The 226,255-nt window shown below is 62.9% G+C and carries 207 protein-coding genes, 4 tRNA genes, 2 rRNA genes and 5 pseudogenes (1 of these 218 cut by a window edge); 132 read left to right on the top strand and 86 right to left on the bottom strand.

Annotated elements, in window-relative coordinates; genetic code table 11:
* Nucleotides 1-66: 66 nt before the first annotated feature.
* Nucleotides 67-1,035: a beta-ribofuranosylaminobenzene 5'-phosphate synthase family protein gene (locus tag ACETII_RS11360; protein WP_472788106.1), complete on the top strand. Its 969-nt coding sequence runs from the start codon at nt 67-69 to the stop codon at nt 1,033-1,035.
* On the opposite strand, the gene ACETII_RS11355 is transcribed toward ACETII_RS11360, so the two are convergent.
* Genes ACETII_RS11355 through ACETII_RS11335 form a run of 5 tightly spaced genes read right to left on the bottom strand, consistent with a single transcriptional unit; the run spans nt 1,032 to nt 9,235 of the window.
* Nucleotides 1,032-3,320, bottom strand: a complete 2,289-nt coding sequence (locus ACETII_RS11355) for a hypothetical protein (RefSeq protein WP_472788105.1) — start codon at nt 3,318-3,320, stop codon at nt 1,032-1,034. The genes ACETII_RS11360 and ACETII_RS11355 overlap by 4 nt on opposite strands.
* A 48-nt stretch (nt 3,321-3,368) precedes the next feature.
* Complete coding sequence (pdeM, locus tag ACETII_RS11350; RefSeq protein WP_472788104.1) at nt 3,369-4,019, bottom strand: ligase-associated DNA damage response endonuclease PdeM; 651 nt, start codon at nt 4,017-4,019, stop codon at nt 3,369-3,371.
* A gap of 11 nt (nt 4,020-4,030) precedes the next feature.
* On the bottom strand, nt 4,031-6,496 hold the full coding sequence (locus tag ACETII_RS11345) for a ligase-associated DNA damage response DEXH box helicase (RefSeq protein ID WP_472788103.1): 2,466 nt from the start codon (nt 6,494-6,496) through the stop codon (nt 4,031-4,033).
* Complete coding sequence (locus ACETII_RS11340; RefSeq protein WP_472788102.1) at nt 6,489-8,219, bottom strand: ATP-dependent DNA ligase; 1,731 nt, start codon at nt 8,217-8,219, stop codon at nt 6,489-6,491. The genes ACETII_RS11345 and ACETII_RS11340 overlap by 8 nt, the downstream gene beginning before the upstream one ends.
* Entirely contained in the window at nt 8,216-9,235 is a 1,020-nt protein-coding gene (locus ACETII_RS11335; protein ID WP_472788101.1) for a ligase-associated DNA damage response exonuclease, read from the bottom strand. Before ACETII_RS11335 ends, ACETII_RS11340 begins: the two co-directional genes overlap by 4 nt.
* A gap of 185 nt (nt 9,236-9,420) precedes the next feature.
* On the opposite strand from ACETII_RS11335, the gene ACETII_RS11330 reads away from it, so the two are divergent.
* The 11 genes from ACETII_RS11330 to ACETII_RS11280 all read left to right on the top strand — a co-directional run bounded on the left by ACETII_RS11330 (nt 9,421) and on the right by ACETII_RS11280 (nt 20,581).
* Entirely contained in the window at nt 9,421-9,897 is a 477-nt protein-coding gene (locus ACETII_RS11330) for a tetratricopeptide repeat protein (RefSeq protein ID WP_363345959.1), read from the top strand.
* Between the two features lie 121 nt (nt 9,898-10,018).
* A complete protein-coding gene (locus ACETII_RS11325) occupies nt 10,019-10,732 on the top strand; it encodes an ABC transporter ATP-binding protein (RefSeq protein ID WP_472788100.1) in 714 nt (237 codons plus the stop codon).
* A complete protein-coding gene (locus tag ACETII_RS11320) occupies nt 10,729-13,194 on the top strand; it encodes an ABC transporter permease (RefSeq protein ID WP_472788099.1) in 2,466 nt (821 codons plus the stop codon). Before ACETII_RS11325 ends, ACETII_RS11320 begins: the two co-directional genes overlap by 4 nt.
* Complete coding sequence (locus ACETII_RS11315) at nt 13,184-14,224, top strand: lipocalin-like domain-containing protein (protein ID WP_472788098.1); 1,041 nt, start codon at nt 13,184-13,186, stop codon at nt 14,222-14,224. The genes ACETII_RS11320 and ACETII_RS11315 overlap by 11 nt, the downstream gene beginning before the upstream one ends.
* Before the next feature lie 123 nt (nt 14,225-14,347).
* The gene (locus ACETII_RS11310) at nt 14,348-14,626 is read left to right on the top strand and encodes an acyl carrier protein (RefSeq protein ID WP_363345951.1); all 279 of its coding nucleotides are present in this window, start codon (nt 14,348-14,350) and stop codon (nt 14,624-14,626) included.
* Complete coding sequence (locus tag ACETII_RS11305) at nt 14,623-15,819, top strand: beta-ketoacyl-[acyl-carrier-protein] synthase family protein (RefSeq protein ID WP_472788097.1); 1,197 nt, start codon at nt 14,623-14,625, stop codon at nt 15,817-15,819. Before ACETII_RS11310 ends, ACETII_RS11305 begins: the two co-directional genes overlap by 4 nt.
* Before the next feature lie 453 nt (nt 15,820-16,272).
* Nucleotides 16,273-16,383 carry a bacteriocin gene (locus ACETII_RS11300; protein ID WP_472788096.1) on the top strand — a complete coding sequence of 37 codons (111 nt, stop codon included), beginning with the start codon at nt 16,273-16,275 and terminating at the stop codon, nt 16,381-16,383.
* Between the two features lie 463 nt (nt 16,384-16,846).
* Nucleotides 16,847-16,954: a bacteriocin gene (locus tag ACETII_RS11295; RefSeq protein WP_363345945.1), complete on the top strand. Its 108-nt coding sequence runs from the start codon at nt 16,847-16,849 to the stop codon at nt 16,952-16,954.
* Nucleotides 16,955-17,166: 212 nt separating this feature from the next.
* Nucleotides 17,167-17,961, top strand: coding sequence for a hypothetical protein (locus ACETII_RS11290; protein ID WP_472788095.1), 795 nt, complete (start codon nt 17,167-17,169; stop codon nt 17,959-17,961).
* On the top strand, nt 17,958-19,193 hold the full coding sequence (locus tag ACETII_RS11285) for an HlyD family secretion protein (protein ID WP_472788094.1): 1,236 nt from the start codon (nt 17,958-17,960) through the stop codon (nt 19,191-19,193). The genes ACETII_RS11290 and ACETII_RS11285 overlap by 4 nt, the downstream gene beginning before the upstream one ends.
* Nucleotides 19,190-20,581 carry a cysteine peptidase family C39 domain-containing protein gene (locus ACETII_RS11280; protein WP_472788093.1) on the top strand — a complete coding sequence of 464 codons (1,392 nt, stop codon included), beginning with the start codon at nt 19,190-19,192 and terminating at the stop codon, nt 20,579-20,581. Before ACETII_RS11285 ends, ACETII_RS11280 begins: the two co-directional genes overlap by 4 nt.
* A gap of 19 nt (nt 20,582-20,600) precedes the next feature.
* Here the strand turns inward: ACETII_RS11280 and ACETII_RS11275 are convergent.
* A pseudogene (locus tag ACETII_RS11275) lies at nt 20,601-21,850 on the bottom strand (IS3 family transposase).
* A gap of 175 nt (nt 21,851-22,025) precedes the next feature.
* On the opposite strand from ACETII_RS11275, the gene ACETII_RS11270 reads away from it, so the two are divergent.
* Nucleotides 22,026-22,673: an ATP-binding cassette domain-containing protein gene (locus tag ACETII_RS11270; RefSeq protein ID WP_472788092.1), complete on the top strand. Its 648-nt coding sequence runs from the start codon at nt 22,026-22,028 to the stop codon at nt 22,671-22,673.
* A gap of 59 nt (nt 22,674-22,732) precedes the next feature.
* On the opposite strand, the gene ACETII_RS11265 is transcribed toward ACETII_RS11270, so the two are convergent.
* The 4 genes from ACETII_RS11265 to ACETII_RS11250 form a co-directional block, all read right to left on the bottom strand.
* A complete protein-coding gene (locus ACETII_RS11265; protein WP_363345937.1) occupies nt 22,733-23,086 on the bottom strand; it encodes a hypothetical protein in 354 nt (117 codons plus the stop codon).
* A 38-nt stretch (nt 23,087-23,124) separates the two neighbouring features.
* Nucleotides 23,125-23,394: a hypothetical protein gene (locus ACETII_RS11260; RefSeq protein WP_363345936.1), complete on the bottom strand. Its 270-nt coding sequence runs from the start codon at nt 23,392-23,394 to the stop codon at nt 23,125-23,127.
* A 104-nt stretch (nt 23,395-23,498) separates the two neighbouring features.
* On the bottom strand, nt 23,499-24,170 hold the full coding sequence (locus ACETII_RS11255; protein ID WP_472788091.1) for a hypothetical protein: 672 nt from the start codon (nt 24,168-24,170) through the stop codon (nt 23,499-23,501).
* A gap of 49 nt (nt 24,171-24,219) precedes the next feature.
* Nucleotides 24,220-27,264: an nSTAND1 domain-containing NTPase gene (locus ACETII_RS11250; RefSeq protein WP_472788090.1), complete on the bottom strand. Its 3,045-nt coding sequence runs from the start codon at nt 27,262-27,264 to the stop codon at nt 24,220-24,222.
* 271 nt (nt 27,265-27,535) lie between these two features.
* On the opposite strand from ACETII_RS11250, the gene ACETII_RS11245 reads away from it, so the two are divergent.
* The 3 genes from ACETII_RS11245 (at nt 27,536) to ACETII_RS11235 (ending at nt 30,667) form a co-directional block, all read left to right on the top strand.
* A complete protein-coding gene (locus ACETII_RS11245) occupies nt 27,536-28,543 on the top strand; it encodes a glycosyltransferase family 2 protein (protein ID WP_472788089.1) in 1,008 nt (335 codons plus the stop codon).
* Nucleotides 28,544-28,788: 245 nt separating this feature from the next.
* Nucleotides 28,789-29,868, top strand: coding sequence for a patatin-like phospholipase family protein (locus ACETII_RS11240; protein ID WP_472788088.1), 1,080 nt, complete (start codon nt 28,789-28,791; stop codon nt 29,866-29,868).
* 427 nt (nt 29,869-30,295) lie between these two features.
* Entirely contained in the window at nt 30,296-30,667 is a 372-nt protein-coding gene (locus ACETII_RS11235) for a VOC family protein (protein ID WP_472788087.1), read from the top strand.
* 57 nt (nt 30,668-30,724) lie between these two features.
* Here ACETII_RS11235 and ACETII_RS11230 read toward each other — a convergent pair whose 3' ends face one another.
* A complete protein-coding gene (locus ACETII_RS11230) occupies nt 30,725-32,311 on the bottom strand; it encodes a B12-binding domain-containing radical SAM protein (protein WP_472788086.1) in 1,587 nt (528 codons plus the stop codon).
* 216 nt (nt 32,312-32,527) lie between these two features.
* On the opposite strand from ACETII_RS11230, the gene ACETII_RS11225 reads away from it, so the two are divergent.
* Complete coding sequence (locus ACETII_RS11225) at nt 32,528-33,079, top strand: L,D-transpeptidase (protein ID WP_472788085.1); 552 nt, start codon at nt 32,528-32,530, stop codon at nt 33,077-33,079.
* Between the two features lie 290 nt (nt 33,080-33,369).
* On the opposite strand, the gene ACETII_RS11220 is transcribed toward ACETII_RS11225, so the two are convergent.
* The 6 genes from ACETII_RS11220 to ACETII_RS11195 form a co-directional block, all read right to left on the bottom strand.
* A complete protein-coding gene (locus ACETII_RS11220; protein WP_472788084.1) occupies nt 33,370-33,654 on the bottom strand; it encodes a hypothetical protein in 285 nt (94 codons plus the stop codon).
* A gap of 296 nt (nt 33,655-33,950) precedes the next feature.
* A complete protein-coding gene (locus ACETII_RS11215; RefSeq protein ID WP_472788083.1) occupies nt 33,951-34,742 on the bottom strand; it encodes a TonB-dependent receptor domain-containing protein in 792 nt (263 codons plus the stop codon).
* Nucleotides 34,694-36,118, bottom strand: a complete 1,425-nt coding sequence (locus tag ACETII_RS11210; RefSeq protein ID WP_472788082.1) for a TonB-dependent receptor — start codon at nt 36,116-36,118, stop codon at nt 34,694-34,696. Before ACETII_RS11210 ends, ACETII_RS11215 begins: the two co-directional genes overlap by 49 nt.
* Nucleotides 36,115-36,435, bottom strand: a complete 321-nt coding sequence (locus tag ACETII_RS11205) for a hypothetical protein (protein ID WP_363345918.1) — start codon at nt 36,433-36,435, stop codon at nt 36,115-36,117. Before ACETII_RS11205 ends, ACETII_RS11210 begins: the two co-directional genes overlap by 4 nt.
* A gap of 59 nt (nt 36,436-36,494) precedes the next feature.
* Nucleotides 36,495-37,715, bottom strand: a complete 1,221-nt coding sequence (locus tag ACETII_RS11200) for a PepSY-associated TM helix domain-containing protein (protein ID WP_472788081.1) — start codon at nt 37,713-37,715, stop codon at nt 36,495-36,497.
* 2 nt (nt 37,716-37,717) lie between these two features.
* Nucleotides 37,718-40,081, bottom strand: a complete 2,364-nt coding sequence (locus tag ACETII_RS11195) for a TonB-dependent siderophore receptor (RefSeq protein WP_472788080.1) — start codon at nt 40,079-40,081, stop codon at nt 37,718-37,720.
* Between the two features lie 746 nt (nt 40,082-40,827).
* Here ACETII_RS11195 and ACETII_RS11190 point away from each other — a divergent pair.
* From ACETII_RS11190 to ACETII_RS11175, 4 genes are all read left to right on the top strand, one after another.
* Nucleotides 40,828-41,520: a response regulator transcription factor gene (locus ACETII_RS11190; RefSeq protein ID WP_472788079.1), complete on the top strand. Its 693-nt coding sequence runs from the start codon at nt 40,828-40,830 to the stop codon at nt 41,518-41,520.
* 92 nt (nt 41,521-41,612) lie between these two features.
* Entirely contained in the window at nt 41,613-42,905 is a 1,293-nt protein-coding gene (locus tag ACETII_RS11185) for a sensor histidine kinase (RefSeq protein ID WP_472788078.1), read from the top strand.
* A gap of 198 nt (nt 42,906-43,103) precedes the next feature.
* A complete protein-coding gene (locus ACETII_RS11180) occupies nt 43,104-44,960 on the top strand; it encodes a PAS domain-containing protein (protein WP_472788077.1) in 1,857 nt (618 codons plus the stop codon).
* A gap of 11 nt (nt 44,961-44,971) precedes the next feature.
* Entirely contained in the window at nt 44,972-45,352 is a 381-nt protein-coding gene (locus ACETII_RS11175; RefSeq protein ID WP_472788076.1) for a response regulator, read from the top strand.
* 425 nt (nt 45,353-45,777) lie between these two features.
* On the opposite strand, the gene ACETII_RS11170 is transcribed toward ACETII_RS11175, so the two are convergent.
* The 6 genes from ACETII_RS11170 to ACETII_RS11145 form a co-directional block, all read right to left on the bottom strand.
* Nucleotides 45,778-46,473: a spermidine synthase gene (locus ACETII_RS11170; RefSeq protein WP_472788075.1), complete on the bottom strand. Its 696-nt coding sequence runs from the start codon at nt 46,471-46,473 to the stop codon at nt 45,778-45,780.
* Nucleotides 46,470-47,135, bottom strand: coding sequence for a DUF938 domain-containing protein (locus tag ACETII_RS11165; RefSeq protein WP_472788074.1), 666 nt, complete (start codon nt 47,133-47,135; stop codon nt 46,470-46,472). Before ACETII_RS11165 ends, ACETII_RS11170 begins: the two co-directional genes overlap by 4 nt.
* 60 nt (nt 47,136-47,195) lie before the next feature.
* Complete coding sequence (locus ACETII_RS11160) at nt 47,196-48,260, bottom strand: extracellular catalytic domain type 2 short-chain-length polyhydroxyalkanoate depolymerase (protein ID WP_472788073.1); 1,065 nt, start codon at nt 48,258-48,260, stop codon at nt 47,196-47,198.
* Nucleotides 48,261-48,278: 18 nt separating this feature from the next.
* A complete protein-coding gene (locus ACETII_RS11155; RefSeq protein ID WP_472788072.1) occupies nt 48,279-49,568 on the bottom strand; it encodes a NupC/NupG family nucleoside CNT transporter in 1,290 nt (429 codons plus the stop codon).
* Between the two features lie 160 nt (nt 49,569-49,728).
* Complete coding sequence (locus tag ACETII_RS11150; protein ID WP_472788071.1) at nt 49,729-50,835, bottom strand: glycerol dehydrogenase; 1,107 nt, start codon at nt 50,833-50,835, stop codon at nt 49,729-49,731.
* A gap of 275 nt (nt 50,836-51,110) precedes the next feature.
* Nucleotides 51,111-54,737: an HAD-IC family P-type ATPase gene (locus tag ACETII_RS11145; RefSeq protein ID WP_472788070.1), complete on the bottom strand. Its 3,627-nt coding sequence runs from the start codon at nt 54,735-54,737 to the stop codon at nt 51,111-51,113.
* A gap of 398 nt (nt 54,738-55,135) precedes the next feature.
* On the opposite strand from ACETII_RS11145, the gene ACETII_RS11140 reads away from it, so the two are divergent.
* On the top strand, nt 55,136-56,713 hold the full coding sequence (locus tag ACETII_RS11140) for a flavin monoamine oxidase family protein (protein WP_472788069.1): 1,578 nt from the start codon (nt 55,136-55,138) through the stop codon (nt 56,711-56,713).
* 11 nt (nt 56,714-56,724) lie between these two features.
* Here the strand turns inward: ACETII_RS11140 and ACETII_RS11135 are convergent, their stop codons facing one another.
* The 4 genes from ACETII_RS11135 to ACETII_RS11120 form a co-directional block, all read right to left on the bottom strand.
* Nucleotides 56,725-56,979, bottom strand: coding sequence for a hypothetical protein (locus ACETII_RS11135; protein WP_472788068.1), 255 nt, complete (start codon nt 56,977-56,979; stop codon nt 56,725-56,727).
* Between the two features lie 103 nt (nt 56,980-57,082).
* Complete coding sequence (locus ACETII_RS11130; RefSeq protein WP_363345892.1) at nt 57,083-57,604, bottom strand: chromate transporter; 522 nt, start codon at nt 57,602-57,604, stop codon at nt 57,083-57,085.
* On the bottom strand, nt 57,601-58,164 hold the full coding sequence (locus ACETII_RS11125) for a chromate transporter (RefSeq protein ID WP_472788067.1): 564 nt from the start codon (nt 58,162-58,164) through the stop codon (nt 57,601-57,603). The genes ACETII_RS11130 and ACETII_RS11125 overlap by 4 nt, the downstream gene beginning before the upstream one ends.
* Nucleotides 58,157-59,074: a hypothetical protein gene (locus ACETII_RS11120; RefSeq protein ID WP_472788066.1), complete on the bottom strand. Its 918-nt coding sequence runs from the start codon at nt 59,072-59,074 to the stop codon at nt 58,157-58,159. The genes ACETII_RS11125 and ACETII_RS11120 overlap by 8 nt, the downstream gene beginning before the upstream one ends.
* A gap of 363 nt (nt 59,075-59,437) precedes the next feature.
* Here ACETII_RS11120 and ggt point away from each other — a divergent pair, with 363 nt between their 5' ends.
* Nucleotides 59,438-61,129, top strand: a complete 1,692-nt coding sequence (ggt, locus tag ACETII_RS11115) for a gamma-glutamyltransferase (RefSeq protein WP_472788153.1) — start codon at nt 59,438-59,440, stop codon at nt 61,127-61,129.
* A 134-nt stretch (nt 61,130-61,263) separates the two neighbouring features.
* On the opposite strand, the gene ACETII_RS11110 is transcribed toward ggt, so the two are convergent.
* Together ACETII_RS11110 and ACETII_RS11105 are read right to left on the bottom strand one after the other, a co-directional pair.
* Nucleotides 61,264-62,376, bottom strand: coding sequence for a zinc-binding metallopeptidase family protein (locus tag ACETII_RS11110; protein WP_472788065.1), 1,113 nt, complete (start codon nt 62,374-62,376; stop codon nt 61,264-61,266).
* Nucleotides 62,377-62,411: 35 nt separating this feature from the next.
* The gene (locus tag ACETII_RS11105) at nt 62,412-64,487 is read right to left on the bottom strand and encodes a catalase (RefSeq protein ID WP_472788064.1); all 2,076 of its coding nucleotides are present in this window, start codon (nt 64,485-64,487) and stop codon (nt 62,412-62,414) included.
* A gap of 558 nt (nt 64,488-65,045) precedes the next feature.
* Between ACETII_RS11105 and ACETII_RS11100 the strand changes: the two genes are divergently transcribed.
* The 4 genes from ACETII_RS11100 (at nt 65,046) to ACETII_RS11085 (ending at nt 69,302) form a co-directional block, all read left to right on the top strand.
* Nucleotides 65,046-66,302 carry an ATPase domain-containing protein gene (locus tag ACETII_RS11100; protein WP_472788063.1) on the top strand — a complete coding sequence of 419 codons (1,257 nt, stop codon included), beginning with the start codon at nt 65,046-65,048 and terminating at the stop codon, nt 66,300-66,302.
* Nucleotides 66,299-66,529: a hypothetical protein gene (locus tag ACETII_RS11095; protein ID WP_472788062.1), complete on the top strand. Its 231-nt coding sequence runs from the start codon at nt 66,299-66,301 to the stop codon at nt 66,527-66,529. The genes ACETII_RS11100 and ACETII_RS11095 overlap by 4 nt, the downstream gene beginning before the upstream one ends.
* A gap of 186 nt (nt 66,530-66,715) precedes the next feature.
* The gene (locus ACETII_RS11090) at nt 66,716-68,161 is read left to right on the top strand and encodes a hybrid sensor histidine kinase/response regulator (RefSeq protein WP_472788061.1); all 1,446 of its coding nucleotides are present in this window, start codon (nt 66,716-66,718) and stop codon (nt 68,159-68,161) included.
* A 661-nt stretch (nt 68,162-68,822) separates the two neighbouring features.
* A complete protein-coding gene (locus tag ACETII_RS11085; protein WP_363345876.1) occupies nt 68,823-69,302 on the top strand; it encodes a VOC family protein in 480 nt (159 codons plus the stop codon).
* Between the two features lie 77 nt (nt 69,303-69,379).
* Here the strand turns inward: ACETII_RS11085 and sorB are convergent, their stop codons facing one another.
* From sorB to ACETII_RS11065, 4 genes are all read right to left on the bottom strand, one after another.
* Nucleotides 69,380-69,679, bottom strand: a complete 300-nt coding sequence (gene sorB / locus ACETII_RS11080) for a SorB family sulfite dehydrogenase c-type cytochrome subunit (protein ID WP_363345874.1) — start codon at nt 69,677-69,679, stop codon at nt 69,380-69,382.
* 12 nt (nt 69,680-69,691) lie between these two features.
* Entirely contained in the window at nt 69,692-70,909 is a 1,218-nt protein-coding gene (gene sorA / locus ACETII_RS11075; protein WP_472788152.1) for a SorA family sulfite dehydrogenase catalytic subunit, read from the bottom strand.
* Between the two features lie 93 nt (nt 70,910-71,002).
* Nucleotides 71,003-72,040: an MBL fold metallo-hydrolase gene (locus ACETII_RS11070; protein WP_472788060.1), complete on the bottom strand. Its 1,038-nt coding sequence runs from the start codon at nt 72,038-72,040 to the stop codon at nt 71,003-71,005.
* A 184-nt stretch (nt 72,041-72,224) separates the two neighbouring features.
* A complete protein-coding gene (locus ACETII_RS11065; protein WP_472788059.1) occupies nt 72,225-74,447 on the bottom strand; it encodes a PQQ-dependent dehydrogenase, methanol/ethanol family in 2,223 nt (740 codons plus the stop codon).
* Between the two features lie 302 nt (nt 74,448-74,749).
* On the opposite strand from ACETII_RS11065, the gene ACETII_RS11060 reads away from it, so the two are divergent.
* The 4 genes from ACETII_RS11060 to ACETII_RS11045 are packed head-to-tail and all read left to right on the top strand — an operon-like array spanning nt 74,750 to nt 78,491.
* Entirely contained in the window at nt 74,750-74,995 is a 246-nt protein-coding gene (locus tag ACETII_RS11060; RefSeq protein ID WP_363345868.1) for a hypothetical protein, read from the top strand.
* Nucleotides 74,995-76,173, top strand: coding sequence for a cell surface protein (locus tag ACETII_RS11055; protein ID WP_472788058.1), 1,179 nt, complete (start codon nt 74,995-74,997; stop codon nt 76,171-76,173). Before ACETII_RS11060 ends, ACETII_RS11055 begins: the two co-directional genes overlap by 1 nt.
* The gene (locus ACETII_RS11050; RefSeq protein WP_472788057.1) at nt 76,166-77,095 is read left to right on the top strand and encodes a DUF6384 family protein; all 930 of its coding nucleotides are present in this window, start codon (nt 76,166-76,168) and stop codon (nt 77,093-77,095) included. The genes ACETII_RS11055 and ACETII_RS11050 overlap by 8 nt, the downstream gene beginning before the upstream one ends.
* 7 nt (nt 77,096-77,102) lie before the next feature.
* Nucleotides 77,103-78,491, top strand: a complete 1,389-nt coding sequence (locus ACETII_RS11045; RefSeq protein ID WP_472788056.1) for an AAA family ATPase — start codon at nt 77,103-77,105, stop codon at nt 78,489-78,491.
* A 21-nt stretch (nt 78,492-78,512) separates the two neighbouring features.
* On the opposite strand, the gene ACETII_RS11040 is transcribed toward ACETII_RS11045, so the two are convergent.
* The gene (locus ACETII_RS11040; RefSeq protein ID WP_363345860.1) at nt 78,513-80,069 is read right to left on the bottom strand and encodes a SulP family inorganic anion transporter; all 1,557 of its coding nucleotides are present in this window, start codon (nt 80,067-80,069) and stop codon (nt 78,513-78,515) included.
* A gap of 211 nt (nt 80,070-80,280) precedes the next feature.
* Here ACETII_RS11040 and ACETII_RS11035 point away from each other — a divergent pair, with 211 nt between their 5' ends.
* On the top strand, nt 80,281-80,847 hold the full coding sequence (locus tag ACETII_RS11035) for a DUF992 domain-containing protein (protein WP_472788055.1): 567 nt from the start codon (nt 80,281-80,283) through the stop codon (nt 80,845-80,847).
* 82 nt (nt 80,848-80,929) lie between these two features.
* Here the strand turns inward: ACETII_RS11035 and nagA are convergent, their stop codons facing one another.
* Together nagA and ACETII_RS11025 are read right to left on the bottom strand one after the other, a co-directional pair.
* Complete coding sequence (nagA, locus tag ACETII_RS11030; protein ID WP_472788054.1) at nt 80,930-82,105, bottom strand: N-acetylglucosamine-6-phosphate deacetylase; 1,176 nt, start codon at nt 82,103-82,105, stop codon at nt 80,930-80,932.
* Nucleotides 82,102-83,133 carry an SIS domain-containing protein gene (locus ACETII_RS11025; RefSeq protein ID WP_472788053.1) on the bottom strand — a complete coding sequence of 344 codons (1,032 nt, stop codon included), beginning with the start codon at nt 83,131-83,133 and terminating at the stop codon, nt 82,102-82,104. The genes nagA and ACETII_RS11025 overlap by 4 nt, the downstream gene beginning before the upstream one ends.
* A 156-nt stretch (nt 83,134-83,289) precedes the next feature.
* On the opposite strand from ACETII_RS11025, the gene ACETII_RS11020 reads away from it, so the two are divergent.
* The 3 genes from ACETII_RS11020 (at nt 83,290) to ACETII_RS11010 (ending at nt 85,525) form a co-directional block, all read left to right on the top strand.
* Nucleotides 83,290-84,246: an N-acetylmuramic acid 6-phosphate etherase gene (locus tag ACETII_RS11020; protein WP_472788052.1), complete on the top strand. Its 957-nt coding sequence runs from the start codon at nt 83,290-83,292 to the stop codon at nt 84,244-84,246.
* A 199-nt stretch (nt 84,247-84,445) separates the two neighbouring features.
* Nucleotides 84,446-85,069, top strand: coding sequence for a hypothetical protein (locus ACETII_RS11015; protein ID WP_472788051.1), 624 nt, complete (start codon nt 84,446-84,448; stop codon nt 85,067-85,069).
* Nucleotides 85,070-85,108: 39 nt separating this feature from the next.
* A complete protein-coding gene (locus tag ACETII_RS11010) occupies nt 85,109-85,525 on the top strand; it encodes a hypothetical protein (RefSeq protein WP_363345847.1) in 417 nt (138 codons plus the stop codon).
* Nucleotides 85,526-85,542: 17 nt separating this feature from the next.
* Here the strand turns inward: ACETII_RS11010 and ACETII_RS11005 are convergent, their stop codons facing one another.
* Nucleotides 85,543-85,674, bottom strand: coding sequence for a hypothetical protein (locus tag ACETII_RS11005; protein WP_472788050.1), 132 nt, complete (start codon nt 85,672-85,674; stop codon nt 85,543-85,545).
* Nucleotides 85,675-86,238: 564 nt separating this feature from the next.
* Nucleotides 86,239-87,228, bottom strand: a complete 990-nt coding sequence (locus ACETII_RS11000; RefSeq protein ID WP_472788049.1) for a magnesium transporter — start codon at nt 87,226-87,228, stop codon at nt 86,239-86,241.
* A 354-nt stretch (nt 87,229-87,582) separates the two neighbouring features.
* Between ACETII_RS11000 and ACETII_RS10995 the strand changes: the two genes are divergently transcribed.
* The 4 genes from ACETII_RS10995 to ACETII_RS10980 all read left to right on the top strand — a co-directional run bounded on the left by ACETII_RS10995 (nt 87,583) and on the right by ACETII_RS10980 (nt 88,767).
* Nucleotides 87,583-87,816 carry a hypothetical protein gene (locus ACETII_RS10995; protein ID WP_472788048.1) on the top strand — a complete coding sequence of 78 codons (234 nt, stop codon included), beginning with the start codon at nt 87,583-87,585 and terminating at the stop codon, nt 87,814-87,816.
* The gene (locus ACETII_RS10990; RefSeq protein ID WP_363345837.1) at nt 87,813-88,250 is read left to right on the top strand and encodes a hypothetical protein; all 438 of its coding nucleotides are present in this window, start codon (nt 87,813-87,815) and stop codon (nt 88,248-88,250) included. Before ACETII_RS10995 ends, ACETII_RS10990 begins: the two co-directional genes overlap by 4 nt.
* 129 nt (nt 88,251-88,379) lie before the next feature.
* On the top strand, nt 88,380-88,598 hold the full coding sequence (locus tag ACETII_RS10985) for a hypothetical protein (RefSeq protein ID WP_363345835.1): 219 nt from the start codon (nt 88,380-88,382) through the stop codon (nt 88,596-88,598).
* A gap of 4 nt (nt 88,599-88,602) precedes the next feature.
* On the top strand, nt 88,603-88,767 hold the full coding sequence (locus ACETII_RS10980) for a hypothetical protein (RefSeq protein ID WP_472788047.1): 165 nt from the start codon (nt 88,603-88,605) through the stop codon (nt 88,765-88,767).
* Between the two features lie 87 nt (nt 88,768-88,854).
* On the opposite strand, the gene ACETII_RS10975 is transcribed toward ACETII_RS10980, so the two are convergent.
* The 4 genes from ACETII_RS10975 to ACETII_RS10960 form a co-directional block, all read right to left on the bottom strand.
* Nucleotides 88,855-90,396 (bottom strand): CYTH and CHAD domain-containing protein, encoded by a 1,542-nt coding sequence (locus ACETII_RS10975; RefSeq protein WP_472788046.1) that lies wholly within the window; start codon nt 90,394-90,396, stop codon nt 88,855-88,857.
* A gap of 37 nt (nt 90,397-90,433) precedes the next feature.
* Nucleotides 90,434-90,631, bottom strand: a complete 198-nt coding sequence (locus ACETII_RS10970) for a hypothetical protein (protein ID WP_472788045.1) — start codon at nt 90,629-90,631, stop codon at nt 90,434-90,436.
* 145 nt (nt 90,632-90,776) lie between these two features.
* Entirely contained in the window at nt 90,777-91,952 is a 1,176-nt protein-coding gene (gene metK, locus ACETII_RS10965) for a methionine adenosyltransferase (protein WP_363345827.1), read from the bottom strand.
* Complete coding sequence (locus ACETII_RS10960) at nt 91,942-94,965, bottom strand: cation-translocating P-type ATPase (protein ID WP_472788044.1); 3,024 nt, start codon at nt 94,963-94,965, stop codon at nt 91,942-91,944. The genes metK and ACETII_RS10960 overlap by 11 nt, the downstream gene beginning before the upstream one ends.
* A 622-nt stretch (nt 94,966-95,587) precedes the next feature.
* Between ACETII_RS10960 and ACETII_RS10955 the strand changes: the two genes are divergently transcribed.
* The 11 genes and pseudogenes from ACETII_RS10955 (at nt 95,588) to ACETII_RS10905 (ending at nt 103,638) form a co-directional block, all read left to right on the top strand.
* Entirely contained in the window at nt 95,588-95,995 is a 408-nt protein-coding gene (locus tag ACETII_RS10955) for a hypothetical protein (protein WP_472788043.1), read from the top strand.
* Between the two features lie 904 nt (nt 95,996-96,899).
* Nucleotides 96,900-97,166, top strand: coding sequence for a hypothetical protein (locus ACETII_RS10950; protein WP_472788042.1), 267 nt, complete (start codon nt 96,900-96,902; stop codon nt 97,164-97,166).
* Between the two features lie 616 nt (nt 97,167-97,782).
* Nucleotides 97,783-98,478, top strand: a complete 696-nt coding sequence (locus ACETII_RS10945) for a hypothetical protein (RefSeq protein ID WP_472788041.1) — start codon at nt 97,783-97,785, stop codon at nt 98,476-98,478.
* A gap of 291 nt (nt 98,479-98,769) precedes the next feature.
* On the top strand, nt 98,770-99,138 hold the full coding sequence (locus ACETII_RS10940; RefSeq protein ID WP_472788040.1) for an ArsR/SmtB family transcription factor: 369 nt from the start codon (nt 98,770-98,772) through the stop codon (nt 99,136-99,138).
* On the top strand, nt 99,107-99,604 hold the full coding sequence (locus ACETII_RS10935) for an ArsI/CadI family heavy metal resistance metalloenzyme (RefSeq protein ID WP_472788039.1): 498 nt from the start codon (nt 99,107-99,109) through the stop codon (nt 99,602-99,604). Before ACETII_RS10940 ends, ACETII_RS10935 begins: the two co-directional genes overlap by 32 nt.
* Nucleotides 99,601-99,903 (top strand): annotated as a pseudogene (locus ACETII_RS10930) (arsenate reductase ArsC); the annotation flags it as partial. The gene ACETII_RS10935 and the pseudogene ACETII_RS10930, both read left to right, overlap by 4 nt.
* 65 nt (nt 99,904-99,968) lie before the next feature.
* Complete coding sequence (gene arsD / locus ACETII_RS10925; protein ID WP_472788038.1) at nt 99,969-100,325, top strand: arsenite efflux transporter metallochaperone ArsD; 357 nt, start codon at nt 99,969-99,971, stop codon at nt 100,323-100,325.
* A 9-nt stretch (nt 100,326-100,334) separates the two neighbouring features.
* Nucleotides 100,335-102,101 (top strand): arsenical pump-driving ATPase, encoded by a 1,767-nt coding sequence (gene arsA / locus ACETII_RS10920; protein WP_472788037.1) that lies wholly within the window; start codon nt 100,335-100,337, stop codon nt 102,099-102,101.
* A gap of 81 nt (nt 102,102-102,182) precedes the next feature.
* Nucleotides 102,183-102,437: pseudogene (locus ACETII_RS10915) on the top strand (arsenic resistance protein); the annotation flags it as partial.
* Between the two features lie 194 nt (nt 102,438-102,631).
* The gene (locus ACETII_RS10910) at nt 102,632-102,823 is read left to right on the top strand and encodes a hypothetical protein (RefSeq protein WP_472788036.1); all 192 of its coding nucleotides are present in this window, start codon (nt 102,632-102,634) and stop codon (nt 102,821-102,823) included.
* 5 nt (nt 102,824-102,828) lie between these two features.
* A complete protein-coding gene (locus ACETII_RS10905; protein WP_472788035.1) occupies nt 102,829-103,638 on the top strand; it encodes a class I SAM-dependent methyltransferase in 810 nt (269 codons plus the stop codon).
* 1,064 nt (nt 103,639-104,702) lie between these two features.
* Here the strand turns inward: ACETII_RS10905 and ACETII_RS10900 are convergent.
* Entirely contained in the window at nt 104,703-105,614 is a 912-nt protein-coding gene (locus tag ACETII_RS10900; protein ID WP_472788034.1) for a putative nucleotide-diphospho-sugar transferase, read from the bottom strand.
* A gap of 411 nt (nt 105,615-106,025) precedes the next feature.
* A pseudogene (locus tag ACETII_RS10895) lies at nt 106,026-107,275 on the bottom strand (IS3 family transposase).
* A 108-nt stretch (nt 107,276-107,383) separates the two neighbouring features.
* Here ACETII_RS10895 and ACETII_RS10890 point away from each other — a divergent pair.
* Both ACETII_RS10890 and ACETII_RS10885 read left to right on the top strand, forming a co-directional pair.
* Nucleotides 107,384-108,022, top strand: a complete 639-nt coding sequence (locus ACETII_RS10890) for a class I SAM-dependent methyltransferase (protein ID WP_472788033.1) — start codon at nt 107,384-107,386, stop codon at nt 108,020-108,022.
* 183 nt (nt 108,023-108,205) lie between these two features.
* Entirely contained in the window at nt 108,206-109,273 is a 1,068-nt protein-coding gene (locus tag ACETII_RS10885) for an ATP-grasp fold amidoligase family protein (protein WP_472788032.1), read from the top strand.
* 292 nt (nt 109,274-109,565) lie between these two features.
* Here ACETII_RS10885 and ACETII_RS10880 read toward each other — a convergent pair whose 3' ends face one another.
* The gene (locus tag ACETII_RS10880; protein WP_472788031.1) at nt 109,566-110,021 is read right to left on the bottom strand and encodes a Spy/CpxP family protein refolding chaperone; all 456 of its coding nucleotides are present in this window, start codon (nt 110,019-110,021) and stop codon (nt 109,566-109,568) included.
* 692 nt (nt 110,022-110,713) lie between these two features.
* Nucleotides 110,714-111,190, bottom strand: coding sequence for a hypothetical protein (locus ACETII_RS10875; RefSeq protein ID WP_472788030.1), 477 nt, complete (start codon nt 111,188-111,190; stop codon nt 110,714-110,716).
* Nucleotides 111,191-111,425: 235 nt separating this feature from the next.
* Here ACETII_RS10875 and ACETII_RS10870 point away from each other — a divergent pair.
* Both ACETII_RS10870 and csgH read left to right on the top strand, forming a co-directional pair.
* A pseudogene (locus ACETII_RS10870) lies at nt 111,426-111,605 on the top strand (con-10 family general stress protein); the annotation flags it as partial.
* A 302-nt stretch (nt 111,606-111,907) separates the two neighbouring features.
* The gene (gene csgH, locus ACETII_RS10865; protein ID WP_472788029.1) at nt 111,908-112,225 is read left to right on the top strand and encodes a curli-like amyloid fiber formation chaperone CsgH; all 318 of its coding nucleotides are present in this window, start codon (nt 111,908-111,910) and stop codon (nt 112,223-112,225) included.
* Nucleotides 112,226-113,022: 797 nt separating this feature from the next.
* Here the strand turns inward: csgH and ACETII_RS10860 are convergent.
* Nucleotides 113,023-113,099, bottom strand: a tRNA-His gene (locus ACETII_RS10860).
* 85 nt (nt 113,100-113,184) lie between these two features.
* On the bottom strand, nt 113,185-113,712 hold the full coding sequence (locus ACETII_RS10855; RefSeq protein WP_363345793.1) for a DUF721 domain-containing protein: 528 nt from the start codon (nt 113,710-113,712) through the stop codon (nt 113,185-113,187).
* 51 nt (nt 113,713-113,763) lie between these two features.
* Between ACETII_RS10855 and mutY the strand changes: the two genes are divergently transcribed.
* A complete protein-coding gene (gene mutY, locus ACETII_RS10850; RefSeq protein ID WP_472788028.1) occupies nt 113,764-114,825 on the top strand; it encodes an A/G-specific adenine glycosylase in 1,062 nt (353 codons plus the stop codon).
* 24 nt (nt 114,826-114,849) lie between these two features.
* The gene (locus tag ACETII_RS10845) at nt 114,850-115,110 is read left to right on the top strand and encodes an Imm74 family immunity protein (RefSeq protein WP_363345789.1); all 261 of its coding nucleotides are present in this window, start codon (nt 114,850-114,852) and stop codon (nt 115,108-115,110) included.
* Between the two features lie 10 nt (nt 115,111-115,120).
* Here the strand turns inward: ACETII_RS10845 and glpK are convergent, their stop codons facing one another.
* Entirely contained in the window at nt 115,121-116,605 is a 1,485-nt protein-coding gene (gene glpK / locus ACETII_RS10840) for a glycerol kinase GlpK (protein WP_472788027.1), read from the bottom strand.
* A 118-nt stretch (nt 116,606-116,723) separates the two neighbouring features.
* On the opposite strand from glpK, the gene ACETII_RS10835 reads away from it, so the two are divergent.
* From ACETII_RS10835 to bfr, 3 genes are all read left to right on the top strand, one after another.
* A complete protein-coding gene (locus ACETII_RS10835; protein WP_472788026.1) occupies nt 116,724-117,020 on the top strand; it encodes a GCG_CRPN prefix-to-repeats domain-containing protein in 297 nt (98 codons plus the stop codon).
* A gap of 264 nt (nt 117,021-117,284) precedes the next feature.
* The gene (locus tag ACETII_RS10830; RefSeq protein WP_472788025.1) at nt 117,285-117,521 is read left to right on the top strand and encodes a (2Fe-2S)-binding protein; all 237 of its coding nucleotides are present in this window, start codon (nt 117,285-117,287) and stop codon (nt 117,519-117,521) included.
* 25 nt (nt 117,522-117,546) lie between these two features.
* Nucleotides 117,547-118,023 (top strand): bacterioferritin, encoded by a 477-nt coding sequence (gene bfr / locus ACETII_RS10825; RefSeq protein ID WP_363345781.1) that lies wholly within the window; start codon nt 117,547-117,549, stop codon nt 118,021-118,023.
* 133 nt (nt 118,024-118,156) lie between these two features.
* Here the strand turns inward: bfr and ACETII_RS10820 are convergent, their stop codons facing one another.
* A complete protein-coding gene (locus ACETII_RS10820) occupies nt 118,157-118,774 on the bottom strand; it encodes a helix-turn-helix domain-containing protein (protein WP_472788024.1) in 618 nt (205 codons plus the stop codon).
* A gap of 197 nt (nt 118,775-118,971) precedes the next feature.
* Between ACETII_RS10820 and ACETII_RS10815 the strand changes: the two genes are divergently transcribed.
* The 3 genes from ACETII_RS10815 (at nt 118,972) to ACETII_RS10805 (ending at nt 121,815) form a co-directional block, all read left to right on the top strand.
* The gene (locus ACETII_RS10815; RefSeq protein ID WP_472788023.1) at nt 118,972-119,820 is read left to right on the top strand and encodes a UDP-2,3-diacylglucosamine diphosphatase; all 849 of its coding nucleotides are present in this window, start codon (nt 118,972-118,974) and stop codon (nt 119,818-119,820) included.
* Nucleotides 119,821-120,909: a glycosyltransferase family 4 protein gene (locus tag ACETII_RS10810; RefSeq protein ID WP_472788022.1), complete on the top strand. Its 1,089-nt coding sequence runs from the start codon at nt 119,821-119,823 to the stop codon at nt 120,907-120,909. It abuts the gene before it with no gap.
* A gap of 123 nt (nt 120,910-121,032) precedes the next feature.
* Nucleotides 121,033-121,815 (top strand): HesA/MoeB/ThiF family protein, encoded by a 783-nt coding sequence (locus ACETII_RS10805; RefSeq protein ID WP_472788021.1) that lies wholly within the window; start codon nt 121,033-121,035, stop codon nt 121,813-121,815.
* On the opposite strand, the gene ACETII_RS10800 is transcribed toward ACETII_RS10805, so the two are convergent.
* Entirely contained in the window at nt 121,799-122,152 is a 354-nt protein-coding gene (locus ACETII_RS10800; protein WP_363345771.1) for a RidA family protein, read from the bottom strand. The genes ACETII_RS10805 and ACETII_RS10800 overlap by 17 nt on opposite strands.
* Nucleotides 122,153-122,282: 130 nt before the next feature.
* Between ACETII_RS10800 and ACETII_RS10795 the strand changes: the two genes are divergently transcribed.
* The 4 genes from ACETII_RS10795 to ACETII_RS10780 all read left to right on the top strand — a co-directional run bounded on the left by ACETII_RS10795 (nt 122,283) and on the right by ACETII_RS10780 (nt 125,600).
* A tRNA-Phe gene (locus ACETII_RS10795) sits at nt 122,283-122,358 on the top strand.
* 405 nt (nt 122,359-122,763) lie between these two features.
* On the top strand, nt 122,764-124,326 hold the full coding sequence (locus ACETII_RS10790; protein ID WP_472788020.1) for an arylsulfatase: 1,563 nt from the start codon (nt 122,764-122,766) through the stop codon (nt 124,324-124,326).
* 110 nt (nt 124,327-124,436) lie between these two features.
* The gene (locus ACETII_RS10785) at nt 124,437-124,835 is read left to right on the top strand and encodes a hypothetical protein (RefSeq protein ID WP_472788019.1); all 399 of its coding nucleotides are present in this window, start codon (nt 124,437-124,439) and stop codon (nt 124,833-124,835) included.
* A 402-nt stretch (nt 124,836-125,237) separates the two neighbouring features.
* Nucleotides 125,238-125,600: a hypothetical protein gene (locus ACETII_RS10780; RefSeq protein ID WP_472788018.1), complete on the top strand. Its 363-nt coding sequence runs from the start codon at nt 125,238-125,240 to the stop codon at nt 125,598-125,600.
* Between the two features lie 299 nt (nt 125,601-125,899).
* Here ACETII_RS10780 and ACETII_RS10775 read toward each other — a convergent pair whose 3' ends face one another.
* The 3 genes from ACETII_RS10775 to ACETII_RS10765 all read right to left on the bottom strand — a co-directional run bounded on the left by ACETII_RS10775 (nt 125,900) and on the right by ACETII_RS10765 (nt 129,246).
* Nucleotides 125,900-126,997 carry a 2Fe-2S iron-sulfur cluster-binding protein gene (locus ACETII_RS10775; RefSeq protein WP_472788017.1) on the bottom strand — a complete coding sequence of 366 codons (1,098 nt, stop codon included), beginning with the start codon at nt 126,995-126,997 and terminating at the stop codon, nt 125,900-125,902.
* 56 nt (nt 126,998-127,053) lie between these two features.
* Nucleotides 127,054-128,718 (bottom strand): hydroxylamine reductase, encoded by a 1,665-nt coding sequence (hcp, locus tag ACETII_RS10770; RefSeq protein ID WP_363345761.1) that lies wholly within the window; start codon nt 128,716-128,718, stop codon nt 127,054-127,056.
* 105 nt (nt 128,719-128,823) lie between these two features.
* Complete coding sequence (locus ACETII_RS10765; protein WP_472788016.1) at nt 128,824-129,246, bottom strand: Rrf2 family transcriptional regulator; 423 nt, start codon at nt 129,244-129,246, stop codon at nt 128,824-128,826.
* 239 nt (nt 129,247-129,485) lie between these two features.
* On the opposite strand from ACETII_RS10765, the gene ACETII_RS10760 reads away from it, so the two are divergent.
* The gene (locus tag ACETII_RS10760) at nt 129,486-130,685 is read left to right on the top strand and encodes a PepSY-associated TM helix domain-containing protein (RefSeq protein ID WP_472788015.1); all 1,200 of its coding nucleotides are present in this window, start codon (nt 129,486-129,488) and stop codon (nt 130,683-130,685) included.
* Nucleotides 130,686-130,700: 15 nt separating this feature from the next.
* Here the strand turns inward: ACETII_RS10760 and ACETII_RS10755 are convergent, their stop codons facing one another.
* A complete protein-coding gene (locus ACETII_RS10755) occupies nt 130,701-131,276 on the bottom strand; it encodes a hypothetical protein (protein ID WP_363345755.1) in 576 nt (191 codons plus the stop codon).
* Nucleotides 131,277-131,295: 19 nt separating this feature from the next.
* Nucleotides 131,296-131,652: a copper resistance CopC family protein gene (locus ACETII_RS10750; protein WP_363345753.1), complete on the bottom strand. Its 357-nt coding sequence runs from the start codon at nt 131,650-131,652 to the stop codon at nt 131,296-131,298.
* A gap of 282 nt (nt 131,653-131,934) precedes the next feature.
* On the opposite strand from ACETII_RS10750, the gene ACETII_RS10745 reads away from it, so the two are divergent.
* Nucleotides 131,935-133,065, top strand: a complete 1,131-nt coding sequence (locus tag ACETII_RS10745) for a HupE/UreJ family protein (RefSeq protein WP_472788014.1) — start codon at nt 131,935-131,937, stop codon at nt 133,063-133,065.
* A gap of 230 nt (nt 133,066-133,295) precedes the next feature.
* The gene (locus tag ACETII_RS10740) at nt 133,296-133,565 is read left to right on the top strand and encodes a hypothetical protein (protein ID WP_363345749.1); all 270 of its coding nucleotides are present in this window, start codon (nt 133,296-133,298) and stop codon (nt 133,563-133,565) included.
* Between the two features lie 77 nt (nt 133,566-133,642).
* Here ACETII_RS10740 and ACETII_RS10735 read toward each other — a convergent pair whose 3' ends face one another.
* The 3 genes from ACETII_RS10735 to ACETII_RS10725 form a co-directional block, all read right to left on the bottom strand.
* The gene (locus ACETII_RS10735) at nt 133,643-134,035 is read right to left on the bottom strand and encodes a surface-adhesin E family protein (RefSeq protein WP_472788013.1); all 393 of its coding nucleotides are present in this window, start codon (nt 134,033-134,035) and stop codon (nt 133,643-133,645) included.
* A gap of 31 nt (nt 134,036-134,066) precedes the next feature.
* The gene (locus tag ACETII_RS10730; RefSeq protein WP_472788012.1) at nt 134,067-134,369 is read right to left on the bottom strand and encodes a DUF3011 domain-containing protein; all 303 of its coding nucleotides are present in this window, start codon (nt 134,367-134,369) and stop codon (nt 134,067-134,069) included.
* Nucleotides 134,370-134,533: 164 nt separating this feature from the next.
* Nucleotides 134,534-135,508, bottom strand: a complete 975-nt coding sequence (locus tag ACETII_RS10725) for an outer membrane protein (RefSeq protein ID WP_472788011.1) — start codon at nt 135,506-135,508, stop codon at nt 134,534-134,536.
* A 345-nt stretch (nt 135,509-135,853) separates the two neighbouring features.
* Here ACETII_RS10725 and ACETII_RS10720 point away from each other — a divergent pair, with 345 nt between their 5' ends.
* Nucleotides 135,854-137,191: a TolC family protein gene (locus ACETII_RS10720; protein WP_472788010.1), complete on the top strand. Its 1,338-nt coding sequence runs from the start codon at nt 135,854-135,856 to the stop codon at nt 137,189-137,191.
* A gap of 34 nt (nt 137,192-137,225) precedes the next feature.
* Here ACETII_RS10720 and ACETII_RS10715 read toward each other — a convergent pair whose 3' ends face one another.
* Nucleotides 137,226-139,196: a beta-galactosidase gene (locus tag ACETII_RS10715; protein WP_472788009.1), complete on the bottom strand. Its 1,971-nt coding sequence runs from the start codon at nt 139,194-139,196 to the stop codon at nt 137,226-137,228.
* Nucleotides 139,197-139,434: 238 nt separating this feature from the next.
* Here ACETII_RS10715 and ACETII_RS10710 point away from each other — a divergent pair, with 238 nt between their 5' ends.
* The 3 genes from ACETII_RS10710 to olsB all read left to right on the top strand — a co-directional run bounded on the left by ACETII_RS10710 (nt 139,435) and on the right by olsB (nt 143,253).
* Complete coding sequence (locus ACETII_RS10710; RefSeq protein ID WP_472788008.1) at nt 139,435-140,904, top strand: pyruvate kinase; 1,470 nt, start codon at nt 139,435-139,437, stop codon at nt 140,902-140,904.
* A 270-nt stretch (nt 140,905-141,174) separates the two neighbouring features.
* Entirely contained in the window at nt 141,175-142,254 is a 1,080-nt protein-coding gene (locus ACETII_RS10705; RefSeq protein WP_472788007.1) for a CorA family divalent cation transporter, read from the top strand.
* Between the two features lie 108 nt (nt 142,255-142,362).
* Nucleotides 142,363-143,253 carry a l-ornithine N(alpha)-acyltransferase gene (gene olsB, locus ACETII_RS10700; protein WP_472788006.1) on the top strand — a complete coding sequence of 297 codons (891 nt, stop codon included), beginning with the start codon at nt 142,363-142,365 and terminating at the stop codon, nt 143,251-143,253.
* A gap of 11 nt (nt 143,254-143,264) precedes the next feature.
* Here olsB and ACETII_RS10695 read toward each other — a convergent pair whose 3' ends face one another.
* The gene (locus tag ACETII_RS10695) at nt 143,265-144,086 is read right to left on the bottom strand and encodes a lysophospholipid acyltransferase family protein (protein ID WP_472788005.1); all 822 of its coding nucleotides are present in this window, start codon (nt 144,084-144,086) and stop codon (nt 143,265-143,267) included.
* A 147-nt stretch (nt 144,087-144,233) separates the two neighbouring features.
* Between ACETII_RS10695 and ACETII_RS10690 the strand changes: the two genes are divergently transcribed.
* From ACETII_RS10690 to hypE, 19 genes are all read left to right on the top strand, one after another.
* On the top strand, nt 144,234-144,749 hold the full coding sequence (locus ACETII_RS10690; protein ID WP_472788004.1) for a lysostaphin resistance A-like protein: 516 nt from the start codon (nt 144,234-144,236) through the stop codon (nt 144,747-144,749).
* A gap of 152 nt (nt 144,750-144,901) precedes the next feature.
* Nucleotides 144,902-145,153: a YdcH family protein gene (locus tag ACETII_RS10685; RefSeq protein ID WP_363345729.1), complete on the top strand. Its 252-nt coding sequence runs from the start codon at nt 144,902-144,904 to the stop codon at nt 145,151-145,153.
* A 488-nt stretch (nt 145,154-145,641) separates the two neighbouring features.
* Nucleotides 145,642-146,727, top strand: a complete 1,086-nt coding sequence (locus tag ACETII_RS10680) for a hydrogenase small subunit (RefSeq protein WP_363345727.1) — start codon at nt 145,642-145,644, stop codon at nt 146,725-146,727.
* 58 nt (nt 146,728-146,785) lie between these two features.
* Nucleotides 146,786-148,576: a nickel-dependent hydrogenase large subunit gene (locus ACETII_RS10675; RefSeq protein ID WP_472788003.1), complete on the top strand. Its 1,791-nt coding sequence runs from the start codon at nt 146,786-146,788 to the stop codon at nt 148,574-148,576.
* Nucleotides 148,577-148,587: 11 nt separating this feature from the next.
* A complete protein-coding gene (cybH, locus tag ACETII_RS10670; protein ID WP_472788002.1) occupies nt 148,588-149,316 on the top strand; it encodes a Ni/Fe-hydrogenase, b-type cytochrome subunit in 729 nt (242 codons plus the stop codon).
* 5 nt (nt 149,317-149,321) lie between these two features.
* Nucleotides 149,322-149,882 carry a HyaD/HybD family hydrogenase maturation endopeptidase gene (locus ACETII_RS10665; protein WP_472788001.1) on the top strand — a complete coding sequence of 187 codons (561 nt, stop codon included), beginning with the start codon at nt 149,322-149,324 and terminating at the stop codon, nt 149,880-149,882.
* 17 nt (nt 149,883-149,899) lie between these two features.
* Nucleotides 149,900-150,124, top strand: a complete 225-nt coding sequence (locus tag ACETII_RS10660) for a hypothetical protein (protein ID WP_472788000.1) — start codon at nt 149,900-149,902, stop codon at nt 150,122-150,124.
* A gap of 5 nt (nt 150,125-150,129) precedes the next feature.
* Nucleotides 150,130-150,432, top strand: coding sequence for a HypC/HybG/HupF family hydrogenase formation chaperone (gene hypC / locus ACETII_RS10655; RefSeq protein ID WP_472787999.1), 303 nt, complete (start codon nt 150,130-150,132; stop codon nt 150,430-150,432).
* Nucleotides 150,433-150,441: 9 nt separating this feature from the next.
* A complete protein-coding gene (locus tag ACETII_RS10650; RefSeq protein ID WP_472787998.1) occupies nt 150,442-150,873 on the top strand; it encodes a thioredoxin domain-containing protein in 432 nt (143 codons plus the stop codon).
* Nucleotides 150,870-151,721: a hydrogenase expression/formation protein gene (locus ACETII_RS10645; RefSeq protein WP_472787997.1), complete on the top strand. Its 852-nt coding sequence runs from the start codon at nt 150,870-150,872 to the stop codon at nt 151,719-151,721. Before ACETII_RS10650 ends, ACETII_RS10645 begins: the two co-directional genes overlap by 4 nt.
* Nucleotides 151,718-151,927, top strand: a complete 210-nt coding sequence (locus ACETII_RS10640) for a rubredoxin (protein WP_363345713.1) — start codon at nt 151,718-151,720, stop codon at nt 151,925-151,927. The genes ACETII_RS10645 and ACETII_RS10640 overlap by 4 nt, the downstream gene beginning before the upstream one ends.
* Nucleotides 151,917-152,411 (top strand): [NiFe]-hydrogenase assembly chaperone HybE, encoded by a 495-nt coding sequence (gene hybE, locus ACETII_RS10635; RefSeq protein WP_472787996.1) that lies wholly within the window; start codon nt 151,917-151,919, stop codon nt 152,409-152,411. The genes ACETII_RS10640 and hybE overlap by 11 nt, the downstream gene beginning before the upstream one ends.
* Nucleotides 152,408-153,514: a nickel-dependent hydrogenase large subunit gene (locus tag ACETII_RS10630; protein ID WP_472787995.1), complete on the top strand. Its 1,107-nt coding sequence runs from the start codon at nt 152,408-152,410 to the stop codon at nt 153,512-153,514. The genes hybE and ACETII_RS10630 overlap by 4 nt, the downstream gene beginning before the upstream one ends.
* A complete protein-coding gene (hypA, locus tag ACETII_RS10625) occupies nt 153,507-153,848 on the top strand; it encodes a hydrogenase maturation nickel metallochaperone HypA (protein ID WP_472787994.1) in 342 nt (113 codons plus the stop codon). The genes ACETII_RS10630 and hypA overlap by 8 nt, the downstream gene beginning before the upstream one ends.
* Entirely contained in the window at nt 153,848-154,822 is a 975-nt protein-coding gene (hypB, locus tag ACETII_RS10620; RefSeq protein ID WP_472787993.1) for a hydrogenase nickel incorporation protein HypB, read from the top strand. Before hypA ends, hypB begins: the two co-directional genes overlap by 1 nt.
* 3 nt (nt 154,823-154,825) lie before the next feature.
* On the top strand, nt 154,826-157,123 hold the full coding sequence (gene hypF / locus ACETII_RS10615) for a carbamoyltransferase HypF (protein WP_472787992.1): 2,298 nt from the start codon (nt 154,826-154,828) through the stop codon (nt 157,121-157,123).
* On the top strand, nt 157,114-157,338 hold the full coding sequence (locus ACETII_RS10610; protein ID WP_363345701.1) for a HypC/HybG/HupF family hydrogenase formation chaperone: 225 nt from the start codon (nt 157,114-157,116) through the stop codon (nt 157,336-157,338). Before hypF ends, ACETII_RS10610 begins: the two co-directional genes overlap by 10 nt.
* The gene (gene hypD / locus ACETII_RS10605) at nt 157,335-158,471 is read left to right on the top strand and encodes a hydrogenase formation protein HypD (RefSeq protein ID WP_472787991.1); all 1,137 of its coding nucleotides are present in this window, start codon (nt 157,335-157,337) and stop codon (nt 158,469-158,471) included. Before ACETII_RS10610 ends, hypD begins: the two co-directional genes overlap by 4 nt.
* Complete coding sequence (hypE, locus tag ACETII_RS10600) at nt 158,468-159,517, top strand: hydrogenase expression/formation protein HypE (protein ID WP_363345697.1); 1,050 nt, start codon at nt 158,468-158,470, stop codon at nt 159,515-159,517. The genes hypD and hypE overlap by 4 nt, the downstream gene beginning before the upstream one ends.
* A gap of 6 nt (nt 159,518-159,523) precedes the next feature.
* Here the strand turns inward: hypE and ACETII_RS10595 are convergent, their stop codons facing one another.
* Nucleotides 159,524-160,741: a patatin-like phospholipase family protein gene (locus ACETII_RS10595; protein WP_472787990.1), complete on the bottom strand. Its 1,218-nt coding sequence runs from the start codon at nt 160,739-160,741 to the stop codon at nt 159,524-159,526.
* 373 nt (nt 160,742-161,114) lie between these two features.
* Between ACETII_RS10595 and ACETII_RS10590 the strand changes: the two genes are divergently transcribed.
* The 8 genes from ACETII_RS10590 to ACETII_RS10555 all read left to right on the top strand — a co-directional run bounded on the left by ACETII_RS10590 (nt 161,115) and on the right by ACETII_RS10555 (nt 169,273).
* Nucleotides 161,115-161,774 (top strand): peroxiredoxin, encoded by a 660-nt coding sequence (locus tag ACETII_RS10590; RefSeq protein WP_363345693.1) that lies wholly within the window; start codon nt 161,115-161,117, stop codon nt 161,772-161,774.
* 348 nt (nt 161,775-162,122) lie between these two features.
* A complete protein-coding gene (locus tag ACETII_RS10585) occupies nt 162,123-162,365 on the top strand; it encodes a hypothetical protein (RefSeq protein ID WP_363345691.1) in 243 nt (80 codons plus the stop codon).
* A 66-nt stretch (nt 162,366-162,431) separates the two neighbouring features.
* Nucleotides 162,432-163,259, top strand: coding sequence for a cytochrome c oxidase subunit II (locus ACETII_RS10580; protein ID WP_472787989.1), 828 nt, complete (start codon nt 162,432-162,434; stop codon nt 163,257-163,259).
* A gap of 60 nt (nt 163,260-163,319) precedes the next feature.
* Nucleotides 163,320-165,080: a cytochrome c oxidase subunit I gene (locus tag ACETII_RS10575; RefSeq protein WP_472787988.1), complete on the top strand. Its 1,761-nt coding sequence runs from the start codon at nt 163,320-163,322 to the stop codon at nt 165,078-165,080.
* On the top strand, nt 165,077-165,775 hold the full coding sequence (locus ACETII_RS10570; protein WP_363345685.1) for a cytochrome c oxidase subunit 3: 699 nt from the start codon (nt 165,077-165,079) through the stop codon (nt 165,773-165,775). The genes ACETII_RS10575 and ACETII_RS10570 overlap by 4 nt, the downstream gene beginning before the upstream one ends.
* Before the next feature lie 15 nt (nt 165,776-165,790).
* Entirely contained in the window at nt 165,791-166,516 is a 726-nt protein-coding gene (locus ACETII_RS10565; RefSeq protein ID WP_472787987.1) for a heme-copper oxidase subunit III family protein, read from the top strand.
* A gap of 41 nt (nt 166,517-166,557) precedes the next feature.
* Nucleotides 166,558-166,929, top strand: a complete 372-nt coding sequence (locus tag ACETII_RS10560) for a cytochrome C oxidase subunit IV family protein (protein WP_472788151.1) — start codon at nt 166,558-166,560, stop codon at nt 166,927-166,929.
* Between the two features lie 667 nt (nt 166,930-167,596).
* Complete coding sequence (locus ACETII_RS10555; protein ID WP_472787986.1) at nt 167,597-169,273, top strand: Na+/H+ antiporter; 1,677 nt, start codon at nt 167,597-167,599, stop codon at nt 169,271-169,273.
* A 43-nt stretch (nt 169,274-169,316) separates the two neighbouring features.
* Here ACETII_RS10555 and ACETII_RS10550 read toward each other — a convergent pair whose 3' ends face one another.
* Nucleotides 169,317-169,631 (bottom strand): hypothetical protein, encoded by a 315-nt coding sequence (locus tag ACETII_RS10550; protein ID WP_472787985.1) that lies wholly within the window; start codon nt 169,629-169,631, stop codon nt 169,317-169,319.
* A 162-nt stretch (nt 169,632-169,793) separates the two neighbouring features.
* Nucleotides 169,794-170,366 carry a hypothetical protein gene (locus ACETII_RS10545; protein ID WP_472787984.1) on the bottom strand — a complete coding sequence of 191 codons (573 nt, stop codon included), beginning with the start codon at nt 170,364-170,366 and terminating at the stop codon, nt 169,794-169,796.
* Between the two features lie 320 nt (nt 170,367-170,686).
* On the opposite strand from ACETII_RS10545, the gene ACETII_RS10540 reads away from it, so the two are divergent.
* Nucleotides 170,687-171,046 carry a hypothetical protein gene (locus tag ACETII_RS10540; protein WP_472787983.1) on the top strand — a complete coding sequence of 120 codons (360 nt, stop codon included), beginning with the start codon at nt 170,687-170,689 and terminating at the stop codon, nt 171,044-171,046.
* A gap of 52 nt (nt 171,047-171,098) precedes the next feature.
* On the opposite strand, the gene ACETII_RS10535 is transcribed toward ACETII_RS10540, so the two are convergent.
* From ACETII_RS10535 to ACETII_RS10515, 5 genes are all read right to left on the bottom strand, one after another.
* Nucleotides 171,099-171,521, bottom strand: a complete 423-nt coding sequence (locus ACETII_RS10535) for a universal stress protein (protein ID WP_363345671.1) — start codon at nt 171,519-171,521, stop codon at nt 171,099-171,101.
* Nucleotides 171,522-171,662: 141 nt separating this feature from the next.
* A complete protein-coding gene (locus ACETII_RS10530) occupies nt 171,663-174,245 on the bottom strand; it encodes a PAS domain S-box protein (protein ID WP_472787982.1) in 2,583 nt (860 codons plus the stop codon).
* A 19-nt stretch (nt 174,246-174,264) separates the two neighbouring features.
* Nucleotides 174,265-177,570 (bottom strand): NAD-glutamate dehydrogenase domain-containing protein, encoded by a 3,306-nt coding sequence (locus ACETII_RS10525; protein ID WP_472787981.1) that lies wholly within the window; start codon nt 177,568-177,570, stop codon nt 174,265-174,267.
* A 36-nt stretch (nt 177,571-177,606) separates the two neighbouring features.
* Nucleotides 177,607-178,017 carry an ATP-binding protein gene (locus ACETII_RS10520; RefSeq protein WP_363345665.1) on the bottom strand — a complete coding sequence of 137 codons (411 nt, stop codon included), beginning with the start codon at nt 178,015-178,017 and terminating at the stop codon, nt 177,607-177,609.
* A 25-nt stretch (nt 178,018-178,042) separates the two neighbouring features.
* Nucleotides 178,043-178,387: an STAS domain-containing protein gene (locus tag ACETII_RS10515; RefSeq protein WP_363345663.1), complete on the bottom strand. Its 345-nt coding sequence runs from the start codon at nt 178,385-178,387 to the stop codon at nt 178,043-178,045.
* Nucleotides 178,388-178,590: 203 nt separating this feature from the next.
* On the opposite strand from ACETII_RS10515, the gene ACETII_RS10510 reads away from it, so the two are divergent.
* A complete protein-coding gene (locus tag ACETII_RS10510) occupies nt 178,591-179,595 on the top strand; it encodes a metallophosphoesterase (RefSeq protein ID WP_472787980.1) in 1,005 nt (334 codons plus the stop codon).
* On the opposite strand, the gene ACETII_RS10505 is transcribed toward ACETII_RS10510, so the two are convergent.
* The gene (locus ACETII_RS10505) at nt 179,589-180,077 is read right to left on the bottom strand and encodes a CDP-archaeol synthase (protein WP_363345659.1); all 489 of its coding nucleotides are present in this window, start codon (nt 180,075-180,077) and stop codon (nt 179,589-179,591) included. The genes ACETII_RS10510 and ACETII_RS10505 overlap by 7 nt on opposite strands.
* A 46-nt stretch (nt 180,078-180,123) precedes the next feature.
* Entirely contained in the window at nt 180,124-181,023 is a 900-nt protein-coding gene (locus ACETII_RS10500; RefSeq protein WP_472787979.1) for an aspartyl protease family protein, read from the bottom strand.
* Nucleotides 181,024-181,173: 150 nt separating this feature from the next.
* Between ACETII_RS10500 and ACETII_RS10495 the strand changes: the two genes are divergently transcribed.
* Complete coding sequence (locus tag ACETII_RS10495) at nt 181,174-181,647, top strand: GNAT family N-acetyltransferase (RefSeq protein ID WP_472787978.1); 474 nt, start codon at nt 181,174-181,176, stop codon at nt 181,645-181,647.
* A gap of 19 nt (nt 181,648-181,666) precedes the next feature.
* On the opposite strand, the gene ACETII_RS10490 is transcribed toward ACETII_RS10495, so the two are convergent.
* From ACETII_RS10490 to ACETII_RS10480, 3 genes are all read right to left on the bottom strand, one after another.
* The gene (locus ACETII_RS10490) at nt 181,667-181,894 is read right to left on the bottom strand and encodes a hypothetical protein (RefSeq protein WP_363345653.1); all 228 of its coding nucleotides are present in this window, start codon (nt 181,892-181,894) and stop codon (nt 181,667-181,669) included.
* Between the two features lie 97 nt (nt 181,895-181,991).
* On the bottom strand, nt 181,992-182,369 hold the full coding sequence (locus ACETII_RS10485) for an HU family DNA-binding protein (protein ID WP_472787977.1): 378 nt from the start codon (nt 182,367-182,369) through the stop codon (nt 181,992-181,994).
* 199 nt (nt 182,370-182,568) lie between these two features.
* Nucleotides 182,569-183,552 (bottom strand): helix-turn-helix domain-containing protein, encoded by a 984-nt coding sequence (locus ACETII_RS10480; RefSeq protein WP_472787976.1) that lies wholly within the window; start codon nt 183,550-183,552, stop codon nt 182,569-182,571.
* 146 nt (nt 183,553-183,698) lie between these two features.
* Between ACETII_RS10480 and ACETII_RS10475 the strand changes: the two genes are divergently transcribed.
* A complete protein-coding gene (locus ACETII_RS10475; protein WP_363345647.1) occupies nt 183,699-183,899 on the top strand; it encodes a hypothetical protein in 201 nt (66 codons plus the stop codon).
* A 15-nt stretch (nt 183,900-183,914) separates the two neighbouring features.
* On the opposite strand, the gene ACETII_RS10470 is transcribed toward ACETII_RS10475, so the two are convergent.
* Nucleotides 183,915-184,379 (bottom strand): NUDIX hydrolase, encoded by a 465-nt coding sequence (locus ACETII_RS10470; protein ID WP_472787975.1) that lies wholly within the window; start codon nt 184,377-184,379, stop codon nt 183,915-183,917.
* Between the two features lie 102 nt (nt 184,380-184,481).
* Here ACETII_RS10470 and ACETII_RS10465 point away from each other — a divergent pair, with 102 nt between their 5' ends.
* Nucleotides 184,482-185,054, top strand: a complete 573-nt coding sequence (locus tag ACETII_RS10465) for a L,D-transpeptidase (protein ID WP_363345643.1) — start codon at nt 184,482-184,484, stop codon at nt 185,052-185,054.
* Between the two features lie 11 nt (nt 185,055-185,065).
* On the opposite strand, the gene ACETII_RS10460 is transcribed toward ACETII_RS10465, so the two are convergent.
* Nucleotides 185,066-186,127: a S1C family serine protease gene (locus ACETII_RS10460; RefSeq protein WP_472787974.1), complete on the bottom strand. Its 1,062-nt coding sequence runs from the start codon at nt 186,125-186,127 to the stop codon at nt 185,066-185,068.
* A gap of 366 nt (nt 186,128-186,493) precedes the next feature.
* Between ACETII_RS10460 and ACETII_RS10455 the strand changes: the two genes are divergently transcribed.
* Together ACETII_RS10455 and bufA2 are read left to right on the top strand one after the other, a co-directional pair.
* Complete coding sequence (locus ACETII_RS10455; RefSeq protein WP_363345639.1) at nt 186,494-186,763, top strand: usg protein; 270 nt, start codon at nt 186,494-186,496, stop codon at nt 186,761-186,763.
* Between the two features lie 214 nt (nt 186,764-186,977).
* Nucleotides 186,978-187,238 (top strand): BufA2 family periplasmic bufferin-type metallophore, encoded by a 261-nt coding sequence (gene bufA2 / locus ACETII_RS10450; RefSeq protein WP_363345637.1) that lies wholly within the window; start codon nt 186,978-186,980, stop codon nt 187,236-187,238.
* A gap of 173 nt (nt 187,239-187,411) precedes the next feature.
* Here bufA2 and ACETII_RS10445 read toward each other — a convergent pair whose 3' ends face one another.
* The 3 genes from ACETII_RS10445 to ACETII_RS10435 form a co-directional block, all read right to left on the bottom strand.
* Nucleotides 187,412-187,654 carry a hypothetical protein gene (locus tag ACETII_RS10445; RefSeq protein WP_472787973.1) on the bottom strand — a complete coding sequence of 81 codons (243 nt, stop codon included), beginning with the start codon at nt 187,652-187,654 and terminating at the stop codon, nt 187,412-187,414.
* A 96-nt stretch (nt 187,655-187,750) separates the two neighbouring features.
* Nucleotides 187,751-187,972 carry a hypothetical protein gene (locus tag ACETII_RS10440; RefSeq protein WP_363345634.1) on the bottom strand — a complete coding sequence of 74 codons (222 nt, stop codon included), beginning with the start codon at nt 187,970-187,972 and terminating at the stop codon, nt 187,751-187,753.
* A 106-nt stretch (nt 187,973-188,078) separates the two neighbouring features.
* Nucleotides 188,079-188,495: an Lrp/AsnC family transcriptional regulator gene (locus ACETII_RS10435; protein WP_363345632.1), complete on the bottom strand. Its 417-nt coding sequence runs from the start codon at nt 188,493-188,495 to the stop codon at nt 188,079-188,081.
* A gap of 137 nt (nt 188,496-188,632) precedes the next feature.
* Between ACETII_RS10435 and ACETII_RS10430 the strand changes: the two genes are divergently transcribed.
* The 5 genes from ACETII_RS10430 (at nt 188,633) to ACETII_RS10410 (ending at nt 194,728) form a co-directional block, all read left to right on the top strand.
* Nucleotides 188,633-189,691: an ornithine cyclodeaminase gene (locus tag ACETII_RS10430; protein WP_472787972.1), complete on the top strand. Its 1,059-nt coding sequence runs from the start codon at nt 188,633-188,635 to the stop codon at nt 189,689-189,691.
* 22 nt (nt 189,692-189,713) lie between these two features.
* Nucleotides 189,714-190,586, top strand: coding sequence for a dimethylarginine dimethylaminohydrolase family protein (locus tag ACETII_RS10425; RefSeq protein ID WP_472787971.1), 873 nt, complete (start codon nt 189,714-189,716; stop codon nt 190,584-190,586).
* 203 nt (nt 190,587-190,789) lie between these two features.
* A complete protein-coding gene (locus ACETII_RS10420; protein WP_363345626.1) occupies nt 190,790-191,116 on the top strand; it encodes a hypothetical protein in 327 nt (108 codons plus the stop codon).
* Nucleotides 191,117-191,304: 188 nt separating this feature from the next.
* A complete protein-coding gene (locus tag ACETII_RS10415) occupies nt 191,305-193,260 on the top strand; it encodes a methyl-accepting chemotaxis protein (RefSeq protein ID WP_472787970.1) in 1,956 nt (651 codons plus the stop codon).
* Nucleotides 193,261-193,459: 199 nt separating this feature from the next.
* A complete protein-coding gene (locus ACETII_RS10410; RefSeq protein WP_472787969.1) occupies nt 193,460-194,728 on the top strand; it encodes a dicarboxylate/amino acid:cation symporter in 1,269 nt (422 codons plus the stop codon).
* 42 nt (nt 194,729-194,770) lie between these two features.
* Here ACETII_RS10410 and ACETII_RS10405 read toward each other — a convergent pair whose 3' ends face one another.
* The gene (locus tag ACETII_RS10405; RefSeq protein ID WP_472787968.1) at nt 194,771-197,014 is read right to left on the bottom strand and encodes a SulP family inorganic anion transporter; all 2,244 of its coding nucleotides are present in this window, start codon (nt 197,012-197,014) and stop codon (nt 194,771-194,773) included.
* 173 nt (nt 197,015-197,187) lie between these two features.
* Nucleotides 197,188-199,020 carry a M3 family oligoendopeptidase gene (locus ACETII_RS10400; RefSeq protein ID WP_472787967.1) on the bottom strand — a complete coding sequence of 611 codons (1,833 nt, stop codon included), beginning with the start codon at nt 199,018-199,020 and terminating at the stop codon, nt 197,188-197,190.
* 268 nt (nt 199,021-199,288) lie between these two features.
* Between ACETII_RS10400 and ACETII_RS10395 the strand changes: the two genes are divergently transcribed.
* Genes ACETII_RS10395 through ACETII_RS10385 form a run of 3 tightly spaced genes read left to right on the top strand, consistent with a single transcriptional unit; the run spans nt 199,289 to nt 201,588 of the window.
* Nucleotides 199,289-200,788 (top strand): sigma-54-dependent transcriptional regulator, encoded by a 1,500-nt coding sequence (locus tag ACETII_RS10395; RefSeq protein WP_472787966.1) that lies wholly within the window; start codon nt 199,289-199,291, stop codon nt 200,786-200,788.
* A 42-nt stretch (nt 200,789-200,830) separates the two neighbouring features.
* On the top strand, nt 200,831-201,307 hold the full coding sequence (locus ACETII_RS10390) for a glutathione peroxidase (protein ID WP_472787965.1): 477 nt from the start codon (nt 200,831-200,833) through the stop codon (nt 201,305-201,307).
* Nucleotides 201,304-201,588, top strand: coding sequence for a hypothetical protein (locus ACETII_RS10385; RefSeq protein WP_472787964.1), 285 nt, complete (start codon nt 201,304-201,306; stop codon nt 201,586-201,588). Before ACETII_RS10390 ends, ACETII_RS10385 begins: the two co-directional genes overlap by 4 nt.
* Here ACETII_RS10385 and ACETII_RS10380 read toward each other — a convergent pair whose 3' ends face one another.
* Nucleotides 201,589-203,700 (bottom strand): carbohydrate porin, encoded by a 2,112-nt coding sequence (locus ACETII_RS10380; RefSeq protein WP_472787963.1) that lies wholly within the window; start codon nt 203,698-203,700, stop codon nt 201,589-201,591. It lies immediately after the preceding gene.
* Between the two features lie 248 nt (nt 203,701-203,948).
* On the opposite strand from ACETII_RS10380, the gene ACETII_RS10375 reads away from it, so the two are divergent.
* The 3 genes from ACETII_RS10375 (at nt 203,949) to ACETII_RS10365 (ending at nt 207,370) form a co-directional block, all read left to right on the top strand.
* Nucleotides 203,949-205,394: a circularly permuted type 2 ATP-grasp protein gene (locus ACETII_RS10375; protein WP_363345608.1), complete on the top strand. Its 1,446-nt coding sequence runs from the start codon at nt 203,949-203,951 to the stop codon at nt 205,392-205,394.
* A gap of 140 nt (nt 205,395-205,534) precedes the next feature.
* Entirely contained in the window at nt 205,535-206,482 is a 948-nt protein-coding gene (locus tag ACETII_RS10370; protein WP_472788150.1) for an alpha-E domain-containing protein, read from the top strand.
* Nucleotides 206,483-206,539: 57 nt separating this feature from the next.
* Nucleotides 206,540-207,370, top strand: a complete 831-nt coding sequence (locus ACETII_RS10365) for a transglutaminase family protein (protein WP_472787962.1) — start codon at nt 206,540-206,542, stop codon at nt 207,368-207,370.
* A gap of 9 nt (nt 207,371-207,379) precedes the next feature.
* On the opposite strand, the gene ACETII_RS10360 is transcribed toward ACETII_RS10365, so the two are convergent.
* Nucleotides 207,380-207,739 (bottom strand): transposase, encoded by a 360-nt coding sequence (locus ACETII_RS10360; RefSeq protein WP_363345604.1) that lies wholly within the window; start codon nt 207,737-207,739, stop codon nt 207,380-207,382.
* A 309-nt stretch (nt 207,740-208,048) separates the two neighbouring features.
* Between ACETII_RS10360 and ACETII_RS10355 the strand changes: the two genes are divergently transcribed.
* The 14 genes from ACETII_RS10355 to rfbD all read left to right on the top strand — a co-directional run bounded on the left by ACETII_RS10355 (nt 208,049) and on the right by rfbD (nt 224,627).
* Nucleotides 208,049-208,123 (top strand) — tRNA-Thr (locus tag ACETII_RS10355).
* Between the two features lie 283 nt (nt 208,124-208,406).
* Nucleotides 208,407-209,147, top strand: coding sequence for a bestrophin-like domain (locus tag ACETII_RS10350; RefSeq protein ID WP_363345602.1), 741 nt, complete (start codon nt 208,407-208,409; stop codon nt 209,145-209,147).
* Nucleotides 209,148-209,873: 726 nt separating this feature from the next.
* Nucleotides 209,874-211,019 (top strand): alpha-amylase, encoded by a 1,146-nt coding sequence (locus ACETII_RS10345; RefSeq protein ID WP_472787961.1) that lies wholly within the window; start codon nt 209,874-209,876, stop codon nt 211,017-211,019.
* Nucleotides 211,020-211,072: 53 nt separating this feature from the next.
* Nucleotides 211,073-211,237: a hypothetical protein gene (locus tag ACETII_RS10340; RefSeq protein WP_472787960.1), complete on the top strand. Its 165-nt coding sequence runs from the start codon at nt 211,073-211,075 to the stop codon at nt 211,235-211,237.
* 83 nt (nt 211,238-211,320) lie between these two features.
* Nucleotides 211,321-211,893, top strand: coding sequence for an ANTAR domain-containing response regulator (locus ACETII_RS10335; protein ID WP_363345596.1), 573 nt, complete (start codon nt 211,321-211,323; stop codon nt 211,891-211,893).
* Nucleotides 211,890-213,044 carry a CmpA/NrtA family ABC transporter substrate-binding protein gene (locus tag ACETII_RS10330; RefSeq protein ID WP_472787959.1) on the top strand — a complete coding sequence of 385 codons (1,155 nt, stop codon included), beginning with the start codon at nt 211,890-211,892 and terminating at the stop codon, nt 213,042-213,044. Before ACETII_RS10335 ends, ACETII_RS10330 begins: the two co-directional genes overlap by 4 nt.
* Before the next feature lie 298 nt (nt 213,045-213,342).
* On the top strand, nt 213,343-214,641 hold the full coding sequence (locus ACETII_RS10325) for a CmpA/NrtA family ABC transporter substrate-binding protein (RefSeq protein ID WP_472787958.1): 1,299 nt from the start codon (nt 213,343-213,345) through the stop codon (nt 214,639-214,641).
* A gap of 20 nt (nt 214,642-214,661) precedes the next feature.
* The gene (ntrB, locus tag ACETII_RS10320; RefSeq protein WP_363345590.1) at nt 214,662-215,552 is read left to right on the top strand and encodes a nitrate ABC transporter permease; all 891 of its coding nucleotides are present in this window, start codon (nt 214,662-214,664) and stop codon (nt 215,550-215,552) included.
* 11 nt (nt 215,553-215,563) lie between these two features.
* On the top strand, nt 215,564-216,349 hold the full coding sequence (locus ACETII_RS10315; protein WP_472787957.1) for an ABC transporter ATP-binding protein: 786 nt from the start codon (nt 215,564-215,566) through the stop codon (nt 216,347-216,349).
* 12 nt (nt 216,350-216,361) lie between these two features.
* A complete protein-coding gene (locus ACETII_RS10310) occupies nt 216,362-217,573 on the top strand; it encodes an NAD(P)/FAD-dependent oxidoreductase (protein ID WP_472787956.1) in 1,212 nt (403 codons plus the stop codon).
* Nucleotide 217,574: 1 nt separating this feature from the next.
* A complete protein-coding gene (locus tag ACETII_RS10305; protein ID WP_472787955.1) occupies nt 217,575-219,332 on the top strand; it encodes a NirA family protein in 1,758 nt (585 codons plus the stop codon).
* Nucleotides 219,329-220,921 carry a sulfite reductase subunit alpha gene (locus tag ACETII_RS10300; RefSeq protein ID WP_472787954.1) on the top strand — a complete coding sequence of 531 codons (1,593 nt, stop codon included), beginning with the start codon at nt 219,329-219,331 and terminating at the stop codon, nt 220,919-220,921. The genes ACETII_RS10305 and ACETII_RS10300 overlap by 4 nt, the downstream gene beginning before the upstream one ends.
* Before the next feature lie 9 nt (nt 220,922-220,930).
* Complete coding sequence (locus ACETII_RS10295) at nt 220,931-223,633, top strand: nitrate reductase (protein WP_472788149.1); 2,703 nt, start codon at nt 220,931-220,933, stop codon at nt 223,631-223,633.
* 88 nt (nt 223,634-223,721) lie between these two features.
* Nucleotides 223,722-224,627, top strand: a complete 906-nt coding sequence (rfbD, locus tag ACETII_RS10290) for a dTDP-4-dehydrorhamnose reductase (RefSeq protein WP_472787953.1) — start codon at nt 223,722-223,724, stop codon at nt 224,625-224,627.
* 107 nt (nt 224,628-224,734) lie between these two features.
* Here rfbD and ACETII_RS10285 read toward each other — a convergent pair.
* The 3 genes from ACETII_RS10285 to ACETII_RS10275 form a co-directional block, all read right to left on the bottom strand.
* Nucleotides 224,735-224,811, bottom strand: a tRNA-Met gene (locus tag ACETII_RS10285).
* A 76-nt stretch (nt 224,812-224,887) separates the two neighbouring features.
* Nucleotides 224,888-225,003, bottom strand: a 5S ribosomal RNA gene (gene rrf / locus ACETII_RS10280).
* Between the two features lie 140 nt (nt 225,004-225,143).
* Nucleotides 225,144-226,255, bottom strand: a 23S ribosomal RNA gene (locus ACETII_RS10275); it runs 1,827 nt beyond the window's last position.

Below are 226,255 nucleotides of genomic sequence, written 5' to 3'. Positions count from 1 at the left end.
TTCGCCAAAGGCAGATATAGCCTAAACGAGCGTGAAGTCTTGCGCGATCGACGGACAGGGAGCCCCATGTCGGCACAAGTGAGCGTCACGGCGACGGCCCGGCTGCATCTGGGTTTTCTCGACATGAACGGCGGCGTCGGGCGCAAATTCGGCAGCCTCGGCCTGTCGCTCGACGCGCCTGCGACCCGACTCACTCTCTCCCCAGCGCCGCAGAACAGCGTTGCTGGGCCGGAACAGGCGCGGGCGGCGCAGCTTTTGGCCAAGGCCGAGGCGGCGCTTGCCCCGGGAGACTGTCACGAGCTGACGATCGAGGAAGCCATTCCGGCCCATTCGGGCTTCGGCTCCGGCACTCAGCTCGCGCTCGCCATCGCGGCTGCGATGCGGCGGCTTCACGACCTGCCGCATGACGCCGCCGCCGACGCCGCGCTCATGTCGCGAGGCGCCCGCTCGGGGCTCGGCGCCGGGCTCTTCGTCACCGGGGGCCTCGTTGTGGACGGCGGGCGCGGGCCACAGACGCAGACGCCCCCCGTCATCGCGCGCGCCGAATTTCCGGAGGACTGGCGCGTCTTGCTCGTCTGCGACCCGACGGCCGTCGGCCTCCATGGGCCGGATGAAAAGGAGGCTTTCGTCGCTTTGCCTCCGTCGAGCGCCGCCGAAAGCGGCGAACTGTGCCGGCTGGTGCTGATGCAGGCGCTCCCGGCGCTGGCCGAGCGGGACCTCGGCCCCTTCGGCGCCGCCGTGACGCGCATCCAGGAAATCGTCGGCGATTATTTCGCCCCGCGCCAGGGCGGGCGGCGCTTCGCGAGCGCGAAAGTCGAGGCGGCGATCGGCGGCTTGACCCGCGCGGGCGCAACGGGCGGCGGCCAGACCTCCTGGGGGCCGACAGGCTTCGCCTTTGTGGAGAGCGAAGCCGCGGCGCGGCGGCTGCTAACGCAGATTGAGCCAGAGGCGCGCGCGGCGGGGCTGGAAATATCGATCCGCAAGGGGCTCAACCGCGGCGCGAGGATCGACGCAGTTTATGCGCAAGTGGCTTAGCCGCCGATCTCCCGCATCAACCCCGCTAAAGGCCTGAACACAAACCGCACCTCATGGCGCCCCTCGGGGATCGGGACCGCGCGAAACATCGCATTCGCCCGCAAGATTTCGGCCTCCTCCCCGTCCCGTGTCGCGAACCACCAGGGATGCCAGACATCATACAGGACGAGCCAGCCGCCGCCCGACGGCGCTTGGGCTTCGACCAAGATCTCCGTATTGCCATAAGAAAGAATCCGCGCCCGCGCGGCGTCGGGCGGCAGGCCCTTGCGCGAATGGCAGATCGGCGGCTCTTCGAGCAGAACCGTTTCGCGGTAGTCGGCCTCGGGCCATTCGCCGCTTTTCTCCAAAGCCGCGAAATCGACGTGCAGGGCGCAGGTTGCCACCATCACGCGCGGGAAGGCGCTCTTGTTCTCGTAGATGCGCACCTTGCCGATGCGGGTCAGCTCGGCGAAGTCGCCGGGCCGGTAGCGCTTGTCGATTGCTTCGATCGGAACCCCGGTCGCGACGTACCGCAGACCGAGCATGTCGGAGAGCGGCGAGCGGTAGCTGGGATAAAGCTTGGTGAATTCGCGCTGCTCGGGCAGCGCCAGATGGTCGCCGGCGCCGGTCGCGTCCTCCAGCACCTTCAGGCGGATCGGATTATAGCCGAGATCGTGCTCGAGCCCATGGACGAGCGTCGCGTTCGGCCAGTGGAAGTCGATCGCGGCGAGTTCGACGCGATCGCGCCGGTCGGGCGCGGCGGTCTCGGCGAGCTTGCCCTCGAGAAACTGGATGACAGGGTCCTTCGAGTTGGCGCGAAGCGCCTCGAATTGCTCGGGCGGCAAGGCGGTTGATTCGTTCGGGCCGTTGTTGAAGGCGAGATCCCCCGTCACCAGGGCGGCGACGGCGAGGACGCGCGCGGCGCCGTTGAGCTTGCCCATGCGCGTGAGAATGATCAGCGCGCCCGCGGCGGCGGCGAACACCGCGCTTGTCGCGAGAGGGACCGCCGCTTGCGCGAGATGGTCCCTCGAGGCGGCGTAGAAGGCGGCGAGCCCGAAGAGGCAAGCGAAAATCAGCGTCAGCCAGCCGGCGCGCGGCTGCGCCTCGCCACGCTCGATGAGGGTGAAGGAATAGCCGGCGAGGATCGCGAGCGCGATGTCGAAGAGGAAGGTGGCGTCGGCCGGTCGGCGCCACAGGTCGACGCCGGGGATATGATAGAAAAGCGCGAAGGCGGGCGTGTAGCGCCCGAGCGCGTAAAGCGTGAAAAAGACGAGGGCGCCGAAGAAGAAGCGCGCTTCCCTTTGCGCGAGACAGCGGCGCCCCATCGCGCCGACGATCGCCGCGACGGCGAGCGCGCTCGCGTAAACGTCCGTCATGTTGCGCGCGAGATAGAGGTCGGGCTCGCCGACGGGCGGGCCCCAATAGTCGGCAAGCGGGCCGTCCGTGCCGAAGATATTGGCCGAAAGCAGCGTGAAAAAGGAGGCCGGCGGCAACGATCCCTTATGCGCGCCGTCGAGGCTGATCTCCGGACGGTTGGAATGAGCGGCGAGTTCGAGGGTGAAAGCAAGCGGCAGCGCGACGATCGCCCCGCCGACCACGCCGCCGGCGAGGAGCGGCGCGACGGCGCTCTTGAGGGGCCTCGCGTCGGTGGCGACGCGATACACAGCGTAAGCGGCGAGCAGCAGCGCGCCGAGAAAAGCGACCTGATCGCGCCCGAGGACCATGAACGCCGCGACCGCCCCGGCCGCGGCGCCATAGGCGGCCGAGCGCCGATCGAGCGCGCGCGCCAGCAGCCACAAAGCGACGGGGAGCCAGGAGAAGCTCATGACCTGCCCGGTGTGCTGAATGCGCCAGGCCGCCGAACCCCCGAAAGCGAAAGCCAGCGCCGCCAGAAGCCCTCCCGCCGCGCTCCAGCCTCGGTCGCGGACATAGGCCATGAGCGCGAGGCCGCCCATGATGAGCATGCCGAAGACGATGGCGTCCTCGAGCATGAAGGAGGGTTCGGGAACGAGCGCCGCGGCGATCAGGAAGAAGGGCGCGAAGATGAGCGACTGCGGGTCGGCGATCTGCGGCATGCCGGCGAAGACGTTCGGCGTCCAGAAGGGCGACTGGCCGGAATGCAGCGCATGGGCGAGAAAAGCGAACTGCGGCTGGAAATGCGCCTTGGCGTCCCAGGGGATCGTCACGCGGCCCGAAAGCCAGGGAAAGGCGAGCAAGAGTCCGCAGGCGACAAAGAGCGCGGCGGCGAGCGCATAGGGCTCCTCGCGTGTTTCGGTCGCTGGCTTTCGCGAAAGGGTCGTCGTCATGCGCGGCTTCTTAGCGCCTTCGCGCCGCCGCGCAAAATGTGGCGGCCCCTAGGTGGGAAGCGCGAAGACGCGCGTTCCGGTCGTCACCACGAGCTGGCCCCAGTCGCGCGGATCAACCGCATGGCCGCCGGTGAATTCGCCAAAGCAGGGCAGAACGATCTCACGTCCACGCAGGCAGAATACGGGCAGCCGCAGCCTGTCCCGGCCCGGCCCGGAGAGCCGCGCGACCGGGTGGATGTGGCCGGACAGGAGCGTCGGACCTTCGATCTGGCCGGACGGCGGCGCATCATGCCACCCTTCGACGCCGTTAAGGGCAAAAGGCTCGTCGACGCTCGTGAAGCCGCAATCCTCGGGGGGGTCGCCGGCGCGCGCGTCGTGATTGCCGCGCACGACGATGCAATCGAGATCGCCGCGCGCCGCGCGCCAGTCCCGCAATTGCGCGAAAAGGCCTGACGAGCGCGCCAGCCGCCCGTGCAGGAAATCGCCGAGCACGACGAGACGGCGCGCGGCGTGGGCGTCGATGAGCGCGCCGAGCCGGCGCAGGTTCTCCTGCGTGGTGCCGCGCGGCACGGGCTGGCCGAGCGCGCGAAAGCTTGCGGCCTTGCCGAGATGCAAATCGGCGATCCACAGCGTGCGCGTCTCCGCCTGCCATGCCGCGCGCTGCGGCAGCAGCGCGAGACCGCGATGGTTATAAGACAATGCGCCTGAGGTCATGCGTCGGCGGCGGAATTGAGCTGCGCGAGCAGGCGCTCGATGCGGGCGTTGAAGCTTTCCGTGCTCAGGCTCTCGCGGAAGCGCTCGGCGATGAGCGGAAAGGCGAGGGGCGAGCAGCGCCTCAAAGCGACGCAGTCCAGACGCCGCGCGTTCATTCTCGTCAACGCCTCATGCAGCCGCCGCACGTCGAGCTCGTCTTCCAAAAGCTCCCGCTCGGCCTGTTGCAGCAAGCCGTTCTCGGGATCGTATTTGCGAAAGACGTCGTAGAACAGGCTGGACGAGGCTTGCAACTGCCGTGCGCTTTTGCGTTCGCCCGGATAGCCCGTGATCACGAGCCCAGCGATTTGTGCGATATCGCGGAACCGGCGGCGGGCGAGTTCGGCGGCGTTGAGGCTCTGGACGACCTCGTCGCGCGTCGCGCCGAGACTGTGGGCGGCGATGAGGCGCGGCAGATCAGCCGCCCAGTCGCGCGCGCCGGCGCTCAGCAATTCGAAGCCGTAATCATTGACGGCGATGGAGAACGTGCCGGGCGCGATCTGCGCGGCGCGCCAGGCGATGAGGCTCGCGAGACCCAGATGCGCATTGCGCCCCGCGAAGGGATAGAGAAAGAGATGCCAGCCTTCGCGCGATTTCAGCGTCTCGGCGAGCAGCGTCTGCGGGGTCGGCAAGGCGGACCAGCGCTGCTGCAATTTGATGAGCGGCGCCGCCGCGCGCATTTCCGGAGAGGCGATGTCGCCTTCGGCGGCGCGCGCGAGGGTTTCGACCATTTCGTCGGCGAGCGTCGTCGACAGCGGCATGCGCCCGCCCATCCAGCGCGGCGTCGCGCCGCCGCCCGCCCCCTTCTTCACAAAAGCGGTAAGGTCGCGCACGCTCACGAGTTCGAGCAACCGGCCGGCGAACCAGAACTTGTCGCCGGGCTTCATGCGCGCAACGAAGCTTTCCTCGACGGTCCCGAGCTTCTGCCCGCGCGGCGCATATTGCACCATGACGCTCGCGTCGGAGACGATGGCCCCGATGTTAAGGCGATGGCGCAGCGCGAGCCGTTTGTCGCGCACCCGCCAAACGCCATTCGCGTCGGGGGTGACGCGGCGGTAATCGGGATAGGCCCGCAGCGTCGGGCCGCCCTGCCGCACGAAATCGAGGCACCAGCGCCAGCTCTCGTCCGAGAGAGTTTCGTAAGCGACGGTCTCGCGCACTTCCGACAGGAGATCGTCAGGCAGGAAGCCGCCGCCCAATCCAATCGTCACGAGATGCTGCGCCAGCACGTCGAGCGGCGCGACCGGCGAGACGCGGCTTTCGACGCGGCCCCTGCGGATCGCCGCCTGCGCCGCGGCGGATTCGACGAGTTCGAGACTGTGGCTCGGGACCATCGTCACGCGCGAGACGCGGCCCGGCGCATGGCCGCTGCGGCCGGCGCGTTGAAGCAGACGCGCCACGCCCTTCGGCGAGCCGATTTGCAGCACGCGCTCGACGGGAAGAAAATCGACGCCGAGATCGAGACTGGAGGTGCAGACGACCGCCTTGAGGTCGCCGATCTTCAGGGCTCGCTCCACCGCGTCGCGCTCCTCCTGCGCAAGCGAGCCGTGGTGAATAGCGACGCAATTTTCCCACTCGGGACGCAGCCGCAACAGATGTTGCCGCCACAGCTCCGCCTGCGAGCGCGTGTTGGTGAAGACGAGGGTGCTTTTGTGCGCCTCGATCTCGGCGACGACCTGCGGGGCCATTTTGACGCCGAGATGGCCGGCCCACGGAAAACGCTCCGGCGCGTCGGGGATGAGCGTGTCGATGATGAGCTTCTTCTTCAATCGCGCCTCGACGAGCGCCCCCGCGCCGCGCGGCCCGAGCAGCGTGCGTTTTGCCGCTTGAAGATCGCCAAGCGTCGCCGACATGCCCCAGGTCACGAGGCCGGGACGCCAGCGGCGCAGGCGCGCCAGCGCCAACTGAGTCTGCACGCCGCGCTTGTTGCCCAGGAGCTCGTGCCATTCGTCGACGACGACAAAGCGAAGATGTGAAAAATAGTCCTGCGCATTCTCGCGCGAGAGCAGAAGCGACAGGCTTTCGGGCGTCGTGACGAGGAGCGTCGGGGGCTTGCGGCTTTGCGCGGCGCGCTGACTGGACGAGGTGTCGCCGGTGCGCAGGCCCCGGGTCCAGGGCGGGCTCGTCGGATCAAGCGTCTCCAAAGCGTCGAGCGCCTCGCCGAGCGCGCGCATCGTGTCGGCGGCGAGCGCGCGCATCGGCGTGACCCAGAGCAATGTCAGGCCCTGGACCTCTTCCTGAAGCAGCGCCTGCCAGGCGCCGAGCGCGACGGCGAGGGTCTTGCCGGAGCCGGTCGTGGCGTGCAGCAGGCCGCTCTCACCCGCCGCCATGCGCGCCCAGACGTCTTTCTGAAAGTCGAAGGGCCGCCAGCCCCGCGCCTTGAACAATTGCGCAACCGCGCCCGCCGCGTCGATCCGCTCAAGCATCTTGCGCCGGCAAGAGTTCGCGCAGCGTCTGCAGCGTGTCGGCTTCTTCAACCGGCTTGTCGAGCCGCCAGCGCAGCATGCGCGGGAAACGCACGGCGACGCCGCTTCTGTGACGCTTGCTCTCGGCGATGCCTTCGAAGCCGAGTTCGAAGACGAGCGTGGGTTTCACGCTGCGCACCGGGCCGAAAGTTTCAACCGTCGTCTTGCGAATGATGGCGTCGACCGCGCGCATCTCTTCATCTGTCAGCCCCGAATAGGCCTTGGCGAAGGGAATGAGCATGCGCTCGCGCGCCTCCGGTGAATCGCTCCATACGGCGAACGTGTAATCGCTATAAACGCCGGAGCGCCGCCCGTGGCCGCGCTGGGCGTAGATCAGCACCGCGTCCACGCTCATCGGATCGAGCTTCCATTTCCACCACACATTGTCGCGATCGGAGCCCTTGCGACGCCCGACGCCATAAGCGCCGGCGCGCGCTTTCAAGATCATGCCCTCGACGCCGAGCGCGCGCGCGTCCTCGCGCCGCGCATAAAGCGACGGCCAGTCCGGCGCTGTCAGGAGAGGGCTCAATCGCAGCGGCAGAGCGACGCCGAAATCGCAGGCGCGCGACAAGGCGCCGGCGACGAAGGTCTCGAGTAGCCGTCGCCGTTCGATCTGCGGAGACGGTCGCAGATCCGCGTTATCCTGTTCGAGAAGATCGTAAGCGATGAAGGCGACCGGCAGTTCGCGCAAGATTTTCGCGGTGACGACCTTGCGCCCCAAACGCTGCTGCAAGAGCGCGAAGGGTCGCAGCCCTGCAAGATCCTGCGGCGAGGCGGCTCCCTCCGTGCGCATCACGACGAGTTCGCCGTCGAGCGCGACGCCGTCTGGAAGCCAGCGGGAAAGTTCGGCCAGCTCGGGATAGGAGTCCGTGACAAGCTCCTCGCCGCGCGACCACAGCGCGAAGCGCCCGCCGCGCTGGACGTATTGGGCGCGGACGCCATCAAATTTCCATTCGACGATCCAGTCGTCGACGGGCCCCAGGACCTCGGCCATCTCCTCGACCGGCCGCTGGAAAGGATGCGCGAGATAAAAGGGATAGGGCTGGCCTTCCTTTAACGCCGCGTCTTCGTCGGCGCTTGCGGGCGCGGTCAACGCCGCGAAATCCGTGGCGGTCGGCGCGCGCCCCGCCTGCGTATAGCCCATCATGCGTTGCGCCATGCGCGTCTGATCGACGCCGGCGGCGAGCGCCAGCGCCTGGGTCACCTGCAGCCGGGAAACCCCGACCCGCAGTTCGCCGGTAATGAGCTTGAAGAACACGAGCCGCTGCGGCTGCGGCAGCGCGCGGGTCCATTCACAGAGCTGCGCGTATTTCTCCTCTTCCGGCACTAGCCGCAGCGGCAGAAGGCGGACGCGCATCCACGCGTCGAGCGAGACCTCCTCGATCGCGCCGCCGAGCGGCAAGAGCAGCGCCAGGGTCTCGGCAAGATCGCCGACCGCGTGATAGCATTCGTCGAAAAGCCATTCGGGAAGCTCGGCCTCCTCCTGCGCGAGGCGGCGCAGCAACTTTGTCGGCGCGAGCTGGCGCGGCTTGCCGCCGGCGAGAAAATAAACCGCCCAGGCGGCGCTCGCATGTTCGGTCGGGTCATCCATGGCGGCGCGCAGATAGTCTCCGAGCGCCTGCTGCTTGCGCTTGATGGCGGTCGCGGCGTCAAGCGCGCGATAGAGCGCGGCGAAGGCCTTCACGACGCCTCCTGCGCATCCTGCGCCCCGCTCTCCGCTTCCTCCTCGCCATATTCGGTATGCATCGTGCGCGCGTCGAGGCCGGTTTCGCGCAGGTAGCGCGTCAGCGCGCCGGCGGCGCCATGGGTGACGTAAACACGCGTTGCGCCGGTCGCGTGGATCGCGTCGAGAAGGCCGGGCCAGTCGGCGTGATCGGACAGGGGAAACCCCTGGTCGAGGCCGCGCCGGCGCCGGTTCCCGCGGATCTGCATCCAGCCGCTCGCGAAGGCGTCCGAATAATCGCCGAAGCGACGCATCCAGGCGGTCCCAGCGGCGGAGGGCGGCGCAACAATAAGGGCGCGGGCGAAGGCGTCCTTGCCGCTCATCTGAGAAACGAGCGTCGTTGGCGGCAGCGCGACGCCTTGGGCGCGGTAGATGTCGGTGATCGGCTCGATGGCGCCGTGAGAGACGATCGGGCCGATGGCGGGATCGAGGTGGGCGAGGAGCCGCTGCGCCTTGCCGAGCCCATAGGCGAAAATGACGCTGGCGCGGCCAGCTTCCGCGTTTTCCCGCCACCAATCATTGATCTCGGTCATGATATCCGCCTGCGGACGCCAGCGATAGATTGGCAGGCCGAAGGTCGATTCCGTGATGAAAACGTCGCAACGCAGCGCCTCGAAGGGCGCGCTCACCCCGTCGGGCTCGGTCTTGTAGTCGCCGGAGGCGACCCAGACCTCCCCGCCATGGTCGACGCGCACTTGCGCCGAGCCCAGCACATGGCCGGCCGGATGAAGCGAGACGGCCACGCCATTGATATCGATCCGCTGACCATAATCGACCGCCTCGACGGAAATATCGCCCAGGCGCTTACGCAGGATCGGCGCGCAGTCACGCTGGCAGAGGTAGCGCTCCGAACCCCAGCGCGCATGATCCGAATGGCCATGGGTGATGACGGCGCGCGCGACCGGCCGCCAGGGGTCGATGTAGAAGTCGCCTCGCGGGCAGTAGAGGCCCTGCGGCGTCGCGGTGATCAGATCCATCCAGTCGCTGCGCTATGATGATCGACTGTCAAAATGGGTTTTGCGGAGAAGTCCGGCAAGGCGTCGTCAAGGCGTCGTCGAGGCTTCGCCGTTTGGGCGCGACAAAGTAAGCTTCGCGCCAGATTGCTGGCGCCATGTTTGCGTGCCGTCTCATCGGGAAACACCTTGGACGGATTGCAACCAACATGGATATTTTTCGCGAAGCCGAAGGCGTCGATTTTGGCGGCCTGCCCGGCCCGGTCGATACGCTCCTGCAACAGGGCGTCGTGGCGTATCGAAGCGACAGGCTGCGCGCCGATCGCCTCTTCCGACAGGCGCTCGACCTCGCGCCGGAGGCCCTTCCCGCCTATTTCTGCCTTTATAAAATCCACACTTACATGGGCAATCTCGAGACCGCCAAAGCCGCGGCCCTGGAAGGCCTGCGGGAAGCGGCGCGGCAGGCGGGCTGGCCCGGCGATCCCAAGCTCTGGCCGAAGGGCCAATCCCATGCGGACGGGCCGGCGCGTTTCGCGCTCTTCACCCTCAAGGCGTTGAGCTTCATCGAACTGAAGCGCGGCGATCGGTCGGCCGCCGACGCGCTCCTGAGAATTCTCGCGGACGTCGATCCGGCGGGGAGCGTCGGCTGGCCTGTGATCGCGGCGCTCGCCGAGGGCGCTCATTGACCGGGTTTTTGACGTAAATGTCCTAAAGCCGACGGGCGCCGCGCGAGGCTTTCGCCTATATCAGGATGCGGACCTGCCGGGCAGGTTCGCGTCCTGAACCGCCAGCCAGAAGGCCCGCCGCTTGAACGCCTGTACGGCAAACGCCGAATCCGCTGCGCGCAATCCGATATCTCCTTTGCTCAGCGTCGTCGGTCTGCGCAAATCCTATGCAACGCCGCAGGGGCCCCTGCCCGTGCTCGCGGGCGTCGACCTGTCGCTTGCCGCAGGCGGAACCCTGGCGTTGATGGGCGAGTCGGGGAGCGGCAAGAGCACCCTGCTCCACCTCATCGGGGCGCTGGACGACGCCGACGGCGGCGCGATTTTCATCGACGGCGTCGATATTTGCCGCCTGTCCGAGGCGGCGCGCGCGGGACTTCGGCGCGAGACGGTCGGCTTCGTCTTCCAGCAGTTCAACCTCATCGCCAGCCTCACGGTCGCGGAAAATCTCGCATTTCAAGCGCGGCTCGCCGGTCGCTTCGATCCGCTCTGGCAAGAGCGCCTGACCGATCGGCTCGGCCTCGCGGCGCTCGAGTCGCGCTATCCCGAGGAGTTGTCGGGCGGCCAGCAGCAGCGCGTCGCCGTCGGCCGGGCGCTCGCCGTGCGGCCGAAGCTTCTGCTCGCCGACGAGCCGACGGGCAATCTCGACGAGGCGGCGGGGGACGCGGTGCTGGCGTTGACGCTCGACCTCGTCGCCGAGACGGGCTGCGCTTTTCTCATGGTGACGCATAGCGCGCGGCTCGCGGCGCGGCTCGAGCGCCGCGTGGTTCTGGAAGCGGGGGCGCTCGCGTCGGCATGAGAGAGGCGCTCTATACCTTTCTTGCGCTCATGAGCCATTGGCGCCGCCACAAGGCCAATCTGGCGACGCTCGTGATCGGACTCGCCATCGCCACCGCGCTGTGGAGCGGCGTGCAGGCGCTCAACGCCCAGGCGCGCAAGAGCTATGACAGCGCGGCCCGCGTCTTCTCCGGCGGCGAGACGCAAAACCTCGTCGGGGCGCGCGGCGGCCCGTTCGCGCAGGAGGTTTTCGTCAAGCTCAGACGCGCGGGCGTGAAGGTCTCGCCGGCGCTCGAAGGCGCCCTGCGCATTGGCGACAAGAACGCCCGGCTCATTGGCGTCGAGCCGCTCACGCTTCCGCGCTCGACGCCGCTTGGGCCCCTGCGCGACAACGACGAGGCCGAGAAAATTCTCATTGGCGCGGGCCGCGCTTTCGCCAGCCCAGAGACGTTGAGCGCGCTGCAGTTGGCGGAAGGCGCGCAGGCGACGACGGAGCGCGGCTTCCGACTGCCGCCTGTCGCCGCTTTGGAGGCGGCGCCGCCGGGGACGCTTATCGTCGATATCGGCGTCGCGCAGAAAGCGCTCGACAAGCCCGAGCGGCTCTCGCGGCTGCTCGTCTCGCCCGAGACGCCGCTCGACGCGGCGCGGCTGCGCGACCTCGCGGGCGAGGATCTGCGACTCGTTGAACCCGACGAGGAAAGCGACCTGTCGCGTCTCACCGACAGCTTTCACCTCAATTTGACCGCCTTCGGCCTGCTCGCCTTTCTGGTCGGCTTCTTCATCGTCTCGGCCTCCTTCGGCCTCGCCTTCGAGCAGCGCCTGCCCATGGTGCGCACGTTGCGCGCGCTCGGCGTCTCAGCGCCGACGCTCGCCGTCGCGCTGTTCTGCGAGCTTCTCCTCTTCACGCTGGTTGCTGGCGGATTGGGCGTCGCCGGCGGCTATCTCATCGCCGCCGCGCTGCTGCCCGACGTCGCGGCCAGTCTCGAAGGGCTCTATGGCGCGGCGCTCTCCGGCGAACTCGCGCTCGGCGCGCGATTCTGGCTGTCGGGCCTCGCGATGGCGGGCGCCGGCGCGCTGTTCGCCGCCGGCGGCGGCCTCGCAAAAACATTGCGCCTGCCGGTGCTGTCGGTTGCGCGGCCGATTGCCTGGCGCGCGGCGCATTACCGCTATTTGTGGCGCCAAGCCGCGTTGGCGACGCTGGCGCTGACCGCCGCAGCAGTCTTCTATCGCGCGGCGGATGGGCTGCTCATGGGCTTTCTCGTCATCGCGGCCGTCCTGCTCGCGGCGGCGCTCTTCCTGCCGATCGCCCTCGCCGCGCTCCTCGCCCTTGGCGAGCGCTTTGCGCGGCGGCCGCTCGCGCGCTGGTTTTTCGCGGATGGCCGCCAGGAAATCGCCGGCCTGTCGCTCGCCCTCAAGGCGCTTTTGCTGGCGCTCGCCACGAATATCGGCGTCGGCGGCATGGTCGAAGGCTTCCGCCAGACCTTCACCGGCTGGCTCGACGCACGGCTGATCGCAGAGATTTACTACGAGGCGGCGACGCCGGCGGACGCCGCCGACATTGAGGCCTGGGCGCAGAAGCGGCCAGAGATCACAGCAATTCTTCCCGTCTGGCGGGCGAAGACGCGCCTGTCCAACTGGCCGGTCGAAATCATCGGCCTCGCGCCGCATGAAACCTATTCCGCGCATTTCACGCTGCTCGACGGCGGCGCAGGGGCCTGGCGCGCGCTTCACGAGGAAGACGCCATCCTGATCAGCGAGCAGCTCGCGCGCCGTCTCGGCGTCGGCGTTGGATCGACGATCGACGTCCCAACGCAAAGGGACGCGTGGCGCGCGCGGGTCGTCGGGGTTTTTCCCGACTACGGCAATCCGCGCGGACAAATGCGCCTCGATCACGCGCGACTCGCGCAGCATTTCAGCGACGCGTCGCGCGTGCATTATTCGCTGCGCGTGGCGCGGGACGACGTCGACCGCGTGATGGAGGAGATGCGCAGCCGCTTCGGCGCGCGGATCGCGCGGCTCATCGACAATTCCGAAGTGAAGAGAATCTCGACGGACATTTTCGAGCGCACCTTCACGGTGACGGCGGCGCTCGATACGTTAACGCTCATCGTCGCCGCCATCGCCTTGTTCTCGAGCCTGCTGACGCTGAGCAATCTGCGCATCGCCCATATTGCGCCGGTCTGGGCGATCGGCGTGACGCGTCGCCGCCTGGCCGGCCTGGAGCTTTTGCGCATTTTGCTCTTTTCCGGAGGCGCGGCGCTCGTCGCCATTCCGCTCGGGCTCTTCATGACATGGGCGCTCGTCGCCATCGTCAATGTCGCAGCCTTCGGCTGGCGCCTGCCGATGCACGTCTTTCCCGCGCAATGGGCGGAAGTTGTCGTCGTCGCATTGCTCACCGCGCTCTGCGCCGCGCTCGTCCCGGCGCTGCGGCTTGCGCGCAGCGCGCCCGTCGATCTCTTGAAGGTTTTCGCCAATGAAAGGTAAGAAGCTCGCCTTTCTCGGCCTGCTGCTGCCGGCGCTCGCGCAGGCGCAAGGCTATGGCGGTCTTTCTTCGCCCGCGCCGGGCTTCGACGCGCCGAAGCCCGGAACGCCCATCGTCTTTCCCAAAGACCACGGGCCGCATCCGACCTTTCGCACCGAGTGGTGGTATCTCACCGCCAATCTGCAAGGCGCCGATGGCGCGACATACGGCGTGCAATGGACGCTTTTTCGCCATGCGCTGGAGCCCGGCCCCGGCGCGGGCTGGGACGACCGCAACGTTTTCATGGGCCACGCCGCCGCGACGAGCGCGACGCGACATGAATTCGCCCAGACCATGGCGCGGGGCGGCGTCGGGCAGGCCGGCGTCGCGGCCGCGCCCTTCTCGGCCTTTATCGACGACTGGGCGTTCGAGGCGAAGGACGACGGCTTCACCCAGGCCCGCGTCACGGCGCGCGGCCCGCATTTCTCGTACAATCTCGATCTGACGCGCCACGGCCCATTCGTTCTGCAGGGCGACGTGGGCTTCAGCCTGAAAGCGAGCACGGGTCAGGCCTCGCATTACTACAGCGCGCCCTTCCTCTCCGTTGACGGCGCGCTTTCCTTCGACGGGCGTGAGATAAAGGTCACCGGCCGCGCCTGGATGGACCGCGAGTGGAGCAGCCAGTCGCTCGCGCCGGACCAGAAAGGCTGGGACTGGTTTTCGCTGCATCTGGCGAGCGGCGAGAAAGTCATGGTCTATCGCTTTCGCGGCGCCGACACGCATTGCTCAGGCAATTGGATCGCAGCGGACGGAACGACGCGCCTGTTGGCCGATGACGATATCTCGCTGACGCCGCGCGCCGAGACGGCGATGAACGGGAAAAACCTGCCGACGCGCTGGCGCCTGCAGGTAAAAAGCCACGGGCTCGATGTCGAGACCTCGCCGCTCAATCCGAAAAGCTGGATGGGAACGACCTTCTCTTATTGGGAAGGGCCGATCTCCATCGCCGGCTCACAAAGCGGCGAGGGCTATCTCGAGATGACAGGCTACTGATCCTCCATCCTCCGGCGTCAAAGCGCGCCCGGGTCGACGATAACTATAAAAGCCGAAATCGATTGAAAATCCCTGACTTGAGCTTAAGCATATGGTTGCGAAAAGCTCACAGGGCGAACGACGATGAACACACCCGATCTGCAAACCGTGATATCCGATCTCATCGAGATCATCCGCAAACATACGCAGAACGCCGGAGAGAGCTGGAACGGCGCGACGAAGGTTCAGGATGCCGGGCTCGACTCGTTCGACGTTGTCGAACTCGTGTTTCAGGTTGAGGATAAATATGGGATTGTCGTCAGCCTCAACGCGAACACCAGTCTGACGTCGGACACGACGATTCAGGAACTCGGCAGCCTGATCGTCGGTCAGATCGACAACGGCGCCGGCGCTCTCAAATGACGCGCGTCGTCGTCACGGGCATGGGCGTCGTTTCTCCCTGCGGCGCGACTCTCGACGACTATTGGCAAGCGCTGCTGACCGGGAAGGACATTTTCTCGGTCACAGACGCCGCCCCGGGGTTCGCGCTCCGCGTCGGCGCAATCGGGGAAAGCGTCGCCTTCGACAGGCTTTCGCCTTCCTCGCTCGCCGCCTGCGACCGCACGGCGCTTTTCGCATTGAGCGCGGCGGAGAAAGCGCTGGCGTCCGCCGGTCTTCTGACGGAAGGCTGCGCTGCGGAGCGCATCGCCGTCGTCACCGGCACAGCCGCCGGGGGGATGAATAGCATCGAGGCGCAGTATGAGCGCCTTTTCCGCCAGGGCGTGCCGCGCGCGCATCCCCTGACGATCGTGCGCTCGATGATCAGCTCGACGGCAAGTTGGGTGGCGCTCGCCTTCGGACTGAAGGGGCCGGCGTTCACCGTCTCCAGCGCCTGCGCCTCCTCGGCGCACGCCATCGGATTCGCGGCGCAGCTGATACGCGGCGGCCTCGCCGACGTCGCCGTCGCCGTCGGAACCGAAGCGCCTTTGTCTCAAGGAACGGTGCTCGCGTGGCACGCTTTGAAAGTCATGAGCTTCGTGAAGTGTCGGCCGTTCTCGCGCACACGCGACGGCTTGATGATTTCGGAAGGCGCCGCCGCGCTCGTTCTCGAATCCGAAGCGCATGCGCGCGCTCGAGGACTCAGGCCGGATGTCGCGGTCGCGGGCTTCGCCTGCAACTCAGACGCCGGAGACATTGTGGCGCCGACGCGTGACGGCATGGCGCGCGCGATGCGCGACGCTTTGGCCGACGCCCGGATCGAACCGGGCCGCGTCGATTACGTCAACGCGCACGGCACCGGCACCCGCTCGAACGACGCAACGGAGACGCAAGCGCTGAAACTGCTCTTCGGCGCGGAGCGGACGCCGCCCGTCTCCTCCACGAAAGGCGTCACCGGCCATCCGCTCGGCGCCGCCGGGGCTTTCGAAGCGGTCGCCACGATATTGGCGATGCAGCGAAGCGTTGCGCCCCCCACCGCCAATTTCGACGAGCCGGATCCCGCCTGCGGGATCGACGTGATCCCAGATCAGCCGCGCGCCATGGAGATCGACGTCGCCTTGTCGAACTCTTTCGCCTTCGGCGGTCTGAACGCCGCCTTGGCCTTCGAGAAGATCTAAAGCGCGCGCCTCCGCTGGAAGCGCCGGCCGGCGGGCGGGCGCCGGATTTCTGCGACCTCCATCGAGCAGCCGCCAACAGACGCGATTGCGCGCCCAACGCGGGCCTTGCGCCTGTGACGCGCTCGACTTTCACGCGTGAACGCAGCGCGACCGTCCCGAACACTCCCCTCACGACTGCCGATGCGGCGGCGCCAGGAAGGCGCGTTGAGGAAAAGCTGTACCAGGTCCGTAAAGAGAATTGCACGCTTATTTTGACACAAGAATAGAATTAACAAGAATCGTAAATGTATCGCACTGACATACTAGCTGTAAGACCTCGAAACAGCGAATTTTTTCAGGTATTTATGGATTTTTTTATTGCAAAGTCTAAGTAGTGTTGCAATACTGCTGAAGGGTTGGATTAAGCCTTCCCCGGCGGCGGATGCCGCTGCCAAGCTCAAAGGGAGTTATCAAATGAAGAAGCTCGACACCAAAGACCTCAAGCAGGTCATCGGCGGCTGCGGCGGCGGCAACGGTTGCTCGGATGGCTGCAATCAGCCGAAGCACAAAAAGAAGAGATGCTGATTTTTGACCAGGCGCACCCGCGCGCGCTCCTTTCCGCCCGAGTTGCACGGACTCGGGCGGGGTCTGATCGTTGACCCGGCTCAATGGGAGCCGGGCGTCGTCCGGCGCGGCTCCGCTGACCCGCCGGTGGCGACGCGCCGAACCCGGCGCGCGCGAAAGCGCCCTCCTGAAATCCCTTCATGACGCAGTTGCGGCGGCGCCAGAAACGCGCCGAACAAGTCTTGCGCTGCGCGTTAACCTTAACACTGAGTTTATTCTCATGTGTAATTGACACGAAGACTGGCGCCAACTGTATCAAAAAGGCACATATGCTTGTAACGCATTGAAACAATGCAATTTTCTAGAGCTTTTTACTAATTTTTTATTGCAGCGCTGAAGTAGTTCTGCCATACTATTGAAGGGTTGGATTAAGCCTTCCCCAGACGGCCCGTTACAGGCCGTCGAATTCGAAGGGAGTTGCCAGATGAAGAAGCTCGACACCAAGGAACTGCAGCAGATCGTTGGCGGTGGCGGCGGCGGCAATGGCGGCGGCTGCTGCGATCAGCCCAAGCACAAGAAGAAGAAGTGCTAATTCGGATTGAATGCTCTTGCGTTCCATCCCGCCCGCCCGAGCCGCTGGACTCGGGCGGGCTTTTTCTTGAGCTTGGCCGTTAACCAGACTCAAACGATGGCCGACTTAATTCTCTGAGGATGAGAGTCGACTCGCCCGTAATCGAATCGGTCGCACGCCTGCCATTGTGGGCGCGACGGCGCGCGTTGCGGCTGGCGTGGCGATACCAGCAATTGGCGAAGCGGCCCGTCGGATTCGGTTACAATCGCTATTTCCGCGACGTGCTGAGGCTGTCGCACGCCGAAGCGCAAAGACTCGACAGGGAGTCGATCTATCACGACGATCTGCTCAGTCTCGAATGGCTTGCGATGCTCTTGCGCAGCACGGAGCAGGTCTCGCAAGACGCGAGCTGCGTCGATATCGTCGACCCCAACCTTCTTGCGCAACTGTCTCAATCGCAAAAGTCGGTCGTGCTCGCTCCCGTGCATACGGGGTTTTTTGCATTGGCCTTTGCACGCCTCATGCGCGACTACTTCCCGGGCCGGCGCATGCTCATTCTGCGCGCGAGCGACGACAGCGAGATCGAAACGCGAGTCATCAAGCGCATCTGCGAGATCGGCGTGGACATTCGTTTTTTGAATATCGCGCACAAAAATAACTACATCGACGCCGCCCGTTACGGCCGAGAAGGCGCCGTCATCGTGTTTTTCATCGACCTGCCCGGCACCTTCGGGGGCGCGTATGACACTGAACTTTTCGGCGCGCCCGCGCAGCTTGCACTCGGGGTCGTCTCCTTCGCGCGGATGATCGAGGCGACGGTCGCGCCGCTCGCCATCCATTCCTCGCTCGACGGCGACACGCTGTCGCTGGGGCAACCGTTCGAATGCGTCGATGTCGGCGAACGGGAGAAGGCCCGTGTTTGCGCCATCCTGCGCCGCCACATCGAACGCTCCGTTCTCGCCGCTCCGGACCAATGGATCATGTGGAGCCGCTTTTCTGAATATGCCCCTCCCGGAGCCGCCGCGTGAGCATCGACGAATTCGCCACAGTCGGGGGCCGGTCGCCAACGGAGAGCGTCCGCGCGCCGGCGGTGAGCGCGGATCCGATCAACGATCGGCAGAGCTTTTCGCGCGTCTGGTTGGGACGCTTCTCGAAATTCGAAACCGTGCGGGGTTACGTCGCAACCAGCGGCGGCTTTTCACGCCTCGATGCGCCGCAGGCTGGCGTCATACGTGAGATCTTCGTCAAGCAAGGCGACACGGTGACAGTCGGCCAGCCGGTTTACGCGCTGCGGCTGCGCGAGGCGACGTCGGGCGGCGAGACGACCGTCGCGGCCGAGATGCGCAATCTCGAACAGACCCGGCTGCGCCATGTCGCCGAGGTCGCCAGGCTCGAGGCCTTTCTCACGCAGGCCGAGATAGAAAAACACGACCAGTTGCGCGAGGAAAAAGCCTTGCTGGAAGCGCTCGATCGACAGGAAGCCTCGATCCAGCGCGCGCTCGGCAACGCCCAGTCAGTCGTTCAACGATTGCGCCGCTACGTCGAGACCGGCTATGCGACGCGCGACAATCTCGAAAGCCATGAACGCGTCAGCTTCGATTACGAACGGCAGCTCTCTGAAATTCATCTGAAGCGCATCGAATATAAACGGCTGAAGATGGAGAAGGAGCGACAGCTCGCCAGCCTTATCGCCGACAAGCTCAGTCAGAAGACCGCCGCCGAGAACGCGATTTCGTCGATCGACAGCAAGCTTGCCTCGGTGAGAGCCGATAGCGCGCTCGTCGTCCAAGCGCAGTCGGACGGAACCGTTCTGGCGCTCATGAACAAAGTCGGCGACTCCGTGCAACCGGGACAATTCATCGCCGGGATCGGCGCCCCCGACTCCGATCTGATCGTCATCCTCGACGCTCCGGCGCGCGCCGTCGGTCTTGCCAGGATCGGCCAGCGGGTCGTGCTCAAATACGACGCTTTTCCTTTCAAGACCTTCGGAGTGTATCACGGCACGATCAAATATATTTCGTCGGCCGCGTTCAACATCCCGACGTCGCTACGCTCGGCTGAGGGCGCCGATCCGCGGCCCCTGCCCCTTCAATCCGAATATCGCATCGAAGTGCAGCCAGACGAACCTTCGGTCATCGCCTATGGCCAGAAACGTGCGTTGACCGTGGGCGCCACGCTGACCGCGGAAATCGTCGTCGAAAACCGGCGGCTGATCGACTGGGTCCTCGATCCGATCCGGGCGATGCGGGGGCGTGGATGAGCCTGCAAATTCTGCAGATGCGGAAACGCGTCAAGACGATTCTTCAAAATGAAGCGATGGAGTGTGGTCTCGCCTGCGTCGCGATGATCGCCAATTACCACAAGCACGATATCAGCGTCTCTTACTTGCGCTCTCTCGTGTCGGTTTCCATGCGCGGGCTGAGCCTTGCCGATATCGTCGAACTGGCGGGACGGCTCGATCTCGACGCGCAGGGCTTCGCCGTATCGAATGTCGGCGAGCTGAAGAATCTCAGATGCCCGGCGCTGCTTCATTGGAACGGCGACCACTTCGTCGTGCTCGAAGAGGTCTCGCGCGGCGGCGTCTTCAAAATCCATGATCCCGCCTTTGGTCTGAGGATTTACACCCGCGACGACGTCGAGCGTCACTTCAGCGGCGTGGCGCTCGAATTCGAGCCGAGAGTCGATTTCAGCAGCGTCAAGGCCAAGGACAATTCCGTCTTCTGGGAAGTCTTCCGCTCCTGTCGCGGCCTGGAACACGTCATCGCGATCATCACGGTCCTTTCCTTTGCCGCGAGTCTATTCTCTCTGGCGACTCCCATCCTGCTGGAGATCGCGCTCGACGTCGTCATTCCTCAATTCGATCTCGACCTGCTCACCATCGTGATGTTGGGCCTCGGGCTGTTCATGTCGTTCGAGGCGCTGAGCAGATGGCTGCGGGACGTCGTGACGGCGCGCGCCGCGACGATGTTTGAAATCCACTTCACGCGCAATATCATCGGGCACGCCTTCCGGCTGCCGCTCCGCTATTTCGAGGCGCGCCACACTGGCGACTTCGTTACGAGGCTGTCATCGATCGACCACATCAAGACCTTCATCGTCTCCGGATTTATCGACACGATCGCGGACGGCGTCATGTCTTTCATGGTCGTTCTGCTCATGTTTTATTATTCGCCATCCATGGCCTTCGTCTCCATCCTGACGCTGGCCGCGGCGATTGTCTTGCGCCTCGTCACCTATCCGAAAATCGCCATGCGCACCCTCGAAACGCTCGAGGCGCGCAGCGAGGAACAGGCGCTCCTGCTCGACGGGCTTCGGCGCATCGACTCGCTCAAGGCGCACAACACGGCGGAGTTCTTCGGGCTGAAATGGTTCGAGAATTTCGCGCGTTTTGCAAATAAGAGCTATGCCTCGAAAAAACTGTCGATCGACACAGATCTCCTGTTGCATCTGATTTTCATGATCGGGACCGTCGTCACTTTGTATATGGGCGTCAGCGACACGATGAAGAGCACGATTTCGCTCGGCGTCCTCTATGCCTTTTTCACCTTGCGCAATTCGTTCTTTTTCAACATGAACGCCATGATCCTCAGCCTTTTGAACCTGTCGATCATGCGGGTTCATTTCAATTGTACTGCGGCCCGGTTTTGAGACAACCGACTGCGCTTATTCAGGCGGCCAAGGGTAGCTCTGCGATGTTTGCCTTGGCAACCGAAAGCTGTTCGGCTCTCACCTGATCGGGCGTTTTGTAGCCGTGCCTGGCGACGAGCCAAGTTTTGTTGTAACGCGCGGCGAATTCGATGAGCGCCACCCTGAGGTCCTCGATCGTGCGGAAGGCCCTGACCCACAACAGGTTCTCCTTCAGCGTCCGGATGAAGCGCTCGGCGACGCCATTGCCCTCGGGCTCTCGCACGAAAGAGGGCGAGGCTTCAATTCCCAGGCATTTGACCTCGGACTGAAAATCTTCCGACATGTAATTGGACCCGTGATCGTGACGCAGTCTCAATCCGCAGGCGATTTCTGGAGCGATCGCGCCGAAGCAGCGTTTCACGCCCTGTCGAACAGGCTCCAGCGCCTCGAACCGATTGGCTGATTTTGCGGCGTGAACGCCGACGACCTCCGAGTTGGCGTGTTCGACGGCGACGAACACATAAGCCTTGCCTTCATCGGTCGTAACCGTTTGTGTCATGTCGGTTCCCCACATTTCGTTGACACGATCGGTGACGATCGTGCCGTCATGCGTCTTGGCCGACGCCGACACCACTCGATGCGGCGCAAGCAATCCATGTTCGCGCATCACGCGCCGCACCCGTCGGGGACTGGCGCGCACGCTGGAGACTCGTAGCCGCGCCCATATCTTCCGGTAGCCTTCGCCATGGAATTCAGAGGCCTCGATTTCGCGACGGATGTGATCCGCCAGTTCGGCATCCGAACATGCCCCAATGGGGCCGGGTCGACGTCGGGGAGTGTCTTCAGGCGTCTCCACGCGAGATCGATACACGGTTGCCCGCGACAGGCCCCACACCCGCGTCACGCGCGACAATCCATAGATGCGACCGAAAGACAGAGAACGAGCCCGGCTCATTTCCTCGGCCTCCGGCGGGCCAAAGGGCGTTTGTTTTCCAGGACGTCAATCTTGGCGTAGAGAAGCTCGTTATCCATGGTGATCTCGCCCACCTTGGCCTTCAGCCGGGCGATCTCATCGTCGCGGTCATCCCGCTCGCGCTCTTTCAGAGCCGAGGCGGCCCCCGCCAGAGCCCGATCCCGCCATTCGGTCAGCTTCTGGATGGTGACATTGGTCTCGCGAGCCACCAGTTCCAACGGCTCTCCGCGTAGGAGGCGGGCCACGACCGCCATCTTGCGCTGAACGGAAAAACGCCGGCCCCTGGCGCTAACCTTCTCTTCCTTGGTCACTTTCAAATCTCCGGTTGCGGTTCAAATTACCGCAGCCGGCTGTCTCACCTAACCGTGCCGCACCCCACGGGTTCATTTCAATCGGCTCGACGACATTCTCAGCGAAAAGACCGAAACTCATACGACCGGCGCGACCATCGCCCGCCCGATCCGACGCAAGGTCAGCCTGCGCGGCGTGTCGGTGGCGTTTGGGCAGAATACGAAACCGTTGCTTTCCAACGTCGATTTCGACATCGACATCGCAAGGGGCGAGTCGCTCGCCATTGTCGGCCCTTCAGGATGCGGCAAATCTTCGCTTCTCAAAATCGTCGCCAGCCTCCACCACGCCGAAAAAGGCCAGTTTCTGGTGGACGACCGGCCGCTGGAAGAATTCGGCCTCTATCCGTATCGGATGAACGTTGGAGCCGTTTTCGCGGATGACGGCGTCATCGCCGGAAGCGTTCTGGACAATCTGAGCATGTTTTCTCCCTCGATCGCCATGTCGACGATCGAGGAGGCGCTCGAAACCGTCGGGCTTCTCGACGACGTGCTCCGGTTGCCGCAGGGACTTGCGACGCGCGTGACGAATGAAAGCGCGATCCTCTCAACCGGACAACGGCGTCGTCTGCTGCTCGCACGCGCGCTCTGCCGTCGGCCGCGGCTGCTCCTTCTCGACGAGGTCACCGCGAATCTCGACGCGGCGTCCGAAGAACGGCTGGTGAAGTCGCTGATGGCCTTTCCGGCGGCCAAATTATTCGTCACGCACAGTGAAAAACTGCTGCCGATGGTGGACCGGGTCTACAGGATCGAAAACGGCGGGCTCAGCGCGCTCACCGCGAAAGCGGCGTAAGTCGGGGGCTTACTCGAATACGAAAGCGGCGACGTTTTGCGCCGCTTTCGCTCGTGCGCTTACCAGCCGTAATAGCCGTATCCGGGATAGGCGTAGTACCCCGGATAATTATAATAATAGTTGTTTTGCGCGGCCGCCGCGGCGGCGGCGGCGCCCGCGATGCCGAGAACGGCTCCGGCGGCGACGGCGGCGCCCGGGTTATAGCTGTAGCCCCTGCGGTAATAGCCGGGATAATAGCCGCGACGGTAATAGCCGCCGCCTCGATACCAGACCTGCTCCGTCGACCCCTGCAGTCCGACTGTCGCAGGGCTCGTTATCGACAGGGGGCCGGCGAAAGCGTCTGTCGTCAGCGCCGGGAAGGCGGTCGCAGCGGCAAGAACGGCGGTAAGCACACTCTTGGATGATATGGTCATGCGAATTCCTCCTCCGTGACAGCGCGGATTGGCGGCGCTTACGCCTTTTTGATCTTGTCGTTTTTTTCCGTCCGACGTCCGAATGGGACGACAGAGCTCTGCGCACGGTGGCGCGCGGTGAGGCGGCCTCGGCCCGTGCCGGTCAGCACGTAACGGCCCCGCGCGTCGTCCCAGCGCATCAGATCCGCCAGCAGGGCCCGCTGCCGAAGCACCATGGTCATCGGATCCTGCACATGGGCCGGCGCAATGTCGCCATAATCGTCGACCTTGGCCAAGGCCTCGATAAGAATTTGTTCCTGTCGATCCATGTGTCCTCTTGGTCGTTCCGGGCCTCGATCCGAGGCGCATTGGCGTGCGCGTCCCGAGTTCAGGAAGTCTTAGCAGATTTTCGCGCCGTCCGCTCGAACCGCGTTTACCTCTCCATATTCGACTTGCCTTCGGTGGCGTTCATCAGAGCGGTAGGGGGGCCAAAGCCTTTTTGCTGCGCTGCGGAAGGAGCGCCTGACGCGTTCGGGGCCGCGGGCGGCGGCGTGCGGGCGGCTGAGGAGACCGCGGGCGGCGGCGGGCGGGCGGCTGAGGAGACCGCCGGCGCCGCCGCTTTCGCCCGTTTCGCCGGCGGAGGCGAGACGGCGCGAGGCGCTGGCGACGCAATCACAGCGGCCTTCCGGGCGACGGGGGCGGCTCGGACCTCACGCGATGGCCGCGTCGCCCGAGGCGCCGCGCGCGGGGGGCCCGCTTTCACCAAGCTTCTCCCTGCTCGGGGGCCTGGCGAAGGCGGCTCCCAATGACGCGGGCGGCGCCAATCCGGCTCGTCGAATTCTGGAGCGACAACCAGACCGCGGCGCCTGTGATACATCATCTCCTCTGGATCGAGCTCCGGCGCGTCGAAATCGTCGTCATCCGGGCCGTCGATCGGATGCGAATGGGGAGCGATCGGGGCCGGCGGCACGGGATCGTCATAGGGAGAAGGCGGCGGGCCATAGATCTGCGCCAGAGCGTCGCCTGAGCAAGAAAGCACGAAGAAGGCGGCGCCGCCCATGGCGCGCCATAAGGCGTCGAGCCTCTTTGATCCGCCGGCTTTCACCTGGAACTCCTCTTCACAGGCGTCATATATGCGGCGCCTTCGGCTTTTTTTAGCGTCTTGCCGGCAAGGGCGGCTCGAGGGCCGCCATCGTCGCCTTGATCTGGGTCATCCACTTGCGCTTATCCTCGCTCAAATGCCCGGAATCCGCCAGAGGTTGCAGGATCGCGAGGGCTGCGGCGAGATGTTCGCGCGTCTTGGCCTTGTCCAAATCGGCGAGCCACCAATGCGGGACGACCGCATAGGCGGCGGTTTGCGCGTCGCCGGGGTTGGCGTGCGCAAGCGTCCGGTAAATTTCCAGCGCCCCCTCGAAAGCGGCGATCGCCTGGGGAACTTCGCGCCGTTTCGCGAGCGTCACGCCAAGCTTTTCATAGCTGACGGCAAGGCCGCGCCGCCAGGCTTCATTCTCGGGATTTGCGGCCGTCAGCGCCTCCCGGATCGCCCGGTCGTTTCCATAGGACTCGAGCGCGCCGTCGACGTCCCCTTGCGCGAGCTGAACGTCGCCCAGTTTTTCGTAGCTTACCGACATGTCCCAGCGTCTTTGCGGATTCTCGGGCGCAGCCGACAGGAGCTTTTTCGCGATCGCAAGATCGTCCGCATAGGATTTCCGGGCCCCCGCCAAATCTCCCGACGCAGCCTGGGCGTCGCCGAGCTTCTCGTAACTGACCGACAGATCGCGCCGCCATCCGTCATCCGCAGGACGAGACTCGGACAGCGCTTGCATTAAGGCGACCGAGCGACCCGCCGCGGCGCGCGCGCCTTCAATATCGCCCTTAGCGAGGCGCACCTCCGAAATATGGTTGAGCGCGACCGACTGACTGCGGCGAAGCTCGACGGCGTTTGCCGGGTAGGCCCCGAGCTTCTCTTGCAAGGAGTTGAGCTGGTTGAAAACATCCACGACGAGCGACGCCTGGCTTTCCGGCTGGCCGGCGAGTTTTCGCGCAAGACCGTCCATGCTTCGATTTATCGAGCCGACCGCAGCCGCAAGCGCCGCTTCCGATTCCTCGAGCCTGGCCGCCGCCTGCCGCTCACTTTTGGCCAGTGATTGCCAGAGCCAGGCGGCGACCGCGACGGAAGCGAGCGTCGTTGCGAGGCCAGCCCAAGCAAGGATTTTCAAGCGTCGAACGCTTTGCGCGTCGCGTTGGGCATAGGCGCTCGTCTTGGCGGCCCGCTCCTCTTCCGGGATCCGCAGCCGATCGGACTTCTGGAGAGATTTTTCCTTTTCCCGACAGGCGAGCAGATAGGCGCGGTCCGTGGCCTCGAGGCGCGACAGGAACTCCGGTTGCGCGTAGAGACTTTCCGCTCCCTGGAGCTCACTTCCGGCATGCTTCGCCCAGTCATGCGCGCGCCCATGCGCGTCCCAATCGCGCGCTGCGCGCTGCAGGGTCTCCAGCGTCGCGTCGAGGCGGCGTTCAGCGGCGATCCAGTCCCTCAGGAGCGTCCAGCGATCGAGCAACACATCATGTGCAAGTTCGTAGGTCGCTTCCCCCGAAACCGCATCGACGCCCCGCGTCGCCAGCCGCTCTTCGACGAGAAGCTCGATTATGGGAATCGAGTCGAGCGGGATTTCCCTGGCGCGCGCGCGGCGCCGCTTCGCGGTCGACGATCCCGGAACGCTGCACGCCAGCCAAGGAACGAGTCCCCTGCGCAACAAGGACAGGCGGGCGTCGCGGTCTCTCGGCAAGTCGGGATCGGCGCCAGCTATCGCAAGGACGCGACCTGCCGCAGCGTCGATTGCTCCCTGCAGCCGTCCGCATCTTTGATAATCCGCCGCCATGACGAGCTTTGCGTCCGAGCAAAGGCGGTAGAGCGCCTGTAAGGCGAAAGCGAGAAGCGGCAAGGCGGCGGCGCCGGTCTTGTCGAGGTCGGCGAGGAGAGTCTCCACCAAAGAGGGCTCGATCTCCCAGCGCCCAGGCGAAGGAAGCCGTTGCAACGGGCCCTCGATCGCCGCTCTATAGGCGTCTTTGGACATGTCCGGCAGCATAAAAAGACGGGGCCGGAAGCGGCTGAAAGGCCCGCTGCGCCAAAGCGCGCCGAACTCCCCGGGGCGAATCGTGAGGATCACGATTGCGGCAGGACGATCTTCGCTGGCGAGGCCAGCCAATAACGTCAGAAATTGCCCGGTCTCTTCATCGTCGCGAAGCAGCTGTTCCGCGTCGTCGACAGCGAGGACGAGCGTGGGGGGAGCCTCCTGCCTCGAGAAATCCGCAAGCAAGTCTCGACAAGATTCCGGCCCGCCAGCAATTGCGTCGCGGATGCGGGTCTCGGAAAGCTCGCGCCCGCTGTGACGGGCCGCCTCTGAGAGCGCTGCAGACAATCCCTTCGGCCCGAACAGCGGTCCTCCGTCGGGTCGGATGACCGGAAGAGGGAAGAAATGTTCGCCATCGCGAGCCAGCCGAGGCCAGAGGCCCGCACTTAGAAACGAGGTTTTCCCGACGCCCCCTTCGCCGATGAGCGCAAGAAACCGCCCCGGCCCCGCCTGCGCCAGGCTGCGAAGCCTATCGAGCGCTTCGAGCAGCTCGGCGTCCCGGCCGAAGAAAATGCCGGCGTCCGCCGCCTCCAAAGGCTCGAGCCCGCGATAAGGCGTGCGATCGGGTTCGTCCTGAGGCGGCCAGGCGAAAACGTGCGCCGTCAACCGGGCCTCGCCGAGCGCGGCCTTGAAAGCGTCGAGCCCCTTGGACGAAAGGACGACCTCAAAGGCGTCGCCGTGCTCCGTTTTGCCGCAAAGAACCGCGCGATCGTCGGCGTCGCTCGGAGCCAATGGGAAAATCTGCCCGCGCTTGGCGACCCATTTGGGCAGGTCATCGAGCGAGAGAGGCTCGACCAGAGCGCAGAATATCCGCTTGCCAAGACTGCTCGAGAGCCAATAGGCGAACCGACAGCGATCGTCCGCCAGCCAACTTCGCGTCACGAGGAACACAACGGCTTCGCAGCGGACGAGTCGTTCATCAGATCGGCGATCGCCGCCCTGATCATCAGGCGTCCAGGCGGTTTTTGTGTAGACGCCGGTCCATCCGCTTTCTTCGAGCCAGGCGCGGACCGCGTTTCCTTCCCGGCGGTTATCCTCTGAATACGACAGGCACACGGGCAGCATCATTGGTCCCCAGACGGGCGTCCGACCCAGTGTGACGGTACGACGCAAGAATGGCGAAGCGGGGGCAGATCGACGGAAAGACCGCCTCTACTTTGGCCCAATGCAAGGAGGAGTAAAGCCGCGCTCGCGTCTCTCGCGCGTGACGCGGGCGGCGGCGCCAACCTTGTGGAAAACCTCATATCCGGGCATGTTGAAGCCTAAAATGCGTCGCAGGCCTCACATTGCCTGCAAGCGCTGCAATTTCGAGCGACGAAGGCTACGGAGAATAGGTAGGATGGGCGATATTCTGGCGCGATTACTGCTTCCAATCTTGAGCAGCCTCAACCTTTATTCATCGTGGCTGTACAAAAGGTGTCTGGCTGCGAGGGTGAAGCATCGCAAGGAGTTGAAGGCGGCGTCGCCGTTCAAATATACCGACTCTCCGAATTTGTCCTTGGTGCTCTTGTCGTTCAACCACCGAGGGAACATCGTTCCGATTACGTCGCGTCTCAGACAGACTCAGGCGGAAGAAATCATCATCTGCGAGGATGGCTCAATCGATGGGTCCGAGAGAGAATGGCTGCGGCGGCTGACCCGTCCCAACGATTTTGTGATCAGATCAAATGATATCCACGAGATCCGGTCCTATAATCGCGCCATCGATTATGCGCGAGGGGATATCGTCTGCGTGCTGCAAGACGACGATCTTCCAGATCCAAGCGGTAAATGGGTCAGCGAGGCGCTTGCGCTCTTCGAGCGTTATCCCAAGCTCGCGATCCTGGGAAGCTGGATTGGAATCATGTGGGATCTCTCCGCGCCCGATCCGAGCGCCGCGACAAAGCTCTTCGGACATCAAGCGCTACCGCTCGCCGCGCATTGGAATGTCCGGCCCATTCCATTCGTTGAGCCAGATTTGAACATGCGCTTCATGTTTGTCCATAGCGTGGGGATCGGGCCGATTTTCTTCAGGCGAGACGTGTTTCGATCTCTCGGAGGCTTCGATCAGAGCTTCAGTAAGCCCGGCCAGCCGGGCGTCCATCTCGACCATGACATATGCTTCAAAGCATGGCTTGCAGGCCACCATGTGGGGTTACATGACGCCCCCGACTTTGAGATCGGCGTAGGCGGGCAAGGAACGCTGATGTTCGGCGCTCAAGCGAGAAGCGCGAACGACAAGCGCAATTTCGAAACAATAAAAGAAAGATATGCCGACAAAACGGAAGCGATCGAGCGCGTGATCGAGCGCTTGAACGGCGACTTGCGCAGTTGCGCGGACGTTCCGGTCGCTCGGGAGCTTTCTTAGCCCAAGCCACGCCTCAAAAAGCGTAGGTCGAGGCTCTGAAGGCGGCGCCTCGGCCTTGTCGAAACGACCGGATAAGGGCATGCTGGCGTCGCCAACCCGCGAATTCTTCACCGATGCTTTTTGCCAACTTCAAGTCGTTTCGACTCTCGATCGGATTGATCCTCTTTCTGCCCGTCCTGCTCGCGGCCTGCTCTTTGCTGGACAGACAGGCCGCCGTCCCACCCGGGGAGAGGCGGGCGGCGACTGTGCTCGGGATCCCGGACGCCCGCTTTTTCGGCGATGAGCTGGGGTCGATCGAGCGCGTGCAGGAACAGGCGCTCCTTCGCGAGGCCAGACATCTGGGCGTCAAGAGAGGGGGCGTGCTGCCGACCGCTCATCTGCTCGCTTTATCAGGCGGCGGAGATAATGGCGCATTTGGCGCAGGGCTGCTCGTGGGGTGGACAGCGCGTGGCGACCGGCCGGCCTTCAAATTGGTGACGGGCGTCAGCACGGGCGCTCTCATCGCCATCTATGCCTTTCTGGGACCGGAATATGATCCTCTGCTGACTGAAGTTTACACCCAAATGGACGCGTCGCGCGTTTTCGAAGAGAGGTTTTTGCCCGTCGCCGCCGTTGCGCAGGACGCGTTGTCAGATACGACCCCGCTCTATCAAACCATTTCACATTACTTCACCGAAGCGCTGATGGAGAAAGTCGCGGCCGAGTATCAGAAGGGCCGGTTGCTCGCGATCCAGACCACCGATCTCGACGCGGGGCGGCCCGTATTCTGGAATATCGGGGCCATAGCGGCGAGCGGGCGCCCGGAGGCCCTCGAGCTGATTAGACACATCCTCCTCGCATCGGCGGCGATCCCCGCCGCGTTCCCGCCCGTCCTCTTCGACGTCGAGGTCAACGGCAAGCGCTATCAGGAACTTCACGTGGATGGCGGCGCGGTCAGCCAGTCGTTCATCGCCCCTTCCGCGTATAATCCCGAGAAGGCGCGGGAAGCCGAGGGCTTTAGAAGAAAAGTCGAGACCTACGTCATCAGAAATGGGAAGCTGAGAGCGGATTGGAGCGACGTTGATCGCCAGACGCTGTCTGTAGCGCAGAAGGCCGTCTCTGTTCTCACGAGTTACAGCGGCGCCGGTGACTTGTATAAAATGTACATGATCGCCAAGCGGGGCGGCAGCTCCTTCAGACTCGCCTATATCGGCGAGGATTTCAACGCCCCGCATCCGGCGGACTTTGATCGCGGTTATATGACGGCTCTCTATCGCTACGCATTCGACAAGGCGAAGAACGGCTACCCATGGGAGAATGCTCCCCCCGGCTTCCAAACAAAATAATTATTGGCCCGCCAAGATCTCGTGATGGCGTTCGGGAAGGCCGTGGGCCAACGCTGAGTTATGGGCGCGGGAGCCGCACGCGCGCCCGCCCGCGTGGCGCTTTATAGGCGTCCCTTGAGCCGCAAGCGCTGCGCGAATTAATTGGCCGCCTTGCGGCGAAGTACGAACCGTACGGACGCCAGAAAAGTTTGCTCCGCGCAACGTCGGAGGGACCCATGCCTTTTAATCCACTCGCAGAGCACGGCTTGCCGCTGGAACTTCCGCTCCGCTCCTGGTCCGAGCTGAATGTCGAGCCGTATTCGGCTTTTTGGAGGATTTTGACCATCTCTACCGCTACGCCAATCTGATGGACCTCGTGGGCAATGGGCGTAAGTGTCGCTGCGCGCTTACCCGGCGGGTTGCGGGGTCTGACAGGAGGATCTAGCCAATGACCATTCGTCTCAACCACACGATCGTTTCTGCTCACAACAAGCAGGATGCGGCGCGCTGGTTTGCTGACGTCTTTGGTCTAGCCTTCGCAGAAGCGGATGCCGACCACTTTGCGCCAGTGCGGGTGAATGACACTTTGACGCTTTTGTTCGCCGACGCGGCGTCATTCGACGCTCAGCATTATGCTTTCCATGTCAGCGACGCTGAATTCGACGCTATTCTCGGACGAGTCAAGGATAAGGGGTTGGCCTTCGGCAGCGCGCCCTGGAGCCGAAGCGACCGAAAGCTGAATGACTGGGGCGGAGGCCGGGGAGTGTATTTCGAGACGCCAGACAGCCACCTCATGGAGCTCATGACGGTTCCACAGTGACGGACCAGCGCGAGCGGCCTTGCAATCCTCGTCGAGAAAAACGCTAGAACGACAGTCCTACGCATCCGACATGGCGGCGACGCGCTCCGCCTTTTGCGGCGCGGGGGCCGTCGCGAGGCTGGGCTCCCAATAATTGCCTTTCTCGAACATGTAGCGCGCTTGGGCGTATTGGAACATGATGCGGCCAACGATGGTCATCGTCTCGGGCTTACGTACGGCTGCGCCCCAGATTTTGTTCCACATCCGGCCCTCTGACTCGCCATAATTACGCACTTGCATGGCGACCTGCATTGACTGCCTTTCGATTTCGCGCAGCGCGTTCGAATCGGTCGGCTCGGGCGCCGGTCCATTGCGACGTCGCCCGAAGCTGTCGATCAGACGGAGCATGCGCGCGGTGAAGGCCGGCGGCGAATAAAGCGCATTACAGAGGTTCTGCATTCCCTCATGCAGCTCTTCCATGCTCATGGTTTTGCACTTGATATTGGAGCTCCATGGCACGGCCTGGGTCTCGATGCCGCCCGTGAGGAGTCGTCCCTCCCGCAAGATGCGATCGTATAGGGGCGTCGCCTCGGAAGCCATCAGACCGCCAAGGCTGAATATGGGAATGGGCGTCGCCATCGCGAATTCATATTGTTCGCGGAAGATGTCGGGCCCGTCATGGTCGAAACCGACGATCATTCCTCCCATGACCGAGATCCCGCGCTCGACGAGCTTTTGAACCTCCTCGATGAGGCTGATCTTGAGGTTCTGCCTTTTTCCCGTTTCACGAAGGCTTTCCAGGTTCGGCGTCTCAATGCCGATGAACACTTGCGTCAACCCTGCGGCCACACACAGATCGATCAATTCGTCGTCACGCGTCGCGTCGATGGAGATCTGGGTGACGAACTCCATCGGGTGGTCGCGACGCCACTTTGCGATTGCCGCAAGCAGCTCCTTGCAATGCGCCCGATAGGCGGTGAAATTATCATCGGCCAGAAAGGTCGTGCGATAGCCCAGGGCCCAGAGCGCCTCGAGCTCGCTGATGACATTGGCGATGGGTTTGTGCCGCTGCTTGCGCCCGAGATATTGGATAACGTCGCAGAATTCGCATTCGAACGGGCATCCGCGGGAAGTTTGCACGGCGCCAAGCATGGCGCGGTCGTTGCGATAGAGGTCCCAGCGGGGCGCGGGAGACAGCGCTAAAGACGGCTTGTCGCCAAAATAAGCGTCCTTAGGCTTTCCGGCCCGCAAATCTGAAAACAGGGCGCTGGCGATCTCCTCTGCTTCTCCGCACACCATGACGTCACAATGGCCGCGCAGCCGTTCCGGGGAGAGACTTGCATAAGGACCGCCGATAATGACGCGTTTGCCGCGCCTGCGGAATTCGTCAGCGATCGCCGTCATGCGCTGGCGCTGGCTGACCTTGCCCGTGATCGCGATCCAGTCGGCTGGATGATCGAAGTCGACGCGGGAGGCGCTCTCGTCGTAAATCTCGACCTTGAAATCCGAAGGGGCCATCGCCGCAACAGTCGAACAGGCGAGATCCGCCATCATCACGCCGCCCGGCCCGCCTCGAGCCGCGAGCGCCTCGGCGCCAAAGTAAGTGGGAAAATCGGCCATTGGATTAATAAGATAAACCGTAGTCATGACCGAACCCGCCGCCATTAATTACTCCAATATCTCACTTCGAAATTGGGGAGACAAGCTGAAGCGTTTCCTCGCTGGAGGCTATGAATCCCTTAAATCTTCTGCTCCTGCTCTTTCCTGTTGAGATGACTGCCGCGATCCCGCCGAGCTCGGATCGTGCGACGGCGCACGCCGCTGCGGACGGACGGCAGCTACGTTCTTTCCACTAAAACATCGACTTCCTTGGAGAGAACAATGAACATTCGCAAAGTCGTCGCCGGCGCCGCCGCCGCCGCCATCTTCACATTCACCGCTGCGGCGTCCACGACGCCCGCCTCTGCCGCCATCTCATCCGAGCACACCAGATCACATCGCACAGCGGTCTTCGAAAACGTGGCCCCGGGCACGATTGTCGTCAGCGTCTCCCAGCGCCGCCTCTTCCTGGTGCAGAATGACGGCAGCACGATCAGCTACCCGGTCGCAGTGCCGAAGCACGGCAAGGAGTGGTTCGGGGTCACTTCGATCCGCGAGAAGTTCACCAATCCCGACTGGACGCCGCCGACCGATGTCCGCGCCGACCACCCCGAGTTGCCCGATGTGATCCCCGGCGGGGCGCCGAACAATCCGATGGGGACCCGCGCGATGCTGCTCGATGGCGATCAGGTCGCGATCCACGGTACGACCAACAAGATGCGCGCTTCGATCGGCACGGCCGCGTCTTATGGCTGCATCCGCATGCGGAACGAGGACGTGACCGATTTGTTCGAGCGCGTGAGCGTGGGGACGACTGTCATCATGCAGCCCTGATTGAGCGTCGCCCCTCATGAGATGGCCACTGCCCTCTTCACGGAAGACCTCGGCGAGCAGCAGCTACGTTACGGCCAAGATGGACCATGGAGAAGGGGCGCTCGTCAGGGCATGTGCACAAGGCGCAATCGAGTTGAGCGGCGTCGCGCTACGCATCCAAGAAACGTCTCCCCCGCATGCATGTGTACGGCGAAAGAATATTGCGCCCCTGCCAATAGGCGCTTCGATCCTCTGCAAGCGCCGGGTGCGCGCCACGAGCCCCGTTAGAAGAGAACCGCATCACGAGCGCCTTACTGCTCAATGAAGGTCGGAACCGAAATCGACGACCGGATTCGGTTTGTCTCGGCTTCAAAGGCGTCGAGCGCGTCCTCCTCGAACATGGACCTCAGCTTGCCATGCCCCAGATGCATTTCGTCTGCGGCAAGATCGCGCTGGGTCTCGAAATCCTCGATCTCGGTCGGGCATAGTCGCTCGAATTCCTGCGGCGGCGTCGTCAGCGCGAGCAGCGTCAAGCGCCGCGCCGCAGACAAGGCGAGTTCTTTGGCGGTCTGGCTGTGTAGACGGCTGTAGCGCATTGCGATGTTCCTCTCCGTTTAGCTGGGGCAAAAACCCCCGGCGGGAAGCGGCGGGCGCTAAGCTGCAGGCCATATTGGCGGCTGCCGCCAGCTGGAGCGTCACGCCACAGTCGGTGGCAGACATGTTGAAAACAATTGAGATCATCGATGGTTTCTCGAGGCGAAGCGCGTCGGGAGGGAAATGTTGCGGATATAATACTCCTCAAGCGGAGGTCGCGCCGGCTCTTTGGCTTCAGCTTTGTTTTGCGCGCGTCTTCGCTTGCGAATGATTAGTCGTTGGAATGCACGCGCAAAAACTAGAACTTGCAAATAACGCTCCCCGACACGGACCTGGGCTCGCCGTGATAGAGCGCGCCATTGGAGGTCCAATTTTGCTGGTTGGTGAGATTTGCGGCGTTGACCTCGAATTTGAAATTGTCGCTGAGCTTATAGCCAAGCGACGCGCCGAGCATTTGCTGGGGCGGGAGGGTGAAGCCGGGGGTGTTCGGCAGGGTCGCTTCGGCGCGGCTGGCGTAATAATAGCTCGCGCCGAGTTCGAGGCCGTCGAGGAGGCCGAAATCCAGCGTATAGGCGAGCGAGACATTGTAGACGCGGCGCGGCGCGCCCAGAAGATCGCTGCCTTGCTGGGAGGGGACGTTGTCGTCTTTGGTGACGAGCGCATGCAGAAAGGTCGCGCCGGCGGTCAGACGCAGATTGGGCGTAAACTGCGCCGTTACATTCGCCTCGATCCCATGGCTGTGCTGCTGGCCGGTCACGACCGAATAGAAGCCCGAGGGATTGGCCGGATTGGGGATGGCGACATTGTCGCGAGTGATGTCGAACAGGCCGATCTCGACGATCGCGCGGCGGTCGAAGAGCTCGCGCCGCACGCCAAGCTCATATTGCGTATCCTGCTGCGGCGGCGGCGTCTCGCCGCCTTGAACCCGCACGCCGGTATTGGGAATGAGCGACTTGCCATAGGCGGCGAAGATCTGCGTCTCGGCGTCGGGCCGAAACAACAGGCCGGCGCGCGGCGAGAAATAGCCGTCGATTCCCTTGCTCAGGCTCGCCGTCGGCTCTCCCGTGAGCGCGCCCGAGGGATCGAACACGCGCTCGCGCTGTGAAAGACGATCGTAGCGTCGCCCAGAAGAATGCGCCAGTTTTCGTTGAGGTCGATGAGGTCCTGGCCGTAGACCGATCGGCTGATCGCGCGGGCGACGCCGTTCGACCAATAGGCGCCTGCATAATCGACGCCCGGCGGATAGACGGGGAAGAATATGTTGAGCGGCGCCGCTTCATAGCGGGAAATGTCATTGGAATAGCCGAAAAAATAATCCCAGTGCTCGGCGGCCATAAACACCGTGTGGGAAAGAAAGCCCGTCTCGAACCGGCCGTTGAGCCGCAGTTGCGCGTCGAAGCTGCGGTTGGCGGTGCGGCTGCGCGCCGGATTGCCGAAGACGACGGACTGAAAGCCGTCATAGCCCCAGCCGGTGCACCAGCCCCAGCGACTGGCGTAGAGAAAATAATCCACGACAGCGGAAACGCTCCAGTTCGGGCCGAGCGCATGCTCATAGGTGAAGGTTAGATCGTCGAAGAAGGGCGTTTCATGTTCATTGGCGGGAATGCCGGCGTAGAATTCGCGCGAAATTCCAAAGAAGATCGGATCGGCCGGCACGCCGTCCCGCCACACGAGCCGCGCGCCATTGTGCTCGGCGCGCAGCGTGGCGCGGTCGCCATTGTCAGCGGTGAAAGCGAGCATCGGCGCGACGTCGAAGCTGCGCGTGCGCACGAAGTCGACGAAGCTGCCCAGACTCTGCGCCGAGCCGGTCAGCCGGAACAATAGGTTCTTGTCGTCGGTGAGCGGGACGTTGATGTCGACGGTGAGACGCTTGAGGCCGAAGGAGCCGAGGCTCGTCGCCGCGCGGCTGAAAGTCTCCAGCGTCGGCGCCTTGCGAATATAATTGGCGGCCCCGCCATAGCCGCCGAGAGCCTTGCCGAACAGCATGGCGCTCGGCCCTTTGAAGAACTCGACGTGGTCGACGGTCGAGAGATCGACGTCCTGCGCGGTGAAGCCATGCGCAGCGCCCTCGAAGAGCGTAACGCCGGAAGGAAAGCCGCGCATGACGAAGCTTGGCGAATAGGCGGCGTTGGAAGCCGACTCGTTGACGAAGACGCCGCTCTGATCGCGTCCGAGGGTTTGCGCGCGCGGCGCGGCTTTTGGTTTGTCGTCGGCCGTCTCCCGGCGCTGCGTACGAGATCTGTCCTGGTCCCGGCCCTCGCCTGTCTCCTGCGGGTCGCGGTCGCGTCGGTCGCGCGACTCCGCACGCGGCCGCTGTTTGTGTGCGCGCCGCTCGTCGCGCGCGCGCGGACCTTGTGCGGCGGCAATCTCTTCGCTGGCGTCGCGGCGCTCGTCCCCGCCTTCGGCGGCGGACGCGGGGAGGCCGCCGCAGAGAAGCAGGACGAGAACGAGGCGCGCCGCCCTCATGCAGCGGTCGGCGCGCCGTCGCAGACGAGCCGCACGAGCGCGCGCGCCGCCGGATATTTGCGGTCGACGGCGATGTGCTTCAACGGCGCGACAAAGCTCTGCGCGCGCGTGTCGCCGCAAATCGAGAAGCGGCACATCGGCCCATGCGCGCCGCCGCCGTCGAAGACGTCGATCACCAACAGGCGCGGCGTACGCCGTCCAGCGGCGCCCTGGGCGCAAAGATAGGCGAGCAGCGCTTGCCGCGGATAGGCTCCGATCGGGCCGGCGCGGCGCAGGCGGTCGATAAGGCGGGAAAGGCCTTCGTGATCAAAAATCATGCTGATCTCCACGCGCAATTGCAGAGTTCAAATCAAGGGGTGCGTCGGCTTGAAAAAACTCAACAAGCGGCCTCCTCCCGTTCACGCGCCCGGCCAGGCGCCGGGCGCCGACCGCGCTCCCGCCGCGCCGAACGCTTCTTCCACCAGATGTAAACGCCGGTCACGGAGAGCATGATTATCAGCAAGCCGAAAAGGCTCACGAAAATTCTGTAGGTCAAACCAAAGACATTGGCTTTGTGCAATTCGTAAAGCCACGTCGTGATCGTATTGCCGGCGCGATGCCCTGTTGGCAGCGAGACGTCACGCAGCGCCCCCGATGAGGCGTCGAACCACACCGACGTCTGCCCGTATTTGTCGCCGATGTCCCGCGACGACCGCACGCGATATTCCCACACGCCTTTGTCGCGGAGAATATAGAGCGCGAGGTCGCGTTCGATCTCGAACCCATGCGCGCGAGCCTGCTCCGCCATAAGTTGACGCCCTCGAGATTGCGCCCGTTCCCAGGACAGCGGTTCGATATCGCGCGGCGGCGATACAGTTGGCGCGAAATAATAGGGTTGCTCGTAAGCGAAGACGAGCGACATGACGCGCGAATAAAACCCGTTGAGATTCATGTAGACGCTCGACCAGGCGAAAATCAGCAAGAACGCCCAGAGCCATAGGCCTCCGGCCCTGTGCAGGTCGAAGTTGACTCTGTAGAACGACCCCGCGACCTTGACCAGCCATGCAGGCTTCCAGCGTGCAAGAAAGCTCTTGCGGCTGCGTTCGCCGGCCGCTGGCAGCGTCAAATAGAAGGCCACGAAGCAATCGAGCGTCCAAACGAGCGCGGTGAGCCCGAGTAGCCAAGCCCCGATTTCACCGGCGGCAAGCGTCATATGAAGGCGATAGACAAAAGGCATGACGCCCGCCCGCGTCGTCGGGAAGGCGCCCCAAAACAGGCGTCCGAGTTCTGCGCCCGTCCGCCGGTCGAGATAAATGTAGTCGAAACCGAGCGGCGCTGCGCCGCTCTTCGACTCCATGCTCATCTCGACGAGAGAATCATAGCCGAAATAGACCGTATTGACCTGCCCGTTGGGCGCGAGCGCTTCGGCGCGCTGCGCGAGCGCGGCGGCGTCGAGGCCTGCCGTCCCCGGCAGGTCGGCGTAGAGTTCAGGCGCTAACAGATGGTTCAATTCTCCGTAGAATGCGAGGAGGCTCCCCGTCCCGCCAACGATGATGAGGAAGCCCGCCATCGCCAAGCCGGTCCATCGATGAAGCAAAACCAGGAGCGCGCGCGCCATGACTAAAACTCCATTCTTACCGTCCCCGTCGCGGTGAAGGGCTTGGCGGGAATGCTGGAGTACGGCGCGGAAAAGTTGTTGAAGAAGTTGTCCGGCCCAACGAAATACTGCGCATTATTGATATTCTTCAAATTCAACTGCGCGGTTAGTTTGTGGCCTTCGAACAAGGTCGCATAACTTGCAAAGGCGTCTAGCCGCGCCCACCCAGGCAGCAGGAACGTATTCTGGATGTCGCCCCACGCGCGCGTCGCGGCGGTGACGCCTCCGCCTACTCGGAAACCAAGGCCGTTGTCGCCAAAATCATACGTCAGGAAGACTTTGCCGGAGTGACGCGGGACATTGTCTCTGTGACGTCCGAGCAGACCGCCCTGTTGCCCGAAAATCAAAGGATCGAGAATGCCGAAGGGATTGAGCGGGTTGAAGGGATTGTCCGCAATAACCTTGGCGTCGATATAGGCGTAGTTCGCGGTAACCGCGAGCCGGTCGGTGATCGCGCCGAGGACGTCGAGTTCGACGCCGCGGCTGCGCTGCAGGCCAGCCAGGATGAAAGCCCCAGGACCACCCGCGAAATCGCGGGTCGGCACGCCCGACTTGGTGATCTGATAGAAAGCGAGGGTCGCATTAAGGCCGGGAAGAGGTTCGGCTTTCAGTCCAGCCTCCCACTGCAGGCCCCTTTGTGGTCCAAGCGGCGCGCCGGTGGCGGAGAAGCCATTTCCGACGCCGAAGGAGCGCGAGTAGTTCGCATAGACGCTCACCTGCGGAAGGACATCGAGGACGAAACCGGCGCGCGGGCTCCAGGCTGTGTCAACGGCGGTGTCCGCCGCAAGGCGCGCGTCGATCGCCGCCTGCTGAGTCGCTGTGTAATCGCCGCAACAGCTGCTAGAGAAGCCGGCCGTCTGATCGGCGACGTCATAGCGGGCCCCCAGCAAAATGTGCAGACGCTCAAAATAGGTGACCAGATCCTGAACGTAAAAGCCTTTCTGACGCGTCAGGGTCGAGGAATGATATTTGAAGCCTGAGCCTGCAATCGCGTCCCAATAGGCGTAGTCGGGCACGCCGCCGTAGACGGGGTTGACTATATTGATCGGGTAAAGCCCCGCGCCACCGCCGGCGTAATAGGAGAAGTTATTGTTGTAATAGTCGAGGCCCATCAGAAAATTATGTCTTCCGCCGAGCGCGAGGAATTTTCCTTCGAGGTCGATGTTGGTCGAAAATGTCTGGCCGCTGACCGTTTGGGTTTGGGTGAGACGTTGGAGAGTCTGCCAGTCGGGGTCGACACAGAATGGCGTCGAGCAGGACGCCGACAGGTTGACCCCTTGCAGACTACTATGGGCGTAAAGAAACCTGTTCGTGACCTTCCAGTCCTCGTTCAGGTTTTGTCGAAAGCGATAGCTAACGGTTACGTTATCGCTCGAATCAATGGGATCGGTCGGCTCCTGAAAGGAGCGGCTGAGCGGAACGGGAGCGGGAGCGGGGCCGATTGTGGGTATCCCGATGTCGGACTGCGCCCTTTGGCCGAAATATTGCGTGTCTAGTGTAAAATCTGTCCATTCCGTCGGCCGGTAGGCGATGACAGGCGCGACGAGAACGCGTTCGCCGCCCTGGAAGGTTCGGAACGAGCCGTTATTCTGATAAGCGCCCGACACGCGGTAAGCGAGGCCCTCCACCTGGTCGATCGGCGCGGACAGATCCCATTGCGTGCGATAATAGTTGAATGAACCGAACTGCTGCTCCAAAACGTAACGCGGGGCGCCAAGCGGCTCTTTGGTAATCAGATTGATGATGCCGCCAGGCTCGGAGCGTCCGTAAAGCACCGACGCGGGACCCTTGAGCACTTCGATACGCTCGATATTGGCGGTATCAAAGTTGAAGCCGTCGGCCTTCAGATTGTTGCGGAAGAAATTCAGAACCTGGAAGCCGCGAATGTTGAAATTATATCCGGCCGTGTCGGTGTTGTTGGACTGGACGCCCGAAACGTTCTCGAGCGCTTCCTGGACCAGCGTCGTGTTCTGGTCGACGATGACCTGCCGCGGAACGACGCCAACCGAGACGGGCAATTCTCTCAGCGGGACGTCCATCTTCGCGCCGGTGGTCACGTTGTGGACGACATATCCCTCAGTCGGCGTTCTGGGCACGCTCGCGAAGCGCGATGCGACGGATGATCCCGAACCGGCATTGGGACCGGGCGACGCGGCGCCCGTGGCGGCGCCGCCGCTGCCGCCGTTTTGGCCGGGAACGGGCTTCGGCTTCCCTCGCACGCCGCCGATCTCGATCGTCGGGAGGGTTTGCTGAGCCATCGCCAGGGAAGAAGGGGCAAGGGCAAGCGCGCCGGCGCAGACGCCGCGCGAAAGAAGCAAGCGTAACATTTGTTATCTCCTGCGGCGCGTCGGCGCCCGATCGTCGGATGTGAGCGAGGGGGATCGATCAGGAGACAACAGGCGGCGCTTGGGCCGACCAGACGCTCCCCCAGCCTGACGGCCGCTTGCAGGAGAGCGAGACGGAGACATTTATTGGCGCGAGATGGACAAAGAGGGCGCGGCTGCTGATGTCGCGTTCGGGGGAGAGCGGCGCTTTCGCGTAGGCCGCGGCGCCGCAAAGGATGCAGCAGACAGACGCCTTCCCGGAAGGCGCTCCCGATCCGTCGGCGCCGGACGAACTCTTGCACGGGATATCCAGCAACGAAGTTACGGCGTCGCCGTCTGCGAAACGGGACTGCGGTCCCCCGGAATGAGCGGCAATGACGCCTTGAGCGAAGAGAGCGATCGCGATCAGCAAAGCCAGCAGGAAGCGACGCGCGAACCGCTCCGTCTCCCGGCTGGTTCCTGATCTCGTCACGTCGCCTCGCATCTCGATCGCTTTGCCTTCTGGTCCACGCCGTCCGTCGAAACCGCTTCATTCGGTTGGAAGCAGAGCCGCGATTCAGGGATAACGAAGAAAGATCGCAGGAACCTCGCAAGCGGAGCCTCCGCGCGGGAAATTGCATCCTGTTGCAAGAATGCAACAGCTGCAGCGATGTCGTCACAGCCCGGTCTTGGCGATCGACAGGCTTTGCAGCGATAATGGCGGTTGCGTCGGCGTCCGCTGCCGCAAATCCAGCTTGGGAGCGGCGCCCATGCGTATCCTTCTGGTCGAGGATCACCCCGACCTATCGCGCCAAGTGGCCGAAAAAATCCATCGCGCCGGCTACAATGTCGATAGCGTCTACACGATCGAGGATGCGGATCGCGCACTCGAGCGCTGCGCCTATGCGCTCGCGCTGATTGATCGCAGATTGCCGGATGGCGACGGCATCGCGCTGGTCCCGCGGATGCGCAGAAAGAGACCCGACATAAGAATCTTGCTGCTGACTGCGCTCGACGCCGTCGACAACAGGATCGAAGGGCTCGAGGCAGGGGCCGATGATTATCTTACCAAGCCTTTCAATCTCGACGAGCTCGTTGCACGCATTCGCGCGAATCTGAGAAAGCATAGCAGCGGACCGACCCCGCCGGTTCAAGTCGGCGCTCTCAGATTCGATCTCGAAAACCGGGCCGTCCACATTAGCGGAACGCAGGCGCTTCTGTCGCGCGGGGAGCTTGTCCTGCTCGAGACCCTTGTCAGGCGGGCCAATTGCGTCGTCTCACGCGAGACCCTTCACGCCGAGCTTTACGGATATGGCGAGGAAGTGCAGGATCATGCGCTCACGTCGCTCGTCTCGCGTTTGCGAGCGCGTCTTGCCGCAATGAACGCCGGCGCTGAAATCTTTTCTGCGCGCTCGCTCGGCTACATTCTGCGTGAAACTAGGGAGCGCGAGGAGCGACGGTGAAGGCTCACTCATCGCTCGCCCGGCGCACCGTCGGCTATCTGGTCATCGCCCAGTTCACCGCATTTTTCCTCGCCTGGGCGGCGACGCTCGGCTTGGGTCTCGCCGGCGTCGAGAGGTTCACGCAGTCTTGGGACGAACTTGCCGCTTATAGAACGGCCAGCCTTGTCGTCGACTCGTTGAAACGGGGCGCGGACGGCCATATTGAAATCGAGCCATCGTCCGGGTTGCAGGCTGAAGTTGCGCGTATTCCAAAACTGAAATTTGCCGCCTTCGAATCGAAAAGCAAAACGCCGGTCGACGGCTCGTCGCCTGAGCTCGTCGCGAGACTCGAAAAGGTCATCGAGGTCAATTCCTCTCACACGCATTTCGTTTTGCCTAGCGACCCCGAAACGCCCGCGCTTGGCTTCATGGGACCGGCGCGCACGCCCTATGGGCGATTCCACATCGCGACGTATCACGCCACATTTCGACTCGAAGACCTCTTTCATTCAATGCGCGAAGATCTGCTGACTTATGCAGCCTATTTCGTCTTTGCCGTGCTGCTCTCTGGGGCGACGGCCTGGTTTGCTGTTCGACAGGGACTCGCGCCGCTGCGAGACGCGGCTGCAGAGGTGGCCAAAATTGAACTGGACAGCTTGTCGAAGCCGCTGCTGCCGACCGACGTCCCCGTCGAGGTAAGCCCCTTCGTGGATGCGGTCAACGAAGCGCTCCGGCGCCTCGATGCATGGGCCATTCGGCAGCGTCGCATTACCGCGAACGCCGCTCACGAACTGCGTACGCCGCTCGCTGTCATGCGGGCCCGGCTGGAAAACGCCAAAGCTAGCGCTCTTGCTTCCGAACTCCTTAGCGACGCCAGTCAGTTGCGCTCTATCGTCGAGCAGATGCTCGTGGCGTCGCGTCTGTTCGAGGGGCAAGTAAGCATGGATCAGGAAGTCAATTTATCGAATCTGACTGGCGGCGTCGTGGCTGGTCTTCTCCCCTTGGCGATGGATTGCAACAGGTTTCTCGATTTCGAAGCCAATCCCCCGCACGCGATCATTAAAGGAAACCAGCGAGCGATTGAATGCGTTCTTACGAATCTTCTCGATAATGCAATTCGCGCGGAGCCTAAGAATGGAACGATTTTTGTCGAAGTAAACGCCGAAGGCTTGATATCGATCGTCGATCATGGAGAGGGTGTTTCTCCAGGCCACACAGACATGATTTTCGAGCCCTTCTGGCGGAAGAGCGAAAAGCTCCCCGGAACAGGCCTTGGCCTGGCTATTGCCAAAGAGATTGTCGATACCCACGGGGGCAAAATCTGGGTCGAGGAGACCCCGGGCGGCGGCGCGACTTTCAAGCTGGTTTTTCCGAAAGTCTCCGATGTCGGGGACGCCGTGGCGTAGGGGCCCTTCCGATTGGCGTCGATGGCCTGGAAACACTTCCTTGGCTTCTTGTCGGGCGGGATGGAGAGGAGCCATCAGACAACGAGACCCACTCCACCTTGCGCGCAAGCTTTTCCTTTGGAATGAGCGGGCTGTCTTTGCCTTGGAGAAAAGGCGCCAGCCCGTCGCGTCGCTGCCCTATTCGGGCTTAAACTATACTTGGTCAAAGTTAATCTCTGCAAGACCGGAGGAACCTCTATCCGAGGCGCCTGTCGTGCCTTAGATGTCCTCTGGGAGGCGGAGGTCGTCATGGGGTCTGATCAAGCTCGTGCGTCGCCTGAGCCCGGCGATTTCGTAGCTATGGTTGAACACTTGCCTGTCCTTTGTTGGATGGCTGACGCTCAGGGCTATATTTTCTATTATAATAAGAAATGGTACGAATATACTGGAACCGCGCCTGCCCAAATGGAGGGCTGGGGCTGGCAATCCGTGCACGATCCTGTTGAACTTCCGATCGTCATGGAGAGATGGCGGAGGGCGCTCGTAACGGGGCAGGTCTTCGAGATGACGTTCCCCTTGCGGGGGGCCGACGGCGTGTTGCGGCCTTTCCTTACCCGCGCCGTTCCGCATCGCGCGCCGGACGGCTCAATTCTGCACTGGTTCGGCACAAACACCGATATAACGGAACTGGAGAACGCCGAGGCGAAAGCGCGGGAAAGCGCGCGCACCCTCCAAAGCGTGATCGATGAGGTCCCGGCTCTTGTCTACGTAAAAGACCTGGAAGGACGCCTCAAGCTCGCCAATGCAGCCGTCTTCCGTCTACTCGCCCAGGACGGGGGGAGGACGGGGCAGCAGGCGCAGTGGTTCAGCGAGGCGCAGGCCAAGAGCATTGCCGACAGCGACCGACGAGCGATTGACCTTGGCCAGACCCAGGAAGTCGAGGAGCAGGCGGGGTACGACGAACGGGGCCCGCGTGTTCTTCTCACGCGCAAGAGTCCGTTCCGTGATGAGACGGGCCGCGTCGTTGGCGTGATTGGGACGTCGATCGACATAACGGAACGAAAGCGGGCCGAACAGGCTGTAGCCGAGAGCGAGGCTCTGCTTCGCCAAGTTCTCGATCAACTCTTCGCCTTCGTCGGCCTGATGACGCTGGATGGCGTCCTCATTGCCGCAAACGAGGCTCCGCTCAAGGCTGCGGGGCTTTCGTCCAATGACGTCTTGGGAAAGCATTTCTGGGAGACTTACTGGTGGAGCTATTGCGAGAAGGTCCAGGCGCGAATCAAGGCTGCGACGATCGCCGCCGCTAAGGGAGAAACGAGCCGGTTCGATGTGGACGCTCGCATCGCAGGCGGAGCGCTTCTCACCATCGATTTTCAGCTGGCGCCGCTGAGAAACGCGGAAGGCGTGATCACTCACCTGGTGCCGTCCGCAGTCGTCATTGAGGAGCGCGTGCGTCTCGAAAAAGCGCGCCTCTTACTCATTCGCGAGCTCCACCACCGCGTCAAAAATCTTTTTGCAGTCGCAGTAAGCATGGTCAATATGGGCGCCCGATCCGCCAGCGATGTGCGAGCATTTGCCGATACGCTGATTGACCGTCTTATGGCGCTTGCTCGAGCCCATGAGCTCATCGCACCTTCCTGGGACAGGGAATGCGATGCGACGGATGCAAAGACGACGATTGACCGCGTGGTCAGCACAGTGCTTGAGCCGCATATAAAAGATCCCGCTCAGGCCAGGATCTCGGGGCCGCCCGTCCTTGTCGGACCGAGTTCCCTCACCAGCCTGTGCCTCATTCTGCATGAGCTCGCGACAAACGCTTCGAAGTATGGGGCGCTATCGGCGCCTCAAGGGCGCGTTACGATCCGCTGGGAACAGGCCGACGAAAAAATTCTGCGCTTGAGCTGGAGAGAGGAGGGCGGCCCGGCAATATCCAGAACAACCGAGAAGAAAGGCTTTGGAAGCCAACTGATGGAATTGAGCGCGAAAGGCCAACTCGGCGGCGAGTTGAGGACAGAGTGGCGCCCCGGCGGAGTGCAGGTGACGCTCACCGCCTTGCTCGACCGCCTTCCCCGTTAGGAATTTGCCGCATGCCCGCAGCCAATGCTCTCGCCGATCGGCTCGTCCTCGTTGTTGAGGACGAGGCTGTGATCGCCATGGATCTTTGCCTGACCATCGAGGAATGGAGCGGCAAGCCGGTCGGGCCCGCGTCTTCCGTGCGGGAAGCGCTCGATCTGTTGTCTGATACGCCCGAATGCAGGGCTGCGATTGTCGATGTCAATTTGCCGGACGGTGATATCGGACCCGTGCTCGACGTTCTCAAGGAACGGGGCGCTGCTGTCGTCGTCAGCACGGGCTTCGCTCTTCCGCCCGACGTTCAGGCCCGGCACCCGGACACGATGCTCTTAAGAAAGCCAACGCCTTCAAAGCGAGCGGTTGAAACTCTCATCGCGCTGATGGCCGGCCCCTAGAACGAGGGCCTCAATGCTCCTGAGCTGCAACTTGTCTGTTAGTGCGACGCCCGCATAAGAGGCACACCGGCGCTTTGGTCGTGGAGCGAAATTCGGGAATGAATCTCGCATTGTGACTTTCATGCCATTTCCCAGTGAACGGGAATCACCAAACTGAAGCAGCCGGCCGAAGGGGGCAAGCAGCACGCCTGCGACATTTTCCACTTCTAGCCCGGATCGCAATGCTATTGTCTCTCGCTCAAACTGGACCAGTACTTGCGGCAAGAGCGCCGTGACGGCAAGGATGAAAGCACATTCTTCGCAAGGACCGCAACATCAGCCGCCCGCCTGCCGCTTCGGAGCCGGGGAGCGCGATCACGAGAAGCTTTAATCCAAGAGAAGCCCGAAGGCGAAGCAAGGAAAGACCGCGGCTCTGACGAAGGCTGTCAGCCCTGCGGGCGCTTACGATCGATCCGCGTCGCTACCCAGACGACATGCCGGGCGCCGCCTCTCTTGGCGTTGGCCCGCACCTTGATTTCCTCGACGCCGAACCCGGCCCTGTGAAGCCGCTGAGTGAAGCTGCGGTCGGGGCCGGAGGACCAGACGGCCAGGACGCCGCCGGGGCGCAAAGCTACGCGGGCTGCGGCCAGTCCCGCCATCTGATAGAGACCGTCATTGGCTTCGCGCGACAGCCCCTCGGGGCCATTATCGACGTCGAGCAGGATTGCGTCATAGGACGCGCGCGCCGCGTGAATGAGCCGGCCCACATCCGTTTCATGAATCGTGACGCGTGGATCGGTCAGACTCGCGCCGTGCAGGTCAACCATTGGGCCGCGCGCCCACGCCACCACCGCTGGAACGAGCTCCGCGACGACGACGCGCGCCTCTGCATCGAGGACCGCAAGCATGGCGCGCAAAGTAAAACCCATTCCGAGCCCGCCGATGAGGATTCGCGGCTCCGGCCTGCAACCGAGTCTCTCATGTGTGAGCGTTGCCAGCGCTTGCTCGGATCCACTGAGGCGGCTGTTCATCAGCTCGTTATTGCCGAGCATGATCGAGAATTCTGCGCCCCGCCGCATGAGCCGCAGCGCGCCTTCGCCGCCCGGTATCGGCGCCGTGTCGAGCAGGACCCACGGAATCATGCGGGCCTCTTCAACTTGTCGTCCATGTCTTCGCCTTCATTCATCGATCGACCCGAGGACGACCGCCGACGGAATGTCAGACTGAGATTATTCGCCGGCATTTCTACGATCTCGGGCTTTTCGAAACCGCTCCGGCAACCAAGATCGGCCATTGCTTCAAGATCACGGACGCCCCAAGAGGAGTCCTGAGCCCGAAGCCCGGCGTCGAATGCGGCGTTGCTCGGGGCGGTATGGGCGCCGCCCCGCTTGTAGGGACCATAAAGATAGAGCGGCGCGCCGGGGGGCAGAATCTCCCCCGCATGATTGAAGAGGCCTTCCGTCGCCGCCCACGGCGAAATATGGACCATGTTGATACAGATGACGGCGTCGGCTCGATCGATTGGCCAGGGCGCCGTCGCCGCATCGAGAGCGAGCGGCGCCTGCACATTGCGAACGCCCGTCGACGCGATCCACGCCAGGATGCTCTTGCGAGCCTTTGCGCTGGGATCCGACGGTGCGAATGTCAGCTTTGCAAGCTCTGCGGCGAAGTGCACCGCATGTTCGCCGGAGCCGCTCGCCACCTCCAGCACGAGCCCTCGTTCCGGCAGAACCGCGCGCAGGACGTCCAGGATGGGTCCGCGGTTGCGCGCGGCCGCGGCAGAGAAAAGGCGATCATCGCTCATGAACTTACCCTTACTCCCAAAAACGAGCTCGACCGAACCGTCATCGCCTTATCCGACTCCTCAACGGTTGGCCTTCCCGGCCAAGCGCGCCACCATCCCCCAGATCGCCTGAATCTGCGTCCCGTTTTTCGTGTGGTATTCGCCTCCGTCATAACCCCACCAGTCCCAGCAGGCGTTTGGATTCCATCTGAAATTGAAAGTATAGAACGGCCATCCCCATCCCCAGCGGCTGATCGTCTGAGGGTAGAGCACGATGATGTGGTTCGTATCGGCCCAGCGGTTATAGCCGGCGTGTTTGTAAAAGCGGTCGCCGATTGCGTCTCCCTGCTGGCGGCAGCCATGGAAGGCGACGTGCACGCGGCAGGATTCTTCAGCGCAGGCCGTCGGGACATAGGCGTAACCCGCATCGCTCAGACTATGTCCGCGCGCGTCGCCGTCGGGCAGAAATTCTTTCTGGTCGAACTGAATGTAGCGGCCGCTTTCCTGCGCATTGCGCGGATTGAGCTTGCCGTAAATCTGCGCGAGGATGGCCCCGGCGGCGTCGAGGTTGCAATCATCGATGAAAGGCTCGCCAGTAACGTCGCAGGCGTCTCCATAATCCTCAGTGATCATGGCGTGGCCCGCGTCCAAGTCTTTTCGGTAGACGATTTGCTCGGCGGTCGGCAGGTAGAGCGCGTAATAGTCCCGCACGACGTCCATGACCGGCGTCAAGACAACCTTGTCGGCCCGGCCTGAAAACAGCCATACGCGAGAATTGTTGAGGTTGGCCACGTCGTCCACTGCGCGGGAACGCACGAGGCCGTCCGTCATTGCCTTGAGATGCGCCAGATCGGGGGCGGGATGGTCGGCGTCGGGCTTCATGCAATTTCGAGTCGCTCGGGTCGCGCTATTCTCGGCGCAGCCATAAGGGACGCCGGCGATCACGCCAGCTCCTTTCACCGTACTGGAATGCGCGACGTGGAACTGCACCGCCATGGCGGCGCCGGATGAAATGCCGGAGACTGAAGTCTCAGAGATACTCGCGCCATAGGCCGGCAGAGGATCTGCGGCAAAGGCTGGCCCTGAGCCCCCGCAAGCCAGAACCGGGGCGATGATCGCTGATCGAAAAATTTTGTCCCCAAACATTGGCCTTCTCCAAAAATGTTATGAACCCGAAGCCGCCGCAGATATGGAAGTAAGATCGTAAAGCGCGCCCGCGACGGTCGCGCTCGTACAGGTGGCCATCGTTCCAGACAGGATCGACCGCAGGCCGAGACGCGCGATTTCGGCGCGCCGTTCTGGCAACATGGCGTTGAGGCCGCCCACGAGAATGCCCATACTGCCGAAATTTGCGAAACCGCATAGCGCATAGGTGAGGAGCAAGCGGCTTTTCGGGGAAAGCGCGTCGACGCTCAACTCGCTCATTGCGCGATAGGCGACAAATTCATTCACGACCGTCTTCGTCGCCATCAACGACGCGGCGACGGGGGTTTCTTCCCAAGGCACGCCGATGAGCCATGCGACAGGCCGAAACGGCCAAGCGAAAATCCACTGGAGACTCACGACCTGACCGCCGAGCGGCGGCAATTGCGCGAGCGCAATGTTGACGAGCGTCACCAGAGCGATTGTCGTCAACAGGACGCTGACAATGCCGACGAGCGGGCCGACGCCCTCCGCGACCCCTCTGATGATCGCGTCAAAGGGCCCCGCGGGCGGATGATCGACCATCAACGAAGCATCGTCTGCATCTTCGTCCAGCCGCCACGGCGACATGATGGCGGCGATGGAGATCGCGGCTGGCGTAGCGATGACGGACGCGATGAGAATATGGCCCAGGGCGTCCGGAATGAAGGGCGCGAGAAAGCCCGCATAGATCACCATGACCGTGCCGGCGACGCCAGCCATGCCGCAACTCATCAAGGCAAAAAGCTCGCCCCGCTGCATGTGCGCAAGATAGGGGCGAATTAAGAGCGGCGCCTCGATCATGCCCACAAAAACATGGACGGCCGCGCCCAGCGCCAAAGGTCCGTTCAAGCCCATCGAACGCCGCAACAGCCAGGCGAGCGCGCCGGCGACGCGCTGCAGGACACCCCAGTAAAAAAACAGGGACGCCAGCGCAGAAATCGTGAGCACCATCGGCAGGGCCCGGAAGGCGAGGATAAAACCGGCGCTCGGCTTCTGCACGGCGAAGGGCGTTTCGCCGCCGCCGAGATAGCCGAACACAAAGCTCGACCCGGCGTCGGTCGCCGTCTGCAGCGCATGGGCGGACTCGCTCATGAACAGCAAAATTCTCTTTACAGGCGAAAAGCCGCTCAGGACAACCGCGAGGCCGATTGAGAGGGCCAGTCCTGCAAAAACGACCCGCCAGGGAATCTTGCATCGATTGTCGCTGAGAGCGTAGGCGATAAGCAGAAAGCAAGGTAAGGCGAGCAAGGGGCGAGCGGCGTCTGCCATATGCGCGAGTCTCTGAGCTGGATAGCCAGGGAGAATTTTGCGCCGCAGCTTAGGCCAGGGCGCCGCCGCGGTCCAGGCGGGCGAGGTCCCTTCGGCGCGCGTGAATCATTTCGACGCCCGCATGCGGCCCGCTTTCTGCGGTCATGCGTTTGGCGCGCCGTCAAACACGCGATTTGAACGCGACACCTACAGAATCCGCAGCGTAGAGCGCATCCATGACAGCCTCGGCGGTGACTTCGAAAGGCTCGTTATGCGCGCTCTCTCCGGGAGCGATGGCGCGTTCCGCAATGGCGCGCGCCTTTTCCTTCGTCAACCTGTCGAGACCAAGCTCGGCGAGCGTCACTGGCAAGCCGACAGACAGGCAGAAGCCCATGACCTCCTCCATGACCGAACTGTGCTTTCCTTCCAGAACAAGCTGAACGAGCGTTCCGAATGCGACTTTTTCGCCATGCAGGCGATCATGCGTTTCGCGAGCGGCGGTCAATCCATTGTGAACGGAATGGGCGACGGCCAGGCCGCCCGACTCGAAGCCGACGCCGGAGAGAAGTGTGTTTGCTTCTATGATGCGCTCGAGCGCGGGCGTGATCGCCCCAACACGCGCCGCAGCCACAGCCGATGTCCCGTCGTTCAGGAGCGTCTCGTAACAGAGTTCGGCGATTGCGCCCGCGGCCAATGTGCCCACGCCGCCGACCACATTCTTTCGATGGGCGCGCATTGACGCCTCCGCCTCAAAATATGTCGCGAGCGCGTCGCCCATGCCCGAGATCAGTTGCCGCACCGGCGCGCGCGCAATGACGGCGCTATCGACGAGGACCAGATCGGGGTTTCGCTTGTAATAGAGGCATCGCTCGAACACGCCGTCTTCCGTATAAACAACGGAAAGTGCGCTGCAGGGCGCGTCGCTCGACGCGGTCGTCGGGCAACAGGCGACCGGCAGATTGAGTTCCGAGGCGACCGCCCGCGCCGTATCCAAGGTCTTGCCGCCCCCAGCGCCGATGATCACCGAGGCCGACGCCCGCCGCGCGGCTTCCTTTCCGCGCAAGATCTCCGGAAAGCTACATTCGCCGGCAAAATCCTGAACGGTGAATTGCAGCCCTGCGGAAGGAAAGGTCTCCGCCCAGGCTGCTTCGGCAATGCGCCGAGCAGTGCGGCTTGCAATGATCAGCGCCATGCCCGAAAGGCCGAGTCGCTGAAGCTCCGCCGCCAAAGATCGAGTAGCGTTGCGACCTTGAACATATCTGGAAGGCGAACAGAAAACTTGCAGCATGACGTCGGCCCCGTATCCATTCCCCGGGCCACAAGGAAACACGACGGCAGCGTTCATGTCGAGGACATAGGCCGATGGAAAAGCAATAGCCGAACAGAGGTGTAAACTTTGAACGGTGATGTCCCGACCGCCTTCGCGCCGTTCTGCGGTCCGACCTGGGTCCCCGAGCATTTTGAAAGGCGCGTCAAAGTGTCTGAGACGCCAGCCCGCCCCCGTTGACGACCACCTGATCGCCCGCGTCGATCGCCCCGGCCTTGATCTCGACAAATACGCCGTCATCGAGGCCCGGCTGGATGACGACCGGAACCGCGACCCCGTTGCGCCACGCCCACACGCGCGCCCATCCGGCGGGCGGCGGCTCCAGCGACGCGCTGCCTGCGGGCGCGTATTGCAGGGCATGGCGCGGAACGCGCAGGACATCTTTTCTGCGGTCGAGCTCTATGTGCAGCAACGCCGTCGCGCCGGGTTGCGCACTGGAAGGGGAGGGTCGGGGTCTCAATGACGATCCTCGGGCCGTCCTTTCCTTGAAGGGTTGCGAGCACCTCGCCTTTGACGCGCTGAGACGGATCCCTAGTAAAACTCACCGTCGCCGGGGCGCCGAGCGGCGGCGGCGCGCCCGCGTCGGGGGCGACAGCTTCAATGCGCAAGGTTCTTTCCGCTGGCGTGACCTGAAAAAGCCGCTCGCCCACATGCGTTGCGCGGCGGGTCTCCAGGCGGCTCTCGCCAATGGTCCCGCCGATCGGCGCGACGACCGGCGCGCCCTTCTCCTGCGCCGCGCGCAACGCCGCTTCGCGCTGGACCGTCACGGTCTGCGCTTGCGCCAGACGGGCCTTTGCGCGGGCGATCGCGGCGCTGGCGCGCGCCCTCGCCGCACGGTCGACCGCGGTGGCGCTCTTGCGCTGCGCCGCCTGCGCGGCAGAGAGGGCCCTGCGGGCGCGGTCGATTTCGGCTTGGCGGTCAGGCGGAATGATCCTGGCGCAGACCCGCCCCGCTTCGACGCGCTCGCCGTTGTTGCAGGCGACAGCCTCGATCTTCCCGGCGACAGGCGCAGCCGCCTCGGCCGGCGGCGCGGAAACGACGACGCCCGCCACTTCGGCAACGCCGACGATCTCGCCGCGCTCGACTGTCGCAAGTTCATGAGGCGCGCCTTGCCGAATCGTTCGCCAATAAAGCGCTCCGCCCACGACCGCCGTCACGAAAATCGCGACGCTCGCCGCGACGGCCGCGTAGCCGCGAAGGCGGGCGGACGCGGCGGTCACAGCCGCGGGCCCTCGCCGCGACTTCGGCCGCTTGTGGCGCTCCGTCCACCATTTTTCCAGCTCCATCACGAGGAGGAGCGACGAGCCCGCGGCGAGCAACGCGCCCCATTCCGCGACCGTCGGCGGCCAGATTTGCAGCGTATCGGCGAGGCCGGGGACATGCGACGCCGCTAGATGAAGCGCCTGCGCGCCGAAGACGCTCGCAACCAACAGCGGACTGGAGAAAAGCCCCCTGTGGAAGAGCGAATGACGTTCCGAACGCGCATTCAGCGCCTGGAAGTTTTCAAAGATGACGAAAAGCAGAAGCAGCAGGTTCCGCGCGTGATCGGCGTCGGCGCCCTGAGCGATCAGCCAGTAAAACAGGCCGAAGCCGACTCCGGCCATGACGAGCGCCGAATAGGCGTTGCGCGTGATCATCACCCGGTCGAAGATCGGCTCCTCCGGCTTGCGCGGCGGATAGGTTAGCTCGTCGCCCTCCGGCTTTTCGGCGGCCAGCGCGACATGCTGAACGCCATTGGTGACGAGGTTGAGCCACAGCAATTGCACGGGCAACAGGGGCATGGGCATGCCGGCCGGGATCGCGAGCAGGAAGAGAAGCAGCTCGGCTGCGCCGGTCGAAACCAGAAGGAAGATGACCTTGCGGATATTGGCGTAGGCGACGCGGCCTTCGAAAACGCCGCGCACGATCGATGCGAAATTATCGTCGGCGATGATGATGTCTGCGCTTTCCTTTGCGACGTCCGTCCCCTGCTTGCCCATTGCGACGCCGACATGCGCATGTTTGAGCGCCGGCGCGTCATTCACCCCATCGCCCGTGACGGCGACGAAATGGCCGTTGCGCGTCAGCGACAGGACGATTGCGAGCTTCTGGATCGGCTCGACGCGGGCGTAGATCCGCGCGCGGCGGGTCAACGCGTCGAGCGCGCTTTCTCCCGCTTCCTCTGCGCGCTTCACCGCGTCGCCCGTCACGATCTGGTCCGGGGAAAAAGCCATGCCCGCCTCTTTGGCGATGGCCGCGGCCGTGCCGGGGGCGTCGCCGGTCACCATCGTCACAACGACGCCGGCGTCATGACACGCGCCGATGGCGCGCCGCACGTCCGGCCGCAGCGGATCATGCATGCCGACGAGGCCGAGAAATACGAGGTTTTCGAGATGGCGCGGGCCATAGCCATGGTCCGGCTCCGGCGCGATCTCGCCCTCGGCGAAGGCCAGAACGCGCAGCCCTCGGGCCGAAAGCGCGTCCTTCTGTCGAGAGAGGGCGTCGCGGTCGATTGGCGCCAGCGCGCCGCCGACATCCATCCGGCCGGCCATGGCGATCAACGTCTCCGGGGCGCCCTTCACGAAGACGCGCACGGCGTCCTTCTCTTCGTGGAGATGGAAGGACGCCGCATATTTGAGGTCTGGCTCGTAGGGGATGCGCTTCACCAGCGGATAGCGCGCTCTGAGCTCCTCATGCCCGACGCCGCTTCGGTGCGCGGCGACGAGCAGGGCGACGTCGACGGTGTCGCCTACGCCCCGAACCTCTTCCCTCTCGCGCCGGATCTCTGCTTCATTGGGGAGCGCTGCCGCACGCAGCAGCGCCGCGAGCAGGAGATCGGCCTGTTCATTGGGCGCTGCGCCGCGGAAGCAATAGGATTCGACGCCCTCGTCCGGCTGAAGGGAGAGAGCCGATCCGTCGGCCAAGACGATTTCGGTGACGGTGAGCTCATTGCGGGTGAGCGTGCCGGTCTTGTCGGTGGCGATGAGGGTGCAGGAGCCGAGCGACTCGACCGCCGCCATCTTCCGCACGATCACATTGGCTTTGGCCATGCGCCGCATGCCGATCGCCAGCGCCACGGCGATCGCGACCGGAAGTCCTTCCGGAATGGCCGAGACGGCGAGTCCGACCGCCATCATGAAAAGGTCCACGAGGCCGATATGGCGCAAATAACCGACGATCATCAGAATCGCGACGGCCACGGCGACCAGAATGGCGATGAGCTTGGAGAAGCGCTCCATTCGGATGATCAGCGGCGGCTGAGACGCAGACGGCTTGATGAGCTCTCCGGCGATTTTGCCAACCTCCGTCGCGCGACCCGTCGCCGTCGCTTCGCCGACGCCGCGCCCACGGATGACCATCGACCCGGCGAAGGCCATCCCGTCGCGCGGCGCCGGCTTCACATCGGCCGCGGCGCGCTTTTTCACTGGGAGAGATTCGCCTGTGAGCAGCGATTCATCGCAGCGCAGATCAACCGTCTCGATGAGGCGCATGTCCGCAGGCACGCGGCGTCCGGCCTCGAGGAAGACGATGTCGCTCGGCACGAGATCGCGCGCGTCAATCTCCTGCTGGACGCCGTCGCGCAACACGAGCGCGTGGGGCTGATCCTTCTGGCGCAGCGCGGCCGCCGCCTGACCCGCCGAATATTCCTGAACCGCGCCGATAAGCCCGTTGACGATCAATACGACGCCGATGAAAGCGGCGTCTTTTGCGTCGCCGATCGTCATCGCAACGGCGGCCGCGGCGACGAGAATGTAAATCAGCGGACTGAGAAACTGTCTGAGGAAAACCGCTGCGAAGGAGGGCGGTCGCGCTTCTGGCAGTGTGTTCGGGCCGAATTCGGCGAGGCGCGCGCGCGCCTCGAGGGTCGTCAGTCCCTGCATCATGCTCCTGTTTCGCCCAATGTTTGGCTTTCGCTCGCGCCGCTCCACAGCGGGCGCAACTGGCCGTTGCGCGACATCCTCGCCTCGTCCGTAGCGCTGGCGCATTCCCCGGGCGCTTGCGCCCAGCAAAGCTGGCCTCTGCGCCGTGCGACTTGCTTCGGTCAAGACGTTCAAACAAGAGATAGAGTGGCGGGCTGCTCAGGCAAACGGCTGAACAGAAGGACAAGAGGAGACGCCGTCCCGACCGGCCGCCGACCGCTTTGGATCATTGGCCGCTGCTGAAGCCGCGCCAGGCAAACGCGCGCCTCGTGAAGCGTCACGCTCTCGAGCGCTTTAGTAATACACGCGTGGCGGCACGCGCCTTGCGTCACGCGTCCCAAGGAAACGAAGCGGAGCGCGCAGTGCTCGATGTCGCAATAGTGGGCGCTGGGATTTGCGGCCTCGCGCTCGCCCGGCGCCTTGCAAAGGCAGGCGCCGCCGTCGCGCTGTTCGAGGCGCGCGACAGGTTGGGCGGCCGCGCTTTTTCTGTAGAAAACCCGCCAAGCGGACAAAAGCTCGATCTTGGGCCGACCTGGTTTTGGCCGGACAGCCAGCCGGCAATGGTCGCGCTCATTGGCGAGCTCGGCCTCAAGGCTTTCGATCAGCACGACCCCGGCGACGTCTTGCTGATGAGCGATGCGGAAGCGCCCCCAGCCGTCCAATTTTCGCCTCGCCTGCACGGCGGGGCTCGCCGGTTGCACGGCGGCATGGCGGCGCTCGTCGAGCGTTTGGCCGCCGAGGTTCCCGGCGCGAAGGCGCATCTCCAACATGTTCTGTTGCAGGCGCGCAATTGTCACGAATATGTCGAACTCCGGTTCGATCGCCGCGGCGAGACGGTGATCACATGCGCCCGCAAGGTCGTTCTCGCCCTCCCGCCGCGCCTTATGGTCGAACGGATACACTTTGCCCCGCCCCTGCCCGCCGACCTTACGGCGACAATGCAAGACACGCCCACCTGGATGGCGGCGCAAGCCAAAGCGGTCATCGGCTTTTCCGACCCGCCGGCCTGGCGCGCGCGCGGACTTTCCGGAAACGCCTTCGTGCCTCACGGGCAGGCCGTGCTCGGCGAAGTTTTCGACGCCTGCGACGCTTCAGGCGAGAGGGCCGCGCTCGGCGGCTTTTTCGCACTGCCGCCCAACGCGCGCGAGCGGTTTCGCAAGGGCCTTCCGATGCTCGCGGCCAGCCAATTCGTCCAGCTCTTCGGCAAGGCGCTCGAAAATGGGGAGCTGCATCTCCTGGATTGGGCGCGGGAGCCCTTCACCTGTTCGGAAGAGGACCGGGCCGGGTCGGGCGCGCATCCCGACTATGGCGCGCCGCTCCTTGGCGCGCCGCTCTGGGACGGCAAGCTCTATATCGGCGGGACGGAGACGGCGCGCGACGGGGGCGGCTATGTCGAGGGCGCCCTCAACGCCGCCCGGCGCATCGAAGGGCAACTGGCGCCCGCCCGACGCGCCGAAACGCGACGCGCGTCGTATGACTCCCTTGACGTCAACCAGCGCTCGCTCGAGCGCTTTGCGCAATGGGTCGCTTCGAAGCGCACGGCGACTTTCGCGAGCTATCGGGAAAGACTGAAAGACGCTCTGTCACGTGGACAAAGGGAGCAACTCACGCAGCGGGCGATGCTCGGCGCGATGGAGGCCCTGTTCGCCGAGGCGCTGGCGGTGATCGAAGACTTGCCTTTCGATCTCACCGACGTCGCAGTCGAACGCGGACGCTGCGATCTCTCGCCGCAAGTGCAGGCCGCATTCAACGGCGCCATCCAGGCCCTGCTGGACGCGGCGATCGACTTCAACCAGACGTCCTGTGCGCTTTCGAATTTTCCGCTGGAGCACAGGCCGTCGAAAGAATATGTCTCGACTACGTTGCGCGACATCGCGGCCGCTTGGCGGGAATTCTCTATCGCGGCGAACAGCCGGCTGCTGGCCAAGCGCGCCGCGTGACGGGCGATCCCTCAGCTGATCGAGGAAATGCGGATCGGCGCCTCGAGGTCCGCGTAAGCGATCTTGATGCCGGCCTTCGCAACGGCGGCCTCGTCCGGGTACCAGGTGGATTCGTGGTCCAAGCCACCATATTTGTTGAAAACCATTACATATTTTGCTTTGAGATCCACTTCGCAACGCAGGCCTTTGCCGGGCTGGTCGATTGGGCGAAGCTTGCCGTCCCAGTCGATAAAATAACCATTAGTTGATGTTTGCGCCTCGGACATGTCCGCTTCCCGACTTTGTTTGACACCAAGCGCAGGGAAGCATTTTGCGCGCCAGACAGGAGATGGTCGGAGCCGTTTCCTTCAAGACTTCGGGGGCGCCGCCCTAACGAAAAAGAAAGACGCCCGCCCCCGCCGCCAGCAACATGAGCGGCAAGGGATTCATATGCGTGAGCATTAAAACGGCGAACACGGCGGCGGCGATCGCGCCGCCAGTCCATCCCGCGACCGCCGCCTTCGCAATGCTGATGACGCCGGCGAGCAGCAGACCAATCGACACCGCGCCAAGCGCGCGCTGGATCGAGGCGCGCCAGGGCCAGTCAGCGAGATTCGTCCAGAGTCGGCCAACCCACCACGTCAACATTCCGGCCGGAAGGAAAAAAGCAATGGTTACAAGCAACGCGCCGCTCGGTCCGGCGACCCACTCGCCGATGGCGGCGATCATCATCATATTGGGACCCGGAGCCATTTGGCCGAGGCTGTAAAGATGCACGAGCTCCGAATCCGTCAGCCAATGAAAGACTCGAACAGTAAGGTCCTTCATTTCCGGGAAGGCCGCCATGCCGCCGCCGACCGTGAGCAGCGACAGATAAGCGGAAACGCCCACCAAACCGATCATCTCTTTCATGGATCACGCCTAGGACGATAGCAGATTGTCGCCACCGCGCCGACCGCAACCAGCGCCAGCAGGACGGATTGGTGAAGCCCCGCAACAATGAAAAGGGCGACGGCGGCAAAGAAGATTTCAGAGGGGCGACGGATGGTCTTGGCGCCGAGTTGGATAGCCACGTAGAGCACCATGCCGACGGCCGCCGCCGACACCCCATGAAGCACCGCCGTGACGATGGGGTAGTCCCGATGCGTTGCATGATACGCGGCGGCCGCAGCCGCCATAATGAGCCCGCCGGGCAGACAGATTCCAATAAGCGCGCAAAGGGCCCCGGCGCCGCCGCGCAACCGGTCGCCGACGAGAATGGCCATATTGGAGGCGTTGAGGCCGGGAAGGCACTGGCTGATGGAGAGCAGTTCGACGAAAGTCTCGTCGTCGACCCATTTGAGCGATCCGACCAGACTCGAGCGCAGATAGCCGACCACGCCGCCGCCGAAACTGGTTGCGCCGATCGTCAAGAACGCCAGAAAAATCCTTCCGAGCGACACCTCTGTCTCGGGATGCAATTCTTTACTCATGGCTTTGCGGAGGATTGCCTTTGAGCCGATATACCGCGGCTGTTTTGGTGACGCCAAGGCTGACCCAGTCCTGCGCCTCGTGTTGCAGCAAAGCAAAAAACGCGGCGCATTTTTCGAGCGCCTTGGCGCTCAAATCCTCCCGCCGCTGGAACTTGCTCTGAAAAGAAAATTCACCCACGAGTTGGCGATGGTCTCCCCGTGCGCGCCATACAGAGACATTGCTAGCCGCCTCGAATCCCTTGCCAAAATCCAGGGCGCCGAGCTGTTGCAGCACCTCCTCGACCGCCGTGTGATTGACGAGTTGCAAGTGTCGTCTCGTGCGACTGAGCAACGGCTGCAGGGCGGGAAAGACCTCGGCAAGCGTCTCGCTCGACGTGAGATCGTTAGCGAAATGCAAGGGATTCAATTTGAATTCGACGTTATGGGAGAATAGCGAACGCGAACCGCCAATACGGTCCTTTCGTGGCAGCCATTCTTCCTTGAACTTGATGCGATAGGCTCCCTGTATGCTCGGCCGCACATCCAGCGCCGACGCGGCGTCGAGATCAGGATGCCGAAACTTGAAGACGATTTCCGGTTCGCCCGCGGGAAACCCGTCTTCATACGACGTGCGGCGGCGCAGAATGAAGAAGTTATTATAAAGTGCGAAGTCCTTGGTGTCGAGAAACAGCACCTCTCGAATTTGAGGACGCAGGCCCTCGCAAGACTCCGTCTCGAAATCGACGCCGGCGCGCTTGGCCGCCTTGCGCACGATCTTGGCAAAATCCTTGAAACTCTGGACCGAGGTGAAGCGGAGCCCATTCAAGATGATCTTGGCTTCAATGTAATGGACTTCATCGAGCGGATGGCCGTCAGCGTAGAAGCGCTCCCCTGATAAATGACCGTCCCCTATGCTTCTGTGTTCAGCCAAGCGCAATTCCTCCGGCCCCGGGGAGTCGATTCCGGCGCGAGTATAAGGCTGACGCGCTCTGGTTTCAATTTGAAACCTATGGACTCCGGTCGCCAAATGAAGCGGAAGCCGGCCGGAAAGCCGAGCTTCTCGCCGCCGACGGTCGACAACGCTTTTCTCGAGTCGCAGCGGCTGACCGAAGGGTCGTCTCAGAGTTTGACTGACGCGGTTGCGCAAGCGCGGCTGCTTCGACGACGCGCATCAGCAATTGTCTGACTGGGCCAGCTATGTTTGTCTTGTCGCGACGGGACGAGGGAGAGCTGAATGAATGCGCAAAAAGCAGACCTGCGCAAGCTGCAAAAGATATGGCTATCAATCTTTGCGATGTTTCTACTCAGTTCTCAGGTCTCGGCGCAAAGCCAAACGATCGCGTCTGATCTGGCGATCGCTCGGCCTGTGACGTCACGACACGCTATGGTCGTTAGTCAGGAGGCGGCGGCTTCTCGGGTTGGGATAGACATTTTGAAGAAGGGAGGCAACGCCGTGGACGCCGCGGTCGCTGTAGGATTTTCGCTTGCGGTAACCTTGCCGCGCGCCGGCAATCTCGGCGGCGGCGGGTTTATGTTGATTCATCTGTCGGAGAGCAAGACAACAACCTGCGTCGATTACCGCGAGACGGCGCCGGCGCGGACCACAAAGGACATGTTTCTCAACGAGAAAGGCCAACCGGACCGCGTGAAGTCACTTTTCAGCGGCCTATCGATCGGCGTGCCAGGGACAGTAGCCGGGTTGGAGCTCGCTTGGCGCAAATATGGATCGGGCCGATTTACCTTCGCCGAATTGATCGCCCCGGCGGCGGCTCTGGCGCGCCAAGGCCTGATGGTCGATGACGATCTCGCGGATTCGCTTCCCTTCGCCGCGGCGGCGCTCGCGCGCCACCCTTCTTCCGCAAAGATCTATCTGAGGCCTGATAAAACGGCGCCGCGCCCAGGCGATCATCTTGCCCTCAACGACCTCGTAGCGACGTTGGAGACGATCGCGTCCCGGGGAGCGGCTGGCTTCTATACCGGCCCGGTGGCCGAGAAGATCGTCGCCGCAGTCCAGGAGGCGGGAGGGCGCATGACTTTGGAGGATTTGGCGGGCTACCATGCTGTTGAGCGCGAGCCGGTGCGTGGAAACTATCGAGGGCATGGGATCGTCTCGATGCCGCCACCTTCCTCCGGCGGCGTGCACATCATCGAGATCGCCAATATTCTCGAAGGCTTTCCGCTGGGGGCGCAGGGCTTCAATTCCGCGGCGACCATCCACGCGATGGCGGAGGCGGAGAAACTCGCCTTCGCCGACCGCTCCCTCTATCTGGGCGATCCCGACTTTGTGCAAATTCCCGTAAGCAGCCTCATCTCGAAAATCTACGCCGATGATTTGCGGAAAAAAATCGTCAGCGATCACGCCCGGCCCGCCATCGAGGTCTCGCCTGGCCGCCCTGAGCGCTACGAAAGCGACCAGACGACTCATTTTTCGATCGTCGACGAAAATGGAAACGCGGTCGCAAATACCTATACCCTCAACCTCCCCTACGGCTCCGGGCTCGTTGCTGAAGGGACGGGCGTCCTGCTGAATGACGAACTCGACGATTTTTCCGCGAAGCCGGGCGCTCCGAACAATTACGGATTGCTCGGCGGCGACGCCAACGCGCCTGCGCCCGCAAAGCGCCCGCTCTCCTCCATGAGTCCAACGATGGTTTTCAAGGACGGGATGCTGGAATTGGTGACAGGAGGCGCGGGGGGCTCGCGCATCATTTCCATCGTGCTTCAAATTATTCTGGACACCGTCGACCACGGTCTAAACGTTGCGGAGGCCGCGCAGGCGCCCCGCGTCCACCATCAGTGGCAGCCCGACGAATTGCGCATCGAACGCGGCGTTTCACCAGACACCATCCGTATCCTCGAGGCCTTCGGGCACCGAGTGGTCGTGCGCGAAGCGATGGGGTCCGCGTATACGATCGCTCGCAAGGATGGTCTTCTGACTGGCGCCGCCGATCCGAGGCATCGCGGAGCGCTCGCGGCAGGTTATTAAGGTCTGCGCTCCTATTGACGCTCTGTCAGACCGTAGCGTCCGAGTTGTGGTGGCGAAAGCCGACCTCTCGCTATTTATAGTTAGCCGCGCTCGTTTCTCTGTTCGACTAGATATTGTGATTGTTACTGGCTTATCTATCCTGCGTTCATCCTGGGCGCTACAACCATCACACTGTGTGGCTGCATTGATTCGCCGTGGGAGGCCAATTCATCGGCCTTCGACTGGATGACGGTCTGTACGAAGCCCAGCTTTTCGGAGACGGTCGGAGAAATAACGAAGGGGTAGAGATCCGCCTGTCCCATCGCACGCGCGATGTTGTTGAGCGCAAAGGCCAGATCGAGCCAATGGTCGAGCATGTCCGCCATTTTTGGAAACCGATAGGGATCGAATGCAACGGCGGCCGCCTTGCCATCTGCTCGTCTCAGAGTGAGGCCCGCGGCTCTTCCCGTTTCGAGCGTGTCGACAATATGTAGATAGTGCGCGAATGTTTCTGCGAAGTCCTCCCATGGATGGGTAGAGGCATAGGCGCTGATGTAGCGATCCTGCCAATCGGCTGGAGGACCCGCCTCGTAATGTCGTTTCAGGGAGGCTTCGTAGTCTACGCGCTCGTCGCCAAACATGCTCCTGAACTGCTGGATTGCGTTGTCGTCCCGAACCAGCCTGTCCCAGTAGTAATGGCCGATCTCATGCCTGAAATGCCCCAGAAGCGTTCGGTAAGGTTCGCCCATGTCCTGTCGCGTCTTCTCCCTCGCTGCATCATCGGCTTCAGCGAGAGAGATTGTAATGACGCCGCAATCGTGCCCCGTGAAAACTGGCCTGGAATGTTCGGGCTCCAGGAAGTCAAAGATAAGCGGCTCCGGATCTTCGTCCGCCGCAGACGGATGCGGGAGTCCGAGCTTGATCAAGCTGTACAAAAGCCGCCGCTTCGCCAGCTCGATCTTCTGCCACGCCACAGCGGAGGCGGGATCTGATATATTTGGAATGGTCCGATTGTGGCGGCACGCTTCGCAAAATTCTTCCTTGGAGTCGAGCGCGATCAGCCAATTGCATCCGCGCATCTCCCAGTTCTTGCAAAAGCGATACCGCTCTGGAGCCGCATCATGGGTGCGCCATCCCCCGCCGTCGGCTTCGACAGACACCATTCGATCGCGCGTGGGATCGTACCCGAGATGGCGGTCGCAACTTATGCAGATTGTATTCTCGAATACGACCGTGTGTCCGCAATTCTGACAGTAGAACGCTTTCATAGTTGGTCCTTATGCCTGAGCCGAACAATTATATATTACGGAGCATGGATCGTCGCTTCACGTGCATAGTAGCGTTTTGCTGCGGCCTTCACGAAGGCGGCGGCCTTGGAGGCGTCTACGACGCCCTCGTCTGCCTTGACGTCGGCCTTGTCCAGAATAGCCCTGGCTTCTGGCGTGACCGCAATCGCCTTCAAATGGGCATAGGCGTCGCTCACGAAATTAATGGCGGCGCGATCCGCGAGCAGCGCTGAAGCGCCTTCTTTGGCGACGAGCAGGACCACAGCGTCAAATATCGCCGACGGGCTTCCCTGAAGTTGCGCATCTGCTGGAAGGGTCGAACCGTCCTTCAGCATCACTCCACCGATCCTCGAGGAGACGATTTTAGCGTTCGCGCGGGCTTTTGTGACGGCGCTTATCAACGCCTCCAGCAGCTTCCCGTCTGCGCCGTCCGTAACGAGGATTCCAATACAGCGACCCTCCAACGTCGGCGGATATTTATCAATCAGACGCAACGCCGGCGACGGCGTCATGTCGACGATTTCGGCGGCGCGCGGCGCGGGTTCGGTCGGGGCCTTTATGCCGAGCCCCCTCGATACCCGCTCGACGAGAGTTACATCGACATTGAGCAGGTTTTGTAGGATCCGGCCTCTGATAGAGGGAATCTGAACCTTCGAAAGTTCGAAGACGATTGCGGATGCAATGTGTTGCTGCTCAACATTTGACTGTGAGCGGTAAAAGAGCCGGGCCTGGGAGTAATGATCGGCGAAAGTCTCCGAACGCACCCGCGCCTTGACGCCCTCGATCGGGACAGGGTGTGTCCGGTATCCTGACGGCGTCTCACGCGGCCCACCCGGTTCGCCCGCTTCCGCAAGGCTGTTTGGTTCATAGTTGGCCCGGCCCATGGGAACCATCGTCTGCATGTGGCCGTCTCGCTGCATATTGTGAAACGGGCACCCCTTTGGGCGATTGACCGGGATCTGATGAAAATTCGTGCTTCCCAGACGCGAGAGTTGCGTATCCTGATAGGAAAAGAATCGACCTTGAAGCAATGGGTCTTCGGACGCTTCGATCCCGGGCGGCATGTTTGATGGCAGAAACGCCACCTGTTCTGTTTCGGCGAAAAAATTGTCCGGATTCTCGTTCAAAACCAAGCGTCCAACCACCTGGACCGGAACGATTTCTTCGGGCACGAGTTTTGTCGCGTCGAGCACGTCAAAAGGAAACTGCAGAGCTTGCTCTTCAGTGAAGATCTGCACCCCGAGATCCCACCCGGGGAAATTGCCGCTCGCGATCGCTTCATACAAATCGCGGCGATGAAAATCCGGGTCTGCGCCTGCAATCTTCACCGCCTCATCCCAGCAGGTCGACTGCAATCCAAGCTTGGGCCGCCAATGAAATTTGACGAAGTGGGATTCGCCGCCGTCCAGCGTCAAACGAAATGTGTGAACGCCAAACCCTTCGATCATGCGCAGCGATCGTGGGATTGCGCGGTCGGACATTGCCCACAGCAGCATATGAGTGGTTTCCGGCGAAAGACTAATGAAATCCCAGAATGTATCGTGAGCGGACGCCGCCTGCGGATACCCTCTGTCGGCCTCCATTTTTACAGAGTGAATGAGATCCGGAAACTTGATGGCATCCTGGATGAAAAAGACGGGAATGTTGTTTCCAACAAGATCCCAGTTTCCTTCCTTCGTGTAGAACTTGACGGCGAAGCCCCTGACGTCGCGCGGGGTGTCGACGGAGCCCGCTCCGCCGGCGACGGTCGAGAATCGCACAAACACTTGGGTCTTTTGCCCAACTTCAGTCAAAACTTTCGCGCGGGTATAATTCGCGAGCGACTTCGTGAGTTCGAAATATCCACGAGCGCCCGAGCCGCGGGCATGGACGATCCGTTCAGGAATACGCTCGTGGTCGAAATGGAAGATCTTCTCACGGAATGCGAAATCCTCCAGCAGCGTCGGGCCTCTCCGCCCTGCTCGGAGCGAATTCTGATTATCAGAGATAGCAACGCCGTGATTGGTTGTCAGTCGTTCCATGGACGCCGAGGCCGTCTGGTGGGTCTCTCCGCCGCTTCCAACAAAATCGATATCAGCTCGCCTATTCGTCATTTTAGGCTCCCCAGGAGGCTTAATTAAGTCGCGCAGCGGCCTTTGGGACGCGTCTGTGAGGTAAATGGAGTTTTGGCCGAACGCGCGGGTTAATTGCAGCGTTTTACTCTAAACTTGGCTTTTGCTTTTTTGTTCCGCAGACCCTTCAGATTCGCTCGCCCTGGCGAGGCGTTTGAAGAAGGAGTGAAGTTGTCGTTCGTCTGATGTGTTTTGACGGCCCTTCGTTGGACCGTGCGAAGCGAAGGTGGACGCAGACGGCGTTTCGCGGTTGTGCAGTACGCTGCAGTAACGCAGCGCCGGCTACGAAAGCGGACGTCGGCAGTTCGGCTATGAATTTCGCAGATGCGGCTGTGATTGTCTCGCGCCCGCCGACTGCCGAGGGGATGTCGCGCGGAGAATGACCTTCCCGCCGGTCGAACGTCGAAGATGTTAGCGTAAGCGTTTGTCGTTATTAGATAATCCGAGCTCGAGTTTGAGGGCTGGTCCCGGCGCGAGGAACAGCTTAGTCTCGATCGGCGTTACTGTTTGTTTCGCGTCTACAGACCCTGGATCGCCGCAATGTCTGTTACCATCCTGGAAACGCCCCGGTTTCGCTCCGGCGTCCCTGGTCTCGACGAGGTCCTGAAGGGCGGGCTTCCGCGAGGCGCGCTATTGCTGGTCGAGGGGCCTCCGGGTAGCGGAAAGACCACGATTGCGCTGCAATTCCTGCTCGAGGCGCTCAGGCGTGGCGAGACCTCTCTGCTCGCATCGAATGCAGAGACGCCTGAGCAACTCGGATCAATCGCGGCTTCGCACGGTTGGAGCCTGGACGGCGTCCAAACCACTCACTTAGCGGACGACGCCCGCGAAGGGGACGGCGCCTCTGATTACACGCTCTTTCCGGAGGCCGAGGTAGAGGTCGGAGAGACGCTTTCGCATCTTTTCGCTGAGGTCGAGCGGCTACGGCCGACTCTGCTCGTCCTCGACACGGTTTCGAGCCTTCGGGTTTTGGCGCCGACGCCGGCCTTTTATCGCCGGCAACTGAAGCGTATTCGCGACTTTATGGCCGCACGCGCGTGTACGACCGTGATGCTGGACGAAGCCTCCATGACCGAGAAGGACCTGCGCAGCCAGACCCTCGCCGATGGAATAATTGAACTGCATCAGGCGGATTATACTTATGGCGCGGACCGAAGACGGCTGCGTGTGAGGAAGATGCGCGGCTGCAGATATCTCAGCGGCGCGCATGATTTCGTCATCGCAACGGGCGGGATTGTCGTCTACCCGCGCCTCATCGCCCAAAGCTATGTGAGCTTGGCCAGCACTGAACCCCTGCAGTGTGGAATTGGGCAGATTGACGCCCTCACCGGCGGCGGGCTTCCACGTGGCTCCAGCACCCTCGTTGTCGGACCTGCGGGCATCGGCAAGTCAACAATCACGACGCTCTACGCGTTTGCAGCCGCCACGCACGCCGAAAAGAGTTCTCTTCTCCTCTTCGACGAGAGCGTCGAGACTCATTTGACGCGGAGCCACGGTCTGGGGCTCGACTTGGCGGCGGCGCGGGACGCGGGACGACTTTACATAGACCATTTGGACCCCGCTGAGCTTAGCGCTGGCCAAATTGCCCATCTTCTTGTCCGGCAGGTCGAGGAGGAGAATGTCAAGGTCGTGGTGATTGACACCTTGAACGGCTACCTTCAGTCGGCAATGGAGGAGCCCACGGTTCTTCTGCACATCCGTGAGCTCGTCTCCTACTTAAACCGCCGACAGGTTGTGACGCTCCTGACCTTAACCCAGCACGGCATACTCGGTCCCGAGATGACCGCGCCGATTTGAGCTTTCTGGCCGACAATGTCTTTTTGCTGCGCTATTTTGAAACGGAAGGGACGATCCGAAAGGCGCTGTCCGTGGTCAAGAAGCGTAGTGGGAAGCACGAGCACACCATCCGTGAGTTCATTCTGCAACCGGGCAGCGTCCGAGTGAGCGAACCCTTGACCGGCTTTACTGGAGTGCTCACGGGCACGCCGGTTTATAGCAGCGCGACCGGGGACACGGGGGCTTGAATGAATCCAGTTGCCGTCGCTGCCCACGACAGTCACGACGCCACGGACTTTCGCATCCTCATTCTCACGCCGCAGGGGCGCGACGCCGCCCTTGCAGAGCAAACGCTCTTGCGCAGCGGTCTTCGTCCCCATGTCTGCGCTGACCTCGAATCGCTTCGCCGCGAGATCGCAATCGGCGCTGGCGCGGTGCTCATCGCGGAAGAAGCGCTCGCCGGCAAGGACGCCGCAAAACAGGACGCTTTGATCGATTCAGAGCCGCCCTGGTCGTCAATGCCAATCGTCATGCTCCTTGGCAGATCAGCTGCTTCGAGAGATTTCATTGCGCTGCATTGGCTCGAACGTCGTCCGAACGTGAACTTCCTCGAACGTCCCGTCCCCAAACGCACGTTGGTCAGCACCCTGCGCGCCGCCATTGAAGCCCGGCGCCTTCAGTACATCATCCGCGATGCGCTCGAGACCGCCGAATCAGCCGGCCGTAAGAAGGACGAGTTTCTCGCTACGCTGGCGCATGAACTGCGCAATCCACTGGCTCCCATTCGCAGCGCCGTCTACGTCCTGCGCAGGTTGAACGGCGACGATGCGGCCTCCAGAGAGAAAGCCAGCTCGCTCATCTCGATGGTTGAACGTCAGGTTGACCACCTGGTCCGGCTCGTCGACGATCTTCTCGAAGTGTCTCGCATCAGCACGGGAAAAATCACACTGCAGCGGCGGGTCGTGAACCTCGCGGACATCATCGAACGGGCGGTCGAGATCAGCGAGCCTTTAATCAAGTCTGAGCAGCACGAACTCGTCGTATCGCTGGGCGACGAACGCCTCGCGGTCAACGGCGATCCTGTGCGTCTCGCGCAGGTCTTCGCCAATCTCATCAATAACGCAGCGAAATACACCCCACGCGGCGGACGCATAGAAATTTCACTGCGGCGCGAAAGGCAAACCGCCGTCGTCAGCGTGCGCGACAATGGGATGGGCATTCTTCCAGGAATGCTGCCGCGCGTCTTCGAACTTTTCTCCCAATCCTATCGCGCCAGGGGCCGCGATCAGGGCGGTCTCGGCATCGGCTTGGCCCTCGTCCGCAGCCTAACTGAAATGCACGAAGGCCGCGTGGAAGCTCGCAGCGGCGGCGCCGGTCAAGGCAGCGAGTTTGTCATATCTCTGCCCGTGGTCGTCACGCGGGGCGAGCGCGCAAAGGTCGAGTCGAGCGTCTACACGCCATCGACCTCGCGTCGGGTGTTGGTTGTCGACGATGACAAAGACGTGGCCGACAGTTTCGTCGTATTGTTGCAATCGCTCGGCGCCGAGACGCGCGTTGCTTACAGCGGCGCCGAAGCGCTGGACGGCATGGCTGCATTCAAGCCCCACTTGGCGTTCCTCGACATTGGAATGCCAGAGATGGACGGCTATGAAATCTCGCGTCGAATACGCTTGTCCCCCGGGGGAGAAGACATCGTTCTCGTCGCGCTGAGCGGATGGGGCAGCGAAAAGGACCGCCAGCTTACCCTGGAGGCCGGGTTCGATTGCCACTATGTGAAGCCAATTAGCTTTGAGACGTTGGCAAAAATTCTCGCGTCCAACGCCCTCGATAATCTGTCGCCGGGACGGATTTGTCCGGAGGAGAGCGGCGCGCTGCCTTAGTCCGGCGGTCACGCTGCTGCGAGATTGACCGCTACCGCCCGGAACCGCTGACGCCGGCGGCGCTCCTCACAGCCTGTCCGAGCGACGTGGGACTCATATCGCTCAGCGCATCGTGAGGTAAGACCGTAACGCTTCCAGGAATGTCCATGATCGGCTGCTTTTGCCCCGTGGGTCCAGTCGCGCATGTTGCTGTATAGCCGCGCTCACTGGCTTGGCATGCATCCTGGCGCACGATTTTCCGTCCAGCGTCATGTGGACCCGCGAGCGCGCCAGGAATCAACGCGACGGCTGCTGCAACGCTTATGCATGTGGTCGCGAGACGCGGCATGCGAGCACCCAGGTTGACACGCCGCCACCCTATCGGCGGCCAATGAGTCCAGTATCCGCGCACCTGCTTTCCGCGTCAAACGTGGATCCTCAACTCTTCGGTTGCGCTAGCAGCCGCACCTGCAACCCGTACGGCTTTGTCGAGAAGGCTGGCTTAAACTCTGATCGACTCTTTGGATTGACGCTTCCGACGCGAGACCTTCTATTGAAAGCAACTCTTCGTCGGGGAGAGGTCGATCGCACGAGCGAATTCTGCGCCGTGGCGGACAGTGAGCCGCCCCCTGTGCAAGGGATGCCTCGGCGGGAGGACGTCGAAGAGCGGAAGGACAATGCAATGACAGTTGCGAAGAATACGATCTGCCTGTGGTACGATAGGGACGCAGAGGCTGCAGCCCGCTTCTACGCCGCGACGTTCCCCGACAGCGCCGTGAGCGCAGTCCATCATGCCCCGAGCGACTACCCGTCCGGCAAGGCCGGCGACGTCCTGACGGTTGAATTCACGGTCGCCGGCATCCCTTGTCTGGGCCTCAATGGCGGGCCCGCGTTCAAACACAGCGAAGCCTTCTCGTTTCAGATCGCCACCGACGATCAGGAAGAGACCGACCGCTACTGGAACGCTATTGTCGGCAATGGCGGCCAGGAGAGTGCGTGCGGCTGGTGCAGAGACAAATGGGGCGTCTCATGGCAAATCACGCCCCGCGTGCTGACCGAGGCGCTCGCGGCCGGCGGCGCGGAAGCAAAGCGCGCGTTTGATGCGATGATGCATATGACAAAAATCGACGTCGCGGCGATCGAGGCGGCTCGGCGAGGCTGACCACGCCGGTTCGCGCATTACTCGGGCTGCCTCAGCAGTGCGGAATGCGCGGTCGAAGATGTTGGAAATGGTGAAGGTCAGTATGTGCGGGAAAGATAGTCGACGATGAGTTCAACATCCGATTCAGGAATTGGCGCATTATGCGCTTTCACCATTCTCGAAACGACGCCTTGCCAGAAATTTCGACCAAGCTGCGGCGGCTGCGTGGTCACATAGTCTGCCGAGTGACATGACAAGCAGTTGTTCTGCACAGCCTCGACACCGAGGCCTGGCTGAAAGGCCGCGGTCTCCTCAGGGAGAACGTAACGGCTTGGCTCCGCCAGAGCAATTGTCGGAACGAGCGAGGCATAGAGAGCAGTTCGGAGCAGCGTCCACATTCAAAGTCTCCATCACTGCGCAGTTACACGCACGGTCTCCACTACGTTCCGCATGTAGCCCGCAGGGCTCCACAATGGCTCCAAGGGCTGCGCATGGCCGATTGCATTGAGTGCGCAAACTTTCAAGAAATGCTCCCCTGCGGGAAGCTGCGCCAGCACATTCCACTCGCGGAAAGAGTAGCGGCCGAGGTCCGGGCCGAGTTTCGCCTCAATCCAATCCCGCCCCCCATTGCTCGAAAACAAAACGGATTTGACCCCGTATCCGCCGTCGAAGGCGATACCTTTTATCGCAGTGTCGGCATTTGCCTTCACAATAGCGCCATCCGCAAGATTAGTGATAAAGGAGCGGACGTTCAATCGTTTGATTGGCACAGTCGCTTTTGCCGGTCGCCCCGGCTCCGTGCATGCGCAAGCGTTGTCTGGGATGCGATAGGCCGTGGTCATCCAGAAACCCGGGAAGGTTTCGTCCACGACTGCAATATCGCTCAAGTGTTTTATCCAGTATGTGCCGTAATAGCCGGGCACGACCAGCCGCGCGGGATATCCATTGAGCCACGGCAGGTCCTCTCCGTTCATGGCGTAAGCGATCAGGACTTCCCCATCGCGCGCGTGATCAATGTCCAAGGATTTGACGAAGTCGGCCGTTCCCGGCCAAACAGGTTGATCCAGTCCATTGAAAACGACTTGACGCGCGCCGGCCTGAATGCCTGCCTTGTCGAGCACTTCTTTTAAAGACGCGCCGCGCCACCGGGCGTTCCCCATCGCGCCATTTCCAAGCTGCCCCCCGCCGACACGCGGCTCCAAAAATCCGCGGCTGTTACCTGAACACTGGTTGACCGCGACAAGTTCGACCGGCTCAAAGGCTGTCTTGAGGTCGGTGAGCGACAAGGACAGGGTTCGGTCTATCTTGCCGCGGACATCGATACGATAGGCCTCTGGATCGATAGCGAGCGGAATGTCGGCCAAATGGTAACGGACAAAGAAGGCGTCGTTCGGCGTGATTGGTCCCTCGTCAAAGACAGCGAACGGCGTTTCCAGCTGTGGCGGTCGTGTCGTAAGCCGTATTAATGGGCGTTTCCCGGGATAGCGTATAAGCGGGCGCTCACCATTGGCGAACGGAAGTTGCCGGCTTTCTTCCGCCAGTGCGTATTGACGAAAAGACGCCTGGCTCAATGGCGGGCCAATCAAGGCGCCACACGCGGCCTGTAGGAGAGCGCGCCGATCAATCATGTTCATCCCTCTTCGAGGTGGACGCAAGCTTGATGGATCGAGGGCCGCGTCAATTCAAGATGTGCGTGGAAAATGCATCGAACTGCGATCCATTCAACGGGCCAAAGGCCCTTGGGCCTTTTTCCAGGCGTCGATACCTCCTTCAACATGGCGCGTCGCCTTAATGCCCGCATTCTGCGCGGCCTCCACCGCCATTGCGGAGCGCTCGCCGAAAGCGCAATAAAACAGAATATTCTTGCCAGTCGTCTCCGCCAGTTCGTGCAACAGGCCGCCATCGGCGAGGTTCTCTTGCAGATCGGTATAAGGCATATGCAGCGAGCCCGGGATGCTTCCGTGTCTGTCGCGTTCGCTCTTCTCCCGCAGGTCCACAAACGCCGTGTCCGAACGACTGCGCAGAGCCAACGCGTCCGTCGCCGAAACGGCCCACCCCTTGCGCGCAATCTCATCCTGGCGAAGGCCAATGTGCATATTGGCCGGCACCGCCACGTCCATCATCTTGGGATTCGCCAGCTTCAGACTGCTCATAAGCTCGACATATTCTTCAGGCGATCCGACCTGGAGGCGCGGATTGTATCGCCTCTCCTCGTCGACCGTCGAGACGGTGTCGCCTTTGTAGTCGTGGGCGGGATAAACAAAGGTTTCGCCGGGAAGTTTCAGCAGCTTGTTGAAGATCGAGTCATATTGCGCTCTGGCGTCGCCATTCTGGAAATCGGTACGTCCTGTGCCGCGGATAAGCAGCGTATCGCCCGTAAAAACTCGATCGCCCATGACGAATGAATAGGAGTCATCGGTGTGCCCCGGCGTGTAAAGCACGTCGAGGCTCACGCCTTCAATTTCGATCCGATCGCCTTCAGCAACACGCATGGCGACGACATCCGCTTGCGTCTGCTCCCCCATCACCGTGATGCAATGGGTTCGGTCGCGTAGCGCGGCCGAGCCTGTGATGTGATCGGCGTGCAGGTGAGTGTCTACCGCCTTGACGAGCCGTAAATCGAGTTCGCGCGCGAGAAGCAGGTAGCGATCGACCTTCTCCAGCACAGGATCGATGATCAGCGCCTCGCCGCCGCGCCGGCTGGCGATCAAGTAGGTGTAGGTGCTCGAAGCAGCGTCAAAAAGCTGGCGGAAGATCACAACGCATGCTCCTTCACGACGAGACCCCGTGCAGCCTCCCGGCTCGTCGAAGAAGCTGCGTGGCAGGAACGTTAGTTAGGTGGGACAACCCTTGTGTCAAGGTAACGCCGGAACGTGGCGCCGAACCAGCGCCAGGCTTGCCGTTTGCGCGCTTCTATTTGTGCGAGTGACGAAGTCACCATGATCACTCAATGGTCTTGGGCGCCTTCGCGCCCGTGCGAGACGCCTTCGAGGCTTCTTGTTCGCGGTAGGCCTGCCAGCTTTTGTCGATGATATAGGCGTGGATGTTGTCCACGTCCCTTTCGCTCAAGATGTCCCCGAAAGCCTCCATTCCCATTGGGGCAAGGGCGCCGCCGAGCAGGATGTCCTTGAAGAGGTTGTGGGTTTCCTGCGACATCTTCCGCAGATCGGGCGTAATGTTGGGTCCGAGAGCGTGGCAGCGCGAGCATTGCGCAATGAATGCGATCTCACCAGACTGGATGTCGGCAGGCGTCGCATTATTCGCGGGCGGTCTCCGAAAGGGCTCATCTCGACGGAGCGCCGGCGTTGGGACGAGACCGCCGTCGAGCTTGAACGCGATAATTCGATTCGAATTCTGGAATTTCCGCGCGGCGCTCGACGGGGGAATTTCACCGACGCCGAATGCAGTTCCTCCGTAACCTGTTTGCACTGCGACATATTGAACGCCGTCGACCGCATAGGTGACGGGGGCGGCCATGATATGGCTCCCGGTCTGAATGGTCTTCAGGAGCTTTCCAGTGTCCGCGGCATAGACCCGGAACTCGCCATTGCCACAGCCTTGAAAGACGAGATTGCCAGCGGTGCTCATCGCGCCGCCGTCATATCCGCGCATGCCCGAACTCGTCTCCTGCTCCCACACAATTTCTTGGGCTACCGGGTCCCAGGCCCTCATGAGCTCACGGACAAGCTTAACCTTACGGGCAGCCTGGAGCGTCCTGCGGTCGGGCAGCGGCCCGAATAACGGCTTCAACGCCGCCGCGTCGTAAGAGTCGTCGGGGAAAATGCCCAGCGCGGAGAGAAAGCTGTTGACGAAGCGAATTCGCCCGCCGCTCTGCTGCAGATCAATCCAAACGCTCGATGCGTCTATGACGGGGATATAGATCAGGCCGGTCATCGGGTTGAACGACATCGGCTGCCAACTGTGCCCGCCTGCCCAGGATGGATAGACGTTTTTCGGCCCAGAGTACCAGTCGGCGTCGTCGGAGGGGCGCGGCCGCCCGGTTCTGCTGTCGAGGCCAGACGTCCAATTTACAAACGTATAAGGCTTCGCCGAGATAAATTCGCCCGTGCGACGGTCAAGGACGTAGAAAAAGCCATTCTTGTTCGCCTGCATGATAACGGAGCGCGTCACGCCGCGGAGTCGCAAATCGGCCAGAACGAGTTTCTGGGTTGCGTCGAAATCCCAGTGATCCCCCGGCGTTGTCTGATAATGCCAGGCGAGCCGGCCCGTATCCGCGTGCAAGGCCACAATAGAGGCCGTATACAACGCGTCCTTCGACGGTCCAGCGACGAGCCTGAGATCATAGGGGGCTGGGTTGGCCGTTCCAAAGAACACCAGCCTGAGATCCGGGTCATAGGCGAACCCATCCCAGGCTGTCCCGCCGCCCTGATAATCGGGAGAGCGATCGGGATTCCATGTCGTGGCTGCAAGCGCCATAGCCTCGTCTTCCGGCGGCTGCCCTGGCGCGCCCGGCACTGTGTAAAAGCGCCATGCAAGCCTGCCCGTCTCGATCTCATAGGCGGAGACGTAACCGCGCACGCCCCCCTTATCCATGTCAGCGCCGCTATTTCCGATGACCGCGAGATCTCCGGCGATATAAACCGCGCCCGTGCTGGAGTAGGGAAGCTTGTGGTCGACGATCGTATCCGCGCTCCAGAGCTCCTTGCCGGTTCCCGCGTCAAGGGCGTGCAAGCGACCATCGACGGAGGCGACAAGCACTCTGCCCTTCCAAAACGCGACGCCACGGTTGACGAGGTCACAGCATGGGTTGCGCGCGGCGCGCGGATCAGCCTTGGGGTCGAACCGCCAGATCTCGCGCCCCGTCGACGCGTCTATGGCGTAGACGTAACCCCATGCGCCCGAGGTGAACATAACGCCATTGACCACAAGCGGGGTCGCTTCCTGACCCCGCGTCGTCCCGAGATCATAGGCCCAGGCGAACCCGAGACGGGTGACGTTGCCGGCGTCGATCGACGCGAGAGGAGAATAATAGCTTTGGTTCTGGTCGCGCCCGACAGTGAGCCAATTTTTGGGCGCAGGAGTCGCGCCTTCCGCCTTGAAGGACTCAAGGTCTCCGGCGGCGTACGATAAGAGCGGCGCAAGTGCGAACGCCAAGGCCGTGAAACAGGCCCACAGCAGGCGACCTGTGCAGCTCGTCATGCGCATGGTTGAGACCCTTGCCTCTGCTGCAACAATTTATTTCCTCGTTCGAGGCGCCGCGGCGCAGGAGGCCAGCGCTCATACCCTCTCCCTCTTAGCACACGCCCACGACTGGCGCCGCCAGTATAGTCCAAGAGGCGCGATGGAAGACCTGCCGCGCAGCGGCGCGCCTCCCCTCATCGGCCGCGCCTCATTCCGACCTCTTTCCAATTGCGACGTCGCCAGCCTCGCCTAGTTATGCCTTCAGGACAATCGTTGGTTCTGGAGGCCAGCGAACGTCGCCCGAGGTCGAAACGCGCGGAACCGGCATGACCCCGCCCCAAATAGCCATGTTCATCATCAAGCGGTGGCGTCTCGAGCACTCCATCGACGCGATCATGGTCGCCCTTTATCGGGCGGGCCATCCACTGGCCAAGACAACCATCCTGAAAGTCATCCGCACCTACGTGAACGCAAGTTCAGAAAATAACGGCTACCGCGGGAAAGCCTCGCGTTCCGCCGATCGACGAAAGCTTAACCGTCGAGACCAAGCCGGCGAGATCGGAGGCCTGTGATGGCGAATCAAATCACAAAATCACCGATGCAATATCTCGATCGCGCGGCGGACGCGCTGCGCGACCTTCACGTCGCGCCGGCGCGGCCCGACTTCGCGCCCATCAATGCTCTGCTGGAGAAAATTTCAGATCTGGACAAAGACCGCATCGCCGTCATCTCCCGCACGCTTGCACAAACCGAGACCTTCAACCAGGTCGTTCGCGAGCAGACGGAGGGCATGGAGATCGGCAATCGTTACGATGAGATCGCCAAAGCCTTCAACTCCATCCGCGACGACGCCAAGAAGATGGTCGATCAGCTCGGCGACGGCAGGGTAGGCCTTTTCGAGCGGGTGACGAACATATGGATGAAACTCACGCGCGGGGATATCGCCGACAGGTTCGACAGGATACGCGAGACCTATCTCGACGTGACGCGGGCGACCAAGGACCAGATCGAGCGCGAAGGGCTCATTTTGGAGGCCTATCACAATTTTCGGGGCGCATTGAAGCAGGCGGAAGTGCTGGCCGCCGAAATATTGAAAAAGGCCGAGGCGCGGCTGCAGACGTCGAAGGACGATCTCAAGCGGGCGGCGGATGCGCTCGCGGCGTATAGCGGTGCGGATATTGCGGAGCGCGCGCGTTTCGAGCTCGAACGCGACGAGCGCTTGCGCGATCTCCAGGACGAAGACAAGCGCTATCAGATCTCAAAGGACCTCTCGGATAATCTCAAGGTTAGTTACAACACGTCTGAAGTCATCATGGCGCGCCTCAACCAGACGACCGGCGCCAAGGAGCGCGTCTATGCCCAGGCCGTGAGCTTCTTCTCGACGAATGATTCCGTGCTGACGGCGCTGAAGGCCTCCTTCACCGGACTCGTGGGCCTGCATGAATCAACGCAGACGTTGGAGACGATGAAGGAAGGCGTGTCGCGCAGCATCGAAATACTGGCTGAGCTCGGGGACAAGGTTCAGGAGGCTGCGATCCGCGCGGGCTATGGCCCGACGATTCGCGCCGACGCCGTGATAAAACTCGTGGAATCGATCACTAATTTCCAGGAAAAGACTCTTGGTATCGTCGCCGAGATGCGAAGCCTTGCGACACGAAATTCGGAGGAAATCCGGTCGGCGGTCGAAAGCGGTCGAAAGCGTATCCAAACGTTGATTCTCGAAGGCAAGTCGCTCGGCGTCGATGTCTGAGGCTTCCGCAGCGCCACGGCCCGCCGAGCACAAACTCGACGACCTCATGCTGGCTATGGACGTCGTGGACACGATTCGCCATGACCAGCGCCTGGCGGAACGGGAGCTGTCCTTACAGCTGTCGGACGACGCGCTGATTGGGCGCCTGCGCAAAATTTACAGTGATCAGGGGATCGACGTCTCCGACGCGATTTTGCAGGAGGGCGTCAAGGCGCTACGCGAGAGGCGGTTCGCCTATGCGTCGCCAAAGCCTGGCGTTCCCCGCAGCCTTGCGCTCGCCTGGGTGAATCGCGCCCGGTTCGACCGGGCGCTCGCAGTCTTTCTCATATCCGTCGCGGCGCTTGCGGGCGGTTATTACCTTGCCGTCGAGAGACCGCAAAAACTGGCGCAAACCGAGATTTCCGAACGGCTGCCGCAATCCCTCAAGTACGCATATTCGCAGGCTCTAAACGAATCCAGAACAGCGGCCGCGAGGGAACGCGCGCAGCAATTGCTGGCGAACGGCGAAGCCGCCTTGGCGCGCGGCGATGCGGAAGGAGCGCGCAAGGCGATCGCCGAAACGACAGCGCTGCTGAGCACGTTGCGTGAGGAATATAAGCTGCGCGTCGTCAATCGCCCCACAAGCGGCGTATGGCGACGACCGCGCATCAATCCGCTGGCCCGCAACTATTATCTGATTGTCGAGGCTGTCGACGAAAACGGCCGAGTGCTTGCAAAGACCATTCGCAGCGAGGAAACCGGCGAGACCGCAACCGTTGAGAAATGGGGCGTTCGCGTCGGCGAGGACGTATACAAGAAAATAATGGCTGACAAGCTTGATGACGGAATCATCCAGCAGAGCGTGATCGGCGAAAAGAAGCGCGGCTATCTGGAGCCGGATTATACGACGCCCGTCACGAGCGGCGCGATAACGCAATGGTAGGATCACGATGATTACGGGGCTCGAGACGCTGCGGTTCATCGAGAACGCCTACGCGGAGGCGCGTGAAGAGGAAATGCGCATTGGCGCCGCGTTGAGCGAAGCGTCGCAACGCGCCGCGAAGCTGCGACGCGATCGCCTCACGCAGCTTAACGCGCTGGCGCAGGTCAAATTCGAGCTCATCCGCGGCGGAGAGCTTGTCGAGGACCTCGACGCAGCCGAGAAGCAGGCGAAAGCGGCGTTGGACCAGATCAATCGCAACCTGGAAGACGCGTCCCGGCGACGCGACGCGTCGGCCGAGGCTCTCCGCAAAGCAGAGGCGGAGAAGGACGACCGGGCGCGCGACGATGAGGCGGCGGCGCTGGCCTTGCAAAACTTCGAGCACGATGTAGCCGCTCGCCTCGGCGAGGACGCGAAATGGCGCGGCCTCAACGAAAGGATCGCGTCGCTGCAAGGGACCCTTGCGCAGGCGCAAAGAAAGGCGTCGCAGGCCGAGGCCGACCGTGAGCGCAAAAAAATTCCTTATGAAGGAGATCCGCTTTTCATGTATCTGTGGAGCCGCAAATTTGGCGAGCCGGACTATAAAGCCTCCGCACTCGTCCGATACATCGACGGGCTCGTCGCGAAACTGGTCGACTTCAAGACGGCGCGTGGCAATTACCAGTTGCTCAATGACATCCCGGGCAGATTGCAGGCCCATGCGCATGAAATCGCCGCGACCCTGCAAACCGAGCAGCGGCGCATGAGCTTATTGCTCCAGAGCAGGATCGAAGAGGCGGGTGGGGCCGCGTTGCAGCAGAAGGCGCGAGAGAAGAGAGAAGCTCTCGAGGCGAGCGAGGCGGCGCGCGCCGCGGCGGCGCGCGCGTTCGAGGAGGCGAACCGGCAGTATTATTTGCTCATCGGGCGAAACAATGAGGGAGCCTTCGCCGAGGCCGTAACGATGATGCGCGAGAATGACGAGCGCGACGAGGTGTTGACGCTCTTTCGCGAGGCCGAGCGCACCAAAACTGAAAAGGATCAACGCATCGTCGAAACGATTGATGCGCTAACCAAGGCTCTCGGCAAAACAGAGGCCGACATCTCGCAGCTGAGGACGATGCTCGACGCCGCAGCCGCGAAACGGACGGAAATAGAACGCGCGCGCGCGGAGTTTCAGCGGCGTCGCTATGACTATCCGGGAACGACGTTCCGCAATGAAAGCGCCATCGGCGACGTGATCGGCGGCATTCTCAAAGGCGCGCTCGCGGGCGCTGTTCTCGGCCAAATTCTCCGCCAGGGCTATCAGCGGCCGCCTTTACCGCCTTGGGGCGGGACCATCGATCCGGGCCCGTTCTTTCCGCCCGGCGGGGCGTTCGGCGGCGCGCCGGACGATGAATTCACCACCGGGGGCGGGTTTTAGCGCGCTGTATCCTCGCGTCGCTCAGGTCGCGTTCGCGGAGCGCCACGCCTTTTGCTCGAAGAGGCGGTGCAATATGTCCCGGTCGAGATGCACCCGCCCGCCCGCGGCTTCGTGATTTTCGCCCCAGTCCATGAGCATCGTCAGACAGGCGTGATCGATATAGGTGAGGCCGCGCAGATGGATGTGCGCATCGTAGCCGGCCGGAATCCTCTCGAGCGCCGCGGCGAATCTCGGCAGGCGGATGAACGTCGCCGCGCCGTCGAGAAACACATGCGCCGCGCCCGAGGCTTCGTTCTTCTCGACCGTAACCGCGAGATGGGAGAAAGTGTAGATCAGCCGCGCCAGCGATACGACAAGGCCGAGCAGAATGCCTGTCAGGAGATCGAAGCCCACGACGCCTGCGAAGGTGACGCCGAAGACCAGCGCTTCGATGCGGTCCTGTCGCCACAGATCCTTTGCGAAATCAAGCTTAACGAGCTTCGCCCCGGTATACACCAGGATCGCGGCGAGGGCGGCGATCGGGATCATGGTCAACAATTGGGGGAGCAGCAGCACGAAGAGCAGTATCCAGGCGCCGTGCAAAAAGGCGGAAAGCCGCGTGCGCGCGCCAGCCATGACATTTGCGGAGGTGCGCACGATCACGCCCGTGAGCGGCAAGACGTTCATCACGCCGCACAGAATGTTCCCGATCCCCTGCGCGACCAGTTCCCGGCTGTACGCCGTACGCTCGGCATGGCGCTGCAGCGAGTCCGCCGCCGTCGCGGTGAGCAGCGACTCGGCGCTGGCGACGAAGGCGAGCGACAGCCCGGCAAGCCAGACGCCGACGTCGCGCAAAGCGTCGAGATCGGCCAGGCTTGGGGGGCGTGCGGCGTCGAGCAGGCGCTCCGGCACCGGCACGCGCCTGACGTCCAGATCGAAAGCCCAGGCGGCTAATGTCGCGGCGACGACTCCAAGCAGGGCGGCGGGCACGAGCCTCAGCGCTTTCGGCGCCAGGACGGCCCATGAAGCGACGATCGAGACGGCCAGGAGCCCGATGAGCGCTGCGGGGCGGTGTTCCGGCTCGGCGACGCCTTTCACAATCGCCCCCGGCAAAAGCCAGAGATTGATGACGCCGCCGAATTCCTTGCCCGTGCCGGGCGGGACGTCGTCCACCATGACGTGAAACTGTGAGGCGAAGATCAGCACGCCGATGCCGGCGAGCATGCCCTGAATGAGCGCCGGAGATACGGCCCGAAACACGGGCCCGAGACGACAGACCCCGGCAAGAACCTGGATGAGGCCGCCGATCGCTACGATGATCCCCAGCGTCTCGAAGCCATATTTCTGGATGAAGGCCGCGACCATCACCGTGAGGCCGGCGGCCGGGCCGCTCACCTGCAACGGACTGCCAGAGAGGGGCCCGACAACGAGGCCGCCGATGATCGCCGTCGCCAGGCCAACCGCGGCGGCCTTTTCGATGGGCACGCCGGAGGCGATCGCAATGCCCATCGAAAGCGGCAGCGCGACCAGGAAGACGACGACGGAGGCAAAGACGTCATGTCCGAAGGACCGCGCGCGCGGCGCCTTTAGCGGATTCATGGGACGTCTCCTCTCATGCTCGACGGCTGCTGCGTCAGATATGGAGAGTGGCCCATTCTACCAGCCTGCCGTCGGCCAAAAGCGAAGCGTCCTATTGGATCGTCAGGGAGCCGGTCATGCAGAAGCGTCGCATATGAAAGCCGGGTTTTTCCAGCTAAGGTGCAAGCGTAAAGGGAATCGCGCTCGCGCCTATCGGCCGGCGGCGCAACAAATGATTTGGAAGGCCTCGATGGTTAGATATGGCTTGCTTCGCAATTTCAGCGCCCTGCTGCTCGTCCTCAGCTTAACCCCGGCAGCTTCGGCTCAAACCGCAAAGGTTGGCACGCTGGTCTGCCATATTTCCGGCGGCGTCGGGATGATCCTGATGGAAAATCAGGCCCTCGATTGCGTGTTTACCGATAAAGGCGGGGCGACGTCGCATTATATCGGCCGCCTGACCAATGTCGGCCTGAACATCGGCGTCAGCGGCTCGGGCCAATTGGTCTGGGGCGTGCTGGCGGCGACGGCTACGGTCGGCCCCGGCGCGCTTGCCGGAGATTATGCCGGCGCTCAGGGGTCCGTGGCGGTTGGCGCCGGCGTCGGCGGCGCCGTGCTCGTCGGCGGCTCCGGCAAGACCATCTCCCTGCAACCGATCTCGGTGTCGGCCGGAACCGGCCTCAATCTGTCTGCGGGCATCGGCAACGTCAGTCTGCAGTATATGCCAGTGACGCCACCGCCCCCCGCCGCGGAGCCGGCCCCGACGCCGGCGCCAAAGAAAGCGCGCGCCCGGGGCCACTGAGCGACGACGAAAAATGGGCGGTTCGTCCTTTCCGGGAGAACCGCCCGACGGCTTCGGCGCCCGGCCGCGCGCCGATCGCGGCCTATCGCGAGGTCTCGGCCCCCGGACGATCATCTGACCTTGCCCCAGCGACCCAGACGGCGGAGACAGAGATATCTCTCGGATCGAAGGCCGCCATGTCGGCCCGATATCCCGGTGCCAGGCGGCCGAGCGAATGTCCGAGGCCGAGAAAATCGGCGGGGTGAAGCGAAGCGCAGCGCAAGGCGCGCTCCAGGGAGAGCCCGAGAAGCCTGACGCAATTGCGAACCGCGGTGGCCATATCGATGGACGAGCCCGCGAGCGCGCCGTCCGGCGTGCGGCAACTGCCGTCGCGGACTGTAATCCGCCGGCCCAGGAGATCGAACTCCGAAGACGTTCCGCCGACCGGCGGCATGGCGTCGCTGACCAGCATGGGCCGACCGACGCCGCGCATCGCCAACGCAAGCATGGCGGGGGCGACATGCTCGCCGTCGACGATGAGGCCATAGTATGCGTTGGGCGACTCGAGCGCCGCCGCGACGGGTCCGGGCTCGCGCGCGGAAAGCGGGCGCATCGCGTTGAAGAGATGGGTGAAGCCCGTCAGCCCTTCGGCCATTGCGGCGCGCGTTTGCTCATAGGTCGCCATCGAATGGCCGAGCGAGACCTTCGCGCCGGCGGCGACGAGTTCGGCGATGAAGCCCTTTGGCGCCTCCTCGGGCGCAAGGGTCACGAGCAAGACGCCGCCATGGAAAGCGCCGAGCATTCGGCGATCCTCTGCTCGCGGACGGCGGATGAAGTCACGCCGATGAACGCCTGGCTTCTGAGGAGATAGAAACGGGCCCTCGAGATGGATTCCCAGAACGCCCGGCTCCGCGGGCATGATGGCGCTTACGGCCGCGAGCGCCGCAGCGATCGTCTCGTCATCGTCGGTGATGAGCGTGGGCATAAGCCCCGTCACTCCGAATTTGCGATGAGCCGAGACGATTTTGGCGAGAGCCGCCGGCGTCGGATCGGCGTTGAACAGAACGTCTCCGCCGCCGTTCGCCTGAATGTCGATAAAGCCCGGCGCGAGCCACGCGCCCGGGGGCGCGTTGTAGACGCCGATGGTGGAGGAGAGGGCCGACCGCGCCGTCAGCGCGGCGATTCGTCCGTCTTCAATCACGACGGCGACGTCGCCGTGCCGCGTTTCGCCGTCGAAGACGACGTCCGCGGCGACCGCATGCGTCGAGGAGCGGCTCATCGCGTGCGGGTAATTTTGTGTAGGTGGCGCGGGCGATCGGCGTTCTTTCCGCGTCTTGCCGCCAAGCGAACGACCATGGCGTAGAAGCTTTGGATGAGACAGATCGCGTCGGTTTCAGGATGATGGGAGGGCAGCGCGGGAAGCCGGTTCAGCGTCGATTCCTGCGAGGAGGTGACGAAGACCGCCGCGCCCTTCGCCGTCAGATCGGCGGCGAGCGCCGTCATGCCAGCGGCGGCGGCGTCCGTCGGCGCAAACATGAGCACGGGATAACGAGGCGAAACCAAAGCGATTGGACCGTGGCGAAATTCGGCTGCGGAGAAGGCCTCGGCATGAATATCCGACGCTTCCTTCAGTTTCAACGCCGCCTCGCGCGCGATGGCGAGCGTCGGACCGCGCCCGATCGTCACGAGGCTTTCTGCGTCTGCAAGAACCTCCAGGAGGCAGCCCCAGTCGAGGGCGCTGGCGGCGGCGAGACGATCCGGCAATGACCGCAACGCGCCCGCGAGCGCCGCGTCTTGCGCCCAGAGGGCCGCTAATCGCGCCAGAGCCGACAAGGATGCGACGAAGGTCTTGGTCGCGGGGATGCTGTGTTCAGGGCCGGCCGCCATTGGCAAGACGAATTCGCAGGCCTGCGCCAGCTGGCTTTCCGGACTATTCGTAATGCAGGCGGTCACCGCTCCGCAGGAACGCGCCGCGACCGCCTGTTCAATGATATCGTTGCTTTCTCCCGACTGCGAAATCGCCAGAAGGAACTGATCGGACAGGCGCAGACGCTGATGGTAGATCGTCGCGATGTTTGGCGCCGCGGCCGCGACGACAATGCCGAGGTATCGCTCGATGAGATGCTTGCCGAAGGTGGCCGCATGGGCGGAGCTGCCGCGCGCACAGGTAACGACAACCTGTGGAGGCCTGCGCCGCAACCTCTCGACAAGGACCGGAAGAACGCCGGCGAGCGCCTCCTCCTGTCGCTCCACGGCGGCCGGAGCCGCTCGCATGTCCTCGCTCATCTGCGCGTCGATAACGCTCATTATCTTCATCTTTCGCTCGGGCCCAACGTAGAGGAAATTGCCGCAGACCAGCTGGAAGGCAAGTTCCGTCAATGCGTCGTCGGACACTTGAACGAAGCTTCGCTTGAACTTCTCCAGGCGCTGGCCATATGCGGCATGTCAGCTGGAATTACGCCGATGAGTCCGACTGAGACGGAACGCCAGAGCCCGCGCTACGCAAAAATCGATCTTTGGGAGCCGGCGGAAATACTGGAGTCCATGATCGAGGGTCATTTTTCCGCAGTCGCGGCCGTGCGCGCCGCGCGGCCGGCGATCGAGCGCGCCGGGCTTGCGATCGAGCGCCGGCTACGCGGACCCGGGCGGCTCGTTTACGTCGGGGCCGGCACGTCCGGTCGTTTGGCGGCTCAGGACGGGGCCGAGCTCATGCCGACCTTCGGGTGGCCGCAAGATAGACTTCTGCTCCTCATTGCGGGCGGGCAAACCGCCCTCCTCCGCGCCGTCGAAGGCGCCGAAGATCAGGACCAGCAAGCGATCGAACTCGTCCGGCGTCATGAGATCGGCGCGTCGGATGTGATCATAGCGGTCGCCGCTAGCGGCACGACGCCTTTCACGCTCGCCTGCTTACGCGAGGCCAAGAAAAGAGGCGCCTTGACGATCGGCGTCGCCAATAACCGGGGGACGCCGCTTCTTCAGGAGGCGGATCATGCGATCTTTCTCGAAACGGGCCCGGAGCCGATCGCCGGCTCAACCCGAATGAAGGCCGGAACCGCCCAGCGCATCACGCTCATTCTGCTGTCGTCTCTCGTCATGATCCTGCTTGGTCGGGTTTACGACGGCCTCATGGTGGACGTGCAGGCCTCGAACAGGAAGCTGATCAAAAGGAGCGAGAAAATCCTCTCACGCCTGACGGGCCGCGATGAAGAGGAGATCCACGCGGCGCTGCAGCAAGCCGGCGGAAGCGTGAAACTTGCTTTCCTGCTGCTGCAGGGTAACGGGCGCGACGCGGCGGAAGCGGCGCTCAACCAGGCCGAAGGTCATTTGCGGCGCGCCATGAGCCTGATCGTCGAAGCGCCCCAAGGGACGAACCTTCGAGAGACGCAGCCATCCTTTCACGAGGACGCGACGCACGAGTAGCGTCGTTCTCGCGCCTTTGGCCTCGCCGCAGCTTTGGATCCGAGCGAAAACGCCCTCGACGCAGATTCAGTAACGAAATCGACCTTCAGACCGGCGCTCGCTGGCTCGGCGTGGCGGGCGGCGCTTGAAAGACATCCTGCCCGCGCCACTATCTTCCATGACGCGCGCCGGCGCGGCGAGAAGATGCAGGCCTAGAGTTATGGAACGTTTTTCGGATGGCGCGGGCGCGGCCGCGGTCTGGTCGCGTAATGACCTTGCCGCCTTCCTGATGGAGCTGCACGACGTCGTGCGCGCCCATGCCCGTCGATTGGTCGTTGGACACCCGGAGTTAGGCCACAGCCGGCAAGCATGGCTCGACGCCAGGGCAGAAGCCCTCGCAGACGAGCTGGCGTATTTGGACGAGCGGTATGGCGAAGACATCTCCTATTCTCGTCACCTTCGCGCGCAGCAAGCTCTGCTCGCGTCCCTCGCCGAGAGATACGGATTGCGGCGACCGACGCAGGAGACTTCTCGAACCCGTCGCAAGGCGACCCGCTGGTGGTCGCGCCCAGCGCAACGCGAGATCAATCCGCGGTATGGCGCCATCATCAATCTCGAAGACATTCCGCTGAGCTGCCCAACCATCCATGCCGACGAATTGAAGCCCGGCGTGGCGCTGGTGAAACCGGTCCCCTGCTGGAATGGGCAGTGCTGTCGCGTCGAGGTCGTGTCGATCGAAATGCGTCCGAGCGAAGACGCCGTCCGTATCGACCTGCGCTATCACGATGGCTCGCGCCGCGTCGCCCCATTTTTTAATAAATTGCATTTGATCTGGCCAGAGTAGCTTTGAAACTCCTAAAGGAAGCCAATCAGGGATGCCGAGATGAAGCGGGTCGCAGCGTTTTTGGCGTTCACGCTCTGGGCGGCTCCCGCCTGCGCCGTGGAGCAACGGAGCCACTATGGTCACTTGCCTATCCACGTTCGCGGCATATTGCATGGCTGGCAGGCGCATGAAGACGTTTTTCATGGCCGCGCCGGTCAGCGCATTCAAATAAGATATCGGTCGACCCGGCCCAAATGGCTGGAGATTGTTCTGACGCCGCTTTCCGCGAGAGCGCCAATCTATCGCTCAACCTCGACGAAGGGGTGGAGCGGCGATGTGACTTTGCCAAAGGAGGGCGCCTATCGGCTGCGCGTTACGATCCGTCACGATGAAGCGCGGCGCGGCGGGCGTGTCGACTTCAAGATTGACGTCACCGAGTTGTCGCGTCTCGCTGAGTCTCAGCTTGGCCTGCTGTAACGCCCGCAGCCGCGAAACTAGGGATCCATACAGTAGCAGGCGCTGCCGTCAAAATTGTTGAAGCTTTCAGGAGCCGCAGAGGCCGTGTTGGCGAGACCGACGCTCAAGACCAGAACGACTGCGGCGACGATGGTGGACAGCTTGGTCATGATCGGCTCCCGCCTGAATCTCTTCCGTCTCTCGATGATCAAACGTAAATGAACGCGCGCGGCTCGAACGTGCGTTGGCGCACGTTGGCATATGAGAAGAACCGAGGATCATAAGCCTCGACCTCGGCCAGACTTGACGGCGATCCGCTATCTCCTGCCGCCCGTCCCGGCGACATAGGCATTGTCGTCCGGGCGTGTGTTGTTCGGGGCGGCGAAGGACGTCAAGAATCCAAGAGCTACGAAGCCGATCCAGAATAAGACGGGAATGAGTTTGCTCCTGGACGGAAGCATCCGATCGACCCTTCTGAAATGGCTCGCCCTGACCGCTCTTCCGCCCGCATCGCCGAGAGGCCTTGCGAATAATTAGCGCATGGCCCAGCGGCTGCACGACCAGAGCCGCGAAATCCTCATGGCGGCGTGGCGGCGGGTCAGGGCTAAATAATCCTCGCGGCCGGAGCTGACGCTCCGACTCAGCTTGCGCCAAAGCTGCGCACACGCCAAACTTTGCACTTGGCGCGGCGAACGTCAGGAAGGCGCCGCAGGCGAATGCTTACGACCTGCCCTCTAGAACACGAACATCGACGCTGCGACGAAATAAGTGAGCAGCGAGAAGGAATCCTGCACGACCGTTGCGACCGGCCCCGAGCCAAGCGCTGCGTCATACCCAAGCCGGGCGAAAAGCCAGGGCATCATAAAGCCGAAGGCGGTTGCGATTGTGCTGGCGACGGCGAGGGCCACTGCGACCGCCGCGGCGAGGCCGAGGCTCGAGAAAGCGAACCAGATGACAGGAAAGGCCAGGCATCCAAGTATCAAGCCGAGCAATGCGCCCGTGCCGAGCTCTCCGAAAAACAGCGGCAGCAGGGCGGAGTCGGTCAAGGACAGGCCGCGCACCACGACCACTTCCGACTGGGTTCCAACCGAGTCCGCCAGATAGACGATCGCCGGTATGAAAAAGGCGACGGCGACATGCGCGCTGAGCGATGTCTCATAGCGCGAGATCAGCCCGGTCGAAACCGCCATGCCAGCCATGCCGACGAGAAGCCAGGGCAGCCGATAGATCGCGCGCCGGTGCGGCGGCGCGGTGAGCGCCTCTTTCGCGGCCTCCGACTTGTTCAAAATCCCGGCCATATGGTGGAGATCTTCAATGTGCGCGTTTCGAAGAATGGTCATCAAGGCCCGCGCCGGTATCGCGCCGAGCAGCCGGCGTTGCGCGTCGCAGACCGCGAGAATGGACAAGCCTGCATGAATGGCCTGCCCCGCGGCGTCGACGGGATCATCGTCGAGACAGACGCGATAGGGATCGGCGTCTCGCGCAATGGCGAGGAGCGGCGTCGTCTCCGCGGCCGCGAGCAGGTCTCTCATGGCGACGATGCCGGCGAGACGATTCTCCTTCGTGAGCAGAAAGACATGCGAGGCGTCTTCATATCGCTCGCCGAGAAACCGCAGCCGGGCCTGTCCGGCGGTCTCCCAGTCGGCGCCCAGCGGGATGACCGACACGAGGTAATCCGAGATATTGTTCGAGGAGAGGTGAGAAGCAGGCGATGCGTCGCTCATGTCTTGTCGTTCTATCTGAAGCCCCGCGTCTTTTCCCACAGCATTCGACATTTTCCATTAAAAAAGCGCGGCTCGGCGAAAGTGAGCGTCGTCGGGGAAATTGAAAACTGTCAAAAAACCTTCATAATCCCATCGGACGGTGCGCCCTCCTCTCGCGGCGCGGCGGGAAGCCCGCGCCAAAGGTCTGTATCCTCGCCTCTAACGAACGACACTCGCCTCCTTTGGAGATTCTCACTCATGAAGCCCTGGGGATTTGCATTGGGCGCGTTGACTGGCGCCGCCGCGACCATCTTGTTGACGCGCCAGGGCAGCCGCGCGCGGCCCGCAGCCAAAGCCGCACTCAAGGCGGCCATCATGGCTTATCATGAGGCGCGAACCCAGGGCGCGGAGTTGATGGAGGCGGCAGAGGATCTTTTCGCCGAAGCAAAGAGCGAGGCCGCCGCCGATATTTTTGCAGCGACCATGGCGGGGGCCGCGAAGAGAGCGCCAAACGGCGCGCAAAAGGCGGAAGAAAAGCCAAAGGCCGAGACGCCTGCGCAAGAAGCTGAGGACGCCGCCGCAGGCCGCGCGGAAGGGGCCTCACCATGAACATGGAATTGCCTGCCGCCCAAATTGCGCACGCCATGCCTGGTCGCACGCGACTCCGCCTCCCCGATCGTCGGGGCGACGCCGACTTTCTTGCCTCCGTCGCAAGCGGCTTGGCCTCATTGCCGGGCGTCTTCGACGTTGAAACGCGACCTCTGACCGGCAGCGTTCTAATCGCCCATTTCAGCCCGCTCGATGAACTCGCCGACGCCGCGCGCAACGCGGGGCTTTTCGACCTGCGCTCAGCGCCCGCCGCGCCCGGCCCGGAACCGAAGGTCGAATTCGATCCCAAGCTCGTCGTCGCGCTTGCGCTCGCCGGCCTTGCTCTATGGCAGATGTCCCGGGAAAAGATTGTCCCGCCTGCTTTGACATTGCTCTGGTATGCAAGCAACCTCGGCGGCCTCTGGCGCTACGACGCCACGACGGACGGCGAGTAGCCTGTCTGCGCAAGGTCCGTCGACCTATGGCGGACGTCTCCTTCGCATTTGTCATCCGCATGTCATCTTGCAAGCGCGAAATTCCCAGCTCCTTTCCGCGCCGAGTCAGGTTGACCGGGAGGCACGACAATGCCGAAGGCCTTCGCCATCTTCATCGACATGATTGTCGGCTATCTGAACGGCGCGGGCCTCGGCGCGCTTTCACTCGAGTTCCTGTCCAATCGTATCGATAGCCAACCGCAAACGGCGCTGCTCGCCTTGTTGGTGGTTGGTCCGCTCGGCGCCTTTTTCAGCCTGCTGCTCGCAGCCGGCAAAAAAGAAGAAGCAGAGACACCGCAAGGGGCGTGAGAAAATGGAAATCCTCCTGCGTTTAATCGGAACGGCGTTGCTGATCCATGGCCTTGCGAGCGAGGGAGCGACGGGTCAATTTCTGCTCGTCGCGGGCGGTCTGATCATCCTGTTCGGCATATACGGGCGCCTCACGCGGCGACATGTCATCGTGGCGTCGGCGCCATAGAAAGGCTGCGCGATGGGCTGGTCCCGCTCGAGAGTTGGCGCGCGCTTTGGCGACAAGGTCGTCCATGGCCATCGCCTGCTTTCGCCCTTATCTCCAGAAACAGCGCGCGCTTTTGAACGCGAGCCATTGATCGTTCAGGTACGGCTCGGGGCTGGTGATTTCGCGGGCGCACCAGCCCATGACGATCCCGGCGGCCGGCGACGTCGACGGCGCGGCTGCTTGCGCCACCAATCTCGCGGCGGAGACCGAATCGTTGTGGGCGCCGAGCGCGTCCTGAAGCGCGCCCGCAGCTTTGGCGAATTTCCTGACGCCCGCCGCTTCATATAGCGAGGCCAAAAACTCCGACGCGTAGCGCAAATTTTTTAGGATGATCCTCAGACGGTGGCGCTGGTCGGGTTCGGCCGCCATCAACTCTTTCCCAAGCTTGCGCGCGCGCCTGTAGAGTTGTTCGAGCGCTTCGTCCGCAAGGCTTCGCGCGGGGCGCCCGAGTTTCTTGAGATCATCCGTTCCGAGCTGATTGCGCCAGCCCCTCGACGCCAAAAAGGCTTGCAGCTCGAGCACGAAGCGCGAGGTTTCGGGGGCGCAGATCGTTTCCCTGGCCTTTCGATAGGCGTCGAGACGTTCTGCCGAGGACGCCGCAAGAAGCGCCTGGAAAGAGGGCTCGGCGGGAAACGCTTTGAACGGCCCCTCCGAAACAAGCGCGATGAACACATCCTGATCGCGCGCCGGCCCGAGCGCATTCGCCGCGCGTTTGGCGTCTTCGCGGAACCTTTTGAAACCGGCGCCGGGGAACGCCTTCTCGAACAGCCCGAGCGCTGCGCGCAGGCGCCTGAGAGCGACCCGCATCTGATGAACCGCCTCGGGGAGGTCGCCGTCGAGCAACGCCGGCCAGTTTTCGACAAATTGCGTGAGACAGTCTTGGATTACGGCGCGCATGGCGTCTTCGATCGACACCGCCGTCTCCAACTGCAGCCCAGTGGCTCTGACTTCCGCCGGCTTTTCTCCCCGGGCCAGAAGGAAGCCGCGCCGCGACTTCGACGACGGGTTGAGCCTCAACCCCGCGCGCATCGTCAGCTGCGCCGCGAAGGAAAAGAGCGTCGCCGGGTCGCCGTCCTTGAGCTCCAATTCGCACTCCGAAATTTTGACGCGGCTTTCGGACGCGACGATTTCGCCCTCGTCGATTACGATCTCCAGGACCGAGGAGCTGAGACGCAGTTCGGCCGTGCGGCGGCGCACGCGAGTTTCGAAACGCGGAACCAGCGCTTCGCCGCCGGTCGCCCGCATCACTCTCTCGGAGATTTTCGGTCCGAAAATGCTTACGTCAGGTTGATCGTCGTGGAAAGGCGCTTCTACTTCTCCTCGCGAGAAGCCGTCGCTCTTCTGCAGCGTCCACTTCAAGTTCATGTGGCAACGCGCGCCGTTCTTGCGCAGGCGCAAGGAGATCCCGGCGCGATCGAGCGCATCGTCCCGCGTGTCGAAATAGGCGGCGACCAGCCGTTGCGCGCGCGGCCGAACGGTCGCCGTGGCCAGCAACTCGAGATCAAAGAGCGATGCTAAAAGATCGGGCGAACCTTCCAGTTTGACTTCCACCTCCCGATCGGATTTCTCAAGCGGGGAAGGCGTCGACACATTCCTCTCCATGGCGCCCTGATCCCAGTATCGCCCGTCACGCGCTCGTCGGCCGGTTTGCGAGCTTGTCCTTCTTCTTGTTCTTTTTCACGACAAGCGTGAGCTTGTTGCCTTTCTTGGATATTTTAACCGACTTGAGTTTCCCCTCCCCGACGAAAATATGGCCACCGACGCCCTCGAGCCATGCGCGCATGCGCGCAACGTCAGGGGTTTCGAGACCTTTTTCGTCTTGCATGATCGTCTCCAGCTCGTTTGAATTTTTCAGCGCCGCCGTAAGCGGGCGTCATCTATTCCACATGAGACTGTCACAATGAATTACTTTCTGAAGCGCCGCCAAGCGGCGTCCCAATAAGCGACAACGGCGGCGTTTCCACGTCTCTTCAGCTGCGCAGGGCCCCGGCCAGGTCGGTCGTCTCCCAGGGAAGATCGAGGTCGGCGCGGCCGAAATGGCCATAGGTCGCGAGCGGCAGATAGAAGCCTTTCGGCCCCGCGGCGGCCGCCCGCCGCCGCAAGCCGAAGCGCCGCACGATCGCAGCGGGTCGGAAGTCGAAGACCGCAGCCAGGCGTCGCGCAATCGCCTCGTCGCTCGTCTTTCCTGTGTTGAAAGTCTCGACGCTGAGGCTCAGCGGCTCCGCCTGGCCGATGGCGTAGGCCAGATGCACCTCACAGCGATCTGCGAGACCCGCCGCGACGATGTTCTTCGCCGCGTGACGCGCGGCATAGGCGCCGGCGCGGTCGATGCGCGAGGGGTCCTTGCCGGAGAGCGCGGAGCCGCTCTGACGCGCAATCTCGCCGTAGGAGTCGATGCCGATCTTGCGGCCGGTCAGGCCGGCGTGGCGCGCGGGTCCGCCGATTTCGAGCGGGCCGCCGGCATTGATGACGACGCGGGTCTGGGCGTCCGGCATTATGTCCCCCGTCGAGAGAGCGTCGAGCGCGATGGCGCGCAGCCGGTCCTGGGCCTCCGACCCTGCAGAGCCGTCGAGGGCGACGGTGAGCGACAGGCTGTGCAGGCGCGTCGGGCGACCGTCGCGATAGTGCACGGAAACCTGCGTCTTGGCGTCGGGCGACAGCGCGGAGAAACCGTGGCGACGCGCCGCGTCCAGCGCCCTCGCCACCTTGTGCGCGAAATAGATGGGCGCGGGCATGAGCTCCGCCGTGTCGCGGCACGCGTATCCGAACGCATTCGCCTGTTCATGCGCGACGCGCCGCGCGATCGCCTCCTCGTCGTCTTCCGCGAGCTCCGGCTCCCGGCTTTCCAGCGGAAGTTCGGCGAGACTGGTCAGGATCGAGCAGCTCCGCGCGTCGAAGCCTTCGGACGTATAACCGGCGTCCTGGATCGCCTTGCGCGCCAGAGCGGGCAGGTCCACCCGCGCGTCCGCGGCATAGCGCGCGGCGAGAAACAGGACCCCGGTCGCCAGCGCGCATTCGACGACCACCCGCGCGCTTTCGTCCTCCCGCATCAGGGCGTCGACCGCCGCGTCGCTGATCTGGTCGCAGAGCTTGTCGGGATGGCCGGGGGTGACCGACTCCGAAGTGAAAATCATGTCAGGAGACACGCCGTCCTCCATCGTGGCGCACAGGCCGCGCGTCGCCCGGACGGGGGTTCGAAGCCCGGCCGATCACGTCGTTCAGGAGCGAGCTGCCGATCGCAATCGCGCCGATGCGGAGCAGATCGCCGGGCCCGAGCGGCGCGAGCCCCAAGAGGCGCTGCGCGGGCGGCAAGAATTGCGCCGCGCCCTGAAAAAGCAGGGACAGAGCGACGCCGCCATAGAGTCGCGGGTTTGGCCGGCGGCGAATCTCGCTCGAGACGCCCCGCGTTTCCGAACGGCAGGAGATAGCGTGCAGCAACTGGCCGACGGTCAGTCCATGGAAGGTGACGGCGCTGGCCCGCGCCCCGCCGGCGAGGCCGTTAACGCTGAGATAGCCCATGAGCGCCGCGCTCGCCATCACTGCGCCTTCGCGCAGCGTGCGGCGGAAATCGTCGGCCCCGAGGATCGGCGCGGCAGGGTCGTGCGGGGGCTGCTCGAGAACGTCGCCTTCGGGCGGCTCGAGCCCGAGCGCGAGAGCCGGCAGGGCGTCGGTCGCCAGATTGAGCCAAAGGAGCTGCATAGGGGTCAGCGGCTCGCGGAGATTGAAAAGCCCCGCGCCCAGCATGACGAACGTTTCCGAGGCGTTGGTCGAGACGAGATAGCGCAGCACCTTGCGGATATTGGCGTAGGTCGCGCGGCCGAGGCGGATCGCCTCGACGACGCCGTCGAGGTCGTCGCTCGCGAGCACGATGTCCGCCACCTGTCGCGCAACGTCCGTTCCTTCGCCGCCCATGGCGATCCCGACGTCGGCCGCGCGCAGCGCCGGCCCGTCGTTGACGCCGTCGCCAGTCATGGCGACGATCCGGCCGCTCGCCTGCAGCGCCTTGACGATGTTGAGCTTGTCGACCGGGCTCACGCGCGCGAAGACGTCCGGCTGCGCCGCCAGCGCTTCGAACAGCTCGGGACGAAGATTGGCGATCTGTCCCGCCTCCAGCACGCGCAATTCGCCGCCGTCATTGAGATCGAGCCTGCGCGCGATGGCGAAGGCCGTGGCGCTCTGGTCGCCGGTGATCATCACCGTCCGGACGCCGGCGCGATGCAGTCGCTGCAGCGCCGGACGCACGCTGGCCCGGATGGGATTGGCGATGCCGGCGAGGCCGAGCCAGACGAGATCGCTTTCGTCGCGGAGATCTCCGCCGCCCTCGCAATATGCGACGCCGAGGACCCGCAGCGCGTCGCCCGCCATGCGCTCATTGGCTCTGAGCGCTGCGGCGCGCGCCGGCTCGTCGAGCGTGACGACGCCCGCGGCGGAAAGGCGCCGCGTGCAGCGCGCCAGCACTTCCACGGGATCTCCCTTGACGCAAAGGAGACGCGCGCCCTCCGCCGTCTCGCGCAAGGCGCTCATTCGCTTGCGTCCGTCGCCGCGGGCGGCGGTCGAGAGGACCCGCGCCGAGAGACGCAGCGCCACCGGATCGACGCCGAGCGCGACGCCGGCCGCCAGCAGGGCGGTTTCAGTTGGCGTGCCGTCGAACTCGAAGCTGTCGTCGCCGTACGTCGCGACGGCGTCGCTGCAAAGGACCGCAATTTCGAACAGACGTCGCGCCTGAGCGCGCAGCGCGCCGTCCATCTCCGCGCCGTCGCGCAGCAACCGTCCCTCACGCAATTCGAGGGCCGCGCCGTCGACGTGGACCGCGACCGCCGCCATACGGTTTTCGGTGAGCGTGCCCGTCTTGTCGAGGCCGACGATCTCGACGGCCCCGAGCGTCTCGACCGCGTCGATCTTGCGAACCAGCACCTTGCGCCGGCGCATGTCCTGGACGCCGACGGCTAACGTCGTCGTCGCAACGGCTGGGAGGCCTTCGGGTATCGCGGCGACGGCGAGCGAAATTGCGCTGCGCAACGTCTGCAGGAGAGGGTGACCGCGAATCAGGCCCAGAGAGAAAACACAGGCGCAGATCAGGCCGTTGATCGCCACGAGCTCCCGCCCGACCTCCCCCAGTTCGCGCTGGATCGGCGTTTCCGGCGGGCGCACGGCCCCGAGCAGTTCCTGCACCCGGCCGATCTCGGTGCGCCGCCCGACCGCCGTGACGACGGCGGCGCCCGAGCCGCCGGTGACCGCCGTGCCCCGGAAAACCATGTTGCGGCGGTCCGAGACGACCGTATCCGGGGGCAGCAGGGCCAGCGCATCCTTGACCGCAGGCTGCGCTTCGCCCGTCAAGGGCGACTCGTTGACGCTCAGTCCATCGCTCTCGACCAGTCGCGCATCCGCAGGAATCATCGCGCCGCGCTCGATGAGGATGAGATCGCCCACCGTCAGCTCGGCAGGGTCGATCAGGCTTCGCGATCCGTCGCGAATGACCACGGCCTGCTGCGCCGCGTCGCCCATGAGGTTGACGATCGTGCGGTCCGCTTCCCGTTCGGTCGCCGTGGCGATGCCGGCGTTGACCAGCACCACGGCGGCGATCATCACGGCGTCGGCCACGCCGCCCGTGGCGACCGACAACGCCGCCGAGGCGGCGAGCAGCGCAATCGGCAGGCTGGTCATCTGCTCGGCCAAAATGGCGGCGGCCGAGCGGGGTTTTGCCCGCGGCAATTCGTTCCGGCCCCAATTGGCGACGCGCGCCGCCGCTTCTCGCAGCGTCAATCCCTCGACCAGCCGCGTTTCCAGCCGCGCGACGAGCTCCAGGACCGGGGCGGCGTGGGCCACAACGTCGTCCGAAGGGAAATCGAGCGCGCGAACGCCTGGCAGCGGCGACGAGGCCGTCTCCGCGGCCGTGACGGCGGAATCAAGCGTGGAAAGAATCTGGCGCTCCGTCGCCGGAAACGCATATCTCACGAGAGCGGAACCGGTCAGCGCGTTCGTCCTGACCGCAAAGACGCCAGGAACCCGCTTCAAGGCTTCCGCGGCCCGCCCGCAGAGTTCGTCACGCCTCCATAGGCCCGGATGTCGCAGCCGCAGGCGACCGGGCACGGCGTCGTGAACGACAAAGGCGCCCGCCGGCGCATCTGATCTCTCTTCTGCGCGGCTGAAATAATTCATGAGGCTGCCGTTGGCGTCCGGTCGTCGGGCTTCCCTCGACGGATCACCTTCGTATGAAGCAACAATGACACGCCGGCGGCAAGGGTCTCACTGCCTTCGACCCGGCCCGTAGCCGCGCGCGGCGGCGGGCCCCGCGCGAACGAAGTTCGCGCAAGGAAGTTGGCGCTTTTTGGTGCTTCCTATTGAAATGGTTAGTTGAATTTCTCAAAAGAAAAGCGTCATCTCGTCGGTTGTGGGCAAGTGGGGTTGACGTGCTCGCCTGTGCAAAAAACGCGCAGGCTTCGTTGCATTCGGCACGGAGACGCATATGACGACCCACTTAATAAAGGTAGCCCTGGCCACTGGCGCACTGGCGGCCGCGCTGGTGGCGCATACGGGCGCAGCGGATGCGCAGGTCAGAGGCGGCCGCATGGGCGGGGGGTTTAGAGCCGGGGGCTTTGGCGGCGGGGGATTTGGCGGATTTCGGAGCGGGGGCTTTGGCGGCGGCGGATTTAGCGGATTTCGCAGCGGGGGCCTTGGCGGCGGCTTTAGCGGATTCCGTAGCGGGGGCTTGGGCGGGGGCTTGGGCGGCGGTTTTCGCGGCGGGCTGCAAGGCGGGGGCCTGGGCGGCTTCCCAAGCGCAATGACGCCAGGCGGCGGCTTCCGTGGAGCGGTCATTCCCGGCGGCTTCCGCACGGGGTTGGACGGGCGCGGCCTGATCGGACGCCCCCCTGGCGGGCAGGGGTGGAACGGGCGTCCCGTCGGCTGGCCGAATACAGGCTGGCGGAACCCTGGGCATGTCGGGCCGGGCGGCTGGGCCTGGCGGCGGAATCGGGGGTATCGTCACTGGCCGTTTTACGCCGGGCTTGGTTGGGGCGGGCTTGGCTGGCCCTATTATTACGCCGACTTCGGCTACGACAGCTGCTACCGGCCTCGACTTATTCACACTAGGTGGGGCTTGCGCAGGGTTTGGGTCAACGTCTGCGATCCCTACAATGGCTGGGATTACACTTGGGGCGCGCCCTCGGTCAGGGTCGGCTGGGGCTGGTGATCTAAGACTGCTGCAACTGCGTCCTCCCGCAACAGGGAGGGCGCGCACGCGGCGGCGCCCCTGTGGACTTTTCCTAGCAACCGGCCGATTGCCCGCTCTAGGCCCGATCACGCATGAGGCGACGCCTATCCGTGTCGCTGACGTTCTTTGCGGCGCATGCGAACGACTAATAGTAATAGTGACGCCGATAAATGCGTCTACCGACTCGACGGTAGTGGCGCCGGTAGACCCGGCGACCAACTCGACGGTAGTGTCGCCGACCGACGCGGCGCCAGTGCCCATATTGCGCATCCTCGACCTGCACGCGTTCGACATCGTCTTGCGTAGCGACCGCTGACTCCACCTCCGAACGATGATCGTGACCGGAGCTAGCAGGCGGAATGAATGCATGGGCGGGCATGGCTGTAACGGCCCCGATCCCCACGCAAAGCATTTGCAAAAAAGCGCGCCGTTCCATCGAAGCCTCCTGATCCCTTGCTTGCGCTAGCCCCGTCTGGGAACTTGCGAGGGCTAGAGCCGGTTCCTCTCCCACTGAGAACAAGGTGGCAAAGCACGCGTCATTGTGGGGGGCTCAATCCTGCCGCCGATATCCGCAAGGCGGGCAGACACGGCTATTTATGGGCGATCGCCCGGAACCCAAAGCGTCGACGTGAGATGGTTAGTGAAGGTTGGCGAGGAGCGCGATTGCCCGTCTTTGTGGCCGACGTGCTCCACTGCATCTACCAGCTCATCACGTTCCATTTCCTTTATCCCCTGGAGTTGCTGTTTACGGCGCGCGCTGCTTGCGCTTGTCCCGTATGCGCTCGTGCGGTGGCCCTTCAATCGCCTCGCGCGCTTGCTGTTTGCTCTTTTCCTAACCGCGGACAATTCGATCGAAGAAGCAAGACCGGCGGAGAAGAAGCCTATGCCAAACGAACCCCAAGCGACGCAGGATTGGTCGAAGCCCGCTGCAATGGCGATCCCAAAGGGCGGCTTTTTCTCCGAAAAGGTCGAGCAAGGGCGATACGGCCCCATCTTTCCCAAGACTCCCGCTTGTTACGGCTTTTCGATCCTCGCCAAGGTCATTCCGGGTCGCGAGGAAGGCTTCTACCAGCACGCTAAAGACATCGAGAAAGCAGTGGCGGAACAGCCGGACTGTCTTGCTATCTTGCAGCTGCATTACCGTCGATGACGCCAGATGGAATACGAGTTCTGGCGCGCCAGCCGATCGACCTTGAGCGCCCGCATCCCTTTACAGCTGCGGGGAACAGGGAGTTCAACTGTCCTCTCTGGATGCCGCCCAAGGAAGATCGGGCCGGCGACATCGTCTTGGCGGACTCAACCAACTTCACCACGCTGTTCGGTGGCGACGAGAGCCTGAAGCACTTTTGGAACAACCTCGCCGCCATGAGATAGCGCCCAGCCAAGAGAAGAAGCCCCCGGCGGCCTAGCTAATACCGACCGGATGGCGCGGTGAAACCGTGTCGGCGCCCGTTACGGGTATTGGCGACGTCTGCTTCTGGCAAGCGACGGCGACTCGAAAAGGCGTGGGGTCGCTGTGAGATTGGCTCGGACCAGCGTTCGCAACCCTTTTGCGCCGCCACAATTCTAACATCAATCACGGTCCACCTTGGCTCACGGCGCAAAAGCCAGGTCTGGGTCTTCGCGCTTCCAGTTTGGATTGGCAGGGTAGGTATTTTCAACCGTTTGCCGTTTTTTCGCCATGTCCTTCTTCATCAGATCGCCGGAATGGCTGCCCGGATCCCAAAGGCCAGCGCATAACAAGAAACGAAGAACAGGAGCGAGGTATGGCAGAGGTTCTTTTCAGCGACTGGACTCTCACAGCGTTCATGCAAAGAGAAGAAGAGCGCCGGAGGAAGGAGCAAACTGAAGCGGCTGTTATCTCCCCTAATCGGGAGACGCCACGCAGCGCGGAACCTCTCCGCAACGAATGGACGATCGCGGCTTTGCAACAAAGATTCGCTGCGCTGGAGCAACGGATTAACAATTTGGAACAAGTAGTGGGAGAACAGAGCAGGAAAGAGCAGGCCGAGGCGGCTAGCGTTGCGCCAAGAGAAATGACGCCGGGCGGAGAGAAACTCCTTCTCACCAACCCTACGCTCGTCGAGCCTGACGTAGTAGACCAACAGGCTCAATATGCCGCAGCCAGAATCGACAATTTACGAGTGGAAAGCGCCGGCGCCGCTGGCGAGCAAAGGCTGGATCGAAACGAGGCCAAGATCGCAAGGCTCGATGCGGGAGGCCGGCTGGATAGACATCCGATCGACGTCCGCCCGGACAAGACCGAGCATGTCGAACGGGTCCAAAAAAAGGCGACGCGCGGATTTGTCTCGTTCGCCATCATCGCTCTCACCGCGGGAGCAACAGGTTTTGGAGCGGCGATTCACGTAGTGCCGATCGAGAAGGCCGTTCATTTTCGGGATCTGACAAACCGCGGCCTCGCCTCTATTTTTGAGGGCCGTTCACTTCCAATAAAACGTTAGTTCAAATTGTGATGCTCGCCCTTGGCGTGTCGAAAGGCGAGCATATCAAGAGGCTCCATACGGGGCATGAAAATGGCGGAGGGGCCGGCCTTGAACGAGCGTGAGCCGGCGTGGACGAATACGGGCGTGGAGCGACGAAGCTGTAACCACGAGGTAACCACGGGTTTGGGGCGGCAAGACAAGCTGAACCGTGAAAAGACGCGCCCAAAGAAACAAAAGCCTTGCTGGACTAAACTCTTGGACGAGCCAGGCCAGCTTGACACGATCAATTAATTTCATAATATTGGAAATATGGAAAAACAGGAAGTGATTGCGGCCCTCGTCGCGCTCGGTAACGAGACCCGTTTGGATATTTTCAGGCTGCTCATGCAGGCCGGACCTGAAGGGCTCCCCGCGGGACAAATTGGCGTGCGACTGGGGCTCCCGCCCGCGACGCTGTCCTTTCACCTCAACCAACTCAAACACGCGGACCTAATAACCTTCCGCCGTGAGAGCCGGTCGCTAATCTACTCGGCGGCTTATCCGGTCATGAACGCGCTGCTCGCCTACATGACCGCGAATTGCTGCCAAGGCGCAGCCGCGTCGTGCGAAGCCGCTTTTCCTTCAACTTGCCAGCCAAAGGAAATCCATGAAACGCCTGCACGTGCACGTGTCCGTTGATGACCTTCAGGGGTCGATCCGCTTCTACAGCGGGCTTTTCGGGACTCAGCCGACCGTCGCCAAGCCAGACTATGCAAAATGGATGCTTGATGACCCACGCGTGAACTTCGCGATTTCGGCCCGATGCGAAAAAGCGGGCGTCGATCATCTCGGGATTCAGGTCGAGACGCCCGATGAGTTGCGGGAAGTCCATGGCCGCCTGCAACAGGCTGAACGGCCTGTGCTGGAAGAAGGCGCGACAACTTGCTGCTACGCCGAGTCCGAAAAAGCGTGGACCTCCGACCCACAAGGGCTTTTGTGGGAGTCTTTCATGACGACCGGCGAAAGCACGGTTTTTGGTGACGACACCAGGTTGGCGGGATTCCGCACAAGCGGCGGGAAGGCGGAGTCCTCTCCCTGCTGCGGCGCGAAACCTGCGCCGGTCATTGAAGCCGCTTGTTGTTCTGGAACGGGAGCCAATAAATGACCGAGCGCGTCTATAATGTCCTCTTTCTTTGCACCGGCAACACGGCGCGCTCGGTGCTCGCGGAGGGCATCCTCCGCAAGGACGGCGCGGGCCGCTTCAACGCCTTCTCGGCGGGACGCCAGCCTAAGGGCGTGGTCAATCCTTACGCCCTCAAGACGCTAGAGGCCTACGACTATCGAACCGACGGCTTCCGCTCGAAGAGCTGGGATGAATTCGCCGGCCCCGGCGCGCCGAAGATGGATTTCGTTTTCACAGTGTGTGACAGCGCGGCGGGCGAAGCCTGCCCGGTCTGGCCGGGGATCCAATGACGGCCGCCGCCACAAAGCAGAAGCCTGACCGCCTTACGCATTCCGAAAGCACTCTCATGACCACCATCCAAGTTTTCGATCCCGCCCTTTGTTGCAGCACCGGCGTCTGCGGCGTCGAGGCCGACCAGGCGCTTGTCACCTTCGCGGCGGATGTAGACTGGGCGAAAAAGAACGGCGCGCAAATCGAGCGCTTCAACCTTGCGCAGCAACCCATGGCCTTTGCCGACAACGCCACGGTGAAAGGCTTTCTTGAGCGTTCGGGTCAAGAGGCGCTGCCGCTGATCCTCGTCAATGGCGACATTGCGCTTGCCGGACGCTACCCGAACCGCGCTGAGCTGGCGCGCTGGGCTGGCGTCAAGGAAGCCGAAGCGCAACAGGGCTCATGCTGCAGCGGCAAGACCTCCTGCTGCTGAAGGAACGCCATGAGATTCCTCGAAAGCGCGCCGCGTTTCCTGTTCTTCACCGGCAAGGGTGGCGTCGGCAAAACCTCGATTGCCTGCGCTACGGCGATCCAGCTCGCAGAAGCGGGACGCCGCGTGCTGCTGGTTAGCACCGATCCGGCGTCGAATGTCGGCCAAGTTTTCGGGGTTTCGATCGGGAATAAGATCACCCCGATTAGCGACGTTCCACGGCTGTTTGCCCTCGAAATCGATCCGGAAATGGCGGCGCAAGCCTATCGCGACCGCATTGTTGGCCCGGTGCGCGGCAAGCTGCCGGACCCCGTGGTGAAGGGCATCGAGGAGCAACTGTCGGGAGCCTGCACGACGGAAATCGCGGCCTTCGACGAATTCACCGCGCTGCTGACTGATACGGAAATCACTTCGGCTTACGACCATATTGTTTTCGACACCGCGCCCACTGGTCACACCATCCGCCTGCTGCAACTGCCCGTCGCTTGGTCTGGCTTCCTTGAGGCCGGGAAAGGCGATCCCTCATGCCTGGGGCCGCTCGCGGGCCTTGGGAAGCAGCGCGCGCAATATAACGCCGCAGTGCAGGCGCTCGCGGATGGACAGCGCACCCGGCTCGTCCTTGTTGCCCGCGCCCAGAATTCGGCCCTACGTGAAGCGGCGCGCACCCATGGCGAGCTCGCGGCAATCGGCCTCTCCCAGCAATTCCTCATCGTCAACGGGCTGTTGCCCAAGGACGAAGCGGCGCTCGACCCTCTCGCCAAGGCAATTTACGGACGCGAGCAAGCGGCCTTGGCCGCGATGCCGGACGAACTGCGCGCTTTGCCCCGCGATGATGTGCCTTTAAAGCCGTTCAACCTCGTCGGGCTCAATGCGCTGCGTCAGCTGCTCGTTGAAGCCACCCCTCAACCGGAAGCGACGGGGGAGCCGGTCGCGCTGCACGCGTCAAGCCTCTCCGATCTCGTGGATGACATCGCCGCCGAAGGCCATGGGCTCGTCATGCTGATGGGCAAGGGCGGGGTCGGCAAGACGACGCTGGCGGCGGCAGTCGCCGTCCACCTGGCGCGGCGCGGGCTGCCAGTTCACCTCACCACCTCCGACCCTGCCGCGCATCTCACTGAGACGCTGCATGGCTCCATGGCGCATCTGACGGTCAGCCGTATCGATCCGCACGCCGAGACCGAACGCTACCGGCAGGAAGTGCTGCGAACGAAAGGCGCGAAGCTCGATGCCCAAGGGCGCGCTTTGCTCGAAGAGGATTTGCGTTCGCCATGCACCGAGGAAATCGCCGTCTTTCAGGCCTTCTCACGCATCATCCGCGAGGCGGGCGAAAAATTCGTGGTCATGGACACCGCGCCAACCGGTCATACCCTGCTGCATCTGGACGCGACAGGCGCCTACCACCGCGAGGTCGCGCGCATGCTCGATGCCAAAGGCGCGCATTACACGACCCCGATGATGCAGCTTCAGGATCCGAAGCGCACCAAGGTCCTTCTCGTTACCTTGGCCGAAACCACACCCGTCCTCGAAGCCGCCAACCTGCAAGCCGATCTGCGGCGCGCCGGGATCGAGCCATGGGCATGGGTCATCAATAACAGCGTCGCGGCAGCGCGTCCGCGCGCGCGCCTCTTACGCAAGCGCGCGCAAAGCGAGCTGGCTGAAGTGGAGAAGGTGGCGACGGTCCATGCCCGCCGCTACGCCGCCGTGCCGCTTCTTGCGGAAGAGCCCGTCGGCGTGGAACGCCTTCTGAAACTGGCCGCAGCTGTCAGGGAACCGGCCTAAGCCTGCTTTACAGGAAGAGTAACGATCATGAGTGAAGCCACGACCCTCCCGCGCCCGCCTCAAACCCGCCAAGCGCCAGCCATGGGCGTCTTCGAGCGTTACCTGACGCTCTGGGTCGCGCTCTGCATCGTCGCCGGGGTTGTCCTCGGCCAGGCCATGCCTGCCGTCTTCCATGCCGTTGGCGGGGCGACGGTCGCCGCGCTTGTCTGGCTCATGATTATCCCCATGCTCCTGAAAATCGACCTCGCCGCTCTCGGGCACGTCAAGGAGCATTGGCGCGGGATTACCGTCACGGCCGGCATCAACTGGCTGGTGAAGCCCTTCTCCCTGGCGCTGCACTTCTTCGAGCTGGCCGTCGCGACGGCAATCGCGCTGTTTGGCTTTCAATCGGGCGCGGCGCTAGCGAGGGTCGTCGGTGTGCTCGTCGAGGTGCCGGTCATGCTCTCGGTCGTCCATATCGTCCGCCGCACGCGCGGATGGTATGAACATAAAGCGGCGGCTTAACTCATAGCTCGAACGGAGCAGTCTGAATGTCAAAAAATCCGCTTCGCCACCACACGCCTGAGGACGACCCGGAATCTGGCGCTCCCGGTACGGGGGAGGATGTTTGCCCGGAATGCCATGGGACCGGCAAACAGGTAGATAAGAAGACCGGCCAATCCACGGAGGAGGCCTGCGAACGCTGCGACGGAACCGGGCGGATCATCGAGGGAATTGGCTAGGCCCCATGGGTGAATTGGAAGAAGCGAAGGCCAAGGCCGCCGCCGCTTACAACGCGGCGGCGGATTATTTCGACCATCCCGTCAGCTCCTTCTGGCACCGCTTCGGACGGCGGACCGTCGAGCGCCTCGGCCTGCGTGCGGGTGAGACGGTTCTCGATGTTTGCTGCGGAAGTGGCGGATCGGCCTTGCCTGCCGCCGAAGCCGTCGGATCGCAGGGGAAGGTTGTCGCCGTGGATTTGGCCGAACGCCTCGTTAAGCTGGGCGAAACGAAAGCGCGCGCCAGGGGCCTCCGCAATATCGAGTTCAAGACAGGGGACATGCTTGCGCTCGGCTATCCCGACGCCAGCTTCGACGCCATCGTGTGCGTCTTCGGGATTTTCTTCGTCCCGGACATGGTGGCGGCTGCCAAGGAACTCTGGCGCATGCTGCGCCCCGGCGGGCGGCTGGCCGTCACGACATGGGGACCGGACCTCTTCGAGCCCGCTAATAGCGCCTTTTGGGAAGCTATTGGCGCCGAGCGCCCCGACCTCATGAAGGGCTTCAACCCATGGGAGCGGATTTCGACGCCTACGGGGCTACGAAAGATGCTCGGCGAGGCAGGTATCGAAAACGCAGAGATTGTCGCTGAAGCGAGAAACCACCCGCTCAATTCACCCGAGGATTGGTGGTTGATCGCCATGGGCAGCGGCTATCGCGGCGCCATTGCCCAGATCGATGCCGAAACACTCGCAAGGGTCCGCGACAGGAATCTCGCCCTTCTAGGGCAATGCGACGCGATTACGACGAACATCGTATACAGCGTAGCTGTGAAATAGAATCGCATCACCTTGCGATAGGGCCCGCGGTGACCACCCCAGCTCCACCTCCTGACTGGCGGCTTTTCCACCGCCCGGGGGCCAGAAATTACACCACGCCCGTGCACGCTATCCGCTGTGCCCGGTGGTGAACGACGTTATTGCGCGCGCTCAACCGCTTTGCGACACTGCCGCAACATTTCTATCGGCAGCTGAGATTCTTCGAACAGAATCGGAAAGCAGCACCGCCGCCTTTTTGACTCGCCGACAGCCCGCGCTGTCACGCCAGTGCGACAGCACCGCGCGGCTAAGATTATGGGCTGTTGTTAAATGCTGCAAGTCCCGACGCTTGGCCTTGAAGGCGACGGCGGGTGCGCCCAAACTGCCTTAATTTCTCCAACCAAACTCGGTTTAGTTGGGCTCGATAGGCTATTCAAGCCCCAAACGCGGAGCGCTTGCTATGTCCAAAGAAGCCATGTCAACCGCGTCGAAGAAGACGGACGTGAGCGAACACGCCAAGCTGTTGAAGCAGTTGCACGATAAAATCTTAGAGCAACTTAATTCGACGAGCGCAATAAAATCCGACGACTTAATAGCAAAAATGTCTTCCGTTACGTCTTCTTAACGGGGCAACGCCGCGCCAATCCGGCTATCGCAGTAAGACATCAAGTCTTTATTAACAAATTGGGCGTCGCATTAATCCCGCAACGTCAGGCAATTTTGATCCGCCAGCGTCAGCAAACCTTGGCGACACCAAGCTTGGCGTTGCACCATCTGAGAGCCAACGGTCCGCCAGAGCGAGCTCGGAGAAAGCGGCCTGCCCCCAAAGGGTCTAAGGACGGGCCGCTCGCTGACACCAAATAATCCTTGAGACAGCCTGGACCTAGCCTCACTTCATCGATGGTTAAAGCTAAGAAATTGATTTGAAAATCTGTTCCTGGAAGCATGCGCCTATTTGGCAACACAGCAACTTGGGAGACGTGCGCCCCTGCCCTAATCCATCAACAGCCGCCCCTCCCAATTTCATGCCTGACCGGTGCAAGACGGGGTTCCTCTTCTCCTCCGCGGGCGCAACAAATGTCATTTCATCGCGTATCAGGCCAAGAATACAGGAGGGTCTTCTTCAGCCACTCCAAGCCGAAGCGCCTCGATAACCGACGCCGCAGGCGATGAGCGCGATCGGAGAGGTTGTTCCAAGAAAACAGCTTTTCCTCAGCTGCCTCCAGCAGGCCCTGGTAATAGATAGCGTTGTATTTTGCCATAGCCTGGATTTTCTGCTTTTTCCCGATCAAGTAATTAAAATGCAAGACGTAAGCCGAATCGAACGGAAACGGCGTCGAGGGCCGGTCAATACGTTCGGGAGTGTCCAACATATCTCGACCTAGGAACTGATTTGCGCACGCGAACAGCTCTACATTCAGCGCGTGGACCTTGATGTCTCGTTCGCGGCCCAATCGGTTAAGGCATTCCTGATCGCTGAAATCTGTTTTGATCTCGACGAGGTGCGATTGGATATCTCGAAAAAGCTCCAAAACTACCGGGTCAGGCCTGGCGAGCCAAAATCCTGCACAGTACACGCCTTTCGGACTTTCAAATTGCATAATGAGCGGAGCTGTGGTGGTCTCCAAGATCAATTTGAGATGTTCGCCAGGATTTCGTAAGAAAACAATATCGCCATCAACAAAAAAAACTTTCTTACCGGTCTTCAATATTTCAGCCGCCACGGCGTACTTGTACGCCATCGTTTCGCACCATCCGCTTTCGCCGAAATTTGTCCATTTGTTATAGGAATTACGCCCGAAGACCTCTGCCCGAATTCCCCTAGCCGATAACATTTGCTGCACGGAGGGATCAGGCGTGTAAACGACGAGTTCGCCACCCAATCCGATTTGCTCGAGAGATGCATGCAAATTCAAGATAAAGGGCAAATATCCAGCTGTGCAGACTGTGATCAAGGTAGTATCGGGGAGGATTGAGTCGGTTTTGACGATGTCCATCGGAAGCATCTGCGCGTGTGGGGAAGACCAATCGCGGTCCGATTTGAAGACTTACCCCAGTCGTCCGCCTTTCTCAATCCGAAGGAACTGGCCCAATGACGCTTAGGGGGCAGCTCGACCCCCGCCCAGGGGAAGGCATGTTTGAACCGTCCAGAGCATGGCCGCACCCCAAAGCCTCAAAAATACCTATATTCTAAATTCTTGGGACCTTCCATCTGCCAAAAGCCGTGTTCGGGGGCTTTTGGCTAAAACCTGAAACCCAAGAATTGAAGGCAAAATCCATATGGGCGCGAACGAAACGAATTTCACACCCTATGGCTCTCGATTTGCTACGCACATCGGTGACTACATAAGCCTTGCCACTCAATTTCTGTACTGCGGCCCGGTTTTGAGACAACCGACTGCGCTTATTCAGGCGGCCAAGGGTAGCTCTGCGATGTTTGCCTTGGCAACCGAAAGCTGTTCGGCTCTCACCTGATCGGGCGTTTTGTAGCCGTGCCTGGCGACGAGCCAAGTTTTGTTGTAACGCGCGGCGAATTCGATGAGCGCCACCCTGAGGTCCTCGATCGTGCGGAAGGCCCTGACCCACAACAGGTTCTCCTTCAGCGTCCGGATGAAGCGCTCGGCGACGCCATTGCCCTCGGGCTCTCGCACGAAAGAGGGCGAGGCTTCAATTCCCAGGCATTTGACCTCGGACTGAAAATCTTCCGACATGTAATTGGACCCGTGATCGTGACGCAGTCTCAATCCGCAGGCGATTTCTGGAGCGATCGCGCCGAAGCAGCGTTTCACGCCCTGTCGAACAGGCTCCAGCGCCTCGAACCGATTGGCTGATTTTGCGGCGTGAACGCCGACGACCTCCGAGTTGGCGTGTTCGACGGCGACGAACACATAAGCCTTGCCTTCATCGGTCGTAACCGTTTGTGTCATGTCGGTTCCCCACATTTCGTTGACACGATCGGTGACGATCGTGCCGTCATGCGTCTTGGCCGACGCCGACACCACTCGATGCGGCGCAAGCAATCCATGTTCGCGCATCACGCGCCGCACCCGTCGGGGACTGGCGCGCACGCTGGAGACTCGTAGCCGCGCCCATATCTTCCGGTAGCCTTCGCCATGGAATTCAGAGGCCTCGATTTCGCGACGGATGTGATCCGCCAGTTCGGCATCCGAACATGCCCCAATGGGGCCGGGTCGACGTCGGGGAGTGTCTTCAGGCGTCTCCACGCGAGATCGATACACGGTTGCCCGCGACAGGCCCCACACCCGCGTCACGCGCGACAATCCATAGATGCGACCGAAAGACAGAGAACGAGCCCGGCTCATTTCCTCGGCCTCCGGCGGGCCAAAGGGCGTTTGTTTTCCAGGACGTCAATCTTGGCGTAGAGAAGCTCGTTATCCATGGTGATCTCGCCCACCTTGGCCTTCAGCCGGGCGATCTCATCGTCGCGGTCATCCCGCTCGCGCTCTTTCAGAGCCGAGGCGGCCCCCGCCAGAGCCCGATCCCGCCATTCGGTCAGCTTCTGGATGGTGACATTGGTCTCGCGAGCCACCAGTTCCAACGGCTCTCCGCGTAGGAGGCGGGCCACGACCGCCATCTTGCGCTGAACGGAAAAACGCCGGCCCCTGGCGCTAACCTTCTCTTCCTTGGTCACTTTCAAATCTCCGGTTGCGGTTCAAATTACCGCAGCCGGCTGTCTCACCTAACCGTGCCGCACCCCATTGCCACTCAATTTCCTACGATCCGTGCGCGTGAATTCGAAGCTCTCGTGAACTTCGCCGACCTGCGACGTCCAAAATCTGTTCTGGAGGCGCCAGCGGAGGGCCGCATCATCGAACGGTTCCTGCCAAAAACCAACGTAGTTAGGGCCGACATGATGGAGGTGAAATCCGCGGATGCTGGACATATCGATCTGACAAACTGGACTCTTGCAAATTTTGAAAACGATCGGTTCGACGCGGTGCTCTCCATCGTGCCGATACATCATGCCGGCGAAGAAGAAAAGAGAGCCTACGTCGATGGCGCGTTTCGCGTTTTGCGGGCAAACGGGGTACTTGCTTTTGGAGAAGTGCAGCGCAACTCCAAAGTCCATATCTTTCTTGACGAGTTTGTGAATACGTATAGCAAGACTGGCCATGTCGGAGCATACGTCGAAAGGGACTTTCTGACGACACTGGATGATGTCGGCTTCGAGCAAACGTCAAGCGAACTTCTTAATTGTGACTGGATATTCGATTCGTATGATGCCGTTTTCTTCTACGTAACCAGACTATTTGACCTTGAAGGACTGACGCATGATGTTTTAATTGAAATTCTGGCTACACAGTTCGGCTTGAAAAGAGATAGAGACAAGATAGTCATGCCATGGGAGTTGCTTTTCTTTCGTGGGGTCAAGCCCTCTAGCTGAAATGCAAGAAACAACTTCGGGGGCGCGCCGCGCCGCTTGCCCGGAATGTAGCCAAGCAAATCGAGCGACAGCCAAACTCACCCTATGCGCTCCAAGGGGTACCTCAGTGAGGCCTAAACTTCTATGAGAAATATGAATGAAGAAAAGCTTTGACCGTTTCGATCTCCAAAAATACAGGTTCACATGAACGCGGGCATCAAAGTCTTTTTGAAAGCATTTCTACCCGCGCCCCTGCTGAAGACGGGACAGGTCGGGCAGGATTTCATCCGAAAGCGTTACGCCAGGATCACTTCACAGCGTTTGGTTAGGCGCTTGGAAAGGCAGCCTGGATCAATTTTCAAGAAACCGCCCCGGGCTGGCTATTCGCGCGGAATCAATTTTTATGCGAGGCGCGATCTCATAGATGCAATCGCAAAAGCCATCTACGACTACAAATTGTACCATGGCGTCTATCCAAAGCTCATGACCCCACAGCGCCTGAATGAAAAAATCACTTGGGCGAAGTTTTTCTCCGAGTTACGCGTGCCGGAAAGCGGGGATAAGCTCTCAACGGAAAAGTTCATACCTCCAGAACTTGAGGGCGCGATTTCGTGCCCGACAGTGGTTTGGCGTTCGGCTTTCTTTCAATTGCCCAACAATGGTGAAGTTGCAGCCGGCGATTATTATTTGAAGGCTAATCACGGCAGCGGCTTTGTCAAACGACTATCCTACCCTTTGTCGGACCAAGATCGGTCGGCGGCAGAGGAATGTACTAAGAAATGGCTAGAGAGCGCCTACGGGCTTCAACACGGGGAATGGTGGTATAGCTGCTTCAAAAAAGAAATCTTCCTCGAAGAATCGGTTTGCGACGAGGAGAATTCAGTTGCCGTCATGTTTCATGTTTTCCATGGGACCGTGCACATGATTACGGCGTGTAAGAAAAGCCGCTCGGGAACCGTGGAAAAATCACTCTGGCTTGATTCCGACTTCGTTCCCCTTCCTCAGTGCAGCGAGGCGCCCAGGTTGGATATTTCATTTGCCTTCGAAACCAAACGGACCCTAAAGCACCTCGCGTCATGCATCGGCAGTCAATTTCGATATGTGAGAGTTGACTTTCTTCTGGATCATGCAGAGCGGCCATTTCTAGGTGAACTAACCTTCGCGCCAAACAATGGACTCATGTGTTGGCCGGAGCAATTGGACTTCTGGCTCGGGGGAAAGTGGATTTTAGATGACGCTGTCGGCTCAAACGCACCTTGGCTCGAAACGTGAAATAAGCTTGTAAAGCAAACTTCGATCGAGAGAGGAAGACTTGCGTTGTCAGTGCGCTATCACTCGATGCGGCCACGCCCGGGCAGCATCGAAACGAGACGCTTTCAATATCCATCGCAGGGGCGTAACGCATATAGCGACTGCTTCGCCAGCCATATCGGCGACTTTGCCGCATCCAATAGAGTTCCGCTCTCCAACAAGTCGACGGCGCGCCGAATCATCGCATCGTAAATGGGAACTTCCTTGGGAGGACACGGTGAGGATGGAGTTCGCCCCACTCTATTAATCAGCATCACATTCCTGAAACGCCTTTCATGATTTCGTCAGCCTTTTTCTTCTGCTCTGGACTCAAAATGGCGTAGAGTGGCGCGATCGCCGCCTGCATAGCCCGTACGGAGTCCAGCCGCGCCGTCAAACGATCAGCCATGATCCCCATTGAAGCGGGAAGAGGGGCAGTCGCCATTGAACGGGCCTGTTCTTGCGCCGCTGCGCAAAGCTGAGCTTGCTTTTCTTTATCCGCGCGGAAAGCGCCAGCGAAGACATTCCACTGGGGGACCTGCGCCTCTGATATTTTAAGCTCCGCTTGTATAAAGCCGAGTTGACCGTCGACGTGTTCGTTCATGCGGCACGTCGCGCCTTGGTCGGCAGAATCTTGATTACTTGATCTCGCCCCGCGTGCTTGTGCACTGATCGTGCAAAAAGCCATGCTGATGGCTAAAGCCACTGAGGCAACTGTGAACTTGTTCATCCTGCTGTTGTTCCTCTTGTGAGATCGGCGGCCGAGAGGGGCCGCATACGGCGTTCTTTCAGCGACCATGCTGAAACCTTACCAAAGCGGCACTCCGTAAACTGCGTAGGATGCCGGGGAGTCGAAAGCAGGCTCGGGATAGTCAGCCAGGGGATACCCAAAACCATAGAGAGGATACTCATAGGCGGGAACGGGATATGCATAGGGTGCATAGGCCACGTCCCACGCATAGGCGCTGGCCAGGGTCAGACCGGCCCAAAGAGGCCATAAATCCCAGCCCCAAATGCCAGGCCAGACACCCCAGGCGTCATATGCGATTGGCCAGCCGCCCCAGGGCCCGCTCCAAAAGCCAGGCCAAGCCACCCACCCATCGTAGGCAACCCAACTATACGGCCAACCACCCCAGCCCCAAGCGCCAGGCCAAACAGCCCAACCAGCGTAACCGCCCCAACCATCGAAACTATTCCAGCCGCGCCAGCCGTAGCCGCCCCAACCATCACGGCCACCCCAGCCTACCGACCAACCGCCCCAGCCACCATGGTCCCAACCGCTGCGAAAACCATTCCAGCCGCCGTAACCGGCCAGGCGCGCCAAACCGCCGTGGCCTGCCCAGCCACCGAACCCGCCGCTCCCCAGGAAGCCAGCGCGACTCGGGCCCAAACCGCCATGAAGGCCGGCAAGACCCCTAGCGCTTAGGCCGCCGGAGTAACCGCCTGCGCGCCTTCCTCCTCCCCAGCCGCCACCTCCAAAGTCACCAAAGCCGCGGCCATGGGGGCCGCCGAAGCCCCCTCTTCCGCCAGAGAAGCCAGGAAACCCGCCGCCGCCGCCATGAGGGCCACCAAAGCCTCCGCCGCCATGGGGGCCACCGAACCCGCCGCCCCTCCCTCCGAAACCACCAAGCAAGCCGCCAAGGCCGCCGCCATGGGGGCCACCGAAGCCTCCTCTTCCGCCAGAGAAGCCAGGAAACCCGCCGCCTCCACCATGAGGGCCACCAAAGCCCCCGCCGCCATGGGGGCCCCCCCTCCCTCCGAAACCGCCAAGCAAGCCGCCAAGGCCGCCGCCATGGGGGCCACCGAAGCCTCCTCTTCCGCCAGAGAAGCCAGGAAACCCGCCGCCTCCACCATGAGGACCACCAAAGCCTCCGCCGCCGCCGCCACCACCGTGGCCACCTGCAACTCCCGGCTTAGACTGACCGACGCCCATCGCTACGACGATCGCTGCAGTGCAAAGGAATTTGATTAAGCGCTTCACAAAGGGCCTCGTTCTCGAATGGGAACGCGGCGTGCAATCGCATCTGGATGAGGCGTAATTTCGACGGCTTTCGCAGGGTCCCCTGTGAACGCGAAAGTTGCGCGCTCGACCACCAAAAATCTGCCAAAAAGTCCAATCCGTCCTCCGACGATTCTGGCGAATGGAGAAGCGGGGCGTCCGCTTTTGTTGGCGGCGTCAGAGCGTCCAGACGAGAAGCGAAGTTTTTCCCAGAACCCTGAACTTGCTGCGCGCGCAAGGCAAAAGAATGGGCAGAGCGTAGACCCCTGCAAGCGCTGCTTCTCGGTGAACCACACGCTCGCGTCGGAAGCCGGCCTCACAGCCATCGTGAGCCCAGATAAGAATTCGGCCCGAGCGCTAGCCAGTGCACTCAGGCCGTTTTCGTCGACAAAGAGGCAACCTTGTCAATTGGCGGTTATCGTCGCTCTTCGTTAGTCGGCTGGCAAGCTGAGCGGAGATGGGGCGAAACGTCGTCGAATGAAGTGGCCCGAAAGCGAGCTTGCAGGTGACGCTCGCCTCAGGGCATAGTCTCAAGCCGCGACCCTGTGCTGGCATATGCTCCGACCAGAAACGTCATTGCCGACTCGCTTCTTATCTCGATGATATGGAGATGGTTGATGGCCTTAGCCGACGCGCCCGCAATTCAATGCAATATAGATGTGGAGCATCAAAAAGGCAGCGTGTCCCTTCGCGGCCGCATTGTTAGCGCCAGGGCAACGAGCGGGGATTATCGACTGGAAATCCAGTCCCGGAGTCGCTCTAGCAGTTCGAACATCAGCCAAGCCGGACAATTCAAGGCGGAGCCCCAAGCGCCGGTCTTCGTCGGACTTGCAAACTTGAGTATGGAGGCGGGAACCCGATTGGTGGCGCGGCTGACGGTACAGGCTGCTGATGCGCGGCGGTGCAGTTCTGAAAGAGAGATTTCTGACGAGTGAGAGCACTATGGGCGCTCGGCCCAAACTTATGGTCTCAATGTTGCGCGCGTCACAAATGACGAGTGTGTCACCCGGGCCGCCGACGTGGGCGTGACCAAGTTTGAAGCTGTTCCACAGGGCGAAACGCAAGAGATTGACGAGATGGTCGATCTCACGCACAAGCTGCTCGCACAGCGCTACGGCGACGCGACTGGCGAGACTATGGCGCGGCGCGCGGTGCATCCCAAAGCGCATGGCTGCGTCAAGGCGGACTTCACGGTCAACGCCGACTCCCCGAGAAATATCGCGTCGGTCTCTTTGCGACGCCGGGCAAGCGTTACAAGGCCTGGGTGCGTTACTCTAACGCGACGGCGATCATTCGGCCGGACGAAACAAAAACGCTAATGATGAATGGAAGCCGAAAGGCGACGGATTGGCAGCCTATCAGAATGTCGCGACCATCACCATTCGTCAGCAGGATTTCGATTCGCCGCTGCAAAGCACCGAGTGCGAACATCTCGTCTTCACGCCCTGGCACGGTCTCTGCCTACTCCCACTGGGACGCGAGGCAGGGCGCCGTTGGTGCTGTGATCGGCCTCCTGGGAGCTTGCGTCTACCCTGGCCTCTGCCTGCATATCGGTGGGGACCTGCGCAAAGCTGGCCCAGCCCGTCCTCGTTTTTCGAACTTGTAACCGCGCGGCAACCACGCGGCCCCGCTCGCGCTTAACGCTCTCGCGCCAATAGCCGCGCTTGCGTCTCCCGGTTGCACGCGAGTGCATCCGAGTGCGCGTCGGTCTATCGGAAATTGTAGGAGAGAATGGTACCGCCACCCCGGCTCGAACGGGGGACCCCCAGATCCACAATCTGGTGCTCTAACCAACTGAGCTATGGCGGCCCGACGCGGCGCGAAACTATTCGCAAGCGGTCTGGATTGCAAGCGTTCTGACGCAGGGTTCCGCGCCGCTGGCTTTCCCGCCTTTCTATGGCCGGTCGTCCTTTCGTTTACCGGCCAAGGCTCGTTCGCCGAGCTTCACCAGCGCCGCCCGCAGCGCCGGTTCGGTCACGCCCTCGGTCGCGGCTTCGGCGGCGGCGCGCCGGGCGGGGTCGGGCGGGGCGGGGCGCGCCGGCGGTGCGGACGCCCGAATGTCCAGCGCCTGTTGACGCAGCGCCACACGGTCGACGCACCGCCAGCCCAGATGGGCGTTCACGCGATCCAGAATCGCCGGCGCCATATGCTGAATTTCGAGGCCGAAGCCGGGCTCGACCCGCAGGACGAGGGTCGCAGGCTCCTGCGGCCGCCCCGGCGCCGCCTTGCGGCCGCGAGCAGGCCATTGCAGCCGCTCGGGCGAACATAAATTGGCGACGCGAGCGCCGACGATCTCTCGCCACCGGATCAGCAGGGACGCTTCCCCAAAGCCTTGCCGCGCCGCGAGGGGGTCGATCTGCCGTTGCACATATTCGGCGAGCGAACGGGTGATTGGTTTTTTCCCGCGCGGCGGGGCGCCCATGCGGTTCCCTTCCCTTGCCTTGGCGCCGGCGCGCCGCCTATTGCTGCGGCGATGATAGAGCCTTTCCAAACCCCGAGAAAGCGCGCCGCCGCGCTCCTCGCCTGGTACGACGCCCACCGGCGCGATCTGCCGTGGCGGGCGGGGCCCGGTGAGCGCGCGGACCCTTACGCGGTCTGGCTCTCCGAAATCATGCTGCAACAGACCACTGTCGCGACGGTCCGGGGCTATTACGAAGCCTTTCTGGCGCGATGGCCCACGGTCGAGGCGCTGGCGGCGGCGCCGCTGGAGGAGGTGCTCGCGGCCTGGGCGGGTCTCGGCTATTACGCCCGCGCCCGCAATCTTCACGCCTGCGCGGGCCGTGTCGCCCGCGAGCTGGGCGGCCGCTTTCCTCAAAGCGAAGCCGCGCTCCGAGGCTTGCCCGGCGTCGGGCCTTATACGGCGGGAGCGATCGCGGCGATCGCCTTTGACGCGCCCTCAGCGGCGATCGACGGCAATGTCGAGCGGGTGATGGCGCGGCTCCACGCCATCGCCGCCCCTTTGCGGCAGGCGAAGCCGCTCGTGCGCGAAAAAGTCGAGGAGATGCTTCCCGCCGCACGGGCGGGAGATTTCGCGCAGGCGCTGATGGACCTCGGCGCCACGGTCTGCACGCCGCGCGCGCCGAATTGCGGCGCCTGCCCGCTCGCCGCCGACTGCGTCGCCTATCGGCGCGGCGGGGCGGAGGCATATCCGATCAAGGGTAAGAAAGCCGAAAAGCCGAAGCGGCGCGGCGCCATTTTTGTCCTGCAGCGCGGCGATTTCGCGCTTCTCGCCCGCCGCCCGCCCAAGGGGCTTCTCGGCGGCATGAGCGCATTCCCGGCGACCCCCTTCGACCGCGACGTGCCTCCCGACGACTGGCTCGGCTTCGCGCCCTGCCCCGCGGCCTGGCGGGCGCTGCCCGAATCCGTCGCTCATGTGTTTACCCATTTTGCGCTGAGCGCCACGGTCTTCGTGGCGAGGACGACATCGCCGCGGCCGCTCGGCTCCGCCGGCCGCTGGGCGGCGCTAAGCGATCTCGATAAGGAAGGCCTGCCGACGCTGATGCGCAAGGCGGCGGCGGCGGCGGGGCTGCTTTAGACTGGGGCTGCGGGAGGAGCGACGATGGCGCGGATGAAGATCAAGGTCGAGATGACAGAGGGCGCGATCAGGGTGCGCCACGACAGCCGCACGCTGACGATCCACGCCGAAGCCCCCGACGCTGAGTCGGGGGACGAGACGGACTTCGTGGTGCGCCTCGATGAGATCGATCACTGGGACGCGCCTGACCAGGACAAAGAAATCGACATCGTCGAACTGCAACAAATATTGGACGCGGTCGAAAAGGAACTGGCCAAGCACGGCCTCACAGTCGATTTCGACTGAAGCGGCCGCTTCACGCTGACCAGCCGAGCGACCTCTCGACGGCCTTCTCCCACGACGCCACCAGCCGGGCGCGCTCCACGTCCCCCATGCCGGGCTCGTAGCGGCGCTCCGCCCGCCAATGGGCGGCGATGTCGTCGACGCCTTTGAAGAAACCAACCGCGAGCCCGGCGGCGTAGGCGGCGCCGAGGGCCGTGGTTTCGAGATGGCGCGGCCGCACCACCGGGGCCCCCAAAATGTCGGCCTGGAACTGCATCAGCAGATCGTTCGCCGCCATGCCGCCGTCGACCTTGAGTTCGGAGAGCGCGACGCCGGAATCGGCGCTCATGGCGGCCATCACCTCGCGCGTCTGATACGCGGCCGCCTCCAGAGCGGCGCGGGCGATATGGCCCTTGTTGGAAAATCTTGTCAGCCCGGCGATGATCCCCCGCGCGTCGCCACGCCAGCGCGGCGCGTAGAGCCCCGAAAAAGCGGGCACGAAATAGACGTCGCCATTATCGGGGACCGACCGCGCCAGCGCCTCGACGTCGGCGCTTTTTTCGATAAGCCCGAGATTGTCGCGCAGCCATTGAATCAGCGCGCCGGCGATGGCGATCGAGCCCTCGAGCGCATAGACGGCGGGCGCGGCGCCGAGCTTGTAGCCGAGCGTCGTGAGCAGGCCGCTTTGCGAAGGGCGCGGCGTCTCGCCCGTGTTCATCAACAGAAAGCAGCCCGTGCCATAGGTGTTCTTGGCGTCGCCCGCTCTGACGCAGGCCTGCCCGAGCAAAGCGGCGTGCTGATCGCCGAGCGCGCCGGCGAGCGGGACGCCCGCGAGCGGATCGCGACAGACGCCGTAAAGCTCGCTCGAAGAGCGGATTTCGGGCAGGCAGGCGCGCGGGATGTCGAAGAGCGTCAGCAATTCGTCGTCCCAGTCGAGCGTCGAGAGATTCATGAGCTGCGTGCGCGACGCGTTTGTGGCGTCGGTGACATGACGGCCGCCCGTCATGTTCCAAATGAGCCAGCTGTCCATAGTTCCGAACAGCGCCTCGCCGCGCTCGGCCTTCCCGCGCGCGCCGGGAAGAGAGTCGAGAAGCCAGGCGAGCTTCAGGCCCGAGAAATAGGCCGCGGGCGGCAGACCGGTTTTCGCGCGAAGGAGACCGCCGGCGCCCTTTGCGGCGAGACGCTCGGCCGCCGCCTGTGTGCGCATGTCCATCCAGACGAGCGCATTGTGCAGCGGCCTTCCGGTCGCGCGGTCCCACAAGAGGCTCGTTTCACGCTGATTCGTGACGCCGACGGCGGCGAGGTCGCCCGGCGTCAGACGCGCGCTGGCGAGCGCGCCGGCGATGGCCGCTCGCGCATTTTGGAGAATCTCGGCCGCGTCATGCTCGACCCAGCCGGGGCGCGGGTAGATTTGCGCATGCTCGCGCTGATCGACCGCGCGGATCTCGCCCGCCTCATCGACGACAATGAAGCGCGTGCTTGTCGTTCCCTGGTCGATCGCGCCGATAAAACGCGCCATGGCGAGCCCTTCCTTGACAGTCGATGAACGGCGGCTTCAGCGCCCGTTCAAGGCGGACCGGCCATTCTTTTGGGGTGAACTCGGACAGAGCCCCTTCGGCTCTCGTGGAGAATGCGTCATGAAAATCGTCATGGTCAAAAGCATCGCGGCGCTGGTCGCGGCCGGCGGGATGTCGCTCGCCGTCTTTCCCGCCTCTGCGACGCCCGGCCTCGACCGCGGCCTCGCCGCCGGCCTGCAGGTGGAAAAGGCGGGGTGCGGGCCCTGGGGCTGCGCGCCCGGATGGCGCGGCCCCGGCTACGGCTATGGGTATGGCCACCGACCCTATTGGCCCCATCGCTATGGCTGGCGTCCGGGTCCGTGGAGCTGGCGTCATCGCTACGGCTGGGGGGGACCCGGCTGGGGTCCGCGCTGGTGAGTCTTCGAAATGACCTGTCCGCGCCGCGGCTCCCGTTGGGGCCGCGGCAGTTTTTCCACAGCATTTTCACATTTTTCTCGGCGGCTGATTGTCCTCACTGGAAGGCTTCCAAATTCTATTTGGTCGGCATGTCCCTTGCGACGCCACGGGGGACAGCCGCGCTCGTGTCGGAAAACCGACACAGGCTGGTTGCAAAAGACGGGAAATTTTGTAACCTACTGATGTAAAAGGTAGTTTGCAATCTTTCCAAACTAGGCGAAACGGATGATCGTCTGTTCCTGTAACGTCCTCTCCGACCGTGATGTCCGTGAAACGCTCCATTCGCGCAGCGACCGACCCTCGGTCGCGTCGGTTTTCCGCAACATGGGCTGTGAGGCCAAGTGCGGGCGCTGCGTTCGCAGCATCGTCGCGATCGTGGATCAGCATGCGGCGGCTAGACTGGACGAATGCGGCGGAAGCGGCGATTGTGACAGCTGCCGCGCCGACGGACTGGCGGCGTGACCATGATCATGGAAAGGAATTGCACATGCGCGGCGACGCGAAGGTTATCGAATATCTCAATCGCGGACTGCGCGCGGAACTGACCGCCGTCAACCAATACTGGCTGCATTATCGCTTCTTCGACAATTGGGGCTATCTCGAACTCGCCAAGAAGTGGCGCGAGGAATCGATCGAGGAAATGCGCCACGCCGACGACTTCACCAAGCGCATCCTTTTTCTCGAAGGCTTTCCCAATATGCAGGTGCTCGACCCGCTGCGCATCGGCCAGACGGTCGAGGAAATCATCGCCGCGGATCTCGCGACGGAAATCGCGGCGCGCGAAGCCTATATCGAGGCCGCGGTCTATTGCGATTCAGTCAACGACCGCGTCTCGATGGAGCTCTTCGAGCGCATCATCAAGAGCGAAGAGGGTCACATCGACTTCCTCGAGACCCAGCAGGAGCTGATCAAGCAGCTGGGCGTGCAGCTCTACGCGCAAAAGCACGTCGGCGGGCTGTCGTAAGGGACAAGCTAGCCAAGAAGCGAAGGAGGACGATCCTCCAACGGCGCTTCGCAGGGTCGCCTTCTCCCTCAAGGGGAGAAGGCGCAACGGGAATCGCGTTCCACGGCCCGGGAGGGTCGGAGAGGGGCGTCCCCTACTCCATCACCGCCGCCTTCAGCATGCAGATCATCGTCGCCTGAGCCGGCGTCTTGCCCGGATTGCGGATCACGTGGCGCCGGTCGCAGCGGTAGCGCAGCGTCTCTCCCGCCTTGACGGTCTCCCGCACGCCCCCGACCTCGACTTCGAGCTCGCCCTCGCGCACCGACAGGCTCTCGACCGAGCCGCGCTGGTGGGCCTCGGATTCGAGGACGCCGCCCGGATCGGCTGACAGCTCATAAGCCTGAAGCCATTCTACGGTCTTGATCCAGCCGATGATGGCGAGGCGACACTTGCCGTCGTCCGAAAGCAGAATCGGCGTGTCGGCCTTGCTCGTCTTTTCGAGAAAAGGCTCGTCCTCCGTCGTCTGCAGCACGCGCTCGATCGAGACGTCGAGCGCCTGGGCGAGGCGCCAGATGGTCGCCAGCGTGGGATTGGTCTCATTGCGCTCGATCTGGCTGATGATCGACTTGGCGACGCCGGATTGTTGCGAAAGTTCCGACAGCGACAGATTATAGGCCTTGCGCAGCCGCTGGATCGTCGCGCCGAGCTGCCCCGAGAGCGCGAGCGCCCCCGCCTCCAGAATCTTGTGCTTTTCCTTCCCTTCGACGCCCATTCTGTCCGCGCCGGACCTTTGGCCCGGCCGCCCTCCCTGTCTCCCAGATTCGTGCGGAACAATACCCGGTTTTGTTCGAAATATCGAACGCCGGGCCGTTGCGTCAATGCGGCCGCCGTTTCGCTGTCATCGGATTGTGACCTCGCTCTGTTGAAACGACGTCTGAACGTCACAACCGGCGGGAGGCGCAGGCGCTCATGGCCGAAGACAAAAATATGCATTTGCCGGGCGGGCCGGAGCCGGACCCCAGACGCTATCGGACCCTCTTCCTCTCGGACTTGCATCTCGGCGCGAAGGCGGCGCAGGCGCATCTCCTCCTCGACTTTCTTCGGCATAATGACGCGGACACGATCTATCTCGTCGGGGACATCGTCGACGGCTGGAAGCTGCGCAAGGGCTGGCACTGGCCGCAGGCCCACAACGACGTGGTGCAGAAGCTGCTTCGCAAGGCCCGCAAGGGCGCGCGCGTCATCTACGTGCCCGGCAATCATGACGAGTTCGCCCGCGACTACACGGGTCTCACCTTTGGCGGAATCGACGTCGTCGACCACGCCGTGCACGAGACGGCGGCGGGTAAGAAAATGCTCGTGATCCATGGCGACCAGTTCGACATCGTCGTGCGCAATGCGCGCTGGCTCGCCCATCTCGGCGACTGGGCCTATGACGTCGCCATCGCCGCCAACACATGGTTCAACCGCGCCCGCAGGCTCTTCGGCGTCGGCTACTGGTCGCTCTCCGCCTGGGCCAAATACAAGGTCAAGAACGCTGTCAATTTCATCGGCGACTATGAGAAGACGCTCGCAGCCGAAGCTGAGCGCCGCGGCGTCGACGGCGTCGTCTGCGGCCATATTCATCACGCGACGATCAAGACGATCGACGGAATCTTATACGTGAACACCGGCGACTTCGTCGAAAGCTGCACGGCGGTCGCCGAGCATGACGACGGCAGTTTCGAAGTGCTCGACTGGCGCATGACGGCGGCCGAGCGCGCAGCCGCCTCCATTGAGGTGAAAGCGCTGCCCGCGCCGAGAGCGGCGGCTGCGTAAATGCGCATACTGGTCGCGACTGACGCCTGGCGTCCGCAGGTCAATGGGGTCGTACGTTCGCTCGAATCGCTCGCCGAGGCGGCGGTCCCGCTTGGCGCCACGCTCGATTTCCTGACGCCGCAGGACTTCTGCTGCGTCCCCATGCCCACCTATCGCGAGATTTCCCTCGCGCTCGCTTCGCCCCGGGCCGTGCGCCGCCGTCTCGCCGCGGGCTACGACCATATCCACATCGCCACCGAAGGTCCGATCGGACTGGCGACGCGCGCGGTCTGCCTGCGCGACGAACGGGTTTTCACGACATCCTTCCACACGCGCTTTCCCGAATATATCCATGCGCGTACGGGGCTGCCGGTGGACTGGTCCTATGCGGCGCTGCGCCGCTTCCATAATGCCGGCGCAGGCGTCATGGTCGCCACGCCGAGCCTCGCGCGGGAGCTCGACGCGCGCGGCTTCCGCCGCCTCCTACGCTGGTCCCGCGGCGTCGACCACGACGTCTTCACCCCCGCGGCCAAAGTCCCGGTCGATTTCCCCCGGCCGATTTTTCTCTACGCCGGCCGCGTCGCAGTCGAGAAGAACATCGAGGCCTTTCTTGCGCTCGATCTGCCGGGAACGAAGCTCGTGGCGGGGGACGGGCCGGCGCGGGCGGCGCTTCAGGCGCGCTTTCCGCAGGCGCGCTTTCTCGGCTTCAAAACGCCGGCGGAACTCGCCGGCCTTTACGCGGCCTCGGACGTTTTTGTCTTTCCCAGCCGCACGGACACCTTCGGCGTCGTCCTCATCGAGGCTCTGGCCTGCGGCCTTCCCGTCGCAGCCTTCCCCGTCATGGGGCCGCTCGACGTCATCGGATCGAGCGGCGCCGGCGTCTTGAGCGAGGACCTGCGCGCCGCGGCGCTCATGGCGCTCGACATGCCGCGCGCGGCGGCGCGCGCCCACGCCCTGACCTTCACCTGGGAGAATTGCGCGCGGCAATTTCTCGACAATATCGCCTATGCGCGCGGGGCGGCCTCGCTCGGCGGCGTTGGCGTGGCGGCGCTGAGGGAATCGGGGGAAAAGCGCCAGGCGGTGGACAAGGGCCAGGCCGTCCAGCCTTGATGGCCGGGGCTCTCTCAGCGCATCTCTCAACTGGAGGCCGGGCGGCGGAGCGGCTATATGCTCCTTCGCGGCGAGCGGCGTGCGTCAGCTCGCGCTGAAGCGCCGCCTGCGCCTGGAGCCCGTATGAGTCTCACGCCCGAGGAGATCGAACGCTACGCCCGCCATCTCGTGCTGCGCGAAATCGGCGGGCCGGGGCAGCAGAAACTCAAGAACGCGCGCGTGCTGGCGATCGGCGCCGGGGGGCTGGGCGCGCCGCTCCTGCAATATCTCGCCGCCGCCGGAACGGGCGTTCTCGGCATTGTCGACGATGACGCCGTTACGCTCTCCAATCTGCAACGCCAGGTGATTCACGACACGCCGGACGTCGGCCGGGCGAAGGTCGAAAGCGCTCGCGACGCCATCGCGCGACTCAACCCGCATGTTAGAGTCGAGCCCCATGCGCTGCGGCTCACAGAAGGAAACGCGCGTGCGCTGATTGCGGACTATGACGTCGTCGCGGACGGGTCGGATAATTTCGCCACGCGCTATCTCGTCTCCGACGCGTGTTTCTTCGAAAGAAAGCCGCTCGTGACCGCCGCCGTCGGCGGTTTCGACGCCTCACTTACGACCCTGCGGCCGTTCGAAACCGGGCCGGACGGCAAGCCTAATCCCACCTATCGCTGCCTCTTCCCCGAGCCCCCGCCGCCCGGAACCGTCCCGAGCTGCGAGGAGGCGGGCGTTCTGGGCGCGTTGACCGGGATCGTCGGCGCGATGATGGCGCTGGAAGTCATTCGCGAGATCGTGGGCTTCGGCGAGGCTCTCGTCGGCCGCCTGCTGCTGATCGACACGCTGGCGATGCGCTTCGAGACGCTGCGCTACGCCTATGATCCGGAGAATCCGCTGACTGGCGTCACTTCGCCGCGATGACGGCGATTTCGACCTTGTAGTCGGGGGCGACGAGCTTCGCCTCGACGGTTGCGCGGGCGGGCGGGTTCTGCTTGTCCACCCAGACGTCCCAGACGCCGTTCATCTCGGCGAAGGTCGAAATGTCGGAAAGATAGATGGTGGCGGACAGGATTTTCGACTTCTCGGTTCCCGCCTCGACGAGCAAGGCGTCGATGAGGCCCAGAATCTCGCGGGTCTGGTCGGCGACCGAGCCGCCCTTGGTCTGTTCCGCGACCTGCCCGGCCGTGTAAACGGCGTTGCCGCGCACGACCGCCTTGCTCATGCGCGGACCCGCGCCAATTCGCCTGATGTCGCTCATTTCGCCTCCACTCTACCCGGGGCGGTTTAGGGGAAGCGGCGCCGTCCCGCAAGGGCGTCGAAAAAGTGTGCGAACCCGCTGGACAAGTGGCCAAGCCCTTTCTATAAGCCCCTCCACGCGCCGAGCGCGGGCCCAGGTAGCTCAGTTGGTAGAGCATGCGACTGAAAATCGCAGTGTCGGTGGTTCGATTCCGCCCCTGGGCACCAGAAAACAACATAAACTCAATTAATTACGGCAGTGTCGACGGCGCCGAGATCTGCCGAAGTTTTCCGAATTAAAGAAAAACAGCGATGCAAGGCTCGAGATGTAAGGCGCTACATCGCGAAAAACGCGTCGCGTGCTCTTTGCGACGGCTTTGATATCTGGAAGCCGCCGGGTTGCGACACCAAGAGCGGTTGGCTGACGGCGGCCGCCCATGGCGCGGATTCCAAACCTGCATGTGATGTGCGCGTCGGTATTGGACCTACGTTGCTTCTGGCGCCATTATTGTTCGCAATACAACTTGCATCTGGCGGCGGCGCTGTTGACTAGCCGAACGTGGTTCGGCGGGTCGGGCGAAGCAATTTTAAGTGCGGGGTATTGTCATGGCTGGGTTCAGGGTAGCCGTCGTTATGCTGGCCGCCATCACATCGGGCCTCGTCTCTTCTGCGCCGCGTGCGCAACAGCAGAGAGAGAGGAAGCCGCACATCGTCGTGATCTGGGGCGACGATATCGGGCAGTCGAACATCAGCGCCTACACCAACGGCTTAATGGGTTACCGCACGCCCAACATCGACTCCATCGCCAGGCAGGGCATGATCTTCACTGACTATTACGGCGAGCAAAGCTGCACCGCGGGCCGCGCCTCTTTTATCACTGGGCAGAGTGGCCTGCGCACCGGTTTGACAAAAGTCGGCTTGCCTGGCGCGGACCTCGGCTTGCGCAAGGAAGACCCGACCATCGCCGAGCTTCTCAAGACGCAGGGCTATGCAACGGGTCAGTTCGGCAAAAACCATCTGGGCGACAAGGACGAGTTTCTTCCAACAGCCCACGGCTTCGACGAATTCTATGGCAATCTCTACCACTTGAATGCCGAGGAAGAGCCGGAGCTTCCGGATTATCCAAAGGCGAACGACCCGGAGTTTCCGAACTTTCGCAAAGACTTCGGCCCGCGTGGCGTGATCCACAGCTTTGCGAGTCCCGATGGCAAGCAAAAGATCGAGGACACGGGCCCGCTGACCAAGAAGCGGATGGAGACCATTGACGACGACATCGCCGCGCGGGCGGCGGAATTTCTCGAAAAGCAGGTGAAGGCCGAGAAGCCGGTGTTTCTGTGGGTGAACTTCACTCACATGCATTTCCGCACCCATCCCAAGCCGGAGAGCGTCGGCCAATCAGGGCGCTGGATGGGGCCTTATGCAGATACGATGATCGATCACGACAAGAACGTCGGGACCATTCTGCAAAAGATAAAAGAGCTCGGGATAGAAGACGACACCATTGTTTTCTATTCCACCGACAACGGGCCGCACATGAATTCCTGGCCGGATGCGGCAATGACGCCCTTCCGCAACGAGAAAAATTCCAACTGGGAAGGCGCTTATCGTGTGCCGGCCATGGTTCGCTGGCCGGGTAAAATCAAACCGGCTTCGGTTTCCAACGGCATCGTCTCGCATCTCGACTGGATGCCGACCCTTCTCGCAGCGGCAGGCGCGCCCGACGTCAAAGAGAAGCTCCTGAAGGGCTACAAGGTCGGAAAGACGAACTTCAAAGTCCATCTCGACGGCTACAATCTGCTGCCGCTTCTGACCGGACAGGAAGAACGATCCCCTCGCAAGGAGTTCTTTTATTTCTCCGATGACGGCGATTTGACAGGGCTGCGGTTCGACAACTGGAAGTTCGTCTTCGCCGAACAAAGAGCGCCGGGCACGTTGAAAGTCTGGTCCGAACCTTTCACGACTCTTCGCGTGCCGCTGATCTTCAACCTTCGTCTCGATCCCTATGAGCGCGCCGACATCACGTCGAACACCTATTACGACTGGCTCTTGGACCACGCATTCATGTTGGTTCCGGCCCAGACCTATGTCGGCACATATCTGGCGTCGTTCAAGGATTACCCGCCGCGACAGAAGGCGGCTAGCTTCTCGATCGATCAGGTCATGGAGGTTCTAAAGAAACCCGCTGGTGGTAAGTGATCGCCGCAGTGGAGGGGCTGTGAGGTTCCCTCAGCCCAACGCCCGTTGAAACCGTTGGCTGGATTAGGCGGGCCGAGCGCCCTTGTAAAATACATAGAGGCGCTCCTTACATGCTCTTCAAAGTGGCTTCGTTCGTATTCTGGTCCGGTGTTTATAACGGAGCGCTTGCCTTTTCCTTGGTTTTCCCGCCGCTTTATCGTTCCATCGGCCTCAATGTCTGTTCGCCCGTCTGGGGCTGGCTGATTGCGGGATTTTTAGCTTACACGAGCGCCGTCCTGATTTTCGCCTCCCGCGATCTGGTTCGACGAGGACATTTAGTCTACTGGGAATCGCTACTTCGCTATGTTGCGGCCGCCGTTCTTATCCCGGCGGGGCTGTTTGGCGACATCGGGTCGATTGCCGCCTTGCTGGGTTTGGGCGACCTCGTTATCGGTGTGGTGTACGCGCTCGGTTTAACAAGAGAACTTGGTGTGACGCACAAGGCCCTGTTGTTTGACCGCCTCGGTTAAGCTCAGCCGCGGCCGGCTTGAACGTCGAAGAAGTGGCGTGTGGGCTTCCGGTTGACGGCCGTTGCTACACCGGCGTAGCTCTCATCGAAGGGCGTGCCGGTTTTCCGCGATGAACGTATCTTATGGACGCATATAAGGCGGTTCTCGCGCGCTTGTCATGACTCTGAGAGAGAGCGATAGCGACTCCTCGGCTTCTCGCGTGTCCTAAAATCACAGAGTCTCGCTGCTGCTCGGTAACGCTTATCGTCCCGTCGCGCACCAAGGACCGACTCTCCTTCGAAGCGGGGTCACTTCGGGGATGTGCGGCACATGCAGTGGGCAGCCTGCAAGGCTGCCCTATCTAAAACGCCAGTATGACAAAATCTGGCGGCCCAGAAGCGCCGACCAACGAGGGAGGAACACATGATCCGCAGACTATCCCTTATCCTCGCTCTCGCAGGCGCACTGGCGCTTCCGGCGGCGGCGCTGGCTGGGCATGGCGGCGGACACGGCGGGGGCAGGGGCGGCGGCCACGGTGGCGGCCACGGCGGCGGCTGGGGTGGACACGGCGGGGGCTGGGGCGGCCACGGCGGCGGTTGGGGACGCCCGGGTTGGGGTGGTCACGGCGGCGGATGGGGCCGCCCAGGTTGGCATGGAGGCGGGTGGGGTCGTCCCGGCTGGCATGGAGGCGGAAGATATTGGCACGGCCGCTGGTGGCCCTACGGCGTCGGCTCATGCTGGCGGTGGAACCCCTACTACGCGCGCTGGGTGTGGCGCTGCTATTAACAAAGCAAGCTCGAGCAATGAGCCGCGACTGGCGAGCGCGCCGGGCGTCTATCTTTTTGTCATTGAAAAAATGAGCGTCCGCGGAACAACGTAGGGCGAGGCGCGTTTTTCTGATGCAGCGTGACGCTGTCCCCGTAAAGGGGCGCGGGCGGGATCGCTCGGAGAGCCTCTTGCCCCTTCAGCGCCACGCTGGCGCGCGAAGTGATTGCCCAATCGTCGCGCGTGCCGGTGTCGCAGGACACGGGCGAAGATCGGCGGTCCATCGCCCTGAACAGGCGAGCGGGCCGCCTTTCTTTTATCTAGCCCACGATCACGCCCGGCCAAAGGTGGCGCCGCCCCGGCGGCTCGGTGGATTTTTCGACCGGCCCCTCCGCAGGACTGAACTTTTCGCTGAAGATTCGATCCTGGGCGATCCCGGCTGCGGCGGCGACGGAGTTGGTCGCCGCAATGAGCGCGGGCGGTCCGCACACATATAAATCGGGCCGAGGCCCTTCCTCCTCGAGGCTCTTGGCGAGCGCCTCGGACGGCGTGCCGGCGAAGCCCGACCACGCGACCTCCGGCCTCCAGACGCAGACCGTCGCCTGTAACTGCGGAAGCCCGGCGCGAAGCGCCTCGATGGCGTCCAGCGCGAACAGCTCCTCGACGCGGTTGACGCCGAAGAACAAGCGGCATGGGTGCGGGTCGGCAAATTCCGCCATTTGCCGTAACATCGACAAAGCCGGGGCCAAGCCTGTCCCCCCCGCCACAAACCAGCGCGGCGCTAGGGCCGACTCGTCGAGCGTAAACTGGCCCTTCGGCCCATGAACGATCAATTCGGCGCCGGCGGTCGCCGTCTCCTGCAAATATCCCGAAAAGGCGCCGCCGGGCTGAATGCGGATCAGAAATTCAAGCAGGCCGTCCCAGTTGGGCGTGTTGGCGAGAGAATAGGAGCGCTTGATTGGCGCGCCGGGAACGGCGAGTTCAGCGTATTGGCCGGCGACGAATTGAGCGGCTTGGCCGAAGGTGGGGTCGTCGGAATAGCGCAGCACGAGCCGCAGAGTCGTGGACCCTTGGGGCGCGATCTCGACAATGCGCGCGGTCCGCACCGGCTCCGGCGCCGAGCCGACGGCAGTTTGATCGAACGTCGCCGTCAACTGAAGATCGCTTCTGGCGCGGCTGCGGCACAAAAGAATGTCGCCCGCCGCCCGCTCCTTTTCACTGAGCGCGGCGCTGCTGCAGGACAGAAGTTCGGCGTCTCCCGAAACCTTCGTCACACGGCACACCCCGCAACCGCCCTCGCGGCAGGACGAGGGCGGATAGACGCTCGCGCGTTCCGCGGCTTCGAGGAGCGTCTGCGTCGCATCGGCCTCGAAGGCGATGGAGGCGCCGTCGCGGGTGAGAAGCTCAACTTTGAACATGGACATGTTCCGCATGAAGGACTGCGGACGTCCGTCGGGACGTCCGCGATTTCTTGTCAGGCCGCGCGTGCGAGCGCGGCGGCGATGTCGGCCTTCGCCTCGCCGATCGGCTGAATCCCGAACTTCTCGACGAGCACGTTGACGAGCGCGGGCGTGAGGAAGGCGGGAAGCGTCGGGCCGAGCCTCACATTGCGAACGCCAAGGGCGAGAAGCGTCAGCAGCACCGCGGCCGCTTTCTGCTCGAACCAGGAAACGATCAGCGACAGCGGCAGCTCGTTGACGCCGACGCCGAAGGCCTCGGCGAGCTTGGTGGCGACGACCAGCGCCGAATAGGCGTCGTTGCACTGCCCCATGTCGAGCAGGCGCGGCAACTCGCCGATCGTGCCGAAGTCATGTTTGTTGAAGCGGTATTTTCCGCAGCCGATCGTGAGGATGACCGTGTCGTCAGGCGCTTCATCGGCGAAGTCGGAGTAATAGTTGCGGCCGGGCGCGGCGCCGTCGCAACCGCCCACGAGGAAGAAGTGCCGGATTTGGCCGGCCTTGACGGCCTCGATGACCTTGTCGGCGACGCCGAGCACCGCCGTGCGGCCGAAGCCGATGGTGATCGTTTTCTCTTCCACGTCTTCTGGAAAGCCCGGCAGCGCGAGGGCGGCCTGAACCACTTGCGAGAAATCCCCCTCGGCGATGTGGCGAAGGCCCGCCCAGCCCACTGGCCCCGCGGTGAAAATGCGTCCGCGATAGCGCGCCTGCGGCTCGATCAGGCAATTCGACGTCATGACGATGGGACCGGGGAAGTCGGCGAATTCCTTTTGCTGGTCCTGCCAGGCGCCGCCGTAATTCCCGGCGAGATGCGGATAGGCCTTGAGTTTGGGATAGGCATGAGCCGGCAGCAGCTCGCCATGCGTATAGACGTTGATCCCCTTGTCCTTGGTGGCTTCGAGAATCTCGTGCAGGTCTTTGAGATCATGGCCGGAGACGAGGATCGCTTTGCCCTTCACGGGCGTGACGCGCACCTGCGTCGGCTGCGGCGTTCCGAAGGCGCCGGTGTTTGCGGCGTCGAGCGCCTCCATGGCGACGAAATTCGCCCGGCCTAGCGCCAGCGCCTCTTCGAGGAGCGGCTCGATGTCTTTCGGTTCACGAGCGAGAAGATCGAGCGCATGTTCGACCGCCGCGTAAATCTCCGGGCGCTCCTCGCCAAGCACACGCGCATGATGCGCATAGGCGCAGACGCCCTTAAGGCCGTAGAGAACCAGCGAACGCAGGCCAATGACGTCTTCGCCGACGATGGCCGCATCCTTGCGGATCGCCGCCTCCCCGGCTTGCGCCAAAAGGCCGTTCATGTCGCTCGCCGGAACGAAAACGGCGGCGCCCGGAAGATTTTCGGGAATCTTGGCCGCGGCGCGGGCGGCGCGCTCATAAAGCGCCCGGGCGCGATCGCGCAAGCGCGCCGCTTCCGCGATGAGCTGGACGAATCGCGCGGCGTTGAAGTTCACATTCGTCAGCGTGGTGAAAAAGGCGAAGAGAAGAAACCGGTCGCCCTCAGCGTCCGTCGCGCCGAGTGCGCGGGCGTGGTGAAGATATTGGCCAAGGCCCTCGCAAACATGGAGCAATACGTCCTGCAGATCGGCGGTCGCGGCGTCCTTCCCGCACATGCCTTTAGTCCCTGCACAGCCCGCTCCTTCATCCGACCGGAAGGTCTGCTCGCATTGATAACAGAACATCGAATGCTCCCTTTGTTCGCCTATTTCGGTATTTAGGATGCGTATTTATCGGCGCGTAAGTCAACCCCCTGTTTGTCGCAGGGCGCAGGGCCCGGCGCGCCGCCGTCAGATGTCGAGCGGCGTCGGCGACTTAGATTTTTCCAGGCAATCGCTGAGCGTGAAGCGGTCCAATTCGCGCAAGAAGCCTTGCTGGGCGCGGGCGAGCATGGCCTTGAGCCGGCAGCGCGGCAAAAGCGCGCAGTCGCTGCCCGCGCCGAAACATTCGACGAGCGGCTGGTCGTCGAGCCTGCGGACGACGTCGCCGATGCGAATGTCGCGCGGATCGCGGGCAAGCCGGACGCCCCCCTGCGCGCCGCGGGTGGCGACGACGTAGCCGGCGGCGGCAAGCTCCTGGAGCACCTTCGCCATATGGTGGCGAGACACGTGGAAATGATCGGCGATCTGGGCGGCGCTCAGAACCTCGTCCTTCCGGTCGGCGAGCAAAATGAGCGCGCGCAGGCCGAAGTCGGTGAAACTCGTCAATTTCATAGCGTCACACTATCACGCCATTTCGGAATATAGAATACTTCTTTAAGCGGGTTGGCTAGGTCTCGCCGACGCAAAGCCGGGTTTCGGGCGACGGCGGCTCAGCGCGACGATCGGAGCAGGAGAGAGTAGTCAGTATGACCGCGCCCATGATAATGCATACGAGTTGTGAGACAGTTTCGAGCGCGTGAAGCGAGGCCATCGCAGGCGGCTAAACTGAGAACCAGCTGGGGATCGGCCCGATGATCGACCCAATCGGCGACATTGACGCCACCCGATTGACGCGCGCTGTGCGCTCGCAAAGTCTGGGACGCGACATAATTCTACACATTCATCGGACCATCGGTCTCTTCGCCGGCGCCGTCTTCGTCCTCATCGGCCTGAGCGGCGGTCTTCTGGCCTTCCGCGAGGACATCGACGAACAGTTGAACGCGCCTCTGATGCGCGTCGAGACGCCAACGCACATGGCTCGCCGGTCGCCGGACGACATGCTCGCAGCCGCCGTCGCGGCCATGCCGCCGGACGCGAAACTGGAGCGGCTGACAATGCCGCGCCATCCTGGGGCCGCGGCGACGGTCAGCTATCTGGCCGAAACGGACGATCTCGACAGCACTTTCTATGAGATGTTCGTCGATCCTTATACTGCGACGGTCAAGGGTCAGCGCGTGAGCCTTCATGGCGACGACGCCTTTTCCCAGCCTGTGATCAAAATTCTGATGGCGTTTCACTGGACGCTGCTGCTTGGCGTCAACAATGCCTACATCATCGGGGGCCTGGGGATCGTCCTTCTCCTCTCCGTCGTCCTCGGCGCTTGGCTCTGGCGGCCGCGCGGCGGCGACTGGCGGCTCGGATTGAAGGTCAAATGGGGCGCCAGTCGAGAGCGCATCGTCTACGATCTGCACAGAAGCGTCGGCATCTTCATGGCGGCCATCTTGCTGGTCATGCTGGCGACCGGCGCCGCCATGATCTTCAAGCCGGCGACGCGCGCCGCGGTAACCTTTTTTTCCGTTGTGCGCGGCGAGCCCGATTTTGGAAAATCCACGCCGGCGGCCGGCCAGGCGCCGATTGGCGTCGGCGAGGCGATCGCCTCGGCCGACGCGATCTTTCCCGACGGCAGGGTTCTTTGGGTTCTTCTTCCGAACGCCCCGAACGGCGTCTATGTCATCGGCAAACAGGCTTTGGATGAGCCGAGCCGATCAAGAACGTTCCGCAACGTCGGGGTCGATCAATATAGCGGCCGCGTGCTGCACGTGCAGGATCGCAACAGCTTTACGGCTGGCGAAACGTTTCTGGAGTGGCTGTACCCCTTGCACAGCGGCGAGGCCTTCGGCGATCTTGGCCGCCCCTTTACCCTGCTGATCGGGGTGACGCCGCTCATCCTTTACATAACGGGCTTGATGCGGTGGCGTGGCAAGCGCCGGGCGCGCCGACGGGGGCTCTGAAAAGGCACGACGGCCTCACTGCCCCGCGGCGATGGGCATTTCGATCGTGTCTTCCTTGTTCTTCGCCTCGCCGAAGGCGAGCTTGAGAACATATTTCCCCTTGTGAGCGACTGTCGCGTCGAGAGTGAGCATGCCGCTGCCGTGAATCTTGGACGGCAGCGCGGCGAGTTCCTTCAGCGTCCCATCGGCTTGATAGGCGTGGAACGACAGCGCAACAGGCTCGCTCCGCGCGTCCTTTTCCATAAGCGTGATTGCGAAAATGATTTTTCCGGTCCCCGGAACCCGGTCGCAATATTCGTCATATTTGCTCATGTCGTCGGTCGCGCCGCCCGCGCTCTCGGAAGAGTCGGGCAAGAAATAGGTGGTGAGATGCGCCGAGTAAAAGTCGCTGACGCCGAGACATTCCGAGATCGTGCGATCGCCGGCCTTGACGGCCGGTTGAAGCACATGCGCTTTCCAAAAGTCGCTGGCGTATTGCGTGAGCGCCGGGCCCCATAACTGGTATGTGAAGGCAACCCCGTTGAAACCGACGAGAAGCACAGCGCACGCTGCGAGCAACAAATTCAGGCGAGCGTTCGGACTCACGCGCATTTCCTTCTTGCAGTTCCGCTCAGGGAGTAATTTCGAAGTCCCATGAGCCGCTGACAATGTGACCGTCGGCGGAGAGCGCGCGGTAGCGCGCGGTATATTTGCCGGGCGTCAACTGATTGACGCCGACCGACACATGGCTCGGATCAGAGCCGTCGATCGCGGCGTCGCGCTTGTCGACCCTTTCACCGGAGGCGCTGACGACGGCGAGCGCGACAAAGGCGTCCCGAATGCCGGCGTCGTACCAGACTTCGACTTTCGCGATCGCGCCGGCGGCGGCGCCGCCCTGCGCGGGAGAGGTGCGGACCACGATCGCATGCGCCAGCGCCCCCGTCGCCCACGAGGCGGCGAGCAACAACGGCAGACAGAAGCCGGTCATTATGCGCGCACCCAAACGTATAAATCGGGGCGCTTTCGGCGCGGCGCCGCTGATAATGGCGTGAGACATGGCGTTCGACTCTCCGCGAAGATGTCTCGCAATTTGCCGGATTTCCGCCTTTGCTCCAATAGTTTCTCGGGCCGCGAAGACCCCCGGCGCGCTTGGAAGATCTGGCAGTTGAAACGCCACGCGACGCGACCTTGTCTTTCCAGAACCGGTATGCAGTATTAACGATCAATGCATACGCCGCGCGATCGCGTCGCGTCAAGGGAGGCGCTGCAAATGGCGCGATGGTGGATCTTCGTGGCCGCACTCACCGCGCTTGCCGCTTTCAGCGCAGGGACGGCGCGCGCACACACCGCCGATATTTCCAGCAGCCGCATCGTGCCCGAAGGCGATGGTCGCTATCGCGTGGACGTCGGATTTCTCGGAGCCGACATCGAACGCATGTTCGCCGCAAACAAATCGTCCCTCGGCGACGTCGACCTCACCGAGCCCGGCGTGATCGAGGCGATGATCGGCAAATTCATCCAGCAGCGCGTCGATCTGCAAAATGCGGAAGGCCGGATCTGCCCGAGCACGGTGATTTCGGTGGGCGAAGACCCCACCAACCCCTACGACCAGAAGGCGGTCTTGCGCATGGATTGCAGCGGCGTCGCCGGACAGATTTTCTATAATCCCTTCGCGCTGCTGACGGCGCAAGGCCCGCGCGCCAAACACCTGGTCAGCATCGGCGAGAAGGACGACGAGGGGCAGCTCACCGAGGCGCAGAAGATGGGCCGGGAGCCCGCGCCCGGCCAGGTCATGATCTATCCCGGCGATCCGATCATCGATCTTTCCAAGCCGCTGCTGACCCCCTGGCAGCTCGCGCCGAAGTTCTTCGCCGCCGGCATCGAGCATATTGTCACCGGCTACGACCATATCTGCTTTCTGATCGCCGTGGTGCTATGGGCGTCGCGCGCCTGGCCGGTCGTGAAAATCGTCACGGCCTTTACAATCTCGCATTCCGTCACGCTGTCGCTGGCGGCGCTGCAAGTCGTCGACCTTCCGAGCCGATGGACTGAAATCGCCATCGCCCTCTCCATCATCTACGTCGCGATCGAAAATTTTTTCACGCGCAAGGTCGACGGGCGCTGGCGCGACACGTTCTTTTTCGGCTTCGTGCACGGTTTCGGCTTCGCAAGCGGCCTGATCGAAATGGGCGTCCCGCAGCGCGCGATCGTGCCGGCTCTGGCGAGTTTCAACATCGGCGTCGAAATCGGCCAGATCGGCGTCGTGCTGGTCGTGGTTCCGCTTCTCGTTCTGATCGACAAGAGCTTTTTCAATGGCGAGCGTAACCTGCGCCTGGTGCAATTCTGTTCCGCGGCTGTCGCCTGCGCGGGCGTTTATTGGCTGTTCTTCCCAATGGCGTGACGCTGGGGGGAGAGGCTTCTCGCAAGACGCCGACGGGCGTTGGAGGGCTTTGAGCGTTGATCTTCTCCTCGAAATCCGAGGCTAAGATTGTCACGTCGACGGTGTAGCGTCCGAGCGCGCCCCGACAAGCCCCAGCGCGAGGATCTGCGCTTCCTGTCGACGCCGTTGTCGCCAGCGTGGCCAAATCGCCGCATCGCTCCAAATAGAGCGAAGGCACCGGAGCCTCTCCAATGACCGATGGCATTCACTTCACTGGCGCATACCAACCTGCGCCGTTACCGAACCTGATCCCCGGGAGCTGGTATATCGGGTTCGCCTGCAAGCGCTGCCGCCAGCATTTCGCGATTCTGAACGCACTGACGGCCGCCGGCACGCTCGACCTTACGGGACCCGCGTCCTTCACGGCCACCTGCCCGGCCTGCAATCACAGCAGCGACTATCAGGCGAGCGACCTTGTTCAGTTCCAGGCCGCTCAGGGGGGCTCGTCATCGACGGCGTGAGCGCGCGCTCAGTCAATGAAGCCTTCGCGGCAACGGGCGCTTGGTCCCCTCCTTGGCGACCTCAGAAGCCCGCTGCGTCATTTCGTCGATTTTCCGCACAGAAGGGCTTTCAACTTCCCGTAATAGGATCCAGGCATTTCGTCCGGGAGCAGGACGTCGTTCTCTACGACCTCGATCGGCTGGCCCTTGCCCATGGGTTCGGGGTAGTTCACGATCATTTTAACCGTCGTCGCGTCCTTCGCGCAGTCGAGCGCGTGTTTGACCGTATAGGACAAGACTTTTCCGTCTGGTTTCCGGGAGTTGAAAAGCAGCCAGAACGTAATTGCGCCCTGCTTGTTTTCGTAATTGTTTTGGTCGAAATAAATTTCGTCGTCTGCGGCGCTCCCGGACAGTTTCCAATCGGGGTCCTTCGCGTAAGCCAAGTTGGATGACAGAAAGAAAACGCCAGCAACAATCAGCATCTTTCTCATCGCCATTTTCCTTTCTGACCAGCTTGCGGCCTCACTGGCCAAATTTTGGCACGAACCGGCGCCACCAAGTTCGAGTCGCGGGATCCTTGTAAGCGAAAACCGCACGACAGCCCATATCGACCCACACGCCATCCGCATCGACGCCCCAAGTGTCTCCCCGCTTGCAGCCGCCCTCGCGATCGAGCTTCAATTTGACTTTCATCTTATGTGCGTCTCGCAGCGCACAACGCGTGAATTCGCCGTCGATCGAGTTGCAGGAAAACTCTCCCGCCTCGCAGCGCTGAGCGGAGAATAAAAAAGCCAACCCAAGGATGGATGCGACGAGCGGTCTCATACAAACGCTCACATTCGACAATTGTGGCGGGTTGAAAGCCTCGATTTCGTCCGCGTCGCAGACGCCGCGCTCAAACAGCTGGCGCCAGAGTTAAAACGAAAGAAGCCCGGCGTTTGCCGAGCTTCTTCCACGCGATTGATGCCGACGAGGCTGGATGTCGGTTATCAATACTTCGCGACGACCGGAGCGGGAGCGCCCCAGTTGAAGTGATAGTTCACGCCGGCGCGAACGATGTTGCCGTTGATGCGGGCGCGAACCTGGCCGCCGAAGATCGCCGAGTCGGCGGGAACGGCGAAGCCGAGAGCCTGCAGCGTGCTGTCGGTCGAGCCCAGCGCGAAGTTCTGGCGCACGGTGCCGAGGTCATAATACAGATACTCGACCTTGGCGGACCAGTTCGGCCAGAACATCCACTCGAGACCGCCGCCGGCCGTCCAGCCGACCTGCGTATTGGAGAAGTTCACGCCGCCGAAGCTCGGGCCCATGAACAGGCCGGTGATGCCGCCCGGAACGACCGACGACGCATAGTTCAGCGTCACGCCGCCGTAAGCGAGACCGCCCGTGCCGTAGACCAGCAGGGTGGGCGTGAACAGCCAGCCGAGGCGGCCGCGCACCGTGCCCAGATAGTCGAGGCTGCCGCGCACCGAGTGAATGCCCGCGAAGCTGTCGCCGAGGGCCGTGCCGACCACGCCAGGAACCGCGGCGCCGGTCGCGAAGGTGCGCGAGGCGTTGGTGCCGGCGATGCCCTGGATGTCGGCCTCGAGGCCCACAACGAAGCTGTTGTAGAACTGCCAGTTGTAGCCGATCTGGCCGCCGCCGATGAAGCCGCCGTTGTTGCCGGAGTTGAAGCCGGAGCCGGAGGCCGCCAGGGTGAAGGCGCCGAGATAGCTGGCCTGCTCGAGGTTCAGGATGCCGGGCGACCAGAACGGACCGGCGCCGACCGGGCCGACGGCCACGACCTGCTGGTTGCTGTTGGCCCAGGTGCCGCCAGCGTTCAGACCGACGTAGAAGCCGGTCCACATGGGCGGCGGCGGCGGCGGCGGCGGCAGGACCGGCGGGCCCTTGCGGTAGGGGAGGTCGGCGGCGAGCGCGGAGCCGGCGCTCAAGGCCAGCGCGGCGAGCGAAAGAGCGATCTTTTTCATTCAAGCCTCTTTGAACAATTTTTTGTTGGAATCGCGCCCAAGCGCACGCCCCCAACTTTTTGGCCAGGCCTGGCCGGAGAAACGATTCTTCCCCTGCTCAGCCATGGCCCTATCGACCAGTACGACGTTCGCACAGTCAACGAAATCTGCTGAACAGGCATAAGCTTAGCCGATATTTGAGAGCTTCGTGTTGCGCAAAGGATACAAAATGCTCCGCCAAACGGAGCGCGCGTCGGACGCAAAGCTTGAACATAGCAATTCCTTAACCATGGACGCCTATAGATTTGTTCACTTCGGACGCTCAACTGACTAGCGGGCGCTCAGGGACTAGAAGTGCGGTAGATAATGCGCGTTGCCCGCAGCTCTCTTCAGATCCGGTGCTGCCTCGCGGTTATCGTCGCCCTGACAAATCCATGGTCGCGGGCGCGGGCGCAGTCGCTGAACGACGCGGGGGCCTGGGCGCTTCGCGCCAGCCTGTCCCTCCAAGGCGACGACGAGCGGCAGAACGCCGTCAGAGCAAAGCTTCGCGGGGCCTATGAAGCCTTTCTGCCGCGCGTCACCTGGGAGCACGATCTGATCCTCGGCGGCAGGATCGATTATCTGCCGGACTATTCGTCGATCACCAATTCCTACTATGGCGGCATCGACACGATGGCGCGGCGGGATCCCAATGTTTACGGCGTCCAGCTCTCGTTTCCGATCCTCGACGGGCTGAAGCGCTTCAACGATCTGCAGGCTGCCAAGAGCGCCTTGCGCGAAGGCGCATATCTCAACATCGACAAGCGACAGCAAGTCCTTCTCGACACGGCCAACGCCTATCTCGCCGTTCTGAGAGACCGCAAGACCGTCGCGCTCCGTCGAGAGCTCGTGAACGACCTCACGGCGATTTCGAAGCGTGTCGGCGTGCAATACGCCGTGCGCGATGCGACGCGCGCTGATTTCGCGCTTGCGGAATCGCGCGTCCAGGCCGGCCTTGTCGCGCTCGAAGGCGCGAGAGCGGCGCTTTCGGCCTCGGAGATAGAGCTGCAGCGCTTGACGCAAGCGAATATCGCGAGCCTCGAGCGACCTCTAATTCCCAGCGGCGCCCTTCCCGACACGGCGGATTCCCTGCGCCAGGCGACGCTCGCCCAAAGCCCGAAGATACGCGCGGCCCAACTCGGCGCAGAAGCGGCGGAGTATCTCGCCAAGACCGCTTACGCCCCGCTGCTGCCGCAACTCAATCTCATTGCCTCGCGCACCGACCAAACCAATCTTTCGCAAATCCAAAACCGAATCCGCGACACGTCCGTCAGACTTCAACTCTTGATCCCGATCTATGAACCGGGCGCCTTCTCCGGCGTCAGCGCAGCAAAGGCTCTCGCCACGAGAAAGCGCTTCGAAAGTCTCGATCTCGAGCGTCAGCTCGTCGCGGCCAATCAGGCCCTGTTTCAAGCGCGCCGAGCAACGACCGCCCAAATCGCGCAGGCGCGGCAACGCGCGTCCGAAATCAAGCGCGTCGTCGACGGCTACAAGGTCGAACGGGACGCAGGACTGCGCACAGTCATCGACGTGCTCAACGTACAGGCGGAATGGACGGAGGCGCGCGTCGCCCAGGTCAATCTCGAATATGAGCGAGACCGTTTGACCTACACGATTGCTGCGACGCTCGGTCGTCTCGATACAGGAGAGAGGCCGCCGCCGTAAGGGGGCGGCAGGACGCCCCAGCGTCGCGCGACCTTTACGTTATCGCATTGGGAAGCCGGCAGATCGCTACCCCGCAGGGCTCCAGAACGACGTCTCCCAAAAGGAGGTCCCGACCTTGCAACAGTGACCCGATATCCACCGCTTCGGGTCCATAATTGAAGATGTGGCGCAAGGGTCCGTTATCCCGGACGCGGATATCGGGATGCGAAAGCGCCCCGTCCACCGACGCGCAGTCGAGACAGCGCCGCAAGACCTCATCGAGCAAAGCCGCGTCCGGCCAGCCCGCGAGATAAAAACGGTTCCCGCGTCTCGCCAGAACCGCTCGTCCATCGACCCCGCGCAGCTCAACGCTGGCCTCGTTCCCGAGGACGAGCGCTTCCGACCAGCGGATGAGCGCGCCCGCCCCGTTCTCGACGGCGACAAACGCGCCGGGACGCAAGCTTTCGACGCGCTCGACCGTGACGTCGACAAGTTGTCCAAACGCTCCTGGTGGAAGGTTCGCGGGGATCTGGAAATCGACCGTCTTGGAGCCCGACCGCGGACCGACAAGACAGACGGCGTCAGATCGCATCAAGGCGCGCACAAGCGCGTCGTCTGCACAAAAAAGCCCCGGGGCCAACACGAATTTGCGATCTGCGACCGCGTCCGCGCAAGGCGGAACCACGTCGAGGGAAAGCCCGGCCCTCCGCAGCCCGCGGTAAAAGGCGAACACCAGCTCCGAGTAAGAAAAGTCCTGCCCCTGCGGCTCGATATCCCAGGCCCAGGCGCTCTCGTAATCGAATATGAGGGCGACATCCGCGCGGGGCGTTTGCAGGATCAATCCTAACTTTCGAATATCTTCCGCGACGCGTTTGACTTCTGCGAAGGCCGGCGCCGGGGCGCTGTTCGGCAACAATAGCCCCTCGTGCATTTGTTCCTGGGCGAAAGGCGCCTGCCGCCAACGGAAATAGCTGACCACCTCCGCGCCCGCCGCAAAGGCCTCGTGTGACCAGAGCCGGACCGCGCCTTCCGCCGGCGCGGGATTCCACGGAGCCCAGTTCACAGCGCCCGGCTGCTGTTCCATGACCCAAAAGCGGCCGCATCCACAACCACGATAGAGATCATGATGGAACGCCTGGTAATCCGGATCGCCGACGCGCATGTAGCGCAGCTTGAAATCCTCATCGTTGAGGCTGCGTTCCAGGAAGCCGAGAGGATAACTGTCCCAGGCCGCCGCATCGAGATCTCGGGCGACCTTGTAGTGATCGAAGGCGGTGAAGGAGCCCATGAAATTATGTAAAACCAGACGTCCCGGCGAATATTTTCGAACGATCTCGACTTGCCGTTTGTTGAACGCCGCCACCTGATCCGACGAGAAGCGTTGGAAATCCATGCGATGCGCCGGGTTCGCGTCGGTCACCGTCAGATTCGGCAGGTCGACGTCATCGAAGCTCGAGAGCTCCATCGACCAGAACACATTTCCCCACGCCTGATTGAGCGCTTCGATCGTTTGGTGCTTGCGTCGACACCATTTACGGAAGGCGGCGCGCGCCGCCGCCGAATAGCTTTCGACGGTATCGTGGCAGCCGAACTCATTGTCGATCTGCCAGGCGACGATCGCCGGATGTCGGCCGAATTTTTCGGCAAGAGCGGTCACGATGCGGGCGCATGATTCCAAATAGCCCGCGTGACTGAAACAATAATGGCGTCGCGAACCGAATTTTCGCGGTCTACCGTCGCGATCGACGGCGAGCATGTCCGGCATTTTCTCGACGAGCCATCGGGGCGGGGTCGCCGTGGGCGTGCCCAACGCCACTTTCAGGCCCGCTTCTTGAAGAACTTCGATGGCGCGTTCCAGCCAGCCGAAGTCATAGGCTCCTTCGCTCGGCTCGAGACGCGTCCAGGCGAACTCGCCGATCCTCACGATATCGATCCCAAGATCCTTCATCTTGCGCGCATCGGCGCGCCAATAGGTTTCAGGCCAGTGCTCAGGATAATAACAGACGCCGAGTCGGGGATGTGTCATATTGCCTAGTCAAGCGAGCTGCATGCGGGCGTCGAGTCCTGGTTGAAAAGCATTCATTGGTCGACGCCGCCGTTTCGGGCGCGGCAACTTAGATGCGCCTCATGAAGTCTCGATGACACCGCGCGCCAGCGGGACGAAGGAGACCGGGCTCGAGCGATCAACCTTCTGCAACCGGTAACGAAACTGTCGTACAAATGCAATTGATGGCTCCTGTGACGAAAGAACAAGATCGAGCTCGATGACGCCCTTATGCGATGAGTCCGCGGCGGACCTGCGCCGGCTGCGAGATGAGGTGGCGGCTTTGCGCCAGGACGTCTCGCGCGGAGCGACGACGCGGCTGGCGCAATGGAGCCAAACCACGTCGCCATGCGACCGGCTGGAGAATTTGGCGCATTATCTCGCCTTGCGCAGCCATGATCTCGGCGAGCTGCAGGTGCGGCTCTCTGCCTATGGCCTTTCATCGCTCGGCCGCAGCGAAGCGGATGTGTTGCTCGCCCTGGATTCGTTGCTGACGACATTGCGGCGCCTCAGCGGCGAGGACGCCGCCTACCCGCCGGCCGCCGCGCGGCGCATGGGCGAAGACGCGCTCAGCCGCGCTTGCGCGGCGGTCTTTGGAGGGGCGGGCGATCCGCGCCGCACGCGCATCATGGCCACCTTGCCGCGCGAGGCCGCGAAGGATCGCCATCTCGTTGAAAGTCTGCTGCAAGCGGGGATGGATTGCGCCAGGATCAACTGCGCCCACGACGACGAGCCGGCATGGGAGCGGATGATCGAAAATGTGCGCACAGCCTCACAACGTCTTGCCCGCCCCTGCCGGACTTTGATGGACATTGCTGGGCCGAAGCTGCGGGTCGCGCAGGTGCGGGCGCCCGAAAAATACCGCTTGCGCCCGGGCGAGCGGCTCCGCCTGGTCCGACGCATCGAAAGCGGCCGCGGCCCTGTTTCATTCTCCATCAACATGCCGGAAGTCATTTCGCAGCTCAGGCCCGGCTCGGAAATCGCGTTCGACGACGGAAAGGCGGTCGGCCAGGTCATTGCCGTCGAGGGCGCCGATGGCGTCGAACTCGAGATTGTCGCCGCCAGGGCGAAAGGTCTCAGACTGAAACAGGACAAGGGAGTAAACTTCCCCGCCACCGATTTGAACCTTGGGCCGCTGACGGCGAAGGACGTCGCCGATCTGCCATTCGTGGCGCGTCATGCAGATCTCGTCGGCTTGTCTTTTGTTCAGCGGCCGGAAGACGTGAAGCTGTTCCAGATGCAGCTTGCTGCGCGCCGTGGCGAAGAACCGCCGCAAGCGCTCGTGCTGAAGATCGAGACGCCGCTTGCTGTGCGCAATCTTCCACAGCTCATCGCCCAAGCCGCGGCGACCCACCCGACCGCCGTGATGATCGCGCGGGGGGATCTGGCCGTTGAAGTCGGCTTCGCGCGTCTTTCCGAGATGCAGGAAGAGATCGTCTGGCTGTGCGAAGCGGCGCACGTTCCCGTAATTTGGGCCACTCAGGTTCTCGATCAGCTGGTGCACGAAGGCGTGACGAGCCGCGCCGAGACAACCGACGCCGCCATGTCGCAGCAGGCCGATTGCGTCATGCTCAACAAGGGCGACTACCTGCCCGAGGGCGTCCGCTTTCTTCGCGGGATCCTCGACCGCATGGAACGCCATCATACGAAGAAGTTTCCCTGGCTCGCGAGGCTCCGCGCCTGGTCCTGAAGGCGCGTCGCTCGATTCGCGCCTCGCCTCCGCAGAAGAGAGCGGCGTCATCAAACTGTCATCCTGACCATTTTCAGTAGACCGGTCTATGCCTCGCAGGCCTGCGGAGAGAGACGGCGGAACGCCGTGATCGATTTTCGGGATCGACGGCTTTGAGGCCTTGTCCGCCTTTTGAGGCCCTTTGAACGCGCCATATCCCCTGCCTCTGGTCTCCGGCGCTCCGGAGAAGCTCTTTTTGCGTGGCTTGGGTTCCTGTGGAATTAAAGCCCAATGAAAGATACGACAGCTATCCTTTCGGATTCACTCATCCCCGGCGCCTTGTGGATGATGCGCTTCGACGAGCAAGGCTTCCTGATTCGCCGGGCGGACGAGCCGGCGGCGTTTCACGTCCCGACTGAAGGTTTCGTCTGGCTGCATATGGACCTCGCGGATGTCCGCGCGAGGCCCTGCATCAACCAGATTGCGTCGCTATCGGATAACGCTCGTGCGGCGCTTTGCGCAGCGGTCGACCACCAATATCTCGAATACGCGGACGGCTTGGTCAGCGGGGCTTTGCTCGATCATGAGCGCACGCTGGCGGGACCCGCTTCTCGCACGGATTTTCTTCGCTTCGCGTTCGGCGAAAGATGGATCGTCACCGCCCGCCGTCGACCGATGAACTGCGTCGAGCACACCCGCATCGCCGTTCAACGCGGCGCGCGGGTTGAAACGCCGCTCGCGCTGTTCGAATTGATGACCGGCGCAGTCATGTCGGAACTTGGTCGCATGATTAAAGAGATCGATCTGAATTTCGACCGCATCGAAGATCATCTAATTGATGGACGGGGCCGCGAGGCCCGTTCCTCGCTGGGGTCGGTACGGCGCGACGCGGTGCGGATTTCCCGCCAGATCGGCGGCCTGGCGTCGACCCTGGCGCGGCTGGAGGACATTGAAGACGATCTGAATGATACGCGGGACGATGCGTTGCGGGAGGCCGCGGCGCGGCTCGTCCAGCATACGGAATCGCTCGTCAGGGAGGTCTCCAACGTGCAAGAACGCGCGCGACTTCTGCAGGACGAGCTGAACGCCATTCTCAACCTCGAGACCAACGACAGGCTCTTCGTTCTGACCCTCGTCACAACGCTGCTCCTGCCCGCCACATTCGTCACGGGCTATTTTGGGATGAACACGAAGAACCTGCTGTTTTCGGAAAATGACAATGCAAGTCTCTATGCGACGCTCATGTGCCTTGCCGCCTCCGCGATCGTTCTCTTTTTCATGAGACGCTCCGGTCTCACGCAGCGACCCGGTTCGGAAGCGGAGAGGCAGCGCAGTTCGACCGAAACGACCCCATCGGAGCGTAGTTTCTAAAGCGTCGCGACGCGCCTTGCCTGCGGCGTCCCTGTCGAAGAGAAAGTTCGTCACAAAAGCTTCGCCCGGAGATGCTTTCTCTGGCGCGTGCCGTGAGGGAACACCGGGATGTGGATGTTGGACGCTCGCCTTGGCCAAAGCATAGCAAGCCTGACCGGATTTCAAACGCCAGAGCCCACCAAGCAAGCGCTCGAAGACAGTCTCGGTCGACTCGGGTCTTTGGAAGTTCGGCTGGCCCGCGGAAAGAAGGAAATCCGCAAGGCTCAGCGTCTGCGCTTTGAAGTGTTTTACAAGGAAGGCGGCGCGATCCCCGACGCAAGAACCGCTTTTACGCGACGAGACGCGGATCGATTCGACAAATATTGCGACCATTTGATCGTCATTGACCACGCTTTCAAGACGCGATTCGGCAAAACCAAGTCGAGGATCGTGGGCGTCTATCGGCTTTTGCGCGGCGACATGGCTGAGAAGGCCGGGGGCTTCTACTCCGAGGCGGAGTACGATCTGTCTCCCTTGCTGGCGCGCCATAAGGGGAAGCGCATTCTCGAGCTCGGACGCTCATGTGTCCGCTCGTCGCACCGATCGAAGCGCACGATCGAGATTCTGTGGCGCGGGCTTCTCGCCTATATTCGCCTTCACCGCATCGACGTCATGATCGGCTGCGCAAGCTTTCCGGGCGCGAGCCCTTTTGCGCATGCGCAGGCGTTGAGCTATCTTGCGCATTACGCGAGCGCCGAGGGCGAGTGGGCGGTGAGAGCCCGTAACGATCTCTACAGGCCCATGGCGATGGCGCCGAAGGAGTTGATCGACGCGGATAAGGCGCGAGACGCGCTTTCGCCCTTGATCAAAGGCTATCTGCGCCTTGGCGCCCGTTTCGGCGACGGCGCAGTCGTCGACGTCGACTTCAACACGACGGATGTATTCGTCGTCATGCCGGTTGCTGAAATCGGCGCCCGTTACATCGACTATTTCAGCGGCGCCGGGCGACGGGCGGCATAAGCGCCATAAATTTAGAATTCGGTCGAGGCCGTCTCCAGCCGGCGGACCGGGGCCCTGCCCGGCGCTCCACGCATTTGCGGCGGGAGCATGCCGCTCACCTGCGCCTGCGCTTCGGCCGCCAGCGCCTTTCGGTCTTTGCCGCGCGCTTCGATGCCGTGACCGAATACCACGTGACAGCATACGCCTCCGCGCTTCATCAGGCGCCACAGATGCGGAAGAAACGTCATCGCGCCGTACCAGCCGACATCGACCGGGGCTTGGCCGTCGGTGTAATAGAGCGCGACGGGCGCGACGATGGCTCCTGTTGCACAGGCTGCGTCGAAATGCGCCGATTTGAAGCGCGGCGGCGTTGCGCCATCGGTCGAGGTTCCCTCCGCAAAAATGACGAGGTCGCGCTTGTCCCGCAGCGCGGTCACAAGCGCCCCGTTGACGCCGGGGATTTCCTGTCGCGCGCCGCGCGCCACGAACACCGTGCCTTGGAGTTGAGCCAGCAGCCCGAGCACCGGCCAATGGGCCACCTCCTTTTTCGCCAGAAAGACGAAGGGATGCAGGCTCGCAAGCGCGATGATATCCGTCCATGAAAGATGGTTCGCCACGACGAAGCGCGGCCGGTGCGCAGGCAGGGCCCCCGCGGGCGTCACTTCTATTCCTATGACGCCGCACATCAGTCGGCAAAAGGCTTTCGGTATCGCATGCTGCATCGCCCAGCCGCGACGCCGCGCCAGCGCCTGAACCGGGGCGGCAATCAGGAGAGCGGCGACCATGGCGAGCACGAAGACGGCGGCGCGAAGATAGGGCATGGCGCGTAGATGTGAGGCTTCTACGACGCCCATGTGACAAATCCGCAGAGCCGAAACGGAACGACGTCCGGCCCGTCGTGTTGATCTCGCATGACCGTCTTGCCTCGCCCGCGGCCGCTTGTCGCGTTACTGGTCTACGCTCTCCTACTGCTTGGGCCTTCCGCCGCGATGAGCGCAGGGGTGCTGCCCTTTGAGCTGCGCTTCCATGTCCTCGTCGTGGCCTCGAGCTTCTGTATCGTCCAGTGCGTCGCTTCCGGCTATTCTTTGGCCGACTTGGGCCTCGCCGAACGCGGCGACCGACGCCACTGGGTCAGCGGCGGACTCCTGTCCGTTTTTCTCATCGCTGTCGTGTATCTCGAGGCAAGAATGCTTGCTTCTTCCCATTCCTCGCCCGATTGGCGGCTTTTCGCGCCGTTTTACGTCTTCATATCGAGTCCCTGCCAGGAAATCGTCTGTCGAGCGGCGCCGAGACTGCTCGCCGAGCAAGTCGGCGCCAGCGGGCCGACTTATGTCCTGTTCTCCTCCGTCGCCTTTTCCCTCATGCATGCCGCTTACGGCGATCCCCTGCTGCTCATCAATACCTTTCTGGCAGGCGTCGCCTGGTCGACCGATTATCTGCTCACGCGAAACCTTTGGCCGCTGATCGCCTCGCACGCCGCTGTCGGAACCTTCGCATTCTGGATTGGCGTCGCCTGACCAAGAGCACAAGCTCAACGCATTGGACGCGCCCGCGCCGGAGCGGCCGATCGGGCCCTTGGATCGTCGAGATCCGCGCGCATATAATTGGAGATAGGCTGGAGGCTTCGAGCGACTCCGCTCCGGAGCTGAAAAGAAGGGAGCGCATTGTCATGATGCGAGTTCCACACGAGCTGAGCGACGACTTCTCGCAAGAAATCGACCTTATCGAGCGCATGAAAGAAACCGACCATCGCTTCGCTCGGCTTGCAACCAACTATGAAGACGTGAACCGCGAAATCTTCAGCATAGAGTCCGAGGAACATCCGACGACCGACGAGGTTCTCGAGACCCTGAAGAAACGCCGGCTCCTTCTCAAAGACGAAATTGCCGAAGTTCTCAGGAATCTGCATCGCAGGATGTAGCTCCGCGGCATAAGCGCGAGACCCGATCGAAAAGCCGAACCTTCGGCGCGTCATCCTGCGCGCCGGCCGGCTTTCAATGAAAGACGCCGGCGACGCCAGGATCGAAAGCGGCCCACCCTCACGGCTGTACGAGCGGGATTGATGGCGACAAATCCCGGGGTCCCGCTCGCGGGCCTGCATTCCAAGTCACCTGGCGAATTTGCCTGCCGGAACGGCTGAGCCGCTGTGCTCACGATGGCTGCGCTCTTCGGCGCCGCAAAACCGACGCCCGTGAGCGGTTCACGACAATTTTGTCTAATAGTGCACAGGCTTGTCGCTTTTCCGCGAACGGCGCCTCGGTTAGCCGCAGCGCGCTGCGCCGTAAAATAGTTCGGGGTGCGGCGAAGCTTCGCATTGGCTCAGTCCTTGCAGCGTGTTTAGCTGCACAGAAGCGGACTCCGCCCCAAAAAAAACGGAGCCGCCTGAGGAAACCTTTTCCGGGGAAGGGCATGCCCGCCATCGAATCCTTTTACGACGTCATCCGGCGTCAAGGTGTCACCCGTCGCAGTTTCACAAAATTCTGCTCCCTGACGGCCGCGAGCCTCGGTTTCGGGCCCGTGGCGGCGTCGAAGATGGCGCACGCGCTCGAGAATAATCCGCGCGTGCCCGTAATATGGATGCACGGACTGGAGTGCACCTGCTGCTCGGAAAGCTTCATCCGTTCGGCGCATCCCCTGGTGAAGGACGTCGTCTTGTCGATGATTTCGCTTGACTACGACGATACGATCATGGCGGCGGCGGGCCATCAGGCGGAGGCGATCCTCGAGGAAACCAAAGAGAAATATAAGGGCAAATATATACTTGCCGTGGAAGGCAATCCGCCCCTGAACGAAGGCGGCATGTTCTGCATCGACGGCGGCAAGCCCTTTGTCGAAAAGCTGAAATGGATGGCGCAGGACGCCATGGCCATCATCGCCTGGGGAGCTTGCGCCTCCTGGGGCTGCGTTCAGGCGGCGGCGCCTAATCCCACTCAGGCTACTCCTATCGATAAAGTGATCAGGGACAAGCCGATCATCAAGGTTCCCGGCTGCCCGCCAATTGCGGAAGTGATGACGGGCGTCGTGACCTATATCACCACCTTCGGCCGGCTGCCGGAGCTCGACCGCCAGGGGCGGCCGAAAATGTTCTATTCCCAGCGCATTCACGACAAGTGTTATCGCCGCCCGCATTTCGACGCCGGCCAGTTCGTCGAGGAATGGGACGACGAAGCCGCGCGAAAGGGCTATTGCCTTTATAAGATGGGCTGCAAGGGCCCGACGACCTACAACGCCTGCTCGACGGTTCGCTGGAATGGCGGCGTCTCCTTCCCCATTCAGTCGGGCCACGGCTGCATCGGCTGTTCGGAAGAGGGCTTCTGGGACAAGGGGCCGTTCTACGAGCGCCTGTCGACGATCCGCCAGTTCGGCGTCGAGAAGAACGCCGACGAGATCGGCATGGCCGCCGCCGGCGTCGTCGGCGCGGCCGTCGCGACGCATGCGGCGATCACCGCCGTCAAGCGCGTCGTCGCCAAGCGTCCCGACAAAGAGACCGTCTGATCCCGTTTCTCTCCTCGCGGCGCCCGACAGGCGCTTCGCGGACCTCTAGGATTTCGTCATGGGCGTCCAGACTCCGAACGGCTTCAATCTCGACAATTCCGGCAAGCGCGTCGTCGTCGATCCCGTCACCCGCATCGAAGGCCATTTGCGCCTGGAGGTGAATGTCGACGAGAACAATGTCATTCGCAACGCCGTCTCGACCGGCACGATGTGGCGCGGCATCGAGGTCATTCTCAAGAATCGCGACCCCCGCGACGCCTGGGCCTTCACCGAACGGATCTGTGGCGTCTGCACCGGCACCCATGCGTTGACCTCGGTGCGGGCGGTCGAGAACGCGCTCTCTATCAACATACCCGAGAACGCCAATTCGATCCGCAACATCATGCAGCTGACCCTGCAGGTGCATGATCACCTGGTGCATTTCTATCATTTGCACGCGCTCGACTGGGTCGACGTGGTGTCCGCGCTGTCGGCGGATCCCAAGGCGACGTCCGCCCTGGCGCAGTCGATCTCCCCCTGGCCCCTCTCCTCTCCCGGCCACTTCAAGGACCTTCAGACGCGGCTCAAGAAGTTTGTCGAATCCGGCCAGCTCGGGCCGTTCAAGAACGGCTACTGGGGGCACCCCGCCTATAAGCTGCCGCCGGAGGCCAATCTCATGGCCGTGGCGCATTATCTGGAGGCGCTCGATTTCCAGAAGGACATCGTCAAGATCCACACGGTCTACGGCGGCAAGAATCCGCATCCCAACTGGCTGGTGGGCGGCGCGCCCTGCGCCATCAATGTCGATGGCGTGGGCGCGGTCGGCGCGGTCAATATGGAGCGGCTGAATCTCGTCTCCGAGATCATCGACCGCTCGATTGAATTCGTCGAGCAGGTTTATATCCCGGACCTCGTCGCCATCGCAGGTTTCTACAAGGACTGGCTCTATGGCGGCGGACTCTCCGGCAAGAGCGTGATGAGCTATGGCGACATTCCCGAGCACGCCAATGACTATTCCGCCAATAACCTGCTCTTGCCGCGCGGCGTGATCCTCAACGGCAATCTCAACGAGGTCTTGCCGATCGACCAGGCGGATCCGGACCAGATCCAGGAGTTCGTGACGCATTCCTGGTACAAATATCCCGACGAAACCAAGGGACTGCATCCCTTCGACGGCGTCACCGAGCCTAATTACAAACTCGGCCCCAACGCCAAGGGCACGCCGACCAATATCGAGGCGGTCGACGAGGGGGGGAAATACAGCTGGATCAAATCGCCGCGCTGGCGCGGCAACGCCGTGGAGGTGGGGCCGCTCGCCCGCTACATCATCGGCTATGCGCAGGGCAAGCCCGAGTTCAAGGAGCCGGCCGACAAGCTGCTCCAGACGCTCGGCGTTCCGGTCACCGCGCTGTTCTCGACGCTCGGCCGCACGGCCGCGCGCGGCCTCGAGTGCCAGTGGGCGGCGCATAAGCTCCGCTACTTCCAGGACAAGCTCGTTGCCAACATCAAGGCGGGCGATTCATCGACCGCGAATGTGGACAAATGGGAGCCGAAGACCTGGCCGACGGAGGCCAAGGGCTATGGCTTCACCGAGGCGCCGCGCGGCGCGCTCGGCCACTGGATCAAGATCAAGGACGGCAAGATCGACAATTACCAGTGCATCGTGCCAACCACGTGGAACGGCAGTCCGCGCGATCCCAAGGGAAATATCGGCGCGTTCGAAGCGGCGCTGATGGACACGCCCATGGCGGATCCGGGAAAGCCGCTCGAGATCCTGCGCACGATCCATTCCTTCGACCCCTGCCTCGCCTGCTCCACGCATGTGATGAGTCCTGACGGGCAGGAAATGGCGTCGGTGAAGGTTCGCTAGGGGAGGCGCTCATGTTCGACAGCGTCCATGTCTCGGGGGTCGGCGACGCGCATGGCGCGCGCGCCGTTCAACGCCAGACCGTTTATGTCTATGAGGCGCCGGTGCGCATCTGGCACTGGGTCAATGCGCTGTGCATCGTCGTCCTGTTCGTCACGGGCTATTTCATCGCGAGCCCGCCGCCGAGCGCGCCCGGCGAGGCCAGCGCCCATTTCCTCATGGGCTACATTCGCTTCGCGCATTTCTCGGCGGGACAGATCCTTGCCGTCGCCTTTCTCTTGCGGCTCTACTGGGTTTTCGCTGGCAGTCCGCACTGCCGGCAGATCTTTTACGTGCCCTTCTGGAGCAAAGACTATTGGTGGGAAGTGCTGCACGAGGCGAAATGGTATCTCTTCCTCGCCAAGGCGCCGAAGAAATATGTCGGCCATAATCCGCTGGCGCAGTTGATGATGTTTTCCCTGTTCACCGTGCCGATCGTTTTCATGATCGTGACCGGCTTCGCGCTCTATTCGGAAGGCGAAGGGATCGACTCCTGGCAGCACAAGGCTTTCGGCTGGGTCTTCCTAATCTGGCCGAACAGCCAAGAGGTGCACACTTTCCATCATCTCGGCATGTGGGCGCTCGTCGTTTTCGCCATTATCCACATCTACGCCGCGGTGCGTGAGGACATTGTGAGCCGCCAAAGCATCATCTCCTCGATGGTCACCGGCGAGCGCATCTTCAGAGATGAAGAAGCAGCGTGACCAGCATGAGCGCGCCACGAATCCTCGTTCTCGGAATCGGGAACATCCTGTGGGGAGACGAAGGCTTTGGCGTGCGCGCCGCAGAGGCCTTTCATCGGCGGTTCTCAGCGCCGGAGAACGTTACGATCCTCGACGGCGGCACGCAGGGTCTTTATCTCGTCCATTTCGTGGAGGAGGCCGATTGCCTTCTCGTTTTCGACGCCGTCGATTACGGCCTGGCGCCGGGCGCGCTGAAAATCGTGCGTGACGACGAGGTTCCGAAGTTCACGGGCTCGAAGAAGATGAGCCTGCATCAGACCGGATTCCAGGAGGTGCTCAGCGCCGCCGATCTTCTTGGCCGCTACCCGGAGAAAATCGCGCTCGTCGGCTGCCAGCCCCTCGACCTCGAGAACTGGGGCGGGCCGCTCACCGAACCCGTGCACGCCGCCATCGCGCCAGCGATCGACGCCGCCGTTGCGTTGCTCGCCGAATGGGGCGTCGCTTTGACGCCGCGCCCGCCGTCCGAATGCGCGCCGGCGCTGCTCGCAAATGACATCGACCATCGAAGCTATGAAAGGCGCCTCTGAAGGACGGAGGAGAGGATATGAATCTATTCTCAAGAACTGGCGCGGCGATGTTGCTCCTGGCCGCCGCAATGTGTGGCGCCCAGGCGCATGAGGGCCCCCACCTTCATCCTCATGTCGTCGCCGACGCGGCGGCGCAGCCATTGCATCCGGCGCTCGTTCTCGCGCTGGTCGCAGCGCTGTGGCGGGTGGGCCTTTTCGCCACTGAGGCCGCCGGCCGGGCTCGGCGCCGGCGACGCGGCTGATATCCATGTGCCTCGGTTTTCCAATGACGGTTCTCTCGGGCGACGCCGCGCAGGCGCTCTGCGCGCGCAAGGGCGAGACGGCGGTCGTCTCGATGCTGCTCGTCGGCGCCCAACCACCGGGCGCGCGCGTGCTCGTTCATCTTAGCGCCGCCATGCGCGTTCTCGACTCGGCGGAGGCGGCGGCGATCGACGCGGCGCTCGACGGGTTGGAGGCCGCGTTGAACGGCGAGGATTTCGAACACTTTTTCGCTGATCTCGTCGATCGTGAACCACAACTCCCGGCCTTCCTGCACAAACCGAGAGACTAGGAGAGCGTGATGCAAGCATCCGGCGTTTTGGAGCGCGCCGGCGTTCCGATCATCGACGAGAGGAGCGCCGCGGATGCGCTCGGCGGCGGCCGCAACGAAGCAGTGCTTCTGTTCTTCCCCGGCGATCCGGCGCAGCGGCCCGAGGCCGCCGACGTCGCGGTGATTTTCCCCGAGCTTCTGGGTGCCTTTCAGGGACGTTTGCGGGGCGCGGTCGTCGCCTTGGGGGCCGAGCGCGCGCTCGGACAAGTCTATCACGTCGACGTCTTCCCCTCTCTCGCCGTCATCCGCGCCGGCGTGACGATCGGCGTCATTCCGCGGGTCCGCGACTGGGCGGATTATCTGCAAAAGATCGAGGCGTTCCTCGATCCGGCGGCGCAACCGCTCGCACAAGCTGCGCCACGGGTCGCCATCACCTCCGCTTACAAGGGAGCGACAGCGTGAAAGTCGGTTTCTGGGTCGCGCCGGAAGGCGCCGAGGAAGCGGTGACGCTTGCAAAGATCGGCGGCGACGATGCGCTTGCGGATACGCGGCGCATCAATTTTCTCGCGACGCGCTCGGCCGAGGAGCTGATCGCGCGCTGTCCTTCCGTCGCCGGCCTCCTGCCCCGGGTCGCCGACGCGCTCGCCGCGCAGAAGGCGTCGGCGCCGGCGCGCCTCTTCGACATCACCGACCTCCCGGCGGATGATCGGGAATTGCTCTCGCAATTGCTCGGGGCGGGCGAGGTCGCCGGCGTCGCCGCGCTGACGGACGGCGTCGTGGCGCAAATTCAGGAGTCGGTTTTGGCCGGCTTGTGGCGCGTGCGCTTCACCGACGAAGGGGGCGCGTGCATCGCCGATTATCTGGAAATCGCGGCCATACCACAGGCGGTGCGCAAAGCGGCCGAACTCGCCAGGACAAAAATCGACATCGGCGTCCCGCCCGCCGACGCGATGAACGTCATGCCTCTCCTCGCTGAAATCCGCGCCCGCGGCGCTGCGCATCGGCCAGGCGATCCGCCGCATGTCATCAATTTCTCGCTGCTGCCGGTCAATGACGCCGATATGCAGTTTCTGCAGCAGACGCTCGGCGACGGGCCTGTCCGCCTCGTCTCGCGGGGCTACGGAAGCTGCCGGGTGCATGCGACGGGCGTTCGCAACGTCTGGTCGGTGCAGTTTTTCAACGCGATGGACGCGATTATTCTCGATACGCTGGAAATCGGCGACCCGCCGCTCGCGGCCTGCGCGGCGGACGAGGATTTTCACGACTCGGCCGAGCGTCTGCGCGAAATTCACGAGGCCTATTTTCAATGAGCGTCGACCCCTCCCGCTCCGAAGACGCCGCCGCGACCGAGCGCATGGAGTGCGGCGTGTGCTGGAGCGTCTATGATCCGGCGGAAGGCGATCCCGTCTGGCAGATCCCGCCGGGCACGCCTTTTTCACGATTGCCGGAGGAGTGGCGCTGTCCGACATGCGACGCGCCGCGCGACAAATTTCTGCGATTCCGCCATGAGGGATGAGGCGGCGCAGGCGATCGGCGCGCGACTCGCGTCCCTTTACGCCGAGATTCGTTCGGGACCCATGCAGGGCGTCTCGATCTGCAACGCGGCGCTCGACGTGGAGGCGGTCGGTTTTCGCGGCTTCGGCGAGAGAGCCCTCGGCGTGATCGTGACGCCCTGGTTCATGAATCTTGTTTTGGCGGCGGCGCCGGACTCTCCGCAGGAGGGGCGTCCTGGCGGCCGTCTGTCCATCACCCTGCCCGCCGGGGACGTCGAATTCATCTGCGGCGCCCTCGAGGGCTTCGGCGTGATATATTCCTGCTCGCTGTTTTCGCCCATGTTCGGATTCGCAGACATGGCGGCGGCGCGGGAGACGGCGGCCGCGGCCATTTCGGCGCTGTTCAATCCAGCCATGCTGGAAGAGCTCGGGCCGGCGCCCGCCAGCGTGGATCGCCGCGCCCTCCTGCGCGGGCAATTGGTCAGCGCCAAGGAGGCGCCGCCGTGAACGCGCCCGTTGGGACAGGCCTGATCCAGATCGGCCTCGACATCGACGCCGACGGGCGCGCGGCTTCCGTCATGATCCAGTCGACGCGACCGGCGGAACTGGCCCCCCGCCTGTTTGCCGGTCGTAACGACGAGGAAATTTTCGCGCTTGCGGGTCAGCTCTTCACCCTCTGCGGCTTTTCGCACCAAATCGCGGCGCGGCGCGCCATCGCCGCCGCGAGAGGAGCCGAGACAGCGTCTACCCAGTGCGACGTCATCGGGCTCGCCGCTGAGCGCCTGTCGGAATCGCTGCGCGCGACGGCGCTGGGCTGGGCGTCGGATGTGACCGCCATCGCCACGCCCCTGCGCGAGGCCATGTCGGCCTCACGCGTCCTCGCGAACCAATGCCGGCGCCAGGCGCCGCTCGCGGAACTGGCGCCCGCCGTCGACCAGCTCTCGAATGCGGCCAAAGCCTTTGGCGTGGTCGCTGAGGGCCGGCCAGCGCCAAAGCGCGGAAGCTTTCTTGCGGCTCTTCTTGACGACGCGCAGCGCCAAACCTTTCTTCGCACAAAGGCGCCCGACGCGCTTTCGTCGTCGGACGACTTCGCCGTCGCGCAGGCGCTCGCGAAAGGCGGGGCGCGCTTCGCCGCCCTGCCGGCGCTGCCGGGGCGCCGCATCGAAACAGGCGCCTTCGCGCGCCATTGGCGCGAAGCCCAGACCGACGCCGGCTCGGGGCTGGCGGCGCGGCTGGCCGCGCGCATCGTTGCAATGCAGTCGGCGCTTTCATCGATGCAGGAGGCGCTCACCGGGCTGTGGCGCGACGACGCCGGCGAATGGATGGCCGCCGGCGCGCTTGGCGCGGGAGAGGGATTCGCCGCGGTGGAGACGGCGCGCGGAAGATTGTATCATTGGGCGAGGCTCGACGCGGACGGCCGGGTCGGAGAATATGCAGTGGTCGCGCCGACCGAATGGAACTTTCATCCTGCCGGCCCTTTCGCAGAGGCGCTTCTCGGGGCGCGCATCAGCTCGGGCGCCGCGGCGCGCCGCCGCATCGGCCAGCTTGCGAACGTCTTCGACCCTTGCGTCGCCTTCGAGATCGACCTTCGGGAAGTGGCCCATGCATGAGATGGCGCTGACCGAGAGCATCGTCGACATCCTCAGCGAGGAGGCGCGCCGACAGGGCTTCGGGCGGGTGCGCGTCGTTCGGCTCGAGATCGGGGCGCTCGCGCATGTCGAGCCGGCGGCGTTGAGCTTTTGCTTCGACGCGGTCGCGCGCGGCACGGTGGCGGAAGGCGCCGCGCTGGACATCATTCGCGCGCCGGGCGAAGGTTGGTGCCTCGATTGCGGGAAGACGGTTCCGCTCACTGAGCGCTTCGGCGCTTGTCCCGATTGCGGCGGGCGACGTGTGCAGATGACGGCGGGCGACGAGCTGCGCATTCAAGAACTGGAGGTCGACTGATGTGCACGGTATGCGGCTGCGGAACGACGTCGATCGAAGCGGGCGAGAGGCAGGCCGGACGGACGGAGAGTGCGGAGGGTCCTCACCGCCACGTCCACGACCATACCCACCCTGATCATGAGCACGACCATCGCCATCATCATGACGCCCATGGCGATCGTCATGATCACGATGGGCGCGCCCCTGCCCACTCGCATGCCCACTCGCATGCCCACTCCCACGCCCCTGGCGCCGATGTCGTCGACTTCGGCGCGGGATTGGCCGGCGTGCATGTTCCGGGGCTGAGCCAGGACCGGATCGTCCGAATCGAACGCGACATCCTGTCGAAGAACGACGCCTATGCGCGGGACAACCGCGCCTTCTTCGCCGCGCGCGGCGTGCTCGCGCTCAATCTCGTCTCGAGCCCCGGCTCGGGCAAGACCACCCTGCTCGTGCGGACGATCGACGACGTGAAGCTGAAGATCCCTGTCGCGGTCATCGAAGGCGATCAACAGACGTCGAACGACGCCGAACGCATCCGCGCGACCGGCGCGCCCGCGATTCAGATCAACACCGGCAAGGGGTGCCATCTCGACGCCCATATGGTCGGCCACGCGCTCGAGACGCTCGACCTCTCCAAGGGCGGCGTTCTCTTCATCGAAAATGTCGGCAATCTCGTTTGTCCGGCCGCATTCGATCTCGGCGAGGCGCACAAGATCGTCGTTCTCTCCGTCACGGAAGGGGAGGACAAGCCGCTCAAATATCCGGACATGTTCGCCGCCGCCGATCTGATGCTCTTGAACAAGGCCGATCTGCTGCCGCATCTTTCCTTCGACGTCGGGGCCTGTCTCGCAAACGCCTTGAGGGTCAATCCGCGCCTGCAGACGCTCGTGGTCTCCGCCCAGACCGGCGAGGGCATGGCGGCATTCTATGCCTGGATCGAGGCGCGGACCGGCATCGCGGCGTCGCGCGCGAGCGCCGCGAGAGCCGGGTGACGCATGGCGCGCGCAGGGACCCGCCAGGCCCGGCCCGACTCGGCGGCGCGCCTGCGCCTGCGCCTGCGCGTGCGGGGGGCCGTGCAGGGGGTCGGCTTCCGGCCCTTCGCGCAACGGATCGCCGCGCGCTACGGTTTGACCGGCTTTGTGCAGAATGACGCCAACGGCGTGCTCCTGGAAATCGAAGGCGCGCAGTGTGGGGCCTTTCTTGCGGCCCTAGAGGCCGAAGCGCCGCCTCTCGCCACCATTGAGTCCGTCGACGTCGAGCAAATCGACGCGCGCGGCGACTGCGCCTTCTCGATCCTTCAGAGCGCCGGCGGCAAGACCAAGACTCGCATCGTCGCCGACGCTGCGACCTGCCCCGACTGCCTCGAGGAGCTCTTCGACGCGTCGAGCCGGTTTCACCTCTACCCTTTCGTCACCTGCACCCATTGCGGGCCGCGCTTCACGATCGCCTCGTCCCTGCCTTATGACCGCGCGCGGACCTCGATGGCCAGTTTTCCTCTCTGCCCGCGCTGCGAGGCGGATTATCACGACCCGCACAGCCGCCGCTTTCATGCCGAGGCGATCGCCTGCCCCGCCTGCGGGCCACGGCTCGACGCCGATATCTCGACGATCGTCGAGGCGCTGCGCCAGGGCGCGGTCGTCGCGCTGAAAGGAATCGGCGGCTATCACCTGATGTGCGACGCGCGAAATGAAGGCGCCGTCGCCTCGCTGCGCCAGCGCAAGGCGCGGGACGCCAAACCCTTTGCGGTGATGGCCGCGAATTTGGCCTCAATCGAACGCATCGCCGCGCCGACGCCGGCCGAGCGCGCGCTGCTCGCCCATCGGGCCACGCCGATTGTGCTGATGCGTTCCACTGACGCCCTCGCGCCTTCGGTCGCTCCGGGCCTCGGTCGCATCGGCGTCATGCTGCCCTATGCGCCGCTGCACCATCTGCTGTTTTACGCGGCGGCCGGCTACCCGTCGTCCAATGACTGGCGCGGCGCAGCTCAGGGCTTCGTGCTGGTGGCGACGAGCGCCAATCGCGGCGGCGAGCCTCTCGTCGTCGATGATCACGACGCGCGGCGTCGTCTCTCGGGGATTGCCGACCTGATCGTCGGGCATGACCGCGCCATCGTCGCCCGCGTCGACGATTCCGTCATGCGCATCATCGACGGCGCCCCGGCCTTTCTGCGTCGCGCGCGCGGCTTCGTTCCGGACCCTGTCGATCTGAAGACAGAGGGGCCTTGTGTCGTCGCGGTCGGCGGCCATCTGAAATCGACCGTGACAGTGGCTCGCGGCCGCGAGGCTTTTATCTCGCCGCATATCGGCGATCTCGACGACGCCGAAAGCATTCGCTTCTTCGAGGAAAGCTTGCGCCGCCTCCTGTCGCTCCTCGATGTCGAACCCGACGTCGCCGCCTGCGACCTTCATCCGGACTTTTTTTCGACGCGATTTGCGGAAGAGACGAATTTGCCCCTCCAGCGCGTTCAGCATCATGCGGCGCATGTCGGCGCGATCGCCGCGGAGCACGGGGTCGACGGGCCGCTGCTCGGCGTCGCGCTCGACGGCTATGGGATGGGCGACGACGGCGGCGCCTGGGGCGGCGAACTCATCCTGCTCGATGGCGCGCGGTGGACGCGGCTCGGCCATCTTGCGCCCCTCCCCCTGCCTGGGGGCGACCGCGCCGCGCGCGAGCCCTGGCGCATGGGCGTCGCCGCCTTGGCGGCGACCGGGCGCCTCCACCGGGCGCGAGATCTCTTTCCCGACGCGCCGCTTGCCGGGCAACTTGCGGAACGGTTGCGTCGCGACGCCGGGCCCACGACAACCAGCATGGGGCGGCTGTTCGATGCGGCTGCGGCGCTCGCCGGAGTCTGTCGCGAACAACGCTACGAAGGACAGGCGGCCATGGAGCTGGAGGCCCTCGTCCGCACGCCGCGTCGCATGGCTGAGAGCTTCCAGCTCAGCGGCGGCCTCCTCGATTTCTCCCCGCTCCTCGCCTTTCTCGCTGACGAACGGCCGGGGCCCCGGGAGGCAGCCGAATATTTCCACGGCGCGCTCATCGAGGGCTGCGCCGCCTGGATTGAACAGGAAGCGCGCGCGCGAGGCCTCGCCCGCATTGCGCTCGGCGGCGGCTGCATGATGAATATGATACTGGCGGAAGGGCTGAGCGACGCCTTGCGGACGCGTGGCCTCAGCCCGATGCTCGCGCGCGCCGCGCCTTGCAACGATGGCGGCCTTTCGCTCGGCCAAGCGGCGATCGCGCGGGCGGCTTTCGAGACGGGCGGCGTAAGGAAAGAGAACGCGGCATGTGTTTAGCCATCCCCGTGCGCGTCATCGAGCTCCTGCCGGAGCAGATGGCCAAAGTCTCGCTCGACGGCGTCTCCAAGACGATTTCCACCGCGCTCGTCGACAATGTCGCAGTGGGCGATTATGTGATCTTGCATGTCGGCTTTGCGCTGTCGAAGGTCGACGCCGAGGAGGCGGAGCGAACGCTCGCGATGATCCGGAACATCGCCGAGGACGCGCCATGAAATATGTCGACGAATTCCGCGACGGAGAACTCGCGCGCGGCATGGCGCGGCGGCTGGCCAAAATTGCGCGACCCGACCGCGACTATCGGTTCATGGAGTTTTGCGGCGGCCATACGCATGCGATTTCGCGCTACGGCCTCGAGGACCTGCTGCCGACCAATGTGCGCATGATCCATGGCCCGGGTTGCCCCGTCTGCGTCCTGCCGATCGGGCGAATCGACGCGGCGATCGAACTTGCCCGCAAGCCCGAGATCATCCTGTGCACCTATGCAGATCTCATGCGCGTGCCAGCGTCAGGCGGCGACAGCCTCTTGAAAGCGAAGGCGGCCGGCGCCGATATTCGGATGGTTTACTCCACGCTCGACGCGCTTCGCATCGCCGAGACGGAGCCGCAACGGCAAGTCGTGTTTTTTGCGATCGGGTTCGAGACGACGACGACGCCGACGGCGCTCGCAATCCGTCTCGCCGCGCGAAAGCAGCTTTCGAACTTCTCCGTCTTCTGCAATCACGTGCTCACGCCCGCCGCGATGCGCGCCATCCTGACAAGTAAGGATGACCGCGTCGAACTCGACGGCTTTGTCGGCCCGTCGCATGTCTCCGCCGTCATCGGAGTCACGCCCTACCGCTTCGTCGCGACGGAGTTCGAGAAGCCGCTCGTCGTCACGGGCTTCGAGCCGCTCGACGTCATGCAGGCGATCGTCATGCTGACGACGCAGGTGAACGAAGGGCGCTGCGAGATCGAGAACCAATATGGCCGCGCCGTGTCGCCACAGGGCAATCTGAAAGCGCAGGCCGAGACCGCCGACATCTTCGACCTGCGCGAGAGCTTCGAGTGGCGCGGGCTCGGCGAAGTCCCGGCGAGCGCCCTGCGTTTGCGCGAGACTTACGCCCAGTTCGACGCCGAGCGTCGCTTCGCCGTTGAGACGCCGGTCGCCCGCGATAACCCCGCCTGCGAATGCGGCGCGATCCTGCGAGGCGCCAAGCGCCCCCACGACTGCAAGCTCTTCGGGACGGTCTGCACGCCGGAAACGCCGATCGGCTCCTGCATGGTGTCGTCGGAAGGCGCCTGCGCCGCGCAATGGACCTATCGGCGCTTCGATGAGCCGACGCGCGAGGAGAGGATGGCCTCGTGACGAGCGTCAAAGCCTATCGCCGCAAGCTCGATCTCAAGAGCGGGCGCGTCGATCTCTCGCATGGCGCGGGCGGCCGGGCGATGTCGCAGCTCATTGCCGAGATTTTCCATGCGGCGCTCGACAATGAATGGCTGCGACAGGGAAACGATCAGTCGATCTTCGACGCGCCCAAGGGCCGCATGGCGATGACGACCGACGCTTTTGTCGTCTCGCCGCTGTTCTTTCCGGGCGGCGACATCGGCTCGCTCGCGGTGCATGGCGCGATCAACGACGTCGCCATGTCGGGCGCCAGGCCGCTCTATCTCTCGGCGAGTTTCATCATCGAAGAAGGCTTTGCGCTCGCCGATCTGGCGCGCATCGCAGAGAGCATGGGCGCGGCCTCGCGCGCCGCCGGCGTTCCGGTCATCACCGGCGACACCAAAGTGGTGGAGCGCGGCAAGGCCGATGGCGTCTTCATCTCGACCGCCGCCGTCGGCGTCGCGCCCGAAGGGCTCGAACTGTCCGGCGACAGGGCGCGGCCGGGCGATCTCGTACTGCTCTCGGGCTCAATCGGCGATCATGGCGTCGCCATCATGTCGAAGCGCGAAAATCTCGAATTCGAGTGCGAAATTCTTTCCGACTCGGCGCCGCTGCACGGCCTCGTCGCTGAGATGGTCGCCGCGGCCGCATCGTCGCTGCGTCTCATGCGCGATCCGACGCGCGGCGGCCTCGCCGCGACATTGAACGAGATCGCGCAACAGTCGGGCGTGGGCTTCCGCATCGACGAGACCGCGATCCCGGTCAAACCCGAGGTCGCGGCCGCCTGTGAACTGCTCGGCCTCGATCCGCTCAATGTGGCGAACGAAGGCAAGCTCGTCGCCGTCGTCGCGCCGGAAGCGGCGCAGGCGCTGCTCGACGCCATGCGCGCGCACCCTCTGGGCCGTGACGCCGCCATCATCGGCGCCACGGTCGCTGACGATCGGCGCTTCGTTCAGATGAGGTCGTCCTTCGGCGGCTCGCGGATCGTCGATTGGCTTGCGGGCGAGCAGCTGCCGCGGATTTGCTGATCTGCGCTACTTCTTGGCCTGGAAGCCCGGCGGCGCATGTTCCCAGGGATAGCCCGCGACGGCCTTTTCATAGGCGTAGTGATAAAGCGCGCGCATATAGGCCTGGCTGAATTCTTCCGGATGGGGCGCGTGAAAATCAGTGCCGATATAGGCGACGTTGAATCCTGCGCCGGCCCTCTGGGTGACGAGATACATGCGGTAGAGATCGCCCACGCCGTTATAATTGATCATCGTCGAGACGGCCTTTTCGGCGATCGGCAGCGTGGCCTGTTCGACGTCGGTATATTCTGTCGTCAAGCGTGAATTGCGGACGATGTAGGCGACTACGCCTTTTCGTTTATATCCAGAGCGGTTGAGCGTGTCCCGGGTGTTCAGCGACGGGGGCACGAGAAAGGCCTGGCTTACGGCGCCGCCGTCGACATGGAGTTCCTGATAGGATCGGCCATCCGCCTCCACATCGAACAACACGGGCGGAAAGGCGGCCGGAATCGAAGCCGAAGCGAGGAGAATATGGCGAATGAGATTGGGCGCGCCGGGGTGGCCGCTCGCCGCGATGGCGCCAATATTCCAGATCGACGGCCGCCCGGCGTCGAGATCGGTGGTCTGGATCAGCAGCAGCCGGCCCTTCTGATATTCCGCGGCGATGCGGGCGAGCATCGCATCGTCGAGATAATGCGCGATCGTGTCATAGAGCGGAGTTGAGTCCGAGAGGGCGTCCTGCGCGAGCGCCGCATAGGGAACGAAGCGCTTTTCGTAAACGCGCGAAGGATTGATGTTCGTGTAAACATCCGTGAGCGCTGCGTCATAGTCCGGCCCGAGAAAGGCGAAGGGCGCGATCAGCGCGCCGGTGCTCACGCCCGTGACAAGCTTGAATTGCGGCCTGTCGCCGCGCTTCGTCCAACCGGTGAGGAGGCCCGCGCCGAAAGCGCCATTGTCGCCGCCGCCGGAAAGCGAGAGAAGATGCGCCGGCGGGAGCACGCCGCCCTTGGACACGCCGAGCGCCCGCGCCTCACGCTCCAGCGCGCGCTCCTGCTCGGCCGCCATGGCGACGGGATCATCTACGAAAAAGCGCGCATTCGGCAGACCGAGAACGACCGTGCGGCCTCTCTCCGACGCCGGAACGACAGCGCGCGGCGCTAGAGAGCCGCAGGCGGAGACCGCCAGCGCGGCGAGACAGATGCAAACGGGCGCCAGCAGGCTGCGACGCGAACTCACACGAACCATCAACCGCCCATTCTGCTTCAAATACACGCAACTGCTTGTGACGACGGCGTAACCAGGCGACCCGGCCCACGACGGCCATCAGCCCGGGTCGATAAGCGGCGTGATCTTCACAATTTTGCTGTTTCGGGTCAAGGGCGGAGGCGCAAGCTTAGTCCTCCCCAGCCTGGACGAAGCGGGTCAGGGCGCAGTCCCCTTCATTGCTCAGCTTGTGCAAAAAAGGCGCTGGCCTAAAGCCGCCCCTTGTCGCACGGGCGCTGGGCACAATTCTAACGGCTAGGCTGGCGGACTCAGGCTCGGCGAGTCCCGGTCGTCGCAATGCGTCGGAGGAGCCACGGCGCAGCTGGTTCGGACGGCTCCTGCAACGGAGGTCGAGATGTCTTTCCAGATAGGCGACACCGCCCCTGACTTCGAAGCGGAAACGACACAGGGACGCATCCGGTTTCACGAGTGGATCGACGGCTCTTGGGTCGTCTTTTTTTCCCATCCGAAGGATTTCACCCCGGTTTGCACGACGGAGCTCGGCTATGTCGCGAGGATCAAGCCAGAGTTCGACAAACGCAACGTCAAGCTCATCGGGTTGAGCGTCGATCCCGTCGACAACCATGCCAAGTGGGCCGCTGATATCGAAGAGACGCAGGGCATCGCCCCAAATTATCCAATGATCGGCGATCCCGACCTGCGCATCTCGAAGCTCTACGGAATGCTCCCGGCGAGCGCGTCGGGCGATGCGAGCCAACGCACGCCAGCCGACAACCAAACCGTGCGCAATGTGTTCGTGATCGGGCCGGACAAGAAGATCAAGCTTGTGTTCGTCTATCCGATGACGACGGGCCGCAACTTCGATGAAGTATTGCGCGTGATTGACTCGCTTCAGCTGACCGCGAGCCATCGGGTCGCGACGCCGGTCAATTGGCGGCCCGGCGAGAACGTGATCATCGCTGGCTCGGTTTCTGACGAGGAAGCCAAGAAACTCTACCCGGACGGGTGGCAAGCGCCGAAGCCCTATCTTCGCATTGTGCCTCAGCCGCGCTGACGTCGAATACAGGGGCGCCGGCCGATGACGTCCGGCGCTCCATCCGCTCTCGTCGCAACGGACGCGGCGCCCGTGCGGCGCTCACTCGCCAGGATGAATGCGCCCGCGAGGCTCGGCGCCGCGATCTCTGCGCGCCGGTCTTATTTATCCGAGTCTTGCAGACCCCCGTTGTTTGGATCGCGCGCCTTTTGCCGACGCGCGGCGTCCGCGCGCACAAGAACTCCTAAAATCCGTCTCCGCGCATGTCCCGTGGAGCGCTCGGCAAGACGTTTCCCAAGAACCTTTTCCCGCGCCTCCGCGTTAGGTGAAGCAATGGCTTGCGGGTCCAGCAAAAACGGAGACTGAGCAATGATCGCCGTCGAAATGCTTTATCTTACCGCGCTTCTGAGTGGATTCATCGGGCTGATTGCGCTTATGGCGCTTACGCGCCCGGCGGCTAAATCGCTGGGGACATTTCCGGGCATGCTGAGCAATCTCATCGTGATCATGGCTGTTGTTTCCGTCTCCGCCTTCTTCATCTATGCGCTGAGCCCTCGAAACGCCGCGCGGGCGGTGTATGGCGCCAATGTCAGCGATAGTCTGCGCGGGTGAGCGGATCGTTGCCTGGGCGTCTGCCTGCTCTACTTTCATGAGGCGGCTGCTGAGAGGTGAACCCGCATGCTCGTCGCTCTGATGATGGTGCTCGTTGTGGCGGGGTCGTTGCTGTTCCATGTGCTGAGCCCCTGGCGCGCGACGCCGATCGCGTCGAACTGGGGGTTTATCGATGGCACCATGGCCCTGACGTTCTGGATCACCAGCGCGGGCTTTGTCGGCGTCATTTTGTTCATGGCTTACTGTCTTTATCGCTTTCGTAGCGAGCCAGGACGCCTTGCGACCTATGAGCCAGAGAACCGCAGGCTGGAGCTGTTGCTCGGCGCCGTGACCAGCGTAGCCGTGGTCATTCTGCTCGCTCCGGGCCTCGCCGTTTGGGGCCGGTTCATCACGCCCCCGGAAGACGCGATGGAGCTCGAGGCTGTCGGGGTTCAGTGGAACTGGAGCTTCAGACTTCCGGGCAAGGACAGGAAATTCGGCGCGAGCGACGTCCGCTTCATCGAGGGAGCCAACACCCTCGGCGTCAGCCCCGCCGATCCGCGCGGAGAGGACGATCTCATCGTGACAACTGGAGAAATTCACGTGCCGCAAGGTAGGCCCGTCAAGGTTCTCTTGCGTTCGATCGACGTCTTGCACGATTTTTACGTTCCGGAAATCCGCGCCAAGATGGATCTCGTTCCGGGAATGGAAACCTATTTCTGGTTCACGGGGACGAAAGCGGGTCAGTATGAAATTCTCTGCGTCGCCTATTGCGGCACGGGCCATCCGCAAATGCGGGGAACGCTCGTTGTCGACACGGATGCGGACTACGAGCAATGGTTGGATAAGCAACAGACTTTTGCACAGACCCGCAGAAGCGAAGCTGCACGGGAGCGGCGGGCGTCGAGCCCGTGACGTTGCGTCCCGAGCGAGCAGCCTGTCGGCAGCGCAAACACGCGTCAGGAGCTGATTTCGATGGCAGACGTTTCGGTAGAGCAAGGCGCCGTTTCGCCGCAGGAAGTCGAAGACGTCGAACTCTATCATCCTAGAACATGGCTGACGAAATACGTCTTTTCACAAGACGCCAAAGTGATCGCCATCCAATACGCCGGCACTGCAATTGCAATCGGCTTGCTGGCGCTCGTCCTTTCCTGGGTGATCCGGCTTCAACTCGCCTTTCCAGGCGCCATCCCGTTCATCGATGCGACCGTCTATTACCAATCCGTGACCATGCACGGCATGATTATGGTCGTCTATATGCTCACGGCGATCTTTCTGGGCGGCTTCGGCAATTATCTCATTCCCCTGATGGTCGGCGCGCGGGACATGGTCTTTCCTTTCGTCAATATGCTCAGCTACTGGGCGTATTTGCTCGCGACGCTCGTCCTCGCCGCAAGCTATTTCGTGCCTGGAGGGCCGACTGGAGCGGGGTGGACGCTTTACCCGCCGCAATCCATCCTGACCGGCACGCCCGGACATGAATGGGGCATCATATTGATGCTCGTGTCGCTCATCATCTTCATCATCGGCTTCACGATGGGCGGCCTCAATTACGTCGTCACCGTCTTGCAGGGCCGCACGCGCGGGATGACGCTCATGCGGATGCCGCTCACCGTCTGGGGCATCTTCACCGCGGCCGTGATGGCGCTGCTGGCGTTCCCCGGCTTATTCGTGGCCTGCGTCATGCTGTTGCTTGACCGCACCCTGGGAACGAGCTTTTTCGTGCCGGCGATCGTAGAGATGGGCGAGCGTCGCAATTACAGCGGCGGCAGCCCCATTCTCTTTCAGCATCTTTTCTGGTTCTTCGGCCACCCGGAGGTCTATATCGTCGCGCTTCCGGCATTCGGCATGGTCTCGGATCTTATCAGCGTGCACGCAAGAAAGAATATCTTTGGCTACCGCATGATGGTCTGGGCCATTCTTGCCATTGGCGTGCTGAGCATGGTCGTCTGGGGCCACCACATGTATGTCAGCGGAATGGATCCCATTTTTGGATTCTTTTTCGCCATTACAACGCTCGCGATCGCCGTCCCGACCGCCTTGAAGGTCTATAATTGGGTGCTGACGCTCTGGCGCGCGAATTTGCGTTTTGATACGCCCATGCTTTTCGCGCTGGGCTTTCTCGTCACCTTCGTCAACGGCGGCATAACCGGGCTCTATCTTGGCAACGTGATCGTCGACGTGCCGCTCTCCGGCACGCTTTTTGTCGTCGCACATTTCCACATGGTCATGGGCATCGCGCCTGTTCTGGTTATTTTCGGCGCGATCTACCACTGGTACCCGAAGATCACGGGGCGAATGATGGACGAACGCCTCGGCAAAATCCATTTCTGGATCACCTTCCTCGGCGCTTACGCCGTCTTCTTTCCCATGCATTACCTCGGCCTCATCGGAGTTCCGCGCCGGTTCTACGACATGAACGATGTGTCCTTTGTCCCGAGTTCGGTGGTCGATCTCAATATTTTCATCACCGTCATGGCGATCTTCGTCGGGTTCTCACAAGGATTGTTTTTCTACAACGCGCTTCGCAGTCTGAGGCGCGGCGCGCTGGCGGGGGGAAACCCCTGGAGGGCCGCCTCGCTCGAGTGGCAAACGCCCGAGACGCCGCCGGGCCACGGCAATTGGGGAAAGGATTTGCCGATCGTTTATCGCTGGCCATACGCCTACAGCGTTCCCGGGGCGCCGGACGACTTCATTCCTCAAAACGCCCCCCCATCGCAGGGAGAGCGCGAATGAGCCTCATGGGGCCATTTTTCATCCTGATCGCTTCGCTTGCCGCGCTGTGGCTGTGGCGGGAGGGCGTGACCGAAGCCCCTTGGCTTCATGAAGGAGAACTGCCGTCCTATCGCAGCAGACGACCAGGCTCGACGCCGGCACGGACTGGTCTCATTATCTTTATGACGGTCGCAACATGTCTGTTTTTATTGCTGACGGCTTCCTTCTTCATGCGCATGGAGTCGCTCGACTGGCAATTGCCGCCGCCGCCGCGCATCCTTTGGCTCAACACCGTCGCGCTCGTCGCCAGCTCCGCGTCCTTGCACATCGCGCAGTCCGCAGCGAGGACACGTCAAGCCTTGCGGATGAAGCGTGCGCTCGCGGCCTGCGCAGCAACGAGCTTTCTTTTCCTGATCGGCCAGCTTTGGGCTTGGCGCGACATGGCGGCGAATGGCTACTTTGTCTCGACGAATCCGGCGAACGCCTTCTTCTACCTCCTGACCGCGGCCCATGGGCTTCACCTTCTCGGAGGCCTTGTCGCCCTCGCCACGCTCATCAATCGCGCCCAGCGCGCCAACCCCAAGGAATTGACGAGCGCAATCCGGCTTTGCGCCACTTACTGGCACTTTCTTCTGGGGGTCTGGCTCGTGCTGTTGACCCTCCTGTTCGGCTGGGCGGATAATTTCGGCGTCATCTGCCGCCGGCTGCTGACTTGAGATTGGGAGAAGCGCATGACCGTCGATCCTTCCACTCTGCCGCTGGGCGCCAACGCCTCCCGTCCGACCCGGCTCGACGGCCTGGTCGCTGACTGGTCCTCGGATCAGCGCTCCTTCAAGAGCGCCTCCTGGGGAAAGGCGATGATGTGGATCTTCCTGGTCAGCGACACCTTCGTTTTCAGTTGCTTCCTCATTTCTTACATGACCGTAAGAATGTCCACGACCGTCGACTGGCCCAACCCGAGCGAAATCTTTGCCCTCAACATCGGCGGAAAGAGCATCCCCCTCATCCTCATCGCGATCATGACCTTCGATCTGATCACCAGCTCCGGCACGATGGCGATGGCCGTCAACTATGCCTATGCGCGGCAGAGGCGGAAGGCGGCGCTGCTCATGTTGATCACCGCGGTCTTTGGCGCGGCTTTCGTTGGCATGCAAGCCTTCGAATGGACGAAACTCATCCATGAAGGCGTCCGCCCTTGGGGCAATCCCTTCGGCGCGGCGCAATTTGGCGCCAGTTTCTTCATGATAACCGGCTTTCACGGCTTTCACGTATCGGTGGGCGTCATCTTCCTGCTCATCATCGCGCGCGCGGTCTGGCGCGGCGACTACGACCGCGAAAAACGCGGCTTTTTCACCAGTCGAAAAGGACGTTACGAGATCGTCGAAATCATGGGCCTCTACTGGCATTTCGTCGATCTCGTCTGGGTGTTCATCTTTGCGTTCTTCTACCTCTGGTGAGGGCGATCATGACCTACGATGCAAAACGGAGCGCACGGCTCATGAATGAACCTCATCCGCCGACGGAGGGGGAGGCCGCAGTTCCACAGAGCGTTGCCGCGGCGCATGGCGAGCAACATCCGATCGCGCTTTACCTTCTCGTTTGGGTGCTCCTGTTTGTTCTGAGCGCCTGTTCGTACATGGTCGATTATTTCAACTTCCATGGCTATTTGAGATGGGGGTTGATTATATTCTTCATGCTGTTGAAGGCTGGACTGATCGTCGCCGTGTTCATGCACATGGCGTGGGAGCGCCTCGCCTTGGTAAGCGCCATACTGATTCCGCCGCTTGCCGTTCTCGTTTTTGTCGGCACGATGGCGTTTGAGGGGGACTATACGAATCTTACCCGCCTCATGTTTTTCGTAGCAGGCTGACTATCGTATCGACGCGCGCCTCGACGGATGGTCGCTGTCCTTGCTATCAGGGCGCGCCGCTGTGATCCGTACATAGACGAATGGGTGTTCCTGTCGCCGCCGCTATTTGGTCGGGCTCTCGGACCGATCCGACGAGGAGGCGAGCATGGCCAATAGACTGCGACTTCTCACCATGGCGGTTGCGCTGGCCGCTAGCGTGTCATTTGCAGTCGCCCAGGGCGGCGGGGGCTCAGGCGGCGGCGCGGCAGGCGGCGGCGCAGGGGGCGGCGGAACAGGCGGAAGCGGAACGCCAGGAATGGGAAGCGGGACCGGCGGAAGCGGGAACCTCGGGACCGGCTCCGGAACCGGCGGCAGCGGAACCTGGGGGAGTGGAAGCGGGACCAGCGGCGGCGCCCTCGGAACCGGAACCGGCGCTGGCAGGAGCGGGACAGGCGGCGGCTCCGGCGCCGGAAGGTAGATCGCGACGCGTAGTTGGAGTCACTGAGAGCGCGCCAAGCTGCGCGCTTCCTCGTTCATGCGGATTGCGGCGGTCCCTCTGAAATGACAGGCCCTAAACGAACGGTTGCTTGGCGAGGCGATCCACGCGCCCGTCGCGGCAAAGCCGAGGAATGCATTCGCGCTATTCTCGCCGGGTCTCTCCGTCGCTCCAGCCGGCTCAAGCCGCGCATTGCTGAATCACACTGCCGCACTCATAGTACGCCGAGGAAGAGTTACAGACTCGCAAATCGGTGCGATTATGACGTCATCCCTGCAAGCGCTCATCCTGTTGCTGGCCGTCGTTGCGGTAATCGCAATAATCGCTGACCGCATGAGGATTCCCTCGGCGATACTTCTGGTGCTGACGGGCGTATTGCTTGCGCTCATGCCCGGGCTTCCTGCGATCGAACTTGCTCCGGAGTTCGTGTTGCTGTTTGTTTTGCCGCCCATTATCTACACTTCCGCCTTCAATATGAGCTGGCGGGAGTTTCGGTTCAATTTGAGGCCGATTGCGTTCTTGGCCGTAGGGGGCGTCGTCTTCACCACAGTTGTCGTCGCCGCGGCGGCGCATTGGATGATGGGCCTCGACTGGCCCGTGAGCTTCGTGCTGGGAGCCATTGTCTCGCCGCCCGACGCCATCGCGCCGCTCTCCATCGCGCGCCGGATGGAATTGCCGCGACAGATTCTCGTCATTCTGGAAGGCGAAGGCCTCGCGAACGACGCCACCGCGCTCATCCTCTATCGTTTCACCATCGCAGCCGTAAGCGCGGGCGCCTTTTCTTTCGGTCACGCCGCCGAAACATTCGCGGCGATCGTCGTCGGCGAAATTGTCTGGGGCGTCGGCGTCGGATGGACGACGCTGCGACTGAGACGGTGGGTCAGAAATCCGCTCATTGAAATATTGCTTTCCCTTCTAACGCCCTTTGTCGCCTTCTGGCCGCCTGAGCGGCTCGGCGGCTCGGGCGTTCTCGCGACGGTGACGGCCGGGCTTTATGTCAGCTGGAATGGCCCCCAGCTCATCAGCTCGGCCACGAGATTGCAGGGCGTGTTTTTTTGGGAGTTTTTCGTTTACGTGATCGAAGGAATGGTGTTCCTCATCACGGGACTTCAAGCGCGCGCGGTGCTCGATCGAATCGGCGACTATGAGACCGCGCAGTTGGCGATCTCCGCCGGCGTCATCGCCAGCGTCCTGATTGCGGCGCGATTCATCGGCATCTTCCCCGCGACCTATATTCCACGATGGCTGTTTCCCGCGTTCAAAAGAAAGAGCCCCGCGCCACCATGGCAATGGTCCGTCGTGTTGGCTTTCACCGGCGTGCGCGGCATCGTCTCCCTCGCGGCGGCGCTCGCGATTCCTCTTACAACTGCCGCCGGACAGCCGTTTCCGTTTCGCAGCCTGATTCTGTTTTTGACATTTTCGGTCATCCTGCTGACGCTGGTCGGGCAAGGGCTCATGTTGCCTTGGCTCATCCGCGCGCTCGGCCTCTCTCATGCCGGACGCGCGGAGCGCGACGTCGAGAGAAGCGAGGAGCATGAGGCGCGCGCGGCGGGCGTGAAAGCCGCAATCGAGCGGCTGGACGCGCTCGCGGCCGAACGCAACCTCTCAGCGCAAATGGTCGACGCCGTGCGCCATCAGCATCGAGAGCGGCTCAAACATTTGGAAAGCAGGAACGCCCGCGACGCCGTCGCAAGCCGCCTCGGCGCGACCTGTGATGAGGTGGAAAGCCTTCTGATCGACGCCGAGCGGATACGCGTCAACGAACTCTTCCGCAGCGGCGCGTTGCGCGACGAGGCGCGGCGACGCATCGAGCGGGATCTCGACATGCGTGAGGCCCATCTTGCGCAACAACAGCGCCCGGAGACTTAAGCCCGCCACGGGCGCGCCAGCACGGCTGCCCCCCGGCCGTCGTCTAAACAAGAAGCTTGAGCAGCGACCATGCCGAGCGATCGATGAGATGCTTGACCGCGGCGGATGCGAGGGCCTCGCCAAGAGCGGAGGCGGCCTTTGTGACGGTCGCTTCCTTCAGCCTGCAAGGGACGCCGGATTCAGCGCTCGACGGGTCACCGAGATAATCGAGCTCACGTAACCTCTCCCAGAACGTGCCAATTTCAAAGACGTCACGTTGGTAGTAGATCGTGACGCTGCCGGTACGCGGGTTGAGCGAGGCGGAGTCGACCCCCGGGATCGACAAAAGCTCGGCATTTAGCGGCGCGACGGCGCTCAAATCGCCCCGGAGCCTTTCGAGACAAACGCGAAGGCGCCCCGGGACATGGTGCAAGTGAAGAAGCATTGACCTGCGCATCTCGATGGTTAGCGAACGCCCCCCGTAGCCTCGCTATATTGCAATTGGATGACTGGCGCTTTACGGTCGCGTTCACGCTGAAGATCACCTCGATCCGGCGATGGCTCTACAGCTAAAAAGAACGACTTCGGCTTCCCGTTTCTCCGCTCCCGCGTAAAAGCCGGCGACAGCGGCCTTGGGCGCTCTCGCCTCGATGAAGAAGTCTTCTTTGTGGCGCCGCTCGCCCAAAGGCTCGCTCACCTTCCAGGACAGTGCGACCCGGGTCTGATCGTCCCGGCCCCTATAGAGGCTGAGTATTTCAGGCAGGGCGATCAACGCCGCTGCATCGTCATGCGTCATGTAATCGATGCGCCAATCCGGGCGTCGTCGGCCAAGCGTCCAAAGGTAACGTCCGTGAGGCGGCTGTTCGAAGCTTCTCCAATGGAGGTGAAAGGCGCGCCAAAAAACCGCAGCCGGCAGCAGCGCCTCGATCGAGAGAAAACACCAGGGCTTTTCCATCGACGTGTAACAGCCCAGCATGCGTCCCAGTTCTTCCAGGATATGTGCGTCATCGGCCTTCAGCGCGCACAGCCTGGCCAAAGTTTTCTGGCGCTCGCTCAGCCCCTCGAGCCAAGCCGCGCTGGTTCTGGTCCCGCCTGCCGCGCCTGTGCCTGGCATCGCCGCATTTCTCTCTCGTTGAGCACGTCCCATCTATTCGGCTCACATGACGAAATGCCGAATCTCGCGAGATTATTTCGTCATGAGAATCACGAAGACTGCGGCTGTGTCGAAAAACGCCGTCGGAGACCACCGTCGATGATGAAAGCGTTCAATAGACTGACTTGCGAGGCATCGTCCGAGCTCATCGGAATCATTCTCGGTGCTCCCGCGGGGCTCTTGAGCGCCTTGTATCAGCGCTACTTTCGCGGCCCTTAGGGGACGCAGTGCGCCCAGGACCCTTGTTCGTTTGATCTCGAGAAGAAAAGAGTTGGCGCGAGATGGGCGGTCCAACGACAATAGGCCTTCACACCGTCACCTTGCTTGCCTTGGCGTCCGAATCGGCCAAAAGAGGGATTTTGGGAGAACGGACGCGTTCCGCTTATGCCAGGCTCAGAGAGAAAGTTGCGGCTTGGGCAAACAGCGACGCGGCGGCGTTGGAGGAAGTCCATATCCCCGATTTGCTAAGGAGCCGGATCATCGACACGATTGAGGTGCGGCCGAAAGATGATCGCCTGGCGATCAGGAACATGGCGAGCGCCTTGGCGCAGTCGCTCCGTGACGACGTGCGTCGCGGTTCGCTGGGAATTAGCCTTCGCAGATTGGAAGAGATAGACGGTCAACTCAAGACGTTCACTTGAGGGGGCCGAGGGTTTGGGCCAATTAACAAGCCGATCCGCAAACCAGGCTCAGCTATCGCAGCACCAGGACTGAACAGGTTGCATGGCGAACGATGGCGCTCGCGTTGGAACCGATGAGGAAGCGCTCCATTCCTGGACGATGGGAGCACAAGACGATCGCGTCACTCCCCCAACTTTCTGCCTCGTTGAGGATCGTCTGATAGATCGGGCCGAAGCGAAGAACCGTCGATATGCGCTCTGGAGGCCGGTCGATATCAGCCGCGATGGCGGCCAGTTCATTCTCGAGAGCCCGGCGCGTCGCCTCGTCGAAATCTCGGGGGATGTAATCCAGAAACGTCACAGGCACCAGCGACTGAACATTCACGAGCCTTAGATCGGAATCAAAAGCTTTGCCGAGAGCCTCCGCGTAGCGGACGGCGTGGTTGCTCATCTGAGGTTCGGAGAGATCGAGAGGAACAAGTATTTTCGTGAACATTTCGCGCGTCCGGTTTGAGCATTGCCGAAGCCTGGTCGTCTCATCAACTCCTTTTAACACGGAGCCGAAGCCTGATGTTCCGACAGAACGTCCGCGTCGATATGCCTCCGCCTCAGCATCGCCACCCGAGGCGAGACCGTCTCACTTGACCTCCAGGACCACCATGGCCAAGTCGTCACTCAGTTGCGCACGACCGCAAAAGCTGCTGACGTCGCTCAGCAGCGCCTCGATAATTGCCTGAGGTTCGAGTAATCTGCTTGTTTCAAAGCTTTCGCAGAGGCGCTCCAGACCAAAAAACGCGCCGGATGCGTCTTGCGCCTCCGTCAAGCCATCCGTGTAAAAAAGAAGCTTGTCGCCCGGCGCAAGCATGAGGGTCTTCTCTTCAAAAGAAACAGTGCGCCGCGCTCCGAGAACAAGGCCGTCGGCATCCAGCGTTCGACACGCACGCTCTCCCTCGCGCAGCCACAGAGCGGGATTATGGCCTGCATCGGCGAATTTAAGCGTGCGCGTCTCCGGATCGAACCGACAGAAAAACATGGTTATGAATAGCTCAGAGCGCGTGAGGTCTTCATGCAGAAGACCGTTGAGGTCCTGCATGATCTCACTTGGACCAGCGTATGCGCTTTGCCGGCAACGCGCGCGCACCATGCTGCGGACCTCTGTCATGATCAACGCGGCTCCGACGCTATGTCCAGAGACATCGGCGATAACGAGGTCGATTCCGCCCGCATTCTCAAAATAGTCGAAATAATCCCCGCCAACGTGCGTGGCCGGCAGACAGACCCCGATCACTTCGGCGCGGGCTGCATGCAAGGGACCGCTTGGCAAGAGCGATAATTGGATCTGCTTGGCGATTTCGAGGTCGCGCCGATTTTGTTCGGCGCGCCGCCGCTCCGTTACGTCGGTCTGCACGCCGATATAGTGCGTAACTTCACCTTTTTCGTCGGGCACGGGAGAAAGGAGAAGTTCATTCCAGAAAGCCTCTCCACTCTTGCGGTAGTTTTGGAGCGTGACTTCACAACTCTGACCGGTCGCCAGGGCGTCTCTGATTTTGACGAGAGCGGCAGGATCGGTGCCGGGCCCCTGCAGCATATGCATGCCGCCTTTCAGCAGCTCTTCCTGGCTATATCCTGTAATGTTGGAAAGCGCCGGGTTCACGTAAATATTTGGGTTCCCGGGCGCTCGAGCGTCGGATATTACAATGCCGACATGCACGGACTCCATGGCGCGATTTCGAACACGGAGTTCATCCTCGGCCTTTTTTCGCGCCGTTACGTCCCGATCTACCCCGCGCCATTTCACGAGGCGTCCTCTCCTATCAAAAATTGGCGCTCCGCTGGACTCCGTAAAGACGCGCCGCCCGGCCTGATTACGATAGCAGTTGACGACGCGATAGAAAGGTTGCGGCAAAGCCTTGGAAAGAAAACTCGCGCTGGCTTCGTCGGCGAACAAGTCCAGGTAGCGCTTTCCGATGATCTGCTGCGGCTCCAGACCAAGTATGTCTCGCACCGCGTCACTGCTATAAATATAGCGTCCGTCCGGGTCCTGCTCCCAGAGCCATTCCCCAACCATCTCCGCGACTTTACGAAAGCGCTCCTCGCTCAAAAGAAGCGCCTCCTTGTCCCGTCGCTGTTCAGTGACGTCCTGCTGAAGCGCCAGGTAGTGTATGATGTCTCCCCGGGGGTTGCGAATGGGCGTGATTATTTCAAACGCCCAATACGTTTCTCCCCCCTTTTTCCGATCCTGGATCTCCCCTCGCCACTCTCCACCGCTTCTTATTGTCTCCCAGAGACGCTCATACTGCCGCTTTGGCGTATCGGGACTCTGCAACATCCTGGGATTTTTGCCGATCACCTCCTCCTCGGCGTAGCCGGTCAACTGCACAAACCGGCTATTCACGTATTGAATGTTCCCCTCCGGGCTCGCGATCATGACAGCGACCGGGCTTTGCTCGACCGCGGCCGACAGCATCCATAGGCGTCCCTCGACCATCTTTGCGCGCGTGAGGTCATGCGTAACGCCGACAAAGAAGCGACGGCCCTCGAGCCAGACTTCGCCAACGGAGAGGTACATTGGAAAAACGGACCCATCCTTTCGCCGTCCTGAGACCTCACGACCCACGCCGATGATTTTCCGCTTCCCGGTCTGTCGATAGGCTGAGAGGTAACCATCGTGCTCCTCCCGGTACGGAGAAGGCATCAGAACGTTCACATTTGCCCCGAGCACCTCCGCGGCTTCAAAGCCAAACAACGCCTCTGCGCCTGCGCTGAAAAACAGAACCTTTCCACTTTCATCAATGAGAACCAAACCGTCGGCCATCGAATCGAATATGGCGCCGAGCTTTGTCTTCATATCGTCTAAAGCTGCCTTCTCCGTCGCCGAGACGTCTTCCGGTCGCAACTTCAATAGCATTCCCGCCTCGCCGTTCGGGCCGAGGCGATAGATGGCGCATAAGGCGTCCACCTGCGTTTCATCCTTGCGCGTAATGCGAATGCCGATCCACTGGCGACTTGGCGCCAGTCGCCAGGCGAGCGAGCCATTCCCTTGGCTCGCGCGTGTTTTCGGCTTACCGGGAAAGGGACGCCCCAACAGCTCATCCCGGCGATAGCCAGTCATTCGTTCTGCTTGCTCGTTCATGGCTTGAACGCACCCGGCCGCGTCCATTAAGCAAGCCCCCTCGGTGCTGACGCCAAGGAGAAGATGAACAAGCGAGTGATCGTCCACGAGCGCGCCTCCATCCGATCTACGCGTAAGCTCTCGTCTTCAGCCTATCGAAGGCCTCGGCAAAGGACTCGAGTTCAACAAGGAATAGGGCAAAAGGCGCGATCGTCGTCGGGGCCGCGCTGAGGACTTCCTCGCGCAGCCGAACATGCCGCAGGAAGCTCGAACGCAGGTCGGGAATTTCCAGAAGCGTCTCCAATTCATTGGCGCCAAAATGCAACACAACCGAAGCAATTCGAGCTGGGACCGCGCGGAGGCGTTCTTCGAGGGTCTGCTGCAACTGTCCTTCCCACGCATCCCGCGCCGTGAGCTTTGCGAGAAGAACAGCAATCTGCGCGAGCCCCAGGCGCTCGACGATACGGTCGAAAACCTGCGTCGCCACGGCAATGTCTTTGCCTGCTCGTCGCGCAAGATCCACCATGAAGGGAAATTCGCGCATTCGGGCGCCAAAGATTTCGGCTTCGACGTCGCCGCTCTCATCTTTCCAAACCGCGGCTTCGACGACGCTTTGAAAGCCGACAAAGAATTCTTTCAAATAGTCTCGCCATTCCGCAACGACGTCCTCCTGCGGCCGAAGGATGTAGCCGCGCTGAAGCGCCCAACGACACATATAGATCAATGTGTCTTCTAATTGTTGAAGACAAACATATTGACGCTCAGAGGTCATCCGATCGCTCAAGTCGCGTATCGCTCTGCGCCACCGCGCTCCCTCGAGGATCTTGTCAAACGTCAGGTAGATGCCCACTGCGTCCACAAGCACCCCAGGAGCGGCCGTTTCATCGAACAATAGGAAGCGCGCGCCCGACTGGTCGATAACCTTGTTACAAATCACCGTAACGGCAATCTCTCGTCCGAGGGGATGCGAGTGAATTTCCTTCTCCCACATCCGCCGCATCGACAGGGGAAAGTAGGCTAACAGGAAGGCGCTTGCCCAATTCTCATCGAGAAAATCGGGCGCCTCCAGAAGAGCGCGCTTCAGCGACAGTTTCGCATGCGCCATCAACAAAGCCAGTTCCGGCCTGGTAAGCCCCTTCTCCGCCCTCGCCTGAATCTCCTTGAGGCGTGGGATTCTCCCGTCCTGACGATCGAGTCGGCCCGCAGCTTCGAGCCTGTCGGCAAGATCCATATAGGAGGAGACATCTGCCGCAGAGCGTCTGCGCTCCAGCGACAGGCAAAGGCTTTGATGATCGCTGTCGTCGAGTACGTCGGAACAGACCTCGTCCGTTGTGTCCGCGAGGCGGCGATGCGCTTGGTTCGGCTCGGCGTCCGACGAGGCGCCTCCCGACGCCAAGACGATCTTGAGATTCACCTCGTGATCCGAGAGATCCACTCCCGCGGAATTGTCGATCGCGTCGCTGTTGATTTGGCCGCCCTTCAACGCAAATTCTACCCGCGCCTGCGGCGTAAATGCGAGATTTGCGCCTTCGCCCGCCACTTTCGCGCGTAGCTGATTAGCATCCACTCGAGCGCCGTCATTCGCCTTGTCGCCGACGCTCTCATCCGTCTCAAAACTTGCCTTCACATAGGTGCCAATCCCGCCCATCCACAAAAGGTCGACCGGGGCGGTCAGCAGGAGTCTGATCAAGGCCTCGCCATCGACAAGGCGATTTCTGGCCTGCAGGAGGGCTCGCGCTTCCGGACTGAGTTCGATGTCCTTGGCGTCGCGCCGATACACGCCGCCGCCCATGGAAATCTTGGTTCTGTCGTAATCATTCCAGCTGGAGCGCGGCGTTTCGTAGAGCCGGCGTCGCTCGGCGTATGAAATCAAAGGGTCCGGGTTGGGATCGATGAAGACATGCTCGCCGCTAAAGGCGCCCAGCAGCCGGATGTTGGTTGTTTCCAGCATTCCATTTCCGAAGACGTCTCCATCCATCGAACCTACGCCGACCACGGTGAAGGGCTGGTCGTCGATATTGCGGTTGAGTTCTCGAAAGTGACGACGCACGCAGACCCAGGCCCCACGGGCGGTAATTCCCAGGCGCTTGTGGTGAAAACCGTTCGAGCCCCCCGTCGCAAAAGCGTCGCCGAGCCAGAATCCGCGCGCTAAGGAGATTTCGTTTGCAATATCGGACCAGGTCGCCGTCCCCTTGTCAGCTGCGACGACGAGATAGGGGTCCCAGTCGTCATAGACGACCATTCCAGCCGCTTGCCGATCGTTCCGATAATCCGTGTTGTCGGTCAAATCCAGGAGGGCGCTGATAAACTCTCGATAGGCGGCCTTTCCCGAAACCTCCCGTTCCGGACCATCGCCCACCGTGCGCTTCAAGACGAAGCCGCCCTTCGCGCCCTGCGGGACGATCAACGCGTTCTTGACCATCTGCGTTTGCATGAGATCGAGGATTTCCGTGCGGAAATCATGCGTCCGGTCCGACCAGCGAATCCCGCCGCGCGCGACTTTCGCCCCCCGCAAATGTATCCCCTCGAATGACGTCGAGTGGACGTAAATTTCCAGCGCAGGCTTTGGATGGGGCGCGCTGATCACGCCCAAACTGTCTATCTTCAACGCTATTGTTTTTTCCGTAATATAAAAGTTCGTCCGCAGCGTCGAGTCGATCAGATTGAAGACATCGCGCAGGATCCGGTCGTCCGTAACATTGACCACTTGATCGAAGGCGTCGACGAGGCTCTGCCGGATGTCAGCCAAAGCGTCCAGCGATCCTCTCATGGGCCCATCCGGCCGAAAACGCGCCTCGAAATAGGAAAGCAACAGCCTGGTGATGGCGCTTTGGCCAATCAGCGCTTCATAGAAGCGGGATCGGCCAATTCTGCCCTCGAGCTGAAGGTAATAGTTACAATAGGCGCGGAGAAGATCGACTTCCCGCCAGCCTGCTCCTGCACGCACGACGAGTTGATTCAAGGAGTCGTCCTCGGCGTCTCCGCGCAGAAGGGCGCCGAAGGCGGCGAGAATTGCTTTCTTGTATTCTCGCACTTTCTCATCGCCGGTCGGCTGGATGCGGAAACTTCGAATGTATCGGCGGCTTGCCCCGACCATGACAGTAAACTGGTTTTGATCCAGAACGGGAAGACCGAGGTTGCGCAGCAGCGGCATGAGCGCGTCAAGGGCGCGGGGCTTTGCGCTGAAGATTCGCAGATCAAACGATCGGCCCCCGTCTTCCTGCGGGGAAGCGGGAGTCAAGTCGCAGAGATCAGGCCGCGCCGATCCGTCGACAAGGCCCAACAAGACCAGATCCCTGGCGGCGCGCCGGGGAGGCGTAATGGCGGCGTAGCTGCTTGGGAAGCAAACATCCGACGGAACAAGGCGAGCGGTGAGACCGACTCTTTCAGCGGCTCTGGCGATGAATTTCTGCAGATAGATTTCCCGATTCATCGAGAGCGCTTTCCGCGGTCCGTTCAACGGGACGTTTCACTTCAGCGTCTTGTGCATTTCGAGAACGTTGCCGTCTTCGCTTGGGTGATACACCACCGAATCCATGATATTTTTTATAAAAAATATGCCTCTGCCGCGCTCGTTGAGCTGGTCGATCGCGGGCGTCGGCAGACTCGAGATGTCGAAACCCTGCCCATGATCGTAGACCCGTATCCGCAACTCCTTGTCTTCGATCGATAGACAGACCTTCACGGTTTTGTCCGGTCCCTCATCGCCTCCATATTCGATGGCGTTCGCCACGGCCTCCGTCAGGACGAGGTTGAGGTGATAGGCGAGCATATCGGGATCGTGGTCGTTCGTGTCCAACTCTTTGGCGATTTGCTCGGCGATATTTCCAATCAAGCGCAGATAGCGCGTTTGATTTGGAACAACGATGTCGACGTTCATGTTGGTCTCGGACATGGCCGCATCGCTAAGTCACGCTGTGGCTGCTGATCGCCTCCTGGAGGCGCGGATAGATTTCGAAGACGCGGTTAAGTCTCGTCAGCTCGAACATCGAGCGCACACGAGGTTGCAGGCCCGAAAGAATAAACGATCCCGAGCGCTGACTGGCGTTTTTATAGCCGGAGAGCAACGCGCCGAGTCCAGAGCTGTCGATGAATTTGACGTCCGCCAGATCGACAACGAGACGACGACCGCCTTCTTCGAGCACTCGCAGGATGCGGTCCTTCAGCTCGCTTGAGTTATGAGCGTCGAGGCGCTCCTCCTTGACAGCGATGACGACTTGGCCACTGTGCGTCTGGGTTTCAAGTTTCATGGTTTCAGCCGAGGGAGCGGTTTTCCGGACGGTATTTGCTTAGCTAGTTCGGCCTTCGAAGAGGTCAATGCCGAACCCTTGCGGGCGTCGCCCGCGCTTATGCGCGCCAAAGACGCGCACAGGCGCGTCGCTGGGCTCTCGGTCGGCAAAAAATCTTGCGTTGGGAATCGATCAGGGGTCAACTTTGCCGTATGGTGGCGCGAATGAATGGTCCTTCCCCGCCGCGCAGCATGAACTTGCCCGTTTTTCTCGATTGTGACGAAGTCAAGCGAAGATTGGACGCTCGGCTCGGGCCCGTGCACGCCAGACAGCGGCTCGGCATCGAAAGAGACCATGAGGCGCAAGCGTTCGGACAGGGTCTGACGCTGCTTCACATGGAGAACCTGCCGTTCTCGCATGCCGTAATCGAGGGCGTGCTCCGCCTTACGGGCATGTTTTGGGTGGGGCGTCACAATGCCGCCAGGGTTCGCGTCCTGACGCACGAAGTCGTCTCGGATCGTCTCCCTGCGTCGTTCGACGGGTACACGATTCTTCACCTGACGGATCTTCACTGCGACATGAACCCGCGCGCCATGGCCAATATCGCGCGGTTGATCGACGGTCTCGATTACGATCTCTGTGTCTGGACAGGCGACTACCGTGGTCAGACGTACGGCGATTATAAGCCCTGCCTTCAGGGTTTGCTTCGCCTCCGGGAGGCGATCACGACGGATGTCTATGCGGTGCTCGGGAACCATGACACAATATGCATGGCGCCCGACATGGAGCGGATGGGCGTGAGGGTGCTGCTCAACGAATATGTGAGCATCGAACGTCGTGGCGCACGCGTTTATCTGGCGGGCGTCGACGACGCGCACTTCTACCGGGTGGACAACATCGAAAAGGCCGCCGCCGACCTTCCCGACGAAGATTTCTCGATCCTGTTGTCACACACGCCGGAGATCTACAGGCAGGCGGCGCATGCCGGATTCAGGCTGATGCTGTGCGGCCACACCCACGGTGGACAAATATGTCTGCCGGGTGGCATACCGCTGACGCTCGACGCAGCTATCCCCAGACGCCTCGGTCGCGGCGCATGGAAGTTCGGCGCGATGACGGGCTACACGAGCGTCGGGGCGGGCTCCTCGATCGTGCCAGTGCGCTTCAACTGTCCGCCGGAAATTACCCTGCACCGTCTCCTGCGACGGAACGTTTCGCCATCTCAATAGGGGCGGTCCTTGATGTTGAGGGCGTAGAGCAGGCGTGAACCAGCGAGTTCCGCAACGAAAAACAGACCGACCACCGCCACAACGTCCGCGAAGGACAGGGTGATCGCCGGCGGGGCGAAAAGAGCAGGCAGCAGGGCTTCCGGAATCTGGTCCAGGCCCAGCATCTGGTCGCTCGGCGCCGCGCCTCGACGCCGCTTGATGAAGCTCGAGAGAAGATCTCCCAACATGGCGAGCGTGGCGATGAGCGCGCCATCGCCTCCGCTCAGACCAATCAATTCAGCGGCCGCTACCGTCGCCAGAAGACTCGTGGCCAAGCCGCGAAAGGTCTTCGAGGAGCCGAAGATCGAGCGGCCGTCGGAAAAACGCGAGTGGCCGTCGACGGGCCAGGCGAAACGCTCTCCGATCAACCGTTTCGCCAAAACTGGCGCGCCATTGGCGACGGCCAGCAGGAACAGCATTTGAGCGATGGCGGCGAAGTTCATGCGATCTTCTCGGACTGCTTGTTTCCGGCGCCCGACTGCTCTCGGCTCATGGCTTTCTGGGTCGGGCGATCCAGCTAGCCTGCGTCGGCTTCGTAAAGTCGAGCGCCCAGTTGAACCTGCTCAATATATTGACCCCTAGCACGAACGCCGTCTGCGGGCCGAGCGCCTCGCGCAGCGCGCCAAAATCATAAACAAGGGCGTGGACGTTGCGCAAAACGCGCCCGTCGCCGAGATCGAGCGTCTTGATTTTGTAAATTCGAGATACGGCTCCGCCGCCACTCGCCTCGCTCGCTTTGAACTTGCTCTCCACCGGCGCGAAAAGGCCCCTGTGCCGTTCGACGAATTGCTGGTCGACGGCTGAAATTTCCGCGCCTGTATCAAAGAGGCCGAGCGATTTGGCGGTCCCTGCGCGGATCGAAATTCCGACGAGCCGCTGGTCGGGGCCGAGCGGCTGAAAGAGAACCGGTCGTCCATCCATTTGAGGACCGAAGAAGACCATTTCGCGACGCTCGAAATCCAGCGTAAAGCGGGCGCCTTTGAAGAAGTCGAGCCCCAGCAGATCGTCGCCGTCGCTGGCGGCGCAGCGCGTGACGTCGTATTTGGCTCTCGCGATGTTGTTTCCCTGCTCGGCCTTGAGCGCTACATTGGTCGCCTGCACATCGTCGCAACGCGTCACTTTTCCCAAGGCGCCAGTCGAGTCGCTTTGACCCAGGATCGGCAGGTCCTTATTCCACGGCGCAAGCTTGATGCGGCTCGTCGACGCGCCGGTGTCGAGCCGCATTGCGCCCATGACGTTGCCGAAGCGGACGGGGACATAGACGCGGCCGCCGCCATAGGCAGCCTGCGTGAGCGTGATTGTGACAGTCGATGAGCCTTCGCCGGCGCGCGCCGGCGGCGCGGCGGCGGCGACAAGCAGAAGAAGGGCAAGACGTTTGAGGGCTGTCATCTTTGCTTGCAAGCTCCTGGTAGGCGCGCCGAGTGAGTCTGGCGGCCGAGGCGCCGCGTCGCAAGCTCGAAAGTCGCTGGAGTTACGCAAATATGGGGGGCAGCCGTGATGAATGTGCAAGAGGGCCAACGCCGGCCGATGTGGCGGCCAATGTCGCCATCCGACCTTCCCGCCGTCTTTCGCATCGCCGATGCGTTGCATCCCGACGCGCGTGAGCAGCAGGCGGTCTTCGAGGAAAAGCTGCGCCTTTTCCCCGGCGGCTGCTTCGCTTTGGAGGACGACGGCGCCGTGCTCGGATACGCCATCTCTCACCCATGGCTGCGCGATGAGGTCCCGCCGTTGGACGCCTTTCTGGGCAAGCTCCCCGACGCGTCGGATTGTCTCTTTTTGCATGATGTCGCGATTGTCGCCCGCGCGAGGGGCTATGGCTCCGCAGCCGACTTAATCGAGCGTTTGACCGCGATCGCGCAACGCGCGCAACTGGGCGCCCTCGCTCTCGTGGCTTTATATGGGTCGGATAAATTATGGGGACGGCTAGGCTTTTGCGCGCGTCGGCCCGCTGGGCTTTGTCGCACATTGGCGAGCTATGGGGTCGCTGCGGTCTACATGATGAAACGGCTTTGATCGACCACGCGTCGAATGTTCAGTGCGACGCAGTTGTATCCGAACGCGTTGCAGCGCCGCTGATGAACAGGCAACCGAACAGCGCCAGGGCGCCCCACGCCGCCAAAAACGGGTGTCCCATCTCGAAAAGCGCCAAAAAGCCCATCGCCGCCGCCACAAGAATTGCAATGGCGTAGATTTGCTTCGTGCGCCGGGAAATGAAGCTTGGGGTAAATTCGTTTTGAGAACTGTTTACAATATAAGCCATCTCGCTCCCCTACGCGCCGCCAAGCTCGAGCGTGCTTTAGCAGGCTCCTGTTAACGCCTTACTTTCAAAATCGTTCCGCCGACCCGACTCGGCGCAGTCAAGCGTCGTCGGTCGGGTTCCCCGTCGAGACGGCGGCTTTGAGATATTTTGAAGCCCTGAAACTCACGACCTTGCGGGGCTTCACAAGCGCGAAGTCGCCGGTCCGGGGATTGCGGCCTTTCCGCTCCTTTTTCTCGACAATCACGAATTTGCCGAAGTTGCACAGAGTGACGCTCTCGCCCTTGATTAAGGTCTCCGCGATTTCATCGAGGACCTGGTCTACGAGCGCGGCGGCCTGACGATGGGCCAGCCTGTCGCACGCCAGGAAAAGCGACCGCGCGAGTTCACGCCTTGTCACCGTATGGGCGATCATCGCCTGGCTGCTCGGGATCGTCCGGGGCGGCCGGCAGGCGATCATACATCCGCTGCACATCATTGAGCATCCACGTCAACCCTATCTGAGCCCCATCCTTTTGAATGGCGCATACCAACGATTCTGCCTGCCCTGATGATAGGATAGCTCATAAAATTCAGGGTCGTCCTTATCCATTTTGCGTAAAGCACAGCTTACGCTGATAAGCCGCCCGATAGTTTGATATGCAACCATCCTTACGGATGGGCATGTTGCGCCTTTCTTAGGCGGAGCCGGGGGAAAGTTCGACAGACGGCAACACCCCGAACATGTCCCGGTAATGACCGGCAAATCGTCCGAGGTGATTGAATTCGTAGGCTTTAGCGACACGCCCGACGCCGCGGCCGGCGGGCCGCCGCCGCAGAATGGCGTGAACCTGCTGCAGACGGATCAGCCGCTTCAGCGCCGTGAAGCCGAGACCGAATTCGTCCTGCAAGGCGAGCTGTATGCTGCGACGCGAACATCGCAGCCGGACGGCCGCGTCATCCAGCGAAAGCCGGCGAAGACCGTCGTCGAAGGGCGTCTCCCAAAGCAGATTTTCGACCATGAGCGCAAGCTCGCGCCGGCGTTTTACGCTGGTTTGCGCCGCCGAGCGGTCGTCGCCGAGGATGTCGCGGATCAGGGCGGCGCTCGTCTCGACGACCGCCTCCGCCTCCAGCGCAGGCGGCCAGGCGCGCGTCCACGCCCCCTTTTGTCTGGCCTGCTCGAGCAGACCCCGCGCGCTGCGTGCGAGCGCGCGCCCCCTTTGCGTAACCGGAGAAAGCAGCGTCTCGAGGCCGAGCGGGCCCTCCATGCGCCGCCGCAGCGCTGGCAGCGCCTCTTCCGTGACGACGCATCGCGCGACCGCGGGACTGAAATACAGCGCAACGGCCGAGCCAGGCCGATTCGCCGCCACATCGAGTCGGCTGCCGCCATAAGCAATCGCCATGGCCTCGCCACTGACGCGATTGCCCAGGACCCTGATCTCTTCGGCCCTCAGGAAGACGATCTTCAGCGCGCCGGGGCTGATGCGCCCGTCAATCCGGACCCCTCCGGCGCGCAGGCGTATTTCCTGAACCGAGACGCCGCGCGAGAGCGCCAGATAGGCGCGCGTCAGATCCAACGCGCCGGCGTGGAGGCGATAAATTCGCGGACGCCCCTCTTTCACGAGAGGCGCCGCCGCCGTCTCCCGATGCGCCACGGAGGTCGGCTCGACCGCTCTGTTCACTGCCCGAAATCCGCCTGAAGCTATATCTTGGCCATGGTAGTCGGGAACAAGCGTTAGCGCAACAATAAGCGCCGCGCCGCAACGCTGGGTTTTGGCGTCCGGGCGCGCCAGATGGCTTCTGAGCCCCTCGAACCGGGAGGATGGCCATGCCTCGGCCTCGGGTTTGGCGGAACGCCTTTCTGACGCTCATCGGGATCGCACTCGCCTTCGCCGCCTGGACCAACCGCTACGAGCCGGCGGCGTCGCCCTATCTCCACCGCAACCGCTTCACGGGGGCGGAGTGCCACCGCGGACTGGAGTGCTGGACGCCGCGTCCCGCGCGCATTTGGGTCGAGCCCGGCAAATAGCCGAAGCCTGCGCGCTCAAGAGGAGGAGAGAAGGCGCGCCAGGCCCTCCAGAATGCCTCGCTGGCCCTTGACGACCTTTTCCAAGGCCTCCGCGAGACCGAACCACGCCGCCCGGTCGACCTCGGGGATGTCGATCAGCCGCCCGCTCTTTAGCGGCCATTCGATCTGGCACGCGTTGCTGCGCAGTTGCGACGGATCGACGTCGCCCTCCAGGGCGAAGGCCAGCACGCGCTTGCCGCTCGGCTGTTTGAACTCCCCCAGCGCCGTCAATTCGCCGGCGACGGAAAAGCCCGTCTCCTCGACGAATTCGCGCCTTGCCGCCGCCTCCGCGGCCTCCCCCTCGCCGATCTCCCCTTTCGGGATGGACCAGGCGCCCGAGTCCTTGCGCGCCCAGAAGGGTCCGCCGGGATGCACGAGCAGAACTTCGGGTCCGCCGGCGGCGCGGCGATAGAGCAGGACGCCGGCGCTTCGTTTCGCCATCGCTGGAGCTTCCTTGTTTCTGATGCGTCCCCGTCGGACTGCGGCCGCAATTCTTTCCGCAAAGTGACATCGGGGGGTAGCGGCGCATTGAAAGGCGAACGAATGGCGCAAGCGCGCGTGATTTTCCTGCTCGGTTCTCTCGTATTCTCGGCGGGCGTGCCGGCGACGGCCCTCTGCGGTCCACTGGATCGCGGACCCATCGCCGATTTCCTCACGATTTTTCGCCAGCAGTCGATCCCCAAGCAACTCGTCGTCTGGCGCCATCCAGACTTTAAGGCGGGCACGGTCGTGGTCTCGACCAAAGAGCGGCGGCTTTACTACGTGCTCGGCGGCGGGCGGGCGATCGAATATGGCGTCGGCGTCGGCCGCGAGGGCTTCACCTGGTCGGGCGTAAAGACGGTCTCGCGCAAGCGCGAGTGGCCCGATTGGCGGCCGCCGGCGCCCATGCTGAAGCGGCGCCCCGATCTGCCCCGCCACATGGCCGGCGGCATTGAGAATCCGCTCGGCGCCCGGGCGCTTTATCTCGGCTCCAGCGATTATCGCATCCATGGCTCGAACGAGCCGGACACCATCGGCGCCGCCGTCTCGTCCGGCTGCATCCGTATGACCAACAATGACGTCATCGACCTTTATTCGAGGGTCAAGGTCGGAACAAAGGTCGTCGTGCTCAAATAAGGCTCGAACTCTTAGCGGGTTCGCGTGACGTCCGTTTCCGCCGCTTTCTGGCGCGCCGCCTCGATCCGCAGTCGCGCCTGCATCGCCGCGTCGCGGCGGCGGAAGCGGACGTCGATTTCCGTCCCAGCCGGCGTGACGGCGAGCAGCGTGCGCAACTGTGCGGGCGACGCGATCGTCCGGCCGTCGACGGCGCCGATGACGTCGCCTTTGGCGAGCCCCGCGATGGCCGCGGGCGACGCGGGTTCGACGGCGACGATCTCGGCGCCGGGACGGCCGCCCGCCGGCGCGCGGATCGACACGCCGATCTGGCCGCGGCGCACTTCGCCGGTCTCGACAAGCTGGGTCATGATCCGGCGCGCCATCTCGATGGGAATGGCGAAGCCGATGCCGTGGCTCGCGCCGGACTTGGACAGGATCGCCGTATTTAGTCCGACGAGCCGCCCGTCGAGCGTCACCAGCGCGCCGCCGGAATTGCCCGGATTGATGGAGGCGTCCGTCTGGATGAAATCCTCATAGCCTTCGATGCCGAGGCCGGTGCGGCCCATGGCGGAAACAATGCCGGAGGTGACGGTCTGGCCGAGGCCGAAGGGGTTGCCGACCGCGAGGACGAAATCCCCGACCTCCAGGGCGCGGCTATCTCCGATCGGCACGGCGGTGAGATTGTCCGCCTTGATCCGCAACACCGCAACGTCTGTCGCTTTGTCGCGCCCGACGAGCTGCGCGCGGAAGCGGCGGTCGTCTTTCGTCGTGACCTCGATCACTGAGGCGCCCCGAACCACGTGTTCGTTGGTGAGAATGAGGCCGCGGTCCGCGTCGACGATAACGCCAGAGCCGGCCGAAGTGGTCTCCCGTTTCAGACGCGTGTTGGGGATATCGAAAAACTCTTCCAGCACCGGATCGACGACGGTCGGAACCTCGACGGATTCGATCCGCTTCGTAGCGATATTGACCACCCCAGGGGTCACCGCGCGCACGACGGCGGCGACGGAGGCCTTCTGGGTCGGCGGCAGGGCCCCGGCGAAGGCGGGCGCGGAACAGATCAGCAGGAACAAGGAAAAGAGACGCAGAATCATAGGCGTCAGGCTTTCGGGGCGCCTTGGCCAAAAGATGGCGCCCGTCGACGCGCGGCGTCTGAGTTTGCGCATGGTTATTAAATCCGTTCCGGCTCCAGAGAAGCAAAGCGAAAGAGTGTGCAAAAACCGTCACCAGGCGCCCCCTGTTCGCAACTCGCGGCGGGAAGGAAAGCTTTGGGACGCGCGATCGAGGTAGGCGGGCGCGCACGCGGGTTCAAGGACCAAGGCTGGCGGGAAAAATCATCACTCATCCGTCTGTGCTGCTAACAGTTTGTATTATTAAGGATTTCTTGGCGCGGGAGTTGCTTCTCCAACGCAACGGCCACAAAATTTGCCGAGGCGTTCGAAGAGAAAGGAGACCGGCACATGGCGTCCCGCGCGTTCCGTTTGCAGATGCAGGGCTACGGGCTCACCACAGCCAATATTTTCTATCGCTTGCCCGATCATCCAAACATCATTCAGTCCTACATCTGGCAGGAGTACGATCTCCATCCGCTTTTTCCGGAGCTGAAGAAGTTCCTCGATTTCTGGGCGCGCAGCCTCGACGGGCCGCTGCACGGCGTGACAGTGGCGCACGCGCAATTAATCAGGCCCGCGGAGATGCGGCTGATCAACGGCGAGTTTAGCCTGCATTGATTCGCAGATAGGGTTGAGCAGCGGTTAAATGCGGCGTTCCACGGCCTGTCCCGCACCGGGACCGGCGGGACGGGACCAAGACAAATGCGGCACGAATCAGGGACGGACAAAATGCCGCGTCGATTCGTTAAGAAAAGCCTAGCTTCCCGCGCTGGCGGAAGCGACGCCTCTGCGCCAGAATGCCTCGCCATTTTTGGCCCAGGGAAGGACAAGAATGAAAAAGGAAACGATCAACGGGGCGACCCTCGCCGTCGCCGCGGTCTCCATCGCGCTCGCCGGCGCGGCGCCGGCGGCGAAAGCCGAGACGACAGCCGCGCGCGTGCACTGCCTCGGCGCCAATGGCTGTCAGGGCAAGAGCGACTGTCACACGCCGAAAAACGCCTGCAAGGGCAAGAACGCCTGCAAGGGACAGGGCTGGCTCTACAAGGAATCGGCGCAGGCCTGCGCCGACGCCGGCGGCAAGGTCATGGATTAGCGATTTTGCAGAAATACGGAGCGGCCGTCAAAGGGCCGCTCCGTAGCTTTCCTATCCCGCCGCCGCTTCGCATGCGGGTCCTTAAAAATCGTGCGGCGCGCCGGACCCGACGCCGCCCCCGCCAACGGCGATCGTCTCGCGCGCGCGCGTTCACCCTCCGCGCGGAAAACGCTTTACCGGCAGAGCGCGCGATAGCGTTGGCAATTGCCGCGGCCGACTTCGCCGAGCTCGTCTTTATACAGGCAGGCGCGCCTGAGCTCTCGACAGTCCGGTCCGTAGCCCCAGCGGCCCCTGCCATAATCGCCGCCACGCGCCGGGAAGACCGTCGCGCCAATCCCTGTGTCGATCGGAGTCGTCGCGGCGGCAGGCAACGTGAAAACGGCGGCGAGACACGCCGCAAGGATGTAAGCACGCATCGGTTCCTCCATGTTCCCCCGCCCCGAAGGCTTCGGGCGAGGCAAGGACCGCTTGCCTGCGCCAAAGATGTCCGGTCTTCGCCCAAGTGGTCGAAGTCAGCGACGCGCCCTGAACTGGCGCTGACAAGCTTTGGAGAGCGCGCCCATGTGCTGCTTCAGGCACTTCTCGACCGCGATGGCGTCGGGCTCGGCGGCGGCGCAGAGCCTGTGGGAGTCACGTTCGCAGGCCGCCCTCTGCTTGGCCGTGCCTTGCGCGATCGCCGGCGTGATCGCCGCAAGGCCGACCACGGTCGAAACGACGAGGAAGAGCTTACCCATGACGACTCTCCAAGAGACGGGCGCGGCCGCGTCGGGGCCGCGCGACGAATCGCAACTGGATCGGCGTGGGAGGAGATCAAGCGCAGCGGCGAGCCCCTGAAAAGGTTCAGGCCGGCGCGAGCAACAGGCTCGTCTCGCTCCGCTCGATGCCCTCGATCTGACGCACCTTGGACAACACGCTGTCGAACTCTGTCAGGCTCGCCGTCTCGATTTCGGCGATGAGGTCGAAGGCGCCGTTGGTGCTGTGCAGGGCGTGAATCTGCGGCAGGCCGCGAAGCGCCTGAACCACGCGGCGCGTGTTCTTGCCGGAGACCTCGATCATCATGATGGCGCGAATCCGGTCGCTTTCGGCGCCGGTCTTCACGCGCACCGTGAAGCCGAGGATCACTTGCGACTCGATCAGCCGGTTGAGCCTGTTCTGCACCGTGCCGCGCGAGACGCCGAGCCGCTTCGCCAGGTCGGAAAGCGACGCCCGCGCGTCGGTTCTGAGGGCGGAGATCAGCTGATGGTCGAGATCGTCCATGGCGCCGGCTCTGTCATATCGGCAGAAAAATAGCGCAATTCGTCCAAAAAACTACCGTTTTTCCGACAGCTTTGCGATTTCAGTCAGCGGCGCGCAGCCCTAGATTGCTGAGAGGTCAACAAGCTGGGAAGCGGGAAATGGTTGCCTTTCTGAGCGCGCGAGACGTCGCCCAAGCCGTCAATCGACTGGGGGCGAAGGCGTTTTGGCCGCGCCTCGTCGATTATCTGCGCGAGGATTTCAAAGCCTGGAGCGCCTTCGACAAGTCGCCGCGCTTCGCCAGCCATTCGCCGGGCGGCGTCATTGAACTCATGCCCGCCGGCGACAGCCGGACCTTCGCCTTCAAATATGTCAACGGCCATCCGGGGAATACGCAGCTCTGCCTGCAAACCGTCGTCGCCTTCGGCGCGCTCGCCGACGTCGCGACGGGTTATCCGATCTTCCTGTCCGACATGACCCTGGCGACCGCGCTGCGCACGGCTGCGACGTCCGCGCTCGCCGCCAGCCATCTGGCGCGCCCCGAGAGCCGCACGATGGCTCTCATCGGTCTGGGCGCGCAATCCGAGTTTCAGGCTCATGCGTTTCACGCCATTCTCGGCGTCGATCGCCTGCGCATATTCGACATCGACCCGGAAGCCTTCGAAAAATTCGAGCGCAACATGGCGGGCTCCGGCGTCGCCCTTACGCGTTGCGACAGCGCGCGTGACGCCGCGCGCGGCGCTGACATCGTGACGACCGTCACCGCCGACAAAAGGCGCGCGACGATCCTGACCGCGGACATGATCGCGCCGGGCGCGCACGTCAATGGGGTCGGCGGCGACTGTCCCGGCAAGACCGAACTCGCGCGCGACCTGCTGCTGCGCGGCGAGATCTTCGTTGAATATGCGCCGCAGACCCGCATCGAGGGCGACATACAGCAGCTGCCCCCCGATCATCCGGTGACGGAGCTTCATGACGTCGTCGCCGGGCGCAGGAGCGGCCGCACCTCGCCGGACGCGATCACGATCTTCGACAGCGTCGGCTTTGCGATCGAGGATTTCTCCGTGCTGCGGCTCCTGCGCGACCTCGCGCGCGAAACCGGCGTCGGAAGCGAAATCGAGCTGATCGCCGCGCCGGTCAACCCGAAAGATCTCTTCTCACTTCTGCGGCCGGAACCGGCGCCGGCCGTTCGCCGCGAAGCCGCACGGCAGGGACACTGAGCTTAGAGGGGCAGTAAACAAAATGAACGTCCACATCAAAACGCTCGAAAATGACGCGCGGCGGCGGCGCGCGGCCCATGCGTCGATCTTGATGTGCGCGCCGCATCACTTCGGCGTCGATTACATTATCAATCCGTGGATGGAGAACCAGATCGGCCGCACGGACGTCTCGCGCGCGCGCGACCAGTGGGACAATCTGCGCCGCCATCTCTCCGGTTGCGCCAATCTCGCCTTCGTGACCGCGGAATCTGGTCTGCCGGACATGGTCTTCACGGCCAACGCCGGACTCGTGCTGGACGGCGTCGCGGTCGTATCGCGTTTCCACGCCAAGGAGCGTCGGCCGGAGGAAGGCCTGTTTCGTCAATGGTTCGACCGCCAGGGCTTCGAGATTGCGGCCTGGCCCGAGGATGTGGCTTTTGAAGGCGCCGGCGATGCGCTGCCGGACCGCGCCCGGCGGCTGATCTGGTGCGGCCATGGGTGGCGTTCGAGCGATCTGGCGCCGCGCCTGATCGAGACGATCTTCGATTGGCGCACGGTCGGCCTTAAGCTCGTCGACCCGCGCTTCTACCATCTCGACACGTGCTTTTGCCCGCTGCCGGACGGATCGCTGATGTATTATCCCGCGGCCTTCGACGAGGCGTCGCTCGCCGCCATCCGCGCCGTCGCGCCAGCTGAAAAGCGCATCGAAGTAAGCGAGACGGACGCGCTTGGCTTTGCCTGCAACGCGGTCGAGGTCAGTGGGCGGATCTTCTTGAACGCCTGCTCGGACGCGCTCAAGACGCGCCTAGCGGCGGCGGGATTTGCTCCGATCGTGACGCCGCTTTCGGAGTTTCTGAAAGCCGGCGGCGCAGCCAAATGCCTCACGCTCGAGCTGAACGGCGGCGCACTGTCCTGAGCATAGCCTCCCGAGCGCCGAACCGCCCGCCGCCCCGCGTCTTGCGGCGGCGGGCGTATCCTTGCTCATATGCCGACGTGAGATTGACGCGCCGCTTTCCAGAAACCGTCCAGACACGACGGGGAAAAGATCGGGCGGTTTAGTGGCGGTTTCCCACGGAAGCCATCTGGCTTGCGTCGACACGACCTTACCGAGAGAGCGCCTTGCCGACCGAATCGCGCATCGAGGCGGCGAACGAAGAGATGGCCGCCATTGCCGACGTCGACGCCCCGCCCAGCGATCGACGTGAGCGGCTGCGTGCGATATGGCAGCCAATCATCCAGGGCCTTGTCGATCTTTCCGAGCCGCCGTCGGCCCGGGACGGAGCAGACCCCACTTACGTCGGCTTCACATCGGATACGCATCGGCAGGTGTTCTTGGAAAAGGCGACGTCGTCGAACGGACTGGTCTATCGCAAGTTCGTCGTGCGCCGATCCGAGCCTCGCGGACCGCTCGCCCAGCGCGCGCCTTTGGACCATAAGAAAATTTAAATCCACTCGGTGTTACCGTACGGATGGTTTGATGCGGCCGGCGCGATGAGCCGGGGCATGAGGCATGACGCCGCCAGACCAAATGCCGACATGACGTCGCTTCCTCCCAAGAAAGGTATCGCCACGCGTTCGCCCGGATGCGCGCGCGGCGCCTTTTTCAACATTTCGCCGTTGCCACGGAAGCCGCCATGCGACTCGTCCTCGATGATATGAAACTCGGCGCCAAGACGTTGATCCCTCTTGCCGTCGTCACAGCCTTGTTTACGATCGTTCTCGGCCTCGGCGTCTACCGCGGCCATCAAACGAACGGCGACTACGGCGCTCTGGTCGAGCAGTCGAACGTCGCTTTGCTCAAGGTCATGCGCGCCAATCGCCTTGCGGTCGGCATTGCCTATGCGGCGCATGTCATGCTCGATTTTCATGCGAATGACCCGGCTTCGCTCGCCGCACAGGACTCCTTCCGCACTTCCCCTGCAGTGGCGCAATCGCTCCTCAAGGAAGCGGCCGGCCTCCTGCCGCACTATTCGAAGGAGCTTCAGGCTTTCGCCGAGAAGATCCGGACGATCGCAGAAGACGCGAAGCGCGCCAATGCGCTTGGCCTCGACGCTTCCGGCGTCGATACGGGCGCGGGCCCGAAGCCCGCGGAGCTCGAGCAAAAGGCCAAGACGGCGAAGGCCCTGGAACCCATCGACGCCAAGGTGCAAAAGCTCTCCGCCGACATGGCGGCCTTCGCCGATCTTCGCTTTGCGGAGATGGCGCAGACGAGCATGGATCTGCGCACGAGCGCCGACAACACCATCCTGCTCACCGTCGCCGCCTTTGTCGTCGCGGTTGGCGCAGGCCTCGTCGTTTCGCGGTGGCTGACCAGAACGGCGATCGTCCTGCCGATTCTCGAGCTTTCCGCGCAGATGAAACAGATCGCCGACAATAATCTCGCGGTTTCGGTCGCCGGGCTCGAGCGCGCCGACGAAGTCGGCGACATGGCGCGCGCGCTGCAAGACTTCAAGAAAAAAGGCCTCGAACAGAGGGCGGCGGAAGATCGTGCGGCGGAGGAGCGCAAGCACATCGAAGCGGAATACCGCGGGAAGGAGGAAAGCAGCTTGCGCAAGGAGCGTGACGCCGTCGCGCACTCGATCGGCCACGGCCTCGAGCGCCTGTCGGCGAAGGATCTGACCCATCGCATCAACGACAATCTGCCCGACGCTTATCACCGGCTTCAGAAGGATTTCAACGCCGCGCTGAGCCAACTTGAAGGCGCGATCGGGCATGTCGCAGGCGGCGCCAATCTCATCGGCACCGCGACGATGGAAATCGCCAGCGCCGCCGACGATCTCTCGCGCCGAACGGAACAGCAGGCCGCGAGCCTCGAAGAAACAGTGGCGGCGATCTCTGAAATCGCCACGACGGTCGCGAAGACGGCGAGCGGCGCGAAACACGCGAGCGAAGTCGTCTCCGCGACGAAGTCGGACGCCCAGAAGAGCGGCGTCGTCGTGCAGCAGGCCGTGGAGGCGATCAACCGCATCGAGAAGTCCTCGAACAATATCGCCCAAATCATCGGCGTTATCGACGAGATCGCCTTCCAGACCAATCTGCTCGCACTCAACGCCGGGGTCGAGGCGGCGCGCGCCGGCGAGGCCGGCAAGGGCTTTGCGGTCGTCGCCTCCGAAGTGCGCGCCCTAGCGCAGCGCAGCGCCGAGGCGGCGAAGGAGATCAAGGGTCTGATTTCCGCCTCGACTGACGAGGTCGGCGAAGGCGTGACGCTGGTCGTCGAAGCCGGCAAGGCGCTCGCCCGCATCGTCGAGGCGGTCGCGGAAATCGACGGCATCGTTGCGGGAATCGCCGTCGGCGCGAGCGAACAGTCGACCTCGCTGCAGCAGATCAACGCCGCGATTTCCCAGATGGATCAGGACGTCCAGAAAAACGCCGCGATGGTCGAGGAGACGACGGCCGCGACGCATAACCTCAAGCGCGAAACCGAGGCGCTGATCGCCTCCATCTCCAGCTTCCAACTCTCTGACGCGACCGCAGCGGCCGGGCCGCGGCAACGACAGGCGCCCCGCCCCCGTCGCCCGCTGAAAGCGTTGGCCGGCGGCGAGGCGACGGCGCGAAAATTGGAGGTCGAAGGCGACTGGATGGAATTTTGAGCCCAAGGGTTGCGTGAGCCGCTGCTTGACCAGCCAAGCTCACTTTTGGGACTGCGCCAGAAGCTTGGCGGGCAGGAAGATCGCCGCCGCCCATTTTCTTCGAGGGCGCCTTCCGCTATTGGTCGGCCTCAGGGCAGACAAAGCGCGACGCCCCGGCGGTCCCTGCCGGGGCGGTCGTCATTCGAAAGGGCGGTCAAAAGTGCAGTCCTCCGAAGAGAAGCACATCGAGGGGGGCCCGCGCTGGCTCGTCTCATGGCGCGCGACGCCGCTTTACGCGCGCATCCTCGCTGGCGTTGTTCTCGGCGTTGTGGCGGGCGTCGCGCTCGGAGACAACGCCGCGGCGCTCGCCATACCGGCGAAACTCGTTCTGCGCATTCTGGGCGCCCTCGCGCCGCCCCTCATCCTCTTCGCCATTGTGCAGGCGCTGATGAGCGCCCCGCTCGGGGGGCGGCAATCCCTTCGGCTGGTCGCGCTGCTACTGACGAACACGCTCGTCGCCATCTGCATCGGCCTTGGCGTGGCCAATCTCCTGCGACCCGGCGAGTGGGTGAAGGTCGGGCCGCCGCCGGAACTGGCGAAGGCCGCCGCCACGACGGACCCGCTCGCGCAGTTCCTCGACAGCGTGCCGCGCAGCGTCGCCGGCCCTTTCGCGGATGACGGCAAGGTCCTCGGCGTCATTCTGCTGGCGGTCGCCTTTGGCGTCGCCCTGAGGCGGGTGCGGCGCCATCCGATTCGCACGGTCGAGGATCTGGTCCATGTCGGGCTGACGAGCTTCGTCGTCATTTTGGAGGCGATTGTGGAGGTCGTGCCGATCGCAGTGTTCGGCGTCGTCGCCAGCATTGTCGGCGTGAAAGGCTTCGGCGACTTCGCGGCGCTGGGCGGCTTCGTCATCGCCGTCATCCTCGCGCTCCTGCTGCAGTCTAGCTATTACATGCTGCGCGTGCGGTTCGAGTCCTGGGTGCGTCCAGCGGAGCTGCTGCGCGGCGTTCGCGACGCCCTGGTGATGGCCTTTTCGACCGCAAGCTCCACCGCCACGATGCCCGTCACCTATCGGTGCCTGCGCAACAATGTGAAATTGCGGGAGCAATCAGCCAGTCTCGGCGCGCTGGTCGGAGCCAATTTCAACAATGACGGCACCGCCCTTTACGAGGCCATGTCCGCGCTCTTCGTCGCGCAGCTTCTCGGCTTGCAACTGACGCTCGGCCAACAATTCGCCGTCGTCCTGACTTCCATCGTCGCCTCGGTCGGCGCGGCGGGCATTCCGGAGGCGGGCCTCGTCACCATGACTTTGGTCTTCAAATCAGTTGGCCTGCCGACCGAATATATCGCCATGCTGCTGACCGTGGACTGGTTCCTCGATCGCTGTCGAACCGCAATCAATGTCATGGGCGACGTCACCGTGAGCTGTCTGCTGGACGGCCGGACCCGCGAGCGCGAGGAAAATCCCAAGGAACTCGCCGGCGTTTGACGCCTTTGGGCGCTCAGGACTTGCCGCCGTCGGCGGGGCGGCTCAGCGCTGAAGCCCGGCGACCTCGCGGTTGGCGAAATCGAGCCGCGAGGCGAGCGTTCGCACCACGAATCGATGGAAGGCGTGGGCGAGCGCCGGCTCCTCGCGCTCCATGCGCGCAATCGCCTCTTGCGAGAAACGATAAACGACGGTCGGCTCGTCGACGAGGACCGAGGCGCCGCGCGGCATGTCCCGATAAAGCCCCATCTCGCCGAGCATGGTGTGGCCAACCATGCTGCGCAGGCGCACGTCCTGTCCGTCGGGCGCGGTGAAGAGGATCGTGACGCGGCCCGAGGACAGCAGGAAAAGACTCTCCCCCGACTCGCCCTGCCTGAACACGAAGTCGCCGGGCTGCAGCTCGAGCACGGCGAAATACGCCTTCAATTGCTCGAACAGGGCGTCAGAGCCGAGCTCCGCCTTCAGCCATTCCTGCGTCGAGCGCCGGCCTTCTTCGATCGCCGCCGAATTGGCGAGCAGCCGGTCCTCGCACCATTCCAGCGCCGCGTCGAGGTTGGGAAAGACGTGGCAGATGGCGTCGCCTTCCGCGGCGATCAAGCCGCCCTTCGAAAGCGAGCGCGCGACATTTTGCGGCAGATCGGCGAAGACGAGGTCGAAGCCCTCCCGCTCGGCAAAATGACGAAGTTTATGAAGCGTCATGACGGCCGAATAATCGATCCCCAGCACCTGCCGGAAATCGAGGATGAGGCTGCGGCACGCCGCTTCTTCGCGCCGCAGCGCCTCCTTGATATGCATGAGAAGGTTATGCGCGCTGCCGAAGAAGATGAAGCCATGCAGCCACATGATCTGAATGCCCGCGCCCTGGCGGCGCAGCGCCTCGGCGTGATAATTGGGCCGGTCGACGCGGCTCGCGAAATTGCTGCGATCCATGCCGTGCTTGACGAGGCGGATGCGGCTCGTATTGACGGCGAACGTGATGCAGGCGGCGACGACGCCGACGCCGACGCCGGCCACGAAATCGAACCAGGCGATGGTGAGGAAGATCGCGACGAGTTGCACATAATCCGCGCGCTGCATGGCGCGCCAACCGCGGATCAGCCATTCATCGAGCATGCTGACGCCGAGCTGCAGCAGAAGCCCCGCCAGGATCGGCACGGGCACGAAGCCGAGTGGGCCCGGGCCGAGCGCGAGAGGGAAAAGGCAGAGCAGCCCGGCGAGCGCGCCGCCGCCACGGGAGCGGGCGCCCGTCTTGAAGCCGAAAAGCGTGCGGCTGACCGAAAGGGTCGTCGCCGCGCCGCCGCTCACGGCCGCAACCATATTGGCGGCCCCGTTGACCTTGAGTTCGTAGTCGAGATCGACCTCGGCTTGGCTCTCGACCTCGAGCGCCATGATGCTGAGCAGCAACGTCGCCACGACCACGGTGATCAGCGCGACATAGTCGCCCGAATAGCGCAGGATTTCCCGCCACTCGACCTGCCCGATCGCGGTGGCGAGCCATGACGCGGGCAGCGACACGGAAGACGACGCCGGCAAGTCCAGCAGCCAGCCTGCCGCGCGCGCCTCGCCCGCGGGGACGCCGGCGAGGAAAAGCCCGAGCGGGAGGACCATTGTCCCGAGAACCAGAAAGGCCGGAAAGGCGAGCGGATTCCGGGAGCGTTGCGCCTTGGCCAGCGCGGCCGCGAAAAGGACGCCGCAGGCGAGTTGCGCGACATGCCGCCCGGCGGCGACGTCGGAAAGAAGTTTGAGCGAAAGCGGCTCGTGCGCCAGGATGCGAATCGCGCCGCTCGTCAGAAACCAGCCGGAAGCGGCCATGAAGCCGCCGATCACCGGATAGGGAAGGAAGCGGATCCATCGCCCGAGTTTCAGCACGCCAAAAAGAAAAGACGTGACGCCCACGATCGCCGAGCCGAGGACGACCGCGGCAAGCGCTGTCGGACCGGCCTGGTCGGCGTGGCCCTGCCGAAAAAGATTATTTGCGATGAGCCCGGCCATGGAGGCCAGCACGGCGATCGCCTTGGAGTCCGGCGCGGCGACGGCGAAGGGCAGACCGCTCAAGGCCGCAAAGACGATCGCGCCAAGCCCTGCGCCAATGAGGCCGGAGCCGATGCCAATCGGCAGATAATCGGCGAGCGGCCCGGAAAAGATCAGCGCCGAGTAACTCAAGGAGGTGGCGATGATCACCACCGGCGCCACCAGGCCGGAGACGAGGTCGTTCGGCGTCATGCGCACAAAGCCCGCGAAGGGGCGCAGGCGGCTCGATGCGGGAGGCGGGCGGACAGGCCGGTTCATTCCCCCTGTCTAGTCGATTCACGCACAGGCGTCGCTGATGGATTCGCGGATGCCGGGCTCAACGCCGGCATGACCCAGGGAGAGAGGAGCGACCGCCGCCAACGCGTCATGGCCGGGCCTGTCCCGGCCATCCACATCCCGAGCGCGCCTGGCGATGGACCAATGCGCCGCCGTCAGGCCTCCTCCATCGCCTCCAATTCGCTGATCAGCCCGTCGATCATGTCCAAACCGATGTTCCAGAAGGCCGGATCGCGGGCGTCGAGGCCGAAGGGCTGGAGCAACTCATTGTAGGGTTTCGCCCCGCCAGCTTCGAGCAGCGCGAAATAGCGCTCGGCGAAGCCTTCATGCGCCTGGCTGTAGACCCCATAGAGCGAATTCACCAGGCAGTCGCCGAAGGCGTAGGCGTAAACATAGAACGGCGAATGAATGAAGTGGGGGATATACGCCCAGAACGTTTCATACCCCTGCCCGAGCCGGATCGACGGGCCAAGGCTGTCGCCCTGCACGCTCATCCAGATGTCGCAGATCTGGTCGGCGGTGAGCTCGCCGTTGCGGCGCTCGGCGTGGACCTTGCGCTCGAAGGCGTAGAAAGCCATCTGGCGCACGACCGTATTGATCATGTCCTCGACCTTCGAGGCGAGCAACGCCCGGCGCTGGACCTTATCCGGCGCCTGCGCAAGCAGCGCGCGGAAGGTCAGCATCTCCCCGAAAACCGACGCGGTTTCGGCGAGCGTCAGCGGCGTCGGCGCCATCAGCGCGCCCTGCCGCGCGGCGAGCACCTGATGGACGCCATGTCCCAGCTCATGCGCGAGGGTCATCACGTCGCGCGTCTTGCCCTGATAATTGAGCAGCACGTACGGGTGGGCGGAGGGCACGGTCGGATGCGAGAAGGCGCCCGGCGCCTTGCCGGGACGAACCGGCGCGTCGATCCAGCGCTTGTCGAAGAAATCGCCCGCGATCTCCGCCATGCGCGGCGCGAAGCCCTGATAGGCGGACAGCACAATCCCCCGCGCCTCCTCCCAGGAATAGCGCTTGGACGGCGTTTCGGGCAGCGGCGCGCTGCGGTCCCAGTAATCGAGCGCGTCCTTGCCGAACCATTTGGCTTTCAATTTGTAATAGCGGTGCGAGAGGCGCGGATGGGCGTCGGCGACGGCCTTGGCCAGCGCCTCGACCACCTCGCGTTCGACGCGGTTCGAGAGATGCCGCGAATCGGCGACGTCCTGAAACCCGCGCCAGCGGTCGGAGATTTCCTTGTCCTTGGCGAGCGTGTTGGTGATGAGCGAAAAAGTCCGAAGATTGGCCTTGAGCGTGACGCCGATCGCCTGCGCCGCCTCGCGGCGCTTCTCTTCCTTCGAATCCTGCATCAGATTGAGGACCGGCTCGATCGCAAGGTCCTGGCCGCCGACCTTGAAGCGCAGCGAAGCGATCGTCTCGTCGAAGAGACGGTTCCACGCGGCGGCGCCGGAAATATATTTCTCGTGGAACAGCTCCTCGAGCTTGTCGTCGAGCTCATAGGGCTTTTCCTTGCGGATATCTTCGAGCCAGGGCTTCCAGCGCGAGAGCGGCGGGGTCGACGCCGCCGCCATCAGCGCCGCGTCGTCGAGCCGATTGAGCTCGAGCTGGAAGAAGAGCAGTTGCGCCGAGGCGTTGGTGACCTTCTCCTGCACATCGCCGTAGAATTTCGCCCGCGCCGGATCGGTGGTGTCGCCGCTGTAGAGCAGCCCGGCGTAGGACATCAGCCGGCCGAGAAGATCCTGCAAGGCCTCATAGCGCGCGACGGCCTCGCCGATTTTTGCGCTGGCGTCCGGCATGCCGGCGAGCTCCGCGAGCTTGCCGCGATAATCGGCGCCAAAGCGCGCGACGTCCTCCGCCATGCGGGCGAGATCCGCCTTCAGCCGGTCGGAATCAGTCCCTTCGTAAAGGTCGGCGAGATTCCATTCGGGGAGGCTTTCGGCGTGACCCGCCGCAGCTTCGGCCGGCGAATGGGCAATGAGAAATAAGCGCATGGCGAAGACCATTCGAGTTGCGGGCGCCGCTTGCGGCGGTCGCCTTTCATATGGGCAAAGCCCAAGGGCGATCAACCCGACGAGCGGTGCGCCAAGGCGGCCGCCGGTAAAGCTAAAGCTTAAAATTTTACAGGCGCCGAAAAGGCTTGCGTTTCATATTGAGGCAAAATTTCCGCTCCGATTAACGCGGCTTTTACCCTGCCGGGGGAACCATGAGGGCCTCACATCCAACCCGGGCGGCTTCGCCGGACCGGGCCCCGGGAGCGCCATGACCCCCACGATACTGATTGCCGACGACGATCCGGTGCAACGCCGCCTGCTCGAAACCATGGTGAGGCGATTCGGCTACCACGCCGAAACCGTGGAGGGCGGCGAAGAGGCGCTGGCGCGGCTGACGCGGCCGGGCGTCGCGCCGATTGCGCTGCTCATTCTCGATCTCGTGATGCCGGACCTCGACGGCATGGGCGTCTTGACCCGCATGCGCGACCGCAAGATCGGGACGCCCGTCATCGTGCAGACCGCGCATGGCTCGATCGAGGCGGTCATCTCCGCCATGCGCGCCGGCGCCCATGATTTCGTGGTGAAGCCGGTCGGCGCCGAACGGCTGCAAATTTCAATCAAAAACGCTCTGTCCGCCGACGCCCTTGCGGGCGAAGTGCGCCGGATCAACCGCCGCGCCCAGGGCCATCTCACCTTCAAGGATCTGGTTTCCCGCAGCCCCGACATGGCGCGCGTCATTCGGCTCGGCGAGCGTGCGGCGCATTCCAGCATTCCGGTTCTGATCGAGGGCGAGTCGGGCGTCGGCAAGGAACTCGTCGCGCGCGCCATACAGGGAGGCTCCGACCGCAAGGGCAAATCCTTCGTCACGGTGAATTGCGGCGCGCTGCCCGCCAACCTGGTCGAATCGATTCTCTTCGGCCACGAGAAAGGCGCCTTCACCGGCGCCACTGAAAAACACACGGGCAAATTTCTCGAGGCCAACGGCGGCACGCTGTTTCTCGACGAAATCGGCGAACTGCCGCTCGACATTCAGGTGAAGCTCCTGCGCGCCCTGCAGGAAGGCGAAATCGACCCCGTGGGCGCGCGCCGCCCGGTGCGGGTCGACATCCGCCTGATCTCGGCGACAAATCAAAATCTCATCGAGCTCGTGAAGCGCGGCCAGTTCCGCGAGGACCTTTTCTACCGGCTCAACGTCTTCCCGATCAGCATTCCGCCGCTGCGCAACCGCCGCGAGGACATCGCCGATCTCGCGCGCCGCTTCGCCGCGCGCTTCGCCGCCGAGGAGGGCCGCAATATCCGCGGCTTGACCGCAGAGGCGCTGTCGCTTCTGACGAGCTACCCCTGGCCCGGCAATGTGCGTCAGCTCGAAAACGCCGTGTTCCGCGCCGTCGTTCTGGCCGACGGGGACGAACTCACCGTCGCCGAATTTCCGCAGATCGCCGCCCATGTCGACGGCTTCGACGTGCGCGTGCCGGCCGCGCCGGCGTTCGCCGCCGTCGCCGAGCCGCCGCGCGAACGCGAGATCGTTCGCGTCGAGACGCGCGACCCGCATGTTCTGCCGCTGCTCTCCGGCAATGGCGAAATGCGCAAGCTCGACGAATTGGAGAAGGAGACGATCCGCTTCGCCCTCACCCATTATCGCGGGCAAATGTCGGAGATCGCGCGCCGCCTCGGCATCGGCCGATCGACGCTTTATCGCAAGATGAAGGAGTATGGGCTCGACGAGGGGCCGCTCGAGGCCGAGGCGTCGGATACGATGGTGGCGTAGCGGGCCAATTTATGCGAGCCTTTCCGCGCGAGGGAGAGGCGCATGACGCTCTACGACATCGAAGTCCGGACCATCGACGGCGAAACGCAATCCCTGAAGGATTTCGAAGGGAAGGCCCTGCTCGTCGTGAATGTGGCGAGCAAATGCGGCTTCACGCCGCAATATAAGGGGCTCGAGGCGCTTTATCGGAAATTCGCTGACCGGGGATTCGCCGTTCTGGGTTTTCCGTGCAACCAGTTCGGCGCGCAGGAGCCGGGCTCGGAGAGCGAGATCGCGGCCTTCTGCACGACGGCCTATGACGTGAGCTTTCCCATGTTCGCCAAGATCGAGGTCAACGGCGATGGGACGCATCCGCTCTACAAGCTTCTCAAGCATGAAGCCCCCGGCCTCCTCGGCTCGGAGGCGATCAAATGGAACTTCACCAAATTCCTGGTCGATCGCAGCGGCAAGGTCGTGAAGCGCTATGCGCCCACCGACACGCCGCAATCGATCGAGAAGGACATAGAGGCCGCGCTGTGACGGCGACGATCAGCGTAACAGCGACGCGCGACGGCGATCCGCTCGCCTTCGACGTCACGGTGTTCGAGGGCGGGAGCGAGACCCGCCACGACGTGACGCTGTCTCAGGCGGATTATGTGCGGCTTGCCTGCGGCGCCACGCCGGAGCGGGTGATCGAGGCGGCTTTCCGTTTCCTGCTCGATCGCGAGCCCAAGGAGTCGATCCTGCGGCGTTTCGATTTGAGCGTAATCTCGCGCTATTTTCCTGAATTCGTGGAGAAGCTGCCTTATTACCTCAGCTGATCAGAAGGCGGCGCGCAGCCTCAGGCCGAAGACGTTGACAGGTCCGCGCGCGCTGTTGTGGCCGGGATTTATCAAAAGCTGATAGTCGAAAGTCGCGTCGAGATTCTTGCCGAATCCGAGCTTGTAATAGGTCTCGAGATTCTTTTCGCCGCCGTAGGTCAAAGCGCCGTCGCCGATATAAACGCTCAAGCCCCCGAGTCCAAAATAGCGCACGCGGTCGCCATGCAGGCCGCTGAACGCGACCGCCGCCCCGATCTCGTCGTCGTCGCGGCCCCACAGCGCGCCCGCGCCGACGAGGCCGACGGCGACGCTGCGGTCGATGTCGGTGTAATCGACAGTCTCATAGCGTCCGTCCGCCATGCTGGCGCGCAGGAAGAAGCCGAGATGCGGCATGAGCTGCTGCTTGACGTTGACGCCGCCGCCCGTCTTCACCCCGCGGCGCCGCACCGACTCGACGCTGGGCGGAAATTCGCCGGTGGCGTAGGCGAAGCGAATGGCCTCGTCGACCCTGTTCAGGTAGCCGTTGTCGCCATAGACCAGGAATTTGATTGCGCCCGGCTGTCCGAGAAGCTCGTATCGCGCCTCGAATTCGGCGACGCCCATGAATTGCCGAAACAGAACCGGCTCGATGTCGAAACCGTTAGGGACCGTCGAGAGCTGAAAGACGCCGCCTCGGGCGGTCCACCAGTTCTGCTTCCATTCGACCGCGAGACCATTCGTGTAGCCCCACGCGTCGGCCGCGTAATCGAAGGCGCCCATGGTGTTGAAGGCGAAATTCAAAAAGCCCGTCGTCGGATCGTGCGCATAGACATTGTCGTCGAAGACGTCGCCGACCGCGAATTTGCCGAGCGTGACGATGATCCGATCCTTATCGACCCGCCCAGAGATCTGATTTTGCGTCGACTCCAGCACCTCGCTCCGCGAGCCTTCGTCAGAAGCCCGCTCGGTCTCCGAGCCGTCGAGGCCGAAGATCTGTCGCAGGAAGTACCGCTGGAAGCGCATATAGGGAGCCGCCCGGCCGACCTTGGCCACGGCGCCATTCACATAGGAGGCGGCGCCGACGGAATTCGCCAGCCCATAGCCCGCGTCGACCTCGGGATTGAGATAGACCGCGCCTCCGGGCCAAAGCCTGAGACCCATGAACAGATTGGACGTTGAACCGACATTCGCCTCGCCATGCGAGGGGAAGCTGTTCGGGCCGTCATAGGCGGCGGGAAACTTCGGATAGGCCTGCCCGACATTGGTCGTCTGTCCGTGGACGCTATAAAGCTCTTCCTTCACGTCTTCGTCGGAATGGCCTTTGCCGTGATCGGCTCCGTTGTGATTGGCATCGCGCTGGCCATAGACGATCGCGCCGGGGATTCTGTCCTCCTCTCCAAAATGATAATTCAAGCCGAAGCGCAGAATCTGGTTTTCATTATTGACCCGCGAGGCGTAAGCGAAACCGCCGCCGTCGTCGAAAATCTGCGTATTCAGCGCCTGGCTCAGAAAGAGATATTCAGCCCGCGCGGACCACTCTCCGGAAAGGGCGTATTCGAGACCGGCGCCAATGGCGTATTTCATCCGCGACGACTGCGACCAGCCCGCAGCAAGGTCGGCCCCTCCGATTGAAAGCGTCGCCGGCCCGCGCGCGCCGCCCGACGCGACGCCTGCAGTGAGATAGAGGAGCGTTCGGTCGAAGGCGACGCCCGCGCGGCCGCGAATGCTCGCAAAGAAATTGGCGCTTGGACCGGCGTTGAGCGAGAAGAACGGCGGATAAGGAGAGGCCGAGGAGGCTGGGTAAGTTCCGATGGGGGCGCGGCGGCCCTCGAGCAGGCTGAAATCCGTCTCGAAACCCCAGACCCAGGGACCGCTCCGCCAATTATAGCCCGCCTGCGCCCCGACGGTGACGCCGGGCCGGGCGAAGGACGGCGGATAGAGATCGTAGCCGGGCCCAGCGATCCCGCTTACCGCCTGCAGACGCTCGCCGCCATGGAGCGGCAGGCCGGCGCCGAGACTGGCTCCAATGTAAAGCCCGGCCCAGTTGAAAGACGGCGATGGATCGGCGGCGCAGGCCGGAGCCGACACGCCGAGCGCGCCGGAGAAAATCGCGACGCACGGCCAGGCGGACAACGGAGAAGCGGCAAACCGTCGCACGATCTTCATACTCGGTGGTCTAACGCAGAAACCAGCGCGCTGAAACCATTTCCTGGCAAATCCGGCTCCTCGGCGAGCTTAAAGAGCGTCACTGTGTAATGCATGTGACAGACGCCCATCCGCCCTGATCCCGCAATTGGCATGCTTCTTGTGTGGAGCCTAGGCAGCGTGTCGCCGCAGCGCCCGGAAAGAGAGGCGCGCGGCAAAGAGAGGAGCGTCGATCCGTGGACCTTCGCGTGGCGCAATTCGATGAAATGGGCGGCTCGAACGGCGCGATCCGCACCCCCTATCTCAAGCTCGCGCAGTGGCTCTCCGGCACGCCCGCGGAGCTTCTGGCCTCGCGCCGCGAACAAGCCGAACTGCTCTTTCGCCGCATCGGCATTACCTTCGCCGTTTACGGCGCGCAGGAGGCGACCGAACGCCTCATCCCCTTCGATATTCTGCCGCGCATCATCGCGCGCAGCGAATGGTCGGCGCTGGAGCGTGGGCTCAAGCAGCGCGTCACCGCTCTCAACATGTTCCTCAAAGACATTTACGGCGCGGGCGAGATCCTCAAGGCCGGCAAGGTCCCGAGCGAACTCGTCTACCGCAATCCCGGTTACTGCCCCGAGATGGCCGGCCGGCGCGCGCCGCATGACGTCTTTGTCCATATCGCCGGCGTCGACATCGTGCGCACCGACGATCACGGCTTCTATGTGCTCGAAGACAACGCCCGCACCCCTTCCGGCGTCTCCTACATGCTGGAGAACCGCGAGGTGATGATGCGGCTCTTCCCCGATCTCTTCGCGATGCATCGCGTGGCGCCGATCGAGGACTACCCCGACGAATTGCTGGCCACGTTGCGCTCCGTCGCGCCGCCGCGCGCCACGAGCGAGCCGACCATCGCATTGATGACGCCGGGCCAGTATAATTCCGCCTATTACGAGCATTCCTTCCTGGCCGACAAACTGGGCGTCGAGCTCGTCGAGGGCCGCGACCTCTTCGTCAAGGATGACGTCGTCTATATGCGCACGACCGAAGGTCCGCGTCGCGTCGACGTGATCTATCGCCGCATCGACGACGACTTCCTCGACCCGCTGACCTTCCGCCCGGATTCGGCGCTCGGGGTCGCGGGGCTCATTGGCGCCTATCACGCAGGCAATGTGACGCTCGCCAATGCAGTCGGGACCGGGGTCGCCGACGACAAGGCGATGTATACGTATATGCCCGACGTCATCCGCTTCTATCTGGGCGAAGAGCCGCTGCTTCAGAACGTCCCCACCTGGCGCTGCCGCGAGCGCGAGGCGCTCTCTTATGTGCTCGACCATCTGGACGAATTGGTCGTGAAGGAGGTAAACGGCTCGGGCGGCTACGGCATGCTGGTCGGTCCGCACGCGTCGCGCGCCCAGATCGAGGAGTTCCGCGACAAGCTGAAAGCGCATCCGGATAATTTCATCGCGCAACCGACGCTCGCGCTCTCCACCTGCCCCATTTCCGTCGCGCAGGGGATCGCGCCGCGACACGTCGATCTGCGGCCCTTCGTGCTCTCCGGCGCGAATGGCGTGCGCGTCGTGCCGGGCGGCCTCACCCGGGTCGCCATGACCGAGAAATCTCTTGTCGTGAATTCGAGCCAGGGCGGCGGCACCAAGGACACATGGGTGATCGACGATGCGATCTTGGGGGCCGCGTGATGCTGGACGGGCTGCACGCATTCGAGGATTTTGACCGGCGCAGCCACGGCGAGGCGAGCGACGCCGCGCGCCGGCTCCCCGCGCCGCTGGCGACGATCAGAAACGACATCAGGCGCGAGCGCGCCCAGACGGAACGCCCCATGCTTTCAAGCACAGCCGATAATCTCTACTGGCTCGCGCGCTACATGGAGCGCGCCGATTTCCTCGCCCGCGCCATCGAAGCCTCTCGCCGCCTCGCCGCTCTGCCGAAGACCTATGGCGGCGCCGACACCGAGTGGGAAAGCGTGCTGATCTCTGCGGGCGCGGCGGACGCTTTCGAAGCGGCCGGCAAGCCAGCCAACGAGGCCAATGTCATCGAATTCCTCACTTTCTCCCGCGACAATCCCGGCTCGATCCGCAATTGCATCGAATTCGCGCGCACCAACGCCCGCGCCGTGCGAACCGCGCTGACCGTTGAAATGTGGGAGGCGATCAACGGCGCCTATCTCGAAATGAAGGCGATGGAGGCGCGCCGCGGCGCCTATTCCTCCGATGAACTCGGCCGCTTCCTGGAGTTCGTCAAGCAGACGTCGCTCACCTATGACGGCGGCGCCTATCGCACCATGCTGCGCAACGACGCCTATTGGTTCTCGCGCGTCGGCCTCTTCATCGAACGCGCCGACAACACCGCCCGCCTGCTCGACGTCAAATATCACGTGCTCTTGCCGGAGAAGGAAGTCGTCGGCGGCTCGCTCGATTACTTCCAGTGGTCTGCGATCCTGCGCGCCGTCTCCGCGCATACCGCCTACCACTGGGTCTACCGCACCAGCATGAAGCCCTGGCTCGTCGCTGATCTACTGATCCTTCGCCCGGAGATGCCGCGCTCGCTCATCTCCTGCTACGAGAGCATCGTGCGCAATCTCGACAGTCTCGCACGCGCGCATGGGCGCCAGGGCGCTGCACAGCGTCAGGCGCGCGGCATGTATGGCAAGCTCGAGACGCTCACAATGGAAAGCGTCTTCCAGGGCGGGTTGCATGAATTCGTGCAGGGCTTCATCGGCGAGAACAACCGTCTCGGCGCGTTGATTACCGAGCAGTATCTCTTTTAAGTTGCGTCGGCGGCCGGCGCCGCCGCAGCCGACATATCCAGCGACAACGGAGTTCCAGTGCGTATCCGCATCCGGCACGAGACGACCTACCGCTATCTCGAGCCGGCAAAATCGGCGATCCAACACTTGCGGCTGACGCCTCGCAATTTCGACAGTCAGCACATCAAGGAATGGCGTATCGACGTCGACCGGGATTGCCGGCTCATTTGCGGAGAGGACGCCTTCGGCAATGTCGTGCATCGTTTCACCGCCGAGGGACCGCTCGACTCGATCACCACCATGGTCGAAGGAGACATCACCACTTTCGACACGGCGGGCGTCTCCTCGGGTGGACTGGAGCGGTTTCCGCCGGCGCTCTATCTGCGCGAGACGCCGCTGACCGCGGCCAGTCCCGAGATCGCGGACTTCGCCCGGGAGACGACCGTGGGCGAAAGCGGCCGATTGTCGCAGCTCCATGCGCTGCTTTCGGCGATCCACGAAAAAATGACCTTCGACGCCGACGCGACCCACGCCGCCACCACCGCGGCGGAAGCCTTCGCCGCGGGGAAGGGCGTCTGCCAGGATTTCGCGCATCTTTTCATCGCCTGCGCGCGCGCGATCGGCGCGCCGGCGCGTTATGTCAGCGGCTATTATCTCCGGACGGACAGCGACGAGCAGGTCGCGGGCCACGCCTGGGCGGAATCCTTCGTGGACGATCTCGGCTGGGTCGGCTTCGACCCCGCTCACAGCGTTTCCCCCAGCGAACGGCATGTGCGTCTGGCGGTTGCGCTCGACTATCTGAGCGCCGCGCCGATCCGCGGCGCCCGCGCCGGCGGCGCGGGCGAGACGATCGAGGTAAAGGTCCGCGTGGCCCCGACCTGGACCCAGAGCCAAAGCCAGTCTCAGTAGGGCCCCGCCTCAGGCGGCCGCCCGGTCGGCCTCGGCGTCGACTCGGACGACCGGAGTCGGCGCCGCCTCGGCCCAGCGCAGGCCAGCCTCATCGTAGCGCAACCCTGCGGCGCCCTGCCGCTGCAGCGCCTCGACGACGCGCGGCCAGACGCCCCGTTTTTCCCAGCGATGATATCGCGTATAGGTTGTGTACCATTTCCCGAACTCGACTGGCAGGTCGCGCCAGGGCGACCCTGTGCGCGCGATCCAGAACACGCCTTCCAGAAACAGTCGGTTATCGCGCCCGTGACAGCCAGGATCCCCCTCTTTTCCCGGGAGAATGGGCGCGACCGCGCTCCAAAGTTCGTCCGTTAGAATCCTGTCGATCACCCCAGCCTCCGTCAATGTCAGACCAGCCCCCTGGTCCGGAAAACCATGCGTCCTGCGGGACGCCAGCGTCCTCGCGGACCTCTGCGGCGCCCGCACCGCAAATCACAGCGAAACTTATGCTACCGTAGGTTGTATTCTTGTCAACATAAGCTTTGCCGTAAATTTTTGGTTAACGCAAAGGCGGCCGCGTCGCAAAGCGCCCGATGAAGATCGGGTCCAGCGCGTCCTCAGCCCGCTTGCGACTCGCGCCGGGCTGTGGCACAAGGCCGGTGTCCGCGCGCCCCTGGCCGCAGGCCCCAAAGACCCAGCGCTGCAGTAGCTCAGTGGTAGAGCACTCCCTTGGTAAGGGAGAGGTCGAGAGTTCAATCCTCTCTTGCAGCACCATTCTCTTAAAAGGCCTGGATTAGCGCCCTCGGCTCGCCGGGTGGCGGGGCTCGCGATTTGCTGCGCCATCCACGACGCCGACGCGCGCAGACGTCCCCTCGCCGCTGGACGACAGGCGCGCGCCGGTGGCGAGCTTCGCGTGCGAGCCTCTTCATGGCGGCGACTTCTCCCTCTCGTCCGCCGCCCCGACGCGTCGGGCTCGGGAGCGCAAAGAGCCGCTGCTCATCCCCATTTCTTGAGGTATATCGTCGGTTCCCGGAGAGGTCTTTAAACCATGAGCCCGTTGGTCGTCAGCCTGATCGCCCTGTTCTGCATTTTCGCCTCCGCCGTCGGCGGAATGATTGCAAAGGAATTCTTGCCTGAGCACTTCCTCAGCGAAGAATCGAAAACGATCATCAAGGCGGCGCGAAGCGTCGTCATCGGCCTCGCCGCATTGACGCTTGGCCTCCTCATCGCCACGGCGAAAGGCTCGTTCGACGGCAAAGAGCTGCAACTCAAGGAGGGCACGGCGAAAATGATCGTCCTGAACCGCTTGCTCCTCAAATATGGAAACAAATCCGACGCCGCCCGCAATGCGCTCCGACAGGTTGCGATCGCCGGCATAAGCATCATTGAAGAGACGTCCAAAGGACGTCCGGTCAAAGAAGCGAAAGGCGAGGGCATCGATGACCTCACCGTCAAACTGATGGAGCTGCCTGAGCAGAACGCGGCTCAGACATGGTTGAAGAACGCTGCGCTGTCTCTTGGCAACGAAGTAGCGATCTCGCGCTGGAAAATCTACCAGAGCACCTCCAGCACAATTTCCCCTCTCTTTTTGGCGGTCTTGGTCTTCTGGCTGATGACCATCTTTTTCAGCCTCGGTCTGATCGCCCCGGCGAACGCCGCGGTGCTGTCCGCGCTGTTCATGGCGGCGCTCTCAATGACCGGCGCGATCCTTCTCACACTCGAGTTGGATCAGCCCTACGACGGCATGATTCAAATGTCCGTCGAGCCGCTGAAGATGGCTCTCCAGCAGTTTCGCTGAAACCATTCCGTCGATTGCGACTGAAAAAGCCGGCCCGGACAGCCGGCGGCGTCCCTGACGCTCGGCTGCCGACGCCGTTCTGTCCGCCGGATCAGCCTGAAGCTGCGGGATCGCCGGCGCACGAACCAGTCAGTCACAGGGGCGGCGCCAGCAGTGGTAGGGCCCACAGGCCGCACATAGCAAAGGGGGACGCGAGCGGCCCCAGCCTGGCGAGCGGCGTCCCGCATGAGTCTCGCATGGTCCCTCTCGAAACAATAATAAGTAGCAGCAGACCCTTATTATAAAGCGCAACCGCGGTTTGGTTGCATGGCGCCGCCGGGTCGGCGCTTAAGGGATTCTCCTTGCCGCCGGGCGTAACCTGCGCGGAGTTTCACAGCGGCGGCGCCTCGTCGGACCGTCGTCCGCCGGCTGCGCAAATCCCGTGCAGGCGTCTGAATTTGCATCTCATCGTGACTGCAAAAACGCCAAGTCGTTCGTCGCTATTGCAGGCAGGCGCCGCGAAACGCCGTGAAACCGCAGGGTCGCCAGCGTCGGCGAGATTGGCGCGATCTTTGCACGATTGTTGACCACGCCACGACGCGCGTCGACGACCCAAGGGCGGGTCACAATCAGCAACGCCGCTGTTCCGAAAAGCTTGCGCAGAAATGCGCCGCTTTCGGACAGCGGCTTTTTTTTGTGCTCTCGGCCCGGCAGCCCGGCGCCGCAAGCAGGATTGGCAGGCTGACGATGAAACTGAAACGAAAGCTCATGGCGTCGTTCCCGCACGCCTATTGGAAGACGGGAGTCGCCGCCCTCGCTTTCACGCTGGCTTCTTATGGCGCAAACGCGGGAGAGGCTGCAAAGAAGCCGGCTGCGGCAAAGCTCGCCCCCGCGCCCGCCGCCGCCCCGCCGGCGCTGCCGCCCGCGCCGATGGGCGTTTTCGGCGCCGATATGCCGGCGCCAGGTCGATTCACACTTGCGGCCTCAGCCGGCTTCGCGAATTTCTCGGGCCAGCGGATCGGCTCGCAGGGCGTGTCCTCCGCCTTCGTCGCCGCAACCACGCCTTATCTCTTCAACCCGACGCAGACGCTTCGGCTCGTGCCGCAGAACATCGCGGTCGCCGTCCAGCAGCTCGGAATGGCTTACGGCGTCGCCAAGGACTTCGCCATCGTGATCACCGCCAATATGGTCGAGCGCAATCTCGACATGCTCACCTTCAAAGGGCTTACCCGCAGCATCAATCCTCTCGGCATGAGCTACACGGGAACGGCAGGCTTCGGCGATCTGATGGCGGCGGGCATTTATCGCCTGTATCAAGACGACGTCCATCGCATCCAGATCAATCTCGGCATGTCCTTCCCCACGGGGAGCAACCGCCAGATCTTTACGCTCCTGCAGCCGGACGCAAGCTATGTCACGAGCCGCGCCTTCTATGGGCTGCAGCCCGGGACCGGGACATATGACATCATGCCCGGCGTGGTTTACGCGGGACATCTGGACGCATGGTCCTGGGGGCTCTCTTATCGCGGCCGCCTCCCGCTCGGCGCAAATCCAGAAGGCTATCGCTGGGGCGATTACCATGAGTTCAACGCCTGGGGCGGCTATAACCTGCTGCCGGGCCTGACGACGACAATCCGCGCGCAGGCCTCTCTGATGGGAACGATCCGCGGCCTCGACTGGCAGATCCGCGGGCGCGCGCCCGCAGCCAACCCAAATTTCTACGGCGGGCAGCGCGTCGAAATATTCGGCGGCGCGACAATCGGCGGGAAGCTTGTCGGTCTTGACAATATGTCGCTCGCCGTGGAGGCGGGGCTCCCGGTTTACCAGAATCTGAACGGGCCGCAGATCATGAAGGACTGGCAGGCCGCCGTCTCAGTGCGCCTCAAGATCTAGTTGGTTCGCTTCGCCGTCGCCGCGCGCCGAACCGCTCGATAAGGAACCCGACAATGTCTTTCGACACAGCTCGGCGTCGCGCCCGCGCGACGCTCCGTGAGCGCAAAGCTTCTTGCTCGGACTATGTTCAGGCGGCCTTGCTCGCGGCGGCGATCTGCCTGGGAAGCGTCGCCGTCGTCAAAATCGTCGACGCGCTCTTGGACAAGCTGCATCGTTGACGTAAAGGAGACCGCTTGATCTTGCGGGCCAAGATGGATCAGTCCTTGCAACGCCATACGCCCAGAGACGCAGGGCGCAAACCTTGAAGATTGTTATCGTCGATGAAAGTCCGATCCGCGCCGCGATCCTTGAAGAAGGCTTGCGCGAAGCCGGATTCGTCGAGGTCGAGCGGATCGCCGAGACCCACAATCTGCTCAAGCGCGTTTACGCCATCGATCCGGACGTCATTCTCATCGATCTCGAGAATCCTTCCCGCGACGAACTCGAGCAGATGTTTCAGGTGAGTCGCGCCGTCCGGCGGCCCGTCGCCATGTTCGTCGATCAATCTGACGCCGCCTCCATTCAAGCTTCGGTGGACGCCGGCGTCTCCGCCTATATCGTCGGTGGGCTGAAGAAAGAGCGGATCAAGTCGATTCTCGATCTCTGCGTGTCGCGGTTCAACGCCTTCGCCAAGCTGCAAAGCGAATTGGAGCGCGCAAAGTCGGATTTACAGGAACGCAAGACGATCGACCGCGCCAAGGGCATTCTCATGAAGACGAAAAATCTCTCCGAGGAGGAGGCGTATCGCCTGCTCCGCGGCGTCGCCATGCGCGAAAGCAAAAAGATCGCCGACATTGCGCAGTCGGTGATTACGGCCTCGGAGTTGCTGAAATGACGTCGTGCAGGCCGCTCAAGATCGGATTCATGCCGCTCGTCGACGCGGCCAGCCTCTTCATTGCCGTGGACAAGGGTTTTGCGGCGGCGGAAGGCCTCGACATCGAGCTTGTGCGGGAAGTCTCCTGGTCCAACATCCGCGATCGTCTTGCCGTCGGCCATTACGACGCCGCGCATCTCCTCGCCCCAATGGCGATCGCCGCCACGCTCGGCCTCAACCAAGTCAAAGCCCCGCTCGTGGCGCCCTTTAACCTCGCGATGAACGGCAACGCCATAACTGTTTCGCGTCATCTCCACGCCCGCCTCGTCGAGGCGGCGAACGGCGATCTCGCGGACCCGTCCGTCAGCGCCCGCGCGCTGAAAACGATCATTTACGAAGACGAACGGCGCGGCGCCGAGCCTCTGACCTTCGGCATGACGTTTCCTTTTTCCCTGCATAATTATCAGTTGCGCTACTGGATGGCGGAGGCAGGAGTAAATCCGGATGAGGATTTGCGTCTTGTCGTGTTGCCGCCCCCGTTCATGGCTGAAAGCCTCGCTAAGGGACAACTCGACGGTTTTTGCGTCGGCGCTCCCTGGAATGCGGTCGCGGCCGAGGCTGGGGTTGGCGTGATCCTTCATCCGGCCTGCGACATTTTTCATCCGGCCCCGGAAAAAACGCTGGCGCTCCGCGAGAGCATGGCCAACAGCGATCCATCTGTCGTCGTGGCGCTCATCAACGCCTGTCTCAATGCGACGGACTTTATCCATGCGCCGGAAAATCGCGCAGAGGTCGCGTCGATCCTCGCCCGCCCCGACCGGGTTGGCGTCGAGGCGCGCACCATCCGCGCCATTCTCGATACGAGCTTGAACGTGACAGTTGAACGGGGCGCAAGAAGTAATCTCATCTTCGGCGACCGCGTCGTCGGCCGTCCTGAGCCCTATCAGGCGGCGTGGCTTTATGGGCAGATGGCGCGATGGGGACAGGCGCGCTTGTCACGCGAGGCCTTGGGGATTTCGAAGGACGTCTTCGACCCGGCTTTCTTCGACAAAGCCGCCGGCGTCAAGGCTGCAACGGCGCCCTCCCCCATCACGGCCTTCGCGGGCCCCGCCTTCACCGGCGACGCGCTCGAGACATATATCGCCGCCTTTGCAATAAGCTCGAGAAGCTGATGACCTTTTTCACATCGTTTGGCCTGAAGATTTGGCGCCTGACGCTCAACCCCTCGGCGCCTGCTACGATATTGCGCCGAGTCTGATCCGATTTCCTCACCACGATCGCCGACCGCGACCTGGCGCCCGTGTTGCATTTAAGAGTTGGAAACGCGCCGCGCGTGGCGCGCCTGGCCCGCCGAAGGGCTTATGCAGCAACGCCGCTGTGTCGAAAACGTCCGAGTCTCTCGGGCCTTTTCGCACAGCGGCTTTTTTATTGCGCCACCGGGCGCGGCGAGTCGACGACCGAGGGAAAATAATGTCGAAAAAATCAGACGCCTTCACTTCCAGCTTCGATCGCCGGCGCCTGCTGAAGGGCGTGGCGGCGGCGGCCGCGGCTACGATCGCGCCGCGGGGCGTATTTGCTGAAACGGCGGGCCCCGAGACGACAAAAGCGATCCTCGGCTACATCGCGCTCACCGACGCCGCGCCTCTGATCGTCGCGAAGGAAAAGGGTCTCTTTGCAAAATACGGCATGCCCGACGTCGAGGTCGTTAAACAGGCGTCGTGGGGCGCGACGCGCGACAATCTTGTCCTCGGCGGCGCGGCCAATGGCGTCGACGGCGCCCATATTCTGACGCCCATGCCCTATCTGATCGCGACAGGCAAGGTGACGCAGAATAATGCGCCGACGCCCATGTATATCCTTGCGCGCCTCAATCTCGACTGCCAGGGCATTTCCGTCTCAAACGACTACAAGGACGCGAAAGCGACCGTTAAGGCGGATGCGCTGAAAGCCGCCTTCGCGCGTAAAAAGTCCGAGGGGAAGGAGATCAAGGTCGCGATGACCTTCCCTGGCGGCACGCATGATCTGTGGCTGCGCTACTGGCTCGCGGCCGCCGGCATTGACCCCGACAAGGACGTTTCGACCATCGTCGTTCCACCGCCGCAGATGGTTGCGAATATGAAGGTCGGCAATATGGACGCCTTTTGCGTCGGCGAGCCCTGGAACGAGCAGCTCGTCAATCAGGGCGTTGGATATACTGCGTGCACGACCGGTGAAATCTGGCGGAAGCATCCCGAGAAAGCGCTCGGCATGCGCGCCGAATGGGTCGACAAGAATCCGAAGGCCGCAAGAGCCCTGGTCGCCGCGGTGATCGAGGCCCAACAATGGTGCGACAAGGACGACCATAAGGCGGAAGTCGCGGAGATCGTTGGACGCCGCCAATGGTTCAACGCGCCAGTCTCCGACATCGTCGGTCGCCTCAAAGGCGATATTAATTACGGCGCCGGCCGCACTGAAACAGGCACGAAATACGGGATGAAATTCTGGCGGGACAACGCCTCCTATCCCTTCAAGAGCCACGACGCCTGGTTCATCGCCGAGGAGATTCGCTGGGGCAAGCTCGACCCCAAGACCGATATCAAGGGCCTCGTCGCCAAGGTCAATCGCGAGGACCTCTGGCGCGAGGCGGCGAAAACCGCCGGCGTCGCCAGCAAGGATATTCCGGCGTCGACGTCGCGGGGCAAGGAAACCTTCTTCGATGGGAAGGTTTTCGACCCCGACAGGCCGTTCGACTATCTCAAGAGCCAATCCATCAAGCGCGCCGAAGTCTAAGAGAGAAGAGAGAGAGCAGCATGACGATGCCCGTCACGCGCGATGAGCGCACGACCGACTTTTACGACGCGGAGATCGAGGAAGCGTTCCGCCGCCGGCGCACGCCGTTGCTGATCAAATACAAGGGAGCGATCAAGGCCTTCTTCGCCGCCGTCCTGCCCCCGCTCATCACGCTTGCGCTGCTTCTTCTCGCCTGGCAGCTCTTGTGCGCCAAGCCGACGTCGGCGCTTCCCTCTCCGGCGCGGATCTGGAGCGAGGCGGGAGATCTCATCCTGCATCCCTTCTACGAGGCTGGCTCGCAGGATATGGGGCTCGGCTGGCGTGTGTTGACGTCCTTGCGCCGCGTCGCCGTGGGTTTCGGCCTTGCGAGCGTCGCAGGCGTTCTGCTCGGCGCCTTCGTCGGGCAATCGCAGTGGGCGACTCGGGGCCTCGATCCGATCTTTCAGATCTTGCGCACCGTGCCGCCGCTCGCCTGGTTGCCGATCTCCCTCGCCGCTTTCCGCGACAGCCAGCCTTCGGCGATCTTCGTCATCTTCATCACCTCGATCTGGCCCATCGTCATCAATACCGCGGTCGGCATCAGGAACATTCCTAAGGACTATCGCAATGTCGCGGCGGTGCTGCGCCTCAACCATATCGAGTTCTTCTGGAAGATCATGATTCCCTCCGCTGCGCCCTACATCTTCACCGGCCTGCGTATCGGCGTCGGTCTCTCCTGGCTCGCCATCGTCGCAGCGGAAATGCTCACGGGCGGCGTCGGCATTGGCTTCTTCATCTGGGACGCCTGGAACTCGTCGCGCCTGCCCGACATTTTCGTCGCGCTCGTCTACATCGGCCTCACCGGCTTCATCCTGGATCGGCTCGTCGCGCTCATCGGCTATCTGGCGACGCGCGGCGCCGCGACGAATTAAGGAGCGAAACAATGCCCGGCTACCTCAAGATTGAAGGCGTCGACAAGGTTTTCCCCGGCGGCGCGAAAGTCCTGGAAAATGTCTCGCTGCGCGTCGAAAAAAGCCAATTCATTTCCATTATTGGCCATTCCGGCTGTGGCAAGTCCACCTTGCTCAATATCGTCGCTGGATTGATTCCCGCGACGAGCGGCGTGGTCCTGCTCGAGGAACAGGAAGTCAATGCGCCGGGCCCCGACCGCGCTGTCGTCTTTCAAAACCACTCGCTGCTGCCGTGGCTCACGGCCTATGAAAATGTCCGCCTCGCCGTCGACAAGGTTTTTGGCGGCGCGTCCAGCCGCGCCGAGCGCCATGAATGGACTCTCCATAATCTGGAGCTCGTGCGGATGGCGCAGGCCAAGGACAAACGGCCAGGCGAAATCTCGGGCGGGATGAAGCAGCGCGTGGGCATTGCGCGCGCGCTGGCGATGCAGCCGAAAGTCCTGCTTCTCGACGAGCCCTTCGGCGCGCTCGACGCTTTGACCCGCGCGCATTTGCAGGACCAGGTCATGGCCCTTCAGGAGCGTCTCGGCAATACGGTCATGATGGTGACGCACGACGTCGATGAAGCGGTTCTTCTTTCCGATCGCATCGTGATGATGACCAACGGACCGCAGGCGACCATCGGCGAGGTGCTCGACGTCTCCCTGCCCCGCCCGCGCGACCGCATCGCTCTGGCGACGGACCCCGTCTATCTCGACTGCCGCCAGCGCGTGCTGCAGTTCCTCTATGAGCGTCACCGCTATGTGGAAGCGGCGTAAGGAGAGCGCAGCATGGATCGCGAGAAGCTCCTCATCATTGGCGGCGGCATGGCCGCGACGCGGCTGATCGAAGAGACGGCGGCGGCCGCGCCCGGCCGCTACAGTATGACCGTGATCGGAGAGGAGCCCCGTCTCGCCTATAATCGCGTGCTGCTCTCTTCCGTGCTCGCCGGCGAGGCTGAGCTCGCCGACATCGAATTGAGACCTGCACAATGGTGGCGCGCGGCCGGCGTCGAGTTCCTCTCCGGACGCCGGGCGGTCGACATCGACCGCGCCGGGCGCGTGGTTGCGCTCGACGACGGCGCGCGGCTTCCCTATTCCAAACTCGTGCTGGCGACCGGATCGCGCGCCCTCCGCTTGAACATAGAGGGCGCTGCGCTTCCCGGCGTTCATACGTTTCGCGACGTCGCCGACGTCGACGCGCTCTCTCGACTCGGCGCCGAAGGCAAAAACGTTCTGGTCATTGGCGGCGGCCTTCTCGGCCTCGAAGCCGCTTATGGCCTGGTCAGACGCGGCGCAAATGTGACACTCGCCCATGTCATGGACCGACTGATGGAGCGCCAGCTCGACGCCGAAGGCGGCGCGCTCTTGAAGCGCCTCGTCGAAGCAACGGGCGTCCGCGTCCGGCTCGGCGCCGATACGGCGCGCGTCGGCGGAGACGGCCGCGTGCAGTGGGCCGCGTTCGCCGATGGTTCCTTGCTCGAAGTCGACGCCGTCGTCTTCGCTGTCGGCATTCGCGCAAACGCCGAACTCGCCAACAAGTCGGGCCTCGCCGTCCAGCGTGGCGTCATGGTGGATGATGGGCTCGCAAGCAGCGATCCGAACATCTCGGCCATCGGCGAATGCGCCGAACATCGCGGCGTCTGTTACGGGCTCGTCGAACCTGCCTATGAGCAGGCGCGTATTCTCGCGGCCCGCCTCGCCGGACGCGCGGCGCAATATGAGGGAAGCACTGTTTCGACGAATTTGAAGGTCTCGGGCGTGCGGGTCTTTTCCGCCGGCGATTATCTCGCGCAAAGCGGGGCGGATATTTTGTACTGCAAGGATCCGCGCATGGGCGTTTACAGAAAGCTCGTTGTTCAGGACGACAGGCTCACGGGGGCGATTCTCATCGGCGATACGAGCGGCGCCCGCGATTGCCTGGCGTTCATCCGCTCTGGAGAACGCGTGGCGGACTTGCATGAATTGCTGTTCGGCGCGCCGCGCCTCGATAAGGCGGCCTGACATGACGGCGGATTTCACGCTTGACCAAAAGCGCTATCTCGAAGGCTTCGCCGCCGGCTTCTCGGCGCGCGGCGGTCGCGGCGCGCCGGCGGCGCCGGCCAAGCCGGTCGGACCGGACGCAGCGCATCTCGAAGCGCAGGACCGCGTCGTCGCCGCCGGCGGAAAGCTCTGCGATCAGGAAAAATGGAAGCGCGAGGAACATCCGTTCGACGCCTATCCGCGCCTCGTCGCGGAGGCGCGCGACAACGCGCCGCCGAAGCCCGCCGACAATTTTCGTTGGCGTTACTACGGGCTTTTCTATGTGGCGCCGGCCCAGGACGCCTATATGTGCCGGCTGCGCATTCCCAACGGCCTTCTCACCCATTGGCAGCTGACGGGGCTCGCCGATCTCGCTGAAACCCATGGCGGCGGCTATCTGCATGTGACCACGCGCGCAAACATTCAGATTCGCGAGATCGCGCCAGAAGACGCCGTAAGCGTAATCGAGACCGTGCAGGATCTCGGGTTATGGTCGAAGGGTTCGGGCGCCGACAATATTCGTAACGTCACCGGAACCCCGACGGCAGGCGTCGATCCGCAGGAGCTGATCGACACCCGTCCCTATGCGCGCGCCATGCACCATCATATTCTCAATGACCGCTCGCTTTCTGGTCTGCCGCGCAAGTTCAACATCGCTTTCGACGGGGCGGGCAAGATTGGCGCGCTGGAGGATACGAACGACGTCGGCTTTCAGGCCGTAGAGATTGTCGAGGGCCATGGCTCGCCGCCCCGCGTCTATTTCCGGCTCGCGCTCGGCGGCATCACCGGCCACAAGGATTTCGCGCGCGACACTGGCGTGATCGTGCCGCCTGACGAGGCGATCGAGGTCGCAGACGCAATTCTTCGTGTCTTCATCGACCACGGCGACCGAACCAATCGCGCCAAAGCGCGGCTGAAATATCTGCTGGACGCCTGGGGCTTCGAAACGTTCCTTGCGGCCGTGGAGGAGAAACTCGGGCGCAAGCTCCTGCGCGTCCCCGCGGGCGCCGCGCTTGCGCGTCCCCGGCAGGATCGCGGCGCCCATATCGGCGCGCATCGGCAAAAGCAGCCGGGTTTGAACTGGCTCGGCGTCTCCCTGCCTCTCGGCCGCCTGACGCCGGCGCAAGCGCGCGGTCTCGCAAATGTGGCGGCGCAGTACGGCGACGGCGGTCTGCGGCTCACTGTCTGGCAGAATGTCTTGTTGACAGGCGTCGCCGACGACAAGCTTGCGCAGGCCGAGGCGGCCATCGAGGCGCTTGGAGTTTCGACGCGCGCCTCGCCCCTTCGCACGGGGCTCGTCGCCTGCACCGGAAATTCAGGCTGCCGCTTCGCCGCCGCAGACACGAAACGCCACGCCCTGGAAATCGCCGACTATTGCGAGAGCGCGGCGCTCCTCGATACGCCGGTGAACATCCACGTGACCGGCTGCCATCACTCTTGCGCGCAGCATTACATCGGCGACATCGGACTCATCGGCGCGCGCGTGCCGATCAACGACGAGGGCGACACGGGCGAGGGATATCACATCCTCGTGGGCGGCGGCTTCGCCGAGGACGCCGCCATCGCGCGAGAGCTTTATCGTGACGTCCGGGCGGAGGACGCGCCGCGCGTCGTGGCCGGCGTACTCCGCGCCTATCGCAACAATCGCGCGAGCGACTCCGAGGATTTCGCCGGCTTTGCGCGCCGCCTCGAAACAGAGACGATCCGCCGTCTCGCCGACGCAGAAAAGACCGCCCCATGAATCACATTGCGCCCCCCGCCGATCTCATTCCCGAAAGCGCGCCCTTCTCGCCTGAGCAGCGCGCCTGGCTCAACGGCTTTTTCGCCGGTTTCGCTGCGCCCGACGGCGCCGCCGTCACGCCTCTCAGCCCGGCAGGCAATGCGGCGATCATGGCCGCCGCCGACGGCGACGACGCCGAGACGCCCTGGCGCGATCCAGCGCTCTCTCTCGACGAACGCATGCGGCTCGCCGAGGGGCGGCCCTTGCGGCGGCGCATGATGGCGGCGATGGCGCAGCAGGACTGCGGCCAGTGCGGCTATAATTGCGAAGCCTACGCCGAGGCCGTCGCCTCGCGAAAGGAGACCCGACTCAATCTCTGCGCTCCGGGCGGCAAGGCGACTGCGCGGATGCTGAAAGGGCTGTCGGACGAATTGCAAGCCGCGCCCGCAGGGCCCGTGGCCGCCGCCATCGCGGCGGACGAGGGGTTGTCCCGCGCCCCCGGCCGCGCGCGCGAGGCGCCCGTTCACGCGACTTTCCTGACGCGACGGCGATTGAACAAGGAGGGGTCTAAGAAGGAGACCTGGCACGTCGAATTCGACATTTCCGAGAGCGGGCTCGATTACGCTGCGGGCGACAGTTTCGGCGTTTTCGCGAAAAACGATCTTGGCCTCGTCGATCAGATCATCGCCATGCTCGGCGCCTCGCATATGACGCCCGTGCGCGGCAAGACTTTACGCGAAGCGCTGCAAGGCGACGTGTCGCTCTCGCCCGCGCCCGACGCCTTGTTCGACCTCATTTCCTTCGTCACCGGCGGGGCCGCCCGCGAAAAGGCGCGGCGTCTGGCGCAGGGCGACGACCCCGACGGCGACGCCGCGTCGCTCGACGTGCTCGCGGCGCTTCAGAAGTTTTCCGGCGCGAGGCCGCATGCCGAGGCCTTCGTCGAAGCGCTCGAGCCGCTGCAGCCGCGCCTTTATTCCATCTCTTCGTCTCCAAAGGCGGCGCCGGGGCGCCTGTCCCTCACCGTCGACGCCGTGCGTTATGTCGTCGGCAAGCGCAAGCGGCTGGGCGTCGCCTCCACCTTTCTCGCTGAACGCGTCGCGCCGGGCGAGACGCTGCCGGTCTATGTTCAGGCGGCGCACGGCTTCGCGCTCCCGGGGGACGCGTCGAAACCAATCATCATGGTGGGGCCGGGCACGGGCGTCGCGCCTTTTCGCGCCTTTTTGCAGGAACGCGCCGCGACCGGCGCGAGGGGCCGAAACTGGCTCTTCTTCGGCCATCAGCGCGCGGCTCACGATTTCTTCTACGCCGAGGAATTCGACGCCATGAAGGCCACGGGGCTGCTCACGCGCCTGTCTCTCGCCTGGTCGCGTGACGGCGAAGAAAAGTTCTACGTGCAGGATCGCATGCGCCAGGCCGGCCGCGAGCTCTGGGCCTGGCTCGCCGAAGGCGCGCATTTCTACGTCTGCGGCGACGCGCAACGCATGGCCAAGGACGTCGAGCGGGCGCTTGTCGATATCGTCGCCGAATATGGCGCGCGCAGCGTCGACGAGGCGATTGCTTTTGTCGCGGGTCTCAAGAAAGCTGGCCGTTATCAGCAGGACGTCTATTAAGGTATGGCGATGCTCGACGTTATTTCGAAGTCCGGCGCCGTTGCGGCGGTTGGCGCCGCGGCGGCGCCAGCGACGGCGACGAGGACGACATGCCCCTATTGTGGGGTCGGATGCGGCGTAATGGCTTCGGTCGATAAAGCGGGCGTCGCCCGCGTCGCCGGCGATCCGTCTCACCCCTCGAATTTCGGGCGTCTTTGCTCGAAAGGCTCGGCGCTCGGCGAGACGCTCGGCCTCGAAGGCCGATTGCTGCATCCCCTGCGCCGCAGCCAAGGGGGCGGTTTCGAACGCTTGTCGTGGGACGCCGCGCTCGACGCCGTCGCGGCGGGATTCAAGCGCATCGTCGATCGCCACGGACCGGACGCCGTCGCCTTTTATCTTTCCGGGCAGCTTCTCACCGAAGATTATTACGTCGCCAACAAGCTGATGAAGGGCTTCATCGGCTCGGCGAACGTCGACACCAATTCACGACTCTGCATGGCCTCCGCTGTGGCGGGACACAAGCGGGCTTTCGGGGCCGATGCGGTGCCGGGGTGTTACGAGGATCTCGACGCCGCCGATCTCATCGTGCTCGTCGGCTCGAACGCGGCCTGGTGCCATCCCGTCCTGTTCCAGCGCATCATGCGGAACCGGGAGGCGCGTGGCGCGCAGCTCGTCGTAATCGACACGCGCCGCACCGCAACGGCGGAGAGCGCCGATCTCTTTCTGCGGATCATGCCCGGTTCCGATCAGGCGCTGTTTTCGGGCCTCCTCGTCCATCTTGCGGAAAGCGGCGTCATCGACTCGGACCATATCGAGCGACGCACAACGGGGTTCGAGGCCGCGCTTGCGCAGGCGCGCCGCATCGCGCCGTCGATCGCCGCCGCCGCGGTGAGCGCCGGCCTGCCCGAAACCGAGGTTGCGGCGTTTTTCGATATGTTCGCGCGAACGGCGCGCGTCGTCACCGCCTTTTCCCAGGGTGTGAATCAGTCGGCCCAGGGAACCGACAAGGTCAACGCCATCATTAATTGTCATCTCGCGACGGGACGCATCGGAAAGCTCGGCTCCTCGCCCTTTTCGCTCACGGGCCAGCCCAACGCCATGGGCGGACGAGAGGTTGGCGGTCTCGCCAACAGCCTTGCCGCGCACATGGGATTCGAGCCGGAGAGCGTCGATCGCGTGGGACGTTTCTGGAACGCGCCGCGGATCGCCGAGCGGGAGGGCCTCAAGGCCGTCGCCATGTTCGAGGCTGTCGCGCGGGGCGACATCAAGGCGCTCTGGATCGTGGGCTCCAATCCGGCCGCTTCGCTCCCCGACGCGGACGCCGCCCGCGGGGCCCTGCAAAAACTCGAACTTCTCGTCGTGTCGGACAATGTGCGGTCGAACGACACCATCAACAGCGGCGCGCATCTTCTGCTCCCCGCACAGGCCTGGGGCGAAAAGAACGGGACGGTGACCAATTCGGAACGCCGGATTTCGCGGCAGCGCGCCTTTCTTTCGCCGCCGGGAGAGACGCGCCCGGATTGGGCGATCTTCAGCGACGTCGCCCGCCGGATGGGCTTTCCCGGCTTCGATTTCCGCTCGGCGGCCTGCGTCTTTCGCGAGCATGCGGCGCTCTCAGCCTTCGAGAACGCAGGAAAGCGCGACTTCGATCTGGGCGGTCTCGCCGAACTGAGCGACGACGCTTACGACGCGTTGGAGCCCACCCAGTGGCCGATCCGCCCCGGCGAAAGCGCCGGACGCTCGCGGTTGTTCGGCGAGGGCGCCTTCAACACGCCGGACGGGCGGGCGCGTTTCGTCGCGCCCGAGAAGCCGACGCTCGCCTCGGCTCTGACCGCCGACTATCCGCTGCGGCTCAATACTGGCCGCGTGCGCGATCAATGGCACAGCATGACGCGAACGGGAACAAGCCCGCGTCTCGCGCGCCACGCTCCCGAGCCTTTCGTGGAAATCAATCCGAAGGACGCGAAGGCCGCGGGCGTCGAACAGAATGGCTTCGCGCGCGTGGTCACCGCGCACGGGTCTTGCGTCTTGCGCGCGATCGTCACGGAGCGTCAGCCGACGGGACACTTGTTCGCGCCGATCCATTGGACCGACGAGACTTCGGCGCAGGCGCGGGTCGGCGCGCTCGTCCCGCCGTGCGTCGATCCGATTTCCGGCCAGCCGGAATCGAAGGCTGCGCCGGCGGCGATCGCGCCTTGCGCCTTTGCCCGCCAGGGCGTGCTGCTGGCCCGGCGGCCCCTGGCGCTGCCTCGAGGCATGTGGTGGGCGCGTCTCGCCGTGGCGGGCGGCTTTGCCTACCGGATCGCCAGCGACGCGCAAGCGTCCTTCTGGCTGGACTTCTTGCGCCGCAACGGCTCAGAGGACGTCGTTGAATTTTTTGACGAGGCTCAGGGGTTGTTGCGGGCCGCCGCTTTCCGCGCCGACCGCGCCGAGCTGTTCCTCGCGCTCGGGCGTTCGCCGCCACCTGTCGATGCGGGTCTGGATCTCTCCGCGCTCGATAAGCTCAGCGCCTCCCAGCGGCTTGAGCTCCTCTCAGGCGCGACGGCGCCGAGGGACGGCGAGAGCAGCCCTGTGGTCTGCGCCTGCTTCGGCGTCAGCGAGCGCAAAATCGACGCCGTTATTGCGTCTGGATGCACGGACGCGGCCGAGGTGGGTCGCCTGTTGCGCGCCGGAACCAATTGCGGCTCCTGCCTGCCTGAAATCAGGCGCATGATCGCCAAGCGTCGAGGCTGAAGCCCAATCGCGCAGGCGCCTGCGCGCCTTGCCGCACGCGGTCGGCAGAGGATAGACTTTGCGCCCCTCAACAGACAAAGGCGCGATCATGTCCCTCCGTCTCGCCGTTACCGGCCTTACCGGCCAGGTCGTCAGCGCCCTGATCGAGCGCGCGGCGAAGGACATCGAGATCACCGCGCTCGGGCGGCCACAGCTCGACCTTGGACTTCGCAACGCGGTGCTCGCCGGCCTGCGTCACGCGCGCTGCGATGCGATTGTGAACGCCGCCGCTTATACGGCCGTGGACAGGGCAGAGAGCGAGGCTGATCTCGCGATGCGGGTGAATGGCGAAGGCGCCGGGCATGTGGCCGAAGCGGCGGCGGAGCTGAATGTCCCGCTCCTGCACTTGTCGACAGATTACGTCTTCGACGGGACGCTGCCGCGTCCCTACCGGGAGGACGATCCCACCGGACCGACCTGCGCCTATGGACGCTCCAAGCTCGCCGGCGAGCACAACATCGCCGCGACCCATCCGAACCATGTCATTTTGCGCACCGCCTGGGTCTACAGCCCCTTCGGCGCCAATTTCGTGAAAACAATGCTGCGGCTTGGGGAGACGCGCGCGGAAGTCAGCGTCGTCGCTGATCAACTCGGTAATCCGACGAGCGCGATCGACATCGCCGACGCCATTTTCGTCATGGCGCGTCGTCTCGTCGAGGACCCGTCGCCGAGCTTGCGCGGGGTCTTCCACGTGACGGGGCAAGGCGACGCCAGTTGGGCGGATGTCGCGGAGGCGACCTTCGCCGCCGCAGAAAAGTTCGGACGCAAGCCCGTCCGCGTCCAGCGCATCTCCACCGCCGACTACCCCACCGCTGCGCGGCGGCCGGCGAATTCGCGGCTCGACAATGAAAAACTTGCAATCCGCTACGGGTTGCGGCTGCCGCCCTGGCGGCAATCGCTCGAGAGCTGCGTTGCGCGTGTTCTGATGGACAAAACCGGATCGCGCGCGGTTTGATGGGGATACGCCACGCTTTGAAAAAGGGGGTTGACGCGCCCCTGCGCTCGCGAAGCCCCGCCCTTCGGGGCAAGGGGCGTTTGGCGTTCGAGGTGGATTTTTTGTCTTGGATGCGGGGGCAGGATTTGAACCTGCGACCTTCAGGTTATGAGCCTGACGAGCTACCGGGCTGCTCCACCCCGCGCCGAGACGCTAAAAAGCGCCGCTTTTGGGCGGCGCTATGTGTGTGATCGGAAGAGGAAGGTTGATGTGTTTGGCAGGCCTGGCGACGACCTACTCTCCCAGGTCTTGAGACATAGTACCATTGGCGCTGAAGCGTTTGACGGCCGAGTTCGGGATGGGATCGGGTCTGATCGCTTCGCCGAAGGCCACCAGGCCGGCGAAACACATCGAAGCAAATGGGCGCTTTTGGCGCTTGTCTTTCTATCTCGGCCCTGACGCATACGTCCGAAAAGTGCGTAGCGGTTTTCGGATGAACGTATGCGCAAGGATTGTGATGGGCGTTGATAAATGAGAGCGATCAAGCTCAATCGAGCTATTAGTACCGGTAAGCTACGCGCGTCGCCGCGCTTCCACACCCGGCCTATCAACGTGGTCGTCTTCCACGGCTCTCGAGGGAGAACTCGTTTTGAGGTGGGTTTCCCGCTTAGATGCATTCAGCGGTTATCCCGTCCATACATAGCTACCCTGCACTGCGGCTGGCGCCACAACAGGTCCACCAGAGGTATGTTCATCCCGGTCCTCTCGTACTAGGGACAAATCCTCTCAATTCTCCTACACCCACGGCAGATAGGGACCGAACTGTCTCACGACGTTCTGAACCCAGCTCACGTACCACTTTAATCGGCGAACAGCCGAACCCTTGGGACCTTCTCCAGCCCCAGGATGTGATGAGCCGACATCGAGGTGCCAAACAACCCCGTCGATATGGACTCTTGGGGGTTATCAGCCTGTTATCCCCGGCGTACCTTTTATCCGTTGAGCGATGGCCCTTCCACGAGGGACCACCGGATCACTATGACCGACTTTCGTCTCTGCTCGACTTGTCTGTCTCGCAGTCAGGCAGGCTTATGCCATTGCACTCGACGAGCGATTTCCGACCGCTCTGAGCCCACCATCGCGCGCCTCCGTTACTCTTTGGGAGGCGACCGCCCCAGTCAAACTGCCTACCATGCATTGTCCCGGCCCCGGATGACGGAGCGCGGTTAGACATCCATGACGATAAGGGTGGTATTTCAAGGGTGGCTCCACACGAGCTGGCGCCCATGCTTCAAAGCCTACCACCTATCCTACACATGCCGACACGAATGCCAATGCAAAGTTACAGTAAAGGTGCACGGGGTCTTTCCGTCTGACCGCAGGAACCCCGCATCTTCACGGGGAATTCAATTTCACTGAGCTGACGTTGGAGACAGCGGGGAAGTCATTACGCCATTCGTGCAGGTCGGAACTTACCCGACAAGGAATTTCGCTACCTTAGGACCGTTATATTTACGGCCGCCGTTTACCGGGGCTTCAATTCAAGGCTTGCACCTCTCCTCTTAACCTTCCGGCACCGGGCAGGCGTCAGACCCTATACGTCATCTTGCGATTTCGCAGAGCCCTGTGTTTTTGTTAAACAGTTGCCA

The sequence above is a fragment of the Methylocystis sp. NC52PC genome, from assembly GCF_055698645.1.
This window is presented reverse-complemented; position numbering and strand designations above follow the sequence as displayed.

What these genes read in the sequence shown, in the direction of transcription:
- ACETII_RS11360 (WP_472788106.1), top strand. Translation starts at nt 67, where the DNA reads ATGTCGGCACAAGTGAGCGTCACGGCGACGGCCCGGCTGCATCTGGGT.
- ACETII_RS11355 (WP_472788105.1), bottom strand. Translation starts at nt 3,320, where the DNA reads ATGACGACGACCCTTTCGCGAAAGCCAGCGACCGAAACACGCGAGGAG.
- ACETII_RS11345 (WP_472788103.1), bottom strand. Translation starts at nt 6,496, where the DNA reads ATGCTTGAGCGGATCGACGCGGCGGGCGCGGTTGCGCAATTGTTCAAG.
- ACETII_RS11335 (WP_472788101.1), bottom strand. Translation starts at nt 9,235, where the DNA reads ATGGATCTGATCACCGCGACGCCGCAGGGCCTCTACTGCCCGCGAGGC.
- ACETII_RS11330 (WP_363345959.1), top strand. Translation starts at nt 9,421, where the DNA reads ATGGATATTTTTCGCGAAGCCGAAGGCGTCGATTTTGGCGGCCTGCCC.
- ACETII_RS11320 (WP_472788099.1), top strand. Translation starts at nt 10,729, where the DNA reads ATGAGAGAGGCGCTCTATACCTTTCTTGCGCTCATGAGCCATTGGCGC.
- ACETII_RS11315 (WP_472788098.1), top strand. Translation starts at nt 13,184, where the DNA reads ATGAAAGGTAAGAAGCTCGCCTTTCTCGGCCTGCTGCTGCCGGCGCTC.
- ACETII_RS11310 (WP_363345951.1), top strand. Translation starts at nt 14,348, where the DNA reads ATGAACACACCCGATCTGCAAACCGTGATATCCGATCTCATCGAGATC.
- ACETII_RS11305 (WP_472788097.1), top strand. Translation starts at nt 14,623, where the DNA reads ATGACGCGCGTCGTCGTCACGGGCATGGGCGTCGTTTCTCCCTGCGGC.
- ACETII_RS11300 (WP_472788096.1), top strand. Translation starts at nt 16,273, where the DNA reads ATGAAGAAGCTCGACACCAAAGACCTCAAGCAGGTCATCGGCGGCTGC.
- ACETII_RS11295 (WP_363345945.1), top strand. Translation starts at nt 16,847, where the DNA reads ATGAAGAAGCTCGACACCAAGGAACTGCAGCAGATCGTTGGCGGTGGC.
- ACETII_RS11280 (WP_472788093.1), top strand. Translation starts at nt 19,190, where the DNA reads ATGAGCCTGCAAATTCTGCAGATGCGGAAACGCGTCAAGACGATTCTT.
- ACETII_RS11265 (WP_363345937.1), bottom strand. Translation starts at nt 23,086, where the DNA reads ATGACCATATCATCCAAGAGTGTGCTTACCGCCGTTCTTGCCGCTGCG.
- ACETII_RS11260 (WP_363345936.1), bottom strand. Translation starts at nt 23,394, where the DNA reads ATGGATCGACAGGAACAAATTCTTATCGAGGCCTTGGCCAAGGTCGAC.
- ACETII_RS11250 (WP_472788090.1), bottom strand. Translation starts at nt 27,264, where the DNA reads ATGATGCTGCCCGTGTGCCTGTCGTATTCAGAGGATAACCGCCGGGAA.
- ACETII_RS11245 (WP_472788089.1), top strand. Translation starts at nt 27,536, where the DNA reads ATGGGCGATATTCTGGCGCGATTACTGCTTCCAATCTTGAGCAGCCTC.
- ACETII_RS11235 (WP_472788087.1), top strand. Translation starts at nt 30,296, where the DNA reads ATGACCATTCGTCTCAACCACACGATCGTTTCTGCTCACAACAAGCAG.
- ACETII_RS11230 (WP_472788086.1), bottom strand. Translation starts at nt 32,311, where the DNA reads ATGGCGGCGGGTTCGGTCATGACTACGGTTTATCTTATTAATCCAATG.
- ACETII_RS11225 (WP_472788085.1), top strand. Translation starts at nt 32,528, where the DNA reads ATGAACATTCGCAAAGTCGTCGCCGGCGCCGCCGCCGCCGCCATCTTC.
- ACETII_RS11220 (WP_472788084.1), bottom strand. Translation starts at nt 33,654, where the DNA reads ATGCGCTACAGCCGTCTACACAGCCAGACCGCCAAAGAACTCGCCTTG.
- ACETII_RS11210 (WP_472788082.1), bottom strand. Translation starts at nt 36,118, where the DNA reads ATGAGGGCGGCGCGCCTCGTTCTCGTCCTGCTTCTCTGCGGCGGCCTC.
- ACETII_RS11205 (WP_363345918.1), bottom strand. Translation starts at nt 36,435, where the DNA reads ATGATTTTTGATCACGAAGGCCTTTCCCGCCTTATCGACCGCCTGCGC.
- ACETII_RS11200 (WP_472788081.1), bottom strand. Translation starts at nt 37,715, where the DNA reads ATGGCGCGCGCGCTCCTGGTTTTGCTTCATCGATGGACCGGCTTGGCG.
- ACETII_RS11195 (WP_472788080.1), bottom strand. Translation starts at nt 40,081, where the DNA reads ATGTTACGCTTGCTTCTTTCGCGCGGCGTCTGCGCCGGCGCGCTTGCC.
- ACETII_RS11190 (WP_472788079.1), top strand. Translation starts at nt 40,828, where the DNA reads ATGCGTATCCTTCTGGTCGAGGATCACCCCGACCTATCGCGCCAAGTG.
- ACETII_RS11175 (WP_472788076.1), top strand. Translation starts at nt 44,972, where the DNA reads ATGCCCGCAGCCAATGCTCTCGCCGATCGGCTCGTCCTCGTTGTTGAG.
- ACETII_RS11170 (WP_472788075.1), bottom strand. Translation starts at nt 46,473, where the DNA reads ATGATTCCGTGGGTCCTGCTCGACACGGCGCCGATACCGGGCGGCGAA.
- ACETII_RS11165 (WP_472788074.1), bottom strand. Translation starts at nt 47,135, where the DNA reads ATGAGCGATGATCGCCTTTTCTCTGCCGCGGCCGCGCGCAACCGCGGA.
- ACETII_RS11160 (WP_472788073.1), bottom strand. Translation starts at nt 48,260, where the DNA reads ATGTTTGGGGACAAAATTTTTCGATCAGCGATCATCGCCCCGGTTCTG.
- ACETII_RS11155 (WP_472788072.1), bottom strand. Translation starts at nt 49,568, where the DNA reads ATGGCAGACGCCGCTCGCCCCTTGCTCGCCTTACCTTGCTTTCTGCTT.
- ACETII_RS11150 (WP_472788071.1), bottom strand. Translation starts at nt 50,835, where the DNA reads ATGCTGCAAGTTTTCTGTTCGCCTTCCAGATATGTTCAAGGTCGCAAC.
- ACETII_RS11145 (WP_472788070.1), bottom strand. Translation starts at nt 54,737, where the DNA reads ATGATGCAGGGACTGACGACCCTCGAGGCGCGCGCGCGCCTCGCCGAA.
- ACETII_RS11135 (WP_472788068.1), bottom strand. Translation starts at nt 56,979, where the DNA reads ATGTCCGAGGCGCAAACATCAACTAATGGTTATTTTATCGACTGGGAC.
- ACETII_RS11130 (WP_363345892.1), bottom strand. Translation starts at nt 57,604, where the DNA reads ATGAAAGAGATGATCGGTTTGGTGGGCGTTTCCGCTTATCTGTCGCTG.
- ACETII_RS11125 (WP_472788067.1), bottom strand. Translation starts at nt 58,164, where the DNA reads ATGAGTAAAGAATTGCATCCCGAGACAGAGGTGTCGCTCGGAAGGATT.
- ggt (WP_472788153.1), top strand. Translation starts at nt 59,438, where the DNA reads ATGTTTCTACTCAGTTCTCAGGTCTCGGCGCAAAGCCAAACGATCGCG.
- ACETII_RS11110 (WP_472788065.1), bottom strand. Translation starts at nt 62,376, where the DNA reads ATGAAAGCGTTCTACTGTCAGAATTGCGGACACACGGTCGTATTCGAG.
- ACETII_RS11105 (WP_472788064.1), bottom strand. Translation starts at nt 64,487, where the DNA reads ATGACGAATAGGCGAGCTGATATCGATTTTGTTGGAAGCGGCGGAGAG.
- ACETII_RS11100 (WP_472788063.1), top strand. Translation starts at nt 65,046, where the DNA reads ATGTCTGTTACCATCCTGGAAACGCCCCGGTTTCGCTCCGGCGTCCCT.
- ACETII_RS11085 (WP_363345876.1), top strand. Translation starts at nt 68,823, where the DNA reads ATGACAGTTGCGAAGAATACGATCTGCCTGTGGTACGATAGGGACGCA.
- sorB (WP_363345874.1), bottom strand. Translation starts at nt 69,679, where the DNA reads ATGTGGACGCTGCTCCGAACTGCTCTCTATGCCTCGCTCGTTCCGACA.
- sorA (WP_472788152.1), bottom strand. Translation starts at nt 70,909, where the DNA reads ATGATTGATCGGCGCGCTCTCCTACAGGCCGCGTGTGGCGCCTTGATT.
- ACETII_RS11065 (WP_472788059.1), bottom strand. Translation starts at nt 74,447, where the DNA reads ATGCGCATGACGAGCTGCACAGGTCGCCTGCTGTGGGCCTGTTTCACG.
- ACETII_RS11060 (WP_363345868.1), top strand. Translation starts at nt 74,750, where the DNA reads ATGACCCCGCCCCAAATAGCCATGTTCATCATCAAGCGGTGGCGTCTC.
- ACETII_RS11055 (WP_472788058.1), top strand. Translation starts at nt 74,995, where the DNA reads ATGGCGAATCAAATCACAAAATCACCGATGCAATATCTCGATCGCGCG.
- ACETII_RS11050 (WP_472788057.1), top strand. Translation starts at nt 76,166, where the DNA reads ATGTCTGAGGCTTCCGCAGCGCCACGGCCCGCCGAGCACAAACTCGAC.
- ACETII_RS11045 (WP_472788056.1), top strand. Translation starts at nt 77,103, where the DNA reads ATGATTACGGGGCTCGAGACGCTGCGGTTCATCGAGAACGCCTACGCG.
- ACETII_RS11040 (WP_363345860.1), bottom strand. Translation starts at nt 80,069, where the DNA reads ATGAATCCGCTAAAGGCGCCGCGCGCGCGGTCCTTCGGACATGACGTC.
- ACETII_RS11035 (WP_472788055.1), top strand. Translation starts at nt 80,281, where the DNA reads ATGATTTGGAAGGCCTCGATGGTTAGATATGGCTTGCTTCGCAATTTC.
- nagA (WP_472788054.1), bottom strand. Translation starts at nt 82,105, where the DNA reads ATGAGCCGCTCCTCGACGCATGCGGTCGCCGCGGACGTCGTCTTCGAC.
- ACETII_RS11025 (WP_472788053.1), bottom strand. Translation starts at nt 83,133, where the DNA reads ATGAGCGTTATCGACGCGCAGATGAGCGAGGACATGCGAGCGGCTCCG.
- ACETII_RS11020 (WP_472788052.1), top strand. Translation starts at nt 83,290, where the DNA reads ATGAGTCCGACTGAGACGGAACGCCAGAGCCCGCGCTACGCAAAAATC.
- ACETII_RS11015 (WP_472788051.1), top strand. Translation starts at nt 84,446, where the DNA reads ATGGAACGTTTTTCGGATGGCGCGGGCGCGGCCGCGGTCTGGTCGCGT.
- ACETII_RS11010 (WP_363345847.1), top strand. Translation starts at nt 85,109, where the DNA reads ATGAAGCGGGTCGCAGCGTTTTTGGCGTTCACGCTCTGGGCGGCTCCC.
- ACETII_RS11005 (WP_472788050.1), bottom strand. Translation starts at nt 85,674, where the DNA reads ATGACCAAGCTGTCCACCATCGTCGCCGCAGTCGTTCTGGTCTTGAGC.
- ACETII_RS11000 (WP_472788049.1), bottom strand. Translation starts at nt 87,228, where the DNA reads ATGAGCGACGCATCGCCTGCTTCTCACCTCTCCTCGAACAATATCTCG.
- ACETII_RS10995 (WP_472788048.1), top strand. Translation starts at nt 87,583, where the DNA reads ATGGCTTATCATGAGGCGCGAACCCAGGGCGCGGAGTTGATGGAGGCG.
- ACETII_RS10990 (WP_363345837.1), top strand. Translation starts at nt 87,813, where the DNA reads ATGAACATGGAATTGCCTGCCGCCCAAATTGCGCACGCCATGCCTGGT.
- ACETII_RS10985 (WP_363345835.1), top strand. Translation starts at nt 88,380, where the DNA reads ATGCCGAAGGCCTTCGCCATCTTCATCGACATGATTGTCGGCTATCTG.
- ACETII_RS10980 (WP_472788047.1), top strand. Translation starts at nt 88,603, where the DNA reads ATGGAAATCCTCCTGCGTTTAATCGGAACGGCGTTGCTGATCCATGGC.
- ACETII_RS10970 (WP_472788045.1), bottom strand. Translation starts at nt 90,631, where the DNA reads ATGCAAGACGAAAAAGGTCTCGAAACCCCTGACGTTGCGCGCATGCGC.
- ACETII_RS10960 (WP_472788044.1), bottom strand. Translation starts at nt 94,965, where the DNA reads ATGAATTATTTCAGCCGCGCAGAAGAGAGATCAGATGCGCCGGCGGGC.
- ACETII_RS10955 (WP_472788043.1), top strand. Translation starts at nt 95,588, where the DNA reads ATGACGCCAGGCGGCGGCTTCCGTGGAGCGGTCATTCCCGGCGGCTTC.
- ACETII_RS10950 (WP_472788042.1), top strand. Translation starts at nt 96,900, where the DNA reads ATGCCAAACGAACCCCAAGCGACGCAGGATTGGTCGAAGCCCGCTGCA.
- ACETII_RS10945 (WP_472788041.1), top strand. Translation starts at nt 97,783, where the DNA reads ATGGCAGAGGTTCTTTTCAGCGACTGGACTCTCACAGCGTTCATGCAA.
- ACETII_RS10940 (WP_472788040.1), top strand. Translation starts at nt 98,770, where the DNA reads ATGGAAAAACAGGAAGTGATTGCGGCCCTCGTCGCGCTCGGTAACGAG.
- ACETII_RS10935 (WP_472788039.1), top strand. Translation starts at nt 99,107, where the DNA reads ATGAAACGCCTGCACGTGCACGTGTCCGTTGATGACCTTCAGGGGTCG.
- arsD (WP_472788038.1), top strand. Translation starts at nt 99,969, where the DNA reads ATGACCACCATCCAAGTTTTCGATCCCGCCCTTTGTTGCAGCACCGGC.
- arsA (WP_472788037.1), top strand. Translation starts at nt 100,335, where the DNA reads ATGAGATTCCTCGAAAGCGCGCCGCGTTTCCTGTTCTTCACCGGCAAG.
- ACETII_RS10910 (WP_472788036.1), top strand. Translation starts at nt 102,632, where the DNA reads ATGTCAAAAAATCCGCTTCGCCACCACACGCCTGAGGACGACCCGGAA.
- ACETII_RS10905 (WP_472788035.1), top strand. Translation starts at nt 102,829, where the DNA reads ATGGGTGAATTGGAAGAAGCGAAGGCCAAGGCCGCCGCCGCTTACAAC.
- ACETII_RS10900 (WP_472788034.1), bottom strand. Translation starts at nt 105,614, where the DNA reads ATGGACATCGTCAAAACCGACTCAATCCTCCCCGATACTACCTTGATC.
- ACETII_RS10885 (WP_472788032.1), top strand. Translation starts at nt 108,206, where the DNA reads ATGAACGCGGGCATCAAAGTCTTTTTGAAAGCATTTCTACCCGCGCCC.
- ACETII_RS10880 (WP_472788031.1), bottom strand. Translation starts at nt 110,021, where the DNA reads ATGAACAAGTTCACAGTTGCCTCAGTGGCTTTAGCCATCAGCATGGCT.
- csgH (WP_472788029.1), top strand. Translation starts at nt 111,908, where the DNA reads ATGGCCTTAGCCGACGCGCCCGCAATTCAATGCAATATAGATGTGGAG.
- ACETII_RS10855 (WP_363345793.1), bottom strand. Translation starts at nt 113,712, where the DNA reads ATGGGCGCCCCGCCGCGCGGGAAAAAACCAATCACCCGTTCGCTCGCC.
- mutY (WP_472788028.1), top strand. Translation starts at nt 113,764, where the DNA reads ATGATAGAGCCTTTCCAAACCCCGAGAAAGCGCGCCGCCGCGCTCCTC.
- ACETII_RS10845 (WP_363345789.1), top strand. Translation starts at nt 114,850, where the DNA reads ATGGCGCGGATGAAGATCAAGGTCGAGATGACAGAGGGCGCGATCAGG.
- glpK (WP_472788027.1), bottom strand. Translation starts at nt 116,605, where the DNA reads ATGGCGCGTTTTATCGGCGCGATCGACCAGGGAACGACAAGCACGCGC.
- ACETII_RS10835 (WP_472788026.1), top strand. Translation starts at nt 116,724, where the DNA reads ATGAAAATCGTCATGGTCAAAAGCATCGCGGCGCTGGTCGCGGCCGGC.
- ACETII_RS10830 (WP_472788025.1), top strand. Translation starts at nt 117,285, where the DNA reads ATGATCGTCTGTTCCTGTAACGTCCTCTCCGACCGTGATGTCCGTGAA.
- bfr (WP_363345781.1), top strand. Translation starts at nt 117,547, where the DNA reads ATGCGCGGCGACGCGAAGGTTATCGAATATCTCAATCGCGGACTGCGC.
- ACETII_RS10820 (WP_472788024.1), bottom strand. Translation starts at nt 118,774, where the DNA reads ATGGGCGTCGAAGGGAAGGAAAAGCACAAGATTCTGGAGGCGGGGGCG.
- ACETII_RS10815 (WP_472788023.1), top strand. Translation starts at nt 118,972, where the DNA reads ATGGCCGAAGACAAAAATATGCATTTGCCGGGCGGGCCGGAGCCGGAC.
- ACETII_RS10810 (WP_472788022.1), top strand. Translation starts at nt 119,821, where the DNA reads ATGCGCATACTGGTCGCGACTGACGCCTGGCGTCCGCAGGTCAATGGG.
- ACETII_RS10805 (WP_472788021.1), top strand. Translation starts at nt 121,033, where the DNA reads ATGAGTCTCACGCCCGAGGAGATCGAACGCTACGCCCGCCATCTCGTG.
- ACETII_RS10800 (WP_363345771.1), bottom strand. Translation starts at nt 122,152, where the DNA reads ATGAGCGACATCAGGCGAATTGGCGCGGGTCCGCGCATGAGCAAGGCG.
- ACETII_RS10790 (WP_472788020.1), top strand. Translation starts at nt 122,764, where the DNA reads ATGCTGGCCGCCATCACATCGGGCCTCGTCTCTTCTGCGCCGCGTGCG.
- ACETII_RS10785 (WP_472788019.1), top strand. Translation starts at nt 124,437, where the DNA reads ATGCTCTTCAAAGTGGCTTCGTTCGTATTCTGGTCCGGTGTTTATAAC.
- ACETII_RS10780 (WP_472788018.1), top strand. Translation starts at nt 125,238, where the DNA reads ATGATCCGCAGACTATCCCTTATCCTCGCTCTCGCAGGCGCACTGGCG.
- ACETII_RS10775 (WP_472788017.1), bottom strand. Translation starts at nt 126,997, where the DNA reads ATGTTCAAAGTTGAGCTTCTCACCCGCGACGGCGCCTCCATCGCCTTC.
- hcp (WP_363345761.1), bottom strand. Translation starts at nt 128,718, where the DNA reads ATGTTCTGTTATCAATGCGAGCAGACCTTCCGGTCGGATGAAGGAGCG.
- ACETII_RS10765 (WP_472788016.1), bottom strand. Translation starts at nt 129,246, where the DNA reads ATGAAATTGACGAGTTTCACCGACTTCGGCCTGCGCGCGCTCATTTTG.
- ACETII_RS10760 (WP_472788015.1), top strand. Translation starts at nt 129,486, where the DNA reads ATGATCGACCCAATCGGCGACATTGACGCCACCCGATTGACGCGCGCT.
- ACETII_RS10755 (WP_363345755.1), bottom strand. Translation starts at nt 131,276, where the DNA reads ATGCGCGTGAGTCCGAACGCTCGCCTGAATTTGTTGCTCGCAGCGTGC.
- ACETII_RS10750 (WP_363345753.1), bottom strand. Translation starts at nt 131,652, where the DNA reads ATGACCGGCTTCTGTCTGCCGTTGTTGCTCGCCGCCTCGTGGGCGACG.
- ACETII_RS10745 (WP_472788014.1), top strand. Translation starts at nt 131,935, where the DNA reads ATGGCGCGATGGTGGATCTTCGTGGCCGCACTCACCGCGCTTGCCGCT.
- ACETII_RS10740 (WP_363345749.1), top strand. Translation starts at nt 133,296, where the DNA reads ATGACCGATGGCATTCACTTCACTGGCGCATACCAACCTGCGCCGTTA.
- ACETII_RS10735 (WP_472788013.1), bottom strand. Translation starts at nt 134,035, where the DNA reads ATGAGAAAGATGCTGATTGTTGCTGGCGTTTTCTTTCTGTCATCCAAC.
- ACETII_RS10730 (WP_472788012.1), bottom strand. Translation starts at nt 134,369, where the DNA reads ATGAGACCGCTCGTCGCATCCATCCTTGGGTTGGCTTTTTTATTCTCC.
- ACETII_RS10725 (WP_472788011.1), bottom strand. Translation starts at nt 135,508, where the DNA reads ATGAAAAAGATCGCTCTTTCGCTCGCCGCGCTGGCCTTGAGCGCCGGC.
- ACETII_RS10720 (WP_472788010.1), top strand. Translation starts at nt 135,854, where the DNA reads ATGCGCGTTGCCCGCAGCTCTCTTCAGATCCGGTGCTGCCTCGCGGTT.
- ACETII_RS10715 (WP_472788009.1), bottom strand. Translation starts at nt 139,196, where the DNA reads ATGACACATCCCCGACTCGGCGTCTGTTATTATCCTGAGCACTGGCCT.
- ACETII_RS10710 (WP_472788008.1), top strand. Translation starts at nt 139,435, where the DNA reads ATGACGCCCTTATGCGATGAGTCCGCGGCGGACCTGCGCCGGCTGCGA.
- ACETII_RS10705 (WP_472788007.1), top strand. Translation starts at nt 141,175, where the DNA reads ATGAAAGATACGACAGCTATCCTTTCGGATTCACTCATCCCCGGCGCC.
- olsB (WP_472788006.1), top strand. Translation starts at nt 142,363, where the DNA reads ATGTGGATGTTGGACGCTCGCCTTGGCCAAAGCATAGCAAGCCTGACC.
- ACETII_RS10695 (WP_472788005.1), bottom strand. Translation starts at nt 144,086, where the DNA reads ATGGGCGTCGTAGAAGCCTCACATCTACGCGCCATGCCCTATCTTCGC.
- ACETII_RS10685 (WP_363345729.1), top strand. Translation starts at nt 144,902, where the DNA reads ATGATGCGAGTTCCACACGAGCTGAGCGACGACTTCTCGCAAGAAATC.
- ACETII_RS10680 (WP_363345727.1), top strand. Translation starts at nt 145,642, where the DNA reads ATGCCCGCCATCGAATCCTTTTACGACGTCATCCGGCGTCAAGGTGTC.
- ACETII_RS10675 (WP_472788003.1), top strand. Translation starts at nt 146,786, where the DNA reads ATGGGCGTCCAGACTCCGAACGGCTTCAATCTCGACAATTCCGGCAAG.
- cybH (WP_472788002.1), top strand. Translation starts at nt 148,588, where the DNA reads ATGTTCGACAGCGTCCATGTCTCGGGGGTCGGCGACGCGCATGGCGCG.
- ACETII_RS10665 (WP_472788001.1), top strand. Translation starts at nt 149,322, where the DNA reads ATGAGCGCGCCACGAATCCTCGTTCTCGGAATCGGGAACATCCTGTGG.
- ACETII_RS10660 (WP_472788000.1), top strand. Translation starts at nt 149,900, where the DNA reads ATGAATCTATTCTCAAGAACTGGCGCGGCGATGTTGCTCCTGGCCGCC.
- hypC (WP_472787999.1), top strand. Translation starts at nt 150,130, where the DNA reads ATGTGCCTCGGTTTTCCAATGACGGTTCTCTCGGGCGACGCCGCGCAG.
- ACETII_RS10650 (WP_472787998.1), top strand. Translation starts at nt 150,442, where the DNA reads ATGCAAGCATCCGGCGTTTTGGAGCGCGCCGGCGTTCCGATCATCGAC.
- ACETII_RS10640 (WP_363345713.1), top strand. Translation starts at nt 151,718, where the DNA reads ATGAGCGTCGACCCCTCCCGCTCCGAAGACGCCGCCGCGACCGAGCGC.
- hybE (WP_472787996.1), top strand. Translation starts at nt 151,917, where the DNA reads ATGAGGGATGAGGCGGCGCAGGCGATCGGCGCGCGACTCGCGTCCCTT.
- hypA (WP_472787994.1), top strand. Translation starts at nt 153,507, where the DNA reads ATGCATGAGATGGCGCTGACCGAGAGCATCGTCGACATCCTCAGCGAG.
- hypB (WP_472787993.1), top strand. Translation starts at nt 153,848, where the DNA reads ATGTGCACGGTATGCGGCTGCGGAACGACGTCGATCGAAGCGGGCGAG.
- hypF (WP_472787992.1), top strand. Translation starts at nt 154,826, where the DNA reads ATGGCGCGCGCAGGGACCCGCCAGGCCCGGCCCGACTCGGCGGCGCGC.
- ACETII_RS10610 (WP_363345701.1), top strand. Translation starts at nt 157,114, where the DNA reads ATGTGTTTAGCCATCCCCGTGCGCGTCATCGAGCTCCTGCCGGAGCAG.
- hypD (WP_472787991.1), top strand. Translation starts at nt 157,335, where the DNA reads ATGAAATATGTCGACGAATTCCGCGACGGAGAACTCGCGCGCGGCATG.
- ACETII_RS10595 (WP_472787990.1), bottom strand. Translation starts at nt 160,741, where the DNA reads ATGGTTCGTGTGAGTTCGCGTCGCAGCCTGCTGGCGCCCGTTTGCATC.
- ACETII_RS10590 (WP_363345693.1), top strand. Translation starts at nt 161,115, where the DNA reads ATGTCTTTCCAGATAGGCGACACCGCCCCTGACTTCGAAGCGGAAACG.
- ACETII_RS10585 (WP_363345691.1), top strand. Translation starts at nt 162,123, where the DNA reads ATGATCGCCGTCGAAATGCTTTATCTTACCGCGCTTCTGAGTGGATTC.
- ACETII_RS10580 (WP_472787989.1), top strand. Translation starts at nt 162,432, where the DNA reads ATGCTCGTCGCTCTGATGATGGTGCTCGTTGTGGCGGGGTCGTTGCTG.
- ACETII_RS10575 (WP_472787988.1), top strand. Translation starts at nt 163,320, where the DNA reads ATGGCAGACGTTTCGGTAGAGCAAGGCGCCGTTTCGCCGCAGGAAGTC.
- ACETII_RS10570 (WP_363345685.1), top strand. Translation starts at nt 165,077, where the DNA reads ATGAGCCTCATGGGGCCATTTTTCATCCTGATCGCTTCGCTTGCCGCG.
- ACETII_RS10565 (WP_472787987.1), top strand. Translation starts at nt 165,791, where the DNA reads ATGACCGTCGATCCTTCCACTCTGCCGCTGGGCGCCAACGCCTCCCGT.
- ACETII_RS10560 (WP_472788151.1), top strand. Translation starts at nt 166,558, where the DNA reads ATGAATGAACCTCATCCGCCGACGGAGGGGGAGGCCGCAGTTCCACAG.
- ACETII_RS10545 (WP_472787984.1), bottom strand. Translation starts at nt 170,366, where the DNA reads ATGCCAGGCACAGGCGCGGCAGGCGGGACCAGAACCAGCGCGGCTTGG.
- ACETII_RS10540 (WP_472787983.1), top strand. Translation starts at nt 170,687, where the DNA reads ATGGGCGGTCCAACGACAATAGGCCTTCACACCGTCACCTTGCTTGCC.
- ACETII_RS10535 (WP_363345671.1), bottom strand. Translation starts at nt 171,521, where the DNA reads ATGTTCACGAAAATACTTGTTCCTCTCGATCTCTCCGAACCTCAGATG.
- ACETII_RS10525 (WP_472787981.1), bottom strand. Translation starts at nt 177,570, where the DNA reads ATGAATCGGGAAATCTATCTGCAGAAATTCATCGCCAGAGCCGCTGAA.
- ACETII_RS10520 (WP_363345665.1), bottom strand. Translation starts at nt 178,017, where the DNA reads ATGAACGTCGACATCGTTGTTCCAAATCAAACGCGCTATCTGCGCTTG.
- ACETII_RS10515 (WP_363345663.1), bottom strand. Translation starts at nt 178,387, where the DNA reads ATGAAACTTGAAACCCAGACGCACAGTGGCCAAGTCGTCATCGCTGTC.
- ACETII_RS10510 (WP_472787980.1), top strand. Translation starts at nt 178,591, where the DNA reads ATGAATGGTCCTTCCCCGCCGCGCAGCATGAACTTGCCCGTTTTTCTC.
- ACETII_RS10505 (WP_363345659.1), bottom strand. Translation starts at nt 180,077, where the DNA reads ATGAACTTCGCCGCCATCGCTCAAATGCTGTTCCTGCTGGCCGTCGCC.
- ACETII_RS10500 (WP_472787979.1), bottom strand. Translation starts at nt 181,023, where the DNA reads ATGACAGCCCTCAAACGTCTTGCCCTTCTTCTGCTTGTCGCCGCCGCC.
- ACETII_RS10495 (WP_472787978.1), top strand. Translation starts at nt 181,174, where the DNA reads ATGTCGCCATCCGACCTTCCCGCCGTCTTTCGCATCGCCGATGCGTTG.
- ACETII_RS10490 (WP_363345653.1), bottom strand. Translation starts at nt 181,894, where the DNA reads ATGGCTTATATTGTAAACAGTTCTCAAAACGAATTTACCCCAAGCTTC.
- ACETII_RS10485 (WP_472787977.1), bottom strand. Translation starts at nt 182,369, where the DNA reads ATGATGTGCAGCGGATGTATGATCGCCTGCCGGCCGCCCCGGACGATC.
- ACETII_RS10475 (WP_363345647.1), top strand. Translation starts at nt 183,699, where the DNA reads ATGCCTCGGCCTCGGGTTTGGCGGAACGCCTTTCTGACGCTCATCGGG.
- ACETII_RS10470 (WP_472787975.1), bottom strand. Translation starts at nt 184,379, where the DNA reads ATGGCGAAACGAAGCGCCGGCGTCCTGCTCTATCGCCGCGCCGCCGGC.
- ACETII_RS10465 (WP_363345643.1), top strand. Translation starts at nt 184,482, where the DNA reads ATGGCGCAAGCGCGCGTGATTTTCCTGCTCGGTTCTCTCGTATTCTCG.
- ACETII_RS10460 (WP_472787974.1), bottom strand. Translation starts at nt 186,127, where the DNA reads ATGATTCTGCGTCTCTTTTCCTTGTTCCTGCTGATCTGTTCCGCGCCC.
- ACETII_RS10455 (WP_363345639.1), top strand. Translation starts at nt 186,494, where the DNA reads ATGGCGTCCCGCGCGTTCCGTTTGCAGATGCAGGGCTACGGGCTCACC.
- bufA2 (WP_363345637.1), top strand. Translation starts at nt 186,978, where the DNA reads ATGAAAAAGGAAACGATCAACGGGGCGACCCTCGCCGTCGCCGCGGTC.
- ACETII_RS10445 (WP_472787973.1), bottom strand. Translation starts at nt 187,654, where the DNA reads ATGCGTGCTTACATCCTTGCGGCGTGTCTCGCCGCCGTTTTCACGTTG.
- ACETII_RS10440 (WP_363345634.1), bottom strand. Translation starts at nt 187,972, where the DNA reads ATGGGTAAGCTCTTCCTCGTCGTTTCGACCGTGGTCGGCCTTGCGGCG.
- ACETII_RS10435 (WP_363345632.1), bottom strand. Translation starts at nt 188,495, where the DNA reads ATGGACGATCTCGACCATCAGCTGATCTCCGCCCTCAGAACCGACGCG.
- ACETII_RS10430 (WP_472787972.1), top strand. Translation starts at nt 188,633, where the DNA reads ATGGTTGCCTTTCTGAGCGCGCGAGACGTCGCCCAAGCCGTCAATCGA.
- ACETII_RS10425 (WP_472787971.1), top strand. Translation starts at nt 189,714, where the DNA reads ATGAACGTCCACATCAAAACGCTCGAAAATGACGCGCGGCGGCGGCGC.
- ACETII_RS10415 (WP_472787970.1), top strand. Translation starts at nt 191,305, where the DNA reads ATGCGACTCGTCCTCGATGATATGAAACTCGGCGCCAAGACGTTGATC.
- ACETII_RS10405 (WP_472787968.1), bottom strand. Translation starts at nt 197,014, where the DNA reads ATGAACCGGCCTGTCCGCCCGCCTCCCGCATCGAGCCGCCTGCGCCCC.
- ACETII_RS10400 (WP_472787967.1), bottom strand. Translation starts at nt 199,020, where the DNA reads ATGCGCTTATTTCTCATTGCCCATTCGCCGGCCGAAGCTGCGGCGGGT.
- ACETII_RS10395 (WP_472787966.1), top strand. Translation starts at nt 199,289, where the DNA reads ATGACCCCCACGATACTGATTGCCGACGACGATCCGGTGCAACGCCGC.
- ACETII_RS10390 (WP_472787965.1), top strand. Translation starts at nt 200,831, where the DNA reads ATGACGCTCTACGACATCGAAGTCCGGACCATCGACGGCGAAACGCAA.
- ACETII_RS10370 (WP_472788150.1), top strand. Translation starts at nt 205,535, where the DNA reads ATGCTTTCAAGCACAGCCGATAATCTCTACTGGCTCGCGCGCTACATG.
- ACETII_RS10345 (WP_472787961.1), top strand. Translation starts at nt 209,874, where the DNA reads ATGAAACTGAAACGAAAGCTCATGGCGTCGTTCCCGCACGCCTATTGG.
- ACETII_RS10340 (WP_472787960.1), top strand. Translation starts at nt 211,073, where the DNA reads ATGTCTTTCGACACAGCTCGGCGTCGCGCCCGCGCGACGCTCCGTGAG.
- ACETII_RS10330 (WP_472787959.1), top strand. Translation starts at nt 211,890, where the DNA reads ATGACGTCGTGCAGGCCGCTCAAGATCGGATTCATGCCGCTCGTCGAC.
- ACETII_RS10325 (WP_472787958.1), top strand. Translation starts at nt 213,343, where the DNA reads ATGTCGAAAAAATCAGACGCCTTCACTTCCAGCTTCGATCGCCGGCGC.
- ntrB (WP_363345590.1), top strand. Translation starts at nt 214,662, where the DNA reads ATGACGATGCCCGTCACGCGCGATGAGCGCACGACCGACTTTTACGAC.
- ACETII_RS10315 (WP_472787957.1), top strand. Translation starts at nt 215,564, where the DNA reads ATGCCCGGCTACCTCAAGATTGAAGGCGTCGACAAGGTTTTCCCCGGC.
- ACETII_RS10310 (WP_472787956.1), top strand. Translation starts at nt 216,362, where the DNA reads ATGGATCGCGAGAAGCTCCTCATCATTGGCGGCGGCATGGCCGCGACG.
- ACETII_RS10305 (WP_472787955.1), top strand. Translation starts at nt 217,575, where the DNA reads ATGACGGCGGATTTCACGCTTGACCAAAAGCGCTATCTCGAAGGCTTC.
- ACETII_RS10300 (WP_472787954.1), top strand. Translation starts at nt 219,329, where the DNA reads ATGAATCACATTGCGCCCCCCGCCGATCTCATTCCCGAAAGCGCGCCC.
- ACETII_RS10295 (WP_472788149.1), top strand. Translation starts at nt 220,931, where the DNA reads ATGCTCGACGTTATTTCGAAGTCCGGCGCCGTTGCGGCGGTTGGCGCC.
- rfbD (WP_472787953.1), top strand. Translation starts at nt 223,722, where the DNA reads ATGTCCCTCCGTCTCGCCGTTACCGGCCTTACCGGCCAGGTCGTCAGC.